192 protein-coding genes, 14 tRNA genes and 1 pseudogene (2 of these 207 running past the window's edge) are annotated in these 230,686 nt (G+C 27.9%); 77 read left to right on the top strand and 130 right to left on the bottom strand.

Annotated features, from left to right (window positions below; genetic code table 11):
• The 7 genes from rpoD to BVAVS116_RS03550 all read right to left on the bottom strand — a co-directional run.
• Positions 1 to 77, bottom strand: partial view of an RNA polymerase sigma factor RpoD gene (gene rpoD, locus BVAVS116_RS03580; protein WP_006068544.1) — the 5' portion only. 1,819 nt of this gene lie to the left of the window's left edge; only the first 77 of its 1,896 coding nucleotides appear in the window; it begins with the start codon at positions 75 to 77; its stop codon lies off the left edge, out of view.
• A 3-nt stretch (positions 78 to 80) separates the two neighbouring features.
• Positions 81 to 1,862: a DNA primase gene (gene dnaG, locus BVAVS116_RS03575; RefSeq protein ID WP_006068438.1), complete on the bottom strand. Its 1,782-nt coding sequence runs from the start codon at positions 1,860 to 1,862 to the stop codon at positions 81 to 83.
• 5 nt (positions 1,863 to 1,867) lie between these two features.
• Positions 1,868 to 2,899: an endolytic transglycosylase MltG gene (gene mltG / locus BVAVS116_RS03570; protein WP_006068802.1), complete on the bottom strand. Its 1,032-nt coding sequence runs from the start codon at positions 2,897 to 2,899 to the stop codon at positions 1,868 to 1,870.
• A 208-nt stretch (positions 2,900 to 3,107) separates the two neighbouring features.
• Positions 3,108 to 3,189 (bottom strand) — tRNA-Tyr (locus BVAVS116_RS03565).
• 4 nt (positions 3,190 to 3,193) lie between these two features.
• Positions 3,194 to 3,267 (bottom strand) — tRNA-Thr (locus BVAVS116_RS03560).
• Positions 3,268 to 3,355: 88 nt separating this feature from the next.
• Positions 3,356 to 3,679, bottom strand: coding sequence for a hypothetical protein (locus BVAVS116_RS03555; RefSeq protein ID WP_006068707.1), 324 nt, complete (start codon positions 3,677 to 3,679; stop codon positions 3,356 to 3,358).
• Between the two features lie 5 nt (positions 3,680 to 3,684).
• Entirely contained in the window at positions 3,685 to 5,457 is a 1,773-nt protein-coding gene (locus tag BVAVS116_RS03550) for a hypothetical protein (RefSeq protein ID WP_006068806.1), read from the bottom strand.
• Positions 5,458 to 5,574: 117 nt separating this feature from the next.
• Between BVAVS116_RS03550 and BVAVS116_RS03545 the strand changes: the two genes are divergently transcribed.
• Positions 5,575 to 6,807: a CCA tRNA nucleotidyltransferase gene (locus tag BVAVS116_RS03545; RefSeq protein ID WP_006068774.1), complete on the top strand. Its 1,233-nt coding sequence runs from the start codon at positions 5,575 to 5,577 to the stop codon at positions 6,805 to 6,807.
• Here BVAVS116_RS03545 and rnc read toward each other — a convergent pair.
• From rnc to BVAVS116_RS03475, 14 genes are all read right to left on the bottom strand, one after another.
• A complete protein-coding gene (gene rnc / locus BVAVS116_RS03540) occupies positions 6,778 to 7,515 on the bottom strand; it encodes a ribonuclease III (RefSeq protein WP_006068895.1) in 738 nt (245 codons plus the stop codon). The two genes, BVAVS116_RS03545 and rnc, sit on opposite strands and share 30 nt — an antisense overlap.
• Positions 7,515 to 7,757, bottom strand: a complete 243-nt coding sequence (gene acpP / locus BVAVS116_RS03535; protein ID WP_006068702.1) for an acyl carrier protein — start codon at positions 7,755 to 7,757, stop codon at positions 7,515 to 7,517. The genes rnc and acpP overlap by 1 nt, the downstream gene beginning before the upstream one ends.
• A 23-nt stretch (positions 7,758 to 7,780) precedes the next feature.
• Entirely contained in the window at positions 7,781 to 7,963 is a 183-nt protein-coding gene (gene rpmF / locus BVAVS116_RS03530; RefSeq protein WP_002557290.1) for a 50S ribosomal protein L32, read from the bottom strand.
• Positions 7,964 to 8,025: 62 nt separating this feature from the next.
• Entirely contained in the window at positions 8,026 to 8,517 is a 492-nt protein-coding gene (gene coaD / locus BVAVS116_RS03525) for a pantetheine-phosphate adenylyltransferase (RefSeq protein WP_006068992.1), read from the bottom strand.
• Position 8,518: 1 nt separating this feature from the next.
• Positions 8,519 to 9,058: a hypothetical protein gene (locus tag BVAVS116_RS03520; RefSeq protein ID WP_006068387.1), complete on the bottom strand. Its 540-nt coding sequence runs from the start codon at positions 9,056 to 9,058 to the stop codon at positions 8,519 to 8,521.
• Positions 9,059 to 9,373: 315 nt separating this feature from the next.
• On the bottom strand, positions 9,374 to 9,739 hold the full coding sequence (gene rplS, locus BVAVS116_RS03515) for a 50S ribosomal protein L19 (RefSeq protein WP_006068225.1): 366 nt from the start codon (positions 9,737 to 9,739) through the stop codon (positions 9,374 to 9,376).
• The gene (gene trmD, locus BVAVS116_RS03510; protein ID WP_006068540.1) at positions 9,717 to 10,436 is read right to left on the bottom strand and encodes a tRNA (guanosine(37)-N1)-methyltransferase TrmD; all 720 of its coding nucleotides are present in this window, start codon (positions 10,434 to 10,436) and stop codon (positions 9,717 to 9,719) included. Before trmD ends, rplS begins: the two co-directional genes overlap by 23 nt.
• Complete coding sequence (rimM, locus tag BVAVS116_RS03505) at positions 10,433 to 10,933, bottom strand: ribosome maturation factor RimM (RefSeq protein WP_006068409.1); 501 nt, start codon at positions 10,931 to 10,933, stop codon at positions 10,433 to 10,435. Before rimM ends, trmD begins: the two co-directional genes overlap by 4 nt.
• A 3-nt stretch (positions 10,934 to 10,936) precedes the next feature.
• Positions 10,937 to 11,185: a KH domain-containing protein gene (locus BVAVS116_RS03500; protein WP_004789492.1), complete on the bottom strand. Its 249-nt coding sequence runs from the start codon at positions 11,183 to 11,185 to the stop codon at positions 10,937 to 10,939.
• Positions 11,186 to 11,446, bottom strand: coding sequence for a 30S ribosomal protein S16 (gene rpsP, locus BVAVS116_RS03495; protein ID WP_006068830.1), 261 nt, complete (start codon positions 11,444 to 11,446; stop codon positions 11,186 to 11,188).
• Between the two features lie 12 nt (positions 11,447 to 11,458).
• The gene (ffh, locus tag BVAVS116_RS03490) at positions 11,459 to 12,793 is read right to left on the bottom strand and encodes a signal recognition particle protein (protein ID WP_006068945.1); all 1,335 of its coding nucleotides are present in this window, start codon (positions 12,791 to 12,793) and stop codon (positions 11,459 to 11,461) included.
• A gap of 62 nt (positions 12,794 to 12,855) precedes the next feature.
• Entirely contained in the window at positions 12,856 to 14,064 is a 1,209-nt protein-coding gene (badR, locus tag BVAVS116_RS03485) for a host adaptation transcriptional regulator BadR (protein ID WP_006068490.1), read from the bottom strand.
• A gap of 279 nt (positions 14,065 to 14,343) precedes the next feature.
• Positions 14,344 to 16,353, bottom strand: a complete 2,010-nt coding sequence (fusA, locus tag BVAVS116_RS03480; protein ID WP_006068574.1) for an elongation factor G — start codon at positions 16,351 to 16,353, stop codon at positions 14,344 to 14,346.
• A gap of 76 nt (positions 16,354 to 16,429) precedes the next feature.
• Entirely contained in the window at positions 16,430 to 16,966 is a 537-nt protein-coding gene (locus tag BVAVS116_RS03475) for a Dps family protein (protein ID WP_006069001.1), read from the bottom strand.
• 84 nt (positions 16,967 to 17,050) lie between these two features.
• Between BVAVS116_RS03475 and BVAVS116_RS03470 the strand changes: the two genes are divergently transcribed.
• The gene (locus BVAVS116_RS03470) at positions 17,051 to 17,518 is read left to right on the top strand and encodes a BB0689 family surface lipoprotein (RefSeq protein ID WP_006068701.1); all 468 of its coding nucleotides are present in this window, start codon (positions 17,051 to 17,053) and stop codon (positions 17,516 to 17,518) included.
• Positions 17,519 to 17,559: 41 nt separating this feature from the next.
• A tRNA-Val gene (locus BVAVS116_RS03465) sits at positions 17,560 to 17,633 on the top strand.
• 8 nt (positions 17,634 to 17,641) lie between these two features.
• Here BVAVS116_RS03465 and mvk read toward each other — a convergent pair.
• From mvk to BVAVS116_RS03435, 6 genes are read right to left on the bottom strand one after another with little or no spacing between them, the layout of a single operon-like run.
• On the bottom strand, positions 17,642 to 18,535 hold the full coding sequence (gene mvk / locus BVAVS116_RS03460; RefSeq protein ID WP_006068323.1) for a mevalonate kinase: 894 nt from the start codon (positions 18,533 to 18,535) through the stop codon (positions 17,642 to 17,644).
• A complete protein-coding gene (locus tag BVAVS116_RS03455) occupies positions 18,529 to 19,482 on the bottom strand; it encodes a GHMP family kinase ATP-binding protein (RefSeq protein ID WP_006068980.1) in 954 nt (317 codons plus the stop codon). The genes mvk and BVAVS116_RS03455 overlap by 7 nt, the downstream gene beginning before the upstream one ends.
• On the bottom strand, positions 19,473 to 20,411 hold the full coding sequence (mvaD, locus tag BVAVS116_RS03450) for a diphosphomevalonate decarboxylase (protein WP_006068501.1): 939 nt from the start codon (positions 20,409 to 20,411) through the stop codon (positions 19,473 to 19,475). The genes BVAVS116_RS03455 and mvaD overlap by 10 nt, the downstream gene beginning before the upstream one ends.
• Positions 20,389 to 21,663, bottom strand: coding sequence for a hydroxymethylglutaryl-CoA reductase, degradative (locus BVAVS116_RS03445; RefSeq protein ID WP_006068221.1), 1,275 nt, complete (start codon positions 21,661 to 21,663; stop codon positions 20,389 to 20,391). The genes mvaD and BVAVS116_RS03445 overlap by 23 nt, the downstream gene beginning before the upstream one ends.
• Complete coding sequence (fni, locus tag BVAVS116_RS03440; protein ID WP_006068577.1) at positions 21,653 to 22,717, bottom strand: type 2 isopentenyl-diphosphate Delta-isomerase; 1,065 nt, start codon at positions 22,715 to 22,717, stop codon at positions 21,653 to 21,655. The genes BVAVS116_RS03445 and fni overlap by 11 nt, the downstream gene beginning before the upstream one ends.
• A complete protein-coding gene (locus BVAVS116_RS03435) occupies positions 22,701 to 23,924 on the bottom strand; it encodes a hydroxymethylglutaryl-CoA synthase (RefSeq protein ID WP_006068497.1) in 1,224 nt (407 codons plus the stop codon). Before BVAVS116_RS03435 ends, fni begins: the two co-directional genes overlap by 17 nt.
• 92 nt (positions 23,925 to 24,016) lie before the next feature.
• Here BVAVS116_RS03435 and mnmA point away from each other — a divergent pair, with 92 nt between their 5' ends.
• Entirely contained in the window at positions 24,017 to 25,084 is a 1,068-nt protein-coding gene (gene mnmA, locus BVAVS116_RS03430; protein ID WP_006068962.1) for a tRNA 2-thiouridine(34) synthase MnmA, read from the top strand.
• 42 nt (positions 25,085 to 25,126) lie between these two features.
• Here the strand turns inward: mnmA and BVAVS116_RS03425 are convergent, their stop codons facing one another.
• From BVAVS116_RS03425 to BVAVS116_RS03405, 5 genes are all read right to left on the bottom strand, one after another.
• Complete coding sequence (locus tag BVAVS116_RS03425) at positions 25,127 to 27,028, bottom strand: methyl-accepting chemotaxis protein (RefSeq protein ID WP_006068245.1); 1,902 nt, start codon at positions 27,026 to 27,028, stop codon at positions 25,127 to 25,129.
• A 30-nt stretch (positions 27,029 to 27,058) separates the two neighbouring features.
• The gene (locus BVAVS116_RS03420) at positions 27,059 to 29,317 is read right to left on the bottom strand and encodes a methyl-accepting chemotaxis protein (RefSeq protein WP_006068723.1); all 2,259 of its coding nucleotides are present in this window, start codon (positions 29,315 to 29,317) and stop codon (positions 27,059 to 27,061) included.
• Between the two features lie 156 nt (positions 29,318 to 29,473).
• A complete protein-coding gene (locus BVAVS116_RS03415; protein WP_006068854.1) occupies positions 29,474 to 30,400 on the bottom strand; it encodes an ABC transporter permease in 927 nt (308 codons plus the stop codon).
• Entirely contained in the window at positions 30,372 to 31,523 is a 1,152-nt protein-coding gene (locus BVAVS116_RS03410; RefSeq protein ID WP_095456323.1) for an ABC transporter permease, read from the bottom strand. The genes BVAVS116_RS03415 and BVAVS116_RS03410 overlap by 29 nt, the downstream gene beginning before the upstream one ends.
• The gene (locus BVAVS116_RS03405) at positions 31,524 to 33,134 is read right to left on the bottom strand and encodes an ABC transporter ATP-binding protein (RefSeq protein ID WP_006068711.1); all 1,611 of its coding nucleotides are present in this window, start codon (positions 33,132 to 33,134) and stop codon (positions 31,524 to 31,526) included.
• Positions 33,135 to 33,376: 242 nt separating this feature from the next.
• On the opposite strand from BVAVS116_RS03405, the gene BVAVS116_RS03400 reads away from it, so the two are divergent.
• Genes BVAVS116_RS03400 through BVAVS116_RS03385 form a run of 4 tightly spaced genes read left to right on the top strand, consistent with a single transcriptional unit; the run spans position 33,377 to position 36,451 of the window.
• The gene (locus tag BVAVS116_RS03400; RefSeq protein ID WP_006068350.1) at positions 33,377 to 34,039 is read left to right on the top strand and encodes an HAD family hydrolase; all 663 of its coding nucleotides are present in this window, start codon (positions 33,377 to 33,379) and stop codon (positions 34,037 to 34,039) included.
• Positions 34,036 to 34,899 carry a hypothetical protein gene (locus BVAVS116_RS03395; RefSeq protein WP_006068298.1) on the top strand — a complete coding sequence of 288 codons (864 nt, stop codon included), beginning with the start codon at positions 34,036 to 34,038 and terminating at the stop codon, positions 34,897 to 34,899. The genes BVAVS116_RS03400 and BVAVS116_RS03395 overlap by 4 nt, the downstream gene beginning before the upstream one ends.
• Positions 34,893 to 35,939: a hypothetical protein gene (locus BVAVS116_RS03390; RefSeq protein ID WP_040351346.1), complete on the top strand. Its 1,047-nt coding sequence runs from the start codon at positions 34,893 to 34,895 to the stop codon at positions 35,937 to 35,939. The genes BVAVS116_RS03395 and BVAVS116_RS03390 overlap by 7 nt, the downstream gene beginning before the upstream one ends.
• On the top strand, positions 35,936 to 36,451 hold the full coding sequence (locus tag BVAVS116_RS03385) for a hypothetical protein (RefSeq protein ID WP_006068757.1): 516 nt from the start codon (positions 35,936 to 35,938) through the stop codon (positions 36,449 to 36,451). The genes BVAVS116_RS03390 and BVAVS116_RS03385 overlap by 4 nt, the downstream gene beginning before the upstream one ends.
• 51 nt (positions 36,452 to 36,502) lie before the next feature.
• Here BVAVS116_RS03385 and BVAVS116_RS03380 read toward each other — a convergent pair whose 3' ends face one another.
• The 8 genes from BVAVS116_RS03380 to BVAVS116_RS03345 all read right to left on the bottom strand — a co-directional run bounded on the left by BVAVS116_RS03380 (position 36,503) and on the right by BVAVS116_RS03345 (position 45,158).
• Positions 36,503 to 36,943 carry a response regulator gene (locus BVAVS116_RS03380; protein WP_006068622.1) on the bottom strand — a complete coding sequence of 147 codons (441 nt, stop codon included), beginning with the start codon at positions 36,941 to 36,943 and terminating at the stop codon, positions 36,503 to 36,505.
• A 36-nt stretch (positions 36,944 to 36,979) separates the two neighbouring features.
• On the bottom strand, positions 36,980 to 37,465 hold the full coding sequence (locus BVAVS116_RS03375; RefSeq protein ID WP_006068952.1) for a chemotaxis protein CheX: 486 nt from the start codon (positions 37,463 to 37,465) through the stop codon (positions 36,980 to 36,982).
• Positions 37,466 to 37,476: 11 nt separating this feature from the next.
• A complete protein-coding gene (locus BVAVS116_RS03370; RefSeq protein ID WP_006068890.1) occupies positions 37,477 to 38,877 on the bottom strand; it encodes a CheR family methyltransferase in 1,401 nt (466 codons plus the stop codon).
• Between the two features lie 7 nt (positions 38,878 to 38,884).
• Positions 38,885 to 41,491 (bottom strand): chemotaxis protein CheA, encoded by a 2,607-nt coding sequence (locus BVAVS116_RS03365; RefSeq protein ID WP_006068881.1) that lies wholly within the window; start codon positions 41,489 to 41,491, stop codon positions 38,885 to 38,887.
• A 70-nt stretch (positions 41,492 to 41,561) separates the two neighbouring features.
• A complete protein-coding gene (flaA, locus tag BVAVS116_RS03360) occupies positions 41,562 to 42,587 on the bottom strand; it encodes a flagellar filament outer layer protein FlaA (protein WP_006068957.1) in 1,026 nt (341 codons plus the stop codon).
• Positions 42,588 to 42,666: 79 nt separating this feature from the next.
• Complete coding sequence (locus tag BVAVS116_RS03355) at positions 42,667 to 43,218, bottom strand: hypothetical protein (RefSeq protein ID WP_006068230.1); 552 nt, start codon at positions 43,216 to 43,218, stop codon at positions 42,667 to 42,669.
• Entirely contained in the window at positions 43,208 to 44,206 is a 999-nt protein-coding gene (locus BVAVS116_RS03350) for an N-acetylmuramoyl-L-alanine amidase (protein ID WP_006068340.1), read from the bottom strand. The genes BVAVS116_RS03355 and BVAVS116_RS03350 overlap by 11 nt, the downstream gene beginning before the upstream one ends.
• The gene (locus tag BVAVS116_RS03345) at positions 44,199 to 45,158 is read right to left on the bottom strand and encodes a glycosyltransferase family 2 protein (RefSeq protein ID WP_006068429.1); all 960 of its coding nucleotides are present in this window, start codon (positions 45,156 to 45,158) and stop codon (positions 44,199 to 44,201) included. Before BVAVS116_RS03345 ends, BVAVS116_RS03350 begins: the two co-directional genes overlap by 8 nt.
• Before the next feature lie 57 nt (positions 45,159 to 45,215).
• On the opposite strand from BVAVS116_RS03345, the gene BVAVS116_RS03340 reads away from it, so the two are divergent.
• A complete protein-coding gene (locus tag BVAVS116_RS03340) occupies positions 45,216 to 45,887 on the top strand; it encodes a hypothetical protein (RefSeq protein ID WP_040351369.1) in 672 nt (223 codons plus the stop codon).
• 6 nt (positions 45,888 to 45,893) lie between these two features.
• On the opposite strand, the gene BVAVS116_RS03335 is transcribed toward BVAVS116_RS03340, so the two are convergent.
• The 3 genes from BVAVS116_RS03335 to BVAVS116_RS03325 are packed head-to-tail and all read right to left on the bottom strand — an operon-like array spanning position 45,894 to position 47,139.
• A complete protein-coding gene (locus BVAVS116_RS03335) occupies positions 45,894 to 46,343 on the bottom strand; it encodes a DUF192 domain-containing protein (RefSeq protein ID WP_006068479.1) in 450 nt (149 codons plus the stop codon).
• A 19-nt stretch (positions 46,344 to 46,362) separates the two neighbouring features.
• Complete coding sequence (locus BVAVS116_RS03330; protein WP_006068561.1) at positions 46,363 to 46,773, bottom strand: hypothetical protein; 411 nt, start codon at positions 46,771 to 46,773, stop codon at positions 46,363 to 46,365.
• Positions 46,774 to 46,782: 9 nt separating this feature from the next.
• On the bottom strand, positions 46,783 to 47,139 hold the full coding sequence (locus BVAVS116_RS03325; protein ID WP_006068913.1) for a hypothetical protein: 357 nt from the start codon (positions 47,137 to 47,139) through the stop codon (positions 46,783 to 46,785).
• Positions 47,140 to 47,245: 106 nt separating this feature from the next.
• Here BVAVS116_RS03325 and era point away from each other — a divergent pair, with 106 nt between their 5' ends.
• Positions 47,246 to 48,118 carry a GTPase Era gene (gene era / locus BVAVS116_RS03320; RefSeq protein WP_006068233.1) on the top strand — a complete coding sequence of 291 codons (873 nt, stop codon included), beginning with the start codon at positions 47,246 to 47,248 and terminating at the stop codon, positions 48,116 to 48,118.
• A gap of 72 nt (positions 48,119 to 48,190) precedes the next feature.
• Positions 48,191 to 49,756: a lysine--tRNA ligase gene (gene lysS, locus BVAVS116_RS03315; RefSeq protein ID WP_006068634.1), complete on the top strand. Its 1,566-nt coding sequence runs from the start codon at positions 48,191 to 48,193 to the stop codon at positions 49,754 to 49,756.
• Positions 49,757 to 49,836: 80 nt separating this feature from the next.
• Here the strand turns inward: lysS and gpmA are convergent, their stop codons facing one another.
• Complete coding sequence (gene gpmA, locus BVAVS116_RS03310; RefSeq protein ID WP_006068838.1) at positions 49,837 to 50,583, bottom strand: 2,3-diphosphoglycerate-dependent phosphoglycerate mutase; 747 nt, start codon at positions 50,581 to 50,583, stop codon at positions 49,837 to 49,839.
• A gap of 147 nt (positions 50,584 to 50,730) precedes the next feature.
• Here gpmA and rpiA point away from each other — a divergent pair, with 147 nt between their 5' ends.
• Positions 50,731 to 51,417 carry a ribose 5-phosphate isomerase A gene (gene rpiA, locus BVAVS116_RS03305; protein ID WP_006068483.1) on the top strand — a complete coding sequence of 229 codons (687 nt, stop codon included), beginning with the start codon at positions 50,731 to 50,733 and terminating at the stop codon, positions 51,415 to 51,417.
• Here the strand turns inward: rpiA and psgB are convergent.
• Positions 51,404 to 52,534: a HemN-related non-iron pseudo-SAM protein PsgB gene (gene psgB, locus BVAVS116_RS03300; RefSeq protein ID WP_006068422.1), complete on the bottom strand. Its 1,131-nt coding sequence runs from the start codon at positions 52,532 to 52,534 to the stop codon at positions 51,404 to 51,406. The genes rpiA and psgB overlap by 14 nt on opposite strands.
• Positions 52,535 to 52,631: 97 nt before the next feature.
• On the opposite strand from psgB, the gene BVAVS116_RS03295 reads away from it, so the two are divergent.
• Positions 52,632 to 53,462, top strand: coding sequence for a DnaJ domain-containing protein (locus tag BVAVS116_RS03295; protein ID WP_006068944.1), 831 nt, complete (start codon positions 52,632 to 52,634; stop codon positions 53,460 to 53,462).
• Here the strand turns inward: BVAVS116_RS03295 and BVAVS116_RS03290 are convergent.
• From BVAVS116_RS03290 to groL, 6 genes are all read right to left on the bottom strand, one after another.
• Positions 53,459 to 54,601, bottom strand: coding sequence for a hypothetical protein (locus tag BVAVS116_RS03290; protein ID WP_006068214.1), 1,143 nt, complete (start codon positions 54,599 to 54,601; stop codon positions 53,459 to 53,461). The genes BVAVS116_RS03295 and BVAVS116_RS03290 overlap by 4 nt on opposite strands.
• Positions 54,602 to 54,627: 26 nt before the next feature.
• A complete protein-coding gene (secF, locus tag BVAVS116_RS03285; protein ID WP_006068899.1) occupies positions 54,628 to 55,527 on the bottom strand; it encodes a protein translocase subunit SecF in 900 nt (299 codons plus the stop codon).
• On the bottom strand, positions 55,511 to 57,271 hold the full coding sequence (secD, locus tag BVAVS116_RS03280; RefSeq protein WP_006068616.1) for a protein translocase subunit SecD: 1,761 nt from the start codon (positions 57,269 to 57,271) through the stop codon (positions 55,511 to 55,513). The genes secF and secD overlap by 17 nt, the downstream gene beginning before the upstream one ends.
• A gap of 65 nt (positions 57,272 to 57,336) precedes the next feature.
• Positions 57,337 to 57,669: a preprotein translocase subunit YajC gene (gene yajC / locus BVAVS116_RS03275; protein ID WP_095456322.1), complete on the bottom strand. Its 333-nt coding sequence runs from the start codon at positions 57,667 to 57,669 to the stop codon at positions 57,337 to 57,339.
• Positions 57,662 to 57,958 (bottom strand): hypothetical protein, encoded by a 297-nt coding sequence (locus BVAVS116_RS03270; RefSeq protein WP_006068792.1) that lies wholly within the window; start codon positions 57,956 to 57,958, stop codon positions 57,662 to 57,664. The genes yajC and BVAVS116_RS03270 overlap by 8 nt, the downstream gene beginning before the upstream one ends.
• 66 nt (positions 57,959 to 58,024) lie before the next feature.
• Entirely contained in the window at positions 58,025 to 59,662 is a 1,638-nt protein-coding gene (gene groL, locus BVAVS116_RS03265) for a chaperonin GroEL (protein WP_006068242.1), read from the bottom strand.
• A gap of 189 nt (positions 59,663 to 59,851) precedes the next feature.
• Here groL and BVAVS116_RS03260 point away from each other — a divergent pair, with 189 nt between their 5' ends.
• From BVAVS116_RS03260 to BVAVS116_RS03250, 3 genes are all read left to right on the top strand, one after another.
• Complete coding sequence (locus tag BVAVS116_RS03260; RefSeq protein WP_006068523.1) at positions 59,852 to 61,540, top strand: hypothetical protein; 1,689 nt, start codon at positions 59,852 to 59,854, stop codon at positions 61,538 to 61,540.
• A gap of 97 nt (positions 61,541 to 61,637) precedes the next feature.
• The gene (gene bosR / locus BVAVS116_RS03255) at positions 61,638 to 62,174 is read left to right on the top strand and encodes an oxidative stress transcriptional regulator BosR (protein WP_006068590.1); all 537 of its coding nucleotides are present in this window, start codon (positions 61,638 to 61,640) and stop codon (positions 62,172 to 62,174) included.
• Positions 62,171 to 63,151 (top strand): alpha/beta hydrolase, encoded by a 981-nt coding sequence (locus BVAVS116_RS03250; RefSeq protein ID WP_006068278.1) that lies wholly within the window; start codon positions 62,171 to 62,173, stop codon positions 63,149 to 63,151. The genes bosR and BVAVS116_RS03250 overlap by 4 nt, the downstream gene beginning before the upstream one ends.
• A gap of 33 nt (positions 63,152 to 63,184) precedes the next feature.
• On the opposite strand, the gene BVAVS116_RS03245 is transcribed toward BVAVS116_RS03250, so the two are convergent.
• Complete coding sequence (locus BVAVS116_RS03245; RefSeq protein ID WP_006068750.1) at positions 63,185 to 64,729, bottom strand: maltose/glucose-specific PTS transporter subunit IIC; 1,545 nt, start codon at positions 64,727 to 64,729, stop codon at positions 63,185 to 63,187.
• A gap of 48 nt (positions 64,730 to 64,777) precedes the next feature.
• Positions 64,778 to 65,476 (bottom strand): N-acetylmannosamine-6-phosphate 2-epimerase, encoded by a 699-nt coding sequence (locus BVAVS116_RS03240; protein ID WP_006068832.1) that lies wholly within the window; start codon positions 65,474 to 65,476, stop codon positions 64,778 to 64,780.
• Between the two features lie 163 nt (positions 65,477 to 65,639).
• On the opposite strand from BVAVS116_RS03240, the gene ylqF reads away from it, so the two are divergent.
• From ylqF to BVAVS116_RS03215, 5 genes are all read left to right on the top strand, one after another.
• Complete coding sequence (gene ylqF / locus BVAVS116_RS03235) at positions 65,640 to 66,479, top strand: ribosome biogenesis GTPase YlqF (RefSeq protein ID WP_006069009.1); 840 nt, start codon at positions 65,640 to 65,642, stop codon at positions 66,477 to 66,479.
• A 78-nt stretch (positions 66,480 to 66,557) separates the two neighbouring features.
• Positions 66,558 to 67,601, top strand: a complete 1,044-nt coding sequence (locus BVAVS116_RS03230; RefSeq protein WP_006068826.1) for an ABC transporter ATP-binding protein — start codon at positions 66,558 to 66,560, stop codon at positions 67,599 to 67,601.
• Positions 67,602 to 67,606: 5 nt separating this feature from the next.
• Entirely contained in the window at positions 67,607 to 68,410 is an 804-nt protein-coding gene (locus BVAVS116_RS03225) for an ABC transporter permease (RefSeq protein ID WP_006068376.1), read from the top strand.
• Between the two features lie 3 nt (positions 68,411 to 68,413).
• Positions 68,414 to 69,205 (top strand): ABC transporter permease, encoded by a 792-nt coding sequence (locus tag BVAVS116_RS03220; RefSeq protein WP_006068249.1) that lies wholly within the window; start codon positions 68,414 to 68,416, stop codon positions 69,203 to 69,205.
• A gap of 18 nt (positions 69,206 to 69,223) precedes the next feature.
• On the top strand, positions 69,224 to 70,270 hold the full coding sequence (locus tag BVAVS116_RS03215) for an ABC transporter substrate-binding protein (RefSeq protein WP_006068505.1): 1,047 nt from the start codon (positions 69,224 to 69,226) through the stop codon (positions 70,268 to 70,270).
• Between the two features lie 53 nt (positions 70,271 to 70,323).
• Here the strand turns inward: BVAVS116_RS03215 and BVAVS116_RS03210 are convergent, their stop codons facing one another.
• The 3 genes from BVAVS116_RS03210 to zwf all read right to left on the bottom strand — a co-directional run bounded on the left by BVAVS116_RS03210 (position 70,324) and on the right by zwf (position 74,859).
• Positions 70,324 to 71,679, bottom strand: coding sequence for a Na+/H+ antiporter NhaC family protein (locus BVAVS116_RS03210; RefSeq protein ID WP_006068648.1), 1,356 nt, complete (start codon positions 71,677 to 71,679; stop codon positions 70,324 to 70,326).
• 104 nt (positions 71,680 to 71,783) lie between these two features.
• Positions 71,784 to 73,127 carry a Na+/H+ antiporter NhaC family protein gene (locus BVAVS116_RS03205; protein ID WP_006068736.1) on the bottom strand — a complete coding sequence of 448 codons (1,344 nt, stop codon included), beginning with the start codon at positions 73,125 to 73,127 and terminating at the stop codon, positions 71,784 to 71,786.
• A 295-nt stretch (positions 73,128 to 73,422) separates the two neighbouring features.
• On the bottom strand, positions 73,423 to 74,859 hold the full coding sequence (zwf, locus tag BVAVS116_RS03200) for a glucose-6-phosphate dehydrogenase (protein WP_006069007.1): 1,437 nt from the start codon (positions 74,857 to 74,859) through the stop codon (positions 73,423 to 73,425).
• Positions 74,860 to 74,986: 127 nt separating this feature from the next.
• Between zwf and BVAVS116_RS03195 the strand changes: the two genes are divergently transcribed.
• The 6 genes from BVAVS116_RS03195 to BVAVS116_RS03170 all read left to right on the top strand — a co-directional run bounded on the left by BVAVS116_RS03195 (position 74,987) and on the right by BVAVS116_RS03170 (position 85,600).
• Positions 74,987 to 76,432: a nicotinate phosphoribosyltransferase gene (locus tag BVAVS116_RS03195; protein ID WP_006068817.1), complete on the top strand. Its 1,446-nt coding sequence runs from the start codon at positions 74,987 to 74,989 to the stop codon at positions 76,430 to 76,432.
• Positions 76,433 to 76,435: 3 nt separating this feature from the next.
• Positions 76,436 to 79,675: an exodeoxyribonuclease V subunit gamma gene (locus BVAVS116_RS03190; RefSeq protein ID WP_006068921.1), complete on the top strand. Its 3,240-nt coding sequence runs from the start codon at positions 76,436 to 76,438 to the stop codon at positions 79,673 to 79,675.
• 5 nt (positions 79,676 to 79,680) lie between these two features.
• Complete coding sequence (gene recB, locus BVAVS116_RS03185) at positions 79,681 to 83,190, top strand: exodeoxyribonuclease V subunit beta (protein WP_006068394.1); 3,510 nt, start codon at positions 79,681 to 79,683, stop codon at positions 83,188 to 83,190.
• Positions 83,187 to 85,016, top strand: coding sequence for an exodeoxyribonuclease V subunit alpha (recD, locus tag BVAVS116_RS03180; protein WP_006068247.1), 1,830 nt, complete (start codon positions 83,187 to 83,189; stop codon positions 85,014 to 85,016). The genes recB and recD overlap by 4 nt, the downstream gene beginning before the upstream one ends.
• A gap of 39 nt (positions 85,017 to 85,055) precedes the next feature.
• Positions 85,056 to 85,129, top strand: a tRNA-Asp gene (locus BVAVS116_RS03175).
• A 159-nt stretch (positions 85,130 to 85,288) separates the two neighbouring features.
• The gene (locus BVAVS116_RS03170) at positions 85,289 to 85,600 is read left to right on the top strand and encodes a hypothetical protein (protein WP_040351345.1); all 312 of its coding nucleotides are present in this window, start codon (positions 85,289 to 85,291) and stop codon (positions 85,598 to 85,600) included.
• Positions 85,601 to 85,683: 83 nt separating this feature from the next.
• Here BVAVS116_RS03170 and pfkB read toward each other — a convergent pair whose 3' ends face one another.
• Positions 85,684 to 86,595 carry a 1-phosphofructokinase gene (gene pfkB, locus BVAVS116_RS03165; RefSeq protein ID WP_006068852.1) on the bottom strand — a complete coding sequence of 304 codons (912 nt, stop codon included), beginning with the start codon at positions 86,593 to 86,595 and terminating at the stop codon, positions 85,684 to 85,686.
• 87 nt (positions 86,596 to 86,682) lie between these two features.
• On the opposite strand from pfkB, the gene BVAVS116_RS03160 reads away from it, so the two are divergent.
• Positions 86,683 to 88,548 carry a fructose-specific PTS transporter subunit EIIC gene (locus tag BVAVS116_RS03160; protein WP_006068760.1) on the top strand — a complete coding sequence of 622 codons (1,866 nt, stop codon included), beginning with the start codon at positions 86,683 to 86,685 and terminating at the stop codon, positions 88,546 to 88,548.
• Between the two features lie 29 nt (positions 88,549 to 88,577).
• Here BVAVS116_RS03160 and BVAVS116_RS03155 read toward each other — a convergent pair whose 3' ends face one another.
• A complete protein-coding gene (locus tag BVAVS116_RS03155; protein ID WP_006068584.1) occupies positions 88,578 to 89,303 on the bottom strand; it encodes a hypothetical protein in 726 nt (241 codons plus the stop codon).
• Between the two features lie 87 nt (positions 89,304 to 89,390).
• On the opposite strand from BVAVS116_RS03155, the gene BVAVS116_RS03150 reads away from it, so the two are divergent.
• Together BVAVS116_RS03150 and rnmV are read left to right on the top strand one after the other, a co-directional pair.
• Positions 89,391 to 90,659, top strand: coding sequence for a M18 family aminopeptidase (locus BVAVS116_RS03150; RefSeq protein WP_006068423.1), 1,269 nt, complete (start codon positions 89,391 to 89,393; stop codon positions 90,657 to 90,659).
• 2 nt (positions 90,660 to 90,661) lie between these two features.
• Positions 90,662 to 91,207, top strand: coding sequence for a ribonuclease M5 (gene rnmV / locus BVAVS116_RS06215; protein WP_006068303.1), 546 nt, complete (start codon positions 90,662 to 90,664; stop codon positions 91,205 to 91,207).
• Here the strand turns inward: rnmV and BVAVS116_RS03140 are convergent.
• The 3 genes from BVAVS116_RS03140 to BVAVS116_RS03130 form a co-directional block, all read right to left on the bottom strand.
• Positions 91,189 to 91,260 (bottom strand) — tRNA-Asn (locus tag BVAVS116_RS03140). The genes rnmV and BVAVS116_RS03140 overlap by 19 nt on opposite strands.
• 42 nt (positions 91,261 to 91,302) lie before the next feature.
• A complete protein-coding gene (locus tag BVAVS116_RS03135) occupies positions 91,303 to 93,399 on the bottom strand; it encodes a LysM peptidoglycan-binding domain-containing protein (RefSeq protein ID WP_051008149.1) in 2,097 nt (698 codons plus the stop codon).
• Positions 93,359 to 94,324 carry a hypothetical protein gene (locus BVAVS116_RS03130; protein WP_006068339.1) on the bottom strand — a complete coding sequence of 322 codons (966 nt, stop codon included), beginning with the start codon at positions 94,322 to 94,324 and terminating at the stop codon, positions 93,359 to 93,361. The genes BVAVS116_RS03135 and BVAVS116_RS03130 overlap by 41 nt, the downstream gene beginning before the upstream one ends.
• Positions 94,325 to 94,420: 96 nt before the next feature.
• Here BVAVS116_RS03130 and mfd point away from each other — a divergent pair, with 96 nt between their 5' ends.
• Complete coding sequence (gene mfd, locus BVAVS116_RS03125; protein WP_006068443.1) at positions 94,421 to 97,795, top strand: transcription-repair coupling factor; 3,375 nt, start codon at positions 94,421 to 94,423, stop codon at positions 97,793 to 97,795.
• Positions 97,796 to 97,820: 25 nt separating this feature from the next.
• The gene (locus BVAVS116_RS03120; protein WP_006068968.1) at positions 97,821 to 99,038 is read left to right on the top strand and encodes an acetate kinase; all 1,218 of its coding nucleotides are present in this window, start codon (positions 97,821 to 97,823) and stop codon (positions 99,036 to 99,038) included.
• 67 nt (positions 99,039 to 99,105) lie between these two features.
• Here BVAVS116_RS03120 and BVAVS116_RS03115 read toward each other — a convergent pair whose 3' ends face one another.
• Positions 99,106 to 99,654, bottom strand: coding sequence for a DJ-1 family glyoxalase III (locus tag BVAVS116_RS03115; RefSeq protein ID WP_006068866.1), 549 nt, complete (start codon positions 99,652 to 99,654; stop codon positions 99,106 to 99,108).
• A 12-nt stretch (positions 99,655 to 99,666) separates the two neighbouring features.
• Positions 99,667 to 99,740 (bottom strand) — tRNA-Met (locus BVAVS116_RS03110).
• 212 nt (positions 99,741 to 99,952) lie between these two features.
• Between BVAVS116_RS03110 and BVAVS116_RS03105 the strand changes: the two genes are divergently transcribed.
• The gene (locus tag BVAVS116_RS03105) at positions 99,953 to 101,548 is read left to right on the top strand and encodes a glycoside hydrolase family 3 N-terminal domain-containing protein (RefSeq protein WP_006068312.1); all 1,596 of its coding nucleotides are present in this window, start codon (positions 99,953 to 99,955) and stop codon (positions 101,546 to 101,548) included.
• Here the strand turns inward: BVAVS116_RS03105 and BVAVS116_RS03100 are convergent.
• Complete coding sequence (locus tag BVAVS116_RS03100) at positions 101,526 to 102,488, bottom strand: DHH family phosphoesterase (RefSeq protein ID WP_006068370.1); 963 nt, start codon at positions 102,486 to 102,488, stop codon at positions 101,526 to 101,528. The two genes, BVAVS116_RS03105 and BVAVS116_RS03100, sit on opposite strands and share 23 nt — an antisense overlap.
• A gap of 119 nt (positions 102,489 to 102,607) precedes the next feature.
• Between BVAVS116_RS03100 and cdd the strand changes: the two genes are divergently transcribed.
• A complete protein-coding gene (gene cdd, locus BVAVS116_RS03095) occupies positions 102,608 to 103,051 on the top strand; it encodes a cytidine deaminase (protein WP_006068900.1) in 444 nt (147 codons plus the stop codon).
• A 23-nt stretch (positions 103,052 to 103,074) separates the two neighbouring features.
• Here the strand turns inward: cdd and BVAVS116_RS03090 are convergent, their stop codons facing one another.
• On the bottom strand, positions 103,075 to 103,440 hold the full coding sequence (locus BVAVS116_RS03090; RefSeq protein ID WP_006068768.1) for a hypothetical protein: 366 nt from the start codon (positions 103,438 to 103,440) through the stop codon (positions 103,075 to 103,077).
• A 121-nt stretch (positions 103,441 to 103,561) separates the two neighbouring features.
• On the opposite strand from BVAVS116_RS03090, the gene BVAVS116_RS03085 reads away from it, so the two are divergent.
• The 3 genes from BVAVS116_RS03085 to rpsD all read left to right on the top strand — a co-directional run bounded on the left by BVAVS116_RS03085 (position 103,562) and on the right by rpsD (position 105,712).
• A complete protein-coding gene (locus tag BVAVS116_RS03085; protein ID WP_006068553.1) occupies positions 103,562 to 104,917 on the top strand; it encodes a cation diffusion facilitator family transporter in 1,356 nt (451 codons plus the stop codon).
• A 67-nt stretch (positions 104,918 to 104,984) separates the two neighbouring features.
• Positions 104,985 to 105,057 (top strand) — tRNA-Met (locus BVAVS116_RS03080).
• A 28-nt stretch (positions 105,058 to 105,085) separates the two neighbouring features.
• Positions 105,086 to 105,712, top strand: coding sequence for a 30S ribosomal protein S4 (gene rpsD, locus BVAVS116_RS03075; protein WP_006068694.1), 627 nt, complete (start codon positions 105,086 to 105,088; stop codon positions 105,710 to 105,712).
• 59 nt (positions 105,713 to 105,771) lie between these two features.
• Here the strand turns inward: rpsD and BVAVS116_RS06380 are convergent, their stop codons facing one another.
• From BVAVS116_RS06380 to BVAVS116_RS03015, 13 genes are all read right to left on the bottom strand, one after another.
• Positions 105,772 to 105,924, bottom strand: a complete 153-nt coding sequence (locus BVAVS116_RS06380; protein ID WP_006068886.1) for a hypothetical protein — start codon at positions 105,922 to 105,924, stop codon at positions 105,772 to 105,774.
• Positions 105,925 to 105,963: 39 nt separating this feature from the next.
• Positions 105,964 to 108,354: an endopeptidase La gene (gene lon / locus BVAVS116_RS03070; protein ID WP_006068243.1), complete on the bottom strand. Its 2,391-nt coding sequence runs from the start codon at positions 108,352 to 108,354 to the stop codon at positions 105,964 to 105,966.
• On the bottom strand, positions 108,341 to 109,633 hold the full coding sequence (gene clpX, locus BVAVS116_RS03065) for an ATP-dependent protease ATP-binding subunit ClpX (RefSeq protein WP_006068822.1): 1,293 nt from the start codon (positions 109,631 to 109,633) through the stop codon (positions 108,341 to 108,343). The genes lon and clpX overlap by 14 nt, the downstream gene beginning before the upstream one ends.
• Positions 109,634 to 109,656: 23 nt before the next feature.
• Positions 109,657 to 110,241, bottom strand: coding sequence for an ATP-dependent Clp endopeptidase proteolytic subunit ClpP (gene clpP, locus BVAVS116_RS03060; protein ID WP_095456338.1), 585 nt, complete (start codon positions 110,239 to 110,241; stop codon positions 109,657 to 109,659).
• A 13-nt stretch (positions 110,242 to 110,254) separates the two neighbouring features.
• Positions 110,255 to 111,613 (bottom strand): trigger factor, encoded by a 1,359-nt coding sequence (tig, locus tag BVAVS116_RS03055; RefSeq protein WP_006068837.1) that lies wholly within the window; start codon positions 111,611 to 111,613, stop codon positions 110,255 to 110,257.
• A 40-nt stretch (positions 111,614 to 111,653) separates the two neighbouring features.
• Positions 111,654 to 111,725 (bottom strand) — tRNA-Gly (locus BVAVS116_RS03050).
• Between the two features lie 5 nt (positions 111,726 to 111,730).
• A tRNA-Leu gene (locus BVAVS116_RS03045) sits at positions 111,731 to 111,811 on the bottom strand.
• A gap of 79 nt (positions 111,812 to 111,890) precedes the next feature.
• Positions 111,891 to 111,964: transfer RNA gene (locus BVAVS116_RS03040), tRNA-Arg, on the bottom strand.
• Positions 111,965 to 111,988: 24 nt separating this feature from the next.
• Positions 111,989 to 112,061 (bottom strand) — tRNA-His (locus tag BVAVS116_RS03035).
• A gap of 116 nt (positions 112,062 to 112,177) precedes the next feature.
• Complete coding sequence (gene pepD / locus BVAVS116_RS03030; protein ID WP_006068644.1) at positions 112,178 to 113,608, bottom strand: beta-Ala-His dipeptidase; 1,431 nt, start codon at positions 113,606 to 113,608, stop codon at positions 112,178 to 112,180.
• A gap of 114 nt (positions 113,609 to 113,722) precedes the next feature.
• The gene (locus BVAVS116_RS03025) at positions 113,723 to 115,702 is read right to left on the bottom strand and encodes an ATP-dependent helicase (RefSeq protein WP_095456321.1); all 1,980 of its coding nucleotides are present in this window, start codon (positions 115,700 to 115,702) and stop codon (positions 113,723 to 113,725) included.
• Positions 115,702 to 116,193, bottom strand: a complete 492-nt coding sequence (cheD, locus tag BVAVS116_RS03020) for a chemoreceptor glutamine deamidase CheD (RefSeq protein ID WP_006068492.1) — start codon at positions 116,191 to 116,193, stop codon at positions 115,702 to 115,704. Before cheD ends, BVAVS116_RS03025 begins: the two co-directional genes overlap by 1 nt.
• Before the next feature lie 16 nt (positions 116,194 to 116,209).
• Positions 116,210 to 117,415 carry a D-alanyl-D-alanine carboxypeptidase family protein gene (locus tag BVAVS116_RS03015; protein ID WP_006068330.1) on the bottom strand — a complete coding sequence of 402 codons (1,206 nt, stop codon included), beginning with the start codon at positions 117,413 to 117,415 and terminating at the stop codon, positions 116,210 to 116,212.
• A 71-nt stretch (positions 117,416 to 117,486) separates the two neighbouring features.
• On the opposite strand from BVAVS116_RS03015, the gene BVAVS116_RS03010 reads away from it, so the two are divergent.
• On the top strand, positions 117,487 to 118,995 hold the full coding sequence (locus BVAVS116_RS03010; RefSeq protein ID WP_006068285.1) for a lactate permease LctP family transporter: 1,509 nt from the start codon (positions 117,487 to 117,489) through the stop codon (positions 118,993 to 118,995).
• Positions 118,996 to 119,248: 253 nt separating this feature from the next.
• Positions 119,249 to 121,114 carry an integrin-binding adhesin P66 family protein gene (locus BVAVS116_RS03005; protein ID WP_006068435.1) on the top strand — a complete coding sequence of 622 codons (1,866 nt, stop codon included), beginning with the start codon at positions 119,249 to 119,251 and terminating at the stop codon, positions 121,112 to 121,114.
• A gap of 58 nt (positions 121,115 to 121,172) precedes the next feature.
• Here the strand turns inward: BVAVS116_RS03005 and BVAVS116_RS03000 are convergent, their stop codons facing one another.
• From BVAVS116_RS03000 to BVAVS116_RS02985, 4 genes are read right to left on the bottom strand one after another with little or no spacing between them, the layout of a single operon-like run.
• Positions 121,173 to 121,925 (bottom strand): J domain-containing protein, encoded by a 753-nt coding sequence (locus BVAVS116_RS03000; protein ID WP_006068875.1) that lies wholly within the window; start codon positions 121,923 to 121,925, stop codon positions 121,173 to 121,175.
• Between the two features lie 26 nt (positions 121,926 to 121,951).
• Entirely contained in the window at positions 121,952 to 123,205 is a 1,254-nt protein-coding gene (gene glyA, locus BVAVS116_RS02995) for a serine hydroxymethyltransferase (protein WP_006068532.1), read from the bottom strand.
• A complete protein-coding gene (locus BVAVS116_RS02990; RefSeq protein ID WP_006068436.1) occupies positions 123,205 to 124,761 on the bottom strand; it encodes a DNA-binding protein in 1,557 nt (518 codons plus the stop codon). Before BVAVS116_RS02990 ends, glyA begins: the two co-directional genes overlap by 1 nt.
• A 3-nt stretch (positions 124,762 to 124,764) precedes the next feature.
• A complete protein-coding gene (locus tag BVAVS116_RS02985; RefSeq protein ID WP_006068675.1) occupies positions 124,765 to 126,207 on the bottom strand; it encodes a cysteine--tRNA ligase in 1,443 nt (480 codons plus the stop codon).
• Between the two features lie 51 nt (positions 126,208 to 126,258).
• Between BVAVS116_RS02985 and murB the strand changes: the two genes are divergently transcribed.
• Positions 126,259 to 127,179, top strand: coding sequence for a UDP-N-acetylmuramate dehydrogenase (murB, locus tag BVAVS116_RS02980; protein ID WP_006068991.1), 921 nt, complete (start codon positions 126,259 to 126,261; stop codon positions 127,177 to 127,179).
• Here murB and BVAVS116_RS02975 read toward each other — a convergent pair.
• The gene (locus BVAVS116_RS02975; RefSeq protein WP_006068997.1) at positions 127,176 to 129,383 is read right to left on the bottom strand and encodes a methyl-accepting chemotaxis protein; all 2,208 of its coding nucleotides are present in this window, start codon (positions 129,381 to 129,383) and stop codon (positions 127,176 to 127,178) included. The two genes, murB and BVAVS116_RS02975, sit on opposite strands and share 4 nt — an antisense overlap.
• A gap of 266 nt (positions 129,384 to 129,649) precedes the next feature.
• Between BVAVS116_RS02975 and BVAVS116_RS02970 the strand changes: the two genes are divergently transcribed.
• From BVAVS116_RS02970 to argS, 3 genes are read left to right on the top strand one after another with little or no spacing between them, the layout of a single operon-like run.
• The gene (locus BVAVS116_RS02970; RefSeq protein ID WP_006068864.1) at positions 129,650 to 131,797 is read left to right on the top strand and encodes a methyl-accepting chemotaxis protein; all 2,148 of its coding nucleotides are present in this window, start codon (positions 129,650 to 129,652) and stop codon (positions 131,795 to 131,797) included.
• Positions 131,798 to 131,818: 21 nt separating this feature from the next.
• A complete protein-coding gene (locus BVAVS116_RS02965) occupies positions 131,819 to 132,418 on the top strand; it encodes a hypothetical protein (protein WP_006068363.1) in 600 nt (199 codons plus the stop codon).
• Positions 132,411 to 134,168 carry an arginine--tRNA ligase gene (gene argS / locus BVAVS116_RS02960; RefSeq protein WP_006068223.1) on the top strand — a complete coding sequence of 586 codons (1,758 nt, stop codon included), beginning with the start codon at positions 132,411 to 132,413 and terminating at the stop codon, positions 134,166 to 134,168. Before BVAVS116_RS02965 ends, argS begins: the two co-directional genes overlap by 8 nt.
• 28 nt (positions 134,169 to 134,196) lie before the next feature.
• Here the strand turns inward: argS and BVAVS116_RS02955 are convergent, their stop codons facing one another.
• Positions 134,197 to 136,134, bottom strand: coding sequence for an AMP-binding protein (locus tag BVAVS116_RS02955; protein WP_006068643.1), 1,938 nt, complete (start codon positions 136,132 to 136,134; stop codon positions 134,197 to 134,199).
• Positions 136,135 to 136,159: 25 nt separating this feature from the next.
• Positions 136,160 to 136,873, bottom strand: a complete 714-nt coding sequence (locus BVAVS116_RS02950) for a CPBP family intramembrane glutamic endopeptidase (protein WP_006068446.1) — start codon at positions 136,871 to 136,873, stop codon at positions 136,160 to 136,162.
• 116 nt (positions 136,874 to 136,989) lie between these two features.
• Between BVAVS116_RS02950 and BVAVS116_RS02945 the strand changes: the two are divergent.
• Positions 136,990 to 138,246, top strand: a pseudogene (locus tag BVAVS116_RS02945) (ComEC/Rec2 family competence protein).
• A 30-nt stretch (positions 138,247 to 138,276) separates the two neighbouring features.
• Positions 138,277 to 139,122, top strand: coding sequence for a 16S rRNA (adenine(1518)-N(6)/adenine(1519)-N(6))-dimethyltransferase RsmA (rsmA, locus tag BVAVS116_RS02940; protein WP_040351367.1), 846 nt, complete (start codon positions 138,277 to 138,279; stop codon positions 139,120 to 139,122).
• Here rsmA and pta read toward each other — a convergent pair.
• Entirely contained in the window at positions 139,105 to 140,142 is a 1,038-nt protein-coding gene (pta, locus tag BVAVS116_RS02935; protein WP_006068965.1) for a phosphate acetyltransferase, read from the bottom strand. The two genes, rsmA and pta, sit on opposite strands and share 18 nt — an antisense overlap.
• Positions 140,143 to 140,247: 105 nt before the next feature.
• Complete coding sequence (locus BVAVS116_RS02930; protein ID WP_006068901.1) at positions 140,248 to 141,045, bottom strand: 5'-methylthioadenosine/adenosylhomocysteine nucleosidase; 798 nt, start codon at positions 141,043 to 141,045, stop codon at positions 140,248 to 140,250.
• Between the two features lie 158 nt (positions 141,046 to 141,203).
• Here BVAVS116_RS02930 and metG point away from each other — a divergent pair, with 158 nt between their 5' ends.
• Together metG and BVAVS116_RS02920 are read left to right on the top strand one after the other, a co-directional pair.
• On the top strand, positions 141,204 to 143,378 hold the full coding sequence (metG, locus tag BVAVS116_RS02925; protein ID WP_006068794.1) for a methionine--tRNA ligase: 2,175 nt from the start codon (positions 141,204 to 141,206) through the stop codon (positions 143,376 to 143,378).
• Positions 143,379 to 143,387: 9 nt separating this feature from the next.
• Positions 143,388 to 144,431 (top strand): lipid II:glycine glycyltransferase FemX, encoded by a 1,044-nt coding sequence (locus BVAVS116_RS02920; protein ID WP_006068401.1) that lies wholly within the window; start codon positions 143,388 to 143,390, stop codon positions 144,429 to 144,431.
• On the opposite strand, the gene murD is transcribed toward BVAVS116_RS02920, so the two are convergent.
• The 3 genes from murD to BVAVS116_RS02905 all read right to left on the bottom strand — a co-directional run bounded on the left by murD (position 144,428) and on the right by BVAVS116_RS02905 (position 148,658).
• Positions 144,428 to 145,783 (bottom strand): UDP-N-acetylmuramoyl-L-alanine--D-glutamate ligase, encoded by a 1,356-nt coding sequence (murD, locus tag BVAVS116_RS02915; protein ID WP_006068712.1) that lies wholly within the window; start codon positions 145,781 to 145,783, stop codon positions 144,428 to 144,430. The genes BVAVS116_RS02920 and murD overlap by 4 nt on opposite strands.
• Positions 145,784 to 145,801: 18 nt before the next feature.
• Positions 145,802 to 147,148 (bottom strand): MATE family efflux transporter, encoded by a 1,347-nt coding sequence (locus tag BVAVS116_RS02910; protein WP_006068733.1) that lies wholly within the window; start codon positions 147,146 to 147,148, stop codon positions 145,802 to 145,804.
• 160 nt (positions 147,149 to 147,308) lie between these two features.
• Positions 147,309 to 148,658, bottom strand: a complete 1,350-nt coding sequence (locus BVAVS116_RS02905) for an MATE family efflux transporter (protein ID WP_006068994.1) — start codon at positions 148,656 to 148,658, stop codon at positions 147,309 to 147,311.
• A gap of 166 nt (positions 148,659 to 148,824) precedes the next feature.
• Between BVAVS116_RS02905 and BVAVS116_RS02900 the strand changes: the two genes are divergently transcribed.
• Positions 148,825 to 149,613, top strand: coding sequence for a M15 family metallopeptidase (locus tag BVAVS116_RS02900; RefSeq protein ID WP_040351342.1), 789 nt, complete (start codon positions 148,825 to 148,827; stop codon positions 149,611 to 149,613).
• Here BVAVS116_RS02900 and recG read toward each other — a convergent pair.
• The 5 genes from recG to BVAVS116_RS02875 all read right to left on the bottom strand — a co-directional run bounded on the left by recG (position 149,610) and on the right by BVAVS116_RS02875 (position 157,853).
• Positions 149,610 to 151,670 (bottom strand): ATP-dependent DNA helicase RecG, encoded by a 2,061-nt coding sequence (recG, locus tag BVAVS116_RS02895; RefSeq protein ID WP_006068807.1) that lies wholly within the window; start codon positions 151,668 to 151,670, stop codon positions 149,610 to 149,612. The two genes, BVAVS116_RS02900 and recG, sit on opposite strands and share 4 nt — an antisense overlap.
• 9 nt (positions 151,671 to 151,679) lie before the next feature.
• Positions 151,680 to 152,234 carry a YggT family protein gene (locus BVAVS116_RS02890; protein WP_095456337.1) on the bottom strand — a complete coding sequence of 185 codons (555 nt, stop codon included), beginning with the start codon at positions 152,232 to 152,234 and terminating at the stop codon, positions 151,680 to 151,682.
• Between the two features lie 35 nt (positions 152,235 to 152,269).
• On the bottom strand, positions 152,270 to 155,755 hold the full coding sequence (gene dnaE / locus BVAVS116_RS02885; RefSeq protein ID WP_006068529.1) for a DNA polymerase III subunit alpha: 3,486 nt from the start codon (positions 155,753 to 155,755) through the stop codon (positions 152,270 to 152,272).
• 87 nt (positions 155,756 to 155,842) lie between these two features.
• On the bottom strand, positions 155,843 to 157,015 hold the full coding sequence (locus BVAVS116_RS02880; protein ID WP_006068543.1) for a methyl-accepting chemotaxis protein: 1,173 nt from the start codon (positions 157,013 to 157,015) through the stop codon (positions 155,843 to 155,845).
• 250 nt (positions 157,016 to 157,265) lie between these two features.
• Positions 157,266 to 157,853, bottom strand: a complete 588-nt coding sequence (locus tag BVAVS116_RS02875) for a hypothetical protein (RefSeq protein WP_006068445.1) — start codon at positions 157,851 to 157,853, stop codon at positions 157,266 to 157,268.
• A 136-nt stretch (positions 157,854 to 157,989) separates the two neighbouring features.
• Here BVAVS116_RS02875 and BVAVS116_RS02870 point away from each other — a divergent pair, with 136 nt between their 5' ends.
• Positions 157,990 to 158,514 (top strand): DUF1761 domain-containing protein, encoded by a 525-nt coding sequence (locus BVAVS116_RS02870; RefSeq protein WP_006068396.1) that lies wholly within the window; start codon positions 157,990 to 157,992, stop codon positions 158,512 to 158,514.
• A 14-nt stretch (positions 158,515 to 158,528) separates the two neighbouring features.
• Here BVAVS116_RS02870 and pyrG read toward each other — a convergent pair whose 3' ends face one another.
• The 4 genes from pyrG to BVAVS116_RS02850 form a co-directional block, all read right to left on the bottom strand.
• Positions 158,529 to 160,130 carry a glutamine hydrolyzing CTP synthase gene (gene pyrG / locus BVAVS116_RS02865; RefSeq protein WP_006068290.1) on the bottom strand — a complete coding sequence of 534 codons (1,602 nt, stop codon included), beginning with the start codon at positions 160,128 to 160,130 and terminating at the stop codon, positions 158,529 to 158,531.
• Between the two features lie 188 nt (positions 160,131 to 160,318).
• The gene (locus tag BVAVS116_RS02860) at positions 160,319 to 161,173 is read right to left on the bottom strand and encodes a hypothetical protein (RefSeq protein ID WP_006068695.1); all 855 of its coding nucleotides are present in this window, start codon (positions 161,171 to 161,173) and stop codon (positions 160,319 to 160,321) included.
• Positions 161,174 to 161,185: 12 nt separating this feature from the next.
• Positions 161,186 to 161,986 carry an ATP-binding cassette domain-containing protein gene (locus BVAVS116_RS02855; protein WP_006068356.1) on the bottom strand — a complete coding sequence of 267 codons (801 nt, stop codon included), beginning with the start codon at positions 161,984 to 161,986 and terminating at the stop codon, positions 161,186 to 161,188.
• A gap of 60 nt (positions 161,987 to 162,046) precedes the next feature.
• The gene (locus BVAVS116_RS02850; RefSeq protein WP_006068751.1) at positions 162,047 to 163,123 is read right to left on the bottom strand and encodes a glycosyltransferase family 2 protein; all 1,077 of its coding nucleotides are present in this window, start codon (positions 163,121 to 163,123) and stop codon (positions 162,047 to 162,049) included.
• Between the two features lie 200 nt (positions 163,124 to 163,323).
• Here BVAVS116_RS02850 and pyrH point away from each other — a divergent pair, with 200 nt between their 5' ends.
• Positions 163,324 to 164,013, top strand: a complete 690-nt coding sequence (pyrH, locus tag BVAVS116_RS02845) for a UMP kinase (RefSeq protein ID WP_006068833.1) — start codon at positions 163,324 to 163,326, stop codon at positions 164,011 to 164,013.
• An 8-nt stretch (positions 164,014 to 164,021) separates the two neighbouring features.
• Positions 164,022 to 164,105: transfer RNA gene (locus BVAVS116_RS02840), tRNA-Leu, on the top strand.
• Between the two features lie 186 nt (positions 164,106 to 164,291).
• Here the strand turns inward: BVAVS116_RS02840 and BVAVS116_RS02835 are convergent.
• From BVAVS116_RS02835 to BVAVS116_RS02810, 6 genes are read right to left on the bottom strand one after another with little or no spacing between them, the layout of a single operon-like run.
• On the bottom strand, positions 164,292 to 164,666 hold the full coding sequence (locus tag BVAVS116_RS02835) for a response regulator (RefSeq protein ID WP_002557158.1): 375 nt from the start codon (positions 164,664 to 164,666) through the stop codon (positions 164,292 to 164,294).
• A 40-nt stretch (positions 164,667 to 164,706) separates the two neighbouring features.
• On the bottom strand, positions 164,707 to 166,482 hold the full coding sequence (locus BVAVS116_RS02830; RefSeq protein WP_006068761.1) for a BB0569 family chemotaxis protein: 1,776 nt from the start codon (positions 166,480 to 166,482) through the stop codon (positions 164,707 to 164,709).
• A gap of 2 nt (positions 166,483 to 166,484) precedes the next feature.
• Entirely contained in the window at positions 166,485 to 167,642 is a 1,158-nt protein-coding gene (locus BVAVS116_RS02825) for a CheB methylesterase domain-containing protein (RefSeq protein ID WP_006068930.1), read from the bottom strand.
• A 58-nt stretch (positions 167,643 to 167,700) separates the two neighbouring features.
• Complete coding sequence (locus BVAVS116_RS02820) at positions 167,701 to 169,839, bottom strand: chemotaxis protein CheA (protein ID WP_006068829.1); 2,139 nt, start codon at positions 169,837 to 169,839, stop codon at positions 167,701 to 167,703.
• Between the two features lie 15 nt (positions 169,840 to 169,854).
• Positions 169,855 to 170,166: an STAS domain-containing protein gene (locus BVAVS116_RS02815; protein ID WP_002557154.1), complete on the bottom strand. Its 312-nt coding sequence runs from the start codon at positions 170,164 to 170,166 to the stop codon at positions 169,855 to 169,857.
• Between the two features lie 12 nt (positions 170,167 to 170,178).
• A complete protein-coding gene (locus BVAVS116_RS02810) occupies positions 170,179 to 170,721 on the bottom strand; it encodes a chemotaxis protein CheW (RefSeq protein ID WP_006068255.1) in 543 nt (180 codons plus the stop codon).
• Between the two features lie 207 nt (positions 170,722 to 170,928).
• Here BVAVS116_RS02810 and BVAVS116_RS02805 point away from each other — a divergent pair, with 207 nt between their 5' ends.
• The 3 genes from BVAVS116_RS02805 (at position 170,929) to BVAVS116_RS02795 (ending at position 172,783) form a co-directional block, all read left to right on the top strand.
• On the top strand, positions 170,929 to 171,513 hold the full coding sequence (locus BVAVS116_RS02805) for a BAPKO_0422 family outer member beta-barrel protein (RefSeq protein ID WP_006068201.1): 585 nt from the start codon (positions 170,929 to 170,931) through the stop codon (positions 171,511 to 171,513).
• 63 nt (positions 171,514 to 171,576) lie between these two features.
• Positions 171,577 to 172,095: a DUF3996 domain-containing protein gene (locus tag BVAVS116_RS02800; RefSeq protein WP_006068211.1), complete on the top strand. Its 519-nt coding sequence runs from the start codon at positions 171,577 to 171,579 to the stop codon at positions 172,093 to 172,095.
• A 148-nt stretch (positions 172,096 to 172,243) separates the two neighbouring features.
• Positions 172,244 to 172,783 carry a DUF3996 domain-containing protein gene (locus BVAVS116_RS02795; RefSeq protein WP_006068841.1) on the top strand — a complete coding sequence of 180 codons (540 nt, stop codon included), beginning with the start codon at positions 172,244 to 172,246 and terminating at the stop codon, positions 172,781 to 172,783.
• Between the two features lie 21 nt (positions 172,784 to 172,804).
• Here BVAVS116_RS02795 and gnd read toward each other — a convergent pair whose 3' ends face one another.
• The gene (gnd, locus tag BVAVS116_RS02790) at positions 172,805 to 174,199 is read right to left on the bottom strand and encodes a decarboxylating NADP(+)-dependent phosphogluconate dehydrogenase (RefSeq protein ID WP_006068940.1); all 1,395 of its coding nucleotides are present in this window, start codon (positions 174,197 to 174,199) and stop codon (positions 172,805 to 172,807) included.
• Between the two features lie 112 nt (positions 174,200 to 174,311).
• On the opposite strand from gnd, the gene htpG reads away from it, so the two are divergent.
• A complete protein-coding gene (htpG, locus tag BVAVS116_RS02785) occupies positions 174,312 to 176,162 on the top strand; it encodes a molecular chaperone HtpG (RefSeq protein WP_006068705.1) in 1,851 nt (616 codons plus the stop codon).
• Positions 176,163 to 176,198: 36 nt separating this feature from the next.
• On the opposite strand, the gene crr is transcribed toward htpG, so the two are convergent.
• From crr to BVAVS116_RS02755, 6 genes are all read right to left on the bottom strand, one after another.
• Positions 176,199 to 176,768 carry a PTS glucose transporter subunit IIA gene (crr, locus tag BVAVS116_RS02780; protein WP_006068502.1) on the bottom strand — a complete coding sequence of 190 codons (570 nt, stop codon included), beginning with the start codon at positions 176,766 to 176,768 and terminating at the stop codon, positions 176,199 to 176,201.
• 2 nt (positions 176,769 to 176,770) lie between these two features.
• Positions 176,771 to 178,492 carry a phosphoenolpyruvate--protein phosphotransferase gene (gene ptsP / locus BVAVS116_RS02775; protein ID WP_006068407.1) on the bottom strand — a complete coding sequence of 574 codons (1,722 nt, stop codon included), beginning with the start codon at positions 178,490 to 178,492 and terminating at the stop codon, positions 176,771 to 176,773.
• 20 nt (positions 178,493 to 178,512) lie between these two features.
• The gene (locus tag BVAVS116_RS02770) at positions 178,513 to 178,773 is read right to left on the bottom strand and encodes an HPr family phosphocarrier protein (RefSeq protein WP_006068335.1); all 261 of its coding nucleotides are present in this window, start codon (positions 178,771 to 178,773) and stop codon (positions 178,513 to 178,515) included.
• Between the two features lie 136 nt (positions 178,774 to 178,909).
• Entirely contained in the window at positions 178,910 to 179,779 is an 870-nt protein-coding gene (locus BVAVS116_RS02765; protein ID WP_006068226.1) for an FAD binding domain-containing protein, read from the bottom strand.
• Positions 179,772 to 180,239: a hypothetical protein gene (locus tag BVAVS116_RS02760; RefSeq protein ID WP_006068511.1), complete on the bottom strand. Its 468-nt coding sequence runs from the start codon at positions 180,237 to 180,239 to the stop codon at positions 179,772 to 179,774. The genes BVAVS116_RS02765 and BVAVS116_RS02760 overlap by 8 nt, the downstream gene beginning before the upstream one ends.
• Positions 180,226 to 182,088 carry a hypothetical protein gene (locus BVAVS116_RS02755; RefSeq protein WP_006068669.1) on the bottom strand — a complete coding sequence of 621 codons (1,863 nt, stop codon included), beginning with the start codon at positions 182,086 to 182,088 and terminating at the stop codon, positions 180,226 to 180,228. The genes BVAVS116_RS02760 and BVAVS116_RS02755 overlap by 14 nt, the downstream gene beginning before the upstream one ends.
• A gap of 279 nt (positions 182,089 to 182,367) precedes the next feature.
• On the opposite strand from BVAVS116_RS02755, the gene BVAVS116_RS02750 reads away from it, so the two are divergent.
• A complete protein-coding gene (locus BVAVS116_RS02750; RefSeq protein WP_006068236.1) occupies positions 182,368 to 183,882 on the top strand; it encodes a hypothetical protein in 1,515 nt (504 codons plus the stop codon).
• A 22-nt stretch (positions 183,883 to 183,904) separates the two neighbouring features.
• Here the strand turns inward: BVAVS116_RS02750 and ligA are convergent, their stop codons facing one another.
• Positions 183,905 to 185,887: an NAD-dependent DNA ligase LigA gene (ligA, locus tag BVAVS116_RS02745; RefSeq protein ID WP_006068397.1), complete on the bottom strand. Its 1,983-nt coding sequence runs from the start codon at positions 185,885 to 185,887 to the stop codon at positions 183,905 to 183,907.
• A gap of 247 nt (positions 185,888 to 186,134) precedes the next feature.
• On the opposite strand from ligA, the gene BVAVS116_RS02740 reads away from it, so the two are divergent.
• From BVAVS116_RS02740 to BVAVS116_RS02715, 6 genes are read left to right on the top strand one after another with little or no spacing between them, the layout of a single operon-like run.
• Positions 186,135 to 186,515, top strand: a complete 381-nt coding sequence (locus tag BVAVS116_RS02740) for a response regulator (RefSeq protein WP_006068461.1) — start codon at positions 186,135 to 186,137, stop codon at positions 186,513 to 186,515.
• Between the two features lie 10 nt (positions 186,516 to 186,525).
• Positions 186,526 to 186,942: a flagellar export chaperone FliS gene (fliS, locus tag BVAVS116_RS02735; RefSeq protein ID WP_006068517.1), complete on the top strand. Its 417-nt coding sequence runs from the start codon at positions 186,526 to 186,528 to the stop codon at positions 186,940 to 186,942.
• Positions 186,932 to 187,333 (top strand): hypothetical protein, encoded by a 402-nt coding sequence (locus tag BVAVS116_RS02730; RefSeq protein WP_006068652.1) that lies wholly within the window; start codon positions 186,932 to 186,934, stop codon positions 187,331 to 187,333. The genes fliS and BVAVS116_RS02730 overlap by 11 nt, the downstream gene beginning before the upstream one ends.
• Positions 187,330 to 190,053 carry a DNA polymerase I gene (gene polA / locus BVAVS116_RS02725; protein WP_006068819.1) on the top strand — a complete coding sequence of 908 codons (2,724 nt, stop codon included), beginning with the start codon at positions 187,330 to 187,332 and terminating at the stop codon, positions 190,051 to 190,053. Before BVAVS116_RS02730 ends, polA begins: the two co-directional genes overlap by 4 nt.
• A complete protein-coding gene (coaE, locus tag BVAVS116_RS02720; protein ID WP_006068925.1) occupies positions 190,035 to 190,661 on the top strand; it encodes a dephospho-CoA kinase in 627 nt (208 codons plus the stop codon). The genes polA and coaE overlap by 19 nt, the downstream gene beginning before the upstream one ends.
• Positions 190,636 to 191,382 (top strand): SPOR domain-containing protein, encoded by a 747-nt coding sequence (locus BVAVS116_RS02715; RefSeq protein WP_006068452.1) that lies wholly within the window; start codon positions 190,636 to 190,638, stop codon positions 191,380 to 191,382. Before coaE ends, BVAVS116_RS02715 begins: the two co-directional genes overlap by 26 nt.
• On the opposite strand, the gene BVAVS116_RS02710 is transcribed toward BVAVS116_RS02715, so the two are convergent.
• From BVAVS116_RS02710 to BVAVS116_RS02690, 5 genes are all read right to left on the bottom strand, one after another.
• Positions 191,365 to 192,729 (bottom strand): FGGY-family carbohydrate kinase, encoded by a 1,365-nt coding sequence (locus tag BVAVS116_RS02710; protein WP_006068244.1) that lies wholly within the window; start codon positions 192,727 to 192,729, stop codon positions 191,365 to 191,367. The two genes, BVAVS116_RS02715 and BVAVS116_RS02710, sit on opposite strands and share 18 nt — an antisense overlap.
• Before the next feature lie 3 nt (positions 192,730 to 192,732).
• Positions 192,733 to 193,953 (bottom strand): ribose-phosphate pyrophosphokinase, encoded by a 1,221-nt coding sequence (locus BVAVS116_RS02705; protein ID WP_006068254.1) that lies wholly within the window; start codon positions 193,951 to 193,953, stop codon positions 192,733 to 192,735.
• 150 nt (positions 193,954 to 194,103) lie between these two features.
• Entirely contained in the window at positions 194,104 to 194,754 is a 651-nt protein-coding gene (locus BVAVS116_RS02700; protein ID WP_006068976.1) for a hypothetical protein, read from the bottom strand.
• A gap of 117 nt (positions 194,755 to 194,871) precedes the next feature.
• The gene (locus BVAVS116_RS02695; protein WP_006068319.1) at positions 194,872 to 195,399 is read right to left on the bottom strand and encodes a tetratricopeptide repeat protein; all 528 of its coding nucleotides are present in this window, start codon (positions 195,397 to 195,399) and stop codon (positions 194,872 to 194,874) included.
• Between the two features lie 239 nt (positions 195,400 to 195,638).
• The gene (locus BVAVS116_RS02690) at positions 195,639 to 195,866 is read right to left on the bottom strand and encodes a KTSC domain-containing protein (RefSeq protein ID WP_006068359.1); all 228 of its coding nucleotides are present in this window, start codon (positions 195,864 to 195,866) and stop codon (positions 195,639 to 195,641) included.
• Positions 195,867 to 196,163: 297 nt separating this feature from the next.
• Here BVAVS116_RS02690 and fusA (BVAVS116_RS02685) point away from each other — a divergent pair, with 297 nt between their 5' ends.
• The 6 genes from fusA (BVAVS116_RS02685) to BVAVS116_RS02660 all read left to right on the top strand — a co-directional run bounded on the left by fusA (BVAVS116_RS02685) (position 196,164) and on the right by BVAVS116_RS02660 (position 200,355).
• On the top strand, positions 196,164 to 198,245 hold the full coding sequence (gene fusA, locus BVAVS116_RS02685; protein WP_006068556.1) for an elongation factor G: 2,082 nt from the start codon (positions 196,164 to 196,166) through the stop codon (positions 198,243 to 198,245).
• A gap of 31 nt (positions 198,246 to 198,276) precedes the next feature.
• Positions 198,277 to 198,975: a Bax inhibitor-1/YccA family protein gene (locus BVAVS116_RS02680; RefSeq protein WP_006068465.1), complete on the top strand. Its 699-nt coding sequence runs from the start codon at positions 198,277 to 198,279 to the stop codon at positions 198,973 to 198,975.
• A gap of 80 nt (positions 198,976 to 199,055) precedes the next feature.
• Positions 199,056 to 199,412: a bactofilin family protein gene (locus BVAVS116_RS02675; protein ID WP_006068804.1), complete on the top strand. Its 357-nt coding sequence runs from the start codon at positions 199,056 to 199,058 to the stop codon at positions 199,410 to 199,412.
• Entirely contained in the window at positions 199,409 to 200,053 is a 645-nt protein-coding gene (locus BVAVS116_RS02670; protein WP_006068665.1) for a tetratricopeptide repeat protein, read from the top strand. Before BVAVS116_RS02675 ends, BVAVS116_RS02670 begins: the two co-directional genes overlap by 4 nt.
• A 48-nt stretch (positions 200,054 to 200,101) precedes the next feature.
• A tRNA-Lys gene (locus BVAVS116_RS02665) sits at positions 200,102 to 200,174 on the top strand.
• Between the two features lie 108 nt (positions 200,175 to 200,282).
• Positions 200,283 to 200,355: transfer RNA gene (locus tag BVAVS116_RS02660), tRNA-Lys, on the top strand.
• 159 nt (positions 200,356 to 200,514) lie between these two features.
• Here BVAVS116_RS02660 and BVAVS116_RS02655 read toward each other — a convergent pair.
• The 4 genes from BVAVS116_RS02655 to BVAVS116_RS02640 are packed head-to-tail and all read right to left on the bottom strand — an operon-like array spanning position 200,515 to position 205,636.
• The gene (locus tag BVAVS116_RS02655; RefSeq protein WP_006068973.1) at positions 200,515 to 203,316 is read right to left on the bottom strand and encodes a M16 family metallopeptidase; all 2,802 of its coding nucleotides are present in this window, start codon (positions 203,314 to 203,316) and stop codon (positions 200,515 to 200,517) included.
• Positions 203,297 to 204,070 (bottom strand): hypothetical protein, encoded by a 774-nt coding sequence (locus tag BVAVS116_RS02650; protein ID WP_006068892.1) that lies wholly within the window; start codon positions 204,068 to 204,070, stop codon positions 203,297 to 203,299. The genes BVAVS116_RS02655 and BVAVS116_RS02650 overlap by 20 nt, the downstream gene beginning before the upstream one ends.
• A gap of 16 nt (positions 204,071 to 204,086) precedes the next feature.
• Entirely contained in the window at positions 204,087 to 204,854 is a 768-nt protein-coding gene (gene xth / locus BVAVS116_RS02645; RefSeq protein WP_006068778.1) for an exodeoxyribonuclease III, read from the bottom strand.
• Positions 204,855 to 204,874: 20 nt separating this feature from the next.
• Positions 204,875 to 205,636, bottom strand: a complete 762-nt coding sequence (locus BVAVS116_RS02640) for an MBL fold metallo-hydrolase (protein WP_006068905.1) — start codon at positions 205,634 to 205,636, stop codon at positions 204,875 to 204,877.
• Positions 205,637 to 205,824: 188 nt separating this feature from the next.
• Here BVAVS116_RS02640 and BVAVS116_RS02635 point away from each other — a divergent pair, with 188 nt between their 5' ends.
• The 4 genes from BVAVS116_RS02635 to BVAVS116_RS02620 all read left to right on the top strand — a co-directional run bounded on the left by BVAVS116_RS02635 (position 205,825) and on the right by BVAVS116_RS02620 (position 209,573).
• On the top strand, positions 205,825 to 207,123 hold the full coding sequence (locus BVAVS116_RS02635; RefSeq protein ID WP_006068966.1) for a hypothetical protein: 1,299 nt from the start codon (positions 205,825 to 205,827) through the stop codon (positions 207,121 to 207,123).
• A gap of 2 nt (positions 207,124 to 207,125) precedes the next feature.
• Complete coding sequence (locus tag BVAVS116_RS02630) at positions 207,126 to 207,740, top strand: glucosaminidase domain-containing protein (RefSeq protein WP_006068698.1); 615 nt, start codon at positions 207,126 to 207,128, stop codon at positions 207,738 to 207,740.
• Positions 207,724 to 208,533 carry a TIGR02757 family protein gene (locus BVAVS116_RS02625; RefSeq protein ID WP_006068756.1) on the top strand — a complete coding sequence of 270 codons (810 nt, stop codon included), beginning with the start codon at positions 207,724 to 207,726 and terminating at the stop codon, positions 208,531 to 208,533. The genes BVAVS116_RS02630 and BVAVS116_RS02625 overlap by 17 nt, the downstream gene beginning before the upstream one ends.
• Positions 208,534 to 208,625: 92 nt before the next feature.
• Positions 208,626 to 209,573: an aldo/keto reductase gene (locus BVAVS116_RS02620; RefSeq protein ID WP_006068448.1), complete on the top strand. Its 948-nt coding sequence runs from the start codon at positions 208,626 to 208,628 to the stop codon at positions 209,571 to 209,573.
• Positions 209,574 to 209,594: 21 nt separating this feature from the next.
• On the opposite strand, the gene BVAVS116_RS02615 is transcribed toward BVAVS116_RS02620, so the two are convergent.
• Together BVAVS116_RS02615 and BVAVS116_RS02610 are read right to left on the bottom strand one after the other, a co-directional pair.
• Positions 209,595 to 210,383, bottom strand: coding sequence for a type III pantothenate kinase (locus BVAVS116_RS02615; RefSeq protein WP_006068647.1), 789 nt, complete (start codon positions 210,381 to 210,383; stop codon positions 209,595 to 209,597).
• Positions 210,376 to 212,190, bottom strand: coding sequence for a hypothetical protein (locus BVAVS116_RS02610; protein ID WP_006068270.1), 1,815 nt, complete (start codon positions 212,188 to 212,190; stop codon positions 210,376 to 210,378). Before BVAVS116_RS02610 ends, BVAVS116_RS02615 begins: the two co-directional genes overlap by 8 nt.
• 104 nt (positions 212,191 to 212,294) lie before the next feature.
• Here BVAVS116_RS02610 and BVAVS116_RS02605 point away from each other — a divergent pair, with 104 nt between their 5' ends.
• Positions 212,295 to 212,717, top strand: a complete 423-nt coding sequence (locus BVAVS116_RS02605) for a hypothetical protein (RefSeq protein WP_006068404.1) — start codon at positions 212,295 to 212,297, stop codon at positions 212,715 to 212,717.
• A gap of 26 nt (positions 212,718 to 212,743) precedes the next feature.
• Here BVAVS116_RS02605 and BVAVS116_RS02600 read toward each other — a convergent pair whose 3' ends face one another.
• On the bottom strand, positions 212,744 to 213,598 hold the full coding sequence (locus BVAVS116_RS02600) for an inositol monophosphatase family protein (RefSeq protein ID WP_040351366.1): 855 nt from the start codon (positions 213,596 to 213,598) through the stop codon (positions 212,744 to 212,746).
• 1,151 nt (positions 213,599 to 214,749) lie between these two features.
• Positions 214,750 to 216,288 (bottom strand): NAD(+) synthase, encoded by a 1,539-nt coding sequence (gene nadE / locus BVAVS116_RS02595; RefSeq protein ID WP_006068296.1) that lies wholly within the window; start codon positions 216,286 to 216,288, stop codon positions 214,750 to 214,752.
• Positions 216,289 to 216,668: 380 nt separating this feature from the next.
• On the opposite strand from nadE, the gene grpE reads away from it, so the two are divergent.
• Genes grpE through rlmB form a run of 4 tightly spaced genes read left to right on the top strand, consistent with a single transcriptional unit; the run spans position 216,669 to position 221,000 of the window.
• Positions 216,669 to 217,232, top strand: coding sequence for a nucleotide exchange factor GrpE (gene grpE / locus BVAVS116_RS02590; RefSeq protein ID WP_006068951.1), 564 nt, complete (start codon positions 216,669 to 216,671; stop codon positions 217,230 to 217,232).
• Between the two features lie 24 nt (positions 217,233 to 217,256).
• The gene (dnaK, locus tag BVAVS116_RS02585; RefSeq protein ID WP_006068880.1) at positions 217,257 to 219,164 is read left to right on the top strand and encodes a molecular chaperone DnaK; all 1,908 of its coding nucleotides are present in this window, start codon (positions 217,257 to 217,259) and stop codon (positions 219,162 to 219,164) included.
• On the top strand, positions 219,164 to 220,258 hold the full coding sequence (gene dnaJ / locus BVAVS116_RS02580) for a molecular chaperone DnaJ (RefSeq protein ID WP_006068791.1): 1,095 nt from the start codon (positions 219,164 to 219,166) through the stop codon (positions 220,256 to 220,258). Before dnaK ends, dnaJ begins: the two co-directional genes overlap by 1 nt.
• A gap of 1 nt (position 220,259) precedes the next feature.
• Positions 220,260 to 221,000 carry a 23S rRNA (guanosine(2251)-2'-O)-methyltransferase RlmB gene (rlmB, locus tag BVAVS116_RS02575; RefSeq protein ID WP_006068696.1) on the top strand — a complete coding sequence of 247 codons (741 nt, stop codon included), beginning with the start codon at positions 220,260 to 220,262 and terminating at the stop codon, positions 220,998 to 221,000.
• Between the two features lie 23 nt (positions 221,001 to 221,023).
• Here the strand turns inward: rlmB and trxB are convergent, their stop codons facing one another.
• From trxB to BVAVS116_RS02555, 4 genes are all read right to left on the bottom strand, one after another.
• Positions 221,024 to 222,004, bottom strand: a complete 981-nt coding sequence (trxB, locus tag BVAVS116_RS02570) for a thioredoxin-disulfide reductase (protein WP_006068241.1) — start codon at positions 222,002 to 222,004, stop codon at positions 221,024 to 221,026.
• Between the two features lie 70 nt (positions 222,005 to 222,074).
• Positions 222,075 to 223,775: a phenylalanine--tRNA ligase subunit beta gene (pheT, locus tag BVAVS116_RS02565; RefSeq protein ID WP_006068541.1), complete on the bottom strand. Its 1,701-nt coding sequence runs from the start codon at positions 223,773 to 223,775 to the stop codon at positions 222,075 to 222,077.
• Complete coding sequence (gene pheS / locus BVAVS116_RS02560; RefSeq protein WP_006068950.1) at positions 223,763 to 225,325, bottom strand: phenylalanine--tRNA ligase subunit alpha; 1,563 nt, start codon at positions 225,323 to 225,325, stop codon at positions 223,763 to 223,765. Before pheS ends, pheT begins: the two co-directional genes overlap by 13 nt.
• An 11-nt stretch (positions 225,326 to 225,336) precedes the next feature.
• A protein-coding gene (locus BVAVS116_RS02555) for a SpiroCoCo family coiled-coil protein (protein WP_006068710.1) crosses the window boundary here: on the bottom strand, positions 225,337 to 230,686 show its 3' portion. Its footprint extends 1,139 nt past the window's final position; only the last 5,350 of its 6,489 coding nucleotides appear in the window; its start codon lies beyond the right edge, outside the window; its stop codon occupies positions 225,337 to 225,339.

Genomic DNA, 230,686 nt, shown 5'->3' with positions numbered 1-230,686 from the left:
CTAAGAGATTTTCTATCTCCCAAATGTGTAACAATACCCTCTATCAGCTTCGAATATTTCTTTTCCAAATCCAGCAAAACTCAACTCCCTGGAACATCGTCTATATAGATTTTTAAATTTTTTCTCTGCATATTTAAAAACATTAACTCATTTATTTGAACCTTAGCATTAACCAAAGAGTCCTCATTACATCTTCTTTTGCAAAGCAAAACACGAGAATCTAATTTTCTTCTCTTGATTGCAAGCAAAACATGAATGAGAGTCTCATCATCCACTTCAAATTCAGAATTTAAAATTTCTTCAAAAAAAAATTCACTAACTTTATAGATGTCCTTTAAATTTTTTTTTAAATCCATTAATGAAAAATCTTTATTATTTTCAAATAAATCTTCAAAGCATACAAAAGTTTTTCTAACATTAACATCAATTAAATCGCTATCAATAATATTGCGCCTTATTATACAAAAATAACTAAAATTTTTCAACAAAGCTACTATTAGATACCTCTCATAAGAATCATCATTATGAGCATACAAATTTCTTTTATTATTGTCAACTACAAATCTTTCTTTTATTCTATAATAATCTTTTAATAAAGTTGTAACGCCAATACCAAGTTTATTGCTTAGCTTGTCTAAAAAAATTTTTTTCTGAGTATCTAATTTTGATAAATTTATCAAATTTAAAAATAAATTAATCATAGCATTTAAATCTACAGTTTTATTTAAATCATATTTATTGGAATAAACATCTAAGAGATAATCAAAAGCATCACATCTATTATTTAAAATTTTCTGCAAAGAAACTTCACCCTCATCCTTAAGAACATCTGCAGGATCACGACCAAAATCCATTTTAACAATACTAACATTAATATTAAATGGCAAACAAATTTGATAAGCTTTTAAAGTTGCAGAAAGCCCAGCATCATCACCATCAAAAGAAAATATTACCTCATCAGCATATCTTTGAATCAAAGCCAGATGTTCTTTTGAAAAAGAAGTACCAAGAGTAGATACGGCTCTCTTAATCCCAGATGTAAAAAAAGCAAGAACATCTATATATCCTTCTACTAATATAACTGACTTTGTAGATTTAATCTCATCAAACCCCTCATAAAATCCATAAAGAAGTTCCTTTTTTTTAAAAACTTCAGTTTCACTTAAATTAATATACTTAGAACCTTTCCCATCCAAATCTCGACCGCCAAAACCAACAACGTTTCCTTTAAAATCTTTAATTGGAAAAATTAATCTTTGAGATAAAATAGAAACTTTGGGATTTGTCTTTGAGAATAAACCACTTTTTCTCAGTATTTCAAAAGAGTATCCTTTTGAAACTAAAAAATCATAAAGCTCTAAACCATCTTTAACATTAAATGGTAAATATCCAAGTTCAAATAAATCAACGACTTCCTTAGATATTGATCTACTCTTTAAAACGTAATCTAAGGCTTTCTTGTTTTTATTCAAAAAAAATTTAATGGTATTGATTAATCTAGAATTTAATGAGTAAATTTTTGAAACTATGTCTTTATTTTCATTTTTTTTTTCACTTTTTAGGCTTATTTTCAAATCATTATAATAAATACCAAATTTTTCACATAAAATCTTAAGAGCATCATTGTAATTGATTTTTTCCATATCCATTAAAAATCCAATAACATCCCCGCCCTTTTTACATCCAAAACAATAAAAATATCCTTGCAAAGGGTTTACAAAAAAAGAAGGGGTTTTCTCAGCATGAAAAGGACAAAGCCCTTTATAAGTAGATCCTGATTTAATAAGCTTAATGTATTGTTCTACAATAGCTACAATATCAAATTTAGCTTTAATTGAGGCTTTAGTTTGTAAATACTCCATACTCCTTAATCCTTAGTAATAAAATTTTTAATATAATCTTTTGCTCCTAAAAGATGTGAGGAATAGTCTGATGAAAATTGATGCGTACCCGACTTAGAGTCTTTTACCACAAAAAATAAATATTGCGTATTTTTTGGGAAAAAAGCTGCTTGTAAAGAAATAATACCAGCATTTGAAATTGGAGTAGGAGGATACCCTTTATTAATATATGTATTATAAGGAGAATTTATCTCTAAATCTGAAAAATAAATTCTTTTAGGGTGACTTCGTCCTAGTTCCTCTGTAATAATATACTCAATAGTAGCACAAGATTGTAATGCCATACCAGATTTTATTCTGTTATAAAAAACTGAAGACATTATTGAAGCTTCATTTTTAACCCTATATTCACGCTCAACAATAGATGCTATTATTACTCTATTGTAAAAATCTTTACTTGAATAATCACTAAAAACAACACCTATAGATTTAAGCTTATTCAAAAAATTATCGACAAACATACGAACAACATTCTTTAATTCTATGCCCTTGTAAAATTTATAAGTATCTGGAAATAAAAATCCTTCAAGAGAATCGTAATCAAATCCAAGCTCATAAATAAACGATTTTTCGTTGATCAAAAAAATAAAATCTTGAACATCATCAATTACATCAAATTCTTTAAGCTTAAAAGCAATTCTTCTGCTAGTATACCCTTCAGGTATTGTAACATCAATATTTACGTTAGAAGATCCCCTTAAAAACTCTTTATATATTTCAAATGTAGAAAGATCACTATTGATTGAATATCTTCCCTCTTTAAATTGTTTATCACTACCAAAAATATATGAAATAAAAACAAGAAGCAATTCGGATTTAATTAATTTTTGTTTTTTCAACTCTTTAGCTATTTTTTTAACTCCCCAACCTTTCTCAACATCAAATTCATAAACTAAGCCATTTGCTAAAGAAGATAAATTTAAAAAATATATAAAAATTGACAAAATAGATCCTAAAAAGAACAAAAGAATAAATACTTTTCCAATTTTAATAAGCACAAGAATCTCCTAGCTAAACAAAAGTATTTGCTAATTACTCATTAGTATCAATTAAAGTTTTAATTGATACTAACATTACATTTTATAACCAATAATAACTTTTCTAAACAGATAAAAATACAAGCACCATAATGGAACAATATAACACATTTAAAATATTACAATCTAAAAATTACAAAAAAGGCAGTCTCTTATAATTTCACTAAATTGGGGAGGGTGGGATTCGAACCCACGTAGGCGAAGCCAACAGATTTACAGTCTGCCCCGGTTAACCACTTCGGTACCGCCCCTAAAAGCCGACTGTCGGAGTCGAACCGACGACCTGCGGTTTACAAGACCGCTGCTCTGGCCAGCTGAGCTAAGTCGGCAAATAACAAACTAATAGTTAGTTTATAAAAATAAAATTCATTAGTCAATAGAATAATGGCAAATAATTAATGCAATCTTTCCATAAATCTACTTGTTACCAGAAAGAAAAATTTTAAAAACAAGAGCACAAAAAAAAATCATAAAACTAAAAATTAAAATTAAATAATAATTAATTTTTTTATTTCTCAATAAATAAAAAAATATCAGCCTAGTAGATTCAAGCCCAAAAGAAACAGAGCTTAAAACAATGGTAATATCAAGATAAAATTTCTGAAAATTGTAAACAAAAATATTATAAGAACCAGCCAAAAAAACGAATAAACTCAACAAAGAATTTAAAAACAATACAATAACCAAAGTTCTAATAAAATTTGAAAAACGTCTTAGATTTTTTATTTTAAAAGTTTCCATGAGATTTATAAATTTTTTACTATAAAAAGTGCTTGATCGATGATTTCTAAAAGATTGCCAATAACATCAGCTAATGTAATCTTTTTATTTTCATTTGCCATTGATTTATAAGAAACTATTAAAGATTTTCGAATAAAAACATTATGATTTTCCAAAAGAGCCAGACATCTTTTTTTAAGCTCAATAAAATAATCTACAAATTTATTTGAAATCTTATCAATAGAAGCCGATTCATTTAAACACCACTTCAAAATCCTTTCCTTATAAGAGTCATCAACTTTGCTCTCTCTTTTATGCCTTTCAAACTCTTCATTCTTATAATCAATCTCAAAGTAAATATTATAAATTTCTTTTTTCAAAACAGTAATATTATTTTCAATGTCAACATATATATTTCTCAAATCATGATTATTAATTAATACAACATTATTTATAGTTCTTAAAACTTCCATCATTCTAACATCATATATGTTTTTAAAAAAATCATTAAGAAAATATAACTTTTTAAAACTATAGTGACCAAGATTTAATTCGCTGAAAATCTCACCCTTTAAATTCAAAATTACACCAGGATCTCTAACAAGATTTTTTATTTCTTTAATCACAAGAACTTTTAAAGAGCTATCACGCCTTTTAATAGCCTGGCCCATAACATTTAAAAATAAAATATTTTCATAAAAATTTTTCACATCAAAAAAAGGAACATATCTTTTAGGAGATGCAACCGGATTCTTACAATACACCCTAAAAACATCTAAATAAGGTAAAGTTCTCGATAAGCCAACAATCTTAGATACAACCGATAAAACATTTTTCAATACATATTCTACTCGTGATAAATGATCTTCTCTTGAAATTATTTCTGAATTACTAATATCATCAGATATTAGAAAATAATTTGATATAATACTTTTAACAATATTCTCATCTATCTCAATATCCTTTAATGTATACAAAATGTCAAAAAAATAATTCAAGTACTTACTAACACTTGAAAAGCTAGTTCCAAATCCAACCTCAAGATCAACGATATTAATATTTTCAACATTATCTAAAAGATCTACATTGAAAAATGAAAAAAAAGACTTGTAAGGGAAAAACGCCAAACTATTAAAAACATAATAAAACTCAAACATATCAGATAAAGTTTTGTAAGTACTAGATGGAATAGAATTAATATAATCGTTTATCTTGGCCTTAAGAGATTCTTCTAAATCATTTTGGGTCTTTTCTTTTTTCAGAAAAAGCTCATATTCACCTTCATCTAAAAAATCTTCCAAATTTTTCTTAGAATGAAGAACTTTATTTTGAATAATTTCTAAAATCGTTTGCTCAACAACAACACCACCTTTTTCTAATTTCTTAAAAAATTCTTTCAATTCCATTGAATATCGGCAAACACTAAAAAACATTTCTACAAAGCCAACATACAAACATTCTTTCTTAAAATCTATTACTGGATTTTTACACATTTCATTAATTTGATTTTCTAGGTTTTTTATAACATAAGTTTTATAAATATCTTCTTTACTTTTATCCTTCTGAAAAAAATTTAAAATAGTTAACCACATTCTTATAAGAAATGATTCTTCCATTAAACGCCCTGAAAGAAATTTTTCAAGCTGAGAATCAACATAGGGCTCATTGTTACAATTTGGCAAAACAAATTCAGAAGAATTCAAACCTAAACTTTTTCTTATATCATTCATCAACCTATTTTTAGTCTCTTTTGAAAGCTGACCTATAGCGTTGTATACACTATTGTTATTATCACTCATAAAACCTCAATAAAACCATTTAAAAAAATAAAAGTACTACTTACAACATACTTCAAATAAATTAAAATTGTAAATCAATTTTAGAAAAAAATTATTTACACTATAATATAATTTTATATGAATCTGGGCAAAAATAATCAAAATATAATTAAAATTGGTAAAATATTTAAAAAAAACAATTACGAATTTTACTTAGTTGGAGGCGCTTTAAGAGACTTACTTCTTAATAAACAACCTTGTGATTTTGATTTTGCAACAAATGCAACTCCTGAAGAAATAATAACATTATTTCCAAACAACATTAAAACAGGAATAAAACATGGCACAATTGGTATTATTTTTAATAAAAAAATCTTCGAAATTACCACATACAGAATAGAAAAAGAATATGAAAACAACAGAGCCCCAAAAAAAGTAGAATATACTAAAAATTTAATTAAAGATCTTGAAAGAAGAGACTTTACAATCAATGCAATTGCAATGGACATTTTTAACTTTAACATAATAGATTACTATGATGGAAAAAAAGATCTTAATAAAAAAATAATAAGATGCATAGGAAACCCAAATAAAAGATTTGAAGAAGACGCCCTTAGAATACTAAGAGCGGCAAGATTTTCATCCACACTTAATTTTAACATCGAAAAAAATACTTTAATTTCAATGAAATACAAAAAAGAAAATATTTTAATTATTTCAAAAGAAAGAATAAAAAATGAATTTCACAAATTGCTAGAAGGCACAAATATACAAAAAGGAATTTATTATCTTAAAAAAGTTGATTTTTTTAAGAATTTTTTCAACCTAGAAATAAAAACAAAATTAATCAAAAAAACTGCCCTGCTTAATAAAGACAAATTTTATCTAAAAGCAATCACTATACTGACAATTAAAAAACCTATAAAAGAGCTAAAAGAAAAATTAACTTTACTTAAATTCTCAAATAAAGAAATTAAGTTAATTTTATTTTATAGAAGTATAATTGATAATAACAATATTTTTAATGTTAAAAAATTAAGTGATATTAGATATTTGCTTAGCAAAAGCACAAGAGAGCATTATAAAGAAATAATTGATATACATAAAGCACTAAAAGGGAAAAAGAAAAAATATTTATTTATAACAAAAAATATAAAAAGAAAAAAATTACTAAAAAGCCCTCTCTCTTTAAAAGATTTAAAAATAAATGGAAAAGACATTCAAAATCTAAAACAAATAGAAAATAAAAATATAGGTAAAATTTTAAACATACTATTAAGCTATGTAATTGAAAATCCCAAACTTAATAATAAAAATTATCTTATAAAAAAAATAAAAACCTTAAAGATTAATATCTTCCATAGCTTTTAAAGCTACTTCAGCCGCTCTCATTTCGGCCTCTTTTTTAGATTTACCCTTTCCGTTTGATATAAACTTTTCTCCAACATAAAGTTCAACACAAAAGACTTTATCATGGTCTGGACCTATTTCCTTGTCTAGTTTATAACTCGGTGAGATTTTATATTTTTTTTGAATATATTCCTGCAACAAACTCTTATAATCTTTAAAATCACCCCTATTAAACATCAATCTTATATACATGTCAAAAAGTCCAACCACAAATTCTGTTGCCACTGAAAAACCACTATCAAGATAAATAGCGCCTACAAAAGCTTCAATAGCATCTGCAAGAATGCCTTTTTTATTGCGACCATCATTACTCTCCTCTCCTCTGCCAAGTAAAATATAAGAACCAAGATCAATCTCTCTAGCAATATTAGATAGGGAATCTTCACTAACAATATAAGATCTAGCCTTACTAAGCTCTCCTTCACTTTTATTTGGATAAGTTTTATAAAGATGATCTGTAATAATCAAATTAAGCACAGAATCTCCCAAAAATTCTAACCTCTCATTATTGCCAGATTTTTGATCTAGCTCATTAGAATAAGACGAGTGGCTCAATGCTGTATTTAATAAATCAAAATTATTAAAATCGATGCTCAAATTCTCCAAAAATTCACTTAACTGAGCTTTTCTTTCACTATCAAAACAAAAATCGGAAGAATTTTTTTTCATCAACCTTTTCTCTTTTTAATAAAATTAACAACATCACCTACCGTTTCAAATTCATTAGCTTCGTTCTCTGGAATCTTATCATCAAAAGCCTCTTCAAGCAAATATAAAAGCTCATAAATGTCAAGACTATCTGCACTAAGATCCTCAACAAATCTAGAGTCTAGAGTAATTTCATCTTCTTTTTTATCAAGTTGCTCAGATATAATAGATCTAACCTTGCTAAAAATTTCATCATTATCCATGAATATACCTTCCTTGCTACAAACTATAAACCTATTTCCAGATATTGATTATTTCTATAATATCCACATTTTAAACAAATTCTGTGTCTCACCCCAAGATTACCACAATTAGAACATTCTTGAAATTGTGGAATTTTCTTCCTCATATTTATACTACGCCTTGTTCTACTCCTAGATTTTGAAGGCTTAAATTTTGGAACAGCCATTACTTTCTCCTACTACTTTTAAACTAGATTAAATTATCTTAATAATATATATATTAACCAAGTCATTTGTCAATAAACTTAGATTTCAATCTATTAAACACCAATTCTGGAACAAAATGAGAAAGATCAACATCCTTTTTCATCATCAATTCCTTTACAAAATCTGACCTTATGTATAAATGTTCTGCACTACTTGGTAAAAATATAGTATCAATTTTAAAATTTAACTTATTATTAACAAGATATCTTTCAAACTCTATATCAAAATCATTAAAAGCCCTAATTCCCCTAACAATAAATTTAATAGAATTAATTAATGCATAGTCAACAATAAAGCCATTATACTTATCTACAAATGCATTTAAAAAATTTAAAGACGAAATAACATCTTTTGTAAGACTAAACCTCTCACTATCACTTAGCAAGTAATTTTTTGATTTATTTTTAGCAACTAAAACAACAACTTTATCAAAAATAGCCAATGATCTTTTAATTAAATCAATATGACCCCAGGTAATTGGGTCAAAAGATCCTGGAAAAACTGCCACCTTCATATCACCAAAGCCTAAACCCTTTATTAACATCTTTAAGAATTTTTTTGCGCCATATTGGTTGTTCTTCTAAATTTTCAAATTCAATTTCTTTAATAATTTTGAAATATAAATATTCACCTCTAGAAGAGGTATCCACAATAAAAAATTTACCAACACCTCTATAAACTAATTTTTCATTACTTGAAAGATTATTCTCAATCGTTAATTTGTTGATAACACAATCAAAATGAACAGGCTTATCTTCATTTTCAACTTTTAAAGACATACTAAAAACAAGGTCATTTATTTTTTTTTCACAAATACCACAAGTAACATCAAGATTTATTCTTGTTTTAAATTTTATATTTTTTCTTCTAAATTTACCTTTAAAACCATTTTGCTTATCTGTATTCAAAACAGTCGATCTATTATTAGAATTGTTTGCCGGGGCAACATTTTGACTTTTACTCTCAGAATTTAATCTTTTATTTTTAAACCCATAAAAACGCTTATTGGATTTATGAAAATTGCTACCTCTAAACTTACTTTGAGTATATTTCAAAACTAACTCTCCTTAACGATAACAAATAAATATTTACTCTTCAAAAAAATAAAAATTTAAAACCCTTAGTTTTTTAAAAGACAAAAGTGTAATTAAACTTGCATTAAAATTAATAAGAATAGCTAATTAATGCTTTTAATCGCAACAAATGCACAACCAAGCTTACCAAAATCATTTTTTTTAAAATAGCAAAAACCCTAAATTTTGAATAAAAATTAACAAAACAAAAGACTGCTAAAAAATAACTTTTAATCTTAATCTAATTTGCTTTATCTTATGGCCTAATTTACTAAAATATTTAAAATAATTTATAAACTACCGCTTAACTTTTTTAATATTAAGACGCTCCTTGATCTTCATAGCAGCTTTACCAATTCTATTTCTCATATAATAAAGCTTTGCCCTTCTAACCTTTCCCCTTCTTAAAACTTCAACTTTTTCTATTATAGGAGAATATACTGGAAAAATTTTTTCAACACCTATTCCTGATGAAATTTTTCTAACCAAAAATGTTTTACCAATTCCCTTATTTTGAAAAGAAATAACAATTCCTTCAAAACTCTGTAGCCTTTCATTACTGCCCTCAATAATTTTATAAACAACCTTCACAGTGTCTCCCACATTAAAGACAAAAGCCTCATTTTTCTTATTCTGAGATTCAATTTTTCTTATCAAATCCATTATCTTCTCCTATTATCTCTAAATATTTAAGGTATAAATCATATCTGTTTTTTTTAGTTTTTTCTCTAGCCTTAAAAAGCCTCCAATTCCTTATATTTTCATGATGACCTGAAACAAGAACTTCTGGAACCTTTATCCCCATAAAATTATAAGGCCTGGTATAATGGGGATACTCAAGTAACCCGTTTTTCACACCGAATGATTCTTCTAATAAAGAATTAGGATTTATTACTCCATCTAACAATCTATATACACTATCTATTAAAACAAGAGCTGCAATCTCTCCTGAAGATAAAACATAATCTCCAATAGAAATCTCAAAATCAACATACAAATCTATAATACGCTGATCAATTCCTTCATATCTCCCACAAATTATAACAATTTCTTCTTCTTTTGACAAGGAATATGCCAACTCTTGGGTATACTTTTTACCAGAAGGGCTTAAAAATATTGTTGTTTTCTTAGTAGCTTCTACATGCTCAAGAGCAAAAGAAATGGGTTCGGCCTTTAATACCATTCCAGCACCGCCCCCATAAGGCAAATCATCACATCTTTTATGCTTATTTTTTGAAAAATCCCTAACATCAATAAGCTCAAAATTCACTATTCCTTTGTTAATAGCTTTTTTCATTATTGAATTTTCAAAAAATGGTTTAATTATTGCGGGGAAAAGGGATATAACTGTAAATTTCATCTTAAAAGATCTAAAACCTTAAGCTCAATTGTTTTCTCCTCTACATCTATATCTCCAATATAAATGCTCAAAAAAGGAATAAAAAAAAATTTAATACCCACTTTGACCTCAAGGAATGCACTATTTAAATATTCAAAAAAAGCTACAACTTCTCCTAGTTTTTTATTGTTATTAACAATGGCATAGCCAATCAATCTTCCCAAGTAATATTCGCCTTCCTCTAAACTCGATGCAAGCGAATCATCAACCCACAATTCGAAACCAATCAAAGGCTTTACTAACTCTGGGGTATTAATCCCTTCAAATTTCAAAAACAAGGAATTGCTTTTTATATCAACATCTACAACTTTAACTTCAATGGCAAAACCATTGCTTTTTTTTAAAAGGACTTTGTTATTTTTTAGGTTAATAAAATCACAAAAATTATTGGATATGCTTTTAACCTTAGCATACCCATTAATTCCATAAGACGATAATATCACGCCTTTAACAAACATAAATCAATCTAAAATTTCCAATTGCACTCGCCTATTGGTTTTAGCAGCACAAGCTCCAAGCAAAGTTCTAATAGCTCGTGCAATACGACCTCGTCTTCCGATTATCTTACCTACATCGCTTTGGGAAACCCTTAATTCCAAAATAGTTGACTTTTCCCCTTCAATTACATTTAGTTTCACTTCATCTTGTTTATCTACAAGAGACTTTACTACAAACTCTATAAGTTCAATTTCATTTCCATACTCTTTCATCTAAACCTCCTGACTTTTCGCATTCAAGTTGTTTTTATTTAAAAGCATTTTCACTGTATCACTTAAAATTGCTCCCTTACTTATCCAATCTTTAATTCTATCTTCCTTAATTTTTATTTGCTTTTGCTTTTCAACAGGATGATAATAACCAAGCTCTTCAATTGCTCTACCATCTCTAGGAGAAGCAGAATCCATAACTACAATCCTATAATAAGGTCTTTTTTTAGCTCCCATTCTCTTCAATCTTATCTTAACGCTCAAATTTATTCCTCCTTATTTTCCCAAAAGGGATGCAATCTTATTTTGGAAATCTTTATTTTTCATTTTTTTCATAAACAAAGTTGTTTGACTAAACTTTTTTATGAGCTTATTAACATCAAAAATAGTTGTCCCACTTCCTAAAGCTATTCTTTTTTTTCTTGAGGGATTGTTTAAAATCACTGGGTTTATTCTTTCTTTTTTAGTCATAGAAAGAATGATAGCTTCTTCTTTATTAAAAATTTCTTCATTTAAGTTATCTACATTCAACATTGATTTTGAAGCACCTGGTAAATAACTTACAAAATTAGAAACCCCTCCCACTTGCCTCATACGTCTAAATTGGCTTAGATAGTCCTCAAAATTAAAACTAGCTTTATTAATTTTTTCCTCAAGCTTAATAACTTCTTCTTTGTCAACAACACTTTGAACCTTCTCTACAAGACTAACGACATCCCCCATGCCGAGAATTCTAGAAGCAATTCTTTCTGGGTAAAAAGAATCAAGATCTTCGATTTTTTCTCCAACACCAATAAATTTAATAGGAACTGCACAAATACTTTTGAACGACAGTACAGCACCCCCTCTAGTATCTGAATCAAACTTAGAAAATATTGCACCGGTAAGTCCAACATTCTCATTAAATTCCTTAGCAATATTTACCGCAACTTGACCCGTCATAGAGTCTAGTACTAAAATGGTTTCTGTGGGCTGCAAAATCTCCTTGATTTTTTTTATTTCTTCAACCAACAAAGATTCAACCTCAAGTCGTCCTCTAGTATCAACTATTACAGAATCAAAAAACTCAGATTCGGCAACCTTCATAGACGCTTTAACAATTTTAATAGGATCTTTTTCCCCCTCAAGTGAAAATACTGGCACACCTATTTGACTACCCAATATTTTTAACTGCTCTATGGCTGCTGCTCTAAATGTGTCGGCGGCTACAAGAAGCACCTTTCTATTTTCCTTTTTAAGCCTTAAAGAAAGCTTAGCACATGTTGTGGTCTTACCAGAACCTTGAAGTCCAACCATAAGAATATAAGATTGCTTATTGATAGGATTCAAGCTAAGCTCATAATTTTTGCCTCCCAAAAATTTAACAAGATTATCATTGACAATTTTAATAAACTGAGATTTAGGATCAATACCTCTTAAAACTTTTACTCCCCTGGATTCTTCAATTATAGAATTTAAAAAACGTCTTACAACTCTTAAGTTAACATCAGCATCAACTAAAGAATTTTTAATAATCTCAATAGCCTCTGCAATGTTTTTATCATTTATTGTAGATTTTCCAGAAAGATAGTTTATAAAATTCTTAAAATTTGATCCCAAACTTTCAAGCATTAAAAATAACCTTTATTCTCAAAAATAATCTTATCAAATATAAGATACAAAAAAAGGCAATATTAATCAATATCTCCTCCTGTCAAATAAAATTTATTAAAAATAACACTAGAAGCCGGTCCAACAACAGAAACTTCAGTATCTAATGAACTAAGCTTTAATATTATATTCTCTTTATTGCGCTTTTTAATTTCTTCTTTTAACAAATCAAAAAAAGCTTTTAATTTAAAACTTTGACCGTAGAGTACTAAATAATTAAAATCAAGCATTCTTTGAATATTTATAATAATTATTGCTAAATATTTAACTGTATCTTCCATAATTTTATTTATAAAACCATATTTCTCATAAAGAGAAAAAATATCATATATTGTAACCTTTTTTAATCTACCTTCATACTTTTCATAAAGCTCAGGAATCTCACCATTCATAAACTCTTTTGAAATCAATCTCTGTAAAGCAAAATTAGATATTAGCATATTAACACAACCCTTATTACCACAAGTTGGACAATTTTTTTCTCCTTCATAATCAATTATCATGTGGCTAACCATGCCTGACTTATTATTAAAACCAGGATAAACATTGCCATCTGACCAAATCGAAAGTTCAGCAGTATCTGTATAGTCAAAAAACATAATATTGTCTATATTTTTACCCATAAATTCGGCAAGCGATAAATTTTTAACATAACTTTCAAGATAAACTGTAAGTGAAAAATATTCCTCAAGTATTCTCTTAACAGGTACATCTTTTTCAATCCATGCTCCATAACTGTCATTAACAATGCCCGATTCTTTATCTTTTATTAACCCTGTAATACTAAAACCTAAACCAATAAACTTATCTCTTGAAAAATTATGTTTCCAAATAATTTCTATCATATGATCTTTTATTTTTTCTAAAATATCATAAGCACTAACTGGGGGTTCAAAAGAATGAGTCTCGCTTATTAAAACCTCACATTTAAGATTAGCAATACCTATTTGAAAATAATTGCTAGAAATAATAACTCCCATTGAATACGCATAATCTTTATTAATATCAAGAAGTATTTCTTTTCGCCCATGTTTTTTAACATCAGACACTCTAGATCCAACCTCTATCAAAAGATTTTCTTTTATCATTTGATTAGTCAAAATAGTAACCGCAGCATTTGTTAAGGTTAACTTACGAGCTAAATCTGTTCTTGAATATTGCATATTTTTCAAACTAAGAAGAATTTTTCTTCTATTTCCACCTCTAATTGAAACCATATTTTCACCTTGCATAATACACCTCCTTTATTTTTAAAATAAAAAAAATATTATAAAATATCGTATCAAAAAAGCCAATATAATATTCTATCTATTCCATAAAGACAAACATGCCTTTATAAGGCTAAAAAACATTTTACATCATAATATCACACTCATAAACTATTAAAAACTTATAACTTAACAAAAAAAGGAATAAAATCATTTTTACATAAAAACTCATTAATAAAAATTAATTAGATTTAAAAAATAATAAACACAAGAAAAGCCATTTTACCCTAAAAATTAATAACTTTAACTCACTTTTTCCTTAAAATAAGAAAATTCCATAGTAAAACTACCTCTCCCTTTAGTAGAACTTCTTAAAATAGAAGCATACCCAAAAAGTTTCTCAAACGCCGCCTCTGATTTTATCAAATCATACTCTCCAATATTGTTAACTGAATGAATAACACCCCCCATAACATTTAGTGTAGAAATAATTTCTCCTGTATGCTCAATAGGTGTTCTAATTTCCAATAACATTATTGGTTCAAGTCTAATAGGGTCTGATTTTTGAAAAATGCTATGAAAAGCAAATCCTGAAATTGATTCAAAAGCACTTGCACTAATTTTACCAGTTTCACAAACAATAGAAAAAATACTAACATTAATATCAATAATAGGATATCCAAAAACTCCGCTTACAAATGCAGTTGTAATTCCCCTCAATATTGCAGACTTAATAGCAGAATCAATACTACATTCAAAATCGATTTTATTCCCCTCACCCCGTGACAAAGGTTTAATAATTATTCCAATTTTAAAAACAATATTTTTGCCAGCAAAAATATTGTTAAACTCAAAAACTTCTTTTACAATTTTACCTGCACTCTCCCTGTAACTTACTTGAGGTTTTCCTGTGTAAACATTAAGATTAAATTCATCTTTAATTCTTGTCAAAATAATCTCAAGATGTAATTCACCCATTCCAGATATAATCAATTGCCCTGTTTCTTTGCTCTCAGAATAACTAAAAGTAGGATCTTCTTTAGATATTATTTCAAAAATTTCTTTTAATCTGACCTCATCTGATGATCTTTCAGGCTCAACAGACATTAAAACAACTGGCTCTGGAAAAATAACAGATTCAAGCAAAACATTGTTGTTTTCTTCAACAAGAGTATCCCCTGTAACAGAAAACTTTAATCCTAAAACAGCACCAATATCACCTGTTTTCACAAAATCTATTTGTTCATTTTTATTTGAAAAAACTCTAAAAATTTTTGTAAACTTTTCGCGCTTACCATTTGAAGCATTGATAATTCTTTTATTAGAATTAATCTCACCAGAATAAACTCTAACAAAATAAAGATGCGAAGCAATTACACTTGAATATTGAACTTTAAAAACAAGAGCTGACAATTTTTTGTTTTCATTAGGGTCAACTAAAATTTTTTTATTTGTATCTAAAGAAAAAGCACTAAAGCTTTTTTCAAAAGGACTTGGCAAGTAATCCACAATCGAATCAATTAAAGGTTCTATTCCAATATTTTTCAAACTAGTTCCCATTAAAACAGGAATAATAAATCTAGAAATAGTACCTCTTCTAATCTCCCTTTTAATAATATCTAAACCAATCTCTTTATCTTCAAGAAATAATTGAGTAATTTCTTCACTAAATTGACTAAGAATATCTATTAACTTTTTCTTAAAAAAAACTGCTTTTTCAACAAATTCTTCTCTAATTTGACTATAAGTTAATTTTGGACTTCCATTTTCCATTGAAAAATGAAGCTCTTTATTTAAAATAATATCAACTACTCCTTCAAAATTGCTTTCATTTCCAATCGGAATTTGCAAAATTAAAGGAATAGTTTTAAACTTACTCTCAATATCTCCTACAACTTTAAAAAAATTAGCACCTAATCTGTCCATCTTATTTACATAAGCAAGTCGAGGAATTTCATATTTTTCTGCCTGTTTCCAAACAGTTTCTGTTTGGGCTTGAATTCCATCAACAGCGCTAAAAATAACAACACCTCCATCAAGAACCCGAAGAGATCTTTCAACCTCTGCCGTGAAATCAACATGCCCTGGAGTATCAATAATATTTATTTGGCAATCCTTCCAATGGCAAGTAATAGCAGCGGAACTAATAGTAATTCCTCTTTCTTGCTCTTGAGGCATCCAATCAGTAATAGTATTTCCAGAATCTACATCTCCCATTTTATGGCTTTTGCCAGTATAATAAATAATTCTTTCTGTAGTAGTGGTTTTACCAGCATCAATATGAGCCATAATTCCAATATTTCTAATCCCCATAAAATCCCCAACAACAACTACAGCCTTAATAAGATAAACTAAGCATTAGTATAAATTAAACCTTTTAATAAAATTGTTATTTTGTATCACACTCGCAACATTCAGATTTGTTATCATCATGACAAAAACAATGACAATTTTCAAGCAATGCCTTATGCATCCATAAATGCTTTTCAAGATCACTCATAATGTCATCTATAATATTAGCAGTACCATAATCAAAAGCAGCATCAATCAATTTTCTCATTCCAAAAATATTTTTCAAAATCTCTTCAAGACTATTAACAATGCTTTGCATTGAAAGTAAAAAATCAGAAGTTGATTCAACATCAAGCTCCTTAATAAAGGATTTTTTAATAAATTCAGAATATCTAAATTCAGAATCATATCCAAGCATTCTTGAACGCTCTGCAATAATATCAATAATCTTTTCAATATATTCATAAAGATCTTCGGTTTTTTCGTGAATAACAAAAAAATTAGTATCTTTTATATTCCAATGAATACCTCTTAAATTGGAATAAAAAATATGTAAACTTGCTAAGAGCTCTTGTAATTTTACGTGTATTTCTTCTAAATCATCCTTTTTTATATAACTTAAATACTTTTCCACAACTATCTCCTTGATATAATCATTATAATACATAATGAGATATAATTATAATTTTAATACCATAATAAATAAAAAGGATATTTAATGAAAAAATTGATTTTAATTTTTGCAGTGTTTTTATATCAAGCATGCAATTTAAATACAATACATCCAACAGATACAAAAGAAGACATGAAAATCCTATATTCAGAAATTGCTGAATTGAGAAAAAAATTGAATCTAAACCATCTAGAAATAGATGATATTCTTGAAAAAGTTGCAAAGGAATATGCTATTAAACTGGGTGAAAATAGAACACTAACTCATACCCTTTTTGGTACAACCCCAATGCAAAGAATACACAAACACGATCAATCCTTTACTATAACAAGAGAGATACTAGCATCAGGAATTGAACTTAACAGCGTAGTTAATGCATGGCTTAATAGTCCAAGCCACAAAGAAGCTCTTATTAATACTGATACCAATAAAATAGGTGGCTATAGATTAAAAACAACTGACAATATAAATATATTTGTAGTTCTTTTTGGAAAAAGAAAAGAGAAGAATTGACACCATTAAAACTTATACTGTATACTAGTTATTAGTAAAAAGGGCTCATAGCTCAGTTGGTCAGAGCGCCTGCCTTACAAGCAGGATGTCGGGAGTTCGAATCTCTCTGGGCCCAAAAATAACCTAAACTTCAATTATTTTTAACCTTAAAACCAAGTTTATTTTAGAATTTTTAAGCATATTATTTAATTCTTTTTGAGCTGTATTGGCTTTTTCCCGGCTTTCAAAAAGAAAAATAAACGCGCCCCCTTTGCCAGAACCGCTTAACTTACCAGAAAGAGCACCCAATTTGATTCCCCAACTTATCAGCCAGTCAAGAGCATCATTAGATAATCCCAAACGCTTTAAACAATGGTGTGCAACATTCATTTCGTTAGCTAAAGAATATACATCCTTATTCTGAAAAGAAATATAAGCATTACTTGTAGTAAGGCCAAGTTTTTCAATAAAAACAAATAAATCAGCATTGGACAATAACTGCTTTTTCAAATTAACAACTATTTCTTTAGTCGTAAAATCTCTTTTTATCGCTCCTATTAAAAAATAAAATCCAGAATCTTTTATTTTTTTTGAACTCAAAAAATTTTCTTTTTTCTCTAAATAAAAAGTTCCGCCAAGATCAATTAGACCAATATCCATTCCAGAAGATTTGCCATGAAAAATGTTTTCAATTTGATTTGCCAACAAAATTTTATTACAATCCCTATATTCAAAATGACTTGTAATATATTCTGCAAAACACAAACTAAGGCTGGCAGAAGAACCAAGACCAACTCCAATAGGAATTTCAGAAAGAATAGCAAACTCAATAGGATTAACTTTACTGTAATTTGAAACAATAAAGCTTATCAAGCTATCTAATTTTGTGCTGGGTTTTCCTAAATATTTCCAATTTTTAGACACACTGTAAAGTAGATCCATATAAATTGGAACTGTAGCTCCAATAACTGGAAACCCATAAACAGCACTATGTTCGCCTAAGAATAATATTTTAGCGGGCTTTCTTATTCTTAGCATTTATCGCTTTCAAACTTAATGCCTTCAGGCTCTAAAACAATTGGAATAATTTTTGACAAATCAAAAGCTTTAAGATTAGGCCTGTAAACTAAAAAAGTTTCATTTCCGGCTCCCAAAGCTTTAATTAAATCACATTGATCTTTAAGATGCTCTAAACTTGGGGATAAAGCTGCGGAAACCCCTATTGCCTCTCCAATTGCCAATCCTAATTCTTTAGCTCTTTTAAAACTAGAAATTAATGCGGATTTAGAATTACCAATACTTAAAATAAGTTTTCTCATCTCTAAATTGCATTTAAATATAAAATCTAAAATATAATCTCTATGTTTATTGTATTCATAAATAGAAGCAGTGGTTTTAACTGCTTGCAAACCCCGCAGTAAATAAAAATCATTAAACTCTATATCACCTAGCTGCCTGAATTTAGGAATAGAACCACCTTCAAACTCAATAATACCCCCAAAAATACTAGTAGCAATATCATATCCACTACCTATTCCCCCTTGAGAGTGTCTGTAAGCTTCTAAACAATATTTAAAAATTTCATCTTTTTTAACAACATTAGTAGCATTATTAATTAAAAAAAATCCACATGTTATACCAATAGCAACAACAGCGCTTGATCCAAATCCCTTTTTAGTTCCATCATTAAAGAAAAAATTACTTGTATCGATATATACATCATATGCAGACCTCTCTAGATTAAAAAAACAATTTTGGCTCAAGTAAGAAAACATTTTAAAAACAAAATCACTTCTATTTTCTATTAAAGAAAAATCGTCTATCTCTTTCTTTTTGCTAAAGAAGCGCCAAGAATCGCTCTTTTTAAAAGAAAAAAATGCCCTCTTGTTGATGGCAATTGCCAACCCCAATCCCTTTTCCTCTAAAATAGTATACTCCCCCATTAAAAGCAAATTTCCAGGCACGGAAAAATTAATCAAATCCATTCTAAGCCACATCCAACCTTTGAAACAATAAAATCAATGTCATTAAAATTTTGCTCAAGTCTTTTTAAAATAGTATTTAAATTTTTCTCCAAACAAATAAACTTTACTTGGGGACCCGCATCCATTGTCTCAAATACAAAAATTCCTTCATTTCTCAAATTAGCAGCATATTTAATTAAATCTATTGTACTACTTTTAAAATAAAAAATAGAAGATGCAAACATTAAAGCAAACATATTCTGATAACTTTTTACAATAGTTGTTCCAAAATGAATAAAATCTTTTTTTAAAAAAAAATATAAAGCATCTTTAAAGATCTTTTTACTAGAAGCAATCCAAGCATCATAATAAAATTCGTGATATTTACAAATATTCATTGCCTCTCTTGAAGACAATTCTTTTTCATTACTATCAATTATGGCAAATATTATGCACAAATCATCAAAATAATATTGATCTCTTAACTGAAAAGATTCTTTTGAGCCTTCTTTTAAAATAGTAAACCCCCCATAAATAGCCCTCGCTGCAGAAGCTGACCCTATTCTTGCAAGATTAGATGCACTATTAAAAGAATATTTATTAAAATATTTCAAAATACAAGCAGCAATAGATGCAAAACCCGAACTTGAACTTGCAAGGCCTGCTGCTGTTGGAAAATTGTTTTCACTTTTAATTTTAAATCTAACATTCGGCTCACTAAGAATTTTTCTTGCATAATCAAAAAACACCTTTTCTCTATTTTGTAATATAACCGGCTTTGAATTTAAAATTATTTCATCTCGATCTGAAAGTTCAAGCTCACTTATTGAATAAAACTTATCAACGCTAACAGCAAGACTAGAAGTCGCTGGGATATTTAAAAAAACATCCTTCTTGCCCCAATATTTAATTAAAGCTAAGCTTGCATTAACTTTGCACTTTACTTTCATTCTCTAACCTTATTTTCTTTAAAATTTTAAAAGCAAAATCAAAAGAATAAATATCCATTTTTTCCATTTCTAATAATAATTTGTCTTTCTCAAAATCAGAAATATTATATTTTGTCTTTAAAAGGTAGAGTATTTTATTAACATGTAATCTCATGTGACCCTTTTGAATCCCATCAAATGCAAGAACCCTTAATGCAGCAAAATTACTAGCAAGTCCAACACAAGAGAGAATACCAATAAATTCTCTCTTACTATTTACATTCATAATTTTAAAACTTAAAATTGAAGCTTCGTTAAAAGATGTAACCCCACCTCTAGTTCCAACTTGTAAAGGAATTTCAATTTCTCCAACCAAAGCATTATCAACGATATAAAATTTACTAAGGGGTAGATATTTTCCGCTTTTTGAAGCAAATCTATGAACAGCGGCCTCAAGCGCTCTTGTATCATTAAAAGTCGCAAGACACACTCCTGTAATTCCATTCATAATACCTTTATTATTAGTAACAGCTCGCTCCTCTTCGTAAAAACCTATGCTAGAAATAAGTTCAATTTTTTTAGCCAAATTCCAAGAATCCTCTTTATTTGGTATCAAATGCTTAAGATCTAAAGTAAAACAAGCTTTGGCTGTAAATTCACTAATATCATTGCTTAAAATTTTTAAAACACACTCATATCCAAATTCCAAAAAAATATATTCTGCTACACGTTCTGCAATTGAGTTTAGAAAATTAGCACCCATAGCATCACAAGTATCCAAATAAAGATTCAATTTTTGAATACCAAGCTCTTTAATATACCTGGTTGACAATCTTCTAAATCCACCCCCCCTTTGATTCATATTGGCTAAAAGAGGTTCAAGCCAAATCTTGATTTTATCATCAAGATCAATAAAAATTTTACTTAGATCTTGTTCCGATTTTATATAAATTTGAGAAATTCCCAAAATTTCGCCCACAGAATACCTCAAATTAGCATGTTCAAGAATTTTTGCCGCAAAATTTAAGGCAGCAACAACAGAAGATTCTTCTGTTGCAATAGGCAAAGAATAATATTTGCCATTTATTTTCAAATTTTTTACAATTCCAATAGGAAAAGATAAATATCCAATATAATTTTCTATTACATTAAAAAGAAAATCTTCATTGGCATTATTATAAAAAAAATCTTTACAAGATAATCCCAAAAGTCTTTTTATCTCTTGTTTTTTTTCTAAAACACTTTTATGTCTAAAATTTTTACTAAGTTTCATAAAATTGCTTAAAAACTCCAAGCTCAGCAAGTAAATAGCTACTCAAAAAATACTTATTATTTCTAAGTTCTGACAAATTTTTACTTCCGCTTAAAAACATAGACATTTTTAAAACATGCTCATAATCAGAAAAAAGACTAAATACAGCATCTTCTCCTGATTCGTAAAAAGCTCTAAGAACAACCGCTGCAACGCCTATAAGCTTAGCCCCAAGAGCAATACCTTTGGCAATATCCATACCCGTCTCATATCCACCAGATGCAAAAATATTAGTCTTTAGAGAATCATCAATGCTAAGCAAAGTAAAAATCGAAGGAATACCCCAATCAGAAAAACAAGACGCAATATTTAAATTATCACCCTTCATGCCTTCTACCAGAACCCAATTGGTTCCACCACTCCCTGCAAGATCAATATAAGAAGCCCCAAGTCTAAGTAATTCCTTAACGTCTCTAGGAGAGATTCCAAAACCTGTCTCCTTGACAATCAATGGAATACTTAGAAAATCAGACAATTTAGCTATTGATTCTTTTATTCCTTTAAAATTTCTGTCTCCATTAACATTCATTAATTCTTGCCCTGCATTAAGATGCACAATAATTGCATCAACTTCCAATCTCTTGATCATTTCAGCTATTTTAAAAATACCAAACTCAACAACCTGAACAGCACCAATATTGGCAAACAAAGGAATATTATGAGCATACCTTTTAAGAGCAAAGTCTCTTATGAATTCGGGATACTTAAACAAAAGTTTAAAAGAACCTAAGCCAATGGGAATTTTTAAATAATTTGCAATTTTAACTAAAGATTTATTAAAATCATTCCCTTCTTTACTGCCTCCTGTCATGGAAGAAATAAAAACAGGCATACTAATATTGTATCCAAATATCTCTTCTTTTATATTTATTTCAGAAAAATCAAAATCACTAAGAGCATTATGTTTTAACTTAATAAACTTTAAAAAATTGCAGCCGCCTTTAACATCGTTTTTATTTAAACAAATTTCAATATGCCTTTTTTTATTCTCCAATATATTAGGCTCGATACCCATAAACTCGGTATCCATCATCCCTTAGTTCTTTCAAATAAAATCCTCTAGATTCACCAGGAACTATTTTATTTTGAAAGAACTCTTTATATTCTTCAAAATTTGCATTATTTCTATTTTTTATAAGCTCATCAAGATCCCACAATTTAACAACATCAAAAGCACCTTTTTCAATGGTAAATTCATAAATAATCATAATATTGCCAGATCCATAAGAACAAAACAATATCTTTTCTCCTGAAATATCCTTCTTGGAAAATACTCTTTTTAAATAAAATGCTAAAGATAGAAAAATTGAACCCGTATACAAATTCCCCACTTCCATAGCAGCTTCAACTCCGTCGTAAAAATCTATTGACTCTAAATAAGCATTTCTAATAGATTCGTCATCACTATAATATTTTTTTAAAATATAATGCATTGAATCTATAGGCATCTTAGCAAAAGGAACATGTAAAATAAATCTATAATTAGAAAACAAATCTTTCATACTAAGTTGTTTTTTGACAGCAAAATCTCTTAAAGCATTTTCGTTTGCATAATTATAACATTCAACTGAATATTGACCTCGTACCTTAGCTTCTAAACTTCCAAAAGGCCTAAAAAAATCATCAACGTCATCGGTATAAACTCCAAATTCAGATAAATTAATCGAGAGTAACTTTGGATTTTTTTCAACCAGAATTGCAGTTGCACCAGCTCCTTGGGTAATCTCAGCCGTAGTAAGATTGCTATAATGCGCAATATCTGAAGAGAAAACTATGCCATATTCAGAATTATTAGAATGGCTTAAAACACTTGCTACACTATGCAAAGACATAGCAGCACCTGCACACGCATGCTGAACCTGAAAAGTTAGAAAATTATTTCCCAGACAAATACCAGCCTGTTTTAAAGCCCCAAAAACATAAGAAGAAATTGCCTTTGAATGATCAACACCTGTTTCAGTTCCACCCAAAAGCATTCTAATTTTACTTAAATCAAGATTATTGTTGTCAAAAATAAGCTTAACGGCCGAACTTGCCATGGTTACACTATCCTCGTTGGGGCTGGTAAATCTAAAGCCTTTTTGCAAAGTTGCATCTATCGCTCTATTGATTTTTTTAAAAAAAACTTCATCAGAAGAATATAAAGGATTTCCCAAAAGAACAGAAAAGTCTAAATAATTTAAAGGTAAAAAAATTCTAATATCACTAATACCTACTTTCATATATCCTCCCAATGCATTAGGACTTAAGTATTATATTATAATTTACAAAAATTAGCAAAATCTTATATAATGAAACCTAAAAAGGGAAATTTATGAAAATAGCCGTACTTTTATCTGGAGGAGTTGATAGTTCTGTTGCCCTTTATAAAATTATAAACAAAGGATACACAAATATAAAATGCTACTATCTAAAAATTTGGCTTGAAGATGAACTGTCTTATATTGGAAACTGCCCTTGGCAAGAAGATTTAAATTACATTGAAGCTGTATGCAATAAATTTAATGTACCTTACGAAATAATAAACTTTCAAAAAGAATATTACAACAAGGTAGTAAGCTATACTCTTGAAGAATTAAAAAACGGCAATACCCCAAGTCCAGATATTTTTTGTAATCAAAGAATAAAGTTTGGAGCATTTTTTGAGAAAATTAATGAACAATATGATTTGGTTGTCACAGGACATTACGCTAAAATACAAGCAAAAGAGAAAATTTTTTTATTAAAACAGGCAAAAGATAAAATTAAAGACCAAAGCTACTTTTTATCTCACCTCTCTCAAAAACAAATGTCAAAATTATGCTTTCCCCTAGGAACATTACTTAAAAGCGAAGTAAGGCAAATAGCTAAAAGCATAAATTTACCCAACAAGGATAGAAAAGATAGTCAGGGTATTTGTTTTTTAGGAAAAATTAAATACAACGAATTTATTAAATACCATCTTGGTGAGGAAAAAGGCAATATAATTGAAAAAGAAACAGGAAAAATAATGGGAATTCACAACGGATATTGGTTTTTTACAGTTGGACAAAGAAGAGGAATAAAGCTTAGCAACGGACCATGGTTCGTAATAGAAAAAGATCTAGAAAAAAACATTATATATGTTTCTCATAACGAGAATTATTTAAAACAAGCAAAACGCAAATTTTTAGTTCACGAAATACATTGGATAAATGATATACCTCAAGATTTTAAAAATTTCAAAATTAAAATAAGGCATGGGGAAAAAAAATATTCATGTAAATTAAAACTTATTTCAAATAACTTAATTGAAATTTCTTTAAATAAAGAAGATCATGGCATCTCTCCGGGACAATTTGCAATCTTTTACAAAAATACAAAGTGCCTGGGAGGTGCTAAAATTTTTAAAATTATAGAATAATAATCTTTTGAAAAGTAAGTAGAAAATTGAAAAAAGCTTCTCTTACTTTTCTATTTTAAAGTAATCAACAGATTCTTTTAAATCTTTTACACTCTCTAACATTTTTTCAGACATTGCAGAAAGTTCTTCGCTACTTGAAGCTGTAGTCTGAACTAGCTGACTAACCTGTTCTATCGCATTTTTAAATTGCTCTATTTGAATACTTTGCTTAGAACTTTCATTGGAAATATTTTTCACAAGTCTAGCCGTTTGTTCCATCCCAGGAACTATTTGTTCAAAATTTTCTCCAGCACGACTTGCAACAGTCAAACTTCTATTTGCAATATCAATAATCTCTCTTGCTGATTCTTTGCTTTGATCCGCAAGCTTTCTAACCTCAGCAGCTACCACTTCAAACCCCTTGCCTTTTTCTCCCACTCTTGCAGCCTCAATTGAAGCATTTAAAGCAAGCAAATTAGTTTGTCTTGTTATTTCATCAATAATTCCAATTTTTTCAGTAATTACAGTCATTGCCTCAATAGCTTTGACAACAGATTTATGCCCCTCTTTAGTCCTTTCATTAGTATTAACAGCAATTTTTTCAGTAGTAGATGCATTTTCAGTATTCTCAGAAACACCTTGTGATATTTGCTCAATATTTGCTGTCATTTGCTCTAAAGTAGAAGCCTGCTCAACAGCACCAGAACTTAAATTCTGACTTGCATTTGCTATTTGAATAGCATTTTCATAAAGATAATCTAAGTTTTCAATGACCTCTTTCGCAACTGAAGAAAAATTGGTTCTCAATTGTTCAAGGCCTTCGTACAAGCTATACAACTCTACAGTATTCCATTTGTCAAAATTAACATCAGCAGTAAAATTACCAGAAGCAAGTCGCTCAGAATATTCTAATATCTTATTTAAAGAAGAGCTCAACTTTTTCACAAGATAAAGAGTTGCAACAGCAAGAATAAGTAATGTAAATACAAAACTAATACCCAAGATTAAAGATGTAGCTCGCGACATGTAATAAAAATCATCCTCTGAGGTTCTCATTAAAAGAATAAATTTACTATTAGACAAGTTTAATGATACCTTTTGACTAATTCCCACATATTTTTTGCTGCTATTAGGATCATAATAATAAACAGTTGAAGTTTCTTTATTTTTTTGCAACAAATCTTCAGATGTTCTCTTAAGAATATTAGAAAAAGAGGCACTAAGATCGGTCAAAACATCACCTGGAAGTACTGTATGATGAACCAAAAATCTACCTGTAGTATCATAAGCTAATGCACGACCACTAGAGAGTATCCCAAAATTAATTCCTCTAAAAGACCTATATATATAATCCGTTGAATAAAAAAACATAAAATAACCAAAAATATCGTCTGTACCAAAATCTCTTAATGGTATACCTATTAATATGTAAGGAATTTGGCCTTTTTTATTTCTTATCTTAGAAATGTTTTTAACTAAAGACTCCTCAACAGACCCAGGATCTGCCAACATGACAAAGGAATTGTAAACAATACTTTGAGACTCTTTAAGTTTTGTAAAATATTCTCTATCCTTAATAGATTTGCCAAAATCACTATTATCCTTAACAGCCGTAGTAAAAACTATTTCACCTTCCTTATTTGTAACCATCATATTACTACCGGTTTGAACAAGAATTTCGGATTGATCTGAAATAAAACCCAACCTTTTGGATCTAATTTTACTAGCCTCATTGAATTTTTCAGCAGAATTGAAATACATAGAACTAACCTTAACTTTCTCTTCCATTGAAGAAATATAAATATTAAAAGAACTTTTAATATTTCCAATAAGATTCATCATAAGGTCAAACTGCTGATCTACCAATTTGCTATTAATCACCATACCAAACACAAAAAACAAAATTGATATAAAGAATGCTATCAGAATAAGAACAAGTAGTAACATCCTAGCTTTCAGCTTCATACTAACCACCTCTTTTTCAAAAAATAAATTCTAAAACTCTGAAAAATCATCATCAAAATTTAAATCCTTATCAGCAATATCAATAGCTTTTTTAGGATCAACTCTCTTATTAATAGTTCTTATAGAAGACTCGTCCTCAATACTTAAAGAATAATTATTATGCCTACTGCCATTTAAAGTAGAAATTTCATTACTTTTAAAATTTTGATTTTCATCTTTAAAAGAATTTTCTGGACAATTTATTGCTCTGAAATCATAATCACCTTCTCCTAGATTTTCAATCTTAGAATCTTTAATTTTGAAAAATAATACAGATTTTCTAAGTTCCTTAGACTTTTCTAGCATTTTATCAGACATGCTAGAAAGTTGTTCACTACTTGAAGCTGAAGACTGAACAACTTCTCCAACCTGGTCTAAAGCCATTTTAAATTGAGCAATCTGATCGCTCTGATTAGAACTACCTTCTGAAATCTTCTTAACAAGATTAGCTGTTTCTTCTATTTCGGGCAACATTTCTTTAAATATCACTCCCGCTTCAGTTGCTACCTTAGAGTTATCTTCAACTAACTCTCCAATCTCAAGAGCCGAAATTTTACTAAGATCAGCCAACTTTCTAATCTCACTAGCCACAACAGCAAATCCCTTTCCTTCATCACCTGCTCTTGCAGCTTCAATAGCAGCATTTAAAGCAAGCAAATTAGTCTTTCTAGCTATTTCTTCAATAACACTAACTTTCTCTACAATATCATGCATAGCAATAACAGATTCTTCGACAGCCTTACCACCTATCTGAGAATTTTCATTTGTCTTTAAAGCTATTTGCTCTGTTTCATAAGAATTATTTGCACTCATATTGACACCTGACGCTATTTGCTCAACATTGGCTGACATTTCTTCAAGAGCAGATGCTTGCTGTAACGCACTAGAGCTCAAGTTTTGACTTGAACTGGCAACTTCTAAACTTGCCTTATTTACATAACTAATATTTCTCAAAACGCTCGCAATTGCTCCAGAAATGGCTTTTTTCATTTTCACAACCTGAAGACTTAACATACCAAGCTCATCAAAAAATTCATCATCATCAAGAGCATAATCTTTATCTAAATTTCCATTAACCATATCTTGAACTAAAACTCTAATTTTATTTAAACGGAAACTAATAATTTTATCTATTCTCATCAAAAGAACAACGCTTAACACAATAATACCTAAGACAGAATACAAGACATACTGAATCTTTAGGCTAGATATTACTCCATAAATATCTTTATAAGGAAGCCTAGCAATAAGTACTCCGCTTTTCTCTCCCAATTTACTACTTATGGGTAACAGTGCATAATAACACTCTTCTCCCATTTCGGAGAATAATATTCTATCAATAGTGTAAACCGATACTTCGGTAGGAATACTTGATAAAAGAGGTGGCTTAGAAAATACATCTTTAAGAACATTTAAAAATTTAGAACTAACCCTACTAGTTTCATTGTATTCTTCAAAAGGATTAACCGCTATATTATTAGGGTCCACATAAATAAAATTGCCTCTTTTATAAAAACCGAATCTAAATCTATCAAAACTATCTGCTAAAATATCATTAAGCAAATATCCAGCCAAATATCCACAAACAAGTTTATCTTCTGGAGAGTATACAGGCACAATTATTGCAAAAGCCTTTTTTTCGCTTTGTCTAGACCTAATAGCAACCTCTGCGGATATTCCTTCAGAAAGATTTGAATACCAGCCTATAAATTTTAATTGGTTTTGCTTATAATCCTCAATCGCTTTTTTAAAATAATTAGCATTAGCCTCAGAATGCCCAAAATCCATATTATTTTCATGCCTTGTGCTAACAATTATTCTTCCTTCAAAATCAAAAAACGCAAATTCTTCAAAAAAGGTATCATTTTTAAGATTGGCCATAAAATTGTATACGTATTGTCGATATTTTTTATCCACCTTTACAGTATCAATAACAAATTTTGAATTTTTTCTTAAATCTACTAATTCAGACTCAGAAAAATCTTTTCCTCTATTCTCAGAAATTGCAAATTCTGATACGGTTTCAAGTGCCAAATTAGAAGCCGCGCCGTTGATTATAACATACAGAGTATCCAAAAAAGATTGTGTAGAAAAAGCTGCTCTTCTTAATTGCGCCCTTGTAAGTTGCTTATAATAATCTTCTAAATAACCACATAAAATAAAATTAAAAATCATAGAAAAAAGTAATAGTATAAAAATTAAAAACAACAATAAAAATCCAACAAAACTATACTTAAGCTTCAACAACATAATAAACTACCTCACAAATCATCTACTTTATTTAATCAAACAAACTCAAGACCGAAAGGGTATCAAAAAAAATTTTACAGCAAAAAATTAAAAACTCTTAAAAAATTAAAAGAATTTTCAAAACATGGAAAACAAATTATAAACTATTATTAACTGTCAATGCTTTTTATAGGGTATTCCTAAAAATTTAGGCGCATAATTTCTTTTTGAAAAAAAAATAAGACTTAAAATAATAATTAAATATGGAGTAATAACTAACATTTTAGGAGGCATTATTAAAGATAAAAAAGGCGATTGGGCCAAAACAATTGACAAAGTTTTCACAAATGAAAACAAAAAACTACCTATTAAAATTCCCAAAGGAGTCCATTTTCCAAAAATCAACATTACAATAGCAATAAAACCTTGTCCACCCGTAACCCCTTGTACATAGCTTGATGCGATCACTGTTGTAAGAACAGCACCTGAAATCCCTGCTAAAAACCCACTTGAAAGAACACAAAAAAATCTAATTTTATTTACACTAACTCCAACAGACTCTAATACCTCTGGATTTTCACCGCTAGCATTAATTCTAAGTCCAATTTTAGTATATTTGAAAATAATATGAAATAAAACCACACCTAGCATTGCAATATATACAGAATATCTTTTACCAAAAATTTGAAATACGAAAGACGTTTTGCTTAAAATTCCATCAAAAAGTATCGGCAACTTTATTTCTATAGGTGGAGTTGAAATAGAAGAAAAAATCAAAGTGCTTACAAAAACAGCAATAGCGGGCCCTAAAAAATTAAGTGCCATTCCGGTTATAATTTGATCTGATTTTAAAAAAATTGTAAAAACAGCGTGTAAAATGGCAAGAGTAAACCCTGCTAATCCACCAACAAAAATTGAAAATAATGGGTCATTTGTAAAATATGCAACTGTAGCTCCTGAAAAGGCCCCTATTGTCATTATTCCTTCAAGTCCAATATTAATAATTCCACTCTTCTCACTTATAAGACCCCCAAGGCCAGCTAAAATTAAAGTTTGAGAATTTATTAGAGTTTCACTAATCAAGAATATTATTATATTTGACACCCTTAACACCTTTTAAAAAGATTTTATTTAAAAAATAACTAGCAGAAATTACAAGAACAATTATTCCCATCATAAAAGATACAATTGAAGATGGAAGACCCATTAGACTTTGAACTCTACTGCTTCCATAAAGCAATACAGAAAAAAGAATACTAGAAAATATTATGCCAATCGGAGAATTGTTTCCTATCAAAGAAACAGCTATTCCATTAAAACCAATTCCTTCCATATAAGAAAGCTTATATATTGCTTTATTAACACCCATAATTTGAACAGCGCCAGCAAGACCTGCAACAGCTGCTGAGAGAAACATTGAAAAGATTAGCACGGCTTTTACATTAATGCCCATACGTCTTGAAGCTTCAATATTACCTCCTATGGCATTTATTTTAAATCCAATAATAGTTTTATTAAGCAAAAACCATATTAAAATAGCAAAAATTATACCCAAAATTATTCCAAAATGAAGAGGTGCTTTTAAAAGCTCATTAATAAAAGGATGAGAAGATCTATAAGCAAGACCTTCTGGTGAAAGTTTCCAAGAACCTAAAAAATCAATAAATGCACTTTCTTTAATGGACTTTGAAAAATCACTATTATCTCTTTTAATAAAACTAAAATCTAAAATTATATTATTCAAATGAAATAATACCCAATTAAGCATTATTCCTGAAATCACTTCGCTAATATTGAATTGAGCTTTTAAATATCCAATTAAAATTCCTAAACTACCCGATGCTAAAAAAGTAACAACAAAAATAGCAATTACATGTAAAATTGGGGGCAAATCAAGTGAAATCGATGCTATTAAGGCAACAATAGATCCTAATATAAACTGAGATTCAACTCCAATATTGAAAAGACCTGTTTTTAAAGAAATGCCAATAGAAAGGCCTGTAAAAATCAAAGGAGCTGCATAACTTAAAATATAACCTAAATGTTTGGGAGACGAAAAGATAATCTCCAGAATTATAAAATACATTCTAAAAGGAGAATAACCAAACATCATTACCACTAAACCAACAACCAAAAATCCAACAAATAAAGCAAAAACACTAACAAATGCTGAAGAATTTAAAAACTTCAATATAAATTTACTGCATACGTTTTTAATAATTATCATTTAGCTTAAACCTATCATCATTTTACCAATAACATCAATATCAAAATTGTCCTCTAAAATACCCACTATTCTTCCATCGTGCATTACAGCTATTCTATCACAAACATTAACAAGCTCATCAAGTTCAAGAGAAACCAACAAAACAGATCTACCCGCATCTCTTTGCTCTATTATTCTTTTATAAATATTTTCAACAGCTCCAACATCAAGACCTCTTGTAGGCTGAATAGCCAAAAGAATATCCGGTTCTAAACTAATCTCACGAGCAATAATAACTTTTTGCTGATTGCCTCCAGATAAATATTTCACCTTACTTAAAATATTTCTTGGTCTAATATCAAAATAATTTACAAGTTGGTTGCTCATTTTCTTTAAAATGTTAAAATTAAACCCCACGAATTGTTTTTTAACCTTATGAAATTGCCTTTTAATGAAATTGAGAAAATTAAATTTTAAATCAAAATTACTCTTTGAATGAATTTTTTTTAATCCCAAATAATCAAGATTATCAAAGCTCTTAAGCCCAACATTTTGCATAACATTAAATTCTAAAATAAGACCGTGCTTTTGCCTGTCCGAAGGAATATTGCCAATTTTTTTATCTATTATTTGCTTAATCGTTAAACCTTTTAAAGATTCCAAATTACCCGAAGAATTTCTTTTAAAAATATCGCCCTTAAAGATGCTTTTTAAACCCAAAATTGCATCAACTAAATCCTCTTGACCACTTCCCTCAATGCCTGATATCCCAAGAATTTCACCATTTCTCAGATTAAGATTAACGTCTTTAACTTTTAAAATTCCTCTCTCATCTTTAACACTTAAATTTCTTATTTCAAGAACATTAAAATGATTTTCAAATTGAATTTTAGATGAGCGTAGTGTAATCTCTTTGCCTATCATTAATTTTATAAGATCTTTATCATTAATCTCATCAAGATCAACAGTTTTTACAGCTTTTCCAAGGCGCATAATTGTACATCGCTTTGCAATAAACCTAATTTCTTTTATTTTATGAGTAATAAGTATTACAGTATGACCCTCTTTAGCGAGTACTTTTAAAATATTCATAAAATCATCAACCTCACTTGGAGCAAGCACCGCAGTAGGTTCGTCAAAAATAATAATATCTGCATTTCTATAAAGAACTTTCAATATTTCTATTTTTTGTTCCATACCAACACTTAAGTCTTCAATCTTTTTCTCTAAATCTATCTTTAAACCATACTTTTCTGAAAGATAATTTATTTTCCTTCTAGCTTGTTTGTAATCAAGAAAACCAAATTTTGAATTTTCATACCCTAAAATAATATTCTGAACAGCAGTAAATTGGGGGATTAACATAAAATGTTGAAAAACCATTCCAATCCCATTTCGAATAGCCTCGCTTGAATCTTTAAAGTTTAGTTTTTGGCCTTTTAAAATAATTTTGCCACTATTTACTTGATGAATCCCATAAATAGTCTTCATTAAAGTAGTTTTTCCAGCACCATTTTCTCCAAGAATAGCATGAACTTCGCCTGCCTTAAATTTAATAGAAACATTATCATTGGCAATAAAATCACCATACTTTTTTGTAATATTTTCTAATACCAAAATATCTTCTTTCACTAAGATTTAACCCTAATAAACATACAATGCAAATACCTTACCATAATATATTCTAATAAAATATAATAAAACTTAAAGTTTATATTTTCAATAGCATTTTTGCATTTTAATAAACAAAATAAACTATTCATAAAAATTAATTATTAGTAAATAAAAAATGCTTAAAAGATAAAAACCTTAATAAAGAGAGCAAATTAATGCTAAAATAAAATAATGAATAAACTATTATAAAAGAGAGTACTATGAAAATCAAAGCCTGCATTTTTGATATGGATGGAACCCTGGTAAATAGCATCATGGATATTGCATTCTCAATGAATTCTGCTCTTTCAAACTTGGGATTCAATAAAATTGAACTAAACAAATTCAATGCTCTTGTTGGCAGAGGATTTGACAAATTTGTAATAGACACTCTAAAGCTATTATCTCTTGAATATAATAATCCCAATTTACAAGACAAGCTCTACAAAGAATTTGTAAAAGAATACAATAAAAATCTTTCATCTCAAACACAACCATATGAAAACATAAAAAACCTTTTAGAAAATATGAATAAACTTAAAATTCCAATTGGAATTTTAAGCAATAAAAATCATAAAGAATTAATAAATTTGGTAAATAATATTTTTGAAAATATATTATTTTTTGAAATCAGAGGTTATTCAAAAAAATTTCCACCAAAACCGGATCCTGAGAATGCTCTTGATATGATATTAGAATTAAATGTCCAAAAAGAAGAAATTGCATACATTGGAGACAGCGATGTGGACATGCTAACTGCACTAAACGCTGGATTTATACCAATAGGAGTTTCTTGGGGATTTAGAAGTGTTCAAGAATTAAAACAAAATGGAGCAAAACATATAATCCACAAGCCGCTTGAACTATTGGACCTAATCAAATGAATGCAAAACCATATTTTTCTTACCTATATCATTATCTATTCAATCATGAAAGCATAAAAAGTTTATCTGCTATAGAAAAAGAAATTGAAATGCTCAATTATTTAAAAGAAAACAAAAAAACTATTGCTACATTTATTAAAAATAATTTTGAATCAGAACTTAAAGATCTAATTCAATACATCAAAGATAAAACAGATATAATGATTACACCATTTGTTTTATCTGGTATTGAAGCTATTGATTTTAACATTGTAAAGCCTCTTTTTAGTAAAGAATTAACAAAAAACGACTTAAATTTGATATTTAATTTTGTTAAAATTAACTCGTCTTTAAGAAAAGAATTTTTTTATAATTTTAATACTATAAGCAATGGATACATTACCTTTTACATAAACAAACTATTTGAGGGAAAAAACTCTTATACAATATATTTAATACAAAAGGAAAATAAAACCCTTTATTCATCCGAGATCATAAAAAATTATTTAAAGATATTACTTCTCTTGAAAGTACTGGTAATTAAATACTGCTTTGAAAAAGGAATAGAATTGACTATTAAAAATATTGAATCTACTTCAAAAGCAATAAGCAATGATACCGATTTTCTAGACGAAAAAACAGCCAAGCTCATAATTGAAAGCTTTTTTAAATATGAGATTCTACAAACAATGTCTCCAATTTCAACATTAATTGCCATTTTTTCAGCAAGAGCAAGAATTCCAAAATACAAAAACAATCCGGTCAAAGGTTTTATGGGGTATGATGAAAGTTGGTTTTCAATAAAACAATCAAGTTCTAGAGAATATGATTCAAGAATAATCAAAGAATTATTAGAAATAGCTAAGGTAAATAAATGGTAAAAAAATTTTCGATTTTCTTAAAAGCAATAATAATTTTTTCAATATTTGAACTCTTAATCGAAGAGCTCTCAATAATTCTTTTTTTACCATACAAAATACGATTTGCACTAATATTTCTTGGTTTTCTATTTGATACAATTTTTATTTTCATTTTTTTATATAAAATAACCAAAGCTTACTTTTCCCAAAGATTAGAAATCTACGTCAGAAACAATCTATTCTTTGATATAATTCACTGCCTTATTCCTTTAGCATTTTATAGTTCATATCAGCTTAAAAACATAATTGTCGCCCACGAAACCATATTAAATCCAATAATGCTATCGCTTTTTAAACTAAGATTTTTAAGGCTTCTTAGGTTTAACGACCTCATAATAGAAATTTATTACAATTCAAAAGAAAAGAATTTAATACTAATAGCATTTGCTAGAACATTTTCAATGAGTTTATTAATACCATTTACATTTTTTATAGTAATATCAAGCTCAAAAATTGTAAATTCAATACCAGAAAAACAAGAATTTAATATTATTAAAAACATATCAATAATAAATGAAAAAGCTTACATTAAAGAAAAATATCCCTTCATCTTATTAATAAAGGAAAAAGAAAACATAATATACTCAAAATCAGACGAAATATTTGTTTACTACAGTCCTAGTGAATACAAAGTAATAGAAATAGATAAGACAAAATTTTATATAGATAAATATTTGCAAAGAAAAAGCGATTCTATTCTTGGAATTTTTCTATTTGCATTGTTTGCCTCATTTACTATTTTTTTAATGAATTTTTATAAATTTTTTAAAGCAAGTTTTTTAAATCCTATCATTTTAATGACAAAAATTTTACAAGACCCATTAGAATATCGAAAAATTCAAATTCCTTTTACTTTAAGCGAAGAAAAAGTATATGAACTTGCAAAATTATTTAACAATCTTTTACTAAAAGAAAAACTAAATTCAAAACGAAAAAGCAAAATACCTTTAGAAATTGAAAACGTAAAAAAAATAATTAATAAAAACCAGGAATTAAAATGAAAATTCAAATAATTGCAGTGCTACTGACATTATTAAATTTGTCACTTAATGCTAGGCTTTTGAACATATCAATTGAAAAAAGAGCAACCGAAGAAATAAAAAAATACTCATCTTTCAATTTAATTTTAGAAAAAGAATACTATACTGATTTTCCAACAAGCGAAATAGAAAAAAATATTTATAAACTAACTGAGCATTTTGTAAAAAGTATAATGCTTAATAAAATTGACTACAGTTTATTAAATTCAAACTACAAAGAAGTAAATAAATATTTAATTCAAAGCGAGCTTATTGATAACAAATTTTTAAAATATAAAGTATTTAAAATTAAAAATATAAATGGAACCTTTAAAAGTTATTCACTAATATACACAAAAAAAGGATTTTACAAATTAGAACTTTACATAGAAAATAATACAGAACCTCTAAAAATACTCAACCTTAACATAACTTATTTTTTAAAGACTTCAGACAAAATAAGTAATGAAATGATTTTTTCTCCAAAAAAATGAAAATAATAAAATTAAAGCTTAAGCTTTTTTATAAATTTTTTTATAAATAATTTATTTAACAAATACAGACATTACTCTTTGAAGAACTTTTGCCCTGTCTAATGGTTTCACAATAAATGTTTTTGCTCCTTTCATTAAGCAATCTTTAACTAATTGTTCTTTGCCTAAAGCAGATATCATTATCACTCTAGCATTTTTATCAAATTCCATAATATTAGAAAGACAAGTTATTCCATCCATTTTGGGCATGGTAATATCAAGAGTGACAATGTCAACATTAGGATAATGATTCTTGTATTTTATCAAAGCTTCCTCTCCATCAGCTGCGGTATCAATAATATTAAAACCTTCTGATGTAAAAATTTGAGTAAGCTGCTTTACGGTAAAAACAGAATCGTCAACAATTAAAACATTAAAAGGAATTCCTGTATCATAATTGATTCCTCTAGGCTTAGATGAAGAATCTGCAGCAATTGTAGTCTTTTGAATCATATTAACCTCTCTCTAATAAAAAGAATTTTTTTCATATCAAACCCTCTCTCTTATTGCAATATTAACTTCTATAATTTTACCATCAGGCAAAGAAAAAGGAACAATTAAAGCCTCAGAACCTTTATTGCTTATTTTCATATTTTCTCCATAAATAAAGGCTGGTGGGGTTATATCGAATACAAAACCTTTAGCATGCAAAGTAGTAACAAAATTTCCCGCAATAATATTGCCAACCTCAGTGAGAGTTGCAGCAACCATCTCTTTTGTTTCCTCATCATCAAAATCATTGTACTCTTCAAAATTTAACTTAGAAGCAACAAAAAGGGCTGTTTCTATGTCCATATCAATAATTATACTACCCTCAACAGACCCAGCAAGCCCTACTATTACGGAAACACCTTTTATCTTTTGATTTATCGACTTAAGACCTGGTTTACCCATTTCTATATTCTCAACAAGCAACATATCTCTTAAAACCGAAGAAGCGGCATCCAAAAATGGCTCTATATAATCTATTCTCATTAATTTCTCCTTTAGACTTTCCTGTACAAGTTAAAATATTCTGCGGATTTCTCTTTTATAAAAACATCATTGTTTTTAAGTTCCTCGTTATCTCCCAAAACCAAAAGAGCCCCTTTAATAGTTTTGGAAGCAATGATATCTAAGATTAAAATCTGATCTTTACTATCCAAGAAACATAAAACATCTTTTAAAAAAACCATCCCCAAATTATCAGGCAAATCTGAAAAAAGAGCATCGGAATATTCAAACAAAACATTATTGAGAATTTCTGACTTAAATTTATAAACCCCAGGACTTTGTTCAAAAGAGTTCCTACGATAAATTTCACTAATACCAATTTCTGACTCTGAAAAAATCAACCTAGAAGTTTCAACTACTTTTGATAAATCATTATCAATAGCTGTTAACTTAAATGGTTTTACATAATATTCAGACAGAGCATTAACTAAAGCCATAGTCTCTCTTCCATTACCACAACCAATTTCCAATACATTGAAAATAGAATTCAAATTATCCATAAAATTTAAGCGATTCTTAACAATTTCATTTTGAAATTCTTCCAAACAATCAGCTCCCCACAAATTTCCTGATGATTTTGAATAAAATTCATTTAAAAAACTATCGTAAGGCAAGTAATCAGTATCAACCATATTAAAGTTTACTCCAACTTTTTCTAAAAACACATCATTTACTAAAGAAGCATTAAATGAGTATTTCAAAAGATTTTTTTTAATATTCTCCAAATTAAAAGTTGCAATATTATTTAAAGCTGAATTTTTACTGTTATTACTATTTTTTAAAAAAACACTATTGGAAAAATCATCTTTGGAATTTTCTAGTATATCTAAATCATCACAATCGCTTACAAAATCGATTTTTTCAACAAAATTTTGAGCGGGTTTTAACACTTTTTCTTCTTCACCATAATTAAAGATTTTGGAAACATCAAGGAGTATATAAAGCTTTTCGTTATAATCTACAACACCTTTTATATAATTTATTAAAGAATCCTGAGACAAAACTGGGTGTGGATCTTGAATAAGGCTAGAATCTATTGAAAAAACATTATTAATTTTATCAACAATCACCCCTATAAGAAGATCTTCATTTTTTAAAACCATAATATCTTCAAGATCTTTTTTATTAAATTCCAAATTAAACATTATTCTAAGATCTATAATAGGAATTATTTCGCCCCGTAAATTATCAAGACCAGCTACATATTTTTTGGCATTTGGAACATAAGTAAAATTACTAGATTTTCTAATTTCTTTAACCTGCATAATGTCTACTAAATAATGATCTGACCCAAGCTCAAAGGAAACAACCTTAAAATCAAAATTAGTCAACTTAGAATTACAATTTTTATCATCTAAAATTTTAGGTCCAAAATAAATTTCTTTTATCTGCACAAGAAATTCACTCCTTAGTATCCTTTTTTAAATCAAAAAGTTTAAAAACATCAATTATTAACACAACCTTACCATTACCAAGAGTAGTAGCTCCAACCACACCCGCAGTTGATGAAAATTTATCCTTAATAGGCTTTACTACAAAATCTTCTTCGCCAAGAATAGAGTCTACAACAATTGCGGTCTTTATGTTGTTAATATTAACAACTATTAAAAACTTCTCTATTAATGAATCATCTCTTGTTATATTAAAAAGTTTATCAAGCCTGAGAACAGAAATGATTTCGTCTCTTAAATTATAAACTTCGTGATAATTTTCAAGCAATTTTATATCATGTTCGGTTATTCTATGAGTTTCAAGAACATTGTTCAAAGGAATAACATAAGTCTCAGGCCCCGATTTTACCAAAAGACCTTGTATAATCACTAATGTTAGTGGTAGTTTAATTTTAAAAATTGTTCCAAGACCAATTTCTGATTCTACTAAAATAGTTCCATTAAGCTTTTCAATGCTTTTTTTAACAACATCAAGACCAACGCCTCTACCTGAAAGGTCTGTCACTTGACCTGCTGTTGAAAATCCAGGAGCAAAAATTAAGTTAATAAGTTCAAAATCAGAGTAAACTGCATCTTCTTTTATTGTTCCTTTTTCAATTAATTTGCGCTTAATAATCTTTGGATCTATACCAGCTCCATCATCTTCAATCTCAATTGATATTACATTGCCCTCATTCTTAGCACGCAAAATTATAGTACCCGCTTTGCTCTTTCCCTTTTTAATTCTCTCTTCAACTGTTTCAAGTCCATGATCCATTGAATTTCTAACACAATGCATCAAAGGATCTACAAGGTCATCTATAACAGACTTATCAAGCTCAGTTTCTTCTCCTTCCATTTCAAGATTTACAATCTTATTCAATTTTTTTGAAAGATCTCTGACAACTCTTGTAAACCTTGAAAATATATTAGATATCGGCAACATTCTAGTCTTTAAAACACTCTCATGCAAATCTGTAATTATTCTAGATAATCGCCCAGAAGTCATTTTAAAATTTTGAAGAAGTCTAAAAAAAGAATTTCTCAATTCAGATATATCATTTAAAGACTTTTCCATTTTAAAACTCATCAAAGAATTAATATGTGATTCGATCTCATCTTCTAATGTTAAGCCTGCATCTTTAAAAATTATCTTTAAATCAATTAAAAAGTTTCTCTGAAAACTTTCTTGATAATCATAAAAATAATTAAAATTATAAAATAATGTAATCATTTCTGAATTTATTTGATTATAAGATGACTTACTTATTACAGCTTCACTAACAAGATTTAATATGTAATCTATTTTTTTACTATCTATTCTAATTAAATTAACATTAATTGGATTGTTTTTCTTAATACTTTTATTTGCCCTAAGGGTCATTTCATCGTTTTCTTTTAAACTTACACTCTTTAAAGATTCTAAATTAACATTTTCAATTTCAAAATGACTAACAACATCTGGTAAATTAATCTTTTTAGCAATAATATCTGCACTGACATCTGATATTAAGTAATATACAACAAAATCAAAAAACTTATCTGCTAATAATTCACTGGAATCTGGGATAGACTTGAAAATATTTCCAAGACTTTTTAATGCCTGAAGCATTTGAAACCCACTAATTGTGGCCATAGGATTGTCTTTTACAAAATACAATCTAACTTTAAATAACTTTTGATTTTCAATCTCAAGCAATAAATCAGAAATCTCATTATCTGTAAAATCAAAACTATTATTTAAAACAGAATTGGAATTTAAATCGATATCTTTAAGGCCTTTACCTACAAGATTTTTTAATTCTTCTTCTACATTAAATTCATCAACCAAATAGCTTGCAATTAAACTTGAAGGGTCTAAACTTTTTTTCACAACCTCTATATCTGAATATATAAGATAATAATCTACTCTTGTTAAAAATTTATCTTCTATGATTTGCTCATATTTAGGAATTGTATGTAACACAGATCCTAAATTTTTTAAAATATTAAATATTTTAATTCCACCATTTTCAACTTCAGAACTACTATTTGCATTTGCATTTGCATTAAAAATAACACTTATCCTTAAAACCTTTTGCCCAATCCCTAAACTTTCTCTTATCTCCTCAAGATCTAATTTTGAAAGACAAAAATTGTTTTTATTTAAATTTTCGTCAATTCTATTCATAAAAACTTGATCATCAATTACTAAAAATTGCTTTAATTTGCTTTTAAGATCACTTATATCATTTAAATAAACCTTGCCATCAAGACGAAGCGCAAGCATTTCTTTAATAACATCCAATGAATTTAAAAGTAGATCAATAAGATCATTGTTTATATTTATCTTACCATCTCTAATAGCATCAAAAACATCTTCAACAATATGGGTAAAATCAGATAGCTCCATAATATCAAGAGAAGCAGAACTTCCCTTTAAAGTATGAGCTGCTCTGAATATTTCATCAATAGTATCAGAATTATTAGGATCATCCTCTAATGACATAATATTCTCTTCAAGGATATCTACAAGATTTTGAGCCTCTTCAAAAAAAACCCCTAGAAGCTCTTCATTTTCCAAATCTAATATTTCCATACCATTTCCTATTAATATCTTATATATATAAAGCTAACCTTTTAGGCTAGCTTTATATATTAATTCAAACCTACTGTTTTGGGGATGATTCTTCAGGTTTTTCACTCTCAACCTTTTCTATAAAGTTTTGGAAAGAACCTTCAGGCATAGAAATTTTTTCTCTAAGCTTTAAAACTCTTTTAAAAGTTTCATGTGCCTTTAATTTACGAAGGGATTCAGTCCCACTAGTCTCATAAACTTTAAATACAGACTCACTATCAATATCAGAATCTATTGAAACATTCAACTTATCATAAAGAACTCTCAAATCTTTCACATAAAAGATAAAATTTTGTTCTTTTGAACTATGTGATTTTGAAACTCTAAAAGCCTTAAATCTCATTTTACTTGAAGCAAGCGGATAATTTGGAACATCGTCTTTAATTATTCTAGATGATATATTAGGAATATAGTTAGGATTTGACCAAATTAAATCAGCCCACCCTTTAAACTTTAAAGTCCCCATAGAGTAAGCATACTCCATACCATTCATATCTTCAAATAAAACCTCAAGATCTATTTCATATCCTAAACTATACACTGATACTTTAATCTCTTTCATGGTTTTAATGTTGTCAATAAGACCTTTGCCTAAAAATTGATTCCCACTTTCCCCTGAATAAAAAGGAATTTTAAATGGCGGCATAATCATAGCAGATGACTGAGAATAACTTGGGAACAAAACCCTTACTCCTAAAATAGTGTCACCTGCGTACCTTTTTGACTCGCTCTTAACAACAGCAGGCGCAACAACTGAATTTTTAACGTAAGACTGCAACCTTGCAGAAGGAGTAAGCAAAACACTCCAATTATTTATTCCAAGATCCACAACCATATCTTCCGGCTTAACAATACCAGAAGCACCAGAATATACATAATCAACATAATTTGTAAGATCAAGCCTAGTTGAACTAGGGTCTCTTGCAAGTTCGGCAAAATCTAAAACTAATTCTCCAGGCTCTGCCCTTTTAGAGCCTTCCGCCAATCCATCAGTCTCTTGAGCAAAAAGAGCAGTGGATAATAAAAAAAATAAAATGCTTTTCGCTTTCCTCTTCATGTAAACCAACTCCTTACATATATAAATCTTTTATAAAATTTTCGTTTTTTAATTGTCATTATTAGTAAAAATAAATTTATCAGCTCTGCTCCTTCAACATACACCCTTCAACAAGAATAACAAGCTTTTTTAACTTGCCAGGATAGTTAAAGCGTATTGTCTTTATTAAAGACATGGCAAACAGATTAACTTTAACATCAAAAGATTCATAAGATTCATTGTAATCGCCACTATTAAAAGAATCATAGAATTCCCTTGAAAGATTTATGTAATATATTCTATTTTTTAAAAAAGAATATAAAAATCTTGCATCACTTAATAAAAATCCAAAAGAAAATCCCTCATTGCTTCCTAAAAGAAAATCTTTTACTAAAAGATCTAAATTATCTTTCAAATCTTTTTCATCTTTCAAATATCTTAAATTAGCAACAAAACCCTTGTTAGAGTGAAAATAAAAAACCTTTTTTGAAAAAAGACTGCCATAATTTAAAAAAATCGTACAAATAGAAAACAAAAAACTTGCTACCAAGACCCCTAAAAGCACTCTAACCATATACTCTTTTTTAGAATTTAAAAATTTATAAATCACTACATTATATTTAAAAAATATATCCGAAATATTATTTTTCATAAAAATTTATAAATTCCATCAAAGATTTAAGTATCAGGATATTAAACTTGCTCATATAATTATAATCCAAAATTAATTTAGCATCTAAAATATTGGACAAAAATCCCATTTCAATCAATACAGCAGGCATACTGCTATTTTTTATTACAAACCATTGCTCTTCTCTAATCGGTCTAATATTGGTTTCAACTAATTCATTTTTAAATACTTTATACAAAATTTCAGCCAATCTTTTTGATTCATATTTATATTTAATATCTAGTATATCATTAAGCTCACTTAAGTATCTATTACCTTTAATATCATATCCCTTAAAATCTTTAATAACCTCTCTTTTTGAATCCTTGGGAAGATACCAAAACTCAACTCCCCTAGCCTCATTATTTGGAGCATCATTAGCGTGTATGGACAAAAATATAACATTATTTGGAAAATTTGGCTTTATTGCGTTTGCAAATTCCGATCGCTCTTTTAAAGTTAAAAAAACGTCATTTATACGGGTTAACAAAATATTTTTATTTACAAAATAATTGCTTAAAATTTTAGATAAATATATAGAATAAGTTAATGCAAAATCTTTTTCTTGAAGAACAACATCGTGACCATTTATCCTTAAAGTCACAACTGCGCCAGCATCGTGTCCACCATGTCCAGGATCAATGATTATTGAAGTAATTCTGGGTTTATTATAATCTTTAAGAGAACTAAAATAATTTTCAATCTGTTTTAATACCTTTTGGCTTATTAAAATTTCTCCACGAATGTCAACAATTGGATCTACAAACATATAATAACCAGAAGATGTAAGCGCATATTCAAAACCTACTCTAAACTTTAAATACCCCTTATCATTTTCAATTGTAAAAACATCATTTTCAATGTTAAAATCGAACTTAAAAACATTAGTATCAAAAAAATCAAGAATATTTAAGTAATCAAGTGTTTTGGAATATAAGTTCGAATATGAAAACAAAACCAAATTAATCAATAATATTGTTTTCCCAAAGCTCAATGGCACTCTTTAAGTCTCCTTTGAATCTTAAGCTATTTTTAGCAATCTCACCTTTTATTTCCTTAAATTCTTTTTGAAAGAGAAAAGGATTAATTTTGTATTTTAAACAAATTTTACAAAACCTCAAAAAAGAAAAAACAACGCCATTTCCAACAAAAATTGGAACATAGTTCTTGAGCAAAAAAATCAAAAAACTTTTATTTTTGGTTAAATTTTCTGGTGAATTTGATGCAGTATACTGAATTCTTAACTTTCTATAAATATAGATATGTTCCCCGAAATAAACAGCTCTTAGTCCAAAATCTATTCTTTGAAAATATTCATTTTGAATCCTTCCGTCAAAACCTCCTAGCTGTAAAAACTTCTCTTTAGAATAAAGTCCACAATAATCCATGGTAATCAAGGTTTTTTCATAGTCTTTCTCAGAATTTACTAAAATCACCTTAAACTTTTGCTGTTTATCTATGCTGGGAAGAAAAATTGAAGGTATCATTTCCTCTTCTTTATCGAAAAACTCCCCCCCAACAAGAAGAACATTTTTTTTTACTATTTCATCAAATATATTTGGAATCCAAAAAGGATTTAACAAGTACATATCACTTTGCAAGACAAAAACAAAATCACAGCTGGATTCTTTCATTGCCAAATTAACCTTTTCTCCAGAATTCAAATCATCAGAAAGTAAAATAAATTTTAACTTACCATAACTTTCTGAAATAAACTGTAAAGAACTTCTATTACTCTGTTTTTCAATTGAAATTATTTCTCTTATAAAGTCAAAATTTGATAAAAATTCAAATAAATCTTCTCTAAAAATTTTTGTTCCTCTGCTTAATATTACAAAAGAAATCCCAAAAGAAGATTTTTGTGAATAATTATTCTTAGATTGAATAACAGTATATGAATAGTCGCTACCTTGAAGACGCATAAATTACTTTTAAAATCCTCACAATTAAATTATAATAATCATATGTCAAATAATACAATGTTAATTCCAAGAATAATAAATATTAATGCATTATTTCATAGCATGATTATTATCATTTTTGCACTCATTTCTTGCAACCATAAGAATATACAGTATGACAAGAGAATTAAAAAATTTTTAGATAAAAACAAAATTGAATATAAAATAGACTCAGAGAATGACTTTGTAGCATTTAAAGACATAAACAATAATGAACGAGAAGAAGTAATCATTAGATCAAGACTCAACTCATATAAAAATTCAAAAATAAGAGAAATATTTGGAATTGTCAAAGTATTTGATGTAAACACACAAAAAATTAAAGAAATATCTGAATCCCTTATGAGTGACAGCTACAATAACAGAGTACTTGGATCATGGGAGATTATTCATAACGCAGAAAGAGGAATTAATTCTTTGGTATATATTGTAAAAGCAGAAGAATTTGCAAGTGAAACACTTTTGCTTGATGCAATTGACGAAATCGCCTCAACAATAACTATTTTCAAAAAAATAATAACAACCAACAACGAAAACATTGATAATAATGAAGTAAATAACAATGCAAATAATACATCAAGTGAACAGGATTTAAAGCAAGAAAAAATAAATACAACAAAAGAATATAACAAAAATGAACTTAAAGAGGATCAAATCGAAGAAGAACTTCAAGAAATTAAAGCCCAATAATCAAAATTATTCTACTAATAAAGAATTAATGGCAAAGCAAAAATGTACCTTATCACCTATTTTTATTTTAAATTTAGAAAATGAGCCTCTTGGAAGCTCAAGAGCATACTTTGCTTTATAAAGAGAATTAACGTTTACCCTAGAGTATGGTTCTAAATCATAAACCTCTTTAATAATTCCACTTGAATCAATATAAGCTATTTCAAGCATCAAAGGTGTATTCTCCATCCAAAAAGATAAATGTTGCTCTTTTTTAAAAATAAAAAGCATTCCTTTTCCATATTCAACTTTTTCAGTATCCATATATCCTTTTGCTCTATCAAATTCATTAGATGCTATTTTTACAAAAAACTTAACGCCATTTATCACAATTTCTTTATCATAAAAATGATCAGCAAAAGATAAAAAAGGCATCAACAAAAATAAACATAAAAACCGTTTTAAAATTTTCTCCAATTATCAACCTTATTAAAAATCATTTATTATAATTTACAATATAAGATTTTAAAGTCATTCTTAAAATATTTTTATTCAAAACAATAACACACTCACCAAGATCCCATAAATAATTTAAAGGCGTCACCAGTGTAGCTTCGCCAAACTTTTTCTTTACCTCAATAAAAATTGAATACTGGGATATTAATTTTTTATCAAAAACAAAAGTGTATGAAAACATTTTATTTTTGTCAAAATTAAAAACAGCATATTTTAAATGAGTTTTAGCAATAAATTGCAAAGTCTGTTTCTTAGCATAAGGAAATTCAACTTCTTCAACATCATAATAAAAAATAGTACTTTTTAGAACATTGTCTTTAACGGACTCCATGCTAGAACCCATAACAAAAGATGTAAAAATAGAAAATAAATAAAAAACTGTAATACCCATACAAAGCCTTTAGCCATAAACAATATAAAGAAAAAGTATAACAAATAAAAAACTTGAAAATAAATACAGCAAAATATTAACATTAATTCCAAAATGGAAAAGTCTTACAAAGACTCTAGAAACTACTCCACCACTTACCATCCTTATTCTTTCTTTTCTTTTAAAGGGCTTTTCTTTTAGTTCCTGAAAAGGACTGTAGTGACAATTGGGGCAACCCTCTCCAAAAGCAGAAACTGGGCCTACATGCCGACAATTTGGACATTCGATATCACCAAGCTTAGCAGCACAGTTAGGACAAATAGACCTATTAAGTCCAACTTTTTCACCACATTGTTCGCAAAAAACTTCAAAATTTACCTTTGCCAAACGAAAATTCCTCAAATTATAATTAATTATAAAGTATCTAAAATACTATATAATTAATTATAATAAAATATGTATTAATATTACATATTTTAAGGAATACTAAAACATGAAATCAGGATTTGCAGCAATACTTGGTAGACCATCAACTGGAAAATCTACCCTTTTAAATTCAATATGCGGACATAAAATATCAATCATATCCCCTATTCCACAAACAACTAGAAATAACATAAAAGGAATCTTTACAGATGGGAGAGGACAAATTATTTTTATAGACACACCAGGATTTCATCTGAGCAAAAAAAAGTTTAATATTGCAATGATGAAAAACATACACTCTTCAATAGGAGAAGTTGAACTTATTTTATACATAATAGACATTCAAGACAAACCTGGAGAAGAAGAAAATAAAATGCTAGAAATAATAAAAAACTCTAAAATTAAATTTTTAGTATTACTTAATAAAGTAGATCTTAAAAATACAAAAATAAAAGAAATAACACAATTTCTAAAAGAAAAAGAAATAGAAGACAACAATATAATTAAAATATCTGCTGAAAAAAAAATAAATACAGAAGAATTAAAAAATAAAATTTATGAAAATTTTTCAGAAGGCCCACTTTACTATCCACAAGAATACTATACGGATCAAAAAATAAATTTTAGAATTAGTGAAATAATAAGGGAAAAGGCTATTGAAAACCTAAAAGAAGAACTTCCCTATTCTTTGTATGTAGATATTGATACATTAGAAAACAAAAAAAGAAGTCTTTTTATCAGGGCAAATATTTTTGTAGCAAATGAAAGTCAAAAAGGAATAATTGTAGGAAAAAACGGCAAAGAAATAAAATCAATAGGAGAAAAAGCAAGAAAAACGATTGCAAAAATTTTTGAAACAAAATGCAATCTATTTCTCCAGGTAAAGCTAAAAAAAAATTGGAACAAAGAAGATAAACTAATAAAAAGACTTATAAATTAATATTTAACTACAATTTTCTAAATTGTTGAAACTTTAAAAATAAAATGCTAAAATTTAAGCTAGGAATAAAATGTGAAGACGGCGCATTGGGCAGATTTTTACGCAGAAAAAATAAAAAAAGAAAAAGGTCCAAAAGACTTATACACAGTGGCATCAGGAATTACTCCATCTGGAACCGTGCACATTGGAAATTTCAGAGAAGTTATTTCAGTAGACCTTGTAGCAAGAGCTTTGAAAGACTCTGGAGAAAAGGTAAGGTTTATTTATTCGTGGGATAATTATGATGTATTTCGAAAAGTTCCCAAAAATATGCCAGAACAAGAACTTCTTACGACTTATTTAAGACAAGCAATAACAAGAGTCCCTGACACAAGAAGCCACAAAACAAGTTACGCGAGAGCTAATGAAATTGAATTTGAAAAATATCTACCTACTGTAGGAATCAATCCTGAATTCATTGACCAAAGTAAACAATATACCAATAGTATCTATGCAAGCCAAATAAAGTTTGCACTTAATCACAAAAAAGAACTGTCTGATGCATTAAACGAATATAGAACTTCAAAGCTTGAAGATAATTGGTATCCAATCAGTATATTTTGTACAAAATGCAACAGAGATACAACAACTGTAAATAATTACGACAATCATTACTCTGTTGAATACTCATGCGAATGTGGAAATCGAGAATCTCTAGATATAAGAACTACATGGGCCATTAAGCTTCTCTGGAGAATAGATTGGCCTATGAGATGGAAATATGAAAATGTTGACTTTGAACCTGCGGGAAAAGACCACCACAGCAGCGGCGGTAGTTTTGATACATCTAAAAATATTGTAAAAATTTTTCAAGGAAATCCTCCTGTAACATTTCAATATGACTTTATTTCAATAAAAGGACGTGGTGGAAAAATATCCTCCTCATCAGGAGATGTCATATCGCTTAAAGATGTTCTTGAAGTCTACACACCTGAGGTCACAAGATTTTTATTTGCTTCTACAAAACCAAATACCGAATTTTCAATCTCATTTGATCTTGACGTAATCAAAATATACGAAGATTACGACAAGTTTGAAAGAATCTATTACGGAGTAGAAGATATAAAAGAAGAAAAAAAAAGATCGTTTAAAAGAATTTATGAGTTATCTCAACCATACATGCCAAGCAAAAGCATCCCTTATCAAATCGGATTTAGACATTTAAGTGTAATATGTCAAATATTTGAAAATAATATAAATAAAATTCTAAATTACTTGAAAAACGTTCAAGACGATCAAAAAGACAAACTAATCAATAAAATCAAATGTGCAATTAATTGGGTAAGAGATTTTGCACCCGAAGATTTCAAATTTTCATTAAGATCTAAATTTGATAATATAGAAATCCTAAAAGAAAATAACAAAAAAGCAATTAATGAACTTTTGAATTTTTTAAAGAAAAATTTTGAAGTTGCCACAGAACAAGACATTCAAAACGAAATATATAAAACTGCAAGAGAAAATAATATAGAACCCGCTTTGTTTTTTAAACAAATTTATAAAATTTTAATCGACAAAGAAAAAGGTCCCAAATTAGCCGGATTTATCAAAATAATTGGTATTGACCGTTTTGAAAAGATTACAAGTAAATATATTTAAACTTCAAAATGATAAAAAAAAATAAGCCATAATTATATGACTTAATATGACTTATTAATACTTTAATACCAATAGCCCAATTATTTTAACTTTCCTTGACTAGCAACAGATTCCATTGCGCTTTTAATCTTACTTTCATCACCTAAATAGTAGTGTTTAATAGGATTTAAATCTTCGTCTAATTCGTAAACTAAAGGAATACCTGTTGGAATATTAAGCTTTAAAACATCTTCTTCGCTTAAATTATCAAGATATTTAACAAGAGCTCTTAAAGAATTGCCATGAGCAGCAACAATAACCTTTTTACCTTCAAGAACTTCTTTTGCAATCTCATCAGTCCAATAAGGAATAACTCTTGCAACAGTATCTTTAAGACACTCTGTTGAAGGAAGTTCCCTTTTAGGAATATATTTATATCTTGGATCTTTTATTGGGTGACGATCATCAGACTCATCTAAAGACATTGGGGGCACATCATAACTGCGTCTCCAAATTAAAACTTTATCTTCCCCATATTTTGCAGCTGTTTCTGACTTATTTAAACCTTGTAAAGCCCCATAGTGTCTTTCATTTAATCTCCAGGTTTTTTTTACACTAATATAAGATTGACCTAGTTCTCGCAAAATAATATTTAAAGTATCGTTAGCCCTTGACAATAAAGAACTAAAAGCAATATCAAAAGAATAGCCTTCTTGTTTGAGAAGCAAACCTGCCTCGACAGCCTCATCGATACCTTTATCGGAAAGCTTAACATCTGTCCAACCAGTAAAAAGATTCTCTTTGTTCCACTCACTCTCTCCATGTCTCACTAAAACTAATTTATACATAAAATCTCCTAGCATATTATTTTTATTTACTAATACTAATAATTATAAATTAGCACAAAATCTAGTCAAGATTTTAACCATTAATTAAATAATGATATACTTTAAAATACATTGAACTTTAAATTCACTCAAGCAAGGAAAAAATTTATGGAAAATCAAAAAATTTTGGTAGCAAAATACGCAATTGATCACTATATCAAAAGCAATATGAACCTTGGAATTGGAACAGGTACAACTATTTATTATGCAATAAAATATTTAAGCGAAAAGCTAAAATCGGGCAATTTAAAAAATTTAAAATTCTATACAACAAGTAGCGATACAAAATATTTACTCTCAAGAGAACAAATTCCTTATGAATCAAATTTTTCAAAACTTAACAAAAATTTAGACATTGCAATTGATGGAGCTGATGAAATTTTATTAGAAAAAAAAAGTTTAATAAAAGGAATGGGGGGCGCACACCTAATGGAGAAAGTAATAGCCTACAATTCAGAAACATTGCTAATAATAGCAGATGAAACAAAAATTGTAAAAAAATTGGGAACAAAAATGCCTATTCCCATAGAAGTTGCCCAAAGTGCTGTTGGATTTATTATGACTAGACTTGAAGAAATGAATTTAGATACAACCTTAAGAATTTGTAACGAAAAAAAAGGACCCATTATAACTGATAACAACAATTATATTTTAGATGTAAAAATGCACGTAGAAAATCCTGAAGGAACAGAAAAATACTTTAAACTATTTCCAGGTATACTTGAGATTGGAATATTTAACCATAAAAATACAAAAATAGTTTATTACCAAAACAAACAAATCAAGGAAGCCTAAACTTCACTTTAAAAATATTATCATTAAAATAGTTTATAATTTTTACTAAATAAAAATCTAACTTAAACCTTTCATGCCCTTTTAATAACATAATATTATTATCAAAAACAAATTTTCCACTTAAAGTCAAGCAATAACTAATAAACTGGAAAAATTGTTTTTCATCATACTCAAATCTAAGCCTAAGAGACCGCAAGTTAACACCTTGAATAGTTCCAAGACCTTGAATAAAATGATAAATAAAAAACTCCAAATCCTCTAACAACTTAAACGTTACTAAATAATTATTTGATTTAACAAAACCATTATCTTTTCTAATCAAAGCTCTTATATTATTATTGTCACTACAGAAAAGCAAACTTACAGCGTGCAATCCTAATCCTAAATACGGTTTTAACTCCCAATTTAGCTTATTATGCTTACTCTCATGACCCTTTAACGCAAAATTAGTAATTTCATAATTAATGTAACCATTGGATTCTAAACACTCTAGGGCACAAAACCATAGCTTTTCTGAATCAATACCATTATCAAAATCTCTTAAAGTAAGGCCTTCCTTTTCACATATAAAATCACTAAAACAAATATGCTCAGGCATATATGAGAGCAATTCTTTCAAATCGTACTTAAGATGAGATTTTTTTTGCAAAGGCATATTAATAGTCATATCAATATTCAAATCAAAAGGGAACTTTCTAATGTTGTTAATTAAAATATTCATTTTTTCATAAGGAATCTCAGGAATACCTATAATCTTTCTAAATTTTAAAGAAAAACTTTGAACACCAAGATTAATTCTAGTAACAAAAAATTCATCCAAAAGTTTGAACTTTTCAAAATCAACGTAACCTGGAATAATTTCCAAAGTAAATTCTTCTAATAACGCCAAATTAATATATTTAGACAAAGAAGTGAAAATAAATTTTAAATTATCCTGCCCACATAAACAAAAATCTACATGCTTAATGTAAAGTGTTTTTATAATTGGATGACCTAACAAGATTAAATGATATTTTAATTTATCTAAAATTCTATTAAAAATGCTAAAATCTTTACAACAAAATGAAATATTAATATAAAGACTTAGCTCGATAAGAGACAAAAGATCTACTCTCATAATTGGTCTTTTAAAAATTTAAGTTTAATTATAACATATATAAAGTACAAATATTAAAATATATAATAAATAAAGGGGATTTGGAGGATATTTTTTAATGACCAAAGACTATTACAATATACTTGGAATACAAAAAAATGCTAGTAACGAAGAAATTAAAAAAGCTTACAAAAAATTGGCAATAAAATATCACCCTGACAAAAACAAGGGAAACAAAATAGCTGAAGAAAAGTTTAAAGAAATAAATGAAGCTTATGAAATTTTATCTTCTCCTGATAAAAAAAGAAATTACGATGCCTCGGGTAGCACTAATTTTAATGGCAACAATGACCATTTTGAAAGAGAATTTAACAGCTCAAGATTTAACAATTTTGAAGATTTAGATTTTTTTTCTAAAATCTTTAGCGGATCTTCAAGAAAAACAACAGACAAAGAAATAACTGTAAATATTTCACTTTATGATGCTTATATGGGAGGTAAAAAAACAATACTGATAAACAACAAAAAATTTGAGATAATAATACCAAAAGGAACATTAGAAACAACTAAAATAAAAATAAACAACAAAGGGCCTATTAATCCAATTTTTGGAACAAAAGGGAGCTTAATAGTCAAATTTACTATATCAAACTATAAAAAATTTAAACTGAATGGAAAAACCTTAGAAACAACAATAGAAGTTTATCCGTGGGAAATAGCTCTGGGTTGCGAAAAATTATTTGAAACAATTGAGGGGAAAAAAATAAAGCTTAAAATTCCTTCGGATGCAAAAAATGGAGAAATTCTAAACTTAAAAGAACTAGGAATGCCTATAATTGGAAGCAGCTCAAAAAGGGACCTTAAAGTCACTTTGATAGTAAAAATTCCCAAAATAATAAATAATGAAGTAAGAAGTATTTACGAAAGATTAAAAGAAATATATAGTTAAAGTGTTTCTGAAAATAAATGCCCAAAATTTCTTAAATTTGCCTCCCAACCCGACCTATATTCATTAAATTTATTTATCTTAGACTCATATTCCTTGATTCCATCCTCAATATTATCAAAATTCTTAGTAATATCCACTGAAAATTGAAAAACATCCCCTTGTCGGGGAGCAAGAGTAAAAAAGGCAAATTTCCAATTTCCAGAATTTATAGTAGATATGATCCTTTTTTGGAAAACATAATCAGAGATTAAAACAAATTTTTGAAACTCTTTCCTTTTTAAATAAATAAGCTCATTCCACTCATTAAAAATAGCATCTGGCAATTCGTTTAAACCGATCTCAATTATATTATTAATAGATAAAAGAATTTGTAAAATTTCCAATAAATTCAAATAATAGCTATCAAAAGATTGAATTGTAATCTCAAGCAAAGCAATTTTTATAAGCAGTTTAGAAATGTCAAGACTATGATCTTTCATGATTTTATCAATTCTATCTTTCGTGTGGTCTATAATAAATTTTTTATGGGTTTCTTTAATATTGTTACTTTTTTTAATTTGCTCTACTTTTTCATAATAATCATTAATTTCTTTGTTAATTACATCTAAATTGTTGCTATTGGCCTCATTGGAGAAAAAATCAAACGAATTACTAAGTCGATCTAAAAATTCTTCTTGAATAAAGAATGTAGCAATTCTTATGCAAGAAAATGGAGCCTTACTCTTTTTTTCAAAATTTTCAATCTTTTGCTTAAGATCTACTCTAAAGTTTAAATATTTAAGTTTATCTAAAAATTTATTAAAATAGGAAATATCTTCCAATAATTCATCTTCTTGAATGTATAAAAATTCTGAGTCGGGATGATATTTCTTTATCAAATTTTTAATAATAAGCAAAGTATCTAAAAAAATAGCTTTATTAGCATCCCAAGATTTACTGACACTGGGATTAAAATCCCTATAAATCTTATCCAAAAATACAAGTTTATCCTTAAGCAAATTAGCATCGTTAATAAGGCTTGACTGCTCTCGATAAGAATAATAATTTATTAAACTATACCTAAAAATACTAAAATTAAGATATTTTTGAAAATCAAAAAACCTATAAAATCCTAACGAACCAAAATCAAAAAACTTCATGTCAAAACATCATCTTATTCAAAGATCTACTTTATTTTTTTATACAGTTTTAAAAGTATTGGAGAAGCTATGAACACAGAAGAATAAGTTCCAACAATTACACCTACCATAAATACCAAAGAAAAATCTTTTATAGATCCTTCGGTAAACACATAAATGGAAAATACTGCAACAAATGTCGTAACTGACGTCAAAACAGTTCTTGATAAAGTTTGACTAATGCTTATATTTAATATATTTAAAAATGCGTTATCGGTTAATCGCTTAACATTATCTCTAATCCTATCAAAAATAATTATTGTGTCGTTTAAAGAATATCCAATAATGGTTAATATTGCCACAATAATATAACTATTAATTTCTATTCTAAATACCCCTAAAAAAGCAACTATAAAAAATATATCATGAAATATTGAAAGTATGGAAGCAATAGCATAACTTAGTTTAAATCTTAAAGCTATATAAATCAAAATCAGAGTAAATGTCCCTAATACCAAAAATATTGACTTAATTCTCAAAGTAGAAGAAAAGCTTGAATCAATAAAATAAGAATCCAAAACTTCAATATTAGCATTAAATGCCTTTTTAAGTTCATCCATTATTGTTTTTTGAACTTCTGTTTTAAAAGCATAATCAATGATATCTGACTTTACCATAATAGAGAATTCACTTTTATTCTCATCCGGTGAAAAAATACTCTTAACATCTAAAGTTTTATAAATTGGAGAAAATATTCTTTTAATTTCATTTTCTTTAATATCTGATTTTTCTATTGAAAGATTAATATTAACTCTAGAAGAAAAATCTATTCCCCAATTGTATCCACCATGATAAAAAAAAGTATAAATAAGTCCAATCAAAGTCAAAATAACACTAACAATTAAAACATTGCTTCCATATTTTGAAAAATTAATTACTCTTTGCATATTTTGAACTCCAAGATATACTTATAAATTTGCTTTTTCTAACAGACATGATAAATTCCAAAATAAATCTTGAAAAAATCAAGCTACTAAAAAGGGACGCCACAATTCCAACAGAAAGAGACCATGCAAAACCTTGAATAACTCCCGTCCCAAGAAGGGTTAAAAAAAGCACCGCAATAAATGTCGTTACATTTGCATCCATAATAGATAAAAAGGCTTTTTTAAAACCATCTTCAAAAGCATTTTCAAATTTTCTACCTTCTCTAATTTCTTCTTTAATTCTCTCATAAATAATTATATTTATGTCTACGGCCATACCCATTGTCAAAATAAGACCTGCAATACTTGTTAAAGTTAAAGTAAAATTAAAAGCCGACAATATTGCTAAAATTAAAAATACATTATAAATAACAAGTGAAAACCCGGCTACAAAACCACTAAAACCATAATAAACACACATAAACAAAAAAACCAAACAAAGAGCAAGCATAGAAGCTTTAATACCAAGATCAACAGTTTTAGCACCAAGAGTAGGTCCTATTATTCTCAAATCATCTATTTTAATCTCAACTGGAAAAGCAGCGGTTTTAAAAACTAAGGCAAGATCCAAGGCCTCTTTTTTATCAAAAGAGTCGCCTTGAATCGAAACATTACCACCAGTAATGGCATACCCAATTCCTGCCACAGACTTAATTTTACCTTCCATGACAACAGCCAAAGACTTTCCAACATTTTTCTGAGTAAATTTAAAAAATTTTTCACTTCCATCAACATCAAGATTAAAAACAACAATATCTCGACCCGTTCTAGGATCATTAGAGACCCCAGCATCTTTAATGTGAGCACCATCAAATGAATTTTCAGGACTTACATCAACTACATAATAACGAACTGTTGACTCATCATCTACCCCATAAGAATCTTTAACATACCAAGGAAAAATTTGCTTACTATCTGGAAGGTTCATATTTGCCTGAATTTTGGAAATAGAAAAAAAAGACCCCGCTTCTAATATTCTTTTATGCAAAAGTGTTGTAGATTCGTCATCAACCACATAAAAAGTTAAATTACCTTTCCCACTCAAAAGAGTGTTCACCCTGCTCTCATCTTTTTCTCCAGGAATATCTAAGAAAATTTTATTTCCTCCAGCCTCTCTTGCAATTTTAGGCTCTGTAAGTCCAAACCTATCTACCCTATCCTTAAGAATTTGCATTATTCGATAAATAGCATCTTCTTTCTCAGCAAAGGTCAAAGAACGACCTAATTTTTTTTCAACACTTGAATAATCAAGAGAAATGGTAACACCCATCCCCCCAGACAAATCAAGTCCAAGATGTATTATTCTACTTTTACTCTTCTTTATCTTCTCATAATATTTATAAATCTCTAAACTTACTTCTCCCATATCAGAATCGGTCAAAAATCCTTCACGCAAAGATTTAGCAGTAAAAAATTTAGGAGGAATTTTCATTGAAGACTTATAATTATTTTTTGCTATCGGGATTAAATAAGACAGACTAGTCGGAATACTGCTATTGGGATCTTTATTATACAACTCTTTAAGCTGAACAAGATCATTCAAAGCTTTTTTCTTTGAATAATCCCTTAAGGCCTCTTGTGAATATGAGCTTATCTTTTTATCCTCACTACTCATTAAAAAATACCACTTTAAAGTCGGGAATATTAAAAGACACGCAAAAAACGTCACCAACAATATCAATATAAGCTTAGATCCTTTTTTCATTATACAAATCCTTAAAATTTTTAACAAATACCACTATTAGCTACCAGTTCTAATTTTACCTTAAATTATAATACCTTTTTAACTTCTTTCTCAGACAAAACTTTATCAATAGAGGTTTTTATAAATACTGCTTCGATATTTGGACTTAATTCTAAAATAACATCAGTATCACCTAGTTTTTTTACAACTCCAAAAATTCCACCTATTGTTAATACCTTATCACCTTTTTTTAAATTTTTTATCATTTCTTTTTTATTTTTTTCTTCCTTACGCTGAGGAGATATCACTAAAAACCAAAATATAGCAATAACAGGCACAAAAACTAACAAACTTCGGAAAAAGCTACTATTACTACTAAACTCTTGCAATAAAAACACAAAACCTCCTTTACTATATATATGTCACTTTTATCTTATTAATATCATTGGGATAAACTACTCCAAATAAAAGCTTGAAGTCGTCCTTTTTGGTATAATTAGAATTACTTATTTTATTATACTCTTCAATTAAATAATTAATAAGAGCATCATCATTTCTATAAAGAGCTTTGCTAAAGGCACTTCTATAAAGCCCAAGTTCAAAAAGCTCCTTAACGCTTTTACCTTTGTTTTCTTTTAAAAGCTGCCTATCTACTATCGCTTTTGAACAATCATAGCCTATACAAAAAACAAATTCATCCTCACTCAAAATAATTCCTTTGAATAATAAAACATTACACCGGCAAAAACACAAATTCGCCGGTGAAACTTTAACTTACATCATTCCCATTCCTGGGTCCATAGGATAACCACCACCACCAGAAGTATTTTTCTCTTCTTTAATATCAGTGATTGCACATTCTGTTGTTAATAAAAGTCCAGCAATTGAAGCAGCATTTTGAAGTGCACTTCTTGTAACCTTAGCAGGATCAATTATTCCACTCTCAATCATATTCACCCACTTAAAGCTAGAAGCATCAAATCCAAGCCCTTTTTTCTCAGTTTTAATTTGATGGATATAAATAGATCCTTCAAAACCAGCATTTGAAATAATCTGTCTCATTGGCTCTTCAAGGCTTCTTTTTACAATCTCAAAACCTTGCTTTTCCTCATAGCTTAATTTGCTTGTATCTATTGTATCCAAATACATGGCAACTTCAATAAGAGTTGATCCACCACCAGGCACAACACCCTCTTCAACAGCAGCACGAGTTGCAGAAAGAGCATCTTCAACTCTATGTTTTTTCTCCTTAAGCTCTACTTCAGTAACGGCTCCAACATTAATAACAGCAACTCCACCAACAAGCTTTGCAAGGCGCTCTTGAAGTTTTTCTTTATCATATTCAGATGTTGAATCTTCAATTTGTTTTTTAATAAGCTCTGAACGCTCTTTTATTTGTTCTTTATTGCCAGTATTAATAATAGTAGTATTGTCTTTATCAACCTTAATAGTTTTAGCCTGTCCAAGCTGCTCAATCTCAACTGTCTCAAGAGTAAGACCTAGTTCCTCACTGATTAGAGTACCACCGGTAAGCACTGCAATATCCTCAAGCATTGCTTTTCGTCTATCACCAAAACCAGGCGATTTAATCGCACAAACCTTTAAAGCTCCTCTAACGCTGTTTAACACAAGAGCGGCGAGAGCATCTCCTTCAATGTCCTCAGCAATAATCAATAAAGGCTTATTTGTTCCTAAAACTTTCTCAAGAACTGGTAAAAGCTCTTTAATAGAACTAATCTTCTTCTCATATATTAATATGAAAGCATCATCAAAACTAACGCTCATATTCTCTTTATTGGTGGAAAAATAAGGAGAAAGGTAACCTCTGTCAAATTGCATCCCTTCAACATAAGAAATCGTAGTATCAAAAGTTTTTGATTCTTCAACTGTTATAACCCCATCTTTTCCAACTTTATCCATTGCCTCAGCAATTTTTTCGCCTATATAACTGTCATTATTAGCAGAAATTGAAGCTACTTGTGCAATTTCTTCCTTTGTTGTGATCTTCTTTGCAGACTGGCGAATTTTTTCAGCAGCCAAATTTACAGCATGATCTATTCCCTTTTTTATTCCAATAGGATTAATTCCTGAAGATACATTCTTAAGACCTTCTCTTGCAATAGCATAAGCAAGAACAGTGGCGGTTGTTGTTCCATCACCAGCAACATCATTTGTTTTAATAGCAACTTCCTTTAAAAGTTGCGCTCCCATATTTTCAAATGGATTTTCAAGCTCAATCTCGCGAGCAACACTAACACCATCCTTTGTAACTGTTGGAGAACCGAACTTTTTATCAATAAGAACATTTCTCCCTTTTGGCCCAAGAGTTACTTTTACAGCATTGGATAATTTTTCAACGCCACTAAGTAAGCTTTTTCTAGCATCCTCATTAAAATATATGTCTTTAGCCATAAAAATTTTACCCCTTTTTATATATAAAATAATTTATATTTAACACTATAAGATTAGCATAAACTTAATACATTCGCCATAGCGTTTGCTTCTATATATCAAAAAATACAAAATATACAAAACTAGCACAAATTTTTATTATATAATGTAAATATTGAGTGATCTTCATATCATAAAGACAAAGAATTTATGTTTAGAAAACTAAAAAAATCAAAAACTTATATTATTATCATTTCAATAACTAAATTTTCAGAGAATAACCTGTTATCAATAATATCAAATATAAAATATTTAATTGAACACAAACAATTGGCTTACAAAATACATTGGACATTTCCAATATACTTTTTTGAAATCCTAAGAAAACATGGGGAATTAAATAAATGGTTATTTGAAAGATTCAAAACCAATATGGATACATATATACCTGGAACTTACAGTGGAAGCCCTCATGAATACATGCTGCACGATGAAATACATTTAGATTTGTATTGGGCACTAAAAAATCCATTCAAAAGTGGATACAAAGACATATTTCAAAACACCCCTATTATGATTTATATATACAACATAGAAAAGTTTAGAAAAAAAGTGACTGAGCTTTACAGAAAACTTAATTTCAATTATACAGAGGGAATAAGACAGAGCAAAAATAATAAAAATTACTTAATTTTTTATAAGAATAACTGCCAATATTTATATGAAGTCCAAAAAATAGATTCTCCAAAAAGTAATGTAGAAACCCTTATTTATTTTTATGAAATCAAAGAAACTTATGATAATCAAGAATTAAAAAATTTTTTACTTTATTTAAAAACCTTGGAAAATAACTTTCACAGCATCAAGATACAAAATCTAGAGGGATCCAAACTGACTACCGAACTACTAGAAATTCCAAAATTTAACTCACTCAAAGAGCAAGAACCGATAATAAATTTTCAAAACAAAAGACTTAAAGATTATCAAATCAACGAAAAAAGCTTAAGAGAATTTTTAATAAATAAACATCAAGAAGAAATTACCAAAAATTCTGAATCCATTGTGCCTAAGAATTTGGAATACAATATGGAAGGAAATTTTACACTATCTCACGATCAATACAATATCAAATTCGAAAATGGAAAATTAAATAAAATAAAATTTAAAGATAAAAAAGTTGAATTTCTAAACACATCTAGAACCTATTTCAAAATTTTATCAAAAAAAGAATTAATAAAAGAAGCATCTATTGAAAATTCATTTTCCTTCTCAAATGAAAAAATTTTAGGAATAAAACAATACTTGGCTTTCAACTCTGCTACAAAATCAACAATTGATTTTTTTATAGATGAGAATATCTCTAGCTTCTTTGTATCCATTAAAATAAAATGGCCTTCTAAAATCAATCTGGATAAAAAAACATTAAAAAAATGCAATCCTGACTATCTTCTTGAATATTCGGCTCTTGAAATACCTGTTTTTGAAATTGCAAAAGGCACTAATTTAAAAATAACAGCAAAATACAGTGATCTTGATACTTATGAAAAAATAATAATAACTAAAAACAATCCCAAAGGCTACATTAATGGTACAGAATTTTTGATATCTAAAGGAAATGATAAAAACAGTAATTTTTTTATAAGCTTTTTAAATGTTGAAAAACAAATCATTCATACAATTAATTATAAAATTGAAAAAATAAATTCTAAGAAATGGTTAATTTTAAACATAGGAGGCTCTTATAACACAGTCAAGATCCAAGATATAATAAATTACTCTCAAACACTAAACTTAATGATACTACCATTAAATAATAATTTTGATAACAAAATAAAACTAAATTCAAAAATAAAAAATTTAATTTTTTATACTGATATAAAAAAATATGAAAATAAATAAATAATAAGTAGTAAAATATTAATAACTAGGTATAAAATTATTCTAAGTAGAACATAAAAATATTTAATCTTTAATTTAAACAAAAAGGTATAACAATATGAATGATAACATAATAGACGTACACTCCGCATTAGAAAAAGTCGGTATTACAAATGATCCTGTATTATTAAAAAATTTAACATCAGAATTGGGAATGAAAGCATCTCATTCGAGAAATAGAATCATTCTCTACATAGCATCAAACCCAAAAGAATACTTTACAGCAAAAGAAGTCTATAACAAGCTTATTAAAGAAATTCCAAGCCTATCAAAAGCAACGGTATATAACACATTAAACATTCTAAAAGAAAGAAATATACTAAAAGATATAAAAACTACTGATCAAAAAGAAACAAAATTCTACCTAAGCTTGGCTTCCACAATAGCCCACTTTAAATGCAATAAATGTAATCAAGTTCATCCTATTCAACTTGATGATATTAAAGATATTTTGAAAGACAAACTTGGAGAAAATTGGGAAACAAAATCTATTGAAATAATTTACTCAGGACATTGCAATAATTGTTACAAAAAAGATTCCCAGGATGCTCAGAACAACAATAATGTCCTAGATAACAAGGAAATCACTATATGAACATAAAGAATATCATTTTTACAATTATATTCTTATTACTTTTAATACTAGTTAGTCCAAGGATAAAATTTAAAAATGAATTTTTAAAAAAAACAATTCCTAAAAACATCAAAGAAATTGACAATTACTTATTAAAAGAAGAATTACAATTTAATTTAGAAAAAAATACAAAAAAAGAAATAATCTGGTATAAAGATGTGCAAAAAACAAAATATTCTGTGGTCTACATTCATGGATTTGGAGCATCAAAAAATGAAATTTATCCGGTTCCAAATAATATTGCAAAAGCTCTTAATGCAAATCTTTTTTTTACAAGATTGAAAGGCCACGGAATAAACAATAAAAATGCATTTCGAGGAATAACTATCCAAGATTGGCTGAAAGACATTGATGAGGCTATTAAAATTGGCAAACTAATAGGCGATAAATTAATACTAATTGGCACATCTAATGGGGGTGCTGCTAGCATTTGGGCTTTGGCAAACTATCCAGATGAAATAAATTCAGCGGTATTAATTTCTCCTAACATATTCCCTTATGACAAAAGGACAAACATCGTTTACTATCCTTGGGGACGACAAATTGCACATCTTATAACAGGTGGTTACAACAAATTCGAAACAAAAGAGGATAAACGAAAAGAGCACATGTCTATAAAAAGCCACTCTTCAAAAGTGCAACATGTAGACGCAGTTATTGCAATGATGGGCCTTGTCACATTATTAAATTCATATAATTTCGATGAAATCAAAACACCTTTAATAATAACTCATACACCTAATGATCATACAGTAGACCCAATAAAAATAAATGAATTTATAAAAAATTATGGTGGTGAAAAAAAAGATATTCCTATTATACTTCTTGAAAATTCACACGCACACGTACCTATTGGAAACCAAAGCTACAAAAGCGCCCAAAATACATCATACTTCACAAAGTATGCAGTTGATTTCATAAATAAAACAAATAAGTAATAGCCTTTTTAAGGCTATTACTTATTTAAAAAATCAATCTTCTAATAATTCTTCTATTTCATTCTTAAGAACACTAACACCTGGCCCGTAAACCACCTGAACTCCATTGCCTTTAATAATTACTCCTTTAGAACCAGTTTTTTTTAAAATTTTTTCTGAAACTTTAAGAACATCTTTTACTGTAATTCTTAGTCTAGTTGCACAACAATCAAGCTCAACAATATTTGAAGCACCACCAAGCCCAATAATAACCTTAGTAGCATAATTTTCTTCAAATTCATTACTCTTAGAATCTGGAGAATCTACAGAATTTAAATCTTTCGTTCTACCAGGAGTTTTAAAATCAAATTTATTTATCAAAAATACAAAAGTAAAGTAATAAAGAAAAAACCAAACGGTGCCTACAACTGGCACCAAAAGCCAATTAGTTCTTGAATTTCCCTGCAAAATACCAAAAAGAATAAAATCAATAAACCCGCCAGAAAACGTTTGACCTATTGTAATTTGAAGAATATGCGCCAGCATAAAAGCAAATCCATCAAATGTAGCATGAACAATATAAAGAATAGGAGCCACAAAAAGAAAAGAAAATTCAAGGGGTTCTGTTATGCCTGTCATAAATGATGTTAAGGCTGCAGACATTAAAAGACCAAAAACTTTTGTTCTCTCATCACGCCTTGCAGTGTAATACATCGCAAGTGCAGCTCCGGGCAAACCAAACATCATGGTAATAAATCGTCCACTCATAAAACGACTGGTTCCAACAAAAAATCTATTTGTACCTTGAGCAGCAAGTTCTGCAAAAAAAATATTTTGAGTCCCTTCAATCAATTTTCCATCAATAATAACAGATCCCCCAAGGCCTGTTGTCCAAAATGGCAAATAAAATATGTGGTGAAGACCAAAAGGCCCAAGCATCCTTAAAAAAATTCCGTAAATAAGTGTTCCAATATAGCCGGTTGAATTTACTAAGCCTCCCGCTTTATTAATTCCATTTTGTACAAATGGCCAAAAAATAAACATAATTACAGCAAGAAAGATACTAGAAAAAGAAACAACAATCGGCACAAATCTAGATCCCGAAAAAAATCCAAGAACTTTGGGCAAATCTATCTTGTTAAACCTAGCATGAAGATAATAAGTCAAAATACCGACCATAACTCCACCAAAAACCCCCGTTTCTAAAGTCTTAATTCCAAGAACAAAACCCACAGCACCACTAGAGAAAGATTCTGCTTTGCCTGACAACTCAATTAAAACTCCAATAGTAGCATTCATTACAAGGTAACCAATAAATGCTGCAATCCCAGCTGTACCTTTATCTGATTTGGCAAGTCCAACAGCAATCCCAATAGCAAATATTGGAGCTAAATTTGCAAAAATAATAGAACCTGATGCACTCATTACCTTGAAAACTGATTGCAAGAAAAATATATCCAAAAAAGGATATATCTTAACAGTTTCCGGATTAGAAAGAGAGCCTCCAATTCCTAAAAGCAACCCTGCTGCTGGCAAAATAGCAATGGGAAGCATGAAAGAACGCCCAAATTTTTGAGCTTGTTCAAAACCCTTTACCATAAAAACCTCCTAAAATAAACAATATAATTAACTATTTAATGTTTAAAATTATCTTTTAATTCGATTTATTTTTTCTACAAATTTTTTAGTAATCTCAACAGGCCTTGTAATAGCTCCCCCCACAACTACTAAATCAACCCCCATTTCAAAACACTTTTGAGCCTTTAAAGGGGTATCTATTTTTCCTTCCACTATCAAAGTGGCTTTCAAATTGGAATTAAGCAAGGTTTTTAAAAAATTAAAATCATTGTCTGCAATATTAAAACCATTAGTACTTTTTGTATAGCCATACAAAGTTGTTCCAATAAAATCAAACCCCAATTTATCAGCATTAATAGCTTCTTCTAAAGAAGAAATATCTGCCATTAAACACTGGTTTGGATATTTTTTTTTAATATTTTTAAAAAAATCATCAAGCAGTACACCATTAGGTCTATTTCTAAGAGTAGCATCAAGGGCAATTATATCTACTCCTTCACTACAAAGCTCATCAATCTCTTTCATGGTAGGAGTAATAAACACATCACAATTATTATAATTTTGCTTAATAATACCTATTATTGGCAAATCAACTTCCAACTTAATCTGGCTAATATCATTAACTCCGTTGGCTCTTATTCCAACAGCTCCGCCTATTTTAGCTGCTAAAGCCATCTTAGACATAATAAAACTACTATGTAAAGGTTCGTTCTCAAGAGCTTGACAAGATACTATTAATCCTCTTTTGATTTTTGCAATAATAATCAAACCTCCCGTAAAATTTATTTTTAGAAAAAATATAAAAACTCAAATACAGATTATATTTTTTCTTTAAAAAAAACAATTCTTTTAAAGAAAATTAACATAAATTAACAAATATAAAAACAAAAAATAATTTATTATTCAATGCACATTAAGCTATAATTTAGGCATGATAAATAAAATCAACTGGTTTCCTGGCCACATGAAAAGAGCGTTAGATCTGATAAAGAATAATTTGCAAAAAACTAATATTGTGTTAGAAATACTAGATGCTAGAGCTCCATTTAGCAGCAAAAATCCATTAACTGAAAAAATTATTAAAAATCAAACCAAAATAATTCTTTTACATAAATCTGATATTGCTCAAACAACTGAAATTATAAAATGGAAAAAATATTTTGAAAATCTTGGCAATACTGTAATAATAAGCAATATTTACAAAAAAGGCATGCGCAAGCAAATAATAGATAATATTAAAAAAATAGTCATTGTTAAAAGGATAAAAAACTATAAAGAAAAAATAAAAGTTTTAATTATTGGGGTCCCAAATGTTGGAAAATCTTCAATAATAAATCTATTATCCGGTAGAAAGAGCGCAAAAGTTGCAAATAAGCCTGGATACACTAAAAATATACAAATAGTAAAAATAAATGAGGAAATTAATCTTTTTGATATGCCAGGAATTTTATGGCATAATTTAGCAGATCAATCGATTGCAAAAAAACTTGCAATATTGGATATGATCAAAAATGAAATATTAGACAACATAGATCTTGCATTATATTTACTTGAAATAATGGATCAAAATAATAAAAATATTTTACTAAAAAAATACGAAATATGTCATAAAAATTCACTTGATATTTTACAAAATTTTGCAAAAGCTAGAAAATTAATCGACAAAAAAAATGAGCTTAACCTTGAGAAAGCATCAAAAATATTAATTAAAGAATTCAGAGAAGGTAAATTTGGGAAAATAATTCTTGACAAGAATTATAATGCCTTTTAAAAAAGTCATTTACATAAATAATAATATTAAGTATAATCTTGATTTGTATTAATACAGCCATAAGGAGGTTGAAATTAGTTGGATAATTGTATCCTAGAGATTAAAAATTTAAGTCATTATTATGATAACAATGAAAACAAAACTTTAGATAACATAAATTTAAAAATTAAAAAAAATGAGTTTATTACTTTATTAGGTCCATCCGGATGTGGAAAAACAACATTAATAAAAATATTAGGTGGTTTTTTAAATCAAAAAAATGGAGAAATTTATTTCTTTTCTAAGGAAATATCTAAAATTATTCCAAATAAAAGAGAAATTAATACTGTATTCCAAAATTATGCACTTTTCCCACATATGAACGTTTTTGACAACATTTCATTTGGACTTAGAATGAAAAAAACACCAAAAGATATTATAAAAGAAAAAGTAAAAACATCTCTTTCGTTGATAGGAATGCCAAAATATGCATACAGAAATATTAACGAACTCTCAGGAGGACAAAAACAAAGAGTTGCAATAGCAAGAGCAATAGTAATGAAACCTAAGCTTCTATTACTAGACGAACCACTGTCTGCTCTTGATTTAAAAATGCGACAAGAGATGCAAAAAGAATTAAAAAAAATACAGCGCCAACTTGGAATCACATTTATATATGTTACTCATGATCAAGAAGAAGCATTGACAATGAGTGACAGAATTGTTGTAATGAACGAAGGAATAATTCTGCAAGTAGGAACACCTGAAGAAATTTACAATGAACCTAAAACAAAATTCGTAGCCGATTTTATTGGAGAAAGTAATATTTTTGATGGAACATACAAAAAGGAGTTGGTTGTAAGTTTGCTTGGCCATGAATTTGAATGTCTTGACAAAGGATTTGAAGCTGAAGAAGCAGTTGACCTTGTAATACGCCCAGAAGATATAAAAATACTTCCAAAAGGAAAAGGACATTTAAGCGGGACTATAACATCCGCAATTTTTCAAGGGGTTCATTACGAAATGACCATAGAAATTCAAAAAACAAATTGGATAGTTCAAAGCACAAGGCTTACAAAAGTTGGAGAAGAGGTTGACATATTATTAGAACCTGATGATATTCATGTTATGCATAAGGAATAATGGTTGTGAAAAAATTGATATTAATTATATATTCTATATTCTTATTAACATTTAGTATTCTTCCTTTACTAATAATACTACTGCTGGGATTTTTAAATGAAAAACACGAATTTACAATCCATAATTTTATTGGGCTTCTAAATCCAAGTTATCTTAACATCTTTTCAAGGAGTCTAAAATTAGCAACAATAGCGACAATTTTTTGCATTTTAATAGGCTATCCTGCCGCCTGGCTAATCTCATTATCAAAAAAAAGTACTCAAAATAAATTAATAATAATGATAATACTTCCCATGTGGATAAATACATTACTTAGAACTTACGCCTGGATGAGAATACTTGGGAAAAACGGATTTATAAACAACTTATTTGAAAAGATCGGAATTGGAAATTTGGACCTTCTTTACAATGAACAGGCTGTTACAACAGGCATGGTATACAATTTTTTGCCTTTCATGATATTACCAATATATACAGGACTTTTAAAAATTAAGCCAGAATACATTGAAGCAGCACAAGATCTTGGAGCAAGGATGTGGCAAATACTATTTTATATAAAAATACCCCTAACACTCTCTTACCTGGCAACAGGAATAATTATGGTATTTATTCCTTCAATCACAGTATTTGTAATTTCAGATTTGCTAGGAGGCTCTAAACAAATTTTGATAGGAAATCTAATAAGCAAGCAGTTTCTTTTCATAGAAGACTGGAACACTGGTGCTGCAATTTCATTTATTTTAATGTTAGTAATATTAATTTTTAATTTAATAATAATAAAATTAATGCAAAAAAATAATGGGGAATAAAATATGTTTAGAGCTTTTAAAAACATTTTCTTATTTTTAATACTCAGCTTTATTTACCTTCCAATAATAATCTTAATAATTTATTCCTTTAACTCTGGTGATAGTGGATTTATATGGCAAGGATTTAGTCTAAAATGGTATAAAGAAATTTTTGCTTCAAGTCAAATCAAGTCAGCAATATTTAACACTATTTTAATAGCTACAATTTCATCTTTAACTTCTGTTATTATTGGAGTTATTGGTGCTTACGCAATCTACAAAGCAGAAAACAAAAAATTAAAAACAATACTATTATCAGCAAATAAAATAACAATAATTAATCCAGACATCGTAACAGGAATAAGCCTAATGACATTTTATTCTGCAATAAAAATGCAATTGGGATTTTCTACAATGCTAATATCACATATAATTTTTTCAACACCGTACGTAGTAATAATAATTTTACCCAAATTATATTCTCTTCCCAACAATATTATTGATGCTGCCAAAGATCTTGGAGCCTCAGAAATTCAGATATTTTTCAATATAATTTATCCAGGAATAGTCGGAAGTATAGTAATTGGGACTCTTATTGCATTCACACTATCAATAGATGATTTTTTGATATCATTTTTCACTACTGGGCAAGGATTTAATAATTTAGCCATTCTAATAAACTCGCTCACAAAAAGGGGCATCAAGCCTGTGATAAATGCTATTTCTGCTATACTATTTTTTGCAATATTAAGTCTTTTGTTTATTATTAATAAATTTATAGGAATTAAAAAATTAACAACAGATGCTGAGCTTTAAAATACAAAAGGAGTACTTATGAAAAAAATTTTTATATTAATAACAATTCTTACAACTTTTGCTTGTGCTAAAACAAACACAATAACTTTAAACGTATTTAATTGGGCAGAATATATTGACGAAACTTTATTAGATCAATTTGAAAAGGAAAATAATATAAAAATTAATTATGAAGTTTTTCATAACAATGAAGAAATGATAGCTAAATTTAACACTACAAGGAACTACTACGATATAATAGTCCCATCAGAATATTTAATCCAAGAATTAATCGAAGAGGGTAAAATTACAAAATTAGATTACTCAAAATTGCCAAATGTAACAAAAAATATTTCTCAAAATCTTACAAACCTAGAACATGATCCTGGCAATCTTTATTCAGTACCAGCTTATTGGGGATTAATGGGCATACTTTACAATAAAAATAAAATAGACTTAAATGACATGCAAGGTTTTGACATACTATTTAATGAAAAATATAAAAAAGAGATTACAATGCTAGATTCCCCCAAAGACAATATTGGGGTTGCTCTAAAAAAACTTGAATACTCAATAAATGAACATGATATAGATAAAATTAAAGAAGCTGGCGAACTTTTAAAAATCCAAAATCCACTATTAATCGGATATTTCTCAGATGTACCTGCAAAATCATTAATGCTAAATGGAGAAGCATCTATTCAACTTACATGGAGTGGCGAAGCACAAAGCGCTATCCTAAAAAATAAAAACTTAGATTTTTATGCACCAGAAAACACCAATCTATGGATAGACACATTTGTAATTCCTATTGATGCACCAAATAAAACTTTGGCTTACAAATTTATAAACTTTCTATACGACAATGAACCATCTTATAAAAATTTTAAAGAAACTAGATATAATTCTCCAAATAAAAATGTAATAAAAAGAATAGAAGAAGAAGCAAAAAATAATCCCGAAATGAAATTATATTTAGAAGAAAAATTTATGCCAAAAGATTTTTCCAAATTTGAAATTTTTAAAAAAATACCTAAAAAAATAAAAGAAGAAATGCTCAAAATATATTTGAATCTCTCTTCTTAAATACAAAAATTTAAATACAAAAACAATCTTAAAAACTTTCGAAATGAAAGTTTTTAAGATTTTTGTCTATAATTCAAAAAAGATCTAAATATCAATTTTATATCAAGTCCAATTATAGATAAAGCAATCAATAAGATTAAAAATCCTTGATAAATTAAAAATGGAAAAATGTCAAAAGGAGAAAGCTTACCTTTTGTAAAATCCACAAGAGCTATAACATGCATACTATGAGGCAAAATGCTTAAAAAAAAGCACGAAGACATACAAAGTAAAGCTGCAATACGTTGTGAGTTTAAATTATTCTCCTTAGTTATTGATCTTACAACAGAACCACTCATTAAAATAGCAAGCCCATTATTTGCAAGAAACACAGTCAAAATGCCAACTAAAAACACAATTACAAACTCCGAAGTTCTTTTAGACTTTGACATTTTTTGCAATTTTAACAGTAACCAATCAAACCCTCCATACTTAATTGCCATATAGGAAATTCCGCCCGTAAAAACAACAAGAATAAACATTTCTCCTAAGCCTAAAAATCCTTCATTGATTTTTTTAGCCAGTAATAAAAAAGTAATATCTGAGTAATAAATTCCAATAATACCAGCAACAACAATACCTAAAAACAAGGCCAAAAATACATCAACACCCGAAATTGCAACAACCATAACAAAAATATATGGAATAATTTTAAAAAAATTTATCTCACTAGGCTCAATAATAAAACTATTAGTCTTACTATAATAAGAACCTAAAAATGCAAAAACAATGCTTGCTAAAATTGCTGCTGGGAAAGTATAAAAAGCTCCATTTTTGAAAACATCAACAATATTAACTTTTTGAGTATGACTTGAAATAATAGGAGTATCTGATATTAAAGACATATTGTCTCCAAATGCCCCAGCACTAAGAATAGCCCCAGCAACCAATGGAAGCGAAATGTTTACCTTATATGCAAGTTCCAAAGCAATAGGGGCAACAGCAACAACAGTCCCCATAAAACTTCCAGTAGAAAAAGACAAAAAAAGAGTAATTAAAAAAATGCCACATACTAGCAAATTTAATGGAACATATTTAAGACCAATATTTACTACAGCTTCAACACTTCCTATTTCTTTACAAACAGCAGAAAAAGCACCAGATAGCATAAATATTAAAGATATAAAAATAACATCTCGTTGAGCACACCCTTCAATAAATTTATTCATTTTTGCTAAAAAAGATCCCTTAAAAATAATAAATGTTAAAACAATAGCAATAAACATAGCAAATACGGGAGGCATTTGATAAAATGCCTTTTCTATACCATTAAAATAAAGAACAAGTCCAGTGCCAATATAAATTCCTATAAAAAGAAAAAAAGGCATAAGTCCCCAAAAATTTGGAACTATATTAGTTTCTCTTTCCAATTTAAAACCTCCTAAATCATATAATACAATTAAAAATAATTTATTCTAAACAAAGTTAAAAATAATAAAATCGAACAATGCAAGTCTTATATTTTTCAAAATTTTTATTTTTTTGAAAAATATAAAAAAACTTTTTTTATATCAATTCCACAAATAGATAAAATAACAAAAAACAATAAAAATCCAAAATAAACTAAAAATGGTAAAATGCTAATTGGCGACACAAGCCCATTTGAAAAGCCTACTAAAATAATCATTTGAGCGCCATAAGGAATAATACCTTGAAAAATACACGAGAACATATCTAAAATAGACGCACTTCTTTGAGGGCCGATGTTATTTTCAAAAGCTATATTTTTTGCTACTTTGCCACAAATAAGTATGGCAATTGTGTTATTAGCAAGAAAAATGTCAACTATTGAAACAAAAACACCAATAGAAAATTCAGCCGAACTTTTTCCTCTAACCAAAGATTTCAATTTAATAAGCAACCATTTGAAGCCTCCATTATGAATCGCAATAAAAGAAACTCCCCCTGTTAAGATTGAGAGAAAAATCAAATCCGCCATATTTAAAAACCCTTTATTAATGTTTTTTATTACATCTAAAAAGTATAAATTACTATACAAAACACTAATAATACATATAGAAAATATACCAAAAAAAAGAACTAGAAAAACATTCATTCCAGCCAAAGAAAAAAATATAATTATTAAATAAGGCACAGTTTTCACAAAATCTATTGAACTTTCATGTAGAAAGTTTGTAGTATTAAGCAAATTTCCAGAAAGAAAGAAAAAAGAAAAAAAAGTTAGTATAGCAGATGGAAAAGCATAAAAACTACTACTAATAAAAACATTTAAAATACTACTGCCTTGAGTTCGACTAGAAACAATAGTTGTATCTGATATTAAAGAAAGATTATCTCCAAACATAGCTCCACACATTACAGATGCTGCCATTAAATTCGGATTAATATTGCTTTTCACGGCAATATTAAAAGCAATAGGAGCAATTGCAACAATAGATCCAACAGAAGTACCCGCAGAAAAAGAGAGAAAGCAAGTTATAAAAAATATACCAGAAACAATCCAATTAGGATTAATATATTTAATTCCCAAATTTGCTACAGTTTCAACACAGCCTATTTCTTTGCAAAGAGAAGAAAAGGCCCCAGAAAGCATAAAAATAAGACACATTAGTATAATGTCATACTGAGCGGCTCCTTTAATAAATATGTGAATTTTGTCAGAAAATTTTCCTTTAAACCCTAAAAAACAAACAATAGAAGCAAAAAACATTGCAACGCTAGCTGGAAGCTGATAAAAAGCCATTTCTACGCCAAGAAACCCTAAATAAATTCCTGTGCACAAATACATAATAATAAAAACGAAAAAAGGAACAAGTCCAAAAAAACTTGGTTGGGCTTTTACTTCAATATTTTCCATATACATCCTTTAAATATAAGTACTGTTTTTTAAAAAGATTACTTATATTTTTTTAATAATAACGCAAATTATTAATCGATGCATAAACTTGTAATCAATTCAAGAACAAAAATCTTTAATTTTCTTAAAATTTTTAAAAAAAATTAATTTATCACAAACTTTACTACTAAGTCGAAAGAAATAAAAATTTGCTGACGTTAAATTACAAATAGAATAAACATTAAAAATAAATAGGAACAATAGAAATAAATTACATAAATTTTTTATCTTGTTTATCTTTTTAAAAACTGAAAAATTAAATTTTACGCCAAAAATGATCTTTTTCTAAAATAGAATCTATCTCTTTTGGTCCTTCAGACCCATAAAAATAATCACAAATTTCAATATCTGCCCATTTATTTGCAATATCTGAAACAAATTCCCAAGAACTTTCAATCTCATCACTTGTAGCATACAAAGTGCCATCCCCTAAAAAAGCATCTAACAATAAACGCTCATAAGCCTCATCAAATAATCTTTTAAATGTCCCATGATATGAAAACTCCATATTAGCAGTTTGAATTTCATAATTATATCCAGGTTTTTTGGTATTGAATTTAATTTCAATTCCATCTCTTGGCTGAATCCTAAATATTAAAGCATTGGAAAAATCAACAGAACTATTGTTAAAAAGAGTAAAGCTTGGTTTTTTAAATTGAATATATATTTCTGAAAATTTCCTAGCAAGCCCTTTGCCAGTTCTAAGATAAAAAGGAACACCAGACCAGCGCCAATTATTAATAAACACTTTCATGGCTAAATAAGTTTCAGTGCTTGAATTTCCCAAAGATTCTGTTTCATCTTTATAGCCTTTTTTAAAAACCCCTTGAATTTGTGAACCTATATATTGCCCCTTAACAATGCAGTTCTTAATATCCTCTTTGCTAATTTTCCTTAAACTTTTTAAAACTTTTACCTTCTCATCATGAATAAACTCAGAATCAAATTTAATAGGAGATTCCATTGCAACAAGACTTAACAATTGTAAAATATGATTTTGAACCATATCCTTTAAAGCTCCAACAGAATCGTAATACTCAGCTCTCCCATCAAGACCCAATTCTTCTGCTACTGTAATCTGAACAAAATCTACATAACGATTATTCCAAATATTTTCAAAAATGGAATTGCCAAATCTAAATGTAAAAATATTTTGAACTGTTTCTTTACCTAAATAGTGATCTATTCTATAAATTTGATCTTCTCTAAAAGCAGAATAGAGCAAACTATTTAATTTTCTTGCTGTCTCAAGACTAGACCCAAAAGGCTTCTCAAGAACTATTTTTGACAAAGTTAATCTTTCACTTAAAGAATACTTCTTCAAATGGTTAATTATTGGTCCATAAAATATGGGAGACGTTGAAAGATAATATATTGTTTCTCGGTTTTTATCTAAAAATTTAAATAATTTTTTATAAGGCTCTTTTTCATTAAAATCACCAAATACATAAATAAAGAAATTTAAAAAAATTTCAATCAAAGAATCAGTCTCTTCCTGCCATAAAGAATCTTTAATATATAATCTAAATTCTTTATCTGTAAAAATTTTACGAGAAAAACCAATAACCCTGAAATTGCTAATGCATTTATTTTTAAACAAATTAAAAAGTGACGGAATAAGTTTTTTTCTAGACAAATTCCCGGTAACTCCAAAAATTACAATATCGAAATTAGAAACACTTTTTTCTTTCATATAGTTTAATCCGATCTGATCAATTTATTATATATTACAAAATATATTCATAAATATTAACAAATAGCAATTAAGCTCAAATTAAATATCATTTTTTTACAAACAAAACTAGTATATAATAAGGAGAATGAAAAATCTATCACTATTTACAGATTTTTATGAAATTTCAATGATGAATGCCTATTTTACAAAAGGTATTAATCCTAAAGCAAAATTTGAAGTATTCTTTAGAAAAACACCCTTTAAAAATGGCTATATTGTTTTAGCTGGAATACATACATTAATTAATGAGTTGAAAAATATTCGTTTCAATGAAAATGAACTTACATATTTAAAAAGTTTAAACATATTGGATGAGCAATTTTTAAACTTTCTCAGAGAATTCAAACTAAACATAAAAATAAGCTCAATAGAAGAAGGTCGCCTGGTTTTCCCCTATATACCAGTAGTTGTTATTGAAGGACATCTAATAGAATTGTTATTAATAGAAGGGCTGGTGTTAAATATAATAAACTTTGAAAGTCTAATAGCAACAAAGACTGCCAGAATAAAAGAATCTGGTGCAAAAATTCTAGCAGAACTTGGTCTAAGAAGAGCACAAGGAATAAATGGAGCACTCTCTGCCAGCAAAGCTGCCTACATAGGGGGAGCAGACTTTACAAGCAATATGCTTGCTGGATATAAATACAATATACCAGTCACAGGAACAATGGCTCATAGCTGGGTAATGAGTTTTGAAAACGAAGAACAAGCATTCAGAGAATATGCAAAAACATATCCAAACAAAGTAAGCTTGCTAATTGATACTTACGACACGCTTAACAGTGGATTAAAAAATGCCATTAAAATATTTAGGGAACTAAAAGAAGAGGGAAAAAATAATTTTTCAATAAGAATTGACAGTGGGGATCTTGAATATCTAAGTAAAGCCGCAAGAAAAGAATTAAACCAAAATGGATTAAATCACGTAAAAATTATTGCGTCTAATGAGCTTGACGAAAATATTATTATGTACTTAAATTCAATAAATGCCCCAATTGATATTTGGGGTGTTGGAACAAATCTAGTTACAGCAAAAGGAGATCCAAATCTTTCAGGGGTATATAAAATGATCTCTATAGAAAAAAATGGGAAATTTATACCAAAAATAAAAATATCAAATAACACAGAAAAATCAACATTACCTGCCCAAAAAGAAGTCGCAAGAATCTATTTAAATGGTCAAATGCTCTTTGATTTCATATTTTTAAAAGAAGAAAAAGATAAAATCAAAGAGCACCTAAATTCAAGAAAAGAATTAACCATTTTTCATCCAATACAAGATAACGTTTTCAAAATCATAAAACAATATGACGATTTTGAATTTTTGATTCACACTGTCTTGGAAAATGGTAAGCTTTACAAAGGTTACGAACATAGTTTAAACAATATTAGAAATAAAAACAAACTTGATTTAAGCAGACTTGAACATACGTACAGAAGAATAATCAATCCCCATATATATAAAGTGAGCATCAGTATAAACTTAAGAAAGTTAAAAAACAAGCTAATAAAAGATAATAAAAGCAATTAACCTATGAACATATATAAAACCAATAAAGTAAATAATATTTATGAAAAAATTAAAGAATTAACTCAAAACGACAATATCTTTAAAAAAGAAACACTAATAATAGTAAAAAATGATCTTTTAAAAGAAGAAATCAAAAAAACTATAGCAAAATTGAATGAGATTTCTTACAATCTAAATATTAAAAAAAATGCTATAAAAAGCATATATGAAATTTCCTTAAAAAATCCCAATATAAAAAAATACATAGAAAAGAATACTTTTCCATTTTACCTGGAAACAGAAAAATTCATTTTATATAACATATTGAAAACCGAAAAACTAAAATACATAAAAGATTTAACATCAATAAAGAATAGATACTTTTTTGCATCAAAAATAATAGATTTATTCCACAATTATTACTCAAAATTTTCAAAATTAATTGAAACTTGGGAAGATAACGGATTTTTATTCCAAGAAGAAAATTTAAAACCCTACGAGAATATGCAAAAAGAACTATTTAAAAAACTCTTTGAAAAGCAAAAAAATATTTTAAACTTACATAAAAAAATAATTCAAGAAAAACCAACCAAAAATGTAGAAATTGAAATTAAAAAAATAATATTTATTGGCAATAATAGGGAGATTGAAAAAAAAATTCTTAATTCTTTAGAAAAAATTTTTGACTTTGAAGTGCATGTGCTAATTTTTGAAGATTTGCTCAACTATAAATCTCCTTTTATTAAAGAACTATTGTTAACAACAGAAAAAATCAGCCCAATAAAATCTCAAGCTTTAGAAAAAGTAGATATTGAATTATTTAAAGGTAAAAATTTCTTAACAAGCATTAAAAACAACATTATAGCACAAACTCCACTTTCAAAATTAGACGATAGCTTTAAAATAATAGAAGCTAAAAATCAAAAACGTGAAGTAGAAATTTTGGTAAATCAAATAATACACTCAATGCAAAAAAATAGCCTTAAATTAAGCGAAATAGCAATAACTTCTTTGCAAGAAAAATTTAATGAATATTTGCCATACATAGAAGAGTGCCTAAATAAATATGAAATTGAATATAGTGTTCTATGCTATAACAATTTGTCAAGAGGAGAAAGTATATTAGCCTTAAAAAGGCTAATGGATCTTTTTATATCAAAAAACGGAACAATTAGCAATTTCAGCAGAAAAGAAGTATTTGACCTGCTAAGTAGCAATAAAGTAATGAAAAAATTTAATATATCAATATCTGAATTAAACTATTTAATAGAATTTAGCGATGCAATGAACATTAATTTTGGTGTAAACAACACTCACAAAGAAAATCTAAAGTATGATCAAAACTTTTTAAACTCGTGGGAAGACGGATTTAATCGATTCTTAATGTCTGAAATATTTGACGAAAAATATGAAGGGGAAATTCAAAAAGAAAATACAAGATTTCAAGATCAAGAATCAATAATAAAACTCATGACAATAGTAAAAAGTTTGTACGAAGATATAAACTATTTTAAAAATAAAACATATAAAGTATATGAATGGGCAGAAATAATAGAAATTTTTATTCAAAAATATATTGATCTTGAAGAATTTAATACAACTGATGAATATTTACAAAACAAAATAAAATCCTTTAAAAATTTTCCCAAAGATTTAAATGACAATCTTTACAAAAACTATTTAAAAGAAATTAATGAAATAAAAATTGAATTTTATCTTTTTAAAATTATGCTTGAAGAAAGTCTTGAAAAGGAAAAATACGGAGTAATGTATAAAAAAAATGGAATATTGATTGCCAATTACAAAGAAATAGAATATCTTCAAAAAAAAGAAATTCATTTTTTGGGATTTCAAAAATTCAACTCTAAAATAAATTATGATAATATGAATTTATTAAATGAATACTATGAACATGAAAACACCGAAAAAGAGGCAGTCACAACTCTTTTTAATTTAATTTTTGCAACATCAGGAAAATTTTACCTTTACTATTCATTTCAAGACAATATAAACTCAGAAATTAATACATCAAAAACAATAAACAAAATACTTGATCACATACAAAAGTATGAAAAAAATTTTCAAATAGAAAAACATCCAAATGAAAACCATGACTTAGCATATTTTAAAGATGTAAAAGAGAATTATTTAATAAACTATGATTTAGAAGCCTTTAATATCGCAAAAATACTACAAAATTCTAAACCAATTAAGTTTAAGCAAAATAAAATTCAACTAGAAAGTCCAATTAAGTTAAATTTATACGAATTAAAAAACGCCCTTTCTAATCCTTACAAACATTTTTATGAAAAAACTTTAAACGTCAAAATACAAGACATAAGATTAGAAAATGAAATCAAAGAAAAACAAGAAGAACAAGTTTTTAGTGCTATTGAGATTATTTACAGACTTATAAAAAATTCAACATTACTACATGAATACATAATGGGAAAAAAAGATGATGTAAGTAAAGTAGTAGAGATTATTAAAAACCACATTAAACATGAAATACAACAAGGAAATATTCCTTTCAACATAGATCAAAAAACAACTGTGAATAATATCTTCAAAAAAATTAGTAAATTACAATATAATGCTGCTAAAAGCTTAAAAAAGCTTTCAATAATGATAAAAACCAAAATTAAATTTTGTCAAACAATAAAATTAAATTTTCAAAAGAAAAATATAGAATTTGAATTAAAAAAAGATATTGAAAATGTATATAAAATCGAAAACGATTATTTTTATTTGAATTTTGTAAAAAAAGACTATTATAGCATCCCAGATAAAATAAAAAATGAAATAGATTTATATATAACAGGATTGCTAATAAAAAAAGAAATACAAAATTTCAACTCATTAACCGAAATAAAAATTGATCTTGATAACTTATCCGTAAAAACAACTATTTGTTATCACCACAACGAAATAATAATTGATGATATTGAAAATATACTTATGCAATTTGCATATATATCAAGCTATCCAACTCCAATTTACCAAAGCTTGATAATTAAAATTTTAACAAAAACAAATCAAAATAATTTTTCAAATTGTTTTAAAAATTTCATAACAATGCAAATAAAAAACCCTTCTAAAGCTTATTTCACAAGCAAGGCACACGAGAGATTTTTAAAAACTAGTGAAATAACACTGTGTGATTACTATAACAGATTTAAAGACACTCACGATTTCAAGCTAGACAAAAATTTACTAATATTGATGGAAAAATTTTATATTAAATTCGCAAGGACAAAAAATTAAAATTCATGGACAAAATCATAGAAAAAATTCGAAACAACACAACAATATTAATAGAAGCATCAGCGGGAACTGGCAAAACTCACGTACTTGAAAATGTGGTTATAAGTTTAATGCAAAACAAACTATATTCCATAAATGAAATTTTGGTATTAACTTTTACAAGAAAAGCCACAGAAGAAATGCACACAAGAATACTAAAAGCAATAGAAAATACTTATTTTAACTCAAAAACAAATGGAGTTTTAAAAGAAGCCTACGAGCAATCAAAAAAACTCTTTATATCAACAATCAATAAATTTGCATTACATGCCTTAAATAATTTTCAAATTGAAACAGAAAATTATTCCAAATATAAACCTAAAGAAAAATTTTCAAAAGAAATAGATGAAATGGTTTATGACTTTTTAAGAAAATCAGATAGCCTGATTCAAGCTGTTGACATTAAAGACTATGAATTTAAAGTATTTAAATCTGATGCTAAAAAAACAGAAGAAATTGTTTTAAAAATAAAAAAAGCTTACGAAAGAGATACAACTAAAGAACTTGGGGATTGGCTTAAAACCCAAACTACATTTGAAAACATTCTTCTTAAAAAGGAAGAATTAATCAAAGATTACAACAAAATAATAGAAGAATTAGACAAAATGACAACAGATGAAATATTAAGTTTTTATAATAAACATATTCAAACTGGCAAACTTGAAATAGAATACTCTAAAGAAAACGAAATATTCAAAATAGCAGAAACATTATTAAAAAATAAATTTTTTTCAACTTTAATAGAAAAAGAAATTAAAAAAAATACTAAATTATTACCTAAAGAACTTAAGATTAAAAATGATTTAATCCATTTAGGAATTAATATTAACCATGAAAAATATAAAACAGAAGACAATAGAAATAAAAATAGAAATAATTTAAAGCAATATGTTATTTTAAAAGTTGAATACAAAATACTAAAGTATATAAAAAAAGAACTAGAAAAAATTATTAAATCAACAAACACAATAGATCAAAATTACATAATTTCAAATTTAAAAAATTACTTAAAATCAGAAGACAAAAAACTCCTAAATGCAATCAAAAATCGATACAAAATCATTTTAATTGATGAGGCGCAAGACTTAAGCTTAACACAAATAGAGATATTTAAAATATTAAAAACAGCAGGAATAAAATTGATATTTATAGCCGATCCTAAACAGATAATATATTCTTTTAGAAAAGCAGACATTTCTTTTTATAACAAAGAAATAAAAAATAAAATTAACACAGATGCTAGAATTATACTAAAAACAAATCACAGATCAAGTAAAAAGCTCATCGAGCCTTTAAATAAAATTTTTAATAATATATATAATAATGCAATAGCCGATGAAATTGAAAAAATTGAATTTACCAACTCACTTCCAAATCAAAAAAATGACAATAATAACATTTTCATCAACGGACAAGAAATAGAAGGAATCAACATAATAACCACAAATTCCGAAAACGAAGAAGACATTTACCAAAAAACAGCATTAACAATAAAATACTTACTTACATATGGAACAATTGCCGAAAACAATGAAATTAGAAATATTAAAATGCAAGACATTAAAGTACTTTGTAGAGGAAAAAATGAAATCAATTTAATAGATAAAGCATTAAAAAAAGAACAAATTCAAACAAATAAAACCCAAGAACAATTTTTAAAAACCAAAGAATTTAGCGAAATTTTCTATATTCTTAAGTGCTTAGACCGAAAACAGAATTTTAAAACTTTAAATTATATTCTAAACAGTAAAATATTAAATGTACCATGGAATTTACAAAGAATTTTAATCAAACAAGACAAAATTCATCTCATAGAGGAATTTATTGAAAATATAACAGTTTTACTTGAAAAAAATGAAATAACATTAATAAATGCAATTAACAAAATCACATCCGAAAAAAACTTGTGGATCAAAATTGCAAATAGCACCAAAGATCAAAAAATTATTGAGTGGGCAAAAAATAAAATAAATTACAAAGGCCTTCTTATCAAAGAAGGTAAACTTGACAATTTAAAAACCTACGAAACAACACTTGAGATTATCTCTAAAATATATCATAAAGAACAAAACATACAATCTCTAATCTCTACTTTAGAAAGTCTAATAATAAACGAAGAGCCTGAAGAAATAGAAGAAAAAATCAATAATATAAATAATGACGATGAATCTATAGAACTAATGACAATACACAAATCAAAAGGGCTTAGCATGAATATCGTATTTTTAATAAATACATCTCCAATAGAAAATGGCAATATTTTTTCAAAGAAAAATCACTTTTACAAATTTTATCAAGACGGAAAAATTGAATATGATTTTTTTAAATTAGAAGAAAACAAAAAATATGCAAGACTAAAAATACTAAGTGAAGAAAAAAATATATTTTATGTAGGAGCAACAAGAGCTAAATTTGCTCTTTTTATTGCAAAAACAAATAGTATAACTAGCAAATTATTAGAAATAGCAAAAATTTTTACTATCGACGGCATTAAACATGACTTTAACATATATGAATTTATTAGCCAAAAGAGATTCAATAAAAAAAAGAACAATACAAATGTAAATGCGAAATTAATACCACCAAAACCAATAATTAAAAACATGTTTAAAAAAGAATATACATCTAGTTTTTCAAGTCTAACAGCGCAAGCTCATCATCAAACATTTTACGAAAACTATGATTTTAAAAATACTAACTATGAAAAAGAAACAGATCTTGATTTCGATTCAACATTAGAAGAGGTTCTACCTAAAGGAAAAGATAGTGGAAACATTTTGCATGCCGCAATGGAGGAAATAATCTTTAGCACAGCAAAAGATACATTTGATAATTTTAAAAAAAATAATATTGAAATTATTAAAAAACAAATACAAAAAATTAACTCAAATCTCAATACAATAGAAATACAAAATTCATTAACTAAAATGATTTATAATATACTAACTTATAATATAAAAGCAATTAATACTCGTCTGTGTGATATTGAAGAATTGCAGAAAGAAATGGAATTTTTAATCAAAATAAATCCTAAATTTCAAAAACAAAAACATCTTTTTGACAGCCACTTTGAAGATCTTCACATAAAACTCAATGACGGATACTTAAAAGGAATAGTAGATCTCATATTTAAAGCTAATAATAAAATATACATTCTGGATTACAAAACAAACTATCTTGGAAAAGATAAAGATGATTACAATATAACAAATTTAAAAAATATAATAAAAAAAGAATATTATGATTTGCAATATAAAATATACGCACTTGGAATAAAAAAAATATTATTTAAAACCAAAAGAGAATATAATCAAAAATTTGGTGGAATAATATATCTTTTTACAAGAGCATTTAAAGATAATATTGAATGTTTGCAATCAAAATTTGAAAATGGCATTTATTTTGATCTTCCAAAATTTAATGATGTGGATTTAGATCAAATCATCTCAGAATTAAGTATTAAAAGGCTCTTATGAGAGATTTTTTAGTTTTAAGAGAATTTTTAAAAAATAAAAACAAAAAATTTTTAACTCCCGAGCTTAAGCTTTATGAAATAATTGAACTTTTAAATATCAATAAAAAAAATTGTTATAAAGCACAAACACTTGCAAAGTCAATAAAAAATGAAAATATTGTAATATTTTTAATATTTTTATTTAACTACTTTGATAAAGGTCACTTAAGAGCTGATATAAATCTATTAGCAAAAGATATTCAAAACACAATAACATTCACAAAAGACAACCTAGAAAAAACTAATCATAGTTACAATAAATTAATAAAAATGTTAAAAGAGTTAGAAACATTTGGAAATCTAGAAACTATTCAAGATATAGTTTCACTTTTAAAAAAAAACAACATAATAATGGAATTTAATAATCTTAAAATTACAACTCCCCTAATTCTAGAAAACAATATTTACATTTATACTCAAAAAAACTATAGAGAAGAAGAAGAGTTAATAAAACAAATTATAAAAAGATTAGAAAACCATAAAAGTGAATTAAATGACAACAAAATACAAAATATAATATCAAATTTGAACACCGAAAATTTAAATAAAGAGCAAATTACATCAGTAAGAAAGGCATTAAAAAGCAACTTCTTTCTATTAAGCGGAGGCCCGGGAACAGGCAAAACTACAACTATTAACTATATCTTAAAGGCAATTAATAAAACATCAAACAATAAAAAAAAATTAGTAGCAATTACAGCTCCCACAGGAAAAGCTAGCTTAAGGTTACAAGCAAGTATCGATCATTCATTCAAAAATTTAGAAATAGAATGTAACACAATTCAAAAACTATTGGGAATCAAATTTATAAACAAAAAAAATCTATATGATGAAGAAAATCAACTAAATTTTGACCTAATAATAATTGACGAAGCTTCAATGGTAGATGCATACACTTTTTTAAAGCTATTAAAAGCAACACCAATAACTACTAAATTAATAATGGTGGGAGACAAAAATCAACTACCATCGGTAAATGAAGGGAATGTATATTCAAGCCTTCTAAGAATAAAAAAATTAAATAACGATAATGTAGAAGATCTTAAAGAAAATTTCAGGAGCAATAAAGAAATAAACTTGCTCTCAAAAGCCATATACAAAGAAGATAGCAGTTTGATTTGCAAATATATTAATAACAATAAAAATGTTCAATTAAAAGAAATAGAAAAAATAAACTTAAAAAAAGATCTAATAGAATATACAAACAATTTATATAAAAAAATACCCACTTTTAATCTTAAATTACTAAAAAAATCAAAAATTGAAACAATACTTGAAACTTTACTTGAAAATATAATTTTAAGTTCAAAAAATTTTGGAAAATTTGGAACTAAAACACTAAATGAAATAATAAAAACTTACCTAAAAAAGACTTACGGAAACTTTACTGGTCAAATAATAATGATAACTAAAACTGACTATAAAAATAAATTATTTAATGGAGAACGAGGTATCATTTTTAATGAAAATTCTAAATTTTATGCTTTATTCCAAAGAAAAGATGAAAAATATAAAAAAATAAATTTAGATTTACTAACAAATTATGAATTCAGCTTTGCCACAACAATACACAAAAGCCAAGGATCTGAATATAAACACATAAAAGTAATATTGGAAAATAATCCTTTTTTAACAAAAGAACTTATGTACACTGCAATAACAAGAGCTAAAGATAGCTTAGAAATAATTTCTAACAAAGAGACCATTCTCAAACTAAGCAAAAAATCTAGCGAAAGAGACTCAAAAATACTAGAACATTTAAACTCATTTAAAGAAATTGACAAATAAATCAAAAACAACTATAATCTTTTTAAAAGAATGACTTTGGGGGGCGTAGTTCAGATGGTTAGAACGCTTGCCTGTCACGCAGGAGGTCGCGGGTTCGAGACCCGTCGCTCCCGATAGTAACTTTTACACTTTATTATATCATCAGCTTTTCTTAGAAAATTTATCCATTCTAGAAGGTTTTGAATAATAAAAAATTATAAATGTTTAATTTAAAAGCTATAATTTAAGTAATCCAAAAAAATTTAAACCTTATGGGGAAAGGAGAAGGTAAAATGAATCTACGAAAATATTTATTTTTCACTGCTTTACTATTGATTTCAACATATGTTTTCGCACAAACCAACACAACAACAGAAAATATAATTTCAAATAAAAACTTAAGCCAATTTGGAGTAGAAGAGATCTGTCCAATATGTGGATACGTTAACTGTGTTTGCGATGAGAAAAGTACAGAAATCGCTGCAAAAATCACTCAATCAAATACAGCAGGCTTATTTGCAAGCATAGCTATAGTAGCATTGTTAACAGTTATGGGATTATCCCTAGTAACACACAAATTGTATAAATCAAAATTAAAAATTTAAACAAACTAAATACTGTAGCTTTTTAAAAGCTACAGTAAAGTTTAAAAATCAAATACTCAACTCTATTTAAAAGATTAAGAAATTCAAATGTCTTCAACCCTAATCTCACAAAGCATCTTTTTAACATCTTGAAATTCACAAAGATTGCCTTTTAATGCCGTAGCTGTACCGGCTGCAACACCAAATTTAAATGAATCTGCCAAAGTATTTTTATTGTCAAACGCATACACAAATCCTGCAATCACAGAATCTCCTGCCCCAATAGTGCTAACAGAGCTAATCTTTGGAACAAAGGCTCTAAAAGCAACATTTTTGCCAATAAAAATAGCTCCGTCACTTCCCATAGAAATTATAATATTTTGAACTCCACTTTCTACAAGATTTTTCCCAATTTTAATCAATTCTTTTGTGGAATTGAATTTAGCATTAAAAAGATCTTCAAGTTCATAAATATTAGGCTTTATTAAAAAGGGATTTAATCTAAGAATTTTTTTCAAAGGTTTACCACTAGTATCAATGATAAGCTTAACATCACTAGAAATTATATTAGATATTTCGTTGTATGCATTCTCGCCAAGAGCTTCAGGAACGCTTCCTGACATCACCAATATACTATTATTTGCTAAACTTTTAAGCTTATTTTTCAAAAGTTCAAATTCATCCTTAGAAATATCTGGGGAATTAGCATTAATTTCTGTTTCTCTGCCATTTGCTATCATTTTAATATTTAATCTTGTATTATATTTTATTTTAATAAAATCGTTTTTTATACCCTTAGAATTAAGAGAAAATCTTATATAATCACCCGTAAAACCTCCTAAAAAGCCAAGAGCCATACTAGACTTTCCCAAATTTTTAAGAACAGTACTTACATTTATTCCCTTACCACCAGCAAAGAAATTGTTATCCAAAGCATAATTAAGACTTTCTTCCTGAAATTCTTTTAAAACTATTTTATAATCCACAGAAGGATTAAGTGTTAGAGTATATATCAAGATAATCTCCTTTAATTGATAAAATCAATTAAATAAATGTAAAATTTAATATATATATACACTATATAATATATAAAGGTGATTATTATGCAAAATTTATTTTCAAAAAATTTAATTATTTTAAATTACAATGCAACTAGCAAAGAAGATGTAATTAGAAAAATGGCTAGCATGCTCAATGAAAATGGATACTTAAATGACATAGAAGCATTCATAAAAGAAATTAAAAAAAGAGAAGAAATTAACGGAACAGGCATTGAAGAGCATATAGCCATGCCCCATGCAAAAGGTGACTTTATTAAAAAACACGGAATTGCTATTTTAAGAGTTGATGGTGATGGATTTGATTTCAACTCTTCTGATCAAAAACTCTCAAAACTGTTTTTCATGATGGCTATCCCCGAAGAGGCTCCTAGCAATGCACACATAAAAGCTATATCATATCTAAGCAATACTTTTAGCAACAACTTATTAAGACATGAACTTATGAGCACAAATAATGAAGATAGATTTTTAGAAATAATCATGAGTAGTAGCAATACAAATGAATCTAATAATTCAAATACAAAAAAAGATTTCATTCTTGCCGTAACAGCATGTCCTGTGGGAATAGCTCACACTTATATGGCAGCAGAAAGCCTTAAAAAAGCAGCTTTAGAATTAAACATAAACATAAAAGTAGAAACAAATGGATCTAGTGGAACCGAAAACCCAATAACAGAAGAAGAAATAAAAAACGCAAAGGGAATCATTATTGCATCTGGCAAGACTATAAACAAAGAAAGATTTAGCGGAAAACCTTTAATTGAAGTAGGCGTAAAAGACGGCATACACAAAGCAAAAGAGCTTATTCAAACAATTCTTAAAAACGAAGCGCAAATTTACAACAAAAGCAACACAAATACAACCATCGAAAAACCTAAACAAATCCAAAGAATAGGAATTTATAAACACTTAATGAATGGAGTCTCCTTTATGCTTCCATTTGTAGTCTCAGGAGGAATAATAATAGCAATATCATTTATGTTTGGAATCAAAGCATTTGATATAAATGACCCAAGCTACAATAAAATAGCAGATATTCTGATGCAAATCGGCGGTGGAAGCGCATTTGCTTTAATGATCCCAATACTTGCTGGCTACATTTCATTTAGTATAGCAGAAAGACCAGGACTTGCACCTGGAATGATTACAGGTTTAATGATGAGCAATGGAAATGCAGGATTTTTGGGAGGCATCTTAGCGGGATTTATTTCAGGATACGTTACATTGATTGTAAAAAAAATATCTGACAAAATCATTCCTAGCAACTTAAGAGGAATAAATCCAGTATTAACTTATCCTTTTCTATCAGTTATAATTTCAGGAATTTTAATATATGTAATGCTTAGTCCAATATCATTTATTAATGAATCAATAACAGATATGCTAAATCAACTTAGCGGAACTAATATGGCAATACTTGGAGCTTTACTTGGAGGTATGATGGCAATAGATATGGGAGGACCTGTAAATAAAGCTGCATACGCATTTGGAATTGCAATGATAACTGCAAAAAATTATATTCCTCACGCAAGCATAATGGCAGGGGGAATGGTGCCGCCTATAGGAATTGCCCTTGCTACAAGTTTATTTAAAAACAAATTCTCAAAAGAAGAAAGAGAATCTGGAAAAGTTTGTTATTTTCTAGGAGCGTGCTTTATTACAGAAGGAGTAATTCCATTCGCAGCATCAGATCCTTTAAGAGTAATACCTGCATGCATACTAGGCTCATCTGTAGGAGGATTTATTTCTGCACTTTTTAAGGTAGAAGTTATAGCACCACATGGTGGTATATTTATTCTACCAATAGTAGTAAACCCATTAATGTGGATAATATCTATCTTAGCAGGATCAATTTTAACAGCTATTTTAATAGGAATTTTAAAAAAGGAATACAATGTAAGAATATAAACTTAATCGTTTATATTCTTACATTTCTGTCAATAAACTACTCTAAGTTTTATTGGTGTTTCAAGACTCAATCCTTTAACCATATCCATCTCAAACTTTAGTGTGTTTGAGTTAATCTGTTTGAATCCAAATTGTTCTTGAACATTTCTAGAAGTCTTAACTATAAGATTAAGTTTTGAATTGTCAATAAGTTCGCTTGCTTTGGGAGTAAACTCCGATAAAAAATAAACCAAAACATCTTTATATTCTTCAGCAGACATTGGAATTTCATCCGATGGCAAAAGAGCAGCAAGTGCATCACTAATATATTCTTTATTTTCATTAATATTCTTAGTAGCGTTTTCCAAATTAATATTAAGTTCAACAATATTTTTACCATCTTTTTTTTCTATCTTAAACACAGGAATATCAGATTTTTTCATATAATCGCCTAAAACTTTAATTAAATTATCAAACTTAACAACTAAATTAATAGAATCTCCTTGAGTTTTAATACTCAAAAGCTTAAGTCCAAGCTTTTCCTCTCCATTTTTAAAGTATTTTTTTATTTCATCTACAGGAAAAAGAGGCATGCTTGCAACTTCTTCTCCCACTAAAGTTGTTAAGAGTTCTTTTCTAATTTTTTCAAATTCTCCATTAACATTGACAAATATTGAAACAATACCGCTAATATCATCTTTTAACTCAATTTCAACATTAGAGCTACAAGCAATAAAAATCAACAATAAACTCCAGCTGGCAAAACACTTTCTCATAATAAACTCCTAACTAATATACAGTTAAAAATTATTATAATAAAATATATAGTTATAAAGCAATAAAATTAAAGGAGAATCCCTTTAGTGAACGATAAAACACTAGAACCAAAATTTTTTCAAAGTCTACTAGACAATAGTCCTACACCTTATCATTTAGTAAATTATATTGAAGAAAAATTAATTAATTATTTTAATGCAAAACAATTAAAACCTGATGAAAAATGGAAAATTGAAACAGGATCGTATTACATAAAAAAAGAAGGAACTAGCCTTATTGCCTTTAATATTGATGTGGAAAAAAAATATGAGCCATTTTTAATAGCAACGGCACATACAGACAGTCCAGGACTAAAATTAAAAATAGATGCAACAAAAAACACAAGTGGTGTATTCTACAATCATATTGAAGTTTATGGTAGTCCAATAATTTCTACTTGGATTGACAGAGACTTAAGCTTAGCAGGAATTATATATTTCAAAAAAAATGAAAATATTAACTCAAAATTAATCAATATTGAAAACATAGGAATTATTCCAAACCTTGCAATCCATTTAAACCGACAAATTAACGAAGGATTTGTATATAATACTCATGACAATTTAACAGTAATAAGCAGCACTAAAAAATCAATAAAAGATAGCATACTAGAACAACTTGGAATAGAATATGAAAATTTTCTATCTTGTGATCTAATATTCACAGAATCACAACCTTCCAAAATAATAGGAACTGAAAAAGAATTTTTGACTTCTAAAAATCTTGACAATAAATCAGGATGCCACGCAATCATGAACTCTTATATTCATACAAGCAATAATAAAAATAAAATGGCTGTATTTTTTGATAACGAAGAAGTAGGATCTCTAACCTCAAGAGGCGCTGATTCCAATTTTTTATCAGAAGTTTTAGAAAGAATTGACCTTGCTCTTAATTTAACCAGAGAAGAACATTTAATAAAAACAAACAAATCATTTAATATATCGTTTGACAGTGTTCACGGCATCCATCCAGGATATACATTTAAACATGATCCAAACTATCAAGCAACTCTAAGTAAAGGTATAGTTGTAAAAAACAGCGCCAATTTCAAATATGCAACAACTTCAACGGGATTTTCAAAATTAAAAAATTTGGCTATTAATAATAATATTAAGATTCAAGAAATAATAATGAAAGCAAATGTTCCTTCAGGAACAACAATTGGTCCAATATCAAATGCAAGAACAGGAATAGAAACTATTGACATTGGAACACCACTATGGGCAATGCACTCCTTACGCGAAACAGTATCAATAGTTGACCACATAGAAGCAATTAAATTGCTAAGGGCTTTCTTTGAACAAGGAATTTAAAATTGGAAAAAATTAAAGAAATAATTGTAGTTGAAGGAAAAGACGATCTTAAAAGAATAAAAGAATCTTTTGACTGCACAGTAATAGAAACAAAAGGATTTGCTTTAAAAATCGAAACTATTGAATTGTTAAAAAAAGCTTTAAAATACAAAGGAATAATAATTTTAACAGACAGTGATAAATCTGGAAATATTATTAGGCAAAAAATAGTCAAACATCTAGGAGAAAATAATAAAATCAAACATGCATATCTTAATACTAAAGATACCGAAGTTGAATCAGTAAATAAAACAGAAATAATAAAAATACTTAAAGAAGTTGGAACTTTATATAAAGATAATCAAAAAGATTTATTAACATTAAGCGACTTGTTAGAACTTGACTTAATAGGAGAAAACTCAAAAGAAAATAGACAAAAGATACAAAAGAACCTTTGTTTGGGACACGGAAACAACAAAAAACTCTTAGAAAGACTTAATTACTTTAAAATAACAAAAACGAAATTAAAAAAACAATTAACCTTAATTAACTCCCCCAGAAGGACTTGAACCTCCGACCTAGTGGTTAACAGCCACCCGCTCTACCACTGAGCTATAGGGGAAATTGAACACTATGAATATTATCTTAAATTTAAAAATTTTTGTCAATTATTTTCCAATATTTTTAAAATCCCATTAGCAAGAATTTTAGAATCTTGATCTCTAAGCTTAGAAGATCTAATAGACCAAGCTTCTTCTGGAAATGCTAAATTTCTAACTTCTATTAAAAGCTTAGTCATTACTATATTGTTTCTTAAAACATGGAGATTTTGCCCCTTAATATAAGAACTTCTTTTCATTCCTTCTGTAATTTTTTCTGCTACAGATTTTGAATGAATATCACATTTTTTTTCATCATCTTTTTGATAATAAAATCCCATACTCTTAGGTGCTCCAACACTATTATCCGCATGCAAACTAAAAAAGGCTATATCCTTATCTTTAATATTTTTATATTTATTAACAATGTTTTTAACAACAACCAATCTTTTTTTAAGACCTGCTGGGGTACCATTTATCCAGGAATCAACGGTATCATTTTTATTTAGGTCATAATCATTGTAAACCTCATTTTTAACATTAACAAAAGTATTGTTAGCAAAAACACTATTCCTAATTAAATGGTCGGGAGCTAAAATGGTAAGTTCAACATTAGCCCCTTCTTCTTTAAGGTATACATAAAGCCTTAAAGCAATGTCATACACATACTCATCTTCAACAACAAAAACTTCATTTCCAAGACCGTCTCTAGATTTAACAATAGCTCCAGGATCAAGACCACCATGACCAGGATCAAGAATTATTAACTTGTCTTTAAGCCTTGATCCTTTATTAAACCTAGAATTTACCAACTTTTCAAAACTTTTGAAAAGTTGCGTCGCCTTTTTATAAGAATTTAAAGGAGAATGCCAATCCTCTGAATAAAACTCACTTGGCTGACTTATCTTTCTCGGTTTATACCAATAATAAAAATCACCAACAACCTCAAATATTGGTATTTTGGAATCCAAAATGACCAAAGAGCTAATATCAAAAAGATCTTGATTGGCAGAAATTCCAAAAGTGTTTAAATTTAGCTTTTTGTTTTTACTTGAAGGAAGATTAACTATTGTTTGAACTTTGTCAGAAGAATTAGAGCTAGAATCAACCTTGTTTTTAATATATAAATCGTTTTTAGATTTAATTGTAGAAGAATCAAATAAAAGTTTTTTATCAAAAATTTTCAATTTTTGATCGTGCATAATATTGTTACTGCTTAAATTATTCCAATTTTTAAGATCTTCAATTAAAACCCCATAATGTCTGGCAATGCTATACAAAGTCTCCCCTACAGCAACTGAATGATAAATGAATTGATTATTTGTTTTTTTATCAATTTTTAAATCTCCCTCAACAGGTTTTTCTAAATCATTATTTACAATCTTTAAAACATTTAGCAACGAACCTGCTTTAAGATTAACAGCCCGATTGCCATTAAGAGCTACAAGATCCTTAGCAGTAACACCGTAAATATAAGCTATTCTACCAAGAGTTTCTCCTTTTTTAACATAATGAAAATTAACATTCTCAGTAGATTTCTTTAAAAAAAGCTGTTGGCCAATCTTTAATTTATCATCATTAAGAAAATTAAATTTCAAAATATCCTTAGAACTAATATCAAAATCCTGAGAAAGTTTTGAAAGCGAATCGCCTTTCTTAACTACATAGGGTTTTAAAAAATCAGGCTCAGTTAATACAAGTTTCATTCCAACTTTAAGATCTTTAGAGCGCAAATCATTCCAAGCTATTATCTCTTCTTGACTTATCCCAACAAGCTTTGAAACACTCTCAATAGTATCACCCTCTTTTACAGTATAAAAAATTATCCCTTTATTAACAGATTCCAGCGATCTAAGAGAATGATTGACCTTATGGGTAATATTTTGATCTAAATTAGAATTACTTGGAATAATTAATATTTGACCTACCCTAATATTATCAACATTAAGTTTATTAATCCTTTTAAGATCGTTTACTTTAACTTTATACTTAATTGCAATTGAAAAAAGAGTATCTCCTTTGACAACCTTATACTCAAAATCAGCATTAAGATTAGCAGGAATTATTATTAAAAAATACAATATTATAATAAGTTCTATAATTTGCAAAACACAAAAAGTTTTACTTTTCCTTAATGCCAATATTTTGAACAATGTAGTCATAAATTATCCAATAATAATCATATTTTTTGAAGAAAAAAGTATATCTTTTGGAAATATAAAAATGCCCATCGTCAAAATATAAATCAGCAATTACCTTACCAGCAGTATCAGAATAAGTTGTCTCAATGATAGAAAATTCATTTGGTGCTTTTGAAATATCTGAATTATTAGAATTCCATAAATATTCCTTATACTCTTTAACTACATTTTTATTAGGAACAGATGATAACTTCTGTTTATAAAGGTATGCTTTGCCTTTGTCATTTAATAACAAGCCTTCAATGTCAAGATATAAAAAGAATTTTTCTTTTTCTCCAAGCTGCAATGCCTTTAATAAATATTTAACAATCTCATCGGGAGACAATTTTTTCTTTTTTAAGATATCTTGAATGTCCTTATTTTCAGACAAATTAACAAGATCTATACTGCCTGGATTTTCATCAAAACTATCATTTAAAAAAAGTGTAATAATATTGGATTCTTTTTTCTTAGATGGATCTGAAATGTCTGGAAAAAAAATACCCTTAACAAAATAAACTCCATCTTTACTAAACTTAACAAATTGATTTAAGTTAATAACCAAAGAAAACTTTTCATTAGGTCTCAAGCTCATATTCCTAACAGGAATAGCAAAATTCTTAGATCTCTTTTTAACATATTCAATAGGTCTTTTAACTTTAATATTGGTAGTATCAGTGACATCAAAATCAAAGCCAAAAGAATTAATATCGCCTATTTCTAAAGTTAAAACACTATCAGACGCATTGCTAAGAGAAACTTCAATAAAAACATTGCTATTGACACGATAAATAGATTGATTAAAAAACTTGATTTTAAAATCAAGACCATTATAATCTCCCCCTGCAAACAAAACAAAAGAAATATTCGTAAAAAAGATACAAAAAAGCAATTTTCTAATTTTCATAAGCTCCCCTCAAAACCTAACCACATTATATATAAAGAAAGTAATAATACCTATAGTATATTATTATACTAAATTAATTAAACAAAAAGGTAAAAAATGAATATAGATGAAGAACTAACAACAATATTAAGAAATAATTCCAATTTAAAAAAAATGAAAGAATTTTTAGAACAAAATACATTTTTTTCATTAACAGGATATGAAGGATTTTTCAAAGCTTTTTTAATTAAAAAAATCAAAGAATATAGTAAAACCGGAAAAATAATATTAATAGTTAAAGACGAGCACACATTAGATAAAATTAAAAATGATTTAAAAGTAATTACAGATCAAATCTTTGAGCTTAACTATTTTAGTCCCCTTGTATACAAGGGCATTGGCTCAAAAAGTACGATTTTTAACGAAAGAATCAAATTTTTGATAAATTTTTATAAAAAAAATCCTGGAATATACATTACAGTTTTAAAATCATTGCTTAGCAAAATACCAAATGAAAATACATTACTAAAAAATATATATAAAATTGAAAAAAATACTAAAATTAATACATCAGACATTGAAAAAAATCTCATAACATTGGGATATGAAAAAACATTCAGAGTAACAATTCCAGGAGAATTTGCAACAAAAGGAGAAATTATAGACATATACCCTTTTGGAGAACAAAACCCAATAAAAATTATACTACACTTCGACAAAATAGAAGAAATAAGGAAATTCGATCCTTTAACCCAATTAAAACAAGATAATGAAATTTTAGAATTTCAAATTCTTCCAAAAAAAGAAATTATTTGGAACAATGAAGTTATTAATAACTTAAAAACAAAGATTAAATTCGTTGAATATAAAAAAATTTTTGAAGAGTTAAATTTTAAAAAAGAAACAAAAACAGAAGAAATGTTTTATCCCCTAGTAGCAAATACTTACTTAAGTGATGAGATTGAAAAACACACACCTATTGTAAACTTTGAAATTAACAATTTCGAAAAAGAAATTGAAAAAATACACCAAGAATATGAAAAGCTTTATAAAGAAGCAAAAGAAGCTGGAAAAAATATAATTGATCCAAAAAGAATTCTATTAAATTCTAAAACCTTCAATCTAAAAAGCGATGTTTTATTTTCAAAGATTAAAAATTCTAAATCCAAAGAAATTGTAGAATTTAAAATTGAAAGTGAGAGAAACTTTTTTTCAAATATCATGCTTGCAAAAGAAGAATTCAAAAATTGGCTAAAAAATGGATTTAAAATCATTATTGCAGCAGAATCCGAATCACAAAAAGAAAAACTTAAATACATTTTCAAAGAATTACCAAAAGTATCAATTGAGGTTTTAAAAATATCTAGCTCTTTAATAATAGAAAAAGAAAAAATTGCCATTATTCTTGAATCAAACATCTTCAATACAGGGGAAAAAATAAACAAAACCTTCGAATCTTCAAAAACAAAAGCTATTAGCTCTTTTATTGAGATTGAAAAAAACAGCCATGTAGTTCACATAAACCATGGAATTGGTATATTTAGACAAATAAAGAGAATAAAAACAAGTTCTCTTGAAAAAGATTATATTGAAATTGAATACGCCGAAGGAGAAAAACTATTTATTCCAATTGAACAAACAAATTTAATCCAAAAATACATTGGGGGTGATCCTAAAAATATTAAATTAGATAAAATTAGCTCTAAAACATGGATAAAAAATAAAGCAAACGCAAAAAAAAGAATTGAAGAGATTGCAGATAAATTAATAGAACTTTATTCAAAAAGAGAAAGCATTAAAGGTATTAAATACCCAAAAGATAACGAATTTCAATTGTTATTTGAATCTGAATTTCCATACGATGAAACTCCAGATCAAATAACAGCAATAAAAGAAATCAAAGAAGACATGATGAGCTTCAAAGTGATGGATCGCCTTCTTTGTGGAGATGTTGGATTTGGAAAAACTGAAGTCGCAATGAGGGCTGCTTTTAAGGCTGTAATGGGAAACAAACAGGTTATTGTACTTTCGCCAACAACTATCTTGGCGGAACAACATTTTAATACATTCAAAAAAAGATTCAAAAATTTTCCAATCAAAATCGAAGTATTAAGCAGATTTATAAAAAACAATACAGAAAACCGGATTTTAAAAGAATTAAAAAACGGAGAAATTGATATAATAATAGGAACACACAAAATTCTTTCAAAAAAATTCACCTGCAAAAATTTAGGATTAATAATAATTGACGAAGAGCAAAGATTTGGAGTAAAGGAAAAAGAAAAACTTAAAGAAATAAAAATTTCAGTTGATTGCCTTGCTCTTTCTGCAACACCAATTCCCAGATCTCTTCACATGTCACTAATTAAACTCAGAGATATTTCTGTTTTAAAAATTCCGCCTAAAAACAGAGTAAAAATAGAAGCTTATTTAGAATCGTTTAGTGAGCTTTTAATAAAACATGCAATTGAAAGTGAACTATCTCGAGATGGTCAAGTTTTTCTAGTAAATCACAATATTGAAGAACTGCATTATTTAAAAACACTAATTGAAAAATTAACTCCTTACGCAAGAATTGCAATAATTCATGGAAAACTAACAGGAGACGAAATTGAAAACATAATGCACAATTTTATTAAAAAAGCGTATCAAATTTTATTGGCAACAACAATAATTGAAAATGGAATAGACATTCCAAATGCAAATACAATAATAATTAACAATGCAAACAAGTTTGGACTTGCACAGCTATATCAACTAAAAGGAAGAGTTGGAAGAGGATCTAAGAAAGCTTATGCTTATTTTTTGTACCAAGATAGCGAAAAGCTAAATGAACGCTCTATTGAAAGACTAAGAGCAATAACCGAATTTTCAGACCTAGGATCAGGATTTAAAATAGCAATGAAAGATATGGAAATAAGAGGTGTTGGAAATTTGCTTGGTAGAGAACAACATGGGGAAATTGAATCGATTGGATTAGACTGCTATTTAACAATGCTAAATAAAGCAATTGAAAAAAAAATGGGAAAAAATTCATCAGAAAAAGAAGTTGATATTGAAATTAACTATAGCGGTTTTATTCCTGACAATTATGCAAAAAATGAACAGGATAAAATACTAATCTACAAAAAAATCTTTGAAATTCAAACCGAAGAAGAAAGTAAAAAGATAAGATCGGAAATCCACGACAACTTTGGCCCAATACCTAAAGAAATAAATAGTCTATTAATGTTAGCTGAACTTAAAATTTTAGCAAAAAAATTAAATATAAAAAAACTAAAAGAAACAAATAGAACTCTGGAAATAGAATATAAAAATACTGAAAGCATTCCTATGAACAAAATAATAGAAATAGTTCAAAAGCATCCTAATTTATTACTATTAAATCCATCACATCAAAAATCAATATTCTTAAGCTTTAAAAATATTGAAAAATCTGACAAAATAAATTACATATATAAAAATATTAACTTACTAAAAACAAACACATAGCTTGTCAAGCATAAAAGGAAAAAAAATGAAAATATTAATCATAAACACAGGAAGTTCTTCATTAAAATTTGCTATTTATCAATATGAAAATTCAAAAAAATTAATATCTGGAATTATTGAAAAAATAAAATTACCAAAATCAATCGTAAAAATTATAAATACTGACGGATCAACAATAGAAAAATTAGAGAAAGGAATTGAAAATCACCAAAAAGCAATAGAGAAAATGTTTAAAATACTGCTAAACAGTAATTCAAAAATTCTTAAAACTATTAGTGAGATTAAAATAATAGGACATCGAGTTGTACATGGTGGATCAGACTTTAAAAATTCAGTAATTCTTAAAAACAGTATTTTAAATAAATTAAAACAAATTTCTGAACTTGCTCCACTTCACAACCCAAGTGCAATCACAGCAATAGAAACAGTACTTAAAATTTTACCACACACAAAACAAGTTTTATGTTTCGATACATCATGGCATCAGACTATAAAAGAACATGCTTTTCTTTACGCAACCCCATATTCTTGGTATAAAAAACACAATATTAGAAAATATGGCTTTCACGGCCTTTCTTATTCCTACATAACAAAAAGATCCTCAGAAATTTTAAATAAAAAAATAGACAATCTAAATCTAATAATATTACATCTTGGAAATGGAGCAAGCATTAATGCTGTTAAAGATGGAAAATCTTATGACACAAGTATGGGAATTACTCCACTTGAAGGTCTTGCAATGGGAACAAGAAGTGGTGATATAGACCCAGCAATTATTAATTTAATGAGCACAATATTAAATAAAACCACTAAACAAATTGAAGAAATATTAAATAGAGAAAGCGGTATACTAGGGATTTCTGGAAAATCAAATGATATGAGAGACATTTGGAACCAAATTGAAGAAGGAGAATATCAATCAAAACTTGCAGTAGAAATAATGACATATAGAATAAAAAAATATATTGGATCTTACATTGCCATTCTTGATTTTAATATTGATGCAATAGTTTTTACAGGCGGGATTGGTATTGTCGATTATGGAATAAGGAATCTTGCACTAAAAGGGTTTGAAAAAATTGGAATAGAACTGGACCTTGAAAAAAATGAAATGGCTCAAAACAAAAATTTAGAATCCGAAATATCAACCACTAAGAGTAAAGTAAAAATACTAGTAATACCAACAAACGAAGAATCAACCATTCTTGAAGACATTTATAATTTAATTCCCAAAAATTTATGATTTTCAATTTTAAAAAATAAATTTGATTAATTTATTATAGCCATTTTAAATAGTTTTATATTTAACTCTAACAAAGTAAAGTTGCTTTTTTAACATTTTCCATTATTTGCCTTCCCTTTACCATTTCAAGAAGAGTAAAGGCAAACTCAAATGAAGTTCCAACTCCTTTAGAGGTAATAAAATTATTACTAATCACAACATTCTTATCTACAAACTCACCATCAAACACATTTTTTTCTAAACCTGGATAACATGTAAACTTATTAAGTCCTAAAAGACCTTTTGCAGCAAGCACTACTACTGGAGAAGCACAAATAGCTGCAATAAATTTACCTCTAGCATTCATATCTTTTAAAATCAAATCCAATTCTTTTGAATTAAAAAGATTAGTGGCTCCAGGCATGCCTCCCGGGAGAATTATTAGATCAAAATAATTCTCTTTACAATTTGATATTACATCATCTGTTAAAAAAGAAACACCTTTTGAACTTATCACAACATTATTATCATTTATACTGATAACTTGAATATTAACATTGCCCCGTCTTAAAATATCAATCGGAACTATAGCCTCAATGTCTTCAAAGCCATTTGCAAGAATAATTCCTACTACCATTAAAACCCCTAATGCTGATGGAGGGACTTGAACCCACGACAACTCGGATATGAGCCGAGTGCTCTAACCAACTGAGCTACATCAGCTTAAACTTTTATTAAGTGTATAAATTTCAATAATGCTTTGTCAATGTTATTATTCAAAAGCATTATTATAAAGTATAATACAAAATGATTTGCTAATAAACATATATACTAATCTTAACATTTATTATTTGTATGGTTAAATGAAAAGAAATTTTTATCTTATCGTCCTTTTTATAACTACCAACTGCTTCTCCATTGATTTTTGGGATACAATGGAAAGAGAAAAATTAATAAATGAAATGGTAAGCAAAATGCAAAATCATGAACTATTAGGACAAATGTTCATGATAAGCTATCCCAATCAATCAATCACAAATTTTGTTCTTGATTTTATAAGTAAAAAAAACCTTGGGGGAATTAAAATTTTTGGATGGAACGCAAAAAATTTAAAAAACTTAATAGAAAGTATTAATAAAGCTCAAAAAACATCTCAAAATAATAAATTTAAAATTCCTTTATTTATAGCAACAGATCAAGAAGGGGGATTGGCGCAACACATAAAATTAAATACATCAGAAACAGTTGGCAATCTTGGAATTGCAGCATCCATGTCTCCAAAAGATTCTTATAACACGGGATATTATATAGCACAAGAGCTAAGTCATCTTGGAATAAACTTAAATTTTGCACCCATAGTAGATATATATAGCAACGAAAATAATTTCACAATAGGGCCAAGAACATATTCAGATAACCCCAAAATAGTATCACTTCTTTCTCTGGCCTTTTACAAAGGACAAGAGAAGGGGGGAATAATTTCTACCGCAAAGCATTTCCCAGGACACGGCAATACTACTCTTGACTCTCATATAAATATTCCGATAATAAATTCTAATTTACTAGAAATAAATTTAAATGAACTTTTACCATATAAAATATTAATCCAAGAAAACATTCCGGTAATAATGACAGGCCATTTAGCATATCCAAAGCTTACAAATGGAGAAAATATTCCTGCATCATCTTCAACAAAAATAATTAAAGATATACTGAGAAAAAAATTAAAATATAATAACATCATAATTACTGATGATTTATTAATGAACGCAGTAAAATACAATAATGAGAGTATTTACAATACAATTGAAAGAATAGTTAGGACTAAAAGTGACATTTTTTTAATATCTTTAAATGAAAATATACAAAAAAATGCTTACAACATGCTACTAAACTTAATGAAAAAAGATTTAGAAATAAAAAACAATATTATTGAATCTAATAAAAGAATATTAAGAATAAAATTGACATACTTAAAAGAAAATAAAAATCAATCTGATCTTTATCCTAATTTCAATAAATATAAGAAAATATATTCAAAAGAAGGTGAAAAATTTTTTGAACAAAACACATTAAGGAGTATTACAAAAGTAAGAATAGAAAAAGAAATATCTAAAACCAAAAAAACCCTTATAATATCTCCTTACTACAAAATGATTGCAGAAGGCAAAAAAATATTTCAAAATACATATGCTTATTATTACGACTATTATCCCTTAAACAGTATTAATCTTAAAAAACTTGACGAAATTAAAAAATTAATTAAAAAATTTGAACAAGTCATCTTTAATTTATCAACACCCGGGAGCTTAAAATATTTAGAAAATTTAAAAGAATATAAAGATAAAATAAGTGTAATTGTATCTCTTACACCTCAACATATTAAAAAATTAAATTGGATAAAAAACATAGTAATCATTTATGGAACAACACCTTTGGCATTTAAATCTGGATTTTTAACACTCACTAAGGATTTTGATCCAAAAGGAACCATCCCTTTAAGAAATATTATAAATAAATATTATCCTTAATGTATGCTAGCATTCTATTTTTTATAATTTCTAGAGAACTTTGTTTAATTCTAAACCCACTAGCATTTTTGTGCCCTCCACCTCCAAAATCTTCTGCCAATTTTCCAACATTAAAAGAATCTTTAGATCTAAGCCCAACTATAATCGAACCGTCTTCCATTTCCTTCAAAATACCTAAAACTTCATTATTCTCAACATTGCTTAATATCATATAAAAAAGTTCATTAACTCCACTAACACTACCATCTTTGATAGAACTAGAAGAAGATAAAAATGTAAACAAAACCTTTCCATTCCAATAAGATTCAAGATTGTTTAACATTAACTTAAGAGTTTCTATTGATTTTAGGCTTTTGGTTATTTCTATATAACTGTAAACTTCTTTAAGACTTATTCCTTTTGAAACCAATCTTGCAACCATTTCAAAAGGCTCTGGATCACTTCTTGAAATAAATTTAAAAAAACCAGTATCAGTACAAAATCCTACTAAAATGTACCATGCCTCTTCTTTTGTAAGATCATATCCAAATTCTCTGATCAATTTTTCAATTAAAAAAGTCGTAGAGGGCGCAAAAGGATCAATATAACCTGCACATTTTAATTTTTCACCAGACATATGATGATCGATTACTAAAATAGGCATATCCTTTACATAAAATATAAATTCATCACCTATCCTATCTAAAATTGAGCAATCCAAAATAATAACTGAATAATCTGAAAGCTCAATATTAGGCCATTCAGATAAAAATTTATCCCTAAAAGGAATTATTTCTTTTCTAACAAAAGGTCCTTCATTTAATAAAATAGAATTTTTACCAATTCTTGAGAGAAAAGATGATAAAGCTAAAGACGAGCCTATACAATCAAAATCAGGATCTTTGTGCCCAATAATAATAAAATTATTGTATTTTTTAATAAAATTAATAACATCTCTCATAATAAAGTTTGCAAACCTTCCGCAAAACAAGTTTTTAGCTTGTTTTACATTGACTATATTACAATATTTCAATAAAATAAGCCACAAGGGTTACTAAAATATAACAGATGGGGGCAATTGTGAAAAAACCAAAACAAGAAGATATCGATAAAGCATTTTATATGGCAGAAAAAGCAAGAAATAATTCATATTCTCCATATTCAAAATTCAAAGTAGGCGCCTGCATTAAGACTAAAACAGACGATTTTTTTATTGGAACAAATGTTGAGAATGCGAGCTTTGGCGCAACTTGCTGTGCAGAAAGAAATGCTATTTTAAATATGATTGCAAACATAGGTGTACAAGAAATAGATTTTTTATTGCTTAATACAAGTCCTGAAGCTATTCCATGTGCTATATGCCTGCAAGTAATGGCAGAATTTTTTGATCAGGATACAAAAATAATAATAACAGAATCTAACTCATTTAATAAAAATAAAACACCAACAAAAATTTATATATTAAAAGATTTGCTTAAAGCTCCTTTTAATAGAAAAGAGCTGCTTAGAGTAACAGCAACATAATAACAACTTATAAAAATATTAAATCAATCTAATATTTTTAGGGAAATTACAGCACTTGCAAGTCTATTTAATTTGTCGCTTTCAAGAGTATTAGCAGATAAATTAAATACATTTAAAATAAGTTTTTTCTCATCAAAATTAAAGTTATATTCCAAATCATCAAATAATAAAAAATTAATAATTGGAACAAATTTTTCTACAAAGCTATATAAACTATTATTAAAATCATAAGATTCATAATAATAATTAAATACATCCTCTAATGAATTTCTGTCAAACTCTTTTAAAATCTCACAAAAAATATTTTTAATATTCTCAATTAAACTGTGCAAATTATTATTCAAAATAATTTTTTTACATTTTTTCATAAAAAAATCCGATTGCCGCATAAAATATTCCTTACTTTTGTATTAATAAACCAAGATTGAACTTGAATTTAATAATTGATAAAATGTAGCATTAATGCCTACATTAATAAAATTATGCAACAACCAGGAGAATGTTACAATTATGGTCAAGATAATAAATTTAAAAAACATCCATAAATTTGCTTATTTAAAACTAGATCCTTTAAAAAAAGAAGATATCTACATCGTTTATATTGAAAATAATTCAAAATTAATCGCAAACCTTAAAGCAACAACAATAGATGATCAAATTAAAATAATTCATTTTTATATTGATGATGATTTTAAATCAGAAGGCATAGAAAGAATAATGATTAGCAATTTAATTCACTACGGCAAAAAAAACAAATTTAAAACAATTTTATGCAAAATTACTGAAATACAAGAAGAGCTTTTAAGCTTAGGATTTGAAAATAAAGATTCTCAATATAAAAAAGAATTAGCATCTGAAATAGAAGAAGATAAATTTGTAATGGGAATAGGAATAATCTCTATATTTACCGAAGTAGCATCAATATCTTCTAAGCTTACTGTTGGAATACTTTTTAACTCATTTGCACTTATTGCTGATGCTTTCCACGTCATGGCCGACTTTGTTTTATCTACAATAACTTACTTTAGCTTAAAAATTACAAGCAAACCTGAAACCATCCACTACCCTCATGGACACAAACTAATGGAAAGCTTAATAGCTTTTATCATGGGAATAATCATAGTTATGGCGGGATTTACACTATTTTTAAATACAACAGGATTAAATAAATTTATAACTCTTGGGGGAGAGTCTGGATTTAATCTGCACATACACCAAAACAATAATAATAATACACATGACCACTCACACGATCACGACCACAACCACTCACACGACCACAACCACTCACACGACCACAGTGAAGAAGACAAAAAAAATATACTAGAAATATTTTCAAATAATTCCCTTAAAAAAAGCTTGTGGATACCACTGACCCCATTCATTTTTTTCATAGTGAAAATAATAGAATACTTAACAAAATTCCAAATAGGGAAAAAATATAACAACCAACTTCTCTTAGCATTAGCTTCAGCCGATAAAAACTGTATATTCTCACATGGTGGGATTACATTAAGCTTACTACTTGCAACTTACATGTGGAGTGGCTTTGACAAAATTATGTCTATATTTATTGGCTTTATCATAATAAAAGAGGGGCTTAACGTAATAATAAATAACGCAAACAATTTGCTCTCAAAACAAAATATAGATCTTAAAAGAAGCGTAAAAGACACATTAAAAAATTTAAATATAAACTTTAAAACACTCAATTTCCACAATCAGGGTAACAAACTTGTGCTTTACATCAAAATAAATTTGAATTCAGAAAATGAGTTTCAAAGTTTTATAAATAAAACACAAAATATTAGAAAAATTGTAAAACAAGAATATAAAGAAATAAATGATATATACTTCTTGGTCTAATTAAATTAATAATAAACAAATAATTGACACTTATAATAAAGTTGTGTTAACATTTTATACTGTAAGACGCAGGGTAGAGCAGTTGGTAGCTCGTCGGGCTCATAACCCGAAGGTCATAGGTTCGAGTCCTATCCCTGCTATATTTTATTTTTAATATGTGAGGAATTGATGAACAGAAAACAAATAGCTAAAGGTAAGCTGGTAAGGAGATTTGGTATTAATATTTTTGAGCAACCAAAATATGACAAAATCCTTAAAAAAAAACCACACCCTCCCGGAATGCATGGAAAAGCCAGAAAAGCTAAAATCACAGAATATGGAAAACAATTGATAGAAAAACAAAAGATAAAGTTTACTTATGGTGTAAGCGAAAGACAGTTAACAAACACTTTTAAAGAAGCAAAAAAACATCATGGTGTTACCGGTGATAACTTACTCTCATTACTTGAGAGAAGGATTGACAATATTGTATACAGAGCTGGATTTGCCATCTCAAGAGCACACGCAAGACAAATAGTTTCTCACGGTATTGTTATATTAAATGGAAGAAGAGTTACAATTCCTTCAATCATACTAAGAGCAAATGATCAAATTCAAATAAAAGAGAAAGACAGTCTAAAAAAATTAATAAGATCAAATATAGAAAAAACTTCGTCTCTTAGAAATTTACCAACTTGGATAGAAGTAAACGCTGATGATTTGAACATAAAAGTAAAACATGCTCCATCAAGAGACGAAATACCTACACTTGCTAATGAGCAAATGGTTGTAGAGTATTATTCTAAGAGAGCATAACATGCCTTTTATTTTTGTATTGTTAAAGAAGTAAAAAGTGGCTAATTAAAGCCACTTTTTTATTTACCTTTTTTTTTACCCTTTAAAAAATTTTTCCCTAAATTACTTTTAGCAAAACAAGAAAAAGTGTTATTCTTTTTTAAGTTTTTAGCATAAGGTTGAGCACTAAAAGACGCCCTACTTCCTGAAGGTTTTCTAACTCCATCTTTCATATATCTACTCCTAAAATATAAATTTAAATATTTAAATTTTTAAATAATATTCAAATAATCAAAAACTTCTTCCAAATTGGAGACAAACTTAACATCTATATTATCCTTAACTTCTTCTGGAAGCTTAAAATAATCTTTTTTATTATCTTTGGGTAAAATAACTTTGTTTATACCATTTCTATAGGCTGCTAAAACTTTTTCTTTAATTCCACCTACAGGAAGAACGAAACCTTTTAAAGTTACCTCACCGGTCATTGCAAGATCCAAAGGAACTTTTTTGTCAGACAGTATTGAAGCAATTGCTGTTGCAATGGTAATACCTGCAGAAGGTCCATCTTTTGGCGTTGCTCCTTCTGGAAAGTGTAAATGAATTTCGGGACTTTCTTTTACATCGAAATTAAGCTTAGAAGAATAAGTTTTAACTATAGAATATGCAAGCTGTGCGCTCTCTTTCATAATAGCCCCAAGACTGCCTGTTAAAATAATGTCTCCTTTTTTCTCAAACTTAATTGCCTCGACAGGAAGAACTGTACCACCATAATTTGTCCAGGCAAGTCCATAAACAAATCCAGAAGAGTCAATCTTAATTAAATCCAAATTATACTCAGTATCAACGTAATTATAATAATTATTAATATTGATTATTTTATAAATACCTGGAATATCAGGATCATGAGTAAAAATCGAATTATTTCCATGTATCAACGAACTTGGTGAATAAAAATTGCCTTTAATAATTTGATCTTTAGAATACTTATAAAGCAACTCTCTTACAAGTTTCCTAATCAAGTTAGTTAAAACTCTCTTTAGTCCTCTTACACCAGATTCCATAGTATAGTTTCTAATTAAATTAAAAATAACATCATCTTCTATTCTTATATAGACTTTGTCTAAAAAACTCTCTTTAATTATACTTGGAATCAAAAAAATCTTAGCAATTTCTAACTTTTCAATATAAGAATACCCCTCAACTTTAATTATTTCCATTCTATCAAGAAGTGGCTTTGACATACCATGAAGAGAATTGGCAGTTGTAACAAATAAAACATTAGAAAGATCATAAGGAATTTCTAAATAATGATCTATAAATTTATAATTTTGCTCGGGATCTAAAACTTCTAAAAGAGCGGATTCTGGATTACCTTTATAACTATTATTAATTTTATCTATTTCATCAAGAAGAATAACAGGATTAGATTTGCCTGATCTTTTCATTGCACTAATAAAAACACCTGGAAGGGAACCAACATAAGTTCTTCTGTGTCCCCTAATTTCTGCCTCATCTCTTAAGCCACCAAGAGATATTTTAACAAATTCTCTAGAAAGAGATCTTGCAACAGATTCTACAAGAGATGTTTTACCAATACCAGGAGGCCCTACAAGGCATAAAATAGGTGCTTTAACCTTAGAATTAATTTGATAAACAGCTAAAAAATTTATTATCTTTTCTTTTGCTTCATCCATACCATAATGAGAATTTCTTAAGATAAACTCAACCTCGCTTAAATGATTTTTCATAACAGTATTTTCATTCCATGGAAGATCTAATATTAATTCTATATAACTTCTAATAATATTAGCATCAGGAGAATTCATCTGCATTTTAGATAATCTAGAAATTTCTTTTTCAATCTTAAATTTAACATCTTCTGGAATATCTTTGGAATTTAATCTGTCAATATAATCATTCTCATCTTTGCCCAGTCTTTTTTGTATCTCTTTAACTTGCTCAGAAAGAAAATAATCCCTTTGCCCCTTATCCAACTTAGCTCTAACTTTAGAATTAATATCTTTTTTGAGATCTAAAAGGTCAATTTCAATATTTAAATTAACAATTAACTTTTCTATTCTGGTTTTAATATTTAACTCTTGCAAAAGCTCCAATTTTATACTATTTTCTAAGTTTGAATTAGAGGCTATAATATCGACAAGCTTGCCTGGATTCTCAAAATAATTAATTGGCTCATTATCACTATCATAAGATTTTAAAGACAAGGAATTTCTATAAACTTCATAAGTTTCTTTTAAAAACTTAGAATAAGCAAAAAGTTCTCTGTTCAGCCCACTAGAATCAGGCACAAAAGTAACCTTAGCTCTCAGATAATCATTTTTTTTTGAAACGCTGCCTATAAGAACTCTGCTTTGACACTCTACCAAAACCTTTATTACGTCTTTGCTGACCTTTATAACTTGAATAAGTTTAGAATACGTGCCCACAGAACATAGGTTTTTAACCCCTCCTCTGCCAAATTCGTCATAATTAGATTCATTTGGATAAGCAAAAAGAATCAATCTTTCTTCTAACATGGATTGGGCTATGGAATTGATTACATATTCATTATCAAAGGTTACCCACAGTGTCATATTGGGGAAAAGAACATTTTCTTTTAAAATAACAATTGGAAGATCTTCTTTTTTATTTTTTATCATATTTAAGATTGATTTCATATAACTCTTTTGCCCAAGGTTTTTTAGTTGCATTTCCCACCAAAATTAATGGGTTAATATCTGTATTTAAAACAGACTCTTTTGTAACAACAACCTTCTTGGTCCTACTAATCGAAGGAACCTCAAACATAACATCTTTAAGAAGACCCTCTAAAATAGATCTAAGACCTCTTGCTCCAGTATTTTTTAGAATAGCCTCATCTACAATTGATTCTAAAGCATCTTTTTCAAATACTAATTCAACATTGTCCATTTTAAACATATGATAATACTGCTTAACAATAGAATTTTGAGGATCAACCAATATTCTCATCAAATCTTCTTTATTTAATTTTTCAAGATACGAATGTACAGGAAGTCTACCAACAAATTCTGGTATCAAACCAAATTTGATCAAATCTTCCATTTCTAAATACTTCAATGACGTGTCTTCTCTTATGTTCTTTTTTTCAATTGCTGAAAACCCAATAGAACTCTTATTTATTCGATTCTTAACAATATTTTCAAGCCCAACAAAAGCACCGCCACATATAAAGAGTATATTTTGAGTATTAATTTCAATAGTGTCTTCATAAGGATGTTTTCTTCCTCCTCTTGGAGGAACATTAGCAATAGTACCCTCAATTATCTTTAACAAAGCCTGTTGAACCCCTTCTCCAGAAACATCTCTTGTTATTGAAACGTTTTCATTTTTTTTAGCAATTTTATCTATTTCATCTATATAAATAATCCCTTTCTCGGCTAGACTAACATCTCCATGAGCAGCATGTATTAATTTAAGTAAAATATTTTCCACATCTTCACCAACATATCCAGCTTCTGTCAAGGTTGTAGCATCTGCTATTGCAAACGGCACATTCATCTCTGCAGCCAATGTTTTTGCAAGCAAAGTTTTACCACTGCCTGTAGGCCCAACCAAAAGTATATTGGATTTTTCAATCTCAATACCATTATCATATTTATTATTTTTCAATATCCTCTTATAATGGTTATAAACAGCCACAGATAAAACTTTTTTTGCGTCTTCTTGCCCAACAACATGCATATCTAAATGATCTTTAAGTTGTTTGGGAGTTGGTAAACCATTAGACTTAGAATCTAGCGACTTGCACAATTTTTCTTTAAAAAGATTGTGACATATTTTAGAACATTCAGGACAAATCGCTACTCCATTAGATATAACAACATTACCCCCAAGCTCAGCAACACTAAGCCCACAAAAAGAACACTCTTTTACTTTTTGACCTTTTACTCTTGCCATAAAAATTTTTACCGAAAATAAAACTACTCCCTCACTAGGATACTATCAATAAGACCATATTTAAGAGCATCGTTTGAAGTCATAAAATAATCTCTTTCCATATCAAGAGCCAGTTTTTCCTTATCAATCCCTATCTGATTAGACATAATATCTATTATTAATTTTTTAAGTCTTAAAATCTCATTAGCTTGTATATTAATATCACTAGCCTGACCACTTATTCCACCCCAAGGCTGGTGAATCATTATTCTAGAATAAGTTAGAGATTCTCTTTTGCCTTTAGCGCCGCTAGCAAGCAAAAAAGCTCCCATTGAAGCGGCTTGTCCAATGCAAATCGTCCTTACATCGGGCTTTATATATTGCATAGTATCATAAATAGCAAGACCTGCAGTAATACTGCCTCCTGGAGAATTCAAATAAAGATAAATATCTTTGCTTGAATCTTCTGATTCCAAAAACAAAAGTTGTGCAATCACGGTATCTGCCTTAGGATCATTAATCTCACCACTCAAAAATATTATACGCTCTCTAAGTAATCTTGAATATATATCAAATACTCTCTCATAATTTCCAGTATGCTCTATCACAGTAGGTATTAAATTATGCATAAACTCCATTTTTTTACTCACAAATTTTACAATTAACAAAATCTTTAAAAAAAACTTGCTTACCTTTTACTTCCTTAAGATTTGCCAAAATTTTTTTCTTAACTCTTTTTCTTTTGATATCATCCTTTAAATAAGAAATCAAATTTTGATCTTCATAAAATTTTTTAATTTCCTCATAACTTGCACCTGAATTCTCAGACTGCTTAGTCATCTCATCCTTAAGATCACTCTCAGTAACTTCAATTGGATCTAAATCTACCATTTTCTGAATTATCAACTTAGATTTTAAATTACTAAGAATTTCATCTTTTAAGTTCTTACCACCAACATATCCTGAAGAATAAAATATGCTTTTAAACTCTTCAAGACTCATCTTGTTTTGCTTTGCAATATCCTTAAAGGCAATTTCAATTTCTGCCTCAATCATTGAGCGAGGAATATCTATTTCTAATTTTTCAGAAATAGTAGAAAAAAATTTATTTAACTTTAAAGCTTCTTTCTTTTCCTCAATAAGATCTAAAATATTAGATCTTATAAAATTTTTAAGATCATCTAGTGTATTATACCTATCACTAATATCTTTTGCAAACTCGTCATCTATTAAAGGGAGATCTCTTTTTTTAATACTCTTAATCTTAATTTTTAATTTTCTTGAAGAACCTGCAAGTTCTTCAAATTTATAATCCGTAACATAAGATTTTTCTATAAGCCTCTCCTCATTTATTTTCATACCGACTATATCTCTGTCAAAATCATAATAAGTCTCAGATTTTCCAACTGTAAAAACAAAGTCTTGTCTTTTTGTTGATACTATCTCATTTAAAACATCATCAAGTTCAACAAAATCTACTTTAACAATGCTATCTTTCTTGACAATTCCTTCCTCATCTTCAATAATAATTGAATTTTCTATTTGAAGACGCTTAATCTCATTATCAATGTCAGAATCATCAATAAAAACTTCGGGAATCTCTACTTTAATATCAATATCATTAAAACTTGGAATTTTAAATTCAGGGTAAGTCTCATATACAAAAGTAAATTCAAAATCTTTATCAAGATTTAATTTTAAATTTTTTTCCTTTATAGTAGGAGAAACATAACTTAAAGGCATTTTAGATTCTTCTTTAAAAAATTCTTTAAGAGAATTATTAACCACCTCTTCTAAAACAGTAGCTCTTAAACCCTCAGAATATTTACTCTCAATAATACTAATAGGAACTTTTCCGATTCTAAATCCCTGAATCTTAAGCCGGGAAGAATAGTCTTGCAATAATAAGTTATATTTTTCCCGAATAACATTTTTTGAAACTTTAATGATAACCTCAACTTTTGAACCCGGAAGAAGCTTAATATCTTTACTCAAAATCACTGTTAATGCCTCAATTAAACCTTATTGACAATTATTAAAAAGCGAAAGACGGGATTTGAACCCGCGACTTCCACCTTGGCAAGGTGACACTCTACCCCTGAGTTACTTTCGCAATTTTACAGAAGGTGGGAGTCGAACCCACACGCCAAAGGCACTAGATCCTAAGTCTAGCGTGTCTGCCAATTCCACCACTCCTGCATACTTCATACTCAAACTAGTATACAAAAACTTAAAAGCTTTTGCAAGCATGCCCAATCTACCAAATAAATAACATTTTCGCACTCAGCAGGACTCGAACCTGCAACCTTCGGATTCGAAGTCCACTGCTCTATCCAATTGAGCTATGAATGCAGTTAAAAATAAAATTGATTACAGGGTGATTGACGGGGCTTGAACCCGCGACATTCGGAACCACAACCCGACGCTCTACCAACTGAGCTACAACCACCAATAACGAGTTACTATGATTACTATAATATTTTATAGATATTTAATTTCTAAGTCAATAAAAGATAAGAATAATAAAAACCATACAACTTTTATTTAAAAATAAATACTAAAAAATTAAAATTTTTGTAATCTTTCTAAACTTTTTTTCAAAAAATCATAAACTCTAATAGTTGAAGAAATGTTTACCCTTTCTCTAGTAGTATGCGGCGATTCAATCCAAGGTCCAAGAGTAACAGATTCTATACCTCCCAACCTAGAAGATATTACACCTGTTTCAAGCCCTGCATGTATTAAAGAAACATTAGCGTCTTCAAGATACATCTCTTTATATACACTTTGAAGATGTTTTAAAAGACTGCTACTTTTATCAGACTGCCAAGAAGGATCGTCATAAATTACACTCAAATTAGCTCCTGATAAATTACTTATTGATTGCAAATGATTACAAATATATTCTTTGTCCAAATCCAATAAAGATCTTATTAAAAAAGTAAAAATATAGTTGTCTTGCACTTTTAAAAGACTTGAAAAATTTAAAGAAGTCTTGATAAGCTTGTTCTCATAATTTTCTACTTTTTGAACTCCATGTAAAAATCCCATTCCCATATTTAAAAGCTTGTTTTTGCTATTTTCATCAAGAACTTTAACTGCTGAAAATTCTTTTTTATTAACAATAATGTCAAATTCATTTTCAAGAGAATACATACTTTTAACTTTAAATACGAAAAGTTGAAGTTCTTTATTCAATAAATCATAATCACTGTCATTAATAAAGATTAAAGCCTTAGCTCCATTTGGAATTGCATTACTACTGTCTCCACCAAAAATACTTTCAATCTCAAAATCAATATTTGCTTTAATTTCAAAAAGAGCAAAAAACATTAATTTTAAAGAATTTGCCAAATCTAAATGAATATCTGCTCCAGAATGACCACCTTTAAGCCCTTTAAACAAAATTTCCACTTTTGTTTTTTTTGTTGCAAGACTATACTGAGGAGAAAAAACAATTTCAACATGTCTTGATCCCGCACAACCAACTAAAAAATAACCTTCTTCCTCTCCATCAAGATTAATAAGGCTTTTACCACTACATAGCTTAGGATCAAGACTAAGAGCACCTATTAAACCTATCTCTTCATCAACGGTAAAAAGAAGTTCTAAATCGGGATGAGGAAAACTATTGGCCTCACTCATAATACCCAACATCATAGCTACTCCAATCCCATTATCAGCTCCAAGGGTAGTTCCCACCCCTTTAAGATAACCACCCTCTTCAACAATTTCAATTGGATCTGTTTCAAAATTATGTAAGCTAGACTCATTTTTTTCACAAACCATATCAACATGGGATTGTAAAATAATAGGATGCATATCAACATTATTGTTAGATTTTATCTGAACTACAATGTTACCAACAGCATCTTCTTTAAAAGAATAACCAAATTTTTTGGATTTATCCTTAATAAAATTAATAATTCCTTTAACATTTTTTGAACATCTTGGAATTTTTGATATCTCTTTAAAAAAAGAGATTACAATACTCATAATAACTTTCCTTTCCTTATAATCAAATTCATAAACTGCTTAGATTTATTATAACTACTCATATAGTATACTAAATTAATCTTAAAATTCATTCAATAAATTTAATAATTCCCATCAAGCTTTATTTTCAACAAAATTTGCATAATAATTAAAATTTAAAAATTCTTTGGGAATTTCTGAAATAAATCTTGAAGGCAGCTGCTCAAAAATTTGCCTATCTTTTTTCCGCTTATTAGCCATAGTGATGATAAGAGACTCTTTTGCTCGAGTTAATGCAACATAAAAAACTCGTCTCTCTTCTTCTAAGCCAACTTCACTATCTTCAATGATTCTATGATGCGGAATAATATTGTCTTCAACAGCAATAAAAAATACATAATCAAATTCTAAACCTTTAGCAGAATGTACTGTCATTAAATTAATATTAATATTTTCAGATTCTTCACTTACTTCATTAGATTGAAGAACTATATAGTTTAAAAAACTGCTTAAATCTTTTAATTCACCAAATTGTTTGCATTCCCAATTTTTAATTATACTTAAAAATCCTTCTATATTTTGATATTTATATTCAGCCACTTTGATTGAATTGGGATTTTCACTAACTAAAAATCCCCAATATTCAATGCTTTCTATCATTTCTTTGATTATATTAGAATACGTGTTTTTTGTTATACTAAATTTATATTGATACTCCTCAATAAAAGATACAAAATCTTCTATGCTTTCAATGACCTGCTTATTTAAAGCCTTTTCGTAACTAGAAATGTTTGCAAAAGAAAAAGCAATATCACAAAGAGCATCATAAATGCAGCAGCCTTTTTTGTCTGCTATATCTCTAATTTTTTTCAAATATTCCTTACCAATTCCCCTTCTTGGAACATTAATGATTCTAAGTAGATCATAATCACTTTTAGGATTTATTATTACATTTAAATAAGAAATAATATCTTTTATTTCTTTTCTCTGGAAAAAAGATGTTCCTCCTGAAACTTTATATTTTATGCCCTGTCTTCTAAAAATCATCTCAACGTTTTTAAAAAGAGCATTAGTTCTCATAAGAACTCCTATATTTTTAGATTGAAAACCTTCACCCTTTGAAAGCTCTATGATTTGACTTGCAATAAACTCAGATTCTTGAATTTCATCCTCAAATATAAAAACATCTATAACTTTGCTACACATCTTTGAAGACCACAAAGTCTTTTCTTTTCTATTTTTATTATTTAAAATCACAGAATTGGCAACATCTAAAATATTTTTTGCAGAACGATAATTTTGTTCAAGTTTTATTTCTTTAACGCTGTAGTCTTTTTCAAATTGTAACATATTATTATAACTAGCCCCACGCCAAGAATATATCGATTGATCATCATCCCCAACACAACACAAATTACTGTGATTTATTAAAAGACGAATAAAATTATATTGAATCAAAGAAGTATCTTGAAACTCGTCAATCAAAACATACTTATATCTTTTAGAATATTTATTTCTAATATCAGAATTATTGCTTAACAATTCTTTTGGTTTTAAAATTAAATCATCAAAATCAAAAGAATTATAAAGCCTTAATCGCTCCTCATAAAGTCTAAAAATATTTATATCTTCTTCCTTTAAATCATCAATAGTAAGAATCCCATTTTTTAAAAGTGAAATGACATTACTAAGTGAATTTAAAGAAACTTTTTTATTGAAAAGACCTTCATCAAGTAAGATTTCTTTAAGAAGAGAAATTTTATCATTATCATCATAGATGCTGAAATTTTTTCTATACCCTAACAATTTATAATTTTCTTTTAAAAAGAAAAGTCCAAAAGCATGAAAAGTTGAGACCATAAGATTAGTAAGAGGACTTTTTAAAATTTTTTTAATTCTATCTTTCATTTCATTAGCTGCCTTGTTGGTAAAAGTTAAGGCTAAAATTTCCTTCTGGGCAATACCTTTTAGAAGTAAATGTGCTATTCTATGAGTAACAACCCTTGTTTTTCCACTACCAGCACCAGCAATAATTAAAAGAGCGCCCTCAATAGTGGTAACTGCTTCATATTGAAATTGATTGAGAGAATTTTTTAAAAAATCATCAGGCAAGATTAAAAAACCTTTGTTCCATCTGGATATTCTACAATAACTTTAAAGTTTTCGGGAAAAGCAAAAATCTTTCGTGACTTAGATTGATCAAAATCTTTAGCTAAGATTGGAATACGATACTTATTTAATGTATTAACAGCAAACTCTGAATTTTCAAGTCCAACTTTAACTGATCCTTTTGCCATAAAATTAGTTCCTCCAAAAAGCTTGGCCTTAAGATTACTTTTATTAGCTCCATTTTCTAACATTGCATTTATTAACATGGGAATAGCATAAACCCCATATCTTCCCCTTTGAGCAGGAGATATATCAAGATCTGAATTAACTAAAACATAATGATTCATTCCAATTAAATTACTTGATTCATCAAAAAGTACAACCGCAACACAAGAACCAAGGATTGTAGAAATAACTCTTTTATTTGAAACAAAAGCCTCACCCGGAACTATTATTGTGACATCTCGTTTCAATTTAAAATTAAAATGATTTAACATAAAATTTAATACTCTCTTAAAAAAAATTTCTAAAACTCTTATAAAGGCCTTGCCAAAACCCTAATTTATTTACTTTACTACTAAACAAAGCAACATCCCCTATTTTTTCCTTTTCTAAAAAAATCATAGCCCTCCCAACAGGCATATCCCCACTAAGGGGAGCAACCAACTTATCAACAGTATAACTTATATTAATTTTATCAAATTCATCTTTAGTCAAAACATAATAAAAAGGCTCTTTAGAAAAAAGAGCAACTGTATCTACTGTACCATTATAGACTTTTTCTTGTAATTTTACTATTAAAGGAAATTTAGAATATTCATTAAATCCATACTCAAATAAATTTTTTGCAATTAAAGCTCTAATCTTCTCTCCAGATCCATTAATTCCTTTTTTAACCCCCAATACAACCGCTATTAATCTTCTCTCACCCTTTAAAGCAGTAGCAATAATATTTAATCCCGATTCCCTAATGTATCCGGTTTTAAGACCATCTGAATAAGGATATTCAGATATTAATAAATTAGCATTTTTTTGTTTTAAGTTTAAAAATTTTGATGATAAAGTAATTCCCAAATTTTTACTTTTTGGATAAACAAAATACTCTAAAGAATGAATATTAAGCATAAATTTGAATTTTTCTATATAAGATTTTGCAAAAAAAGCCATATCTAGTGCTGTAATTTTATTCTCATTGCTATATCCAGAAGGTTCAACAAAATGCATATTAAAAAGTCCTAAATTTAAAGCATTAATATTCATCAAATTAACAAAGCTATTTACATCACCCACTACAAACTCAGCAATAGCAATAGCAGCATCATTGCCCGACGAAACTGAAAGTCCCTTTAAAATCTCTTCAAAATTAACAATTTGACCTTTTTCTAAAAACATTAAAGAAGAATTCAAGGGTGCATTATAATATGAAGCAGCATCACTAATAGGAACTATGTTTTTTAATTTTATATTTCGCTTTTCAGCCTCAATTAATGCAGTATAAATTGTAACAATCTTTGTAAGCGATGCTGGGGGAAAAACCAAATTGGGCTTTTTAGAATAAAGTATCCGCTTAGTATCAAAGTCCATTAAAACTATTGATTTTGCATGCCTTGATAATTCATTAATATCCGCTAAATTAACTGCAAAAAGATCACCACAAAGCAGAAAAAAATTAAAAAATAAAGTTAATAACAATTTTTCAATAACACAGCTACTATTCATGTTGTAATATTAAAATTATATATTATTTATTGATTGTTAATTATAATACAATTAAAAAGGAGTCATTTTTTATGAATTTTTATGATTTTATGGCAGCTTTGATACCAATAATCCTAATAATTATTGGCCTTGGCATAATAAAAAAACCTGCTTACTATGTAATACCTATATCATTAATAACAACTGTTGCTATAGTTATATTTTATAAAAACTTGGGAATACTAAACACAAGTCTTGCAATGCTTGAAGGCGCCTTAATGGGAATATGGCCAATAGCAACCGTAATTATTGCTGCCATATTTACATACAAAATGTCAGAAGATCAAAAAGATATAGAAACTATTAAAAACATTTTATCAAACGTATCTTCTGATAAAAGAATTATAGTCTTGCTAGTAGCATGGGGATTTGGGAATTTTCTAGAAGGAGTTGCTGGATATGGAACTGCTGTTGCAATCCCTGTATCAATATTAATAGCAATGGGATTTGAACCGTTTTTTGCCTGCTTAATTTGTTTAATAATGAATACTTCATCAACTGCTTATGGATCTGTGGGGATTCCTATAATATCTTTAGCTCAAGCAACTAACTTAGATGTTAACACCGTTTCATCTGAGATTGCATTACAACTAATACTTCCAACCCTAACAATACCTTTTGTATTAGTAATTCTTACAGAAGGAAGCATTAAAGGATTAAAAGGGGTATTCCTTCTCACCCTATTATCAGGAATGTCAATGGCAATATCTCAAGTATTCATATCAAAAACTTTAGGGCCAGAACTTCCTGCAATCCTTGGAAGCATCCTTTCTATGACAATAACAATAGTTTATGCAAAATTTTTTGCAAATAAAGATAAGCACAATCAGCAAAGCAAAAATAAAAACATAATACCCCTATCAAAAGGAATTACTGCTTGCTCACCCTACATTTTAATAGTAGTATTTATAATACTTGTATCTCCTCTTTTTAACAAAATTCACGAATACCTAAAAACTTTTCAAAGCACTATTAGCATTTATCCAGAAGCAAATCCCCTACACTTTAAATGGATTATCTCTCCGGGCTTCTTGATTGTACTTGCAACAATAATATCATACTCAATACGAGGAGTCCCAATATTAAAACAACTAAAAATATTTATACTAACCTTGAAAAAAATGGCATTATCTTCATTTATAATCATATGTATTGTTGCAATATCAAGGTTAATGACACACAGTGGAATGATAAGAGATCTGGCTAATGGAATTTCAACAATAACAGGCCAATTTGGACCATTATTTAGTCCTCTAATTGGAGCTATTGGAACATTTTTAACAGGAAGCGACACAGTTTCAAATGTTCTTTTTGGACCTTTGCAAACACAAATGGCAGAAAATATTGGAACAAATCCTTACTGGCTTGCAGCAGCAAATACAACAGGAGCAACTGGGGGAAAAATGATTTCTCCCCAAAACATCACAATAGCAACAACAACTGCTGGATTAATTGGGCAAGAGGGCAAAATTTTATCAAAAACAATAACTTACGCTTTATACTACATTTTAGTAACAGGATTACTAGTTTATTTAGTATAGTATAAATTAATAATTTAAAATAAATAAGATTAATTGATAATAAAATTAATCTTATTTATAGGTTTGAATAATATAAAAGTAACAAAATAATAATGTGCTCTTGAATTTTTATCCAAGATTTTAATATTATAAATATATTATATACATGCTATTATATTGTATATAATAGCATGTATATAATATATTTATTAATACGTTTAATTAATAACTATAACTAATAAAAAGTTTATAGTTACAACAGGAAGGTATAATTATGAAAAACCATATTTTATATAAATTAATTATATTTTTAACTACATCTGTAGCAATATTTGCAGCAGCAGACGAATTAAAGGAAAAAGATATATTTAAAATAAACCCATGGATACCTACATTTGGATTTGAAAACACGAGTGAATTCAGATTAGACATAGATGAGCTTGTTCCTGGGTTTGAAAACAAAAGCAAAATTACTATTAAACTTAAACCATTTGAAGCTAATCCCGAATTAGGCAAAGATGATCCATTCTCAGCTTACATTAAGGTAGAAGATCTTGCATTAAAAGCAGAAGGCAAAAAAGGCGAACAATTCAAAATTGACGTAGGAGATATAACAGCACAAATTAATATATACGATTTCTTTATTAAAATAAGTACTATGACAGATTTTGACTTTAATAAAGAATCTTTATTTAGTTTTGCGCCTATGACTGGATTCAAAAGCACTTACTACGGATTTCCAAGCAATGATAGAGCAGTAAGAGGGACAATTCTTGCAAGAGGCACTTCTAAGCAAATAGGAACAATTCAACTGGGATACAAACTCCCACAACTCGACCTTACATTTGCAATGGGGGGAACAGGCACAGGTAATAGAAATCAAGAGAATGATAAAGACACCCCATACAATAAAACCTATAGAGGAATACTTTATGGAATTCAAGCAACATGGAAGCCAATAAAAAATATACTAGATCAAAATGAAGATGCTCAATCTGTAATTGCAGAAACACCTTTTGAATTAAATTTTGGCTTATCAGGAGCTTATGGAAACGAAACATTTAATAATTCATCAATAACATACTCTTTAAAAGATAAATCCGTAGTTGACAACGATTTACTTAGTCCAACTTTATCAAATTCTGCAATTTTAGCATCTTTTGGAGCTCAATATAAACTTGGATTAACAAAAATCAACAATAAAAATACCTATCTTATTTTACAAATGGGTACTGATTTAGGAATAGATCCTTTCGCAAGCGATTTTTCTGTATTTGGACACATCTCAAAAGCAGCAAATTTCAAAAAAGGAATATCCTCAGATCCTAGCAAAAAAGGCGAGGATATATTTGATCCAAATAGCAATGCTCTTAATTTCAGTAAAAGTAAAGAACTTGGCATTGCATTTTCAACAGGAGCAAGCATAGGCCTTATTTGGAATAAAGACACTGGTGAAAAAGAATCTTGGAAGATTAAGGGATCTGATTCATACAATACAAGACTATTTGGAGAACAAGACAAAAAATCTGGAGTTGCATTAGGAATAAGCTATGGACAAAATCTTTACAGATCCAAAGATACAGAAAAAAGATTAAAAACTATATCCGAAAATGCATTTCAAAGCTTAAATGTTGAAATTTCAAGCTATGAAGACAATAAAAAAGGACTTATAAATGGACTAGGATGGATAACATCTATCGGTCTTTATGATATTTTAAGACAAAAATCTGTAGAAAACTATCCTACAGCAAGCTCAAGTGCTAATGCAAACAATAAAGATAGAAAAGATTCAACAAGCAGCGCAAAAGCTGCAACTCCCAATCTAACATTTGAAGACGCAATGAAACTCGGTGTGGCTTTATATCTTGATTATGCGATTCCAATAGAATCCATTTCAACAGAAGCGTATGTAATACCCTATATTGGAGCATACCTTTTAGGACCTTCTAATAAGATCTCAAGCGATGCTACAAAAATTTATTTGAAAACAGGCCTTAGCCTTGAAAAACTAATAAGATTTACAACAATTTCTATTGGATGGGATTCAAATAATATTATAGAACTTGCTAATAAAAACGCAAATAATGCCGCTATTGGTAGTGCTTTCTTGCAATTCAAAGTGGCCTACAGTGGTAGCTAACAGTAAAAGAAGGGCTTTGCCCTTCTTTTTTTATACTTAAAACCAAATTAATCAATTATTACTTAATATTTCTTTCTTTGCAAATCTTTTCATAAGCATCTTGAATTTTAATAAATTTATCATTTGCATCTTTTTGCCTTACCGGATCATTTGCAAACTTATCAGGATGATATTTTATAACAAGGCTTTTATAAGCCTTTTTAAGCTCGTCATCACTAGCACTATAGGTTAATCCTAAAACACTGTAAGGATTTACGATTTTAATATTAATATCTTTATAAGCTTCATAACCATCAGATTCAAGTTCAAGGAACACACCAACATAAGAAATAAATTTTTCAGCTTCCAAGTTTTTATACCTAGAAAGTCTATTAATTTCTTTAAGAGAAGCAAAAAGCCATATAAAAAGATCTTTATGTTGAAAATATCCAAGCTTAAGAGTATACAAAATTTTATCCGCATTATTATTCTTAGTAATAGCAGAATGAAAGATAGTATACAATTCTGATTTGCCACGTTCAGACAAATTCAAAGAATTGATAATGAAATTTACATAACTTAGCTGTTCTCCCGTTACAGTTCCCAAAATAGATAATAATTTAGCCATTAATAAAAAAGAAAGTTTGTAAAATTCAAACTCTCTAGACCTAGAATATGAATAATCTCTTGTAAAATATATTCTAAAAACACCTAAAAAGCTAAGTAATATCAAAACAAAAGGAAATAATATAAAAAGCATTCCTATTAAAATGGGATTAAAAATAAAAATAAACAACAACACTAAAAAAAACATTCTAATTAAGCTTGGCATTTATTAATCATAACCTCCAAACATAATTAAGGCATGTCAAAATCTCTAATAAATCTTACAACTTCCTTTTTTATTTGTTTTAATTCAATATCAGACTTTGCCTTTAAAGCTCTAACAATAAATTTAGCAACATTTAAAGAATCACTTTCATTTAAACCCCTAGAAGTAATCGCAGCACCTCCAATTCTAATACCAGAAGCCACAGAAGGGCTTTTTTTGTCAAAAGGAATAGCATTTTTATTTAAAGTAATATTTACACCCTCAAGCAATTTCTCAGCATCAGCACCCGTAAGATCCAAGCTACTTAGATCAACCAAAAATAAATGATTATCTGTACCTCCACTGACAATCCGAAATCCTTCCGATTTAAAATATTCGGCCATAACTTTAGTATTTTTTATTACATTAGCAATGTATTCTTTAAAATTTTCTTGAAGAGCCTCTCTGAATGCAATAGCCTTGCCCGCAATAACATGAACTAAAGGACCCCCTTGAGTTCCGGGAAAAACTGTAGAATTGACAGCACTAGACAAAGCCCTCTCTTTCCCATTAAAATTTAACAATTTGTTAAAATCTTTTCCAGAAAGTATCATTCCACCTCTTGGGCCTCTTAAAGTTTTATGCGTAGTACTTGTAGTAAGATGTGCTACATCAATCGAAGAATTATGAAAACCGGCAACAATAAGGCCTGCAATATGAGCAATATCGCACAAAAGATACGCAGAAACATCATCTGCTATTTCTCTAAATTTTTTAAAATCAATTTCTCTTGAATAAGAAGAAGCTCCGGCTATTATTAAATTTGGTCTACAATCTCTAGCTATTTTAAGAACCTCATCATAATCAATAAGCTCAGAGTCTCTAGAAACACCATAAAAATAGGTATTAAAAAATATGCCGGAAAAATTTATCCTACTACCATGGGTTAAATGCCCCCCATGAGACAATTGCATGCCAAGAATCCTGTCACCCGGGTTAATAAGAGCCATTATGGCAGCCATGTTAGCCTGAGATCCGCTATGAGGTTGAACATTGACATAATTTGCACCAAAAAGCTCTTTTGCTCTTGAAATTGCCAAAGTTTCAATCTCGTCAATAAAAGAACATCCGCCATAATATCGATTCAAAGGATACCCTTCTGCATACTTATTAGTTAAAATACTCCCAACAGCCTGCCTTATTTCTAAAGATGTAAAATTTTCAGACGCAATAAGCTCAATATGTTCTTTTTCTCTTAACCTCTCTTTCTCAATTAAACCAAATATTTGATCATCTCTCATTAAAAATTATCCTCCAAAACAAACCTATACATTAAAGAATACGATCCATTAGTCAAGCTTTTATACTTTAAAAAACCAGAATCTAAATATCCATCAAAAAATTCATTTTTATCATAGTCTTCTTTGCACCCATATTGAATATAGTTCTCAGACATATTTAAAAAATACTTAGAGCTATCCTTACATAATACTGCATTTATTATATCAAAATACACAAAACCAACCCCAGGCAAAAAAAATTCAAACCAAAAATGCTCATTCAATTTAAGAGAATTAGAATCATAGTAAAGTCCAACTATATTTCTTAGAGGAATCTCGTACTTTAAAAATAATAAATTAGTAAGAATTATTAAATTGCTAGATGAAATTTTTCTCTCTTTAATAGAATCCTTTAAGCTTAAATTATTCTCAACAATTTTAAAATTTGAAATCAAAACATCAATAATTGCTTTAGCCAATTTATAAACCGAATTATTCCCAGCAGTCATAGATAAAATTAGAGAATCTAACGATATTAAATCAACAGAGTTGTAAGATAAATAATCTTTTTTTTTGTCTTGAACATACGTTTTGTATTCTTGATTGTTAATACTCTTATTGATCTCAATACTTTCTAAATATTTAGTATCCAAAAATTCCAAATTAAGTTTATGCGTCTTTACCTTAGTCTCAAAAATAAATTTATTTGTCTTAAGGTTTTCAAAAAATAAATTACCAATATTAAAATCAAGACAATCATCACCGCACTCTGTAATTTTTTGACGCTCATTCTCAATTGGCCTTAAATAGAAAATATTAAAATTAATATCTTCAGGATTTGAATCAAAATTATTACTAATATCTTGAGTAAAATAAATTTCTTCAATTATTGTAAACTCTTTTGAATCATACAAAATCCACTTAAAAAAATCATCTTTAACAGAAAACGGAACTTTATTGCTTTTAAGACTGTCCAATAAAACATAAAGCTGCCCGCCAGAATTTAAAGTTTTAGGAGAAATAAATTCCACCCTATTCTCAGAAACATCTAAAATATTTTGGGGTAAAATTGTATAAAGTTTGTCCTTAGTTTCAAGAAAAATTTTAATAGTACTAGAATGTGAAAACAAATTCATACCTTGTAATAAAGTTGAAGAATTCGCATTTAAAATTATTTTCTCCTCTGAAAAAATAAAAGGTATATTTTCTCTATTAAGCTTAACAGGAACTTGTCTACTAATAACAAGAAAAAGCTCGTTGCTAGTTCCGCTTTCACTTTTTACAAAAATAAGTCCAGAATTTACTTCATCTGTAATTTTAAAAGCTATTTCAGTATTATTCCAACTAATGATACTACTTTTAACCAAATAATTATTATTAATATTAATCTCACCTGTATTATAACCTAAATTATTTCCTTTAATAACAATAACATCCTTGTGTGAAGTGGGAATTGGAGATATTTCATAAATAATTGGCTTTGAATAAAATAAAAATCCAGAAAAAACAAATAAAAATAAAAAAATAATAAAAATTAAGCTTAAATAAAAATATTTGTTTTTAAAAAAAATAGCCAAATACTAGCCTCTTTTAACCTTAGTTCCTTCCTTAGTATCAACCAAAACAAAACCTTTTTTAGCAAAAAAGTCTCTAATTTCATCGGCACGCTTAAAATTTTTTTCACATTTAGCTATTCTTCTTTCTTCAATTAAAGTTTTCATATCATCATCAATAACTACATCATGATTTTCTAAACTTTTTAAAATTTCTTCTTTCAAATTAAGCGACATAATCTCATCAAAAACAAAAGCTAATTTAAGCTTTGAAACAAAGCCTAGATTTTCAGATTTAATTATCTCCCAAAGCAAAGCCAAACCCTGAGGAACATTCAAATCAAAAGAAATTTTTTCTACAAAAGAATCGTAATATTCTTTTTCTGCATTAGAACTTAAATTTTTTAAATCCTTATCAAGAATCTTTAAATCAACTGGATTTAAAGATGCATAAAAATAACTTAGTCTGTTTATCATATTTTCCCTAGCAATCTTACTTGCTTGAAGATTATTTAATGAAAATTTTAATTGATTCCTGTAGTGTGATGTCAAACACAAATATCTAAAATCAAGAGAAGAAAAATTTTGCTCTTCCAAGTCATTAATCGTAATAAAATTACCGAGTGATTTTGACATCTTATTATAATCCATAATTAAAAATTCTCCATGAACAAAAATATCGCACCATTTCTTATTCAAAAAACACTCTACTATTGCTATTTCATTTATGTGATGAACCCCAATATGATCAACTCCTCCTAAATGAATATCAAGTTTATCTTTGAAATACTCCAAATTCATAGCAGCACACTCCAAATGCCAACTCGGATAACCAAGTCCCCAAGGAGAATCCCATTTCATTTCCTGATCTTTAAATTTAGAATTAGTAAACCACAAAACAAAATCAGTTTTATTCCTTTTAAATTTATCAATATCAACTCTGGAAAAAGTCATATCTTTATCAATTAAATCAATGCCAGCCATCTCACCATAGCTTTTAAAACAAGAAGTATCAAAATACACATTACCATTAGAAAAATAAGTAACTTTTTTTTCTTCAAGAATTTTAACAACCTCTATCATGATGGGAATATGTTTACTTGCAATAAGAACTTTATCAGGATATGTAACATTTAATTTTCTACAATCCTTAAAAAAAGCTTCCGTAAAAAATTCACTAATCTCATAAACTGTAAGACCCTTCTCTCTTGCGGTTTTAGCAACTTTATCTTCTCCATCATCAAAATCGCCTGTTAAATGCCCAATATCTGTAATATTCATTGCATAATTAACTTTATACCCTAAAAACCTTAAAGTTTTAATTAATAAATCCCCAAAAATATAAGTTCTAAAATTTCCAATGTGCGCATAATTATAAACAGTAGGCCCGCAAGCATACAGTTTAACATCATCAAAATTTGTTAACTCTGAAAAATCCTTTGTTCTAGTATTATATACTTTTAAAATCATCCATTTCTCAAAATTGAAAAAATAAAAAGCTTAATCTATTATTAAGTAAGTATGTTTAAAAGCCTAAATAATTTCTTTAAAAAAATCAATACAAAGCCTCAAACAAAAAATCTGACTGACTATACAACATATAAAATTGGAAACATTTCGAAATTATTTCTCATTCCTAAAAATATTCAAGAAGCTAAAAATATTTTTAAAGCAGCAATAGAAGAAAAAATTAAACTATTTATTCTTGGTGGGGGATCCAATATTTTAGTCAATGACGAGAAAGAACTTGATTTCCCGATAATGTACACCGGACATCTAAACAGAATAGAAATTCACGACAATAAAATTGTCGCTGAATGTGGTGCAAATTTCGAAAATTTATGTAAAATTGCGCTCGACAACAGTTTAAGTGGCCTAGAATTTATCTATGGACTACCCGGAACACTAGGAGGCGCTGTATGGATGAATGCTAGATGCTTTGGAAATGAAATCTCTGAAATACTAAAAAAAATTACATTTATAAATGACAAAGGAAAAATCATTTGTAAAGAATTAAAAAAAGAAGACTTTGGGTATAAAAAATCGCCTTTTCAAAATAAAAACTTTTTCATATTAAAAATTGAATTGAATTTAAAAAAAGAAAATAAGAAAATTATTGAAGAAAAAATGAATAAAAACAAACAAGCACGAATGGATAAAGGTCACTATTTATTCCCAAGTGGTGGGAGCACTTTTAAAAACAATAAAGCATTTCTTAAGCCTAGTGGACAAATAATTGAAGAGTGCAAACTCAAAGGACTAAGCATTGGGGGCGCTACAGTATCCAAATACCATGGAAACTTTATTATCAACATTAACAATGCCACTTCCAATGACGTAAAAAGCTTAATTGAAAAAGTAAAAACTGAAGTCTACTTGAAAACTGGGCTTTTACTCGAAGAAGAAGTTCTTTACATAGGATTTAAAAATCAGAAAAGCTAAAAAAGAATATCCTTAATCTCATCATTAATTTTTTGAATCAATTCCTTTGTCTTTAATATTTTATCCTTGCAAGATTTTACCAAAGATGAATATTCTTGAAGAGAACTTATTGCCTCCAAATTCATCTTAGAAACTTCAAACTCTTTTAAATCCTGACTAAAGTTGTTAAACTTGCTGCTAACAAAAAAATGGTTATTAAATATTTCCTTATACATATTCTTAGCATCTCTGATCTTAGTATCGTGAGACAAATACCTTTCCTTAAATTCACCGATTTCTTTAAAATGCTTAGCAAGAGTAAGATCTACTTTCTCATGTCTTGAAAAATTGCCGTCCACATTATCTTGAATATCCATAAAATTTTTATAAATTGTATCAATCTCTGAATTAATTAATGCAATAATGCCATCAACCGTTTTAAGTTCATCTTTAATGGTTTTAGAATATTTTCCAGAATTAATAGCAAGCTTTCTAATTTCTTCAGCAACAACTGCAAAACTTTTACCTGCATCACCTGCTTTTGCTGCTTCAATTGCTGCATTCATAGCAAGCATATTGGTCTGAGCTGAAATTGAAACTAAAAGTTTATTTGCACTTTGCAAGCTGTTCGTTTGAGACAAAAGATCTGCAAAATTTTTATTCACATTTTCAAAAACAACATTTAAATCAAAAACTTTACTTTTAATATTTTCAATATCAGCAGAATTTGTAGTAGCAACTTTATTAAAAATTTCTAAATTTTTATCTATACTATAAAAAAAACTAACATTCTCTTCAAAATTTGAGGAGATTTCTGACATATGCTTATTGTGGTCATTAATAGGATCAACAACAGCTTCAAAGCCTTTTGAAATATCAACGATTGACTTTTCAAATCTAGAAAAAGTATCTCTTAGTTGCTCATAAGCTACAACGCTAGCATCTATACTCTCAGTATTTAATATAGCAGCTTCTATTTGTTTCAAATAATCATTTACATCTTCAGAATAAAATTTTATCTTCTCGAAAGATTCGTTATTCTTAGAAGACAGTCTGTCTAGCTTTGAACTAATATAAGAAATAATAGCTGAAGAATACTTAACCTCCAAAGGAGAATCAAGACGAAAAGGATCATTTTTTAATTTTTGATACTCAACAATTTTGTTAAAATCATTAATTAATGAAAAAATAAAGGTATTACACAAATAAAAAATAATAGCAAAAGATGTCAATAAAAATATAGAAAATACAATCCAATTTGACTTAAACATAATAGGAATAGAATTGGCATTTAAAATCAATCCTTGAATCAAAAAATCATCAGTTTTTACAAAGTCCAAAAGATAAAAATCGCTTTCATAATTAAAAGTGTATTGAGAAACAGAAGAATCTTTTTTAGCATAAGCTATAACTTTACTCAAAACATTCTCGCTATAACTTGTAGAAAAAGATTTGTCCTTAAGATTATTAAAATTTAAAAAAATGGGCATATAATTTCTATCAAGCATAAAAAAATTATAATTCTTATTGCTGGATTTAAGAGAAGAATATAGCTGATTTTCAATACTATCAAACAACTCATCAAAACATATTAAAATCCCTATCACACCCAATGTTGTAACAGAATTCCTAACTGGAAAACTTACTACAGAATAAATTTTTCCATCTATTCTCATGTACCTTGAATAATATTTAGAATTTTTTTCTACAGGAACAGAATAAATTGGATCTAATCTAACATCTTTTAAGCCCAAAGATGAAAAATTTGAATTTGATATTAAAACATTCTTACCTATAGGAATATAGAATATACCTTCGAGTGAATTTTCTGATACAGGAATAGTTTTAAAAATTTTATCTATGGCGCTGAATTCTCTTGACTTTAAAAACAAATCGCTATTTTCATCTAAACTATCACCAAATTTTAAACTTGAAGACAAAAGGAAGCTCTTTGAAGAATTCACCAGTATACCAAACCTGTAGCTATCTTTTACAAGCTCTTCAAGAAACCTAGAAGATTCCAAATACTTGGACTTAATAACAGTAGACACACTGTTTAAAAACAGCTTGGCATCAAATTTAAAGCGATCCAAATATTCATTTTTATAATTCACATAAGAATAGCCTATAAATATAAAATTAAAAATAATAAATCCAAATAAAACTACGTAGAGAAATCGTTTAGTATTTTTCAGATTAACATCGATTAAATTCTCATCGGTCATAAAAGTTCTCCAAAAATAACATTAACGTGATTAAAATCTTAAAACAAAACTTTCACCTTTATAAATCACATATAAATAATTACTAATAATAATAATTGGCAAATTAGACTTTCTTTCTGAATCTTAAAAATTAAATCCCCAAATATTTGCAAATAATTATTTTATTATTTAGCTCATGCATATATAATTATATAATAAAACATGTAGAATACTAAAAATTCAATATTTTAAAATTTTATGAAAAATAAAAATTTTGAGGGGACTTAGTGAAAAAAAAGAAACTTAACTCCAACCTTTTTTATAAATTCAATTTTATAATTTTGGCATATACAATAATAATTATTGCAACAACCTTCTTACTACTAGATCAGGGATACAAAAAAATTATAACAAAAGAACTTCAAGACTTTACAAAATTCATTAACCAAGCAATGATTAAAAGCTTTTCTGATGAATCTAAAGAAATAATAAAATCTTTAAGTACATTAACAGCTAGGTATGATTATAAATCTGCAATTCTAAATAACAAAAGTGAGGAACACTTAGTATCTGACAAGATTTTAGTTACACTTCCATCCTTTATTAAAATAATAGAATATGCAAACAAAGATGGATACATAATCGCATCAAGTGAAAAAAAAAGAAACGGTCAATATATGAGCTTAAAAGAATTGCTTTTGGGCAAAGCTATCACTACATTTCAAATTTCAATTCTTCACAACAGTTTAGCAAAAATAAATAACAATTTTTATATTCCAATAGCATATAAAATAACAGATTCAAAAAAATCTAACATTGGATATATTATTTTATATGCTGACATTTCAGAAAAAATTGCTGAATTAAAAGAATATCTTTTACTTCTGTTGGAAAATTCATTACTAGAACAAAATGCAAGCAGCCAAAACTCATCAAAATACTTTAATGTATACATAATAAACAGCAGCGGAGATGCATTTGGAGGAAAAGATGAGGTTTTGAAAAACATAAAACACATATTTAGCTTTAACCTAAAAACATTAACTCAAATATTAAGCGCATTATCTCAAGGAAAAGCAAATTACAATACAAGTAATTCAAATGAAATAATCTCCTTAGCAAGAATAGCAACATCTCATTGGTACTTAGGAATAAAAATAGATTATAATAACATATTTTCAAAAGAATTTAAAAATATGAGATTGATTTCACTTTCTATTATATTTATCTTAGTAATAATCTTTATATTAATCATGATATCAACCATAAAAACTTTAATAATATCAAAAATAGATAAACTCAATGTTGTCATTCCAAAAGTTAAAAACGGCGACTTGACATTTAAAGTCGAATCAAAAGGTAAAGATTCAATAAGTTCAACAATAAATCTTTTTGGTCATTTTATTGAAAATCTTAAAAATGTAATAAATTCATTACAAGAAAGAGTGAAACTGTTGAAAGAAAACGGAGATCATTTATTTAGTGAAATAAACAAAACCCACAATACAATAAAAAATTCAAATCAATACATAGAAAAAACACAAGAAGAAGTAGAAAAACAAGTAGAATTTATCTCTAATACAACAAACGTAATTGAAAGTCTTTCAAAAAATATTTCATCTCTTGATAACTCCATTGAAACTCAAGCTGCAAGCGTTGAGCAATCTTCATCAGCTATCGAAGAAATGATAGGGGGAATACAATCAATAACAGAAATAACTCAAAAAGCTGCAAAAAGCACAGAAGAACTAAAAAGATTCTCTGATGATGGGCGAAAAAAACAAGAAGAAGTTATTACTCAAATCAAAGAGATTTTCAAAAACTCAACAAGATTACAAGAAGCAAACTCTCTAATTTCATCTATAGCTAGTCAAACCAACTTGCTCTCAATGAACGCTGCAATTGAAGCATCTCATGCTGGGGAAGCTGGAAAAGGATTTGCTATTGTTGCAGAAGAAATAAAAGACCTAGCAGAACAAGTAACATCACAATCAGAATCTGTTGCTTCATCAATTAACGAAATAATGGATTCAATAACCAAAACCGTAAACACTTCTGAATTAACAAATAAAGCTTTCAACCAAATATTCGATTCAATAAATCTAGTTGTTCAAGTAATAGAAGAAATAAATCATACAATGCAAGAGCAATCAATAGGTAGCCAAGAAATTTTAAAGGCTTTAAATACAATGAGAGAAATAACATATGAAGTAAAAATTGGCTCAAATGATATGTTTAGAGGCAACAAAGAAATCATTAATACTGTTAAACTATTAGGGGAAATTAATATTACGGTCTCAAGCTCAATGAAAGGCTTAAAAGAAGAGATTAATAAATTAGTAGAAGCAATTGGGCGTATTAAAGTTTTAGGAACTACAAACTCAAGTCACATTTCTGGAATTAGTGAGAGTACAAATCAATTTAAAACCAAATAAAATAGATAAAAAGGGAATAATATGCAAAAAAAACTATTTTATAACACTGAAAAATATCTTAAAAGTCATTTAATGTTATTTCCTATTTTTACTTATACAAAAAATTTTTTAGACGCTAGTATTGTATCTGTTTGGATTTCAATATGCATTATATTTCCTGCCTTAATAATCAATCAAATAGAACTTAAAAACCATAAAAACCATATATTAGGAATATATCTATTAATAATAGGAATTTTTACTAGTCTAACTTACTTATTCATGCTCTATTTAACACCAACCTTATACAAAGAATTCAAATTTTCAATACCCATTTTAATAGCCATAATAATATCATTTCATAAAAACGAGCCTTTTAAAATTCTAAAAAATCCATCAATGGTAATTAAATATTCTAAAAATCCAATTTTAATTTTCATTGTTCTAAGCTCAACAATTGCACTTATTAGAGAAATATTAAACACAGGGAATTTAAAACTTTTTAACAAAGAAATCCCCATAATAAAAAATCTTGCGAATGTAAAAATGTCAACCTACAGCTCAAACATTTTTATTGCAGCGTCTTTAATTTTATTATTAATTAATATGTTAACAAGCGTTAAAGAGGAAAAAAATGATTAAAAATGTTAAAAAACAGATTAAAACCGAAATTAGCACTATAGTTTCCAATCTAGCATTATCAAAAAACATAAAGCTAGACAAAATCAATATAAATATTCAAAAACCTCCCAAAAGTGATTTAGGGGATATTTCCATATTAATATTTGAACTTAGCAAAACTTTGCAACTTTCCATTGCAACTATCTCTGAAGAAATAATAAAAACTCTTAAAGATAAATACGAAATTAAAGCCATGGGGCCTTACTTAAACATCAAATTTTCTAGAAAAGAATATATTAACAATACAATACAAATGGTAAATACCCAAAAAGATACCTATGGAACAAGCAAATATCTAGACAATAAAAAAATAATATTAGAATTTTCATCACCAAATACAAACAAGCCACTGCATGTGGGACATCTTAGAAATGACGTAATAGGAGAAAGCCTCTCAAGAATATTAAAAGCTGTGGGTGCAAAAATTACAAAAATAAACTTAATAAACGATCGTGGGGTTCATATTTGCAAATCAATGCTTGCGTACAAAAAATTTGGAAATGACATTACCCCAGAAAAAGCTTTAAAAAAAGGAGACCATTTAATTGGCGATTTTTATGTTAAATACAACAAATACTCACAAGAAAATGAAAATGCTGAAAACGAAATTCAAGATCTACTCTTAAAATGGGAACAAAAAGATGTAAACACAATTGAACTTTGGAAAAAGCTAAATAAATGGGCAATTGAAGGAATAAAAGAAACATACAAAATTACAAACACCTCATTTGATAAAATTTACCTTGAAAGTGAAATTTTTGAAATTGGAAAAAACGTCGTATTAGAAGGACTTGAAAAAGGACTTTGCTACAAACGAGAAGATGGCGCAATATGCATTGATTTGCCCTTAGATTCGAATGAAAAAGCAGATACTGAAGTAAAACAAAAAGTACTCATAAGACCAAACGGAACATCTATCTATCTTACCCAAGATTTAGGAAATATAACAGTTAGAATAAAAGAATTTAATTTTGACGAAATGATTTATGTGGTTGGAAGTGAACAAATTCAGCATTTCAAAAGTTTATTTTTTGTAGCAGAAAAATTGGGAATTTCTAAAAATCAAAAACTTATTCATTTGTCACACGGAATGGTCAATCTTATTGATGGCAAAATGAAATCAAGAGAAGGTAATGTAATTGACGCGGATAATTTAATCTTAGACCTAGCCGAATCAACAGCACCTGAAATTACACAAAAAATTGAGGATAAAGAGAATGCCAAAAAAATTGCTTTAAATATTGCATTAGGAGCAATTCACTATTATCTACTAAAATCAGCTGTACATAAAGATATTGTATTTAATAAAAAAGAAAGTCTATCTTTTACAGGAAATTCTGGTCCATATATCCAATACGTTGGAGCAAGAATTAATAGTATTCTTGAAAAATATAATACACTTTCTATTCCCATAATGGAAAAAATCAACCTTGAACTTTTAAAACATGAAAAAGAGTGGGAAATTATTAAAATTATATCAGAATTAGAAGAAAATATAATCAAAGCGGTAAAAGATTTAAACCCTTCAATACTTACCAGTTATTCATACTCACTTGCAAAGCATTTTAGCGCATACTATCAAGAAGTTAAAGTAATAGACATAAACAATACTGATTTGACAGCTGCAAGAATAGAATTTTTAAAAGCTATATTACAAACAATAAAAAATTGCATGTATCTACTCAATATTCCTTATATGTTAAAAATGTAGACAAGAAAATTTTGTAAAATTTTCTTGTCTAATATCCGTTTAAATCTAGGTCACTTTTGCTAAAAATTAATCTTATTTTATCTTCATACTTTTGAGATATATAATATCTTTTTAACTTAAGGGTATTGGTAAGCTCTTCACCAATTGAAAAAGAATTCGGGAGCAAAACAAAGCCTACTATTTTTTCAAAATTTTTAAAACCTAATTTGGTATTAATAGTATCTGAGATATGCTTAGAATAAAGTTTGTTAACTTCCTCATTAATTAATAAATCATCCCTAGAAGAAAAAGACACTCCGCTAGAGTTTGCCCACTTTTCAAGATTATCAAAATTAGGCACAATAACGGCTCCTAAAAATTTTTGATCCTGACCAACAATCATAATATTTTCAATAAATAAAGATTTGCTCAAAACTCTCTCAAGAGGCTCGGGCTCAATATTTTCCCCCCCTCTGAGAACAATTGTGTCTTTGCTTCTACCAACAATTGAAATTTCATTATTAATTGTCAATTTAACTAAATCCCCAGTGTTAAACCAACCATCTTCTGTTAAAACTTCGTTGGTCTTGGCCTTATCCTTAAAGTAACCACTCATTATTTGTGGTGATCTTACCCAAAGCTCACCCTTTTCCCCATAAGACAAAACTTCTCCATCAATTCCAACTACTTTATATTCAACATCTGGTAAAATAGGACCTACAGTTCTTGCTACGGGACCTTTAAGACGCCTAACACTCAAAATAGGACCCGTTTCGGTAAGACCATAACCTTCAAGAACTTTAATTCCTACAGCCTTAAAAAAATAATCAACATAATCAACCAACGCCCCACCACCAGAAACACCAAATTCAAAATTTTTCCCAAGGGCATTTTTTATTTTTTTAAATACCAAAATATCACCCAATAATTTAACAGGAAAAATTAAAATGATCCCACCAAATAAAAATAATTTTGAAAAAAGCACAATAAACAAATTGGATTTTTTATAAACAGGCGAAAAACCTAAAAATTTTTCCTTAAACTTTTCATAAACAATTCCGGTTTTTAAAAATCCTCCAAACATAAGTTTCTTAATCAAAGATTCTGACACCTTTTTAATAATACCTATTCTTATACCTTCCCAAATTCTAGGTACAGAAATAATCATCTGGGGATTTAAAAGTAAAAAATCTTTTAACAAAACCGGACCTATGGGCTTTRAATATGCAATTGCTATGCCTTTTAAAGCAACTATATATTCACAAGCCCTCTCAAAAGAATGCCAAAGGGGAAGAATAGAAATCATTATCTTGCCGGGCTTAAGTGTTGGAAGATAATCATAAAGTCTATCTAATTGAAAAATAAAAGATTCATGTCTCAACATTACTCCCTTTGGCATACCCGTTGTACCAGAAGTATATATTATAGTTGCAATATCTTCTGAAGAACCTTTTTCAATCTCCATATCAAATGATTTTGGATTAGCCTTTAAATACTCAGCTCCAAGTTCTAGTAATTTTTTGTAAGAAAATACAGTAATATTCCCCATTTTTTCTTCATAAGATTTATCATCATCAATAACAACAATGCACCTCACCAATTTAAGATCGTGTTTTTTGGATAAAACTTTTTGGAGCTGTTTATTGTTTTCAACAAAAATAAAAGTAGATTCAGAATGGTTAATAATATAAGCTAATTCATCCTCAGAAGAATCATTTCCCCTAGGAACATCAACACAACCCAACCCCAAAGTAGCAACATCAATTATTATCCACTCCCTCCTAGAATCAGAAATAATTACAACTTTCTCTCCTCTTTTAATGCCATAATGCAAAAGCCCAGAAGCTACCCTTTTTACTTCATTCCAAAAATCGGCGTATATTTGCTTCTTAAAACTTTTAGACTCCCCTTCCTTATATAGAAAAATATCAAGCTCACTATAAAGGGTCACTACCTCTTTAAAACGCTTAGGTATAGTATCTCTCATAAATCCCCCTCAAATAAATTTAAAATTAATTCAAAAAAAGCAATAGACTACTAACAATAATATTATAAAAACTATGTATAAAAATCATATAATATACATTTTTATACCTTAAATAAGTAAAAGCAAAAAATATTCCTAATATAAATGTAACCAAAAATCCCAAAATTCCATAATATAAATGCCCATAAGCAAAAAACATACTGCTGAGAAAAACAGTAACTGCAACAGGAAATCCCATTTGTGTAAATTTGGTAATAACAAAAGCCCTATAAAATAACTCTTCAAAAGCTCCTGTAAAAAAAGAGGTAAAAATCATTAAAAAAAATGCTATTTTACTGCTAATTTTCCAATTAAATCCAACATTGTCTTGAAAATAGTAGATAAATACCGATTCTGGCAACAAATATTCAAGTAAAAAAGCTAGAAAAAAAATGAATATCATTGCAACCAATATTGTTTTAATAAAAATTAAAATAGATTCCCAAATAAAAATAAATTTAAATTTAGGAATAAAAAACTCTACTCTAAAATCATCATAAGAACTGGTAAGTTTAAAAAAATAAACTATAAAAATAATTAAAAAAGATCTTGAAATCCAAAAATAAAAATGGTTTTTACTAACATTCCAAAATTCTGAAGTAACATTTTCAAAAGGAGAAGCAAGATAAATAACAACATAGACCAAAAAAAGTTCAAGCAAAGCTCGCTTGAATGGATATTTATTTTTTAACAATTGCATAAAGTATTGTAAGTAAATAATTATTAATTGTCAATGAATGATTATTGATTGATTAATCAAAACAAATTAAAATTCAATAAATAATTATTTATAAATAAAAAATAGGAATATTATAAATGATTTTAATATTTATCTTTATTTCAATTAATTTATCAATTCAATACTATTTAAAACTTAATTTGATTTATTTTAATGCAATATTAGCATTATTTTTTATAATAAAAAATAATAAACACTTGGCAATTAGTTTTATTTTTTGAACAATATCGCTATTAAGTTTTCAAGCCAGATTAAATTTTAAAACATTAAAAAAAAATGTTTATCAAATAATAAACATTAAGAATTTAAAAAAAGATTCAAAAACCATTATCGAAGTAATTGACAATACAGCAAACACACACAAATTTAACTTCAAAAATATTAAAAATATTTACAAAATCGGAGATATCATTAAAATTGAAAACCAAAAAATAAAACTTATTAAAAGACCCTTTTTTGCCAAGCTTAGAGAAAAATATACAAACACTTTAAATAATTTTTTTGCTGCATTAAATCCTAGTTATTCCCATTTTTCAAAAACAATAATTTTGAATATCAAATCAGAAATAATAAAATATGAAAAAATATTATTTCAAAATGCGGGCATTGCTCACATTTTAGTGGTGTCTGGACTACATTTTTATCTAATAAGTTTAATAACTTACTATTTACTTTTAATAATCACAAATGAAAAATTAAAATACTTGATACTAAGCATAATTTTATTAAATTATCTAATATTAACTGGATTTACACCTTCAACACTAAGAGCATTTCTAATGACAGAATCTCTTATAATATATAAACTAATTTACGGAAAGATCAATTTAATAAGTTGTATATCTATTAGTTTTATAATAAATGCTATCGCATTGCCCGAGACACTAAATTCAATAGGATTTCAGCTTTCCTATCTTGCAACAATAGGGATATCAGCATCAGTTTATTTAAAAAATAGATACGATCTTAACAAGTTAACATCATCAATGCTTACAACATTTTTTATTCAAATATTCACTTCACCAGTAATTTATGTTAACAATTTTGATCTAACACCAATCTCAGTATTGTCAAACTTAATAATTATTCCATTAACATTAATTTTCTTAGCAATAACAATATTAAGCTTAATAACTTACTTTTTAAGCTTAAATTTATTTTTTCTCTTTGACCTTATAAATGCCTACATATTCCAAACAATAAAAATTACAGCAACATTTTTTAGCAAATTCTTTATAGTCAAGCATCACCAAATACCTATATTTTTAACATTAAGTATTCTTCTTATAACTTGCATTATTTATAATAACGAAGCTAAAAAAAATTCAAAATAATTTAAAAATAGCTGCCAAATAATGAATAATATGCTACTATCTCTTTTATCTATGAAAATTAACTATAACAGTATAACTAGCATAAAACAAACATTAAAAGAAAGAAAAATAGCTCCAAGAAAATTGTGGGGACAAAACTATCTAATCAATGAAAACATAAGGCAAAAAATAATAGAAAGCTTAGATATAAAAGAAAATGAAAAAATCTGGGAAATTGGTCCAGGTCTTGGCGCAATGACTGATATTTTATTAAAAAAAACTAATCTTTTAACAGCATTTGAAATTGACTTAAAATATTCAGAAATATTAAATGAAAAATTTGGAAAATTAAAAAACTTTAAACTGATAAAAGGGGATTTTTTAAAAAAATATACAAACGAAAACAAAAATATTGATAAAATATTTTCAAATTTACCATATAACATTGCATCAAAAGTAATATCTAAATTAATTGAAGAAAATTTTTTAAAAGAAATGGTATTCACAGTACAAAAAGAATTGGCAGACAGAATAACTGCAAAAATAAATAGCAAAAACTATTCTTCATTTACAGTTTTAGTACAATCACACTTCACAGTAATTAAAATAATAGACATAGGAGAACACAATTTTTATCCTGTACCTAAAGTTAGGTCTACAACACTAAAATTAATTCCTAAAGAAAATAACATAAAAGATTTTAAAGAATTCAACAAATTGATTAGAACTGTATTCTCAAATAGAAGAAAAAAATTGAAAAACACTATTATTAATTTCATCGCAAATAAAGATACTTTAAGAGAAAATTTTTTAAAAGAATATTTAGACAAAAGACCTGAAAACATTTCTGTTGAAGAATTTATACAAATTTCTAACACTTTAACTACTTATCATTAAAGCACTTGCAAATACAATTTCATCAACAGAACAACCCCTTGAAAGATCACTAATGGGCTTGGAAAAGCCTTGCAAAAAAGGACCGTAGGCCTTAGCAAAAGCAAATCTCTCTACTAATTTATAACCAATATTCCCAGCATCTAAATTAGGAAATATTAAAACATTGGCAGAACCTGCTACCAAAGATTCTCTGCATTTTTTCTCTGCGACATTTTTAATTATAGCTGAATCAAGTTGAAGTTCCCCATCAACAAGCAAATCACTCTCTTTATTTTTCACAATATTTAAAGCACTCTTTACTTTTTCAGTTTCTCTAGCATTAGAAGATCCTTTTGTTGAAAAACTTAAAAGCGCAACCTTAGGATTTACATTTAAAATATCTTTAAAAGATTTAGCACTTTGCAATGCAATTTCTGCAAGCTCTAAAGAATTGGGATTGACTACCACAGAACAATCTGCAAAAAATAAAATTCCATTATGTCCAAAACAAAAATCAACATTACGAGCAATATTCAAAGTATCCATAATCATAAAAGATGATATGATTTTAACACCATTAGATTTAGGAATTATTCTCAAAGCATTAGACAAAACCTTAGCGGAAGTTGAAATAGCACCACAAACACAAGACTTGACATAACCAAGTCTTACCATAAGCATAGCAAAAGTAATTTCATCTAAAACTTGAGTTTTTAAACTCTTTCTAGTAACTCCTTTTAGTTTTAGCAAACTCCAATATTCATCCAAATACATTTCAATGTCTGGGAAAGAATTAGGATCAACAACTTCTATTCTTTCTAAAATAGAATTACAATTAGAAAACTCTTTTAAAGAATTAATAACAGGATCCTTTTTACCTATCAAAATAATTGAGCTTGCAAGATTTTTTTGCAAAACAATAACAGCTGCCTTCAAAACTCTGGAATCACTACTTTCGGGATAAACTACACTGGCATTAAACTTATTCTCTTTTACAAATATTTTTGCTCTCTTAAAAATATAATCCTTTAAACAAAACATTTTATAAAAAAAAACAACACAAATTTACAAATGCGTAGAAAACATTTTTAAAATAAAAAAATCTTCTCTCACGCATAATTTTCGATTATAAAAATTAAATATTTTTTAAAGAATCCTTAAAATTTCTTGTACAACTTTAGCTGAATTAAAGGCAGCTAATTTTAAAAATTTATTATATTCAACTTCATTTCCTTCTTTATTTATAATGTCAGATATGGACCTAATCACTATAAAAGGTACATTAAACATATAAGAAACATGCCCTATTGCCGCACCTACCATCTCCACAGCTATTACATCTTTAAAGTTTTCTATAATTTTATTCATATAAGTTGGGCCAATAAACTGATCTCCTGAGACTATTAATCCTGAATATGTATTAGAACCTTTAATCTTGGATTTAACGGCCTCTTTAGCCTTATTAACCAAATTCTTATTGGCAACAAATTTTTGGGGCAATCCCTCTCCAAGCTGACCCACCTTGTGTCCAAACTTAGTCAAATCAACATCATGATATGCAACCTCTGAAGACACTACTACATCCCCTACTTTAATATCTTTGTATTTATCACTAACAACACCCCCAGCAATTCCAGAATTAATCACATGACTTATATTGTATTTTGACAAAAGATAACTAGTAAACACACCCGCATTAACCTTGCCAACCCCACAAACAATAACCATAACATTGCGATTAGACAACTTTCCCTTTAAAACCTTTTTATTAAGACCATACTCCTTAAGAACTATTTCTTCCTTATTAGACATAAGCTTATTTATCTGCTCAAATTCAGAGTCCATAGCAGTTACTATTAAAACATTTATGTTCTTAGAAAAAGCAACATAGCCGTTTGAAAAAACTAATAAAAAAAGAAAAAATCTTATAATAAAATGATTCATAAACTCACACCCCTATAATATAAAAAACATTTATATCATTTTTTACAGAAAAAATCAAAAATGGGTTAATTTTAAAAGAATTTTTATAAAAGGTATTGAAAAAAACTATCCTATCCGTATTACAATATTAATAGCTTACTCAAAAGAGGGGAAATTGAATGAAAAAAATGAATCTGGTAACAGCTGCTCTACCCTATGTTAACAACATTCCTCATCTTGGAAATTTAGTACAAGTATTATCAGCCGATGCTTTTGCAAGATATTCAAAAATGTCAGGAATTGAAACTCTTTATATCTGTGGGACAGATGAATATGGAACAGCCACAGAAACTAAAGCCTTAATTGAAAAAACTACCCCTTTAGAACTTTGCAATAAATATTATGAAATACATAAATCAATTTACAAATGGTTCAATATCGACTTTGATATCTTCGGTCGTACAACCAATAAGCACCACCAAGAGATTGTACAAAATTTTTTCCTAAAATTAGAAAAAAATGGTTATATAAAAGAGCGAGAAACTGAACAGTTTTTTTGCAACAAAGACTCAATATTCTTAGCTGATAGATATGTAATAGGAGAATGCCCAGAGTGCCAAAGTATAGCTAAAGGAGATCAATGCGACAACTGTTCTAAGCTTTTAAATCCAATAGACCTAATAAATCCAAAATGCATAATTTGTAAAAACAAACCTATTTTGAAAAAAACCAATCATCTTTATATAGATCTTCCTAAAATAAAAACAAAACTTGAAAAATGGATAAAAAATCCAAATACTAGCAAGAATTGGAATACCAATGCCCTTAATATGACAAACTCTTTTTTAAGAGATGGTCTTAAAGAAAGAGCAATTACAAGAGATCTAAAATGGGGAATTCCTGTGCCTAAAAAAGGTTATGAAAATAAAGTATTTTATGTATGGTTTGATGCCCCAATAGGATATATCTCAATTACCAAAAACATTGTCAAAAATTGGAAATCTTGGTGGAAAAATAATGAACAAGTAAATCTTGTACAATTTATTGGAAAAGACAATATATTATTTCATACAATTATATTCCCCTGCATAGAAATTGGAAGTAAAGAAAATTGGACAATATTAAATCAGCTCTCATCAAGCGAGTACTTAAATTACGAAAATCTTAAATTTTCAAAATCGGAAGGAACAGGAATTTTTGGAAACGATGCTATTACCACAGGAATCCCTTCTGATGTTTGGCGATTTTATATCTACTATAACAGACCTGAAAAATCTGATTTTCAATTTATGTGGCAAGATTTTATGGAAAGAGTAAATACAGAACTTATTGATAATTTTTCAAACCTTGTAAACAGAGTGTTAACATTCCAAAAAAAATTCTTTGGAGATGTTGTAGAACCAATAGAAATACAAAATAAATTTTGGAAACAAATAACACCAAAGTATAATAAAATACTAAATCTTTTTAAAAAGACAGAATTAAAATCTGCGCTCAAAGAAATACTTAAAATTTCATCCCTTGGAAACAAAATATTTCAAGATAACGAACCTTGGAAAAGAAAAGACAGCTTTCCACAAGAAACAAAAGAGCTAATCTTAAACTTAATATACCTAATCAGAGACTTATCTATTTTAATGATGCCATTTATTCCCGAAACAAGCAAAAAGATACAAAAATTCTTGGGCAACAGTTATCAATTTTCTACCAAAATTCTTGGAACTAAATCGGGAATTAAAAAAATTGAATCCACAGAGATATTGTTCAATAAACTAGAGCAAAAAAAAATCAACGATTTAAAGCAAAAATATTCAGGAGAAAAAAATATGCAAGAAAAAGAACAACCAGAAAATTTATTTAGAGAAAAAGTGCTCTTAAAAGTTGTGAAAATAAATAAAATAGAAAGAAATCCTGAGGCTAAAAACTTATTCATATTAAAAGTAGATGGCGGAGCTAATGAGGATAAACAAATAGTTAGCAGCCTTGAAGGACATTACAAAGAAGAAGAGCTTTTAGGAAAACATATAATAATAGTAGACAATTTAAAGCCTGCAAAGTTTAGAGGAATAAAATCTGAAGGGATGCTAATAGCAGCTGAGGACAAAAACAAAAATTTTAAAGTTATCATTGTAGAAGATTCAATCCAAAATCCCATTGTTGGAGAGAGAATAATACTTGAAACCGATCAAAATCAAGATCTTATCTGTCCACCTAAAATTGACATAAATAAATTCTCAAAAGCTAATATAGTAACAGAAAATGGAGAGCTTAAAATAAACGGAATAAACTTAATATTTGAACATTCTAAGAACAAAATCCTATCTAAAGATATTCCAAACGGAATAGTTTGTTAAGAGCTATTAATGACTATTAAAAAAATAAAAACAAAAGAAATGGAAGAAAATTATCTTCAAAGCGAACTGTGGGCATTAATAAAAACAACAAAAAACAACAATTGGAAAGCCATAGCATTTAAAAGTGATGTTCTTGGTAAAATTGTTGTAATGCAAAGAAGACTGTTTAAAAATTTTTACTTAGCATACATTCCGCATCCAGAATTTTCAAACAAAACTCTTGAGAACATCAATATTGATAAAATCAGCAAAAATATTAAAGAATTTAGCATGAAAATAAAATCCTACTTACATAAAAATACAATTTTTTTAAGATTCGATTTAATGTATTACTATCAAAGAACACTAAATGATAAATACTCTCCACTAAAAATTAAAATCAAATATCTAAAAAAATCATTTGATGACATACAGCCTTCAAGCACAACAATATTAAACTTAAACAATTCTCTTGAGAATATTTTGCTTAACATGAAAAAAAAAACAAGATACAATATAAAGCTCAGCGCAAAAAAAAATCTGAATATATTAATAGATGATGAATTTAAACATTTAAATGAATTTTATAAACTTTACAAAGAAACTAGCAAAAGAGATAAATTTACTATCCACTCAGAAGAATATATACAAAACCTCATTAAAATATTCAAACAAGACAAAAATGCTCAAATAAAATTGATACTTGCATTTTACAACAACATAATTGTTTCTGGCATAATAGTAGGAATTTACAAGGAAAAAGCGGTCTATCTTTACGGGGCTTCCAGCAACGAATATAGAAATTTAATGCCCAATTACGCAGTGCAATTTAAGGCAATACAAATTTTAAAAAAATTGGGAATAAAAGAATATGATTTATTAGGAATCCCCCCAATTGCAAATAAAAAACATCCCTTGTCTGGTCTTTTTGCTTTTAAAACAGGATTTGGGGGAAATATTATTCACAGAATTGGATGTTATGATTTTACTTACAAAAATTTTATTTATAAGATTTATGTAAATCTTGAAAAACTCAGATACTTTTATTACAAAGTAATTAGAAAAAAAATTTAACCAAGCATATTAACTAAATTTTTGAATTGTAGACCTCTATCAAACTCATTATTGAAAAGCTCAAAAGAAGCACTAGCAGGGGAAAATAACACAATATCACCAGGACTTGAAACCTTGAGAGCATGATTTACTGAATCTTTTAAAGAATCAAATACAAAATATTGTATGCTACTTTTTTCTAAAATCTTAATAATTTTTACAGTTGCACTACCTTTTATCAAGATCCAAGTTTTCACACAATTTATAATCTTGCTAAAACTTGAAAAATCAAGCTCTTTATCAGTTCCTCCAACAATTAAGTTAATATGATTATCATTTGTTTTCAAACTTTTAACAGATAAAACCGTAGAATCGGGAATAGTTGAAGCTGTATCATTATAAAACATTACATTTTGAATTAATTTAACAAACTCTAATCTATGTTCAATACCTTTAAAATTATTTAAAATCTGAAACACATGATTAAAGCCTATGTTTAAATAATACGAAACAAAAAAAGTAATAAGCTTGGGAATCATAAAAACAACTTGTGACTCAGAAAAACTTCCAATCAATTTGTTATTAAAATATACTTTACCTTTATTACAATAAAAAACATCTAAATCAAAATCACAAGGATTAAATTCAGAAAATAAAATAACTTTGGCTTTTGATTCAAATTTTGAAAAATATTTGTAATAAGCTTTATCCTGAATAATCACAATTCCTGAAGTTTGATTTACAAAAATTTTTGACTTATCGATAATATAGTCATCAAAATTTAAATAATAATTTTGGTGATCGTTGTAAATATTTGTAACAATGCTAAGAATAGGATTAAAATTCTCTAAAGATTGCAACTGCCAAGAAGAAAGTTCTAAAATCAAAGGAGATCTTCCATCAAGTTGATCAAAAAAACTCAAAGGAGATACACCAATATTTCCTCCAAGCTTTGCTCTTGGATATTTCTTTTTCAAAACTTGATACAAAAGAGATGCAAGAGTCGATTTACCTTTAGTACCGGTTACTGCAATTATAGGATTCTTGTTGAATATCAAAAATAAGCTAATATCCGTTTCAACTCGTTTTGCAAGCTTTAAATATTCATTATTGGGTTTCACGCTAGGATTTTTCACAACAATATCAGCTCTTTTAAAATCGTCTGCATCGTGTTTACCTAAAACATACCTAATTTGATCATCAAAATCTTTCAAAGAATCAATACTTAAAGCCAATTCTGCCTCACTTTTAAGATCAGTAATTACTACTTTTGCCCCATGCTTTAATAAAAATCTAGAAAGAGCTACTCCTCCTCCATTAAGACCTAAACCCATGACTAAAAAATTTAAATTTTTAATTTCGTCTAAACGCACAATAAGATTATATCAAACCTACCAACCTGTTTTAATAGATTTAATCCACCTTTCACTATAAAAATAAGGAAGTGAAATAGCAAGTTTGATTGCATCCTCAAGAGCTGGAATAAAAACAATAATTTCAAAAGGAAAATTTGTATAATTTGCTAAAACAAAAGCAATAGGAATAGTGTAAATAAACGTTACAGAACCTTCCATAATAGCACCAAAACTTGGAGATGCTCCTGCACGGAAAAATCCAAAAAGATATTGAAAAGCAAGAGCCATAAAAAAGGCAGAAACAGAAGAATACCTTAAAATAATTCCTGTAAGGTGCGAATATTTTAATGTATAAAAAATATACGGGGCAAAAAATGAAAACACAAACAATACAAAAGATGTTAAAAAAGCAAGCTTTAAGCCAATTTTACCTAAATACATTGCAACTTTCATAACTTCTTTTTTACTATTATGCATTTCATAGCCCATCATAATATTTAAAGAAATACAAAAGGAATTAATTATATTAAAGATAATAAAATAAACAGAAAAAGATATGCTGTAAGCAGCATATCTATGAGTATCAATTCCTATAAAAATTGACGTCAATACAAGATAGCCAAAAAACCAAATAAAATCATTTAAAAGAATTGGAATAAAAAATTTAATTAATTGAACAAACAACTTAACATTAATATTTAAATCATTAAGCTTAAAGTGCAAAATTGAATTCTTGTTAAACACTGTATAGAAAAGATAAATAATAAGCTCTAAGGTACGAATAACTGTTGTTGCAATAGCAGCTCCAACTACACCCATATGAAAAACAAAAATAAAAATATAATTTAATATTAGATTTAAAAGCACTGAAAAAACAGAAATGTAAACTTGAAATTTAACAATCTCAACAACTTTAAGAGCATTAGCAACAAGTCCTTTTATGATTGCAAATACAAAAGAAAAAATAGCTATGTTTAAATAAATCGCTCCATAATAAACTGCCTGCACATCACTAGAGATCAATTTAAGTAAAAAAAAGGGGTTAACTCTAGAAATCAATATAAACGGAAAAGAAAATACAATAATAGTTAATATACTAATAAAAAATGTATTTTTAAAACTTTTAAAATCGCCCTGATTGTATTGCCTTGTAGCGATTATATTGTAAGCTCCTACCATAGCAAACCCAATAGTAACAAACAGTTCAAAAAATTTATTTGCAAGAGAAACTCCTGCAACAGGATAATCACCAAGATATGCAACCATAGCATTATCTGTAAGAGAAATAAAATTAAACAAAAAAAACTCAATAGCAGTTGGAATTGCAATTTTTAAAAGATCTTTATAGATTTTATCTTTTTTTGATGCGCTTAATGAATACATAAACTTCTCCAAATAAAAAATCAAGATTTTTACAAAAACGAATACTAAGACACTACAATAAAAGGAATTGCTTTTAAGTCAATACAATCAGAATGAATTTTAGATTTATCAAGACCATTAAAATTTTTATTAATACTAAATATATCACGCTACCCCATGCTCAATCAAGCTCTTCATAATCAATCTCTCGTATCCAATCATCATGAAAAAATTCAATTATAATAAATATATTTTTAATAATCTCTTCCAAATTTACAATAAAAACCACTATTGGCAAACTTAAATTAGTGTAAAACACTAATAAATATGCAACTGGAAGCGTATAAAAAATAATTACCCCCGATTCAATAAAAAAACAAACATTTGGTATACCACTGGCCCTAAAAACTCCAACAAGAACTTGCGCCGTAAAAGCTTTAAAAACTACAATACTTGCAAAAACATAAATAAACACACTAACAAGCTTGGGAAAATTTAAATTACTAAAAATATAAGGTGCAAAGCCAGATATTCCAATAAGCAAAATAACTACAAAAATGCCTAAAAGAAATCCTAAAAAAGATAAAAAAAATCCAACCGACCTAACATGTTTTTTATCATAAACCATTAAATGCCCAATAACAACACCTGTGGCAAGTCCCATACCATGAAGCAATACAAAGCAAATGTCAAAAAGATTTGACGCAACAGCAAATGCAGCGTATTCAATACTCCCAACACGAGCATAAAATGCATGCAAAATAGTTATATTCAAGACCCAAAAAATCTCATGAGACAAAACGGGTACAATCAGCTTTAAATTGGCTCTAGTAACTATCTTTGAAACAAAAAAATCGCCAAACTTAATCCTATAATATGAATTACTGCTTATCAGACTATATAGAAAATAAAAAATAAACTCAACAATTCTAGCAAGCACAGTAGCATATGCGGCACCTTTTATTCCCATGCCAAAACCAAAAATAAAAATATAATTAAAAACAATATTTATTAAAACAACAATAGAAGTAACATATAAAGGTATTTTTACTTCTTTAGCACTCTTAAACCCCATAGCCGATAAAAAAGAATATGCCATTAACACATAAGACCATGAAATAATTTTTAAATACTCTGATCCAAAATTTAAAGAATTCTGATTAGCTGTAAATAGTTTGATAATATTTTTTGGAAAAAAAAATGAAAATATAAAAAAAATTATTCCTATTGTAGTTCCAATTGACAATATATAAGCAAAAGATTGCCTTATTTGAAGAAATTTCTTTTTTGCAATTGCTTGGGACACGTAAGCGCTTAAAGCTGTACCAAGTCCAAACACAATAATAAAAAAAAGAAAAGTCACTCTATTTGCTAAAGAAACTCCTGTAACGTGAAAAGAACCTAAATAGGAGATCATAAAATTATCAAAAAAGGTTACCATTTGAAATAAAAGCGATTCAAAAGCTGTAGGAATAGCTATAACAAATAGTTCTTTTATTATCTGGTCATAATTTTTAAACTTTTTGATCATATTCCTTATGTCATTCTCCTTTATTTATTACTTTTAATTAAATTAAACCCAAAAACCCAATCTAGAACATAAATATATGTATATGTATATGTATATGTATATGTATATACATATATTTAGAATTAACTATTTATTATACTAAAATATATTATTATAATTAAATAATATGAAATTAATCTATGTTTTATTACTTCTATTTATTAACCTATCTTTGTTAGCAAACAGCATTTCAAAAAAAGATTTAACAACACTACTAAATATTACCAAAACAATGCATGAACAGCACAAAAATTTTATTGAAAAAAATCCTATTCAGTTTTTAAAAGAAATAAAGCCTTTAGTAGATGCAGGAAAAAACAACCTTTTAACTCTAATAAATAAAAAAATGCCAATTTCTGCAGACTATAAAGTACCTGATCTAGTAAATGTTGATGACTTTAAAGATCTTAAGAATCTTGGAGTAAAAAATATCAAGGTAAGACGAATCTTAATCAAAGACTTAATTCAGCTAGTAAAAGATGCAAAAAAATTTGGAATCGAAATTAAAATTAAATCCGCTTACAGAACGCAAGAATACCAAAAATTTTTATTTGATTATAATGTAAAAACTTACGGCAGAAAAATTGCAGAAACTCAATCAGCAATTCCAGGCCATTCTCAGCATCATATGGGAACAGCAATAGATTTTATAAATCTAGATAATAATTTACTAAACACAAAAGAAGGAAAATGGCTTTACGAAAATTCTCTAAAATATGGATTTTCTCTTTCATACCCAAAAGGACACGAAATAAAAACTGGCTATAAAGCAGAACCTTGGCACTATTTATACATAGGACCTAAGCCATGCTTTATTCAGAAAAGATATTTTAATAATTTACAATATAAGCTTCTTGAATTCTGGAATCAGAATAAAACAAATCTTATTAGCCTAATTGAGAAATATGCAAACTAAATACTTCTTCCAGAATTCAAATAAGAACAAAAAAGATTGTCTAGCAAATCAATATCAAGCTTATCATAAGAAGAATTGTCATAAAAAAATAAGTCAAGTTCTTCTCGAATCAAGACTATAATATCTCTATCATCAACAAAATTAGATATTTTTAATTTTAAATACCCTGCTTGCTCAAGACCAAATAAATTACCAGGCCCTCTTAACCTCAAATCTTCCTCTGCTATTTTAAATCCATCTAAATTTTCTTTTATGGTTTTCAATCGAAATTTTCCAGCGCTTGTCAAAGGTTCTTTATAAAGTAAAAAGAAAAAAGATTGTAAATTACCTCTACCAACTCGACCTCTAATTTGGTGCAAAGTAGAAAGTCCAAAACGCTCGGCATGCTCTACCACCATACAAGTGGCATTTGGACAATCAATTCCAACTTCAATAACACTAGTAGCTACCAAAATATCTACTTTTTTAGAATAAAAATTTTTCATAATTTCTTCTTTCAAATCAGATGGTAACTTAGAATGAAGCATATCAACAACATATTCGCTAAACACTTCCTTCAATTTTAAACACATATTATTAACATCTTTTAATTCAAATTTTTCTGAAGATGAAATTAATGGATAAACAAAATAAACTTGATGACCCTTTATGAGCTCTTTTTTTAAAAACTCATAAACTTTATCTTCATTGCCATGCTTTGCTAAATAAGTAGTAATAGGTAAACGACCCTTGGGTAAGGTTTTAATAAACGAAATTTCAAGATCACCAAAAAGTGTCAACGCAAAGCTTCTAGGAATAGGCGTTGCAGACATTAAAAGTATGTCTACCCCTTCTCCTTTTTTTTTAAGTTCTTCTCTTTGAACAACTCCAAATTTATGCTGCTCATCAATGATAACATATGCTAATCTTTTAAATTCTGTACTTTCGTAAAAAATAGCATGTGTTCCGATTATTAAACCAGAAGTTCCACTTTTAATACTTTCTAACGCTTGATCTTTATCCTTCTTTTTTAAACTGCCAGTCAAAAGAGTCACTGAAACATTAAAAGACGACAATATGTTGGATAAATTATCATAATGTTGGCGAGCTAAAAGATCAGTAGGAGCCATAAATGCCACCTGATACCCAGCTTCAATTAAAGGAAGCCCTGAAAGCAAGGCAACAAGGGTTTTACCACTTCCAACATCACCTTGAAGCAATCTATTCATTGGTTTAGAAGAGCCAAGATCAGAGAATATCTCATCAATAGAAATTCTTTGATCTTCTGTAAGTTCAAAGGGCAAGCTTGAAACAACTCTTTCAAGCAAATCTTTTGATAAATGTTTTTTTTCTCGGAAAAGAACCTTCGAAGATCTATACCTTGAAAAAAACTGGAGCAAGAAAATTTCTCTGTAAATTAAAGTTTTTTTCGCTTTTTCAAGCATTTCTAATGAACTTGGAAAGTGAATCTCTTTTAAAGCCTCGCTTAACGACAACAAAGAATACTTCTCTATTAAAAATTTAGGAACATCTGTTTGCCCAAACTTAAAAAAATATTCAAGGGCTTCTTTTACATATAATGAAATTTTCTTTGATGTCAATCCTTCTGTTAAAGAATAAACCGGGAGAATTTTTTTAAACCTTTCAGGATTATCGCTAAAAACTTCACTGTCAAAATTAGAACAACTCCATAAACCACTATAATCGTTATAGGTAAATTTAGAATAAATATAGAATTTTTTATCTATTCTAAAAACATTCTCTAAAAAAGCCCTATTGAAAAGTAAAATTTCAAAAGGCTCATCATTTATACTTCTAGCCGTTAACTTCAAATTTTTTTTAGAACTATCCCCAAATTTTTTATGCCCTACAACAGTGAACACCGTCATCATATCACAACTTTTCACTTTAGAAAAATCCGGAAAAGTTTGTATATTTTGACGATCCTCATATTTTACAGGAAAAAACTCAATAAGATCCTTAACATTTGAAATTTGCAGATTATTTAACCTTTCAACCCCTTTCTCACCAAGACCACCTATACCTTTAAGCTCATATTCAAACTCATGTAAAAACATTTTAATCTCCTAAAAAGGCAAATATGTTCCTAAAACTCTAATAGCAAATACAACTTGTTCAATAATAATTATAAATGCTATCATTAAAGCACTCCCAACAATCAAACGTAAAGTATAAGACATGTGTTTGTCAGTAATTACACCACTTATTTTAGTAGATAAAGGAAGTAAAAATGAATCGACTGTTTTAAAAAAGTCTGAACCTTGGAACAAATTCAAAAGCAATAATAATAATCTCAACAATAAAAAGAAAACTATAGCAATAAAAATGCTTCTAAATATCCCCCAAATTTCAACAATAAATAAAATAATAAATGTAGAAAGCTTATAATTCCCATAAGCCAACATTCTTTCAAAAATAGTTAGAGTTATTAAAGCTGCAATTGGAGAAAAATCAAACATACCAATTGTGAAAAAAGGAATTCTTCTAAAAAAAGATAAAAATGGTTCTGTGACAATATGTATAAACCTGAAAAACACATTGGTACTAATTCCTGAAGATACAAGCCAGCTAAGAATGATCCTAATTAAAATTAAAATCCTATAAATCTGCAAAAATACCATTAAAGTTTCTATTAAAACAACTAACACGGCACCTCCTAATCAACCCAAACATCTTCAACTATTACACATCTTCTCAATTTATCAAGCTTGTCTTCATCTGGCCCAAAATTTAAAATTGAATTCATTTTTAATTTTAAATCCTTACCATTTTCCCTTAAATAAAAATAAACATTTGAAAATCCAGAATTGTCCTCAAAATTACTTATACTTTCTTTCAAAGAGTTAAGTAATTGCAAGTCATTCAATTTATTATTTAAAAATTTAATATGAATGTTGTTTACTCTATCTTCGGAGAGTCTCTCAATATTTACAACTTTTTCAACTACAATCGAAAACTTATCTCTGTTAAACGTAAGTCTGCCTATAACCCCAATAACATTGCCTTCAAGTAAAAAATTCTTATACCTTTCGTAGCTTTCTGTAAAAACTACAATATCTATTGCACCTTTAAAATCTTCAATAACACCAAATGCCATTTTTGCATTATTTCTTTTAGTTTGAATAACTTTTACTAAATTCAAAATGCCAGCAAATTGAACAATGCTATCTTTTTTGATAGCAAGATCACTTAAAACATTTAAACTGGAAAAACTATTAATTGCCTTTTTATAAGGATCAAGAGGATGCCCTGATACATAAAATCCTAAAAGTTCTTTTTCAAATCCTAAAAGCTCAGAATAAGAATATTCTTTAAAAACCTGGTAATTAAAACTTTGCTGAATTGAGTCTTGATTTTCAAGAGCATCAAACAAACTATTTTGACCAAGTTTTTTATTATTTTTATCTTCTGAAACAACTTCAATCAATTGATCAAGATTTTCAAATAAAGTTTTTCTATTTTGATCCAAACTATCAAAAAGTCCAGATTTTATTGCAGATTCTAAAAATTTCTTATTAATTACTTTATCATCTACACGTCTGACAAAATCCTCAAAAGAAATATATTTACCGTTTTTCTCTCTCTCATCAATTATTAAATCAACAACAATTCCTCCAAGATTTTTAATCCCATTAAGCCCATAAGAAATTCCAGAGTCAGTTACACGAAATTCTCTAAATGATCGATTTATATCGGGTTTGAGCACGTTTATACCTATAGCTTTTGACTCCTCAATGTAATAAGAAAGCTTATCATTATTATTAATTTCATTTGTCAAGTTGGCAGCCATAAAATACTCAGGGTAATTAGCCTTAAGATAAGCAGTTTGATACGCTATTAAAGAATACGCCGCTGCATGTGATTTATTAAATCCATATCCCGAAAAAGGCTTTAAAAGTTCAAAAATTTCACTAGCAACTTCTTTGTCATATCCCTTCTCAATAGCTCCTCTTAAAAAGTCGACCTTCATTTCATTCATCTCGTCTTCTTTCTTTTTACCCATAGCACGTCTTAAAATATCGGCCTTGCCAAGAGAAAAACCTCCAATTATTTTTGCAACTTCCATTACTTGTTCTTGATAAACAATAACTCCATAAGTCGGTCTTAAAACTTCCTTTAAATCTGGATGGGGATACTTAATTCTCTTAACACCTTTTTTAGCAGCAATAAATTGAGGAATAAATTGCATAGGGCCTGGTCTATAAAGAGCATTTAAGGCTATCAAATCTTCAATATTATCAGGTTTTGCATCTTTTAGAATTTGCTGCATTCCCTCAGATTCAAACTGAAAAACAGACGCGCTTCTTCCTTCTCCTAGCATCTTAAAAGTCTTAACGTCATTATCTGGAATATTTTTTATTTTAAAATCTGGATTTACACTTCTAATAAGATTTTCTGCATTTTTTATTAAAGTTAATGTTTTTAAACCAAGAAAATCCATCTTAACAAGTCCACATTCTTCAAGTAAATCCATTGTATATTGAGTAGAAACAGAGCCTTGCTTATAATCCTTATAAAGAGGCACATAATCGGTTAAAGGAGTTTTAGAAATTACAATTCCAGCAGCATGAGTTGAAGCATGTCTATTCATTCCTTCAAGAACCAATGCAGCATCCATCAATTCTTTATAAACAGGCTTGCTTGTAAAATACTCTTTTAAAGAATTATCATCTAAAACCTCTTTTAAAGAAACTTTAGGACTATCAGGAATAAACTTGGTAAGCTCGTTAGATTCAGCAAATGGAATATCTAAAACTCTAGCTACGTCTTTAACTACAGCCTTGGGTTTTAAAGTTCCAAAAGTAATTATTTGGGCTACCTTATCTTCTCCATATTTATTAGTAACATATTTTATAATCTCATCTCTGCCTTCAAAGCAAAAATCAATATCAAAATCGGGCATAGAAATACGCTCAGGATTTAAAAATCTCTCAAAAAGCAAATTATACTTTAAAGGATCAATATCGGTAATTCTAAGAGCATAAGCTACAATTGAACCAGCACCAGAACCACGCCCAGCCCCAACAGGAATATCGTGATCATGCGCAAATTTAATAAAATCCCAAACAATCAAAAAATAGCCTTCAAAACCCATTCCAATTATCACACTCAATTCATAAAAAGCTCTATCTTTTATTTTGTTTGTCAAAGTTTTATATCTAAATTTTAACCCATCAAGAGTGAGGTGTTCTAAATATTCACCAAGAGTATTAAATTCAACAGGAATTTGATAATCAGGCAAAATAGGACCTGGAAAAGTTATTTTAAAATCATCACACTTCTCTGCAATCCTTACAGTATTTTCTAAAGCTTCGGGCAAATCATTAAAAAGTTCACACATTTCTTCTTGAGATTTAATATAAAATTCATTGGTTTCCATTTTCAATCTATTCTCATCGCTTTTCTTAGCACCAGTGCCAATACAAACAATAATATCTTGAGCAACTGCATCTTCTTTATTAACATAATGAGAATCATTAGCTGCTGTTAAAGGAACTCCAAGCTCCCTAGAATACTCAACCAGCCTTTCATTCACAATGTTTTGCTCTTTAATTCCATGCCTTTGAAGCTCAAGATAAAAATCATTACCAAAAACTTTCTTAAACCAAAGAATTTCATTCTTAGCATCTTCAAATCTATTGGCCAAAATAAGTCTTGGAATAAGCCCCCCAATGCAAGCTGAAGTGCAAATTAAACCTTCTGAATATTTTTCAAGATCCTCTTTATCTATCCTTGGACGATAATAAAACCCTTCAAGATAAGAAATACTTGTTAACTTTAATAAGTTTTTATAACCCAGCTCATTTTTGGCAAGCAAAATTAAATGATAAGACATTTTTCCAAGATCATCCTGTTTTTTTAAAAACTTAGAAGTTTTTGCCATATAAGCTTCAATACCAATTATTGGCTTAATCCCTGCTTTTTTAGCTTCTTTATAAAATTTAATAGCTCCAAAAAGATTGCCATGGTCTGTTAATGCAATATGTGACATATTGCATTTTTTTGCTTTTGATATAATATCTGATATTTTTGCAGCTCCATCCAAAAGAGAATAATCTGAATGCACATGCAGATGAATAAACTTGGCCCTAAAACTCATACCTAAAATTATTTTATCAAAATAAAACTTGATTTTTAACAAACCTTATTCAAATAAATAAAAATTTAAAAACACATAATAATTTTAAATCTCTAATTTAAATTATTACAAAAACTCTTATTAAAAGAGTCAAGAAAAAATACTAATTCCTTGATTATCCAATTCAATTGCCATTTTTTTAATATGCTCAAGTTTTCTGACAATTTCTTCAGATAAACTCTCGGCTTGAGACAAAAAATCTTTAGCTTGCCTTAAACCACTATCACTGAGATTCTCCATCCTAAATACAATTAAAATTTCAGCTGCAAACTTATTAATATTTAAATAAGGAATATATACTTCTTCCCACAACTGCTTAACAGCATCATTTTTAGGGGATAATCCTTTATAAAACAATCCAAACCCATGCTTGGAAGCATCCGTTTGAATATATACTGACTTTTGTTCTTCAACAATTAATCTCAAATTATTAATCCAAGAAAATTGTTCTGAGATAATAAATTCTAACTCTTTTAAAAATTCATCATTAGAAAGCATAAAAGTATCAGAACTAATCAAAGAATCACAGTTCCTTGAATAATAAGCCATATTAGCATCTATGCTATCAAGATTTTCAAGCAAAGAAGAAAATTCCTCTTGACTTCTTGAAAAGCGTTTAAATATGCTCTCAAGATAATTAAGCTGTTCAAGAATCTCAGCAAAGAACTTATCAATATCAATCTGCAAATCCTTAAGGTTATGAGAAATTAAATCTTTAGAAACCTCCTCAATTTCCTTTACAGAAATCATATTCATAACACCTTTTGCCTGATCAGAAAGTCGCTTAATCTCATCTGCAACAACGGAAAATCCTTTACCATATTCTTTAGCTCTTGCTGCCTCAAGCTTTGCATTAAGAGAAATCATATTGGTAGCACCCAAAAAATTACTTATTGTTTCTAAGCTTCCCTGAATTCCAACAATAACAGAAGATATTTGATTTAGTTTTTCCTTGTTATTTTTGCCAAGATCACTAAAAATATCGCTTATCTGATCACGAGCATTATTTGTAATCTTAACAAGAACAGAAAATATATTGTCAAAATCTTCTATTCCAGAAAACAAAATTCTTTGCAATGACTCAAATCCTACTTTTAAAGTAGCAATGGAAGCTTTGGTATGATAAAATCCCTTGAGCATTTCCTTAACAGGGGCTTTATATTCATAAGTACTCAAATCTTTTTTGTCATTATCGACAATATTTAAAAGGGTTGAATCCAAAACTTTTTCTTTCTTTTTTTTAAAAAACGAAAATTTTTTCATAAAGGGATTCTACCATATTTTTTTTTTTTTTAATAGAGCCACAAGTACTTAATTTGACACATTATTTCAACTTTAACATCAAACCAAATACATCAATAAACAAAAAAATATTTTTACATTTAAATGTTAATAAATAGTAAAAATTAACACTCTGACATAAATTTAAGCTTTCATCTTAAACCGCAAAACCATCTAAAGATACAAATCATTCTCCTTATTTAATTAAATTTACAACTAATATTAAATTTATTTACTTCCTTTTTACCCAAGAGTAACGTCCACTAACCTCATTATACTCAAAAAGAGCATCTCTGTAAGAAAAAAAACATAAGAAAATATTAATAAACTCTTCTAATTTAGCCTTAACTTTTGGCAAGTTAAAATCGTTGTCAAAATTAAAAATATCGTCTGATTCTGTTGTAAATAATTTATCATCTTGCTTAAGAATAACTTTTTTAGGTTGCCAAAAAAGAACATTGTTTTTTTTATCCTGAAGAAAAAATCTATTAAATTCATAATTAAGATCAACTTGATCCGTTTTTGCTTCAACAATCCCAACAATAACACATCTTTCATGATCAATTCTTTTAATCAAAACAGCATCCGTAAGCACAACTCTTTCACCAACTTCAAGAGCAAACTGCTCTTCTATTTCATATTGTTTATTAAAAGGAAGATTTGCAATTTTTCTAAAAAGATTGAGAAGTATATATTTAGTGCTCATCTCTTTATTACTTATTCTAAAACAAGGAATCTTCATTCTATATTTAAGTTCATCAAAAAAATATTTAACTAGTCTTTTCATTAAAATTGTTTTTCTAATGTCTTCTTCCTTCATTCAATCCTCCTAATAATTGCCAAAAATTAAAACTATTGTACAAATATAATAAAATTAGAACCGTATCAAATAAATCAAAATATTTTATTATATACTAATTATAATTAAATCATTGCCCAAAATGAAGGGGGAAATTATGTTGGTCAAATTTATGTTCTCAAATATTAATCTAATATTAATATTAAGCATGACTTTATTTAAAATATTATTAGAAATAATATACCGAAAAATATTGCTGAAAAAAATAATTTACAATGCCACTACATCAAACGCTAAAAACAAACAATATAAAATAATTATTATTGTGATTTTAACTTTCAGTCATTTATTGCAAAGTTTTTTAATCAGTGCTCTTATCAATTTATTCAACAATTTAATAACCCTAACTAATAACTCTCTAGGAAACCTAACAAACTTAAATTACAACATATTATCTGCAATACTAATATCTAGCATAACTTGGCTTGCATTTAGTTTGCCCAAAGTAATAAACGATATAATCTATGAAAAAAGACCGTTTAACTTGACAATAGCCAATGCTTTTTTTGACTTTTTAATAATAATATTGCTAACCATATTTTCTAAATTATTTTTAAGTTACAAAATATTGCAATTTGAGAACACTACAAACATTAACTTTGAAAACCTGCCTACTCACTAAGTATAAACAGATACTCAAATACAAGCTTTAATTAGCCCTAAAAAAAGTTTAGCTGGATTTTCTATTCTTGTAATAAGTTCTGGATGAAATTGACAAGCTAGAAAAAATTTATTTTTAGGAATTTCTATTAATTTTGCTATTTTAAAATCACTTGAAAAGCCAGATACTACAAGTCCATTTTTTTCAAATAAATCTATATAATCATTATTAACTTCATACCTATGCCTAAATCTTTCAATTATCCTGTCTTGGCCATAAAGCTTAAAAGCCATTGTATTCTTTTTAAGAATCACAGGATATCCTCCAAGTCTCATTGTAGCACCTTTATCTTTAATTCCCTTTTGCTCGGGAAGTAAATGAATAACAGGATTTTTTAAAGGCTTATCTTTTTCTAAATTTTCCTCTGTATCAGCATCAAGTATCCCACAAACATTACGAGCGAATTCTATTATAGCAAGCTGCAAACCAAGACAAATTCCAAGAAAGGGAATATTGTTCTCACGAGCATATTTAATAGCAATAATTTTACCTTCATACCCTCTACCCCCAAAACCACCAGGAACAATAATGCCGTCAAACCCTTTTAAACAGTTTTCATTTAAATCATTAGAATCAATTAGTGTGCTTTTAATAAGTAAATCCAAATTGGCTGCAACATGGACTAAAGACTCTCTAATTGACGCATAAGAATCGTCAAGTTTGGCATATTTACCACAAATAGCAATATTAATAATTTTTTTAGGCATAAAAAAATTAGATTTTATAACTTCTACAAGCTTTGAAAGCTCTTCTATTTTAGGATCAACCTTAATATTTAACTTAGAACTTAAAATCTCATGTACACCTTGCTTATAAAAAGATATAGGAATTTCATAAATAGTAGAAACATCAACATTATCAATAATAGAAGTGCTCTCAACATTACAAAACATTGCCACTTTTTTTCTGATTTGGTCTGTTAATACTTGAGAGCTTCTAGCAATAATCAAATCGGGAAAAATGCCTGCTTTATTTAAAGTTTTAACACTCTGTTGAGTAGGTTTAGATTTTTGTTCATTAATTCCAGTTGGACTTGGCACATAGGTTAAATGAATAAAAGAAATATTGCTACTTCCAATTTCATGTCTTATTTGTCTTACTGTCTCAATAAATAAAATATTCTCCATATCTCCTACAGTTCCACCAATTTCAATTATTAACATATCACTATTCTCAAAACTTGCAATCTGAAAAATTGCAGACTTGATCTCATCAGTAACATGAGGAATAAGCTGAACTGTTCTTCCCAAATATTTACCCTCTCGCTCATTTTCAAGTATCTTTTTGTATATTTTGCCCATTGTAATGTTCCAACTAGACTTTGCATTAAGATTTAAAAATCTCTCATAATGACCAAAGTCCATATCAACCTCTCCCCCATCATCAAGCACAAAAACTTCTCCATGCTCAACAGGATTAATAGTCCCGGGATCGGTATTTAAATATCCGTCACATTTAATTGGAGTAACTTTAAAATTATATCTAAACAACCTTGCAATACTTGCCGATGTAACTCCTTTACCAATCCCAGAGATCACGCCTCCTGTTATTACTAAAATCTTTAAGTTTTTTTTCATGTATACCCCAAAATTAAACCTTTAAATTTCAAACCAATTAAGCTTACGCTTAATAAGAACACATAAATCACATATAAAACATAATCACTTACATTAACACAAATAAAAATATTAAACTAAAATAAAAATTATTAATGCTTAGCTACAAGGCTATTTTTAAGCCCTTGTTTTAAATCTTTTAAACTATTTTAATTATAATCAACAAAGCAATATAATGAACCTTTGGTTAAATAATAATAATTAAACATTGCTAAAAAAACTAAAAACCCTACAATAGCAAACAAATTGCTTTTTTTCCTAACACTTCCAAGCTCTACTATCTTAAAATATGAAGCTAAATATAAAAAAAATACCGAACTATAAACTATTTTAAAAAAAAAGTCCCCTAAAAATCTATCAAAAGAAAAAATTAAATCAGAAGAACATGGCGAATATTTAAAAACCGAGTAAATAAAAGACGTGGAAAAAAATAATAAAATAATAGTCCCCAAAAAAAATATGGAAACCTTAACAAAAGGATGTGTTTTAAAAGCTATTCTAAAAAACATGAAGATTGGAAAAATAGACAAAAAATTTAAATAACGAAAAAAGAAAAAATCAGAAAGATACCTTAGTTCTAAGAATGCAAAACCCTCGCCACTTCTTAAAAAGAATACATTATCTAGGAATAAAAAAATATTTAATCCTAAATAATAAAAAAAGATTAAAATCAAAGGCAACATAAATAAATATTTAATTAAATTGAAAAAATAATGTTCAAAAGTTGAAACAGGCAAAGATAAATAAAGAATATTTTTAAACGGATCGTGAATTACTTTGTAATAATCACACATGGCAAACATCGATACAATCAAGGTTAAAATCAATATTTTAGGAACAAAAAACTTTAAAAAATCAGTTGCTGTAAAATTAAAATAAAATCTAACAAGCAAATAAGATATAAATATCATTCCTAAAATTTTAACTATTAATAAAATATAGAATTTTTTATTATAAACAAAATCAAAATAAAACAAATTTAAAAATCTTTTTAAGCTAAACATCTTTTATTACCTCTATTTTTTATTTTCAGTAACATATAAAAAGAAAAATTCAATGTCAATAATTTCATCTCCATTGCTAATCTCAAAATAAAGCGCTTTAAACCCCTCTTTATTTTTTTCATAATACAATTCATTTCCATTCAATTCGCTGACAATTTTAATCTTATAATTTTTATTAATATAAGATACTGAATTAGAAAAAAGAATTGACTTTTCTCCAATAATAATTAAATAATCTACAACTCCTGTTAAATCTCTTACATTGTGACCTGTAATAAAAATTACTCTATCATTTAAATTAGAAAGCACGTTTCTAAAAACATTTTTTGAAACAATATCAAGACTATTTGTTGGCTCGTCAAACAACAGGCAAGAAACGTTTGTAGCTAGAGAAAATGCAATAATACTTTTTTTCTTTTGCCCAAAAGAAGCTGAAGATAAATCTAGAGAAATATCTAGATTAAAATCCAATAAATATTTTTCAAAATCTGCCTTATTAAAATTTGGATAAAATCTAGATAGAGCTTTACTGTATTCAGCTAAAGACAATCTAGGAAGTGAAAATTCTTCGGGAATAAAGAATAAATTCACTAAATTCAAGGGATCTCTTGGAAAAGCTGCTAAAGAGTTAAATAAAACTTTCCCTTTTAGTGGCTCCAAAAGTCCACTTACAAGTTTAAGCAAAGTTGTTTTTCCAACTCCATTTTTCCCAAGAAGCAAATAGGTTTGAGGAGTTTCAATGTTTAAATTTAAATCAGAGTAAACTTCTTTTTTTTTATAGGAAAATTTTACATTAACAACTTCAATAGCCATAAATACTCCTTAATATTAAAGGTCAAATATGAAAAAAATTAATTACCCAAAAATATAAATTCAATTCTTTATAAACAACTTATAAATAAATATAGAAAAATTTACATAAAGTCTTGAGCTAAAATTCCAAATTTTTAGCATAATCCTAGGCAAAATTTGAATTTCGTTAAATCCAAAATTTTTTACATATTCATAACAATCTTGAAATTCAGATAATCCTTTAATCTCATCAAGAACAGAAATAAGCTTTTCTTTGTAAGCCCTATAAACAAGCTTGTCAGAAATATTCCAGCTAATAATATAAATTTGCTTAAAAGAAATAAAATAATAAAATTGCAAAAAAAATCTTTTATACAAATGTTGACATTCGTTAAAAATACCTTCTCTTTTTAATAAAGTTTCTATTGTATTAAGAGATAATTTAGCTTTATGTAAAACACTAATAGAAGAGCTCATGCTTCCCATTCTTTGGTAATTAGTATAAAAATAATTATTTACAAAAGAAACCTTAGAAGCTTTTAAAAAAATTTGCATAACAAAAACTATATCTTCAAATACTACATTTTGCTGGTGAATATTATTCTTTAAGATTAATTCTCGTCTAATCAATTTATCCCATAACGTTCCAACAACAAAATTTTTCTTTCCAAAAGTCGAATAAACAGTAAAAAGCAAATTTTTAAACGCCTCTTTACCTGTTAATGGATAATTGGGAAAAGGAAGCAAAGATTTTCTTTTTACATTTATTGCAAGAAAATAAACATAAAATTGGGAACAAACAATATCAGAATTGTCTGCCTTTGCCCTATTATATAAAACTTCAAGCATAGTGCTCTCTACAGAATCATCACCATCCCAAAAAATAACATACTCCCCTTGGGCCTCAGAGAATCCCTTATCTCTAGAAGCAGCAAGTCCCATATTTTTTTGACTAAAAATCTTAATATAGCTATACTTATTAGCATATTTTTCTGCTATTTCTAAACTATTATCATAAGAACCATCGTTAATTAATATAATTTCTTTATCTTTTAATGTTTGATTAACAGCATCTTTTATCATTGCATCAAGAGTTTCAGCCGAATTAAAAAAACAAATAATAACAGAAACTTTATACTTATGCACAATATCCTCCAAAATAAAAACTGCTAAGTAAAACCAAAGCTAAAACACCTAACAACAAATTCCTTTAATTTTTTGCATAACAATTAAATTGTAATATATAATTAACAAGTTTGTATTGTTTTGAATTTATTTTTAATGAAAAGTTTAACAGAAATTGCTATATTATTAAAAGTAAAAAATTTAAAAAACATTAGCCTAAATAAGGAGATTGGATGCTTGAGATAATAAGTCTTGGGGGAGGGGTAATAAATTCAAATCAAATCAATATAGAATTCATCAAAAACTTTAAAAACTTTGTTTTTAAATGGTTACTAGAAAATGAAAAAAGAAAAATCATTTTAATAGTTGGTGGAGGAAAGGTTGCAAGAGAGTACCAAGACGCATATAAAAAAATCAACCCTAATTTTAAAGTTCGTGAACTTGATGAGATTGGAATAATGTCAACAAAGTTAAACGCAGAATTTCTATGTAAAGTAATGAATCCTTTTTGTATAGACAAAATTGTCACCAATCCCTTAAAAAATTTTTCTTTTAAAGGAAAAATATTAATTGCTTCCGGCTGGAAATCGGGATTTTCAACAGATTACATTGCTGTAAAATTTGCAGAAAAATTTAATAAAAAGGATATTATAAATATAACAAATGTAAATCAAGTTTATGATAAAGATCCAAAAAAATTTAAAAACGCAACAGCTTTTAAAAAATTAAATTGGAAACAATTACAAAACATTGTAGGTCAAAAGTGGAATCCGGGCTTAAATTTACCTTTTGACCCAATAGCAACAAAGCTTTCTTCAAAACTTGGACTTACCCTTTACATAGTAAATGGAAATAATATTGAAAACTTAGAAAAAGTTTTTAACAAAAATAATGATTTTTTTGGTACTGTTATAGTAAAATAAAAATTAATGCCGGTATGGCGGAATTGGTAGACGCGTCAGACTCAAAATCTGATGGGGGTAACTTCGTGTCGGTTCGACTCCGACTACCGGTATTCTAACTGCTTTTTTAAGCAAAATTTAACTTCATAAATTATTTATACTAATAAAATTTAACATTATTGCAATATAAATAAAATACTCCCTTCAATATGCTATCTTTATTCTAAAATAGCATATTGAAAATCATTTTAATTTATAATAAAACTTTAAAGTCCAAAAATTAATTTGCAAATAAAAACTTAAAATATCTTTGAGATTGTTTTCATTAAAGCTTCAGGATTAAAAGGCTTAACAAGCCAACCAGTAGCACCCGCTTTACGACCTTCATCAACCTTAGATTGTTCAGATTCAGTAGTAAGAACGAGTATGGGAACAAAGCTACCAAATTCTCTTATCTGCTTAATAACACCAATACCGTCTAAATTAGGCATATTGATATCTGTAATAACAAGATCAAAATCTTTATCTCCTTGCCCAACTGCTTCTTTAAACTTCAAAACCCCTTCTAAACCATCCTTTGCTTCTGAGACTCCAAAACCATTTTGTTCTAAAATATAAGCAACGCTTTGCCTTATTGCCCTATTGTCATCAATAACCAAAATTCTTTTTTTCATCTAATTTTCTCCTAAAACCCTCCCAAAAAGTATATAAAAATTAAAACAAAATTACACTACCTTCATCAAAGGAATGAACATCCTTGGCTTCTTCTATCAAAGATAACAAGTGTTTTTTATGAACAAATAAAGTAAATCGATTGGCAATTCTATTAACAAATTCTTTATCTTCGATTTCAACAGATTGAATTCCAACTTTAGATAGCTCTAAATTAAGATTAAAATTTATTTTGCTTTCCATATTGCTTAAAAAGTTGTCTATATCCAAAAGAGAATTTTTCAAATTTCTAACATTGTAAACTTCTAATTTCATTTCTTCAAATATTTCCATAAATTCAATTGAAAAAACTTCATAAGACAAAATATTATCGATAGCTATGTTCTTAATATCTAGAATATCATTTTTAATTTCCATAAATAATTTTTTAAATTTATTAAAATAATTTTTTTCAAGATAAAATCTATTGTCATAATCCTTAACAACTTTTTCAAGAAAAAAGATTATTTGATCTAAAAATTCTATTCCCTTAGTAATATTAGAATCAATTTCTTTGATAATTTTTGACATTTCCGAAATATTACCTTCCATAGCTTTAAGCTCTGATCTTTTGACCACTTCTATCTTTGAAGCTATGTTAATATTTTGAAACCTAGCAGAAATAGCTGAAATATTTGAAAACATTAACTCTAATGATTTTATAAGCTTAACCTGTTCATAATATAAATTCAAAAAATTAGAATTGTTCTTCTCAACATCATCAATTCTTCTAAGCAGATCAGACAAAATGCTAGAAAATTGTTCTATTATTTTAGGAATATCTATATATAAAGAATTATCAGACCTTAAATCGTTAATAGTTTGAATAGAACTAAGAGAAGTATCAATAAATTTTTCAAAAACAGTATAATTTTTTTCAAGCTTTTCAAGAACATCTTTTACTATAACCTTTGATGTATCAGTAAAAACTGATAAAATTTTTAATTTTTGAATCTCGCTTATATCTCTAAACTTAAAAACATCAATATTAGAATACATAATATTTAAATGTTGCAAAGATTGAGTTAGCCTGTCTTGGAACTGAAGATAAGAAATAGAATTTACAAGTTTAAACTTAAATTCCAATAAAACCTTTAAAATATCATCGTAAAGAGCAATAACACTTCCTATTCCATCTGAAAAGGCATCTATGTTTTTCATTAAATTATTTCTAAATTCTTCAAGAATTTTATTTTCAGCCGTATTGCTTTCATATACTTGATTTTTAGCCCTATCTAAACCAATTTTAACTTCACGCCCCTTGCTGGTAAGTTGATCTGCTTGCTTGATCATAGATTGAGTTAAAACCTTAATTTCACTAGTAATATAAGAAAAGGCTCCACCAGCCTTCCCAGCTCTCATGGCAACTGTTAAAGTATTAATAGACATTATTTCCATATCAAGAGAGCTTTTTTTCATTTTTTCAATCACATCTTCAAGTATTTCTATATCTTTAACCTTACTTCGTATTACAGTAAACTGAGATTCAAGAGAAGTTGTTGAAGAATTAAAGTAAGCAACAAAATCATCTAATGCTCCTATAATCTTAGCTATGAAATTATTTAAAGAAGCATCATTATCAAGATCAAGATTAGAAATTAAGTCAATACTAAAAGATAAATCCTTAGAATCCTTAGAAATTTTTTCTATTAATTTGGGAATTGATTTGCTTAAATTTGAATAAATATGCCTTGCGCTCTCATCAAAAGATTCAAGTTTATAAAATAAAGTTGCCAAATAATCATTGGCATCAAAAAAACCATTATTCTCATTAACCATTACTAAGATCTCCTCAGAACATGATCAGCTATTTTGCTTATAGGAAGGATTTTGTCTACAGCTCCTATTTTTATAGCTTCCATTGGCATACCAAAAACAACAGAAGTTTCTTGATCTTGGGCAACAGTATAAGCACCATTTTTTTTCATTTCAAGCATACAAATAGCACCATCATCTCCCATACCTGTAAGGATAACTCCAATAGCATTAGAACCTGCATACATTGCAGCAGACCTAAAAAGTACATTTACAGAAGGCTTATGCCTACTAACAAGAGGTCCATCTAATAAGTTTACAAAATAATTTCCACTACCATACTTTACAATCAAATGATAACTTCCATTAGCAATTATTACAAGGCCTGGACGAAGAATGTCTCCATCCTCAGCTTCTTTAATATCAATATTAAATTCACTGTTTAAGTTTTTTGCAAAAGATTTTGTAAATCCTCCCGGCATATGTTGAACAATAATAATTGGTGGAGAATCTTTTTTAAAAGAGCTTAAAAAAATTCTTAACGCCTCTGTACCACCTGTTGAAGAGCCTACAACAATAATTTTGCTAGTTTTATTCTTATTGAGAAGACCTTGGTATTTAATAATAACATCAGGATCATTTTTGGGAGCAAAATTAATAACATCACAAACTCTATAACTTTTTCTTATACTTGAATCATCTAAACTATTTTCTCTCAACTCTACTTTAGAATGATTATCAAAATCAGGTGCATAAATCTTTTTAACTTCATGAGAAGATATTAATTTATTTTTGCCTAAATTTTTCAACTCAAGCTTAATTAAAGCTAAATACTTACTACGAAATAAATCAACTGTAAGCTTAAAGTTAAGCTTATTTATTATTAATTTAACCTTTTCTTTACTTTGCTCAAGATATCCAAAATTTGGAAACATTTCATTTTGTGCAATAAATACAACCGGAAGAGATATATTATTAAGAACATTGTTCAAAGAATTTCCAAAACTAGATCTTGCCGTATTTTCATCAATAATAACTAAATCCGGGAACTTTTGTAAAAATACATTAATAAGATTTAAAGAATTAAAACCAGCATTCAATATTTCAACATCATTATCTTTAGAAAAAGCTCTAACAAAAACCTGCTTTATAAGACCTTGAATATCAATTACTAATATCTTCATTGTTATATTTTAATATTTTTAACCTTTAAAACCAAAAATCTGTATTTTCGATTTTTTTTTATCTCATAAGCTTAGTTATTGCATCTATATCAACAACTAAAGCCAAACTTCCATCACCAAGTATAGTAGCTCCAGAAACCCCTTCTACTCGAGAATAAATTTTACCCAAAGCTTTTATAACAGTTTGATGTTGCCCTAAAACTTCGTCAACCACAATCCCCATTTTACCACTATTTGTATTCACAACAACAACTTGCTCATTAAAGCTCTTCTCGCTAGAAACCTGAAAAAACTCTCTAAGTCGAATAAAACTAATCATACTGCCCCTATAATTCATTACATTGTTTTTAGTCTCAACCCCATCTATTTGAGAAATTAACTTATTGGATTCTAAACAAGACTCAACATTAGAAAGAGGAACAATAAAATGCTCATCTTTTACTCTGACAAGCCAGCCCTCAATAATAGCTAATGTTAATGGAAAAATTAACTTGGTTCTAGTATATTTGCCAAGCTCACTTTCAAGTACAACATGCCCTCTTAGAGATTCGACCTGTTTCTTAACAACATCCATACCAACTCCACGACCTGATATATCAGTAACAGAACTTGCGGTTGAAAATCCGGGCTCAAAAATCAAATTATAAACATCAATATCTGATAAAGTCTTGGCAACTGAGTCAGAAATTATATTGCGCTCTATGGCCTTTTTAAGTATTTTATTCTTATCAAGACCTCTTCCATCATCCTCAATAATAACAATAACAGAATCCCCAGATTGACACGCTGAAAGCTTAATAATGCCTTTAGGATCTTTGCCCAACCCTTCTCTCTCTTCAGGCGATTCAATTCCATGATCTATTGAGTTGCGAATTAAATGAACCAAAGGTTCATTAAGCTTTTCAATAATACTTTTATCAAGAACAGTATCGCCCCCATAAGCACGATAAACAATTGACTTACCAAGACTAGTAGACAGATCTTTTACTATCCTTTGAAATTTTACAAACAAAATTTCAAGAGGAACTGTTCTAAGACCTGTTGTATAATCCCTAAGCTCATTAATCAGTAAAGAAAATTCTGCTGATATTGAATTTAAAACATTGCTATTCCTATTTTCAGCCTCTTTTGAAAGTTTTGATTGTATTGTAACAAGTTCTCCAACAAGATTTACTAAATGGTCAAGCTTTTTAGAATCTACCTTAATACTAGCAATATTAACCTTGCTTCTAACAGTATCATCTTGAACATTAAATCTACTTTTATCTCCATTAAAAAAGGATTTTTCAGCAAATTCCGATTTTTTAAATGTAAGATTACCAGAATCTTTAATACTTCTATCCAAGTGCAATAAATTAAAACTTTCAAGCCCTACACCATCGCCTTTATCCGCCTCAAAACATTTCTCTAATTCTTGAATATCAACTTTTGATTGAGAATCTAAAAATACAAAAATATCTTCAATACTCTCCCTGCTCTCTTCTGTATCTAGCCTTATCTCCCAATCAACATAAACATTATCCGGAGAAATAAGTTCTAAATCGGGAATGTTATCTACTTTGGCTTTCACATGGCCACTACCCAAATTGATCAACTTGCTCAATAAATTTATAGGTTTATGCCCATGAAACAAAATGCCCTTAGCAGGGGAAAAAAGGATTTTATAACTCTTAAATTCAGATCGTAAAGCCTCATCATCAAATTTATTGTCTGAATTTACTTTAACATCTTCTAAAATAAAACTGTTATTAGGATTTGAAAAATCATTTTTTAAAGTTTCTTGAAAAGCGTCTTTAACATTAGAAATCTCAAGAACCTTTTTAATTTCATTTACCAAAAACTGCTTACGCTTATCAAAATCAAGCTCAGAAATTACTTCATCACCTTCAATAAGCTCCCTAATAAAATCAACAGACATTAAAGTAGCATCGATAGCAGCTTGATTGAAAGTAGCTCTACCATCTTTTACAACATCAAGAACTGTTTCTATTTCATGAACAAGCGATGCTGTAAAATTAAAGCCAAACATACCAGAACTTCCCTTTATAGTATGTAAATTCCTAAAAATAGAATTAACAATGTCTTGATCTGAGCTTAACTCAAGATTAAGAAGTGCTTGTTCAATATCTGAAATATTTTCTATTGATTCCTCCTTAAAGGAATTCTTAAATTTATCAATCACATCACTACTATCCATAAGCTTTCCTTAAATCTAAAATCCAACTAAATTAAGTCCCAAATCAAAGCTATCAACATCTTCAATGTCTACTAAAAACCCGCCATATATTAATGAACTTAAAACCTCATCGGATGGATACTCAATTTTTACAAATAAATTTCTATTCTTAGCATATTTATTAGATGCATACAAAATTTGTATAAAAGTAATATCTATTTTCTCAACATTTGAAAGATCAATGATAAGAGTATCCCCTTCTTTCATTTTTTTAAAAATATGCAACAAATCTTCTTTTACCTTAAAAATACTGTTTATTACAAGCTCTCCTTCCGGCCTATAAATCATGACTAAAAACTCCTATTGTTGCTGATGTTCAGGATCATATATTGTTGTATTTCTAAATTTAGAAAGCTCTCTAACGTCAAATAAATTGTCTACATCTAAAATGATGATAAACTTATCATTACTCTTGCCAATTCCTGAAATAAATTTTGAATTAAACCCCGATCCAATCTTAGGAGCATCATCAATGCTAAATGGATCTAATTCAAGAACTTCATTGACATAATCTACCAAAATTCCAAGATTAAATTCATCTCCCTCATAAACTAAAGTCAATATGATAATATTTGAGATATTAACTCCCTTATTTCTCTTTTTATCATCCTCATCAATAACACGATCACTCATTCCAAATTGTTTTCGAATATCAATTATTGGAACGATTTTACCCCTATTATTTATTATTCCTGCCATGTAACTGGGAGTTCTTGGGATTTTTGATATCTTAGTATATTCCAAAACCTCAACAACATACTTAATCTCAATGGCATAAAGTTCGTCCAAACTAAATAAAAGATACTGACTTAAAGAATCTTGCATATCTGAATCTATGCCCATAAACGCCCCTTTAAATGCAATTTAAATCGCAAATAGAATACTAATGTCAAGATTAATATTACCGCATATATTCATAAATACAAATTGGAAATACTAAAATTTAATTTCCAATAAACAATAAAAGGCACAATTTTAGAAGAATTCTATCTTATAATTTATAGATATAAAGTTGTAGTTTAATTTAAATTTCGCACAAAAAAGTTAACAATGAAAAGTGAAAACAAATTAATCAGATTATTAATAATAATTACATTATTTTTCAATGCTGAGAATATTTTCACAAACGAAAAATCTAAAAACAGTACAATTAGTCCAAAAATAGACAGCTTGAAACCAAAACCCATAATAAAATTTGGCTTTATTCTGCCCTACCCTACTGCAATAGAATTTAGAATTAATAACTTTGATATTGGAATAGGAGCAACAATATTGAGTATCTCGGAATTTTTCCCAAAATCACCAATAGTACTGCTATTTAAAGCGTATTTCGACTATATGTTCTTAAATTTAAGAATTAAAAATTCAAATTTTATCTTTTTCTTAGGATCTGGCCTATTTTTTGAAATAGGCAAAATTACAAACTCAACTCTAACAAATGGATTTTCTGGAATTACCTATAAAATCGGAGTAGGTTTGCCCTTAGGAATAATATATGAAGCTTATTATGACGTTATTGAAATTATAATAAAAACAACGCCATCAATTTTTATTGGCCAATTGCCTAACAAAAATTTAATATTCCCAATAAAAGGCAACTTTTCTATTGGAATCAGAGGTTCTCTTAAGATATAGTTTTCACTTTTTAGATAAAAAAAATTATTGAACTAAATTGTTGCAATTAGGAGGTAAAAAACAATGAGAAGAATAATAATTATTATGTTAATTATTATTTTATTAGCACCAATCTCGGGATTTGCTAATTCAACAAAATCTGCAAGAGGTAAATATGGAGCAGGAATTATACTTCCATTACCAATTGCTTTGCACATTAATCTGGGGAACTTTGATCTTGACATTGGTCTTTACAGTGGAGTAAATAATTTATTTACAGACTGGAAAACACTGTTTATAGCATTGGACTACATTTTCTACATATATACATTCCCAGGAGCTGCTAACATTTTGGATTTTTCAGTTGGAGCTGGGGGATATGGAACAATATGGTTTTCAAGATTTGGTGGTAGTCAATCGGGCTCTGGACCAATGAGCATTGGAGCAAGATTGCCTTTGGCTTTAAATCTTGCAGTATTTAGGAAAAAATTCGACTTGTTTTTAAGAATAGCACCGGGACTTGGAATGAATATTTGGAGCAATGGAGTTGGATTTAGATGGGAAGTATTTGCAGGATTAGGACTAAGATTCTGGTTTACTTAAAATAAAATTATTTAAAAAAACAATTGTAAAAAATCAAACCACTCAAAAAAGCTTAAATACAAAATTTAAATGGTCAAAGGTTTTTATTGTTTTTAAATTCAAAAATAAAATATTATAATAATAATAAGACAAAATTTGGGAGACAATGGTGAAAAAAATCTTAATACTATCCATCATGATTGCAAATATATCTACAAATGGTTTTGCAAAAAATTCATATTTAAATAGGGGTATTGGCTTTGGAGCAAGTATTGGAAATCCAATTATCAACTTAATAATGTCATTTCCTTTCATTGACTTTGAAATAGGCTATGGCGGTAGCAATGGAATAAATTTATCGGGCTTTAAACTTGAATCAAAATTTTATGATTTTAATTTATTCGCATTAGCAGTACTTGATTTCATTTTTACAATATCTTTAATAAAAAATTTAAATTTGGGAATTGGAATAGGAGGAAATCTAAGCCTATCGTCTCACACATCCAAATTAATAAATATAGAATTGGGATTTGGGATAAGAATGCCAATGGCTATTTTTTACGACATTACAGAAAATTTAGAAATAGGTATAAAAATAGCACCCTCAGTTGAATTCATCTCAAACACAAGATCCCTTGCACATCACAGAACCTACTCAGGAATAAAATCAAACTTTGCTGGGGGAATATTTGCTAAGTACTATATCTAAATTCACACACTATATTAAATTTTATTGCCAAACACTATGAAAAAATTCACCTCGTTTTGAGTCTAATCTTTCAAAAGAATGAGCACCAAAAAAGTCTCTTTGTGCTTGAATTAGGTTAGAAGGCAAATAATTGGTAGAATAAGAATCTAAAAACGAAAGGCTAGCATAAAATGCTGGCAAAGGAATACCAATTTCACTAGCTTTTGAAATTATTCTTCTCAAAGATTTGTGATTATTTTTTAACAAATCTAAAAAATAATCATCGAAAAGCAAATTAATAAGATGGGGATTTTTATCATAAGCCAATTTAATTTTATCTAAAAAGCTGCTACGAATAATACAACCTTCTCTCCAAATTAAAGAAATTTTACCCAAATTTAAATCCCAACTATAATTCACAGATGCAGTCTTAAGCATCATAAACCCTTGAGCATAAGCTACTATTTTTGAAACTAAAAGAGCATAATAAAGATCTAAAATCCAATCACTAAGCTCAAACTCAAAAGAAGCAGTATCCATCTTAAGCAAATCACTAGCAATAATCCTTTCGTGTTTTAACCCCGACATAAATCTTGAAAAAACAGATTCAATAATTAAATTTACAGGCATACTAAATTCAAGAGCATCAATAGATGTCCAAACACCAGTGCCTTTTTGATTTGCAACATCTAAAATCTTATCAACTAAATATTCATTATTTTCCTTATACTTAAGAATCTTAGAAGTTATTTCTAGCAAATACCCTGAAAGATCACCCTCATTCCACTTTTCAAAAACTTCAGCAATTTTTGAATTATCTAAATTGAAAGCTTTTTTCATGAAAAAATAAACTTCGCTGATAAGCTGCATATCAGCGTATTCCACCCCATTATGTATCATTTTAACATAGTGTCCAGAACCATTCTCTCCAATATAAGCCGAACACACATCATTGTTTTTGGTTTTAGCTGCAATTTTATTTAGCATGGGCTCAAGAATTTCATAAGCCGATTTACTTCCTCCATACATTAGCGCAGGACCAAACCTTGCTCCTCTCTCTCCTCCAGAAATTCCAAGTCCTGCGAAATAAATGTCTTTAGCAAACAATTCTTTTTCCAATCTCATTGTACTCTTATAATGAGAATTTCCACCATCAATAATTATATCCGATTTATTCATAAAGGGTAACATTTGTTCAACAACATTTTCTACAGCCGAACTTGTCACCATTAAGATGATTTTTCTTGGAGTTTTTAAACTTTTAACAAAAGATTCAACATCTTTAAAGCCATTTATCTTTTTATGAGAATTTTGTTTAACAAAAATTTCAGTTTTTTCACTATCTCTATTGTAAACAGAAACATTAAAACCGTTATCAGCAATATTTAGAGCTAAATTACCGCCCATAACACCAAGACCATAAATTCCTACATCCATTGCATTCTCCTTGATTCTAATTTTCTATTTTAAACAAATTATTTTATTTATTATTTTTAGATTATGTTATATTATAAAAAAAGTAAAGATTAAATTGAAAAGGAAAATTTGCATGAAAAAACAATTTGATACAGAAGTAAATGACTTACTTTATTTAATCATTCACTCTCTTTACTCTCATAAAGAAATATTTTTAAGAGAATTGGTGTCAAATGCATCTGACGCTATTGATAAACTCAAGTTTTTAAGCTTGACAAATGAAAAATTCAAAAACATTGCTTTAGAACCAAAAATAGAAATAACATTTGATGATAAAAGTATCCTAATTAAAGATAATGGAATCGGAATGAATGAAGAAGATTTAACTAATCATCTTGGTGTCATTGCAAAATCAGGAACTAAAGAATTTATTAATAATTTAAAACAAGATGAAAAAAAATCTGCAAATCTAATTGGTCAGTTTGGAGTTGGATTTTACAGCGCATTCATAGTATCAGAAAAAGTAGAAGTTACATCAAAAAAAGCACTAGAAAGCGATGCTTATATTTGGTCTAGCGATGGCAAAACAGGGTATGAAATAGAAAAAGCAAAAAAAGAAGATTACGGCACAGAAATAAAGCTTTATCTTAATAAAGAAGGACTTGAATACGCTAATAAATGGAAAATTCAAGAAATTATTAAAAAATATTCAAATCACATAAATTATCCTATTTATATAAAATACAGCGAACCTATAATGAAGGACGGCAAACAAGAAGGAATAGAAGAAAAAGAAGAAAAATTAAATGAAACCACTGCTCTTTGGACAAAAAATAAAAACGAAATTAAAGCAGAAGAATACAATGAATTTTACAAAAATACAACCTTTGATTATGAAAATCCATTACTGCATATTCATACAAAAGCTGAAGGAAATTTAGAATATACCAATTTATTTTATATTCCAAGTAAAGCTCCTTATGATTTATATTATCCAAACACTAAACCCGGGGTAAAGCTATTTATAAATAGAATCTTTATTACAGATTCTGAAGGCAGTTTGCTTCCAAACTATCTAAGATTTATAAAAGGAATTATAGACTGTCAAGATTTACCGCTCAATGTAAGTAGAGAGATTTTACAACAAAATAAAATTTTGTCTAAAATCAAATCATCTTCTGTAAAAAAAATACTAAGCGAGCTTGAAAAGCTTAGCAAAAAAAGTCCTGAAAAATTTTCAGAGTTTTCTAAAGAATTTGGAAGATGTATTAAAGAAGGTGTTTATTCTGACTTTGAAAACAGAGAAAAGCTTATCTCATTAATAAGATTTAAATCTTCAAGCGTAGATGGATTTGTATCTTTTAAAGAGTACAAAGAAAGAATGAATGAAAGCCAAAAAAGCATTTACTATATAACAGGCGGCAAAGAAAATATATTAAAAGAAAATCCAATAGTAAACGCTTATAAAGAAAAAGGATTTGAAATTCTAATCATGGACGATGAACTTGATGAGGCTATTTTAAATCTAATTCCAGAATACGAAGGATTAAAATTAAAAGCAATAAACAAAAATGAAACTAGTAATGAATTAAAAGATGAAAATTTCAAAAAAATTGAAGAAGAGTTCAAAGATATTCTTACAAAAGTAAAAGAAATCCTTAAGGACCACATAAAAGAAGTAAATCTTTCGGCAACATTAATAAAAGAACCTTCAGCAATAATTGTTGATAGCAATGATCCAACTTATCAAATGCAGAAAATCATGCTATCAATGGGACAAGAAGTAAAAGAAATTAAACCAATACTTGAATTAAACCCTAATAATAAAATAGTCCAAAATTTAAAAAATCTAGAGCCTGAAAAATTAGAAAAAATAAGCATACTCCTTTTTGAGGAAGCTATGCTAACTTCAGGAATGCCTAGCAAAAATCCAGGAAAATTCATAAACATAATAAACGAATTTTTAGAAAAAGACTTGTTATGATTTAAAATAAAAGAGAGAGCTTTAAGCTCTCTCTTTTTACTTTTTAACTCGCAACACTAAATCTTTGCCTGCTATAACAGGCTTTGTTTGAGATATTTTATGTCTAATTTCTTCTGTCAAAACAGTTGACGACAACAAAATATATTCAGTCTCATTTTCAAGCTTTCCAAAAGAATATTCTATACTTGAAACTTCATCAGAATTTGCAATAACAACTGGGGTAATAACGGATTCTGAATGCTCTTTTAAATATTCAAGATCGAGCCTAATAATAACTTCACCTTGTTTAACATTAACGCCTTCTTCAGCGACTCTTGTAAAACCCTTGCCATTTAAATTAAGAGTATTAATTCCAAAATGGACAAAAATTTCAACACCTTCTTTAGTTTCAAGGCTAAAGGCATGATTAGTTTTAAAAATTTTACCTATTTTACCATCACAAGGCGCTAGCAACTCATTACTTGTTGGAAGAATTGCAATTCCATCACCAACTATTTTTTCAGCAAACGCTTCATCGGGAACCTTATCAATTGACATAACTTTTCCACTAATCGGAGCAATCAAATCCAATGTAGCGGTTTTTTTAAAAAAATCTAAAAACCCCATAACTAATCTCCTATAAATTTATCAAAATAACTTAAAGTTTCTTGCTCAGAATCGCTATTTAAAACCCTATTTGCCAATTCTTCCAATTCCTTTATTGTATACTTTTTAAGCAAATATTTAATTCTAAGTGTAGCACTAGGAATCATACTCAAAGACCTAAATCCAAGACCCACAAGAAGTAACGCTCCAGCATCATCTCCACCAAGCTCGCCACAAACAGATACATCAATTCCAGAACTAATTCCATCGTCAAGAACCTTTTTGATTAATTTCAACACAGCAGGATTATACTTATCATATAAATTTGATATTTTTTGATTGCCACGATCAACAGCTAAAACATATTGGGTTAAATCATTCGTTCCTATACTAAAAAATTTCAATTTATTAGCAAGTTTAGAAGAAATTAAAGCTGCAGAAGGAACTTCTATCATACAACCCACCTCCAAATTTTCATCAAAAGGCAAACCTCTAGACTTTAAATTGATTTTTGCATTATTCACAAAATATTCGATCGTTTCAATCTCTTCATATCTGGTAAGCATAGGCACCATTACCCTTATCTTCCCATAATGACTAGCTCTAAAAATAGCATTAAACTGTGCTTGGATCAATTCTTCATATTCCTTATACATCCTAAGTGCCCTAAAGCCCAAAAAGGGATTTTCCTCTTTCTTAAAATTAAGATAGGGAATTTCCTTATCCCCACCAACATCAAGAGTACGAATTGTAACAACCCCTTTTTTTTCCATTGTATCTACAACTCTCTTATAAGTTTCAAACTGCTCATCTTCTGTTGGGGGTTGCAAAGATTTCATATATAAGAATTCTGTTCTAAAAAGACCTATTCCTTCAACACCATATTTATTAACATAGGCAATATCAACAGGTGTTCCAATATTTGCCTTTAAAAACACTTTTACGCCATCTTTTGTTTCAGCATCTTTATCTTTTAAAGAAAAAAGCTCTTTTTCCATCTCTATTTGACGCAAAATCTTCTTCTCATAAAGATTAAGCTCATCAGAAGAAGGATTTTTAATAACAATAGAAGATATTGCATCAATGACTATCTTATCACCATCATTTAAAGCATTAATATCTAATAAAGTCATAACAAGCGCTGGAAGACCCATTGTTCTTGCCAAAATAGCAGCATGAGAAGTTTCTCCCCCAACGGCAGTTAAAAAACCTTTAACATAATTTAAGTCAAATTGCATGGTATCAGATGGAGTTAATTCCTCGGTAACAAGAATAACATCTTTATTAATTTCAGAAAAATCGGTTACTTGACCTAAAATAATAGAAATTAATCTATTTCTAATGTCCTTATAATCAGAAGCTCTTTCTTTTAAATAAGGATCTTTATAGTCTTCTACACTTTTAACCAAATTTTCAAACGCCAAATAAATAGAATAAGCAGCGCTATAATTTTCCTTTGTAATAAACTCAATAACAAGCTCAGAAAATTCATCGTCTTCAACGATCAACACTTGACCTTCAAAAATACCCTTTTTATCATCTCCAAATTGAAGCACAGCTTTTCTCTCAAGATCTTTAAGCGCTTCAATTGCTTTTGATTTGGCTTTATTGAATTTCGATATCTCGCTATCAACTTGAGAAAAGTCAATTTTTTCTCTACTTACAATTTTATCAAAATTTTTTCTAATACAAAGAACTTCTCCAATGCCTATCCCTTTAGATATTCTTTTACCCGATAAAGTCATAACTTAAATACCTCTAAAATTCATTCCTTAAAAGATTCGATAAGCTTTGCAAGCTCTGTAGCAGCAATCTCCTCATCCTCACCCTCAGCACATATCAAAAGCTTTTTACCCGATGACAATTCCAAAGTTTGAAGCCTGAATAAACTCTTACCACTAACAGATTTTCCATCAGATTCTATTGTTATCTCGCTAGAATATTCTTTAGCTTTTTTTACAAAAGTTGATGCAGGCCTAACATGTAAACCATTTATAGCTTTAATAATTGCTTCTTTTTTTACCATAAGTACAGAAACCCCTCATTATGAATATTATTTTTTGATTAACTTTTTACATTATAATACATAAAAATAAATTATATATTTCCTTTATATAAGAAATATAGCATAATAAATATAGTAATTAAACTTATTTGGATCATTAAAAACTAAAACTCATTAATATATCTAAATAAAAATTCTTTATTAGCTTTAAATTTCTCTCTCCCATATTAAAATTTTTAGAATCTCTTATATTTTTATCCAACATTTTAAGAGAATTTTCTATTTCAGAAAATGAAAGTGGCAAGGATTTGTTTAAAAGTAAAATCTGAAAATCCTTTATGACGATCACCTTATCATCATAAAATATTTTTAATAAAAAATCATTTATAATATCTCTTTTTATGTTTAAAAGAATGCATATAAAGATAATGTCCGTTTCTTCTAAAATGTCAAAAGATGAGGTATTAAAAAATACTTTATGATAAAAGCTTCTGTTCCATAGATTCATCATTGGAAATTTAAATTTAGTAACAAGAACAGTATTTCGGCTTGCAATATACTCAGCTCTATTTAAATTATAAGAACTAAAAACATAAGTTTTTTTGGTCAAAACATTTTTAAACTCAATCTGAGCATCAAGGCTTAACAATAAAGGATAAATATCAAAAATGGTGTTTTTATAATAAAAACCATTTGCAAGATTAATGCTATTTAGATAAATTTTATCATTAAATTTTGAAATAAATTCATAAAGCAAACTTGGAATATTTTGCTTACCAATCTGAAGTATCTCGTTGTAAGTAACACACGGTCCCATCTCGAGAAAATTGCCCCTTAAAGACACTTTATTAAATTTTTCAAAATTACCAACCAAAAAAAAATTATCAATGGGTGTTTCTCTATTAAATAAATCGGGATTTTTTTTAAAATCTAGCTCATTATAAATGATATAATTATTTAGATTTTTGTTAAATAAATTAGATAGTATATTAAAACTTTCAGGATAATAAACCTTAACATTAACCATTTTTTCTGTACAACTCTTCAGCTTTCAAATAGAGAGATAAAAAAGTATTAACATCCATACAATTACATTTTAATGAATTTCTATAGCCTAAAATATTTGATTTGCTTACAATCTTGTTTTCCAAAAAGTAATAAAACAACAAAACATTGGATTCAAAACAATTGTTACAAAAATTAAAATCGTCTTCTAATAAAATCTTTTGCATGTGCTGATAAAAACTTTTTTTTTTAAGTCCTTCAAGAGTAACTACACTACGACCATTTAAAATAAACGCAGGAATTAAATTAGAATAAACAAGTCTAGAATCCAACAAAATTAAAAAAAATCTGTTATTAATAATATACTCCAAACTACTACTCTTAGCAAAAAAAATAGATTCCAAAAGATTTCTAGTCGCCAAAGAAAGACTAATCTTTTTTGAAATACTTTCCCCATTTAAATTGAAATTAATTAATATCAATTTTTACACTCCAGCTATTTAAAATTTCTTCAAAATCAAGAGGCGTGCTACTTGTATTAAAATCAAACATCTGAATCAAGGCAGCTCGAATTGCAGAAACAGAAACGATAAAAAAACTTCTAAAAGAAAAAACAAACTCACCATCTTCAATAAACTCTAAGCTTAAACAATCTTTAATGTCGCAATTTACATTAGCACTGCAAAATACATAATCAACCGCTAACCCAAATATTGTATGAATTCTTTTGTTATTTAACTTAAGCTTAGCAAATTTGCCTTGCTCTACAAAAAAGCTTACATTGCTAAAAACAGCACTAAGAGAATAAAATTCAAATTTAAGCTCAACAGAACACCCAAGTATACAATCATTAACATAATCAACAGCTATTTTTTCTTTAAAAATAACAGGATATTCATTTACAAGGTCTGTACTTACCAAAGAAGAAAAATTATCCTTAATGCTTAAAATTGCTTTTTCAATCAAATAAGGATCTTTAAAAAGAAGACTATAAAAATTATCAAAATCTAATACACTCTCATCTATAAAAAATTTTATACTATTATAGGCCAAGCTCAATGTTTTTGCTAAACTATTTTTCAAATAGTTGCTTAAATTGTTGTCAATAATACTGTAGGGTAAAAAGATATTTAATCCGTCCTTATATAAGAAAGCAACAACGTATTGCTCTTCACCTAAAAAATAAGAGTTTGAATTTAAATACGCAAAACCAACTCCCCTGCGACTAGTATCAAAAATATTGTAATTCTTTTTAAAACTTAAAACAGAAGATTTTTTTATCAAAGAATTCTTTAAATCTAACTTTTTAAAAATTTTAAAAAAACTGCTATAGTCACCTTTAATTTGAGTAAGCAAATAACCTATTGGTTCACAAGACATTGCTAAAGCAAGATTATAAAAATTGGAATAAATAAAATTATAAACAGAAGTCTCAAATGCCAAAAGATTATCATAAAAAAATATGTAATCACTTTTATTCTCAACAAAAAAAAATTCTAAAAACCCATCAAAAAACAAATTTTTAAAAATATTATTAATAAATTTAAAATAAAACTTATATAAAAAATTTAAAGGTCTATTTATTGCAACTCTTAAAATAATCTTTGAAAGCTTATTATCTCCCAATAAGCAATTAGAAACTGAAAAAGTTAAATTTAAATTATTTAAAATTCCAAAATGCCTTTTGTAATAAACAACATTAACCTTTTTATTAATTTTTTTTGATATTACAATACCTTGCAAAATTGCATTAAAAGAAATAGGAAAAATAGAACTAGACCAGTAATTATTAATAGAATTGATTTTTATTTTGTCTTTATTAACACCAAAATTTTCACTAATAAAAAATTTTAAAAAAGAAATATTGTCTACGTTAGCATCAATAATTAAATTTTCAGAATCAAAAAATATTTTAACTAAAATAAAGTCGTCTGAAAAACTATTGTAATCACTAAATTTATAACAAGCATTCAAAGCATTGCAAGTTTCAGATTCTTTATTTTCAAATCCAGAAGAATAATTATTACTCCCATCATCAATTCTTAGATTAAAAAGAACACTTTTTTCTGCTTTTAGTAAATAATCCAAATTATCTGAATACAAAACCAAGGGAATTTGACCTTCAAAACTTATTTTATTATCAAAAAGCTTTAAATTAAATTCATTAGAATCAACAAAATCTCTAAACTTTAAGGTTATATTGTCTTTATAACTGATACTAAAAATTGAACCTAAATGTTCATCTACAAAACTAAAATCTTCAATAAAAGAATCTTTAACATTGCAACAAACCGGCAAAGCCCAAAATTCACATGCATCCACATTTGTCAAATTAACAAACTCCAACTAAACAAAAAAATTAAATCAGCAATAACCTATACATAAATAAAAAAGATTGAGAAATAAAATTTTAAAAACAATTAACCTTACCAACATATGTAACAATTTTAAAGCAATTTAATAAGAAACTAGCTTAAAACTTAATTTAAAATTAGTACCCACTTGTCAATAAAAATAACACCTCTAGTGATTTTTATTGCTTTTGATATATGGAAAAACTATGCTAACATTATAAATTATAGATGTTTTCTAAATAAAAACAAGGACTTTATGAATAAAACAAAAAATCTAAGCTTTAAGTATTTTATAATACTTTCATGTATATTATTATTTGGAGCTAATAATACAATAAGCTACTCTAGCATTGAAATTCCCTTAGAAGACTTAAGTGAAGAATTTAAAGATAATGGGAATAAAAACGATCAAATAAATACCCAAAAACATTTAAGCAAAGAAATAGTTTCTTATAAAGACCCCAAAAGAGGTAAAGATCTAAAGTTACCAGAAAATATAAGAGACAAAAAACTGTTTAAAAAAAGAATGGACGAAAATGATCTAAAATCTGTAATTGAAAATTATGAAAATAAAATTAAAAATATAGAAAAACTTCTAAAAATCCAAAATCAAAAAGCATCAGCAAATGAAAAAGAAAAAATAGAATCAATTGAAAGAAAAGCAAAAAAATATGAAATTTTAACCAATAAATTAAAAAACGAAATATTAGAAATAAAAAAACTCCTTAACGAAAAACTCAGACCGAAAGAGTATGAAAATCATGAAAAAACAAATACTGAAAATATTGAAGAGGATGATAATGATGTCAATGATGATGATTTTGAAGAAAACTATGAATATGATGATGAAATTGAAGAAATAAATGAGGATAACTATCCTTCTGATGAAGGAATAATAAATAACCTAAAAGAAAATCTTCATAAAAATGAAAAATATTATGATACTAATGAAAAAAAATTCGATGAGCTTGAAGATAGAATCAATGATAATGAAAATACTATTTTGGACTTGCAAAGAGAACTAAGAAATTTCAAAAAAAAAGATGACTCAGATAAAAACTTAGAAGAAATTGAAGAAAACTTATCTTCAATAGGAAAAATAATCAATGATCTGAGGAAGAAAATTAGCGCAAATGAAGCAATAAACAAAGAAAATCAAAAAAAAATAAGAAATGATAAACACAAACTTAAAGAGCTAGAAGATAAAATAAAAGAAAATGAAGAGACTATTTTAAAACTTCAAAAAGAATTAAATAATTTTAAAAAAAAAGAAATTTCTCAAAAATCTTTTAACGAAGAAACATTCGCTCCTCCAAGTATTACAAATACAAATAACGACTTAGAAGAAAATAGCGAATTAGAAAATAAATATTTAAAGCCTGTAAAACCTATAGAAAAATATGAAAGCCAAGATCTTGAAGAAAATACTAAAAAGACTCCAAAAACAACTATGATCAAAACAGCAGATTTTCAAATCTACCCTGACATATACCTTAATAACTATAAATTTAAAGAAAAAGGGGATCAATTTGCATTTAAAAAAGAAAACACATACTATATTGAAATAGATCCAACTAATAATTTAAATGGGGCTCTAAAAAATCATGAAATAATCTCAAAATATAAATTCAAAAAATATTTTATTAACCCTACTCTAAAAAATAAAGAAGAATTTTTTAGGAACTTAATAGAAGTCACAAATATTCACGAACTGGGAATTATGTATAAAAGTCTAAAACCTGAGTTTAAGCAAATAAAAATAATTAAATAAAAACAAATCTTTAAAATCTAATTTAATCCAAGTAACTTTTTATGTCCTCAAAAGACATAATTTTTATATTTAAATTCAAAGCTTTTTTAAGTTTTGATCCAGCTTTTTCTCCTGCAACAAGAAAATCTAAGTCTTTAGTTACACAAGCTTTAAAAATTGCTCCTTTATTTTTTAACTTATCAATAATAATGGGCCTAGAATAACCATCAAAAGTTCCAGTAATACAAAACTTTTTATCAGCTAATAACCTACTTTCACCATCAATCACAATACACTCTTCCATTTTAAATTCCAAATTTTCAAAAAATTTAAACTTATTAATCATTATTGAATCATTAAAAGCTTCAATAATATTTAAAGCAATTTTCTCTCCTATCCCTTTAATTTTCAACAGTGTTGAAAAAGCAAAATCCTTATCTTGACAAAGACTAAAAAGTTTTGAAAATGAATTTAAATTATTAAGAAACAATAACCTTATTGTGTTTTCTCCCAATTCTTTAATTCCCATGCTAAGAAGTAATTTGCTAAATGGTTTCTTTTTGCTAGCTTCAATTGAATTTATTAAATTACTTACCCTTTTACCTTTAAACCCCTTAAATTCAAAAAGTTTACAAAAATTAAATATATAAAGATCAATTTCTGAAGAAATAAACTTTTTTTCAAAAAGAAAAGAAATGATCTTATCAGAAAACCCTTCAATATCCATGCAATTTTTACTACAAAAATATTTTATTCTCTCAATTACTACTGAAGGACAATTATTATTTGTACAAAAAAAATGTGCTCCTTCTTTTACTAAAACCGTTTTACAAGCTGGACAATTTTCAGGAATTTTAAAAAATCCTGTTGAAAATTTATTTATCACCATTTCAACAGCAGGAATTACATCTCCCCTTCTTGAAACTTTAACAACATCACCAACATTCAAATCAATCGACATTATATAATCTTGATTGTGCAATGTTGCATTAGTAATAAAAGCCCCTGAAACAAAAACTTTATCAATATTAGCAACCGGAGTAATTTTACCACTACGCCCAACCTGAACAACAATACTATTTACCCTACTAAAACCTGAAAGCGCTTCAAATTTGTAAGCCATTGCCCATTTAGGATGATGTGAAGTATACCCCAATCTTTCTCTTAGCGAAAAATCGCTAACCTTAAGAACAACTCCATCTATTTCATACTCAAAAGAATTTCTTTTTTTTGTTATATCTGCTATATAACTTAAAACTTCTTTGATTGAACTTTTTTGATCAAAAAACCTAATCAAAGGATTAACCTTAAAACCCAATTTTTTAAGTCTTGCAGTAGCTAAATTATTAGTTTTAAATTCCAATCCGGCATTTAAAAAATCATAAATGAAAATATTTAAAGGGAAATTAGCAACTTCTCTGCTATCAACCCTTCTAAGTATTCCCGAAGCTAAATTTCTAGAATTACTATAAGGCTTTTCCAAAAACTTATTTATTTTAAAAAAATTTTCTTTAGTAATATAAACTTCTCCCCTTAATACTAAATCAACCTCTTCATCAAGAAATAAAGGAATATACCTAATGGTTTTAACGTTTTTAGTAACGTCATTACCAAATTTTCCATTACCCCTAGTAAGAGCTTTTTCAAGAATACCACCTTTATAATAAAGAACAATCGAACATCCATCAATCTTTGGCTCAACAGAAATATTAAAAGAATCGTTAAAATCAATCTTATCTATCCATGTTTTGAGCAAATTAAGATCATAAACTTTATCAAGACTTAATATAGGAACAGAATGTTCAACCTCTTCAAAGTCATTTAAAAGATCACTGCCAAATTTAAGAGTAGGAGAATCTAAGGTCTTGTATTCGGGATATTTACTTTCTAACTCTTGAAGCCTTAAAATATGCTTATCATATATAAAATCTTCAACGCTAGGCAAAGAATCAACATAGTACTCTTTATCCCACTTTCTGATTAACTTCTTCAAGTCTGCAATTTCTTGCTGTACTTTACTGCTCATAGGGTAAAATTTAACATATTCTTTATTATTTTATCAAATAATCTAAATTCACAAGAAAAGCTTATTTTTTTATTATACAAACTATAAAAAAACAGCAAAAACACATATTATTTTTACTTATATTTAAACTAAAATAATCTTTAAATAAAAACTATCAATCAAAAAAACAATATTATAAAATGTGAATTATATTTTAATTGTCGTTAAAGATATTTTAATATGTTAGAATGAGTGAAGGAGTACTTGTTTGGAAGAAAGCAAAAAAGCTTTAATAGCTGATGACTCACTTTTTATGAGAAAAAACTTAATAAAAATCTTAAAGCAATTAGGATTTAAAGAATTTTTAGAAGCCGAAGATGGAATTCAAGCTGTTAAAGAATTTGAAAAACAAAATAATATTGATTTAATAACACTCGATATAACAATGATGGGAATGGATGGAATTACAGCTCTTGAGAGAATATATGAAATTAATAAAAAATTGCCTAAAAAACTTAACATATTAATGGTTACGGCTATTGGAAAGCAAGAATTAATACAAAAAGCTTTATCTCTTGGAGCTAGAGGATACATTACAAAACCTTTTAAAAAAGACCAAATAATAGAACAAATTAAACTTTTGGATTAGAGGGAAAATCTTGATAGCAAAAGAAAACATATATAAACAAACACAAATAAACACATCAAACCCCCTCTCAATATTGATAATGCTTTATGACAAAGCAATACAGGATTTAAAAGTTGCCAAAGAACTTATACAAGATGGAAATTGGCAAAATGCAATTAAAGCTAATGAAAAAATTTTTCATGCACAAGAAATCATTACCGAATTAATGTCAACCTTAAATTTTGAAAAGGGTGGAAACATTTCTACAAACTTACTCTCAATATACTCGTTTCTAAATAAAGAGCTAGAAAATGTTCTTTTAAAAAAAGAAATACACAAAATTGACAATGTTATAAAACAATTGCAAATATTAAGCTTTACCTGGAAAAAGTTGAAAAAAGAAAATAATGTTACTCACAATAAATTAGGAATCAATATTGTCAGCTAATGAAATTTTAAAAAAATATTTTAGCAATTTATTATTAGAATTAAAAGAATTAAAGTTACTATTAACAATAGAAAGTGATGAATTGCAAAAAGAAGAAATAAGAATATTAAATGTAACCAATCCTAAAAAGGATTTAATATTAGAATCAATAACAAACTATTATAAAACAATAAATGCATGGTTGAAATATAAAAACCAAAAATTGGACAATTTCGATTATTTGATTAAAGAAATTAACCTATTAAAAGAAGAAATATATATTAAATATCAAACTTGTTCTAAAATCTTACAACAAATTATAAATGCAAAAAGAAAAATACCAAAAATCAAAAAACATCAAAACCCTATTACAGTACACAATTCGCCTATAATGTTAGATATTAAAATATGAAAGAACTTTACCTAATTGACGCACTAAACATAATATTTAGAAATTATCACGTAATGAAAAATTATCCACTTTTAAACACACAAGGAGAAAATGTAAACGCATTTATTGGCTTTTTTAAAACATTATTTTTCATAATAAAAGAAAAAAATCCTGAACATTTGATTATTGCATTTGACTCAGAAATACCAACTTTTAGAAAACAAAAATATCCAAACTACAAAGCAACAAGAGATGCGCCCCCTAATGATTTAATCCCTCAAATCGGATGGATAAAAGAGGGCCTTTTAAAGGCAAAAATACCAATCTTTGAGATCGAGGGCTACGAAGCTGACGATCTTTTAGCTAGTTTTGCGAAAAAAGCTGTAAAAAACAACTATTTAACTTACATTATTTCCCCTGACAAAGACTTACTACAAACAATGTCGGAGCATATAAAGATACTTAAAATTGAAAACAACAGCTTTATCGAAATGAACAATGAGTACGTAATAAAAAAATTTGGAATAAATAGCTTTCAAATAAAAGATTATTTGGCTATTGTTGGAGACAGATCTGATAATATACCCGGAATAAAAGGCATTGGACCAAAAGGAGCAGCAAATTTATTAAGGGAATTTAAAACATTAAAAGGAATATATTCAAATTTAGAACTAATAAATAAAAAACATCAAGAAATTTTAATCAGAGAAAAAGAAAATGCTTTTTTAAGCTATGACCTTGTAAGTCTTGAAGAAAATTTAAAAATTCCAGAAATTGAAAACTTCGCCTTAAAAAATTTTAGTGAAGAGATAATATCTTTGTTTGAAAAACATTCAGCAATTTCTCTAATAAAAACTTATAAAAAGGACATCTTAAAACAAGAAGAAAGTGCGGATCAAAAAAGTTTATTTAAGCAAGAATCTACTATCAGCAGCTTAGATAATCTAAATACAATTGACACAGAAAATGTTAAATACCATCCAATAACAACAAAAAAAGAGCTTGACAGTTTAATGGAAAAACTTAAAAAAGCTAAATACATATCAATAGACACAGAGACATCTTCACTTGACACCTACACAGCAAAATTAATTGGAATTTCAATTTCATTCAAAGAATTTGAAGGATACTATATTCCAATCGAAGCCAAAGGAAAAGTTTACATAGAAAAACATTATATAATACAAAAATTTAACAATCTATTTAAATCAAAGCCAAAAATAATTGGTCAAAATTATAAATTTGACTATAAAATACTAAAAAATAATGGATTTGACCCTATACCACCTTATTTTGATACAATGATTGCAGCATACCTTATTGACACAAATTCAAAAGTATCGCTTGATTTTCTTGCAGAAAAATATTTAATGCATAAAAATATTAAATATGAAGATGTAATACAAAAAAATGATAACTTCGCACATATATCTCTAGAAATGGCAACAAGTTATTCATCCGAAGATGCTGATATTACATTTAGATTATTCAATGTATTTAACGAAAAATTAAAAGAAGACGGACTCGATAAGTTGATGTACGAAATAGAAATGCCTTTTAACAGGGTAATTATAGAAATGGAAGAAAATGGCATTTACCTTGATAAGGAATATTTAAAAGAATATGGAAAAGAGCTTGGAAAAGAATTAGAATTAATCGAAAACGAAATAATAAAAAGCATAGGAATTGATTTTAATCTAAATTCTCCAAAACAAATGCATGAAGTTTTATTTGAAAGATTAAATCTAAAATTACCAGATAGAATGAAAAAAGATTCAACTGATATAAAAGTGCTTGAATCTCTCAAAGGACAGCATGAATCAATTGAAAACCTAATAAAACACAGACAAATTGCAAAATTGAAGAGTACTTACACGGATAATTTGACAGAACTAATAAATTATAAAACAAATAGACTACATACAAACTTCATACAAACAAAAACAGCAACTGGTAGAATCACCAGCATAAATCCCAATTTACAAAACATACCAATAAAAGAAGAAAAAGGGCGAAAAATAAGAAAAGCCTTTAAACCGGAAAATGGGAATATTTTTATTTCTGCTGATTATTCTCAGATTGAGCTTGCCATACTTGCTCATTTATCACAAGATGAAGTCCTTATTAAAGCATTTGAAAATAATAAAGACATTCATGCAGAAACTGCTTCCAAGCTTTTTAAAATAGAAGAAAAAGAAATTACTCCTAACTTGAGAAGAATAGCAAAATCTATTAATTTCGGAATAATTTATAGAATGTCAGATTTTAGACTTGCAAAAGAGCTGGGAATTACAAAAGAAGAAGCAAAAGGATTTATAAACTCTTACTTTGACTCTTACCCAAAGATCAAAGAGTTCATAACAAATCAAATAAACTTCGTAAGAAATACTGGATATAGCGAAACCATTTCAAAACGAAGAAGATATATAAAAGAAATTAATAGCAATAATTATCTAGAAAGATCTGCCGCAGAAAGAATAGCAATAAATAGCATAATTCAAGGAAGTGCCGCTGATATTATGAAAATTGCAATGATCAAAGTATTTAATGAATTTAAAAGTAAAAAAATGAAATCAAAAATCTTATTGCAGGTGCACGATGAAATGCTTATTGAATCTCCTATTGAAGAGGAAAATGAAACAAAAAAAATATTAAAAAATATGATGGAAACCGCTTACACATTAAGTCTACCTTTAAGAGCAAATATTGAAACAGGTAAATCATGGGGAGAAATCCATTAATCATTGGAATAACAGGAAGAATTGCATCTGGCAAAGATACTGTCTCTAAAATAATTAGCAATAAATATGGATTTTGCGAAATAAATGCAGACAAGCTTGGACATTTAGTCTTACATGAAAAAAAAGAAGAAATAGTTAAAATACTCGGTCAAAAAATATTAAATACTAAAAATGAAATAGACAGACTCTTAATAAGAAATCTTGTATTTAACGACAGTAAAGAATTAAAAAAGCTTGAAAGCATATCGCACCCAATCATACTTAACAAAATAAAAAAAATCCTAATTCAAAACCAATCTACAAAAATACTTATCAATGCTGCTTTACTTTTTAAAATAAATTTAGAAAAATTTTGCAACTATATAATTGTGGTCAAAGCCAAGACCCACATAATAAAAAATAGATTATCATATTCTATGCCAAACGTTGACTTAAATATAATCAATAAAATACTCAAAATTCAAAAAGATATTTTTTTTAAAAAAAATATTATAAACTTAAGAATAATCAATATAATTAATAATAAGAATTATGCATATCTAGAAAAAGAAATTGAAAGAAAAATGCAAGGGATCATTAACTATGAAAGATTTAAACGAAAACAATGATAATAACAAAGGATTTTTTGTAGCATTAACCTCGATTGCAACAGTTTGTATCATAATATTTCTTGGGACAATTATTTTCTTTCCAAACAAAAATTTGGCCTCAGATATTGCAGAGAAAAATATTGTTTTAGAAGAAGCTAAAGATGAAAGCTCTTTAGAAAACGTTGACCAAAATGAAAAATCTTTAAAGGTATCTGAAACTCCAAACGAAATAATCATAGATTTAACGCAAGATTTAAATAAAGAAAAAAAAACTACAACTCAAAAAATACCTAATACTTCTCAAAAATCAAAAATTATTGAAAAATCTTCACCTACAACTCAAAAAATACCTAATGCTTCTCAAAAATCAAAAATTATTGAAAAATCTTCACCTACAACTCAAAAAATACCTAATGCTTCTCAAAAATCAAAAATTATTGAAAAATCCCAATCATTAGCCCAAAAAAATTTAAATATTGATAATATGTATGACCCTAATACAGAATATTACATACAATTTGTATCACTCTCAGACCCAATCAATGCAGACAACTATATTCAAAAATTACTCAAATATAGTATAGTTGCCAAAATATATTCTGCAACAATAGATAATAAAGATATTTACAGGGTAAGATCTGGTCCTTACAAAACAAAATCTGAAGCAAAAGCAGATCTTAAAAAGATAGCAGGAATAAGCGAATTTAAAGAAACTTACATATTACCCGTTAACAAATAAAATGTAATTATTAACATATTTTTGATATTTTTCTAAATATTCTTCATGAACCTCGATAATAGGCGATACAACATGCTTAATCTTTGCAAGCTTCAAAAAAGATTCATTTAAACTGCCAAATTCTCTAAAAGAATAGAATACTTGAATTGCTCCTCCAATAATCTCTGAATGTTTAAAATCAAAAATCTTAAGCTCTTTGCCAAGAATATTTGCTTTTACTTGATTTAAAAGCAAATTATCGGAATTAGACCCACTAACAAAAATACTTGAAATTTCTTTTTTATAGGCTTTTAACTCTACTAATCTGTTATAAAAAGCAAAACATACAAACTCAAATATTGCTAAACCAATCTCTAATGGATTTTTAATACTGCCAAAAATTCCCTTATTTAAATCTTTGCTAATACAAGGATCTAAAATAAACAAATCATTAAAAAGTTTGATTTTGCTGGGATAAAAGTATACGTCATTTAAAGTGGCGCTTTTAACAATTTTTTTTAAAAGCGACTCAAAAGTCAAACTTTTTTTATAAAAACTGTCTTTTAATAATTGAATCAAATATCCAAAAGGAACAATTCTCCCAATAATAAAAAATCCTTCTAAAAAATAAGGATATTCCAAAGAAAATCCAGGTAAATATGTACTTGAAACAAAATTAAATCCTTCACTCGTACCCATTCTATTTGACACAATTCCTTCTTGAAAAGCACCGCTCCCCACCAAAACACTCAAATAATCTGATCCCGCATTAATTACACTAATTCCACTACTTAGTCCAAATTCAACTCCTGCTTTATAAGTTACAACACCAACATTTTCTCCCATTTTTATGAACGGAGGGAATTTGTTCTTATCAAGCCCATATTTTTTTATCTCCAAATCATCCCAAATAAAAGGAATATACTCTATACTTGGGAAACTTGTAAAAAGCTTGCCTGTAAGCAAATAAATAAAATACTCAAAACAAGAAACAAAATAGCTTATTTTAGAATATATTCCTCTTTCAACCGTACTAAGCACATAGGGCAAAAATACAGATTTACTCCTAAAATCGGACTTAATTTTAAGGGAATTCCAATGTAACACTTCCAAAGGAATTAAATTTGAATTTAAAGCAATTAAACATGGCGAAATACCACTAATAGAAATGCAATCTATTTTGCTAGTCTGAAAATTGGATATAGCTTTTTTAAAGGCAAAAAGCCAGATATTAAAGTCAAAATTTTCGAAATCGATATCAAAATAATCTGAATAACTAATATCAATATAACTTAAAACTCCACTTTCAGAACTAACTAACGCTGCCTTTAAAACACTAGTACCAATATCAATACTAAGAGCATTCATAAATCAACCTTTGGTAATTAATTTTTGAATATCATCCCTTCTGTCAAGAATTTTTTGCAAACCAACTTTATTATAAATTGCAAAGATTGCATCTGCAAAAAGATGCGCAACATTGGCTTCATAATACCAAGGCTTATTTATTAATTCATCATTATGATAAACAGCATTCGTTCCAATTATTTTATAAAAATATCCTTCCTCATAAGCTTTGTCAAAATATTTGATAGCGTCTCCATTAAAAAATGGTAAACTAATCCCACATATAATTTTTTTAGCGCCCATGCTTTTAAGCAATTTCATTGCCTTAATAAGAGTACCCCCAGTAGCTAACATATCATCGCTCATAAAAACATTCTTACCTTCAACATCTCCTAAAAGTTTGGTTACAGAAATATTTGAATCAGAAACATCATTTGAAACTCTTGAATAATCCCTTTCCTTATAAAGCAAAGCAAGGGGACTCTTAAGGCTTGATGCAAAAAATTTATTCCTACTTACAGCACCTGTATCAGGTGAAACAATAACTAGATTAGAATCTTTAATGTCGATCAAATCCCTAAGAGACCTAAAAATTTCGTAAGAAACGTTTAAATTTTCAAAATAAACTTTCCTAAATACATTCTCAATGGCCTTTGAGTGAATGTCTAAAGTTAAAATATGTCTAATTCCCAGCTCTTCTAAAAATCTTCCAATAAGACTTGCCGTTAAACATTCTCTTGAATGTTTTTTATCTTGCCTTGAATAAGGATAAGAGGGAATAATAACACTAACAGAATTGGCTTTAGCCTGAATACAAGCATCTATTGTTGTCATTAAATTCATTATATGGTCATTAACTGTCATAATTATTTTTTCACTATTATTTATCTCAACTTCGTAAGTATTAGCAACATCTTGAACAATAAAAATATCCTTATTTCTAATTGTTTTTAAAATTTCAGTTTTAAATTCGCCATTAGCGAATTTAACAAATTTCACAGGAATTTCTAAAGGCTCTTTACTTTTAAGAGTAGATAAACTAAGACCTTCTAAAAAAGGAGATAAAACTTTTTCAATCTTAAAAATTTCTTCCTTTAAGGCTTTAGAATTTTGACATATACTATTTACAATATCATTTTCAACATTTATAAATATTCTTTCAAGCTCTTTTATTATTTTACTGGCGAAAACTCTACCCCCAGGACAAGCAATAATTCCTATTGATTTTTTTTTAAGTAAATCCACCTAACTCCTCGTTTTTTAAGAATATCTTAACAATCTTAATTTGATAATTAACATAACTTATATGCATAAAACAACTACAATTTTTTAAAACAAGGTCATTAAAATATTTTAGCTTCATTAATAAAGAAAAATCAAAAAATATTATGTAAACTACACAATTCCAAATTCAAATCCTATTCCAAACTTGAAATCAGAAAATTTAACGTTTTGAATATTCCAAACATAGTAACCTTCAAGAATTAAAAAAGAGAATGAAAGTCTAGCACCAATATCCCAGCCCATTGTTCCCAATTCTGCTAAAACAGAATCTCCAGCAGAAGTAGCTATATTGATCTTAGGCCCGGTGAAAAACGCTAAAGCTAAAACAAAAAAATCTAATTTTGTATAAAATCTTGGTGTTATTGCCATAATAAACGAAAAATTTTCATTTGCAGTTCCATCTGAACGCTTTATTACTTTAAGAAGATTCATGTCAAACAAAAGCTCAAATCCAACAGAAACAAAATCATCAAATTTAGCACCAAATTGAGCATAAGTCCCATATTTTATTCCAGCTTTAGCAATATTGGCCAAATCAGAAAAAGATTGGACTATATCTTCTTTTTCTATTGGAGATAAATTTGAAGGCAAATTTTGCTTAAGCTTCGCATTAATCTCTAAAGCCTCATTGTAAAAACTTGAAAAGGGACTAACAGGAAAAGCAACCCCACCACCAAAATTGAATTCAAAATTAGTATCTGTAAAACCATTAACCACAAAAATCCCAAATAAACACAAAATTAAAACTTTAAGCCTAATCATATACAAGATCTCCTACAAAAATTTATGAAAAATAAAACAGGGTTTATTATTGCACACCTTATTATATAATAATTCTCATAAAGTAAAAAAGTAAAAAGTAAACAAAAAATTAAAAAATTAATTCTTAACAACAGAAGACACTATTTCTTCTGCACCACTTGGTATAGGATGATTTAGCTCTTTGTATCTTAAAATATATTTTTTTGCATTTTTTTTGTCGTTCTTTAAATGATAAATGTAAAAAATATTAAATAAAGCCTCTTTATTTGCAGGCGCAAATTCTAGAGTTTTCAAATAATAAATCAAAGCATTATCTAAATCATTTTTCTTAAAGAGCAAATATCCCTTCAAATTAATTAACAAAATATTTTCTGGATCTTCTTCTATAATGGAATTAAGTTTTAACTCAGCCTCTACATATTTTTTCAAATTAATGTAAGCTAAAATAAAATTGTAACTTGAATCATCACCAGAATTAATATTAAATTTAATAGATTTTTCATATAAAAAAACAGAAGTTTCATCATTACCAAGCTCTTCATTTAATTTTGCAAGCTTATAATATTCATCCGATATATTTTGATACTCTTTAAAAATAGAACTGCAAGACAAAATAAAAACAATAATAAACAACAATTTATACATAAAAATTTACTTGAATCCTTAATATTATTTAAATTATTCAAAGCAGCAAAATAGCACTAAATCTAATAATAATCAAAATATAAAACTTTAAAGCTATTAAATATTAAATTTTAAAATTAAACAAACCATATCGATGATTATAGAATAAAACAAAATAAAACTTATAACTCCAAAAGTTAACCATAAATAAGCCCTCCTGTTTAAAAACAAAAGGGCTTTTATACTATCTAAAAAATAAATTAAAGCTTTTCTTGATCATACTTATTAAATATATTTTCTGTTAAATATTTACCAACTGATCTTTTGTCCTCAATAAGTTTAGATATTACATTAAAATGTCTCGGTTCAATTTTAAAATATTTATAAGCTCTTCCATCCTTAAAAAATACAGAAAGCTCAGACACAGAAGAATCATAACCTACCTGTGATATTTTGCTTAATTCATTAGATATTGTTAAAGTTTCCAACTCAAATTCCTCCAAATAATTATCTTAGGAGTATAATAATAAAGTAAGAGTTAATTCACTAAATAAAAAGTTTTAATCAATAAAATCAAAATCTACTAAATGATATATTCCTTAATATAAGGATATACATTAATAAAACTTTAATCAAGTAAACCGCAAACATGTTCTTAAATAGTTCAAACTTTAAAATGTTTAATAACATAAAATGATATGAGATAGATTTTTAAAAAAAAATTTTGTAGAATTACTAAGATAGTTAATCTTTTACTCACATATCATCAGGAGGGATAATGTCTAATGGACTACAATAAATTACGAAACATCGGTATTAGCGCTCACATCGATTCAGGAAAAACTACTCTTACAGAACGAATTCTTTTTTATTGCAATAAAATTCATGCAATTCACGAAGTAAAAGGCAAAGATGGGGTTGGCGCAACAATGGATTCAATGGAACTTGAAAGAGAAAGAGGAATCACAATAGCATCAGCTGCAACTCACGTTGAATGGAAAGATTTTCCAATAAATATTATTGATACACCTGGTCACGTAGATTTTACAATTGAAGTTGAAAGATCTCTTAGGGTACTTGACGGAGCAATATTGGTTCTTGATTCTGTTGCAGGAGTTCAATCCCAATCAATAACTGTTGATCGCCAACTTAAAAGATACAGCGTACCTCGCCTTGCATTTGTAAACAAATGTGATAAAACTGGGGCAAATCCCTACAATGTAAAAGATCAACTAAGATCAAAACTTGACTTAAACTCCGTTTTAATGCAAATCCCAATCGGATTAGAAGACAAACATATTGGAGTTGTAGACCTTGTATTAATGAAAGCTTACTATTTTGAAGGAAAAGATGGAACAGAAATAATAGAAAAAGAAATACCCTCAGATCTCTTAGAAGAAGCAAAAAATAAACGAGAAATAATGCTTGATGCTCTTGCCGACTTTAATGATGAACTTATGGAATTGCACATGGAAGGAAAAGATGTCCCCATTGAAATAATATACAATGCAATTAGAACGGGAACATTGGCTTTAAAATTATGTCCTGTATTTATGGGATCTGCCTATAAAAACAAGGGGGTACAATTACTCTTAGATGCTGTAACCAGATTTTTACCATCCCCCCATGATATAAAAAACACCGCTCTTGACCTTAATAATAATGAAAAAGAAGTCGATCTTAAAATTAACAACGATCTCCCAACTGTTGCTCTTGCATTTAAACTTGAAGACGGACAATATGGTCAATTAACCTATGTTAGAATCTATCAAGGGACTTTAAAAAAAGGACAAGAACTTATCAACTCACGAACTTCTAAAAAATTCAAAGTCGGAAGACTTATCAGAATGCATGCTAATAATACAGAAGACATTGAATTTGGAGGAAGCGGCGACATTGTTGCTTTATTTGGAATAGAATGTGCATCAGGAGATACATTTTGTGATCCATCGATCAGCTATTCAATGACATCAATGTTTATTCCAGATCCAGTAATTTCTCTTTCTGTAAAACCGAAAGACAAAAAATCTGCTGACAATATGGCTAAAGCTCTTGGAAGATTTACAAAAGAAGATCCAACATTTAAAACTTATGTTGACATTGAATCAAATGAAACAATAATTCAAGGCATGGGAGAACTACACCTAGAGGTTTACATTGAAAGAATGAAAAGAGAATTCAAAGCAGAAGTTGAAACCGGAATGCCACAAGTAGCCTATAGAGAAACAATTACAGGAAAAGCTGAATTCAACTATACTCACAAAAAGCAATCTGGAGGAGCTGGTCAGTTTGGACGAGTTGCCGGATTTATGGAACCTCTTAATAAAGAAGGAGAAACATACGAATTTGTTAATCTGATAAAAGGAGGAGTAATCCCAACAGAATATATCCCATCATGTGACAAAGGATTCCAAAAGGCAATGGAAAAAGGGACATTAATTGGTTTTCCTATAGTTGATATAAAAATTACAATCAATGATGGCCAATATCACATTGTTGACTCATCTGATATTGCATTCCAATTAGCAGCAATTGGTGCTTTTAGAGAGGCTTACGAAAAAGCAAAGCCTACAATCCTTGAGCCAATAATGAAAGTTACCCTTGAAGGGCCTACCGAATTCCAGGGGAATATGTTTGGACTTTTAAACCAAAGAAGAGGAATAATAACAGGTTCGCTAGAAGATGGAAGTTTTTCAAAAGTTGAGGCTGAGGTACCTTTAAGCGAAATGTTTGGATTTTCAACAGTCCTTAGATCCTCTACCCAAGGAAAAGCAGAGTTCTCAATGGAATTCTTAAAATATGGAAAAGTTCCAAGTGCTATATTTGATGACCTTCGAAAGAAATTTAACGATCAAAACAAATCTTAATAATAAATATTAATAATAAGGAGGCTTTATTATGATCGATTTAACACAAGAAAAACAAGAGATACTAATAAAAAATAAGTTTTTAGCCAAAGTTTTTGGGCTTATGTCAATTGGACTTTTAATTTCAGCAATGTTTGCATATGCAACCTCAGAAAATCAAACAATCAAAGCAATAATATTCTCAAATCCAATGTCATTTATGACTATAATACTTATACAATTTGGACTTGTATATGCAATAAGCGGCGCTCTTAACAAAATATCAAGCAATACCGCAATAGCTCTTTTTTTACTCTACTCAGCACTAACAGGAGTAACATTATCTTCCATATTTATGATTTATACACAAGGATCAATAGTATTCACCTTTGGAATTACTGCTGGAACATTTCTTGGAATGTCTGTTTATGGATACACCACAACAACAGATCTAACAAAAATGGGAAGCTATATGATAATGGGCTTATGGGGAATCATTATCGCATCCCTTGTTAATATGTTTTTTAGAAGCTCGGGCCTTAATTTCCTTATATCTATTTTGGGCGTAATAATATTCACAGGACTTACAGCTTATGACGTTCAAAATATTGCTAAAATGGATAAAATGCTTCAAGACGATACTGAAGTAAAAAATAGAATGGCGGTTGTAGCGTCACTTAAGCTTTATTTAGATTTTATTAATTTATTCTTATATCTTTTAAGATTTTTGGGCCAAAGAAGAAACGATTAAAATAATAATAAAATATTTTTATAAAAATTCAATCAAAAATAAATGCTTTAACTTATAAGCATTTATTTTTAGAGGTTTTAATGAGCATAGACAGCTTAGAATTCGAAGAAAGTAATACTCAAAATGTAATAAAAAAAAATTTTGAATTTGAAGGTTATATTGAAAGTAATAAGCCCATAATAATAGAAGGAAAGCTTAAAGGCTTAATAAATTCATCAAACTCAATCTATCTAAGGGAAAAAGCTAATGTTGAAGCTGAAATAAAATGCCAACATTTACTAAATCATGGAAAAATAAAAGGAAATATTGAAGCTTTAGAAACAATTAAAATATACAAAACCGGCAAATTAATAGGAAACATTAAAACCAAAGAACTTTTTATTGATTCTGGAGCAATATTTAAAGGGAATTGCGAAATGGAGGATTTTGAAGAATGAAATTTTTTTTTCTATTACAAATAACTTTAATTCTGCTATCCAATTCAAGCTTATTATTTGGACAATCACAACCTAAAGAAAAAGAAGACTCTTTCCTTCTTTATAAAGAGGGAAAATTTAAAGAAGCTATTTTAAACACGTTAGAAGAAATTCGGTTAAATCCTAACAACTTAGATGCTAGAACAATCTTAATATGGAGCTTAATAGCTATAGGAGAATACAAAAGAGCCGAAAAAGAGGCGATTATAGGCCTTGGCATTAAAAAATATGACATAAGAATTATTCAAGCACTAGGAGAAGCTTATTTTTTCCAAAAAAATTATGAAAATGCATTAAAATACTTTCAAGAATATATTAGTCTTGATTCTAAAGGAGCAAGAATAATAAAAGTTTATAATTTGATTGCAGATTCTTTTTATGAACTAAAAAGATATAATGAAGCGGATTTTGCATACGAAAATGCATTGCGATTTGCTCCTAATAACCAAAACCTATTAATAAAATTAGCAAGATCAAGAATAAATGCAAAAAATAAAATATTAGCAAAAGAGGCACTAATTAAACTTCTTACAATCTATCCCAATAATCTAGAAGCAAAAAATTTACTAGAAGAATTAAAAAAAAGCAACAATACTCCTTGACATTCAATTTATAAAAAATTATTCTTATTGTTAGTAAATTAATAAACTGGGCTGCTAGCTCAAGTGGTAGAGCATCGGACTCTTAATCCGCTGGTTACAGGTTCAAGTCCTGTGCAGCTCAAATTGTTAAGTACCTTTTTGGTATAAATTATCAATTTTATGCCAATTTAACTTGACATTATTGGAAATTAAATATATTATTACTTTCGATGGTCATAAAATGACTTTTGGGCTCATAGCTCAGGTGGTAGAGCAGCGCCCTTTTAAGGCGTTTGTCGTAGGTTCGAGTCCTACTGAGCTCACTTTTGTCCTCTTCGTCTATCGGTCAGGACTCCAGGTTTTCATCCTGGCAAGAGGGGTTCGATTCCCCTAGAGGATGTCTCGCTAAGGAAAAATTATATTCAAAATTCTTGCTTTTTAAGTTTATTAAAAAACAAGAATTTTGTTTCAAATAGAATAAGCTATTCGGGTATTAATAATATTTCTGCTCTTTCATCAAGATTAATTTTCTTAAAAAATTCATTTATAAAATCTTTACTTAAATTTGTCTCTACAAATTTAACGCCAAAATTATTCTTGAATACTCCATACCAAGATAATGATGCCAATATATTTGAAATCCAATAATTATTCTTCTCTGAATTTATTTTTGTATTTTTAATATAATTTTTCTTAACATAAGAAAAATCTTTATCATTAAAATCTATCTTTTGCCTTTCATTCATATAGCTATTAATAGAATTTAAAACATTATCCAGATCTTTAGGCTCAGTAGTAAAGAATATAGATAAAATGCCATCAGAATCTGCATTTTTTCTTAAATTGGAATCAAAAAAGGCTTGAATTGCATAAACACTAGACATTTTTTCTCTAATATTTTTTATAAGACCATCCGTTAAAAGATCTGCTAAAGCATTGAAATTTAATGAGGCCTCTACTGAATAATTAAATTTAAAAGGATAAACTACATACGCAAAGCTAGTTGAATTTTTTCCTTTTCTTACAACTATTTTATTAAAATTTTTACTGTAAGAATAATCTAAATCTTTATACTCGCTTATTTTTTTAAAGTCAAGATTACCCAAATATTTCTTTGAATAAGCTTTTATTGTCTGAATATCTGAGTCTCCAACAAAGACAAACTTAAAATTATTCGCATAAGTAAACCTTTTCTTATAAAAAGATAAAATATTTTCTTTTGTAAAATATTTTAAATCACTATCTTTTGTATCTCTAAATCTAGGATCATTATTGTTTAAAAATTTACTAATAGCTTTTTCAAAATGATAATTAGAACTATTTTCATTACTTTTTATTAATGCTTTTATATTATTAATAGTATTTTGCAAAAAAACATCATCTATTTTGGGTTCCTTAAAAGTAAAATATATAAGCTCAAAAAGAGTTTCAAGATCTTTTTTATCTGAACTTCCGGTAATATATGATTCTTGTGCTCCAACAGCAACACTTAAAGAAACAGCTTTATCTGATAAATATTTTTCAATCTGTAATGCAGAATAATCACCATACCCTGAACCAGATACTACTCCAGGAGCAAAAGATAAAATAGGAATAAGTCTTAAATCCTCATTGAGTAAACCGCCCCAAGAAGTTGCACTAAAATCAATTATACCTTTTTTTTGATCATTATATTTAAAATAAACTTCAACCCCATTTTCAAGAATAAATGATGAAATTTTATTTTCAAGCTCATTTTCTTTAATAATATCCTTATTATCTAAAGACTTTTTAAAAAATTTACCTTCAATTGAAGCATTCTCATAAAACTTAAATTCTCTTTTTAAAGCTATTTTTTGAAGATTATCAATATCTTCAAAAGCTAAAGTAGGATGTACTTTCCCATAGTAAGAATAAAAAACTGCACAATTTTTCACATCGAACTCTTTTCCTACTAGATTATTTATTGTCTTTAAATCAAGTTTTTCCAAATATTTAACAGAAAGATCACAATATTCACTCATATCGAATTTGTTAGAACCATCAATAGCAATATCTATTAAATCTTGAAAAATAGTCCATGAATTTGTTTTATTTATATTCTTTTTTCTTAATCCTAAAGATTTGAAAAATTGAGATCTAATTTTTTCAAACTCACCCTGGGTAAATCCAAATTTTCTTATTCTCTCAAGCTCGTAAAAAAAGTCTTCTATTCCTTCTTTCAAATAATCTGAATTAAAATTTAAGGAAATCGATCTTGCAACAATAGTATTGTCGTCTGATTTTAATGAAAAAAAATCTTTATTTGAAACATTTTTAAAATGCTTTACTCCAGCAGTCTTTAATTCAGAAAATCTATTTTCAAAAAGAGTCGCCAATAAAGACCTTTTAAGATCATTTAAAACGTCATCTTTAGTCTTAACAAGATTAACAATCTCTTTTTTAAAGAACATTAAACCAGGTTCCCCTACTTCCAAATCTTCTAAAAGTAAAAACTTATCTTTAAACGCTACATCTAAATTTATTTTTACCTTTTTAATTTTATCAGCTGGATTTTTCCAAGAAATAAATTGTTTCTTTATTTTCTCTTCAATTTCTATAGGATCAATATCTCCTACCACAATAACACTTGCAAGTTCTGGCCTATACCACTTTCGATAAAATTTTTTAAAATCTTCTTGCTGAAACGACAAAATCTGCTCTTCAAGTCCAATAGGATCCCTAAATTCATAAATACTTCCACTTGCTAAAAACTTATACATTTTTTCATAAATCCTTCTAGGATAAGTTTCACCAAGCTTTTTTTCCTCAATAATAATATTGCGCTCAAGATCTATTTCTTCTTTCATGAAACTAATTTGAGAAACCCAGTTCCTCAAAATATTCATAGATTCATCAATTTCATCTTTATTATTACCATCTGACAAATCAAGCCTATAATAAGTGAAATCAAAACTAGTAGCAGCATTAATATCAGCACCAAATTGCATTCCAAATTTTTTAAGAACATCAATAATAGAATTTCCTGGATAATCTTTTGTACCATTAAAAGCCATATGTTCAAGATAATGAGCTATGCCTCTCTCATTATCTTCTTCATTAAGAGAGCCTACATTAAAGACAATTCCCATATTAACAGCATTCTTTGGGGTTTGATTTTTATAAATGTAATACCTCAGTCCATTAGCAAGCTTTCCCTTTACCAAACTTTTATCTAACTTTAACTCATTAGAAATACAGGAAAACAAAAAAAATAGGAAAACACCTGTAAATTTAAAATAATTTTTAATTCTTTGATAATTCATTTGTACTCCCTCTTATTGAATTTATTTTTTTAGAATAAATTTTATTCAATGCTTTTAAAATAGATGAAAATCCAAAATCATTCCAATCTTTTAAACTCTTTAGCTTAGAAGCTGGAAATAGTTCATAAAATAAAAACAACAACTCTTCTTTGCTTAATTTTGGAATATCATTTAAGTAAACGTTTTTATTAAAATCTTCAAGATAAACAAAAGGATTTGAGCGCTTATCTAGAAGAAATTTATTTAAATTAGGCTTTAAAATGCTTTTATTATAAATTTCAATAGTAGTATATTCACTTGGCACATCATCATAAAAATAGTTATTCAAAAAAGAATCTAAAATAATAAATTTATTATTATTAACACCTACATTTCTTCCGTCTAAAGTTTTTAAAAGTCCATCCTTGCCAATATGAACCAAAGTATTCAAATCCTTTGAAGCGCTAAAGATAAGCCTTGCATTGTTATAAGCCTTAGATTGTCTTAAATGATTAATATTACTATCTAATACTAATTCTTTGTTATTTTTAAATAATGAATTTATATTTTTTTCTTTTAACGCCTTATGAGCTAACTCAATATACTCTAAAGCACAACTATTTGCCAAAGTAAGTTGCTCTCTTTTTAGCAAATTAATAAGAAACATCAATTCTTCCTTTTCAAGACTACGATAAAAATCAAAATCATTTAAATTAATACCAAAACTAAAAGTAACAACAAATATTAAATAAAAAATTGCAATGTTTTTTTTCAATCCAACTTCCTCCCCTTTAACTAACTACATCAGCCAACTCTAAAAAAACAGGACAATGGTCACTTCCCATTACTTTGTCTAAAATTAGAGATTTTTTAACATTTCTCTTAAAAAATTCATTAACAACAAAATAATCAATTCTCCAACCCATATTTTTCTCCCTAGCTCCTGTTCTATAGTTCCACCAAGTATAATAACCAGGCTCCTTATTAAATATCCTAAATGTATCTACATATCCTTTGTTTAAAAAATTATCTATCCAAGTCGTTTCTTCAATATAATATCCGGGAGAGTCTCTATTAGAATCGGGGCTTATAAGGTCAATCTCAGTATGAGCAATATTAAAATCACCACAAATTACTACATTTTTTCCACCATTTACAAGAGAATCTATCAAATTCTCAATATACGATAAAAAATCAAGTTTATAAACAAGCCTTCTTCTTAAAGCTTGAGAATTGGGAAAATAACCATTAATCAATACAAAATCATCATAATAGGCTATTATACCTCTGCCTTCATTGTCAAAAATTTCTTTTCCAAGAAAATTTACAGCAATAGGCTCAACTTTAGAGTAAATACAAACACCACTATAACCTTTAATCTTTGACTTTGAAAAATAAGAATAATAATTTTCAAGAATTAAATCCTTTGGCAACTGTTCTCTTAAAGCTTTAGTTTCTTGAACACATAAAATATCTGGGGCATATTCTTTTACAAACTCAAGAAAACCTTTCTTTAAAACAGCTCTAATTCCATTTACATTCCATGAAATTAATTTCATAAATCCTCACTAAACTTAAATCAAATATAAATCTTTAATCCATCATAAGCTAAATAGATATTGTCTTTTTCTAAATATTCAAATTCTTCATGCATTATATCGTGTGCAATATGTGTAAAATAAGAAATTTTGGGATTGATTTTTTTAACCTCACAAACAGCCTCTGAAAAATTTAAATGAGCAGGATGAGGCTTAATCCTCATAGCATCTATTATAAGTAGATCTAAATTTTTTAAATAATCATAGGAAGCTTCAGGAATAAATTTAACATCAGTAAGATACGCTAAATTGCCTACCCTATAACCTAAACTAATTATCTCTCCATGAATCAAGGGAATTGGTATTATCTTTAAACCTTTAAAAAAAATGGGCTCAAAATCTCTAATCACATTAGGAATAACGTCCGCCTTTCCACTTACAGAAGGTTTGGATGAAAAATTATGCGAAAAAGCATTCATTATGTGAACCATAGTAGTATCTCTAGCATAAATGTTTAAAGGAACATCTCGTGTATAAAACTTAATATCATCAAAACCCATAATATGATCATAATGTTCATGGGTATAAAGCACTAAATCAAGCTTATCTATTTTTTCTCTTAAAAGTTGTTGCCTAATATCAGGACCTGTATCAATCAACAATTTGATGCCAGAAGATAGCCTAAGAAAAAAAGAACTTCTCAATCTTTTATTTTTGCTAAAACTTGAAGCACAGACTCTACAGCTACAATTTAACATAGGAACACCACTTGAAGCCCCAGTTCCTAAAAAGGTTCCGACCATATGTTACTACCTTTCGCCTGTAAACATAATTTATTTTAGCACAACATTTTATATTAAACAAAACTAAACTCTCTTAATCACATCCCTTAAATCTGAAATTAAATTAACACTATTTAATAAGCAATTCTGTAAACTATTTTGGAAAAAGCACTTTTATGCTTATAATTATTTAAGGAAAAATTATTTTTATGGATACGCAAATTTATGAACTCATTTTCTTAACTAGTTTTAGCATATTTTTAATAGTAAATTTATTTAATTTTAAAAAAGAATTTACTTATGAAGACTATTTCATAATATTGCCAGGTACATTTTTTGTAATAACTTTATACCTCACAGAAATCAAACCGTTAATGCTATATATTGGCAGTATATTCTTAATCTTTATGATAATCACCTTCTTTAAAAACATAACAACAATAGTAAATAGAAGAAGAAGGCGTAATAGTAACAGCAATCCTGCAAAAAAATCAAAAGGAATATTTTTTTCAATTTTACTAAAAACAATACTTGTAATACCTGCTATTTTAACTGTTATTATTGCAACCATTTTTTCATACTTAGCACTGTTTGTTAATTATCCCAAAGATGAAAACAATAGCTACCAAATTGGATTCATAAGAATTAAAGATCACAAAAATGATTTAAACTTATCAATTTGGTATCCTATAAGCTCAACTTTGGGTTTAAAAAAACAAAATCCATTTCTTTTGTATGAATTTAATCCTTTTTTCATAAACGAAATGAACTATTTACCAAAGCAGAATAATGTATATAAACAAGCTTTCATTAGCGATAACCAAAAACTATATGATTCTATTTTACTTATACTTCCTTATTATTCTCACGATTCAATGTTTAAATCCTTAATCAGCAGGCTTGTTAAGAAAGGAAAAATTGTTTATTTATATTCACCAAAATACAAACATATGAAAAGCTACGATTTTATTAAAAACAGCCATAAAAGTATATTTAGCTATGCAATCAACAAAAGCATTAGCTATTTAATTGAACCCGCTAATATCTTTAATGAAAAAGCTGATATCGCATCTACTGAAAATGATATTCAAAACATTATTGAACTCGCAAAATCAAGCCAAAATTTAAAATTTTTAAATTCAAAAATGAACCTTAATAAACTAACGTTAATTACGATGGGAAATCAAGCAAATATTGCTAATTTTATCCTTGAAAAAAACACAAATATAACAAAATATATTAATATAGGGGGCAAACCACAAACAATAAGAAACTTAAAAAACTTACAACTAATTTTAAAAGAAAATGAAAAGGAACTTCCTATAAAAGCTACTAATATAAATTCTATAAAGCCAATATACATAAGTAATATTGCAGAAATTTCTGATCTTATTTTTAGCAGGAACTATTTAAAAAGTTTTAATTTTTTAAAAAACAAAAAATCAATGCTATCAAAATTCAATTATGTAGTTACTGAAATTAACAAATTTATTGAAGAGGAAAAATAATAATGATAAAAAAACTCTTGCTGTTTGTAATGATCAACATCTTTTTAACAAATAAAGCTTATAGCAATGAAGAAATAATCGAAATAAGTATTGAAATAGAAAAAGAAAAATATATTCCCTTTTTAATAAGTAGAGGAAAAACTCAACTGGAAGACCTTGTAAAATATACTCTAGAAATAAATCCAGACCTTGACAAAAACTATGTAAATACTATTGCTAAAACTTACATAGATGAATCTTTGATTGAAGGAATTAATTACGACATTGCATATGCTCAAATGCTACTAGAAACAGGAGCTCTAAAATTTAATGGAATAGTTTCAAAAGAACAACACAATTTTTCAGGAATAGGTGCTACTAACAACCTTACAAAAGGAAATTCTTTTTCTAATATTACAGAAGGAATTAAAGCTCATATTCAACACTTAAAAGCTTATGCATCAAAACAAAATATTAACTCAAATGTGGTTGATCCTAGATTTTACCTTGTTAAAAGAGGATCTGCCCCAACAATATATGATTTGACTGGAAAATGGGCAAAAGACAAATTTTACGATAAAAAACTTAAAAAAATATTATTAGAACTACTAAAATATAATAATGCAAATAAAAGCTAAAAACTCGCTATATAATTTTCTAGAAGAAATATATTTAAAATACAATAAAAAAAAATTTATACATCCTGATCCTTTAGAATTTTTATACAGGTACAAAAAAAAAGAAGACATTGAACTTGTAGGTTTAATTAGTTCTTCATTGTCACTTGGAAGGGTAGAAAAAATTTTAGAAGCAATAGAAAGGATACTCAAACCACTTGGCAAATCCCCCTCTGAGAACCTTAAGCTAGTAAATAAAAAAGACTTAAAAGAAATATTTAAAGGATTTGTTTATAGATTTTTTAAAGAAGAAGACATTGTGAGCCTACTATACACCCTCAAAATAATAAAAGAACAACATCATACAATTGAAAATCTTCTTTACAATATTTATTATAAAAATCAAAATTTTATACTTAGTCTAGATGAATTAATAAAGCATATGGAAAAAATAAATGGAAAAGAATTTGGAATGCTCCTTCCAAAGCCTTCAAAGGGAAGTTCTTGTAAAAGACTTTTTTTATTCTTAAGATGGATGATACGTAAAGATGACGTCGATTTAGGCATTTGGAACAAATTTAATCCTAATAACCTTATAGTACCAATGGACACTCATATGACAAGCATTGCCTCAAAACTATTTAAAATAAAAGAAATAAAAAACATAAATCTTAAAAAAGCAATAAAAATTACAGACTATTTTTCAAAAGAAAATAATGAAGATCCTGTAAAATACGATTTCTCTTTAACCAGATTTGGAATAAATAGAGATTTTAACAAAGAAAAATTACTAAAAAATATTGACAAACTATAAAATTTTATTTACAAAATCTTTAAAATAATAAATACTTAAACAAACCATTAAAACAAAACCACCAATTTTTCATAAAATAAAAAGGAGAATCTATGAATAATCTTAAAGAAAAAATAAATACTTATAGCAAACTAATTTTGGGGTCTTGGCAATTTGGAGGTGGATATTTTAAACAGGTTAAAAAAGAAACAGCCAAAAAAATATTAAAAAAAGCATATGATCACGGGATTAGAAATATTGATACTGCAAAAGCTTATGGAAATGGAATTTCAGAAAAAATAATTGGTGAAATAATAGCAGAAGATCCAACAATAAGAGAAAATATTTTAATTGCAAGTAAATGCTACCCAATGGAAATTTCAGAATATACAAAGAACTTTAATGAAAGTCTTAAAAATTTAAAAACTAATTATATAGATATTTACTATATACACTGGCCTAAAACCGATTTTGACCTAAGACCAATCGCATCATTTCTTGAAGAAATGAGAGCAAAAGAAAAAATAAAATATGTGGGTGTAAGTAATTTTGAAATATCGCACATGGAAAGCGTAAAAAAAGTTTGCAAAATTGACGTAAACCAAATAGGATACAACCCCTTATTTAGAAATAAAGAAAAAGATGTAATCCCTTACTGTGAAGACAATGATATTGTCACCATATCATATTCAACAATTGCTCAAGGACTTTTATCTAAAGCTAATATAAAAGACAAAAACAAATTTAATGATAATATAACAAAAAAATTGATACTTTTTAAAAAAGAAATTTGGCCTTATACTTTAAAAACCATAAATGAACTTACAAAGATAGCAAAGAAAAACAACTTAACAATTTTAGAATTAACATATGCATGGCTCAAAAAAACAAAATTAAGCGGATTTATAGTGGGTTTCAGCAAAGAAAGTTATGTAGAATCAAACTTAAATTCATTTAAAGCAGAAATTAATGAAGAGGTATACAAAGAGATTACATCAATCTTAGATAATTTTAATCATCAAACAAAAAATTTCCCAAACTTATTTAACAAAAAAATTTAAAACTTTCTAAAAACAAATATTTCAATTAATACACTTAAAGACAATAGAATTTCCTAAAATTCTAATACCTTCTACGGTTAAATGAATATTAAAAATAAAATTTATATCAATTAATGGCAAAAGTAGACTTGCATTACCTCCAGTAATTATCAAATCAAATTCTTTTTTATATATCTTTTTAATGTCATGATAAACACCTTCTATTAAATACTTATATTGATAAAACAAACCACTGTTTACACTTCCAGCTGTAGTTCTCTCTAAAAGATTACTTGGAGTGCTGATGGGAAATTTCTTCAAAAGATAGGCTTTATCTAATAAAGAATTAAAATTTATCAAAGGACCAGAATTAATAAGACCACCTAGTATTCCATCGTGCCTACTAACAGCAAAAATAGTACAAGCTGTCCCAAGATCTACTACCAGAACATTCTCTAATGAATAATTTTCAATGGCTGCAATAAGATTAGCAAAAACGTCTGAACCTAACAAAAATTTACCACTTTTGTAAGGATTAAATGTTAAGTTATAATCCAAATCAAAACTAATAAACAGGGGCTTTACCTTCAAAAAAGAAAAAATGACATTTTCAAATATTCCATTAAGAATAGGAACAACGCTACTTATAAAAACTTGACTTACATTAAAATCAAGTTTTTCTTCAAAAAACCCATAAGCCTCATCATACCCTAACATAAGATTTGTCTTCATTTTAATAAATAAATTAACTTTATTGTTTTTAAATAGGGCAAAAGCAATACTAGTATTTCCAATGTCAATTACCAACTCTGATAATAAAGGCTTATTCATAAATATTTATTTTTTTTGGAATTTTATCAAATCTTAATAAAAGATTAAAGATTTTCTTTTTCTTAGGTGTTGCTTTAATAACCAAAATTTTACTCAAAGGATAATACTTCCAACCATCAGAATATACGTAAAACTTATAATCTGTAAACCAATCAATCTCTCTAAATCTTACTAAAGTTGGATTTAAAATATTTCCAAAAAACATATAGTTTGAATAATTAATCTCTTGATCAAAATTAATTGTAACTTTGGCATCAGTAATTTCACTATTTAAAACTTTAGACGCAGCATATATCCACCTGATAGACCCAAGATCAGAAATAAAGATAAATTGAGGCATATATTTATTGTCAATAATATCAGAATAATAACTTTCATAAGGAATTCCTTTAACATAATCACTAATTAAAGAATAATAAATCACATTATTTGAAAGCTTTAATATTAAATTATCTTTTAAATAAGATGATATTCTTTTAAGAACCCCAGAAATCTTTAATGCATACTCAACAACATCAGATGAATTAATACTATTATTTAAAATATAAACTTTTCCTTCATCTGTAACACCAAATAAAGTGAATACAAATTTATAAAGCTCCTTTTTAAAACTTGAATAAACAGAATCATCATTGCTAATCTTAAGAAACGTAAGATAATTAAAGAGAATATTGTAAGTTTGGTTAAAATCAAAATTAGAATTTAATATTTTTTTAGGATCTCTGAGAAGCTTTAAAGCATCATTCAATTTGGAAATGTTTTCTGATAAAAAAATTTTTTCTAAAAGACGAGGATCCTCCTTCAAATAAACCACAAGTCTGTCTTTCTCAAGAGAGTCAATAAAAGTTTTATTTCTTGATAAATAAGAAAAAAATTTATCAATTTGATCTGAATTAGCATAATAATTTAAACTTAAATAAGTAAGCTTATGTTCATTTTTAACCAATAAAGAATCTAATTTTAAAAATATTGATTCGTGCTCTCCTCTAATTAAGGATTCTGCTAAAAAACAAACCATTAGATTTTCATCAAAGCCATAAGCTCCGTATTTAAACCATCCTCCCTTTGAAACATTAAAATTAATAGGATTGTTCCAAGAATCATAAGCACTTTGTCTAAAATTATTTAAAGCATCATTAAAAATTTTACTATCCACATCTTTAATTTTTGAATGCATAATAGAATGATCTAATATATTACTTTGAATGCCCTCTATAATGAAATTTGAAATATTTTTCTTTGGTGAATCAATATAAATAACATTACCAATTCTAAATGTTGATTGAGGAGAAATTAAAATATCTTTTTTTCTTATTTTTACATTTTCTCCTAAAAAGACTTTATATTCCAAATTTTCTCCTTGTCTTATTGAAATAGTAGGCTTATCTAATAAAACTTCATAATGATCTTCAACCTCATAGCTTAACAAAAAGCTTTTCGAGAGATTTGATTCAATGATAAAATTATTTTCTGAATCAAATAAAAATCCTAGAAAAATATTATTCTCGAAATAAACATAAATACCCATGTCTTGAACTTTATAAGAGATGGGCAAAAGATTTAACCCTGTTTCTAAAACAATAAGTGGATTAAGTTTGGACAAAAGTATCCTAAGTCCTCTAACATTAACAACAATATCATTTAAAATATATTCACTATTTTCAACCTTATTATTTACTTCTAACTTTACATCTTTTAAAAAAAATATATTTACGTTTAAATTCCTAAATTGCAAAAAAATAACAACAAATAATATTAAAAAACCAAGTAATAAATTAAAAGCTCCCGCCCTTAAAAACCCCTTCATATGATGATTCTAATCATAAAAAATTAAAATATCAATATTGATTGCATAAAAACAAAAAAAATAATAAACTATATAAGTTAGCTAGTTGCGTAGGAGCAAAGTATATGAAAATTCCTAAAAATTATATTCCAGGAACAAATCCTTATAAGTCTCTACCTAAAAAACCCGTTATTGAAAACAAGAAAAAAATTACCAAAAAACAAGAACAAATTAATTCAGAAATTATGAAATCACAAGAGCGTATTTTAAAATTATATATGAGACGCCTGCAAAAAAAAGATCAAATAACTCTTCAAAATTTTATTCTAGAAGGGCATAAGGTTGGTTCCAAAATTTTCAACAATTTGCCAAAAACACTAAAGGAAATAATAGCTTTAATGAATATAGAATCTTTAAAGGTGCTAAAAAAATATACAAAAAATCCAATTAAAATGCTTTACATAAAATTTTCAAGCTGGACCTTAAATAAGCTAATAAAAACACTCGACATTGAATCTAATAATAATAAAACTGCAAAACATAAATAACTATTTTCAAATTCTTTTTAAAAATCTTACTTATTAAATTTTTTATTCGCTATTTTTCTTACAACGTCTATTGTTGATTTATTATCAGAATAAATAAAAAAATCTTTCAAGGACCATCTCTTATGATTATTAGACTCTAAAATGTACATTGAATCTAGGATATCCAATGTCATTTTATTGCCACAATAAAATTCACCAACCATACCCAATTTATCCCCAATAGCTAAACACGCTGCAATATCCCAAAGCCCTACAAAAGAAAAATAGGCCTTATAAGAACCTGTAAAAAGCTTGGCAAAAGAATAAACACAAGAGCCATTAATATGAATATGAGAAGAAACATTAAGATTAAACGACCTTATAATAGACTTTGATACTGCAAGCAAACTGTGTGTATTATAACATTCAGAATTAGCAAAAATAAACTTATTAAAATCTTTTCTTAAAGGATAGCTGCCAATGTTTTTTTTAGCATAAAATACACTATCTTTATAAGTAATAAAAAACTCTCCGCTTAAAGGGAGAGAAATAGCTCCTTCAATAATTTTTCCACCACTAGCACACGCTAGCGATATTCCATATGAAGGAAGACCTGCTGCAAAAGAAGAAGTTCCATCAATCGGATCAATAATAAAAGTACTCTTTGACATTAACGCATCTTTGATATAATCTTCTCCATAGGTATATATTGTCTCTTCTCCAAGAATAAAATTACCGGGCTTTTTGATTTCTTTAGATAAGAATTGCTCAATCTGCTTATCAACCTGAGTTACAATAGATCCATCAGATTTAAAATCTAAACTTAATTTATCACAACCACTTAATGCAAGCTTAGTTGACTCATTTAATAAAAATATAATTTTTTCGAAATCCCAATCCATTTTTATCTCGATTCTTTTATTAAGAATAAATTCTAAAATTGAAAAAATCATCTCTAAAAGCATAACTTTTGCAAAATCCACTATTTTTTAATAAAGCATCTATAAAACAAAATGTTATAAATTAGAATCTTTTTTTACTAAGGATAGTATAAAAATCATAAATATCCATCCCCCCCCAAATTTTTTTATTCTCAATCTCATAGACTCAATTAAATAGCAAAAACTGAAAAAATTTATCAAACACAAACTCTTTTTCTCAGAAATACATAGCTTCCAATTTAAAAAGTAATATCTTTTAATTCAAGTCTAAAATCCCATTAGAATTAAAAACAATAGAATGAAGTAGGAGCTTTAGAGAAAATTTCATTTTTCTAGTTTTCATATTCAAAATCCCACACAACAATGTAATACACATATCACTTCTAAATTCAATAAATAATTATTGACATAATTTAATACTTCAAAAAGGATTGTATTATTACCAACTACCATAACATAAAAATTAATAATTTTAATACACCAAGCAAAAAGCTAATCCTATACCATAACCTGATATACTTACTAAATAGATTTCAAATTAATGATTATTTATAAAATAATCATTAAAAGTCCTCATATACTTTATTTAAAAGTATAAAAATTTAATTTGAACTTAAAAAGCTGTTTTTAAATTTTCTAGTAAGTAAACTTTCAATATTATCAATCAGATTTAATTATATTATATTGCTCTCAAGGTGATTTGTGCTCTCAAATAACAGCTTTAAATACTTTTGTTATTAACCTTTAGCTTGCTTCTTTTTAATAAAATTTTTAATCTTAGAATCCAATATAAAAAATCTAGACTCTTGAAAAACTAATCAACTTCCTCTTAAACAAGCGCCCTAACAACGCTCATTATCCTCTACTTTCAATACAAAAAATGAATATCTTTGATAAAAGAATATTACTTTTAAAAAACTTGAGCAAATTTAAAGCTAAATTAATTTTACTTTTAACAACTCAAACTAAAACAATTAGATCCATAAAAACATTTTAAAGGCCTTTTCAAAAACATTAAATAATATTAAATCTCAAATTTTTTCCGTAAAAAATATTATTAATAAAATTTAAAAAATAAATAGGATTTAAACAACCAAGCCCTAACCATAATTTCAAACCATATTATTTAAAATAGGAATTGAAAGTTCAAAACCAAAGGTCTTTTTAGAAACTTTAACTATAGGGGCTCCTTGTCTTCTTTTGTATTCATTTTTAAAATAAAGATTTAAAACTTTATCAACTGTGCCTTTTTCAAAATGAAGATAAATTGAATTTATAGATTCATTGTCAATCAAATATCTATTTAAAATATCATCAAGAACTTCATATTTTGGAAGATAATCACTATCTTTTTGATCAAACTTTAACTCAGCCGAAGGCTCCTTTAAAATAATATTAACGGGAATAATACATTCTCCAAACTTTGCATTAATATATTTTGCAAGATCATAAACCTCCGTTTTAAAAAGATCTCCAATCAAAGCTAATCCCCCACAAGTATCCCCATATAGGGTACAATAACCAACTGCGATTTCACTTTTATTGCCAGTATTTAAAAGCAAAGAATTTTTAGAATTACTATAAGACATTAATAAAAGTCCCCTTAACCGAGCTTGTAAATTTTCTCCAGTAACGCCTTTAACATCAAAATGCCCTTCAAAAAATCTACTACTTACCTCAAACAAGTCTTTTATTGGCATTTCAATTAATTTAAACCCTAATTTTTTAGAAAGCTCTTTAGCATCAGAAATAGAATCTACTGATGAAAATTTACTAGGCATAGAAATTCCAACAACATTCTCAGCGCCCAAAGCAAAACATGCAAGACACGCAACAAGTGCAGAATCAATACCCCCAGACAATCCCAAATGAACTTTAGAAAATCCCGAAAAATAAATATATTCTCTTAAAACAAGAGATATTGCTAAAATAATTTTTTCAAAAAGTCCATTACATGTATCAAATTTTAAATCTTGAAATGCATCATTAGATATAAAATCAAATTCAAATCCTTTAGCTTGTTTTATCTTTCCAAGACTATTAATAAAAAAACTACATCCATCATAAACTGCAGAATCCTCAACTCCATAAAAATTTGAATAAACAACATCCAAATTATTCTCAACAGCAACTCTTTCAAAGAATTTTAACCTAAGACTATTCTTTTCCCTAGTGAAATAAGATTTGGATGGTACTATTAAATACTGAGCCTTCTTTAAATTTTCGCCAAATTGGGGACTTAATTCTTCAAATAACAAAGCATCCTCAAAATTTAATACAGCAAATACATTGTTCTTATAAATAAAAAATTCGGGTAAATTATATTGTGATACAGTTAAAATAACTTCATGATTACTGATGACAGAAATAATATCTACAAATTTGCCACTCTCATAAACACTATGACCAAAAACAACTAAAGTACTATCATTAACCTGTTCTTTCATAATTTCAATAAATTTACATATATCTTGAGAATATTTCAAACGATCAAACAACTCAGCATACTTAGTACTGCCTAAAAACATAGAAGGAAAAACTAAAACATCTGACCCTTTTAGTAAGGCCTCATCATAATTAATTTTAAAATCAACAATACATTTATCAAGATCTAAAACGCTGTATTTCGTTTGAGCAATGCTTATTTTCATAGGTAAATAATAAGCAATAATACATTAAATTACAACAAAAAAAATTAATAGCTTCGCAAAACCAATACTCATCCATATTCCAACAATATCCTAAAATTATAGGTATCTATAAACACACTAAAAACAAATAAAATCAAAAAATGACCCCAAAATTATTTTGATAAATAAAAAAATTAAATTTTTTTATTTTGACAAAAAAATACACACGAACATTTTTGCCAAATAAAAATATGTATCAATATAACACTATTGCTGAAAGCTTAAGAAAAATATATAGCTTGCAAATGATCAAAATGAATCAATTTTAGTAAATTTTAAGAAAGAAAAAAATTTGTAAAATATTTTTTTTAAAGATAAAATGCTTTATCAAAGGAGGGAAAATGGAAAAAAAAGAAACTAAAACCGAAACCGAAAAACCCAACAAACAAGATAACAAAAATACAAAATCTCAAAAAAAAGAAAACTTAAATCTGGTAAATTCTGATAAAAAAATTACCGAGCTTGAAAATGAAATCTCCAATCTTAAAGATTTGTATTTAAGAAAACAAGCAGAATTTGAAAACTTCAGAAAAAGATTAGAAAAAGAAAAAGACAATTTTGTTAAATTTGCAAATGAAACCATAATGAAAGATGTGGTTAATTTTCTTGATAACCTAGAACGAGCTATTAACTCTTCAAAAAAATCTAAAGATTTTGACAACCTATTAACAGGAATCAGTATGATTGAAAATGAAATACTATCAATCTTTGATAAAAAATATAATTTAAAAAAATTTGGAGAAAATGGTGAAAATTTTGACCCAAGTCGTCATGAAGCAATAAGCATTGAAGAGAAAGAAGGTCTTAAAAATCCAGAAATAGTAGAAGTATACCAAAAAGGTTATTGCTACAACGATAGAATATTAAGAACAGCAAAAGTTAAAGTTGCTCAAAGTAAAAATTAATTAGAAAAGAAGGAGGTTTATAATATGGGCAAAATAATAGGTATTGATCTAGGAACAACAAACTCATGCGTAGCTATAATGGAGCATGGAAAACCAGTTGTAATACAAAATTCAGAAGGAGGCAGAACTACTCCATCTATTGTTGCATACACAAATAAAGGCGAAAGACTTGTAGGGCAAGTCGCAAAAAACCAAATGGTTACAAACCCTGAAAACACAATTTATTCCATCAAAAGATTTATGGGAAGAAGATTTGAAGAGGTTGCAAGCGAAATAAAAATGGTTCCTTATAAAATAGAAAAAGGACTAAATGGCGACGCGCGAGTAAACATTTCCAATATAAAAAAGCAAATGTCACCGCCTGAAATCTCAGCAGCAACTCTTACAAAAATGAAAGAAACAGCAGAAGCTTACTTGGGTGAAAAAGTTACAGAAGCTGTCATTACAGTTCCTGCTTACTTTAACGACGCTCAAAGACAGGCTACAAAAGATGCTGGTAAAATAGCAGGCCTTGAGGTAAAAAGAATTGTTAACGAACCAACTGCCGCTGCTCTTGCTTATGGAATTGAAAAAAAACACGAAGAGATTGTTGCCGTTTACGATCTTGGTGGAGGAACATTTGACATTTCAATATTGGAGCTTGGAGATGGTGTTTTTGAAGTAAAGTCCACCAATGGAGACACACACCTTGGAGGTGATAATTTTGACGATGAGATAATAAAGCATTTAATTTCAGAATTCAAAAAAGAAAGCGCTATTGATTTGTCAAACGACAAAATGGCTCTCCAAAGACTCAAAGAGGCAGCTGAAAAAGCTAAAATAGAACTTTCAGGCGCACAAGAAGCTTCAATAAATCTTCCATTTATTACAGCAGATGCAAACGGTCCAAAACACTTACAACAAACTCTAACAAGAGCAAAATTCGAACAAATGGTAGACCATTTAGTTCAAAAAACAAAAGAACCATGCCTTAAAGCTATTAAAGATGCCGGACTTAAAGCTTCTGACATCAATGAAGTAATACTTGTAGGTGGATCAACAAGAATTCCTGCTATTCAAAAAATTGTAAAAGATATATTTGGACAAGAGCCTAACAAAGGAGTAAATCCAGATGAAGCTGTAGCAATTGGAGCTGCTATTCAGGGTGGTATTTTAACCGGAGAAACTAAAGACATGGTACTCCTTGACGTTACTCCACTCTCACTAGGAATAGAAACGCTAGGTGGTGTGATGACCAAACTTATTGAACGAAACACTACAATTCCTACAAAAAAAAGTCAAGTATTCTCAACAGCTGCTGACAATCAAACCTCTGTTGATATTAAAGTCCTTCAAGGTGAACGTGAAATGGCAGCACAAAATAGAATACTTGGTAATTTCATACTTGATGGAATACCGGCAGCACCAAGAGGAGTGCCTCAAATTGAAGTTAGTTTTGACATTGACGCTAATGGAATAGTTCACGTGTCTGCAAAAGATATGGGAACAGGAAAAGAACAAAAAATTAGAATTGAATCATCATCAGGACTTTCTGAATCAGAAATAGATCGCATGGTAAAAGATGCAGAAGCTCATGCGGAAGAAGATAAAAAATTAAAAGAAAATATTGAAGCAAAAAATACAGCTAATTCTTTAATTTATCAAACAGAAAAATCATTAAAAGAATATTCTGAAAAAATTTCAAGCGAAGATAAAGACGCTATTGAAAATAAAATAAAAGAATTAAAAGAAAGTCTTGAAAAGGAAGACATTTCACTTATAAAATCTAGAACAGAAGAACTTCAAAAAGCTTCTTATAAGATAGCTGAAATGATGTATAAAGATCCTTCCCAGCAAAATGCAAGCAGCCAACAAGAAAATGGTACCCAAAGCAATACAAGCGAAGAAGGTAAAGAAGCTGATTACGAAGTTGTTGACGAGGATAAAAAATAGTGAAAAAAGATTATTATGAAATTTTGGGGCTCTCAAAAGGAGCCTCAAAAGATGAAATAAAAAAAGCTTATAGAAAAATAGCAATCAAATATCACCCCGACAGAAATCAAGGGAATGAAGAGGCCGCTTCTATTTTTAAAGAAGCTACTCAAGCTTATGAAATTTTAATAGATGACAATAAGAAAGCCAAATACGACAGATTTGGACATTCCGCTTTTGAAGGGGGAGGATTTGAAGGATTTTCAGGTGGATTTAGTGGGTTTTCAGACATCTTTGAAGATTTTGGCGATATTTTTGATTCATTTTTCACTGGCAACAAAGGACAAGAAAAAAATAGAAAACATGCAAAAGGTGAAGACGTAGGATATAACATAGAAATATCTCTTGAAAATGCATACTTTGGTTACAAAAATAATATAAACATAACAAGACAAATACTCTGCCATTCTTGTTTAGGAAAAAAATCCGAAAAAGGTTCAAGCCCTTCGATATGCAACATGTGTAACGGCAGCGGAAGAGTAGTACAAGGAGGAGGATTTTTCAGAGTTACAACAACATGTTCTAAATGCTATGGTGAAGGGAAAATAATATCAAACCCTTGTAAATCTTGTAAAGGAAAAGGAAGCCTTACAAAGCAAGAAACTATTCAATTAAACATTCCTTCGGGTATTGATAATAACCAACAAATAAAAATGAAAGGAAAAGGAAATGTTAATCCAGATAACCAAGAATATGGTGATCTTTATGTAAAAATATTGATAAAATCTCATAAAATATTTAAAAGAAATGGCAAAGATCTCTACGCAATGCTTCCAATAAGCTTTACTCAAGCAGCCCTTGGAAAAGAAGTAAGAATAAAAACAATCGCTTCAAAAGAGATTAAAATACAAATTCCAAAAGGAATAGAAAATGAAGAACAAATTTTAATTAAAAACGCAGGAATGCCAATTCTTCAAACCGAAAAGTTTGGAAACTTAATATTAATCACTAAAATAAAAACACCTAAAAATTTAAATTCTAATGCTATCAAACTTTTTGAAAGCTTGAGCAAAGAATTAAGAGATGGTGATGAAATAGATTTACTCAAAGTATAATATGTATATAACTCATGCCAATTCAATAATTGAAAGCATAAAAAATAATAAAGGATTTGAACTTTATATATCAAAAAAAAGTTCAAAAACTAAAGAAATTGAAAAACTGGCTAAAGCACAAAATATAAAAATAAGAAGAATAAATACAAATGAACTTGACAAAATTCTTAAAAACAAAGACCACAGGGGATTTGCATTAAAATTAAAACTTGAAAAAAATAAAAATGTAAAAACACAAACCAAAGACTTTGAACACTTACTAGAAACATTTAAAAAAAAAGAAAATGCTTTCATTTTACTTCTAGATGAAATAGAAGACCCCCAAAACTTTGGAGCAATCCTTAGAACAGCAGAACAGTTTAGTATAGATCTTGTAATTACTACTCAAAAACGTAGCGCAAAAGACAATTCAACAGTTTTACGAACTAGCTCTGGTGCAAGTCAATATGTAAAAAAAATAACAGTGGCAAACATAAACAACACAATAAATTTTTTAAAAAAAAATGGCTTTTGGATATACGCTGGTGATGTTAAAGGGCAAGATATAAACAAAATTAAAATAAACGACAGAAAAATTGCACTCATTTTAGGGAATGAAGGAAGGGGTGTACACAAGCTAATAAAAGAAAATTCTGATTTTTTAATAAGGATTCCAACTAGTGGCAAAATAGACTCACTTAATGTTTCTGTGTCCACAGGCATTTTAATCTTTGAAATCAAAAGGCAATTAAATCTACTCTAAAAGATTATTAAATTAAATAAAAACTATTTTAAAAAATTTCCCAACTCAACAGACGCAATAAATCCCTCAGCAGCAGCAGTAATGGCTTGAGCATAAAGTTTATTGCTAACATCTCCACATGAAAAAACACCATCTACACTTGTTTTAACAACATCTTTAGTTACAATAAACCCCTCTTCATCTAAATCTAAAAATCCCTTTAAAAATTCTGTATTCGGTTTATAGCCAACAGCCATAAATACAGCATTCGCTTCTAATTCATAAACAACATCATCTTTTTTATTAAAAATCTTAACAGAAGAAACAGAAGATTTGCCATCTACTTCTATGGCTTCTGAATTATACAAAATTTCAACATTTGGCAACTTTGCAACACTATCTCTTAACATAGCAATAGCCCTAAGATAATCTTTTCTTACAATAATATAAACCTTATCCGCTAATTTGCTTAAATAAATTGATTCTGAAAGGGCAGTATTGCCCCCACCAATTACTGCAACCCTTTTCCCTTTGAAAAGATGTCCATCGCAAATAGCACAAACCGAAATACCTTTATTCCAAAATAAATCCGAATTTTTAAGAGTTTCAAGTTTTTGGGGTTTTGATCCTGAAGCAATAATAACAGCTTTACTTTTATAAACATAATTTTCTGTATAAAGGTAAAAAATACTATTATCCCTTTTTATAGACAAAACAGTTTCGAGAACGGTTTTAGCTCCAAGATTTACTGCTTGCTCTCTCATATTTAACATCAAATCTCTTCCACTTACTCCATTTTTAAAGCCAGGATAATTATAAACTTCTGTGGTTGTAGTAAGCTGTCCCCCAGGTTCAGGTCCCTCTAAAATAGTAACCTTATAATTGCTCATAACAGAATAAATCCCAGCCGTTAATCCAGCCGGCCCAGATCCTACAATTATTACATCTTCAATAAATTCTACCTCTTTTTGAGATGAATTTTCCTTTTTAGTCAAATTTATATTAATGGTTTCAAATTCTAACATATCTAAACTTCAAGTGCCTCTTAAGAATTTTCATACAAATCTTAACATTGCTGAAATTAACATTCAATACTTAAGATTGACTCATAAGTTTATCGATATTAACCTCAAAAACAGAACATGGGATAAAAATACCAAAATTATTCAAAACATAAGGTGAAATTTCACCAAAACTACCTACATTAAAGCCTTTAATCAAAATATCTGCTCCCCTGCCATTAATATAAATAGTGGCTTTTGATTCTCTTAAATTAATCTCAATATTTAAATAATAAAAAAGAGTTGCAACAATTGAATTAATTTCATTAAAAGAAATTTCTTTACCGGACATCAAAAAAGCTAAATTGGTAAAAGTGCTTGTTCCTTCAATAGTATCCAAATTCTTTAAAGCCACCTTACCAACTTCAAAAATTTTATGCGGATAAGGGAAATTAGAGCTAATACTTTCTGATTTTAATAAATTAGGAATTATTGATGCTCTAATATATTCATAATTCTCTGTCATTGGATTAGACACTTTTAAAAAATTTAGATCATTAACATTCATTCTATCAATAAAATCTTTCTTAGAACCCATATAATTATAAACCATCTCTTGAAATCCCATGCCTACCATTAAATTTCTAACATTCCTTGAAAACTCTTCCAAATCACTAAGCCTTCCCACTGTAAAGGCTTTGGGAAGCTCTGGATGAAAACTTGCAAGACCTTCCCCTATCATTACATCTTCAATTACATCAACCTCATGAAGAAAGTCGTTTCTATAAAAAGGTGGAATAACATAGTTTTTTAAATCTCTAGAATAAGAACTTACTCCCATTTTTTTTAAATTCAGGCAAATACGTTCTAATGTCAAATCGCTTCCAAGCAGTCTATTAACATTTTTTACATTAAACTCTACTTCTTCTTGGAAATAATAAGGACATACTAATTCTTCAAAATCTAAAACAAAAGGCTCTCTAAATACAGTTTTTACGGGCAAAATTTCAAAACCCATATCATAAAAATCACAAGCTACTATAGATAACGCCAACAGGGTTGCTTCAAAATCAATACCAGTAACCTCAACAAATAAATCAGTATCACCAACCTTTAAAGATCCAATATTGTTAGAATTAATTATTGGGGGATAAGAGACTACATTGTTATTATTATCTAATAATAACGGATATTTATCAAAATTTTTAATAATATGGGAATATTCCAATCCTTTAGGATGCTTTTCATTTATTTCTAAAAGAGAAAGTTCACAATCTATTCCCAAGGGAACAAACTTGTGACTAGGAGATGAAGCAACATAACTTATTGGAAATTCAATAAAATTAGAATTATACATCCCCATTGCAACTCTTCTTCTTTTTTGTCCATAATTTTGACAAAGTTTTTCTTGAAATTGAATTAATGTTTCAAGCATTTTATCATTAATAATCAATCCTTTTGCTAAAAATCCAAAAATAAACGGTCTGATTTGAGACATTTTATTATCAACTAAAATTTCACCATAACACTTTTTAAAATCTCCTTTTTTTGAAAAAAAATCATAATAAGGCATTTCTCCAAAAAAATACGTTTTTATTTGACGAGCAAGTCCTGTATAAGACCACAAATCTGGTCTATTTGTATCATTAAATTCTATTTTGATTTTTCCCGAACTTTCGTCAAATCCATCAAATTCCGCTTTAAATGGTTCAAGTAATTCTGAAATTTCTAAATTTGTAAAATTTTTTCCTATTTTATCTAAAAAAAGATTTTTATAAATTTCTACCTTTGGCATCTCATCTTTCCTCGTCTTAAAATAACATCGCCAATATCATAAGTAAAAAGATCTCTTAAATCATTTAAACCCAAGTGCATTAAAGCCATTCTATCTATTCCAATCCCCCAAGCAATAACAGGAAGATCAATGCCCAAAGGCTTTGTAACTTCTGGCCTAAAAATTCCACTTCCTCCAAGTTCAAACCAGCCAAGAACAGGATGTTTTACATGCATTTCAATCGACGGCTCAGTAAAGGGAAAATATGCAGGAACATATTTAACTTCTGTAGCACCTGCAAGCTCTTTGGCAAAAATTTCAAGAAGGCCTAGCAAAGTTTTAATGTTAGCACTATTCTCAATAACAATCCCCTCAGTTTGATAAAAATCAACTCCGTGAGTTGCATCTACTTGATCGTATCTAAAACATCTAACAACTCCGAAATATCTGCCTGGATTTTTGGCATTAATTAATTGTTTTGCAGAAAGAACGGTACCCTGAGTTCTTAAAACCAATCTCTTAGAAAGATCTTCACTAAAACTATATCTCCAACCTCTTGAACCTGTTGCATATCCTGTTTCATGAGCTAATTTTACATTATAAAAATAAGGTTCGGGTAAAGATTTTTGCATACTAGGATCTGAAATGTAATAAACATCCTTAATGTCACGAGAAGGATGAAATTGGGGCATAAAAAGAGCATCGTTGTTGAAAAATTCTGTTTCTACTAAAGGACCGTCAAACTCCTCAAAACCAAGCCCTACTAATTTGTCTTTAATTTTAGAAATATAATCTAAATAAGAATTAAAGCGCCCAATAAAAGTTTTAGCTGATGGAATATGAATATTGTAAGCTCTAAATTTTTTATTCTCATACGTTTTATTTTTTAAAATTTCGGGAGTAAGCTTAGTAAGCTCATCTCCTGTTAATTTGCTTTTCATTAGAAAATTTTTCACTTCCAACCCAAAACTAGATAATCTAAACCTTAAATCAAGTTTTTCTATTATTTTAAAAAATACAGAATCTGCTCCTTTTTTCTTAGAAAAATTTGATATCAATAAAAGCTCTTCGGTTGTCAAACTTTCTCTAAGAAGATCGCTACTTTTTGCTCTTTCTAATAAGACACGTATTTTTTGATAATTAACCTCTATGTCGTTCAAACAATTTATAATAATCTGTTTATTTGAATCAATAGAAAGAATGCCTTCTTTTAATAAATGGCCAAATGCTTTTCTCACCTCTTTAATATCAAGATCAAGCTCTAAAGCTAAATTTGAAGCCAACACTGTCTTCCTAGATACCAGATTTATTATTTTTTCCTCAACAAATCCATCTCTTAAAACACTAAGACCCCTTTCTGTTGCTTTATAAAATACGTTTAATTTTCTATAAATTTCTTCAATAATACTTTTAGAATTTAACCATTCAATTGTTTTATTTGCCTGACCTTCATTAAACCCCAATTTTTCAATAATAATTGAAGCAGAAATATTCTCCTCTTTTTCATTATTTAAAATTACTTTTATCTCAAGAGGATGCAATGTTTTTATTAAATTTAAATCTGACTTCATAAATATAACCCTTAATCACCCTTGTTACTTATACCAAGCTCTAAAATAAGCTCAACTTCTCCAATAGATAATTTAGTAGCTCTAGAAATTTCTTCAGCGCTCCATCCTTGTCTCATTAATTTTATTACGGAGTTCCTAACAGTTTCATTATTAAGACCAACATTATCTTGATATTTAGAATCTGTTTTGACAAGAATGCCAAGAGTTTTTATTCTCTCTTCTGCTGCAATATTTAAATTCTCTAGCCTTGTCTCAGACTTAACTACCTTCTCTCTCATAGTTAAAGTATTTTTAAGCCTATTTTCAATATCTAAGAGTATTTCCTTTAAATTTTGAGCATTAATTAAAACTTCTTCTGATAACCCTTTGTTTAATAAGAGATTTGAAACAACATTTTCCATATCCTTGAGATTGTTCTGAAACTTAGCGCTCTCTTTACTTAAAGTATTAAATCTTTTCTCCACCTCATTTATTAAATCAAAGTTTCTATCAACAGACTCTATGGTACTCTTTAATATACTCTCCTTGTTGCTAATTCTTTCATAATTATCAAGAATAATTCTCTGCTCGTCAGCTATCTCTTTTATTTTGGCTTTATAAATTTGCATTTCATCATAAGATTCGATTAAACTCTTATATCTACCATCAAATGAAGAGTAAAATTCAAAAAATCTATTCAAATCACTCTTAATAGCTTTAATAGATTCCTGTTCTAACTTTAACTCATTAAAAGTTTCAATAATACCTAATGTTTCTTTTTGAATACTATAAAACTCTTTGTTAACGTTTTCAAAATTATTTTTATATTCATGAGCAATATCCATCTCATTTTTTAAAGTTTCCCATAATTTTTCCAACTTGTCCTTAAGAGAATAAGCCTCTAAAAATATCAAATTATTTTTTTCAAGCTCAGCATCTAGTTTTTTAAAATTCTCAATTTGAAAATTTATTTTATTATAACTATCTTCAAATTCTTCTCTCAAATCAGATTTATATTCAACCAAATTGTCTTTAATGTCACTAACAAATTTATTAAACTTAACATCACAATTTAATATTTTAGACTCAAGTTCTAAAATATTAGTATCAACTTCTTTCAATAACTCTTTATGATTTTTCTTGAATTCAATTTCAAATTTATCAATTTGTTCTTGTAAGTTATTCTTTATAGTTTCAATCTCCAACGTTGAATGTTTTAAACTTTTTTTAAGCTCATCCTCAAATAAACCAAAATCTGATTTTATAGACTTAGAAAAAGAATTATATTCATTCTCAATTGATACCTCAATATTAGTCCTGTATAAGCTAATTTTTTCAGAAAACTCTGAAATATTTTTATGCATTAATTCAATTTGACCTTCAAAACTTTCTTTATCATTAGAAATTACATCAACCATTTCCTGCCTTACTTTATCAAGATTAGAAGATAAGATTGTAAATTCATGCTCTAATTTTTGATTAAGCTCAAAAATTCTATCTTCAAGATTCTTTTGCTGAGTCAAAAATTTCACTTCTGCTTGAATCAAGATGTCTTCGGTTTTCTTATTAACCCTTTCATCTATCTTTTCTACTTTAAAATCAACAAATTTTTCAAGATCTAAAACTTTAAGATTTAATGCTTCACCAATATTTTTAAAATCAAGATGAACTGACTGTCCAATTTTTTTAGCCTCGTTTTGCAAATTGCCAAAAATCTCTTCAGCCTTAATCTCAAAATCATCTTTAAAAGATTCTAAACCAAGTTTAACATTAAGAATATCATTCTCAAATGATCTAATCCCAAGTTCAGCAAGATTTATTCTCTTCTCTATTGCACTATAAGATTTTTCTTGCCAATTTTTTACATCATCTTTAATATTTAAAAACCAAGAATCAATAATATTTTGCTTATCATTTACAAAATTAACAAATTCGTCTACTCTCCTGGTAATATTGGTTTCAATTAAAGCTATTTCGCTCTCCATATCTTTTTTTTTAGAAGAAAATTCTTTAGTAAAATCTAAATAAAAATTTTCTTTATCATTTTTCATTTTTTGTTCAATATCTAAGTGAAAACTTTGAATAAGTTCTGTTTTGTTTTCCAAATTTTTAGACAAATCATATTCTAAATTTTGAATTTTATCATTATATGAAGCAACAAAGTTTTCCAAAGAATATTTAAGCTCTTCGCCTCTAATTTTCAAATCTTTAAAAAAATCTTCTTCTAATAGCTTAAGATGAGACGAAACATTGTGATAAGACTCTTCTTTTAATCTAATAACATCCTTTTCAATATTATTTAAATCAGATTCGAGATTTTTAAGATTTTTTAATTGAGATTCAAGTTCAAAAATCATCTCTTTATTTGAATTTTTAAACTCTTCACTTAAAGTTGTAATATAAGAATTTGATCTCTCTAAAAACTCATCGTACATATCAGCATACTGTTTCTCAAGGCTATCATATTGACTTAAAGCTAAATTATCAATGGCTTTGATTTTGTTGTCAATTTTGCTCTCCAAATTTAATTGACCTTCATTGCACCTTTCTTCAAGTTCAATATACTTAAGATTAAAATCATTAGCTATTTTATCAATACATCCATTCACCTTATCATTCAAATTTTTCTCTATGCTATCAAAAGTATTCTCAATCGATTGTAAAGAATCAATTCTCTTATGAATTTCATTTTCATACTTTACAATGTCATCATCAATTAAAGTGTTTACCTTTTTTATACAAACCTCAAAATGATTTTTTATATTCTCTTCAACATTTGCCTTAATCTCTCCAAATTGAGAATTTATAACACTGTAACAATCTTGGATTTTATCTCGCAATTCTTTTTCAAACTCTAAAATATCTTTTGATCTTCGCTCTATTATCTCAAAATTATGATCCATTTCAGAAATCTTAATCTGCAAATTTTCATCATTATTTGTAAGTGTCTTATAGATTTCATCTCTAATTTTTGAAATAGCTCCCTCACTTTCAATTAAAAACGTAGAATATCTCTCTTCAAAATTACTCTCAATAAGTTTAAATCTTTCCTTATAAAGATCATTTAAAAACTCAGACTTACTCTCAATATTATTTTTAAGATCATTTGTTATCTCCCCAAATCTCTCTTTTGCTTGCATAATATCATTATCAATCATTCTCCTATAATCAATTGCTTCCTCTAATCTGGATTTATAATACTGCTCAATCTCTTTAACAAACTCACTAATTTTAGCCTCTCCATCATCTGTTAGATCTTTAACTTTTAATTCAAATTTTTCAACTTGATATTTTGATACATCAAAAGATTCTTTAAGTTTTTGAAGATTTTCATCCATACCTCTGCTAAGACTATCTATTCTATCTGTTAATCTTCTATTTAGATTTTCAATCTCATGCATTATTTCATTTTCAAGTTTACTAGAAATCTTTTCTGAATAACCTCTATAATTAGATATTACCTCATTATATTTTCCATTAATTTCTTTGTTTATATCATTAAACTTCACACTAAGAGAATCAAGAGTAATGTCTATATTGGCCTGAAAAGAAGCAATATCAGTTCTTTTATCCTGCAAAAGACTATCAACCTCTTTAACAAATTCCTCTGAATTATTTAAAACTACAGCAAACTTTTTTGACAAATTTTCCTCAAGGTCTCTAGTCTCTTTATTAAAATGGTTCATTATATCCTGCAAAAGCTCATCAGAATATATAGAGCCTTGATTTCTAAACTCATCTATTTTCTCAAGATAATAACTCTCAAGACTTTCTATGGAAAATTTAAGCTCTTTAATTTTTGTAGTCACCTCAGAATCTATTAAATCCAGATCTACTTTACCCGAAGACAATAAATTTTCAATTTTAACAGTTATTTCGTTTAATTTACCCTGCCAATCACTAAGCTTGCTGTCTACTTCATTATTAATTGAATCTTTCCTATTTAAAATATCTTTAGAAATTCTATCTAAAAATTCATCAATTTGCTTTTGATTGTCTGATTTTATATCAGAGACAATTTGTAGTTTTGATTCAATAAATTCATTAAGATCGGATTTAAAATTATTTAAAATATCTTCTGATTCAATCTTAAAATCTTTTAATTTATAATCACACTCTTCAATTTTACTTATAACAAAATTGTTCTTATCATCAAATTTTTTATTCAAATCCTCAAGCATAAATACACTTTTATCTTTAATTATTTCGGTTTGCCTATTAATAAATTCTTTAATTTCTAATATAGCCCCATCACTTTGTGAATATGACATATCCTTTAATTCTTTATATTTTTCTATCACCAAACTCTCAATATCGCCTGTTTTTAACAAAACATATTCCATTCTATCATTAACATCTTTTTCTAAATTTTCTATTTTTAAAGTAGCAGAGGAAAGTAGCTCTTCACTAGAGATCTTAATATCAAGTAACGATTTATTTAAAGCAATAAGCTCATCTTTCCAACTACCATGCATATCAATAGCTTTTTTTTGAATATGATCTGAAAGATCATTAAAAACATTCTCACTAAGCTCTATTCCTTTGTCTTTTTGAATTTGAATTAAACTTAAAAATTCTTCATTTGTTTTATTTATTTGAGATTCAATGTTTTTTAAATTAGAATCCATTTCACCTTGCCAATTTAAATATTGAAGTTTACTTTCTTCTAGCTGACGAACAAAAATATTTACCTCATCGTAATAACGATCCTTAAACTCTAATATATTTTTTCCAATTTCATCTTTAATGTTATTTAAACTAGTATTAAAATCTTGCTTTAAAATTTCTTGGTTTTTTTCAAAAAAATTCCAAAAAGATCCAATTTCATTTTCTAATTTTTCGTTTAAATCTTGAAATTCTTGATAATTATTAACCGCTTCTTGAGAGAGTCTGTCAAATTTTTCACCATAAATTAAAGAAAACTCATCCATTTCTGCTGTCAATTTATCTGTAAAGCCTTTATATTTAGATTCCATTTGATCTTTAAATTTAGAGCTGCTAGAATCCAAAGATTCAAAAAGAGTCTTGTACTTGGCATTTATATTATCACTTAAATTTGAATAATTATTATTAAGCCTGCCATCAATTTCTTCAAAATTAAAAATCAAATTATCATTAAGCTTAACAAGTTTGTCTTGAATATTAGAATCAACATCTAAAAGTTGAGATTCTAATTGCATTTTAAGTTGATTAATATCACTTTTAAAACTTTCACTAAATACTTCAATATCTGAGCCAAACTTATTTTTAAATTCAAGATACATTCCATTAGAATCATCTTCAAGCCTCTTCATTAAATCAACAGCACCTACCTGAACACTTTCCATTTTAGAATTCAAATCTAATAAACTAAGCTCTACTCTTTCTCTAATATTCTTATCA

The sequence above is a fragment of the Borreliella valaisiana VS116 genome, from assembly GCF_000170955.2.
GTDB classification, from domain to species: Bacteria; Spirochaetota; Spirochaetia; order Borreliales; family Borreliaceae; genus Borreliella; species Borreliella valaisiana.
This window is presented reverse-complemented; position numbering and strand designations above follow the sequence as displayed.

Bases quoted from the DNA above. Each gene is read 5' to 3' on its own strand.
- BVAVS116_RS03500 (WP_004789492.1), bottom strand. From the start codon at position 11,185: ATGAAAGAGTATGGAAATGAAATTGAACTTATAGAGTTTGTAGTAAAG.
- BVAVS116_RS02820 (WP_006068829.1), bottom strand. From the start codon at position 169,839: ATGGATAGTAGTGATGTGATTGATAAATTTAAGAATTCCTTTAAGGAG.
- BVAVS116_RS02890 (WP_095456337.1), bottom strand. From the start codon at position 152,234: ATGGTATTTTTGCAGATTTATAGGATTTTAATTTTAATTAGGATCATT.
- BVAVS116_RS02600 (WP_040351366.1), bottom strand. From the start codon at position 213,598: ATGGATTGGGATTTCGAAAAAATTATATTTTTATTAAATGAGTCAACT.
- bosR (WP_006068590.1), top strand. From the start codon at position 61,638: ATGAATGATAACATAATAGACGTACACTCCGCATTAGAAAAAGTCGGT.
- pheS (WP_006068950.1), bottom strand. From the start codon at position 225,325: ATGAAGTCAGATTTAAATTTAATAAAAACATTGCATCCTCTTGAGATA.
- BVAVS116_RS02700 (WP_006068976.1), bottom strand. From the start codon at position 194,754: ATGATTAGGCTTAAAGTTTTAATTTTGTGTTTATTTGGGATTTTTGTG.
- BVAVS116_RS03120 (WP_006068968.1), top strand. From the start codon at position 97,821: ATGAAAATATTAATCATAAACACAGGAAGTTCTTCATTAAAATTTGCT.
- cheD (WP_006068492.1), bottom strand. From the start codon at position 116,193: ATGTTAAATCATTTTAATTTTAAATTGAAACGAGATGTCACAATAATA.
- fusA (WP_006068556.1), top strand. From the start codon at position 196,164: ATGGACTACAATAAATTACGAAACATCGGTATTAGCGCTCACATCGAT.
- flaA (WP_006068957.1), bottom strand. From the start codon at position 42,587: ATGAAGAGGAAAGCGAAAAGCATTTTATTTTTTTTATTATCCACTGCT.
- BVAVS116_RS03170 (WP_040351345.1), top strand. From the start codon at position 85,289: ATGAATCTACGAAAATATTTATTTTTCACTGCTTTACTATTGATTTCA.
- BVAVS116_RS02835 (WP_002557158.1), bottom strand. From the start codon at position 164,666: ATGAAAAAAAGAATTTTGGTTATTGATGACAATAGGGCAATAAGGCAA.
- BVAVS116_RS03135 (WP_051008149.1), bottom strand. From the start codon at position 93,399: ATGACTACATTGTTCAAAATATTGGCATTAAGGAAAAGTAAAACTTTT.
- ligA (WP_006068397.1), bottom strand. From the start codon at position 185,887: ATGAGCAGTAAAGTACAGCAAGAAATTGCAGACTTGAAGAAGTTAATC.
- BVAVS116_RS03220 (WP_006068249.1), top strand. From the start codon at position 68,414: ATGTTTAGAGCTTTTAAAAACATTTTCTTATTTTTAATACTCAGCTTT.
- BVAVS116_RS03245 (WP_006068750.1), bottom strand. From the start codon at position 64,729: ATGGTAAAGGGTTTTGAACAAGCTCAAAAATTTGGGCGTTCTTTCATG.
- BVAVS116_RS03395 (WP_006068298.1), top strand. From the start codon at position 34,036: ATGAATGCAAAACCATATTTTTCTTACCTATATCATTATCTATTCAAT.
- groL (WP_006068242.1), bottom strand. From the start codon at position 59,662: ATGGCTAAAGACATATATTTTAATGAGGATGCTAGAAAAAGCTTACTT.
- mvaD (WP_006068501.1), bottom strand. From the start codon at position 20,411: ATGAAAGTAAAGTGCAAAGTTAATGCAAGCTTAGCTTTAATTAAATAT.
- rimM (WP_006068409.1), bottom strand. From the start codon at position 10,933: ATGTTTGTTAAAGGCGTGATATTATCGTCTTATGGAATTAATGGGTAT.
- rlmB (WP_006068696.1), top strand. From the start codon at position 220,260: ATGTATATAACTCATGCCAATTCAATAATTGAAAGCATAAAAAATAAT.
- lon (WP_006068243.1), bottom strand. From the start codon at position 108,354: ATGATAAAAAATAAAAAAGAAGATCTTCCAATTGTTATTTTAAAAGAA.
- pheT (WP_006068541.1), bottom strand. From the start codon at position 223,775: ATGCCAAAGGTAGAAATTTATAAAAATCTTTTTTTAGATAAAATAGGA.
- coaE (WP_006068925.1), top strand. From the start codon at position 190,035: ATGGGGAGAAATCCATTAATCATTGGAATAACAGGAAGAATTGCATCT.
- BVAVS116_RS03330 (WP_006068561.1), bottom strand. From the start codon at position 46,773: ATGGGTATTACAGTTTTTTATTTATTTTCTATTTTTACATCTTTTGTT.
- BVAVS116_RS02620 (WP_006068448.1), top strand. From the start codon at position 208,626: ATGAATAATCTTAAAGAAAAAATAAATACTTATAGCAAACTAATTTTG.
- dnaK (WP_006068880.1), top strand. From the start codon at position 217,257: ATGGGCAAAATAATAGGTATTGATCTAGGAACAACAAACTCATGCGTA.
- BVAVS116_RS03365 (WP_006068881.1), bottom strand. From the start codon at position 41,491: ATGGAAATATTAGATTTGGAAAATGAAGAGCTTCTAGGGGTTTTTTTT.
- rnc (WP_006068895.1), bottom strand. From the start codon at position 7,515: ATGAAAAAAAATTCTTCCGATTTTTGTTTTGATAGTGAAAGAAAAGCT.
- BVAVS116_RS03205 (WP_006068736.1), bottom strand. From the start codon at position 73,127: ATGGAAAATATTGAAGTAAAAGCCCAACCAAGTTTTTTTGGACTTGTT.
- badR (WP_006068490.1), bottom strand. From the start codon at position 14,064: ATGCAAGGTGAAAATATGGTTTCAATTAGAGGTGGAAATAGAAGAAAA.
- xth (WP_006068778.1), bottom strand. From the start codon at position 204,854: ATGAAATTAATTTCATGGAATGTAAATGGAATTAGAGCTGTTTTAAAG.
- BVAVS116_RS06380 (WP_006068886.1), bottom strand. From the start codon at position 105,924: ATGAAAGATGGAGTTAGAAAACCTTCAGGAAGTAGGGCGTCTTTTAGT.
- BVAVS116_RS03105 (WP_006068312.1), top strand. From the start codon at position 99,953: ATGGAAAGAGAAAAATTAATAAATGAAATGGTAAGCAAAATGCAAAAT.
- BVAVS116_RS02680 (WP_006068465.1), top strand. From the start codon at position 198,277: ATGATCGATTTAACACAAGAAAAACAAGAGATACTAATAAAAAATAAG.
- BVAVS116_RS03375 (WP_006068952.1), bottom strand. From the start codon at position 37,465: ATGAGAATAGATTATATAGAGCCATTTTTGGATGCCGCTTCTTCGGTT.
- ffh (WP_006068945.1), bottom strand. From the start codon at position 12,793: ATGCTTGAAAGTTTGGGATCAAATTTTAAGAATTTTATAAACTATCTT.
- BVAVS116_RS03155 (WP_006068584.1), bottom strand. From the start codon at position 89,303: ATGAGAAAGTGTTTTGCCAGCTGGAGTTTATTGTTGATTTTTATTGCT.
- fusA (WP_006068574.1), bottom strand. From the start codon at position 16,353: ATGGGGATTAGAAATATTGGAATTATGGCTCATATTGATGCTGGTAAA.
- BVAVS116_RS02630 (WP_006068698.1), top strand. From the start codon at position 207,126: ATGATAAAAAAACTCTTGCTGTTTGTAATGATCAACATCTTTTTAACA.
- BVAVS116_RS03115 (WP_006068866.1), bottom strand. From the start codon at position 99,654: ATGGTAGTAGGAATTATTCTTGCAAATGGCTTTGAAGACATTGAGGCT.
- BVAVS116_RS03425 (WP_006068245.1), bottom strand. From the start codon at position 27,028: ATGAAGCTGAAAGCTAGGATGTTACTACTTGTTCTTATTCTGATAGCA.
- secD (WP_006068616.1), bottom strand. From the start codon at position 57,271: ATGAAAAAAGGATCTAAGCTTATATTGATATTGTTGGTGACGTTTTTT.
- era (WP_006068233.1), top strand. From the start codon at position 47,246: ATGAAATCAGGATTTGCAGCAATACTTGGTAGACCATCAACTGGAAAA.
- gpmA (WP_006068838.1), bottom strand. From the start codon at position 50,583: ATGTATAAATTAGTTTTAGTGAGACATGGAGAGAGTGAGTGGAACAAA.
- BVAVS116_RS02950 (WP_006068446.1), bottom strand. From the start codon at position 136,873: ATGCAATTGTTAAAAAATAAATATCCATTCAAGCGAGCTTTGCTTGAA.
- dnaG (WP_006068438.1), bottom strand. From the start codon at position 1,862: ATGGAGTATTTACAAACTAAAGCCTCAATTAAAGCTAAATTTGATATT.
- BVAVS116_RS03130 (WP_006068339.1), bottom strand. From the start codon at position 94,324: ATGAAAATTAGAAAATTGCTTTTTTGTATCTTTTTTACGAATATTTCT.
- rpmF (WP_002557290.1), bottom strand. From the start codon at position 7,963: ATGGCTGTTCCAAAATTTAAGCCTTCAAAATCTAGGAGTAGAACAAGG.
- gnd (WP_006068940.1), bottom strand. From the start codon at position 174,199: ATGGATGTAGGAATTTATGGTCTTGGTGTTATGGGCGGTAATTTAGCT.
- BVAVS116_RS02655 (WP_006068973.1), bottom strand. From the start codon at position 203,316: ATGAATTATCAAAGAATTAAAAATTATTTTAAATTTACAGGTGTTTTC.
- BVAVS116_RS03555 (WP_006068707.1), bottom strand. From the start codon at position 3,679: ATGGAAACTTTTAAAATAAAAAATCTAAGACGTTTTTCAAATTTTATT.
- coaD (WP_006068992.1), bottom strand. From the start codon at position 8,517: ATGAAGGTGGCAGTTTTTCCAGGATCTTTTGACCCAATTACCTGGGGT.
- BVAVS116_RS03385 (WP_006068757.1), top strand. From the start codon at position 35,936: ATGAAAATTCAAATAATTGCAGTGCTACTGACATTATTAAATTTGTCA.
- clpX (WP_006068822.1), bottom strand. From the start codon at position 109,633: ATGGCAAGAGTAAAAGGTCAAAAAGTAAAAGAGTGTTCTTTTTGTGGG.
- BVAVS116_RS03455 (WP_006068980.1), bottom strand. From the start codon at position 19,482: ATGGATTTGATTAATTTTTCCGTGCCTGGAAATTTGCTTTTAATGGGG.
- BVAVS116_RS03400 (WP_006068350.1), top strand. From the start codon at position 33,377: ATGAAAATCAAAGCCTGCATTTTTGATATGGATGGAACCCTGGTAAAT.
- htpG (WP_006068705.1), top strand. From the start codon at position 174,312: ATGAAAAAACAATTTGATACAGAAGTAAATGACTTACTTTATTTAATC.
- BVAVS116_RS02965 (WP_006068363.1), top strand. From the start codon at position 131,819: ATGCAAAAAAAACTATTTTATAACACTGAAAAATATCTTAAAAGTCAT.
- BVAVS116_RS03355 (WP_006068230.1), bottom strand. From the start codon at position 43,218: ATGAAAAATAATATTTCGGATATATTTTTTAAATATAATGTAGTGATT.
- BVAVS116_RS03410 (WP_095456323.1), bottom strand. From the start codon at position 31,523: ATGATAATTATTAAAAACGTATGCAGTAAATTTATATTGAAGTTTTTA.
- BVAVS116_RS03340 (WP_040351369.1), top strand. From the start codon at position 45,216: ATGTTAATTCCAAGAATAATAAATATTAATGCATTATTTCATAGCATG.
- BVAVS116_RS03420 (WP_006068723.1), bottom strand. From the start codon at position 29,317: ATGTTGTTGAAGCTTAAGTATAGTTTTGTTGGATTTTTATTGTTGTTT.
- BVAVS116_RS02900 (WP_040351342.1), top strand. From the start codon at position 148,825: ATGAAATTAATCTATGTTTTATTACTTCTATTTATTAACCTATCTTTG.
- pyrH (WP_006068833.1), top strand. From the start codon at position 163,324: ATGCTTGAGATAATAAGTCTTGGGGGAGGGGTAATAAATTCAAATCAA.
- BVAVS116_RS02875 (WP_006068445.1), bottom strand. From the start codon at position 157,853: ATGAAGGAAGAAGACATTAGAAAAACAATTTTAATGAAAAGACTAGTT.
- glyA (WP_006068532.1), bottom strand. From the start codon at position 123,205: ATGAGAGATGATCAAATATTTGGTTTAATTGAGAAAGAGAGGTTAAGA.
- BVAVS116_RS03010 (WP_006068285.1), top strand. From the start codon at position 117,487: ATGAATTTTTATGATTTTATGGCAGCTTTGATACCAATAATCCTAATA.
- mfd (WP_006068443.1), top strand. From the start codon at position 94,421: ATGAATATAGATGAAGAACTAACAACAATATTAAGAAATAATTCCAAT.
- recB (WP_006068394.1), top strand. From the start codon at position 79,681: ATGGACAAAATCATAGAAAAAATTCGAAACAACACAACAATATTAATA.
- trxB (WP_006068241.1), bottom strand. From the start codon at position 222,004: ATGTTAGAATTTGAAACCATTAATATAAATTTGACTAAAAAGGAAAAT.
- BVAVS116_RS03290 (WP_006068214.1), bottom strand. From the start codon at position 54,601: ATGAAGTTTTTTGATTTTGGTTCGTTAGGATTTTATAGGTTTTTTGAT.
- pepD (WP_006068644.1), bottom strand. From the start codon at position 113,608: ATGAGTATTGTAATCTCTTTTTTTAAAGAGATATCAAAAATTCCAAGA.
- BVAVS116_RS03435 (WP_006068497.1), bottom strand. From the start codon at position 23,924: ATGAAAGTAGGTATTAGTGATATTAGAATTTTTTTACCTTTAAATTAT.
- rpiA (WP_006068483.1), top strand. From the start codon at position 50,731: ATGGAAAATCAAAAAATTTTGGTAGCAAAATACGCAATTGATCACTAT.
- murB (WP_006068991.1), top strand. From the start codon at position 126,259: ATGTTTAAAAGCCTAAATAATTTCTTTAAAAAAATCAATACAAAGCCT.
- BVAVS116_RS02830 (WP_006068761.1), bottom strand. From the start codon at position 166,482: ATGGTTAATGAGAATAATGGTTTTTTTGATGCCAATGATTATTTGGCA.
- BVAVS116_RS02810 (WP_006068255.1), bottom strand. From the start codon at position 170,721: ATGGGCATAGATTCAGATATGCAAGATTCTTTAAGTCAGTATCTTTTA.
- BVAVS116_RS03090 (WP_006068768.1), bottom strand. From the start codon at position 103,440: ATGCGGCAATCGGATTTTTTTATGAAAAAATGTAAAAAAATTATTTTG.
- BVAVS116_RS03260 (WP_006068523.1), top strand. From the start codon at position 59,852: ATGTTTAGAAAACTAAAAAAATCAAAAACTTATATTATTATCATTTCA.
- BVAVS116_RS02765 (WP_006068226.1), bottom strand. From the start codon at position 179,779: ATGGTTAATGTTAAGGTTTATTATCCTGAAAGTTTTAATATACTATCT.
- BVAVS116_RS02920 (WP_006068401.1), top strand. From the start codon at position 143,388: ATGACTATTAAAAAAATAAAAACAAAAGAAATGGAAGAAAATTATCTT.
- BVAVS116_RS03005 (WP_006068435.1), top strand. From the start codon at position 119,249: ATGAAAAACCATATTTTATATAAATTAATTATATTTTTAACTACATCT.
- BVAVS116_RS03190 (WP_006068921.1), top strand. From the start codon at position 76,436: ATGAACATATATAAAACCAATAAAGTAAATAATATTTATGAAAAAATT.
- zwf (WP_006069007.1), bottom strand. From the start codon at position 74,859: ATGAAAGAAAAAAGTGTTTCTAATTTCGATATTGTAATTTTTGGAGTT.
- fni (WP_006068577.1), bottom strand. From the start codon at position 22,717: ATGGGTATCGAGCCTAATATATTGGAGAATAAAAAAAGGCATATTGAA.
- BVAVS116_RS02800 (WP_006068211.1), top strand. From the start codon at position 171,577: ATGAGAAGAATAATAATTATTATGTTAATTATTATTTTATTAGCACCA.
- BVAVS116_RS02870 (WP_006068396.1), top strand. From the start codon at position 157,990: ATGTTGGTCAAATTTATGTTCTCAAATATTAATCTAATATTAATATTA.
- polA (WP_006068819.1), top strand. From the start codon at position 187,330: ATGAAAGAACTTTACCTAATTGACGCACTAAACATAATATTTAGAAAT.
- BVAVS116_RS02930 (WP_006068901.1), bottom strand. From the start codon at position 141,045: ATGAATCATTTTATTATAAGATTTTTTCTTTTTTTATTAGTTTTTTCA.
- BVAVS116_RS02670 (WP_006068665.1), top strand. From the start codon at position 199,409: ATGAAATTTTTTTTTCTATTACAAATAACTTTAATTCTGCTATCCAAT.
- BVAVS116_RS02640 (WP_006068905.1), bottom strand. From the start codon at position 205,636: ATGGTCGGAACCTTTTTAGGAACTGGGGCTTCAAGTGGTGTTCCTATG.
- BVAVS116_RS02635 (WP_006068966.1), top strand. From the start codon at position 205,825: ATGGATACGCAAATTTATGAACTCATTTTCTTAACTAGTTTTAGCATA.
- nadE (WP_006068296.1), bottom strand. From the start codon at position 216,288: ATGAAAATAAGCATTGCTCAAACGAAATACAGCGTTTTAGATCTTGAT.
- grpE (WP_006068951.1), top strand. From the start codon at position 216,669: ATGGAAAAAAAAGAAACTAAAACCGAAACCGAAAAACCCAACAAACAA.
- BVAVS116_RS03380 (WP_006068622.1), bottom strand. From the start codon at position 36,943: ATGATTCAAAAGACTACAATTGCTGCAGATTCTTCATCTAAGCCTAGA.
- mvk (WP_006068323.1), bottom strand. From the start codon at position 18,535: ATGCTAAGAATAAGAAAGCCCGCTAAAATATTATTCTTAGGCGAACAT.
- BVAVS116_RS03390 (WP_040351346.1), top strand. From the start codon at position 34,893: ATGGTAAAAAAATTTTCGATTTTCTTAAAAGCAATAATAATTTTTTCA.
- rpsD (WP_006068694.1), top strand. From the start codon at position 105,086: ATGAACAGAAAACAAATAGCTAAAGGTAAGCTGGTAAGGAGATTTGGT.
- BVAVS116_RS02905 (WP_006068994.1), bottom strand. From the start codon at position 148,658: ATGATCAAAAAGTTTAAAAATTATGACCAGATAATAAAAGAACTATTT.
- BVAVS116_RS02805 (WP_006068201.1), top strand. From the start codon at position 170,929: ATGAAAAGTGAAAACAAATTAATCAGATTATTAATAATAATTACATTA.
- BVAVS116_RS03295 (WP_006068944.1), top strand. From the start codon at position 52,632: ATGACCAAAGACTATTACAATATACTTGGAATACAAAAAAATGCTAGT.
- rplS (WP_006068225.1), bottom strand. From the start codon at position 9,739: ATGGATTTGATAAGAAAAATTGAATCTCAGAATAAGAAAAATGAGGCT.
- BVAVS116_RS02615 (WP_006068647.1), bottom strand. From the start codon at position 210,383: ATGAATAAGCCTTTATTATCAGAGTTGGTAATTGACATTGGAAATACT.
- BVAVS116_RS02605 (WP_006068404.1), top strand. From the start codon at position 212,295: ATGAAAATTCCTAAAAATTATATTCCAGGAACAAATCCTTATAAGTCT.
- BVAVS116_RS02610 (WP_006068270.1), bottom strand. From the start codon at position 212,190: ATGAAGGGGTTTTTAAGGGCGGGAGCTTTTAATTTATTACTTGGTTTT.
- BVAVS116_RS03215 (WP_006068505.1), top strand. From the start codon at position 69,224: ATGAAAAAAATTTTTATATTAATAACAATTCTTACAACTTTTGCTTGT.
- BVAVS116_RS02625 (WP_006068756.1), top strand. From the start codon at position 207,724: ATGCAAATAAAAGCTAAAAACTCGCTATATAATTTTCTAGAAGAAATA.
- BVAVS116_RS02770 (WP_006068335.1), bottom strand. From the start codon at position 178,773: ATGGTAAAAAAAGAAGCAATTATTAAAGCTATAAATGGTTTACATGTT.
- BVAVS116_RS02975 (WP_006068997.1), bottom strand. From the start codon at position 129,383: ATGACCGATGAGAATTTAATCGATGTTAATCTGAAAAATACTAAACGA.
- ptsP (WP_006068407.1), bottom strand. From the start codon at position 178,492: ATGACTTTATCGGGTAAAAGAATATCTAAAGGGATAGGCATTGGAGAA.
- BVAVS116_RS02880 (WP_006068543.1), bottom strand. From the start codon at position 157,015: ATGAAAAAATTTTCGTTTTTTAAAAAAAAGAAAGAAAAAGTTTTGGAT.
- acpP (WP_006068702.1), bottom strand. From the start codon at position 7,757: ATGGATAATGATGAAATTTTTAGCAAGGTTAGATCTATTATATCTGAG.
- BVAVS116_RS03250 (WP_006068278.1), top strand. From the start codon at position 62,171: ATGAACATAAAGAATATCATTTTTACAATTATATTCTTATTACTTTTA.
- BVAVS116_RS02985 (WP_006068675.1), bottom strand. From the start codon at position 126,207: ATGATTTTAAAAGTATATAATACTAGAACAAAGGATTTTTCAGAGTTA.
- clpP (WP_095456338.1), bottom strand. From the start codon at position 110,241: ATGCATAATTTAATACCTACTGTGATAGAGCATACTGGAAATTATGAG.
- psgB (WP_006068422.1), bottom strand. From the start codon at position 52,534: ATGAGAGTAGATCTTTTGTCTCTTATCGAGCTAAGTCTTTATATTAAT.
- trmD (WP_006068540.1), bottom strand. From the start codon at position 10,436: ATGAAATTTACAGTTATATCCCTTTTCCCCGCAATAATTAAACCATTT.
- recD (WP_006068247.1), top strand. From the start codon at position 83,187: ATGAGAGATTTTTTAGTTTTAAGAGAATTTTTAAAAAATAAAAACAAA.
- BVAVS116_RS02710 (WP_006068244.1), bottom strand. From the start codon at position 192,729: ATGAATGCTCTTAGTATTGATATTGGTACTAGTGTTTTAAAGGCAGCG.
- argS (WP_006068223.1), top strand. From the start codon at position 132,411: ATGATTAAAAATGTTAAAAAACAGATTAAAACCGAAATTAGCACTATA.
- BVAVS116_RS03550 (WP_006068806.1), bottom strand. From the start codon at position 5,457: ATGAGTGATAATAACAATAGTGTATACAACGCTATAGGTCAGCTTTCA.
- mnmA (WP_006068962.1), top strand. From the start codon at position 24,017: ATGAAAATAGCCGTACTTTTATCTGGAGGAGTTGATAGTTCTGTTGCC.
- pyrG (WP_006068290.1), bottom strand. From the start codon at position 160,130: ATGAAAAAAAACTTAAAGATTTTAGTAATAACAGGAGGCGTGATCTCT.
- recG (WP_006068807.1), bottom strand. From the start codon at position 151,670: ATGTTTTTACATGAGTTTGAATATGAGCTTAAAGGTATAGGTGGTCTT.
- rsmA (WP_040351367.1), top strand. From the start codon at position 138,277: ATGCTACTATCTCTTTTATCTATGAAAATTAACTATAACAGTATAACT.
- metG (WP_006068794.1), top strand. From the start codon at position 141,204: ATGAAAAAAATGAATCTGGTAACAGCTGCTCTACCCTATGTTAACAAC.
- BVAVS116_RS03160 (WP_006068760.1), top strand. From the start codon at position 86,683: ATGCAAAATTTATTTTCAAAAAATTTAATTATTTTAAATTACAATGCA.
- BVAVS116_RS03015 (WP_006068330.1), bottom strand. From the start codon at position 117,415: ATGAATAGTAGCTGTGTTATTGAAAAATTGTTATTAACTTTATTTTTT.
- BVAVS116_RS02750 (WP_006068236.1), top strand. From the start codon at position 182,368: ATGAATAAAACAAAAAATCTAAGCTTTAAGTATTTTATAATACTTTCA.
- BVAVS116_RS02695 (WP_006068319.1), bottom strand. From the start codon at position 195,399: ATGTATAAATTGTTGTTTATTATTGTTTTTATTTTGTCTTGCAGTTCT.
- secF (WP_006068899.1), bottom strand. From the start codon at position 55,527: ATGCAAAGAGTAATTAATTTTTCAAAATATGGAAGCAATGTTTTAATT.
- BVAVS116_RS03345 (WP_006068429.1), bottom strand. From the start codon at position 45,158: ATGCGTCTTCAAGGTAGCGACTATTCATATACTGTTATTCAATCTAAG.
- BVAVS116_RS03445 (WP_006068221.1), bottom strand. From the start codon at position 21,663: ATGAAACTTAGTAAAAATTTTAGACATAAAAGTGTTTTAGAAAAAAAA.
- BVAVS116_RS03085 (WP_006068553.1), top strand. From the start codon at position 103,562: ATGGTCAAGATAATAAATTTAAAAAACATCCATAAATTTGCTTATTTA.
- crr (WP_006068502.1), bottom strand. From the start codon at position 176,768: ATGGGGTTTTTAGATTTTTTTAAAAAAACCGCTACATTGGATTTGATT.
- BVAVS116_RS02860 (WP_006068695.1), bottom strand. From the start codon at position 161,173: ATGTTTAGCTTAAAAAGATTTTTAAATTTGTTTTATTTTGATTTTGTT.
- BVAVS116_RS02715 (WP_006068452.1), top strand. From the start codon at position 190,636: ATGAAAGATTTAAACGAAAACAATGATAATAACAAAGGATTTTTTGTA.
- BVAVS116_RS03545 (WP_006068774.1), top strand. From the start codon at position 5,575: ATGAATCTGGGCAAAAATAATCAAAATATAATTAAAATTGGTAAAATA.
- BVAVS116_RS02825 (WP_006068930.1), bottom strand. From the start codon at position 167,642: ATGAAGATATTAGTAATTGATATTCAAGGTCTTATAAAGCAGGTTTTT.
- BVAVS116_RS02910 (WP_006068733.1), bottom strand. From the start codon at position 147,148: ATGTATTCATTAAGCGCATCAAAAAAAGATAAAATCTATAAAGATCTT.
- BVAVS116_RS02855 (WP_006068356.1), bottom strand. From the start codon at position 161,986: ATGGCTATTGAAGTTGTTAATGTAAAATTTTCCTATAAAAAAAAAGAA.
- BVAVS116_RS03470 (WP_006068701.1), top strand. From the start codon at position 17,051: ATGAAAAAATTGATTTTAATTTTTGCAGTGTTTTTATATCAAGCATGC.
- BVAVS116_RS02815 (WP_002557154.1), bottom strand. From the start codon at position 170,166: ATGATTTATAGGCCGGAAGGAGAGCTTGTAATAAACAGTATTTTTAAG.
- pta (WP_006068965.1), bottom strand. From the start codon at position 140,142: ATGTTTTGTTTAAAGGATTATATTTTTAAGAGAGCAAAAATATTTGTA.
- BVAVS116_RS03195 (WP_006068817.1), top strand. From the start codon at position 74,987: ATGAAAAATCTATCACTATTTACAGATTTTTATGAAATTTCAATGATG.
- BVAVS116_RS02675 (WP_006068804.1), top strand. From the start codon at position 199,056: ATGAGCATAGACAGCTTAGAATTCGAAGAAAGTAATACTCAAAATGTA.
- BVAVS116_RS03100 (WP_006068370.1), bottom strand. From the start codon at position 102,488: ATGAGAGATGTTATTAATTTTATTAAAAAATACAATAATTTTATTATT.
- BVAVS116_RS03000 (WP_006068875.1), bottom strand. From the start codon at position 121,925: ATGCCAAGCTTAATTAGAATGTTTTTTTTAGTGTTGTTGTTTATTTTT.
- ylqF (WP_006069009.1), top strand. From the start codon at position 65,640: ATGATAAATAAAATCAACTGGTTTCCTGGCCACATGAAAAGAGCGTTA.